The organism is Candidatus Latescibacter sp. IFSED24 (genome assembly GCF_058273205.1).
This window is the reverse complement of the sequence record NZ_CM177850.1, coordinates 3,051,305-3,281,990: the sequence shown is the minus strand read 5'-3', so window position 1 is coordinate 3,281,990 and position 230,686 is coordinate 3,051,305. Positions and strand designations below refer to the sequence as shown.

Here is a 230,686-nt window from a genome sequence, read left to right as displayed (position 1 = left end):
ATAACAGGCAGGTCAGCAGCAGGATCAGCCTGCCGACCCTGCCGGTCAATCCGCGCCCGGCCCCACCGGCACCAGCAGGACGGGGCGCATGTCGCGCAGGTAGCTCTCGTCGGTGGCGGGCAGGTGGTTGACCCGGATCACCGAGAGGATGGTCTCGACGTATTCCTCGCCCTTCTCCGAGTAGGAGGTCAGATGGTGGGCGAGGTCGTGACCCCTGAGGTGCTGGCCCTCCGCGCGCAGCCGGGCGCGTTCGCGCCGGAAATTCTCGTAGCTTTGGTGCGTGTTCAGGTTGTGCATGTAGGCCGCGATGGAGGCCTCGGGAGAGGGGAAGGCCTTGATCTTGTAATCGCCGAGGCCGTCGCGCTGCTCCGCGGGCGTGATGCCGTCACCGCCCCAGGTCCACTGGCCGAAGAGCGCGTTGCCGGTCACGGCGAAGCGCGAGGTGGACCAGCCGCTCTCCACGGCCGCCTGGGCCAGCGCCAGCGAGGGCGGGATGGCGTCGACCCGGTGCAGGAGCTGGTCGAGCAGGTCGGGTACCGTCGGTTCGATCCGGTAGTGGCGCGCGAGCTCCGTCAGCCAGGCCTCGTCCTCGGCCGACAGTGCCGGTCGCGCGGACAGCATCTCCAGATGGGCCCGGTCGGCGAGGATGTCCTCGTTGCTCTCGAGCACCAGCGGGGCATAGGTGAAGAAGAAGTACTCCTTCTTCTGGGCCACCGGCAGGCTCGGGGCCACCTTGTCGCGCCAGCGGGGCGGGACGCGGGCCAGGAAGTAGCGCGGAACCGCCCGTTCGCCGGCTTGCCAGTTCTCGATCGTGTAGTCGGATTCGATGAAGAATGCCTTGAGCTCGTCCACGCCGCGGAAGTGGAACGTGTCGGCCGTGGCGTACTCGGCATGGCAGGCGCAATCGGTGGCCGATGGCGGCTGGGCCGAGGCCGGAGTCGTGACGCTCACCAGGACCATGAGCCAGGCGCCGACAGCGAGGGCGAGCGGCCGGTAGCCGGCCATGGGGAATTGCGAACGGAGCATGGACGATCCCGATCGTCGGAGTGGGCGATTTCCAGGTACACATGCTAGTCGCGTCGGCGCCGATCATCCACCCGCCGGTCAGGATGGCAGGTCCGATCCGCTGTAGAGCGGTCCGATATCGCCACAGATGTCCTGCAGTTCGTGCACGACCCGCTCCAGGTCGGCCGACTCGCGGGGCATGTTGAGCTCCTGGTAGCGCCCGAGGACCTCGGGCGGTGGCTGGAAGGTGGTGTCGAAGACGTCGGCCACGTCGTCGGCGGTGAGCTGGCAGGTCAAGGCCACGTGGTCGTGGATGGCCTGCTCCAGTCCGATCAGTTCGGGCCGCTCGCGGAGCGCCTCGGTCACCACCTTGCGGAACACGTCCAGGAAGACCTGCATCTCGCTCGCCTCGAACCCCTCGTGGCGGCGACGGTAGGCGATGATCTGGGCATGCTGGCGCACGAGCTGGCGGTCGCGCGTGCGGACCGCCGTGGCCAGGATCTGGTAGAAGAGCGTGACGTACCAGGTCAGCACCTCGCGGTCCATGCGCTGGTAGCCGGGCAGGCGGGAGGCGTTGGCCGGGTCGTTGATGGTCTCGACCACCTGCTCGGTCAGCTCCTCGCGCAGGTCGTCGAGCGCGGCCGCGACCATGAGGTTGGGCCGGTCCGAGACGCGGGTCAGGGCGGCCAGGTTGAGCTGATTCCAGACCTCGCGGCGCGACTTCAGGTTCTCGATCATCACCAGCAGGCGGCGGGTCACCTCGAGGCGCGGCGCGGGGGCCCAACCCAGGGTCCGCCGGGTCTGGCTGGCGTCGACCCGGAGCTGGCGGTCGACGTAGTCGAGCATCCAGGGCGACTCGAACGGCGGCGATCCCTGCCACACGCCCAGCTTCCAGCGCAGGTAGACGCCCGGCTTCAGCAGCCAGCGCGGCCAGAGCTGTGGCGGCCGGTCCTCGCCGAAGTAGAAATGGACGGCGGCGTCGTAGAGCTCCCGGTGGGACACCACCTCGTCGGGGCTGGCGTTGAAGACCGCCAGCTCGGGCAGCTCGTCGGTCCGGTCGAGGATGCTGTGGTAGAGGCGGACCAGGTCGTTGACGTGCAGGTAGGGCACGGCCGACCGTCCCTCGCCGGCGAGGATCCGCGCGTTCCAGGCCCGGGACAGCCAGGTCCGCAAGAACACGTAGAGCGGCGGGTACTCGCACCAGTCGCTGAAGATGGCGGCCATGCGCACGATGGCCACGGGAAAGCGTGTCACCCCGATGCGGACCAGCTCCTCGCCCTCGCGCTTGCTCCGGGCGTAGGGGAACTCGGCGCTGCCGACGGCCTCCTCGGTGAGCGTCTGGCCCAGCGGCGGGAACTCGCACACCGTGGTCGAACTGGCGAACAGGAAGCGCTTCACCTCGAGCTGCCGCGCCAGCTCGAGCACGTTGCGTGTGCCCTCGACGTTGGTGCTGTGGTAGGCGGGGTGGTCGCGGTTGGTGAAGTCGTAGTAGCTCGCCAGGTGCAGCACGAAGTCGACCCCGCCGTGATCCTTCACGCAGCCGACCACCGCGCGCAGCCGGTCCCAGTCGCTGATGTCGACCTGGGTCCAGCGCATGTTCTCGAAGTCGGGGACGCCGGCCTCCTGACGCGAGCGTCGCGCCAGGCAGAACAGCCGGTAGCGCCCGGCGGCGCTCTGCACGAAATGCCGGCCCACGAAGCCCGAGGCGCCGGTGATCAGGATGCCGGGCAATCGTTCAGCCATGGGCGGAACCTCCCTCCGGTTCGCGTCGCCACTGGCTGTAGGCCAGGGCGATGACCAGGGCCATGGCGCCGTCGACCAGTCCCGAGACGAGGACCACGGCGATGCGGTCGATCAACAGCCAGTAGCCCAGCAGGAACACCGTGGCGATCAGCTTGACCAGGATGGCGAAGGGGATCAGGGGGCGCTGGGTCTCCGGGCGGCTGGCGCCGAGCGCGTAGCCCGTGGCCATGATCAGGTGGAAGATGCCACCCTGGATGGGGAAGAACGGCTCGGTGATGGGGGCGTAGCCTGTCTTGTGGAAGAGTGCGGGCGGGTGCAGGATCAGGCCCAGGCCAACGATCAGCGAGTGGATGGCCACCAGCCAAAGGAGGAGCTGGAGGCGGGAGCGTGGGGTCCCGGGAACGTTCATCTTCGAACGCTTTCGTTTCGGGGAGCTCTCTACCCTCTTATTGATACCATGTTTCCGCCCGGACGCGAAACCCCCAAGGCTAGGGAAGCACCTTGAATACCGGGGCCGACTCGGCCTCCACCCGTTCCCGATACCCCAGCATCTCCTTCCCCTCCCGCAATCGCCTGCTCACGGGCACGACCATGGACGCCGGCAGGAACACGTACGGCGTGCCCGTGTCGCGTTCCACTAGCCGCCCTTCCGCCACCACCCGGTCCATCTCGCTGAGGCGCAGGCCGGACATGGCGCGGTGCGCCGACTCGTGGCGCGCCATCTGCGCCGGGTCCCAGAACACCGCCACGTAGCGCGAGATCTCGGCCATGTGGAAGTGGGCGGGGCGGAAGGTGAGGCCGTCCAGGTCGAGTCGCTCGCAGAGGACCACCAGCATGGCGGTGATGTCGCGCAACAGGCCGAGGCCGGGGTAGTCCTGGCCCGAGAGCTGGGGCTGGTCCAGGACGAAGCGGCCGCCGGCGTGCTGCAGGAGCAGCCATTCCACCGAGAGCAGGGCGTGGGGCGCGGCGGTGGTGAGGTCGCGGCGCAGCTTCAGCTCGAGGAGCGGCCGCGGTTCGGGGCCGGAGATGTCGAGGACGCGCAGGAGGTGGCCGGCGGGATCGCTCAGGTTGGTTTCCACCGAGAGTTTGCGGAAACCCTTGGCGCGCAGCCGGTCCAGCAGCCCCGACCGTTCCAGCACCAACTCCAGGCCATGGCGGGGGATGGCGTCGAGGAAGAGCAGGCCCGAGGCGCCGCGCAGGCCGAGGATCTCCTCCTCGCTGAGAGCCCAGTCGGCGTCCTCGCCGGTGGGGGCGCTCTCCGGCCGGGCGAACAGGCGCTGCAGGCGGCGGTAATGGTCCAGCGGCAGCTCGAGGTCGAGGGGCGGCTTGATGGTGGGGTCGCCGGTGAGCAGCCAGCGGCAGGTGGCGGCGGGATGGCGCCAGGCGTGGCGACCGTAGCCGCCGGCCAGGAGCATGACCACCGGCGGCGCCGCAACCAGGTCCTCGATCAGCTTGAGGACGATGCGGTCACGGGCCACCAGGCCGTCGTGGCTGAGGCGCCAGTCGCCGAGGCGGTCGTGGCGGTGGGGGTCGCTGCCGGCGAGGTAGAAGACCAGGCCGGGACGGCAGGCGTCGAGGACCGGCGGCAGGTGCGCGCGCACGGCGGCGATGAGCCGGCGGTCGTCGAGGTCGGGACCGAGCTCGATGCAGGTGTCGGCGGTGGCCGGCAGGTCGAGCAGCGTGCGGTTGTGCAGGCTGAAGGTGTGGACGGTCTCGTCGTCGGCGAAGATCTGGCGCGTGCCGTCGCCGTCGTGGAGGTCGAGATCCACGACGAGGATCGGTTCCGCGAAGCCCTGCTGGCGGAACGAGTGGATGGCGATGGCCACGTCGTTGAAGCAGCTGAAGCCGTGGCCGCGGTCGCGGAACGCGTGGTGGAAGCCGCCGCCCAGGTTCACCGTGATGCCGCCGCGGGCCAGGGCCAGCTTGGTGGCCAGGATGGTGCCGCCGACCATGGCGCGCGATCCGGCGAGGAAGGCGTCGTGCAGGTCGCTCGGCATGCGGAAGCCCACGATGGGCTCGAGGGCCTCGGGACGCTCGAGCGCTTCGAGGTAGGGACGGCTGTGGACCAGCCGCAGGCGCCGGAGGCTGGCCGGGCGCGGCTTGTGGAGCTGACCCCGGCAGAGCAGGCCCTCGCGCTGGAGGTAATGGAGGATGCGGTGGGGGCGCATCAGGTCGTAGGGGCCGGTGGCCTGGTCGCCGCAGTAGTCGGGGTGGAAGACGAAGTGAGGGGCGCCGGGAGCGGGCCGGCAGGGCAGCCAGGCGCGGAGGGCGCGGTGCGAGGCGCGCAGCAGGCGGGTGAGCGGGCTGCCGGGACGGGCGCGGTGCGGCATGGACGGCTCCGGGTCGGGGTCCGGCGCGAGCATGGCGGGCGGGGCCCGATCCGTCAACCGGGAGGGCGACGCCGGTGGCGCGGTCGGGCGGCGCCACCGGCTGCGGGGCTCAGATGAACAGGTTCTTGACGGCGGTCCAGGAGTGGTTCTCCACCGCCTTGTTGCCGTCTGTGGCATCCTTGATGCCCAGGATCCGGAAATCCGGGCTACCTTCCTCGTCCGCATCCAGGACGTAGAATAAAACGGCGCCCTGCGTGCGGAAGATGAAGGGATGATTGGCAAACGTGAAACTGATATCGACCACGAACGTGCGGTATAGGCTGTCGGTGAATCCCCCGAAGTCGGGATCGTTTTCCGGGGTATCGGTCCACACACTCTGGGGCTCGAACTGGTCGATGGAGATGTCCGAGATGATCCACCCTTCATAGCCGGGGATCCCGTTGAACATCTTGTCGGCGACGTCGATCTCCTGATCATAGCCCCAGATCACGCCTTCCTGAGGGATCCACTGGAAATCCGCGCTGAGGATTGTGCTGTATGAATCGAGGTCCCGGCCTTCGTAATGGATCGCGAACCGCTGCATCAGCTCATCCGGCGTGGCGGCCGCGACGGCGACATACTCGCCCTGGAACGTGATGGACCCGGGGGTCGTCAGGGTGAGGGTCTCCGCCGGCGGCGCAGTCCAGCCGGCTTCGGGCTGCCAGGTCATGGTGTACGACCCGCCGACCATCTCCTCGAGCACGGTGCCGCCGGACCCCTCGATCAGGAATCCGTTCGGACCCGCCAGTTCCCACGACGGGTCCAGGGACGCCGGGGCGGTCTCGATGAAGATGGTGCCCAGCGGCTCGTAGGCTCCCGTGAGGACCAGGGAGCCGCCCTCGGCGAGCGTGGCCGATTCCGCCGAGGGCGTGCGGTGCCCGTCGACATCGGCCCAGGTGATCAAATAGATACCGGCGACCAGGTTCTCGAGCGTCGCCCCGCCGGTTCCGTGATCGAAGAAGCCGTTCGGCCCTGCGATCTGCCAGGGTGCCGGGAGGCCCTCCGGTTCCACCGCGATGGTGATGGTGCCGGCGACTGCGTAGACGCACTCGAAGAGCAGGATCGTGTCGGCTTCCAGCTGAGCCGAGGTGCCGAGTGGCGTGAGGTGACCCGCCACCGTTCCCCAGACGATGGCATACTCGCCCGGAACGAGGCCGGAGAGCTCGGCCCTGCCGACTCCGGTGGTCTCGTAATCGTCCGGACCGGTCAGGGTCCAGGGCGCGTCCAGACCGTCCGGCGGCGCCACCACGACGGTGCCGGTGGGTGGCGCGGTGGGGTCGTCCTCGGAGCAGCCGGTGATGGCGAGGGTGATGGCGGCGGCGGCCAGGATGGCGGCGGCGAAGGTCTTGTACTTGAACATTGATTTCCCCCTTTTGCGGGAAGATAGGCCATCGCTCTCGAGCGGACAAGTCGGGTGGTCCGCGCCGCCAGGGGGGGATTCGGCGTGGCTGGTCAGCGATCGAGCACGTCCCGGACCCTGGCCACCAGGTCCGGCGCCGAGAAGGGCTTCTGGATGAAGTGGACCGCATCGTCGAGGATGCCGCGGTCGGTGATGATGCTGTCGGTGTAACCGGACATGTAGAGGACCTTGAGCTCCGGGCGATGCTGGACGGCCTGCGCGAAGAGCTCCTTGCCGTTCATGCCGGGCATGATCACGTCGGAGAGCAGCAGGTCGATGGGCCCCTCGTGCGTGGCCAGGCGCGCCAGCGCTGTGGCGCCGTCGGTGGCCAGGAGGACCGCGAACCCGCCGCGCTCGAGGATCGTCCGTGCGAGCTGGCCCACCTGCTCGTCGTCCTCGACGATCAGCACGGTCTCGGTGCCATTCGCTGGTGCCGCGGGTGGCGGGAGCGGCTCCTCGGCCTGGACCGGCTTCTCGGTGGCGGGCAGGTGGATCGCGAAGGTGGTTCCCCGGCCGGGCTCGCTGTCGACATGGATGCCGCCGCCGTGCTGCCGGACGATGCCATAGGCCATGGCCAGGCCGAGTCCCGTGCCCTGCTCGCCCTTGGTCGAGAAGAATGGCTCGAAGATCTTCTCCACCACGTCGGGCGTCATGCCCGCCCCCGTGTCACTGATGGCGAGCCGGACGTATCGTCCTGGCACCAGGTCGGGTCCCGTCGACCCGGATTCCTCGGCGAGTTCGACCACCGAGGTTGCCATGGCCAGCGTGCCGCCGTCGGGCATGGCGTGCGCGGCGTTGACGGCCAGGTTCAGGATCACCTGCTCGAGCTGGCCGGCATCGGCCATCACCGGGCGCGGCCCGTCCGCGGTGGCGATGGCGAGTTTGACGCGCTCGGGCAGGGTCTGGCGCAGCAGATTCTCGAAATCGCCGAGGAGCCGGGCGAGATCCACGGGCTGGAGGTTCAGGATCTGCTTGCGGCTGAAGGCCAGGAGCTGGCGCACGAGATCGCGGGCCCGGTGGCCGGCGCGCACCATCTCGTCCACGGATTGCCGCCGCCCGTCGTCGTCGGTCAGGCCCTGCTGCAGGATCTCGCCGTAGCCGATGATGGGCGTGAGCAGGTTGTTGAGGTCGTGCGCCACGCCGCCCGCCAGGCGACCCACCGACTCCATCTTCTGCGACTGGAGCAGCTGGTCCTGCAGCGCCAGGCTCTCGGCCTCCATCTGCTTGCGCGCCGTGATGTCCAGGTGGGTTCCGCAAGCCCGGCGCGGACGGCCGTCACCGTCGTGTTCGATCACCCGGCCCTTGTCGAGCACCCATACCCAGTGGCCCGACTTGTGGTGGAGCCGGTGCTCGGTCTCGTAGAGGTCGGACTGGCCCGCCAGGTGCTTCTCCAGCGTGCGGATCACCTCGGGCCTGTCATCGGGGTGGAGGAGCCGCTCCCAGGTGTCGACGGTCTGGTCGAGCTCGTCCAGCCGATAGCCCAGCATCGCGGCCCAGCGCTCGTTGAAGGCCACCTTGCCCGTTGCGATCTCCCAGTCCCAGGTGGCCAGGTCGGCGCCGCGGAGCGCCAGCTCCATCCGCTCCTCGCCCTGGCGCAGGTCCCGGGTGCTCTCCTGCTGGACGAAGGCGTAGAAGACGAAGCCCCACCACATGGGGATCAGGGCGCCCACGAAATCCTCGAGCCGATCGAATTGCGATCCCAGGCCCGACCATTCGAGCAGCAGGAAGAACGACTGGAACAGGGTCAGCACGCAGAGACCCATGAGGACGGGTCGGATCGTGGGGGCGGCCAGCCGCCTCCAGCCCCTGGCCAGGGCCGCGATGGCGATGAGGGCCGCGAGGCAGGCGATGGCGTCGAGGGTGGTGATGATCGTCACGGGATGGCCCTCCCGCTCCCACCCTGCGTGGCCCGCCAGCACCAGCAAGCCAGAAGAATCGTGCTGAACGCATAGCATGCATGCTCCAGGACGTTCAGGACGGTCGGCAGGAAGAATCCCTCGAGGATGGTCAGCGCCCAGGCGACCAGGAGGGTCCGGAAGGCGACGGCCAGCAGCGGCCAGCCGCCGATGCGTGCGAGCGAGGACCTGTAGGCGGAGGTGACGAAGAAGACGCCGATGCCCAGGGTGAACATCACGATCTCGTTCTCGAAGATCATCGTGGCGCCTCCTCGCGTTCGTGCTGCCGGCCGGGCACCCGTGATCCAGCAGCGGACGCGAGGTGGGCCCGGCCGAGAACGCTCCCACACCGGGCGAGACTAGACCGGGTTCGGAGCCCTGGCCAGGAGAAAACGGAGCCTAGAGCGAGAACCAGTAGCTCACCTTGGCCAGGAACGTGTTCTCCGGTTCCTGAGCGAAGAGCCGGCCCGGATCCAGGTCCCCCTCGAAGCCGCCGCCGGCGTAGAAACTCCGCTCGTCGTAGGTCACCCGCCCATGGGTCCAGACCAGGTAGACGGTGGACCCCGGCCGGTACTCCCAGCGCCACACCAGGTTCAGGTTCAGCGCGTTGTAGTTGAAGTCGTACTGGCTGGCGTCGAGCGGGTACTGGCGCAGATCGCGGCTGTCGGGGCGCGCCAGGTAGCGCGGGTCGGCGTACTCGCCGGTGGTGAGGTAGGGCTGGAGGTAGAGCTCGAGCGAAGTGTCTCGGTCGAAGAGCCAGCTGGCGCGCAGGGTGGCGTCGAGGATCTGCTGGTCGAGGCGGCCGAAGACGTAGGCCACGCCGTCGAGGCCGTGTTCGGGATCCGCGAAGTTTTCCAGCCACTGGGCGTCCTCCCGGCGATCCTGGTAGGTGGCCGAGAGGCGGGCCACCAGGTGCCGGCCCAGGTTCCAGCGCAGGCCGTACGACAGCTCCCAGCGGTTGCTGCCCACGGCATCCCAGGCGACCTCGCCCTCCAGCTCGTGGACCAGGTCACCGCGCCAGTCGGTCTGGTAGCGGCCTTCGACCCAGGTCGCCGCCGGCGTGGTCATGAGGGGCCCGCGCTGGCCGTCGAAGCCGCGAGTCTCGTACCGGGAGGTGCCGGCGAACGCATGCTCGGCCGCGAGGCCGATCTCCTGGTAGCCGTGGGTCTGGTTGTAGCTGTCGAAGTACAGGCCCGACCCCTGGCGGTGGCCCTTGTCGTGGTCCCAGACCACCGCGCCGGTGGTGTCGGAGACGCGGCGCTGGTCGCCGTAGAGCCAGCTCTTGTAGAACTGCAGATACTGGTACGACGTCTTCAGCAGGCTCCGCTGGCCGTCGGCGTCGTAGCGGTACTGCAGGTAGCCGCGGCCGTAGATCTCGTCGTTGGCGCTGAGGAAGCCCAGGTCGTTGGGGTCGTAGCGGTCGGTCTCCCAGTAGCCGCTCACACCCGCGCGCCAGATGCCGGCCTGCTTGCGCAGCGCCAGGCTGCCGGCCGTGCCGTAGACGTCGCCGGCGGGCAGGGCGGGGTCGGCGATGTCGGCGTGGGGGGCGAGGATGGTGCCCACCGCGCTGCCCTGCACCGCGTAGGCCTTGTCGGCGAACTGGAACAGCCAGTCGACCCCGCCGCTGGTGGCGTCGCGATGATCGCGCGGCGAGGAGACGCCCGGCGTGAACGCGGTCTGCTCGCGCGAGACCACGGTGGCCATGGCGCCCAGACGGTGGTTGCCGCCGTCGAGGTCGCGGGCCAGGCGGGCCACGGCGTAGCCGGTCCGGCGGTCGCCGCCGACGAAGGGGTTGTGGACGCGGCCCTCGGGGGCGATGTCGGTGAGTGCGCCGAGCACCGCCACGGTGGTCTGGCCGTCGATCTTGCCGGTGAGCTTGCCGGCGGCGCGGATGCGGCTGTTCGCGTCGCCGGTGCCGATGCGGCGCGAGTAGAAGAGGGTGAAGTCGGGGTGCTCGAAGAAGCGCGAGCCCTCCACGAAGAACGGGCGCTTCTCGGCGTAGAAGGTCTCGAAGGGCGAGAGGTTCAGGAGCGCCGGGTCGGCCTCCACCTGGCCGAAGTCGGGCTGGAAGGTGGCCTGGGCGGTGAGCGCGGTGGTGAGGTTGTACTTGAGGTCGGCGCCCCAGTTGAAGTAGCGGCCCCATTCCTCGTCGTGGTCGTCGGGATCGGCCGGATCGGTGAGGCCGCCGGCGACGTAGGGCAGGACCTCGAGCGCGCGGGGGTTGGTGACACCCGAGATGCCGGTCAGGGTGCCCCAGCGGCTGACGAAGCCCGATTCGGTGCGGTCCCAGGTGGCCCAGCCGGTGTCCTCGCCGCGGCCGTGGAGCCAGCGGTAGAACTGCAGGCCCCAGGTCATGTCCTCGCCGGGCTTGAAGCGGAGGGCGCCGAAGGGGATGCGGACCTCCAGGTACCAGCCGTGGTCGTCCTCCCAGGTCTCGGCGTCCCAGACCGCTTCCCAGTCGGGATCGCGGTTGCCGTCGCCGTAGATGTAGTGGTCGGCCTTCACGCCGTCGGCGGTGATGCGGAAGTTGTAGCCCGAGAGCTGGTCGTGGTAGGGGTCGATGTAGAAGCTGACGAAATCGCTGCTCTCGATGTTGTCGCGGCGGGAGAGGCGGCGCGCCACCCGATCCATGTCGTCCTCCCAGCAGGCCGCGGCGAAATAGAGCGCCTCGTCGTCGTAGGCCACCTTGAAGACCGTGGGCACCGAGACGGTGGCGCGGCGCTCGGGTTCGTGCTGCAGGAGGCCGAAGCCGGCTTCGGCGCGGGCCCAGACCGGGTCGTCGAGGCGGCCGTCCAGGGTGATGCTCTCGCCGGGGGCGAGACGGCAGGCGGCCAGGCTGGGTCGGTCGTGGCGGCGGCCGTCGGCGTGGTCGGGATAGCGGGGGCCGGTGCCCACGGGGGCGAAATGATCCTCGAAGGCGGCCTGGACGGACAGGCTCGACAGGACCAGCAGGAGCGATAGCAGGTGGCGGAACCGGGGCATGGCGGGGTCGGCCTCTCCGGTTGCAAAGTGGAGCGGGACGCTGGACCATGATGGTCGCGGACCCGGGGCGAGGTCGCGAACCCGCGGATTACGACGCACCGGGCAACCAGTTGCAAGAATTTTGCCGGGAGACCGAACCTGGACGGTTGCGGGTGCGTCTCCTTGGCGAATGGGACGCAGGACGCGCGCACCGGCTCGAGCCCAGAAGAGAGACGATGGACGACCGGATCTTATACGAACGCTGTCGCGAGGGTGACGAACTGGCCTGGGAAGCCCTGGTCACACGGTACCAGGGCCGGGTCTGCAGCGTGGCCTTCCACTACACCGGCAGCGAGGAGGAGGCGCTCGACGTGGCGCAGGAAGTCTTCGTGCGAGTCTGGAAACGACTGGATAGCTGCCGCGAGCCCGACCGCTTCGGCGCCTGGCTGCTGCAGATCGCGCGCAACGCCTGCCTCGACCACTTGCGGCGGCGCAAGGCGCGGCCCCCGGCGCAGGATGTGCCGGCCGAGGAGATGGTCGGACTCGCCGACCACGGCGAACGGCCCGACGCGGCGGTGGTGGAACGCGACCACAAGCGCATGCTGGAGACGGCTCTGCAGGAGCTGAGCCCCATCAACCGCGAGGCGATCCTGCTGAAGGATATCCAGGGCCTGCCCCTGGAGGACATGGCGACCATGCTCGACCTGCCCCTGGGCACGGTCAAATCGCGCTGCAGCCGGGCGCGGGTCGAGCTGGCCAGGGTGGTGGCCGGGATGCTGGATCCCGGTCCGGACGCGGAGGCGGCCCGGTGAGCGGCAAGAACCTCGATCCCCGCGACAGCCGGCGCCGTTTCGACGGCGCGGATCTGACGCGCCGGATCCTCGACCGCACCAGCGGCCGGGCGTGCGAGCGGGCCGAGTTGCTGCTCGGTTCGCGCTGGGACGCCGCTCTCGAGTCGGTCGACGGCGATCTGCTGGCCGGCCATCTCCAGCGCTGCGCCGACTGCCGCGAGCTGGCCACGGTCCTGGACGGCCTGCAGCCGGTCCTGCCGCGGCTGGCGGAGCGCGACCCCGGCCCGGCGTTCACCGCCCGGGTGCTGGCCCGGACGAGCCGGCTGGCCGATCGCCGGCCGCTGGCCCGCCTCGAGCGGCTCGCCGAGCGGCTCCAGGACCTGCCCGGCGTGCTGCGCGCCCGGCTGGCGAGCGCCTGGCGGCGGCCCCGGTTCGCGCTGGAGGCGGCCTGGACCGCGGCCACCCTGGTGGCGCTGCTGGTCTGGAGTCCGCTGCTGCCCGCCGAGACGCCCGAGCAGGCCGCCCGGGCCGGGGTCACCCTGGGGCCGGAACTCGTCCAGCGGGTTGAGACCCTGGCCGAGAACCTCGCGACGGAGATCCGCGACACCGCGGCGCCGCTCGTCGAGCGGGTCGAGCCCTACTGGCGCGCGGTGATGCTCGATCTGGACGCGCGCTACGACGATCTGAAACGCGACGGTCGCGGCCTGCTGGGCCGCCGGACCGGGAACGATACGGAAGATTCGGAAGAGTAGAACCGGCCGTGCGTACGGTCGCTGCAGCGGCGAGCAGACGCCGCCAATGTAAGGAGAAAGTCATGCAGAACGAGAGCTACATCCCCACGGCCCCGCAGGGTTCCCCGGGCCAGGGCTCCGGCGACCAGTCGGAGATGGACTACCGGCAGCGCCGGCGCAACCTGCCCTACAAGGTACCCTTCCTCGCGGGCTTCCTGTCGGGGATCATCCCGGGCCTGGGCCACATCTACGTCGGGTTCTTCCGCGAGGGCCTGACCATCTTCGCGGTGCTGGCCTGCCTGATCACCCTGGTGGCCAGCGACATCCAGGGCCTGATGCCCGTGGCCATCGTGGGCCTGGTGTTCAGCTGGTTCTACGGCATCATCGACGCGGTCCGCCGCGCCCAGGTCTACAACCTGGCGCTGGACAACGACGGCAAGGTGCCCGAGATCCAGAACCTCGCCGTGCCGGGGCGCAACGGCTCCATGGCCGGCGGCGTGGTCCTGGTGGTGCTGGGCACCCTGATCTTCCTGAACCTGAAGTTCGGTTTCGAGATGGAGTGGCTCGAGGACTGGTGGCCTCTGGGTCTGGTGGCCCTCGGCGTCTGGCTGATCGCCAAGGCCCGCCAGGAGAAGGGCGGCTCCAGAGGCCCGGAAACCCCGCCCGGGATCTGATCCGCCGCGATTCGTGCTCAACCGACCACCGGCTCCTGCCGAACATCACGGCAGGAGCCGCCCGTTTCCAGGACCGGTTCCCGCGCCGTGCAACCTCGGAAGGGAAGCCAGTTGGTCGACCGCCCCGGCAGGATCTTCATCGTCGACGACTCGGAGCAGGATCTGCGGATCCACGCCGCCACGCTGCGCGCGCAGGGCTACGAGATCGTCACCGCATGCAACGGCGAAGAGGCGCTCCTGCGCGTGGAGGCCGACGTGCCCGACCTCTTCCTCGTGGCCGCCAAGATGCAGGGCATGGACGGGTTCGACCTCTGCGAGCGGCTCAAGGACGATGCGCGGCTGATCAACGTGCCGGTGATCTTCATCACGGCCGGGGTCACCAGCGATGACATCGATCGCGGCTACGCGGCGGGCGGGGTCGACTACATCAGCAAGCCCTGCCATCTGAGCGAGTTCCTGGCCCGGGTCCGCACCCACGTCAACCTCTACCGGCTGCTGCAGGAGGTGGCGCGGCTCGAGGACATCGCCATCGACGCCAACCCGCTGACCCACCTGCCCGGCAACAACACCATCATGGCCACCATCCAGGAGGCCATCGACCTCAAGCTGGACAAGACCGTGCTCTACGCCGATCTGGACTACTTCAAGGCTTACAACGACTACTACGGCTTCAGCGACGGTGACGACCTGCTCCTGTTCACCGCCGAGACGCTGCAGACCGCGCTGCGCACGGTCTGCCAGGGCGGCGCGTTCCTCGGCCACATCGGCGGCGACGACTTCGTGCTCATGGTCGACCACGCGGAGGTCGAGGCGGTGGCGGCGGAGATCATCCGCCAGTTCGACACGGGCGCGCCGGCGTTCTACCCCGACGAGGACGTGGCACGCGGCTACATCGAGACCACGGACCGTCGGGGCCAGACCGTCCGCTTTCCGCTGATCGCGCTGAGCCTGGCCGGTGTGCAGCTCCGTTCGCGACCGTTCTCCCGCTACCTCGAGGTGGCCAGCGTCTGCGCCGAGGTCAAGCACCTGGCCAAGGCGGTGCCCGGCAGCAACCTCTGCCTGGATCGGCGGGACGTGGGCAGTCCCGCGGAGACCGTGTCCCGCTGAACACCGAGTGTCGTCCAGGCTTTTCTGTCGCAACTTCACCGCGCTACCGCTAAGATCCCGAAAACCACCTGATTTCCGGGGTGGACCCCTCGGCTCGCTCTGCTGAACGGAGGCCATGATGGTGTCCCGCAGTCTTCGCTCCCTGCGCACGGTAACCCTGACGGCTCTCGCCCTGTCCCTGGCGCTGCCCGCCGCCGCCCAGATCGACGTCCAGCGCGAGCAGCCGTGCTGCGAGATCGACAACCCGGCGGTGGTCTGGGCCGGCGAGGATCCGGTGATGACCTTCAGCGAGCTGGCTGCCCACTGCGCGCCCGTGCTCTGGTTCTCGCCCGACGAGCCGCTGCTCGAGGGCCTGGAGCGGCCCGGCGAGATCAACCTCCCCATGCCGTTCCCGTTCGAGGAGGACAACGGAGGCCCCGTGGTCTACTACCGGCTGCGCAACGTCATCTACGGGCGCGACGACGTCTCGGAGATCCCGGCGCTGCCCCGCGCCAACGACACCGAGATCAACTTCGACCAGGTCTCGGCCGTGGACCTCGATTTCTTCTTCTACTACCCCAGCGAGGAAGGCCTGGGCGGCCACATGCACGATGTCGAGGCGGTGGAGATGAAGATCGCCATCTACCGGCAGAAGGAGTGCCAGGAGTGCCGCTACGGGATCGTCGTGGCGCTGGTCAACGCCAAGGCGCACGGGATCCTCTGGTACGACAACACCCTCGAGGTGGATCGATACACGCACTTCCCCATGACCATCCTCGTGGAGGAGGGCAAGCACGCCAGCTGCACCGACAAGAACGGCGACGGCTACTACACTCCGGGCTACGACGTGAACAAGCGGATCAACGACGCCTGGGGCATCCGCGACGTCATGCGCACCGGCGCGCTCTTCACGGGCAACTTCCAGGGCTGGTTCGCCAAGAACCGCAAGCCCGAGGACCGGGTCTTCCCGCCGCTGCCCGAGGACAGCCGCTGCCGCGAGCGCTTCACCGAGAACGGGGTCTACGCCGAGGGCTACCGCCATTACGAGCTGCGGCCCTTCCCCGACATGGCGGCCGCCGAAGCCGCGGGCGACGAGACTATCTACCGGTTCGTGGACAAGGGCTATCCCGACTGGCCCGATGCGCATCCCAGCAAGACCCTGGACGAGCTGTCCCAGTGGGCGGACACCGAGTACTTCGCCAAGTCACTGACCGTGGCCGCGCGCTACGACGGCGACGTGGGCCTGTCCTTCGTGTTCCCGCTCCTGATCCTCAAGAACGTCAACGATCCCATGACCGGCGGGTGGCTGGTCAATCGCATCTACCTCAAGGACAAGAAGTTCCGCGACTTCGGCTGGAACGTGATGTACACCTCCAGCGCCTCGCGCTGGCTCGACGGCTATTTCTCCGCGGGGCTCGAGGTGGACAAGTACGACACGCCGGAGGGGCTTGCCAGGCGTACCGGCTTCGTCTCGGAGACCGGCATCAAGCTGCGCGGCAACATCTCCCACTCGCCCATCAGCTTCCTCTCGGTGTTCAGCGAGTTCATCGGCCTGCGCGTGGGCGTGCGCTACCGCGGCTTCGAACGGTTCGACGAGATCGGCTACGTGGTGGAATTCGGCGCGGGGAGTTTCTGACATGAAGCACTGGCGACGTTTGCTGGCGCTGGCGTGCGGCCTGCTGATCGCGGGGGCCGGCCTGGCCCAGGATTCGCATTACTGGACCAGCCAGTACGGCAACCAGGCGCGGCTGCTGGGCGGCACGGTGGTGGGCACCTCGGCCGACGTGGCGGCCGTCTACTACAACCCCGGTCGCCTGGCCCTGGTGGAGGATCCGCAGCTGCTGCTCGCGGGCACGGCCTACGAATACACCACGATCTCGCTCACCAACGCCGACGGCGAAGGTGTCGACCTGAACAGCTCACGGATGGGCAACGCGCCCTCGCTCTTCGCCGGTGAGGTCCCCTTCGGCGGCTCGCAGGATCACCGCCTGGCCTACTCGTTCCTGACCCGGCACAGCTTCGAACTCCGCTCCGAGGAGTGGTTCCCGGTCACCGGCTACCCGGACGTGGAGCGCTTCGACGCCAACATCGATTTCTCCGAGAAGATGAGCGAGTACTGGGGCGGGATCACCTGGGCGCACCGCTGGACCGACCACATCGGCATCGGCGTGTCGGGTTTCGTGTCGGTACGCGACCAGAGTTCCAAGCTGCAGACCCTGGCCCAGCTCGAGAACCCCGACAACGCCGGCATCGCGGTGCAGCGGTCGCAGTTCGACTACCTGCAGGTCGGGGTGCTGGCCAAGGTCGGCATCGGCGCCGATTGGGGTGCCTGGCAGGCCGGCCTCGCGGTGACCACGCCGGTGCTGGGCATCTACGGCAAGGGCAACATCGGCTACGTGGAGAGCCTGGTCTCCCAGACCGACGGCGAGGGCGGCCCCGGCCTCTCGCGCATCGTCAACGATTACCAGCAGGATCGGTCGGCCGAGTACCGCTCGCCGCTGTCGACCGCGCTGGGCGCGGGCTACACCTGGGGCGACACGAAACTGCACCTGTCGGCCGAGTACTTCGCCGCCGTCTCGGGCTACCTGGTCATGACCGCCGACCCCATCACCGTCCCGGGCACCGGTGAGGTGCGCGATGAGTCCGTGGCCGATCACCGCGAGGCGGTGCTCAACTTCGGGCTCGGGCTCGAGCACGCGTTCGGCCCCCGCGTGCGCGGCTATGCCAGCTTCCGCACCGATGACAGCGCGGCCACGCCCGAGGCGATGCAGAGCCTGTCGCTGTCGCTCTGGGACATCCGCCACTTCGCTGCCGGCGTCACCTTCCCGGTGGCCAAGTCCACCTTCACGGTGGGCGGCATCTACGCCTACGGCAGCGAGACCATGGAGCGCGACGTGACCATCCTGCCGCCGGCGGAGGGCGGCGATGCGGGAGCGAGCACCACCATCGAGGGCAAGTATCGCCGCCTGACGTTCGTGCTCGGCTTCGCCATCGGGCTCTAGCGGCGGAAAGCCCCGTCCACGGCGTGTAGGATCGTCCGTGCCAGCGTCGTGAGCGACGGGTCGCGGGCTCCCATGACCAGCACCAGATCGCCCGGCCGCGCCTCGGCCGCGATCAGCCCGGGCAGTTCCGCCCGGTCGGCGACGAAGCGCGCCTGCCGCCCCCGCCCGGCCACGCCCCGGGCCAGGTCCTCGCTCGAGATGTCCCTGGCCACCGTCCCCCCCGCGTAGAAGATCTCGGGCAGCCAGAGCACGTCGTCGGGCCGCAGCTCGGCCGTGAAGGCGGCCACCAGGTCGTCGCGCAGGAAGCGCGTGGGGCCGAAGCCGTGGGGCTGGAACACGGCGAGGATGCGGCCGCCGGTGCCCGCCAGGCGGTCGCGGCCGGCGGCCAGGGCGGCGGCCAGCTTGTCGGGGTTGTGGGCGAAGTCGTCGATCACCTCGACACCGTGCGCCGTGCCGATGGAGACGAACCGCCGCGCCACGCCGGCGAATCCCGCCAGCGGCGCCACCATCGCCGCCAGCGCCACGCCGGCCTCCTTCGCCGCGGCGATGGCGGCCACGGCGTTGAGGACGGTATACCGGCCGGGCTGGGGCACCGTGAACCGCACGCCGTCCACCGTGAAGGCCACCGACCGCGGTCCCAGCTCCAGGTCCACCGCGCGCACATCGGCACGCTCGCCGAGGCCAAAGGTCAGCGCCCCGGGCCGCAGGAAGTCCAGGTTCGCGTCCTCGCCCACGATCAGGGGGCCGGCGCACTGAAGGCGGAAGGTGGTGAACATGGCCGCGATCTCGGCGGGCTCCTTGTGGTCGCGGCCCAGGTTGAGGACCACGCCGGCCCAGGGGTGGTAGTTCACCAGCGACCCGTCCGACTCGTCGGCCTCGATGACCAGGAAGGCGGGGTCGGGACCGGTGCCGCTCCAGGCGTTGCCGAGCAGACCCTGCTGCTGGAGCGCCGCCACGGGGCCGCCGGTCAACAGGCGGGGGTCGTGGTCGCCGCCGCGCAGGATGGCCCAGATCATGGCCGTGACGGTGGATTTCCCACTGGTGCCGGTGACGGCGACGGTCTGGTGCTGGGCCACGTAGATCGCGAGCAGCTCGGAGCGATGCTTGAGCGGGATGTCCAGCTCGCGGGCGCGGATCACGTCGGGAATGGTGTCCTCGACGGCGGTGCTCAGGACCACGGCGGCGCAGTCGCCGGTGAGCGCCTCGCCGGTCTGGGGCACGATCCCGACGCCCGCCTGCTCGAGCGCCCGGCGGATCTCCTGGCGCTCGCCCTGGTCGAACGCCCGGTCGCTGCCGGTGGCGCGACCGCCGCGGCCGGCGTGGAACTGGGCGAGCGCGGACATGCCGCTGCCGCCGACGCCGACGAAGTGGAGCCAGGGGTTGGGGGTCTTGGCGGACATGAGGACTCCAGGGTTGAAGGACGGGATCCGGGGAGGATAGGGGGTTTTGGGGGCGCCGGCCAGGGGGAATGGGGGCGGGGTGGGATTCCCGGCATTGAACGAAAAGGACGGATCGTCGCCCTGCACACGGTATACCGTATTCTTGACGGCGAGTTGGAACCTGAAATTTTGTAACATATTTTATTTATGTACCTTACATGAATGCCAACCCCCGGGGGTTTTTCTTGATAAAATCTATCATTTTGGGATAGCGCCAAGCGGTGGTCCAATGCGACACAAGAGGCCCCGGCTCCCATCGATTCCCTCGACCATGAACTGAGAAGTACCAAGCCCACAAGGTGGACCGCCCTCGATCGCGGTGCCCAGCCCGCCATGCCATACCGAAAAGAGTTGAAACAGCACATTCGATCATCTAGACTCGGAATCCCCTGGAGGGAGCATCCCGGTGCTCGATATGACCCCTGAATCGAAAAACTAGATTATAGAGAGGTCGATCGATGAAGAACGACACCCGGTCGTATGCCATCCTGTCCACCGTCCTGTGCGTGCTCCTGGCCTGTCTGGCCGGCTGCGACGACGACTGCGACCATCCGCTGTCCCCCGGCTGTCCCGACTGTGAGGGCACCGTGCTCTCCGAATCCGTGGATGTCCGCGACCAGGCGGACCTGGAGGCCCTCGCAGGCGTCACCGAGATCCGCGGAGTATTGAACATCAACGGCCACGCCGACTCGTCGGCGATCCACGATCTGACGCCGCTCGCCGATCTGAAGCGGGTCGAAGAGCTCTACATCAACAAGACCGCGCTCGGCGACCTGCGGGGCCTCGAGAACCTGCGGACGATCCAGTCCATCATGCGACTCTCGGACAACGACAGCCTCCGGACGCTGAACGGGCTCGATTCGCTGCAATACGTCCCATACGTCGAGTTGAGGCGCAATTCGGAACTCACCACCATCGACGCCATGGGCGGAGCCTCCGGGATCCGGAGGATCATGCTCAGCAGCCTGGACAACCTGATCTCCATCGACGTTTTCCAGTCGCTGGCCGACCTCGAGGACCTCACCGTCCAGGCCTGTCTGGCGCTGAAGACCCTGACGGGGTCGGTGGAAATGCCGGCCCTGAGATATGTCACCCTGGCGGATCTCCCGCAGCTCGCGAGCATCGATCTCGTCGCCACCGGGTCCGCGGTTTCCCTGTCCCTGCGACTGCAGAATCTCGCCGCCCTGGAGCACCTGACCGGCCTGGAAGACCTGACCACGCTCTGGTATCTCCAGGTGTCGAACATGCCCAACCTGGCCGACCTCGCGGGCCTGGGGAGTCTGCCGTCGCTGCAGTTCTTCGCCATCTGGGACACGCCCCTCTTGACCGATCTGTCGGGAGCCACGTCCTTGCCGGCCCTGCACAACCTGCAGATCGGTGGCCCCTCCGGTCTGGTCGACCTCGAGGGACTGCCGCCGCTGCCGCTCCTGCGGGGACTCATTCTCGACGACCACCCCGCGCTCGAATCGTTCGCGGGCCTGCCGGACCTGCCCGCCGTCGAGACCGTGCGCATCACCGACTGCGCCGCCGTGACCGACCTGACCGGCTTGCCTGCCATGACCAATGTGGAGTACCTGTCCATCACGCGTTGCGAGAGCCTCGCCAGCCTGGCGGGATCCGCCGGCCTGACCGGCATGCGCACGATCGAGGTCCACGAATCCGGACTCGTCGATCTGACCGGCCTCGACCCCTTGCCGGCCTGCGAGCGGCTGACCATCGTCTCCTGCCCCGATCTGACGTCCCTCGCCGGACTCTCCTCGTTCACCGGCCTGACCCAGCTCGTGCTCCGTGACGATGGAGCGCTGGTGTCCCTGGGCGCAGGCGCCGAACATCCGACCCTGGAGCAGGTCGATATCCGGGACTGCGACGCCCTGACGACCCTCGCCGGGCTGGGCACGCTGCCCGCCTTGACGACCCTCGGGATCACCGATTGCGACAGTCTCCAGCAGCTGACCGGAGCCACGCTGCCCGCGGCGCTGGGCCGGATCCAGATCGTCCGCGGCACGCAGCTCGTCTCGCTGGATGGCCTGCAGGGCGTTGAAACCGTGGCGGAGGAGCTGGCGCTCGTCGGCAACCCGCTGCTGACCAGCCTGGACGGCCTCGACGGGCTGGCGTCGGTGGAGGTGCTGACCGTCACCGACAACACCAGCCTCGGCGACGCCACGGTGTTCGAATTCGTCGCGGGGCTCGAGCACTGGAGTCAGCTGAACGTGGGTGGCAACGGGCCCTGAGGGGATGGGGATTCCGGGGTCGAGGGTCGTGACGGAGAGTCGCGTCAGGATTCCCTGCCCCGGATTGTTGGTAGTATGGCTGGGTCATCCGTCCCCCGGGGGCAGTGTCCGATTTCGTTTGACGGTGACCAACCCGCGGACTTCAGTCCAATCGACCGTCGTGGAAACCGCTTCCCCGCTCAAAATAGGCCCCGAGCAACGCTCGAGGCCGACGGAGAAGATGATCAATGCTTGACTAGCCGTTCCATATCAGCGGACGAGCGTCATCTTGTGCAACGACCCCTGGCCGCCCGACTGCAACCGACAGCAATACACGCCGCTCGGCAGGGGCGCGCCCGTGTCGTCACAGCCGTCCCAGGTCACCTGGTGCCGGCCCGCTGCTTGCGGCCCGTCCGCGAGCCGGCGGACCAGCCGCCCGCGCGTGTCGTAGATCCGTAACGAGAGCGGCGCGTCGACGGCCGTCTCGTAGGTGATGACCGTGCGCGGGTTGCAGGGGTTGGGGGCGATCCGCTCGACCTGGGTGATCAGACGGACGGAGGCCGCCGCACCCGTGGGATCGGGGATCGCCATGCTCCAGGGTCCGCCGTTGCCGTGGACATCCACCGCGAGGAGCTTGTAGACCGAGGTCGGGGTGCCCTGCGGATCGTCGTAGCCGGTGTCCTTCTGCTCGGCGATGAGGTTCTCCGGTCCCGGTTCGAAGTCGGTGGTCGGGCCCCGGTGCAGTCGGTAGCACCAGAAGTCCGGTTCGGGAGCCGGCTGCCACGTGAGCGCGACCGTGTCGTCGGCGAAGTGGGCGGCGAACCCCTGGAGCGCGGCCGGCGGCAGGTTGTCCACCGAGTAGCCGGAGACGATGGCCGAGTGATGGACCTCGGTGCCATCCGACGTCACGGCGCTCACCCGGAAGCTCTGCCAGGGGATATGGTCCGGCAGCGAATCGGCGACGGTGGGCGCGAGCGCGGCGTAGAGATCCTGGCCGGCGGCGGGGATCTCGCTCAGGAGTTCCCAATCCTCGGTTCCGGTCACGAGCCGCCAGATCTCGTAGGTCGCGATGCCGGGCGTCGGCGGTGTGTCGAGGGCGCTACCGTACCAGTCGATCTGTACCCAGCCGCCCTGGTCGGCGGGCACGTCGGCGATGGCCAGGATGGTGGGGGCGAGGACACCGAGGGTGCCGCGGCGATTCAGTCGCTGGCCGAAGACGTCCTGGTCGCCGTTGCGCTGATCGTCCCAGGTGATGATCGCGCCATCGTCGCCATCCGAAAGGACGATGGCGTTCTCCTGGGGCGTGGCGTGGTCGCTGACCGGGATCCCGTCCGCTGGCCACAGCCGCTGGCCCGCCGCGTCCAGGGCCTGCGCGTAGATGTCGATCTGACCATCGCGCTGGTCCTGCCAGACGATGATGGCGCCGCCGGGTCCGTGGGGAACCGGGGTGGGATACGTCTGAGCATTGACGGCGGCGCAGACAGCGACCCCGTCGTCCGGCCAGCTGGCCTGGCCCACAGCGGAGATTCGCTGGGCGAAGATGTCGTCCGAGCCGGTGCGTCCGTCGGACCAGCAGACGATGGCGCCCCCGGCGGTGTCGGCGCAGATGGCTTGCTGCTCCAGGGTTTCCTTGCTGCTGAAGATGGCGACGCCATACCCCCAGACCGGTGCTCCGTCGGCGTCGAGCCGCTGGGCGCGGAGGCTGCGCGTCTCGGAGAAGAGTTGCCGGGTGACGAACGCGACGAGGCATCCACCCTGGTGATCCGGCGCGAGCGCATCCTCGATGGCGTACGCGGAATCGATCCAGACGCTGCCCGATTCCCAGGCGAATGATCCATCGGCCAGCACCCGCTTGATGAAGAGTCCGTAGGAGTCGCCCCCCATCTCCGCGGTGTAGGCCACCATGGCGCCGCCGGCCCCGTCGCTGATGATCTGCCCGGTGTGGCCGTTGCCCCACCCGCACACCAAGATTCCCCCGGGGGTCCAGAGCGGTTCCCCGGTGGCGCCGATGCGCTGTCCGCGTACGATGGTCGTCATGCCGGAGGCGGTTTCACGGTGCTCGTTCCACATCACGATGGCGCCGCCACCGCCATCGCTCACGGCGATCGGATTGATGATCGTGTGGTCGGTCTGGACGGCGATGACGCCGTCGCTCCCCCAGAGGGGCGTGCCGTCCGGTGCCATCCTCTGGGCGTGGATCTCTCGACCGGAGTATATGATCGCCCAGATGACGACGGCGCCACCGGCACCGTCGTCGGTGATCGCGCACATGGTCTGTGCCATCTGGAATGGACTGACCAGGACACCGTCGGCGGCCCACTGTGGAGTTCCGGCTGCCGACACGCGCTGAGCGAAGACTTGCGCTCCGGCCCCCTGGCAATCAATCCAGACCACGATCACCCCGCCCTTGCCGTCGGGGACCGATCGCTTGGAGAATTGGGTTCCCGCAGCGGCGTAGATGGGCAGCGCCTCGCCGGCCGAATGCGGCCACAGGGCCGACACTTCTCCGGCTGCCAGAGCGACCAGAATCAGGGCGAGCATGAACACGGCGTGCGTACGGCTTACCATGGCGGACCACCTCTCGGTCGGACCTCCATGTCGCACCTTGCGGATCAGACTCCCCCTGATCGCCCCGGCCTGCTCCCGCGTGTGGTCGTGATCTTCGAGGTGGTAAGAATGGCGGGATGGAATGCAGCCGATTCTACCACCGCGGGGCGCCGACCGTCAAACCGGCCCCGCCGGCATGGGCCCTCGCGGCGTTTCGGCGTTATCTTGTGAGCACCCCCCGGATCGGCCTTCCCGAAGGGAGCCGGCCATGCATATCCTCCTCGTCGAACCCCGGACCCCCGACACGTTCTGGAGCCTGCGCCACGCCATACGCTTCGTGGGCCGCCGCGCGGTCAACCCGCCGCTCGGCCTGCTGACCGTGGCCGGGCTCTTGCCCGCGGACTGGTCGTGCCGCGTGGTGGACCGGAACACCCACGACCTCAAGGACGGCGACATCCGCTGGGCCGACTACGTCCTGGTCAGCGCCATGGAGCTGCATCGTGAGGAGGTGGTCACGCTCGCGCGGCGTTGCCACGAGCTGGGCAAGCCCCTGATCGGCGGCGGTGCGCTGTTCGTCAACGAGGTCGACCCCTCCCTCGGTGTCGACCACGTGGTGGTGGGCGAGGCCGAGGAACTGGCCGCCGCGCTGGTCGAGGACATGCGGCACGGCCGGGTCCGCCCGCTCTACCAGGCCGAGCGCTTCCCCGACCTCGCGCTGACGCCGCTGCCGAGGTGGGATCTGATCGAGCTGAAGCACTACGCCACCCTGTCGGTCCAGTCGTGCCGTGGCTGCCCCTTCGATTGCGAGTTCTGCGACGTGGTGGCGCTCAACGGACGCAAGCCGCGCTACAAGTCGCCGGCGCAGTTCGTGGCAGAGATCGAGAAGCTGCGCGAGGCGGACTGGCGCGGCCCCGTCTTCGTGGTCGACGACAACTTCGTGGGCAACAAGCGGCGCTGCCGCGAACTGCTCGAGGCGGTCATCGACTGGCGCCGGCGCACCGGCGCCCGCCTGACCTTCATCACCGAGGCCTCGGTGGACCTGGCGCAGGACGCCGAGCTGCTCGAGCTCATGGTCGAGGCCGGCTTCAAGAAGGTCTTCCTCGGACTGGAGACCCCCAGCGCGGCCAGCCTCCGCGAGTGCCGCAAGCTCCAGAACCTGCGCGGCGACCTGGCGGACGCGGTGCAGGCCATCCAGCAGGCCGGCATGGAGGTCATGGGCGGGTTCATCGTGGGCTTCGACAGCGACGAGCAGGACATCTTCCAGCGCCAGTTCGAGTTCATCCAGCAGACCGGCGTGGTCACCGCCATGGTGGGCCTCCTGCAGGCGCTGCCGCGCAGCCGGCTCTACCGGCGCCTGGCCCGGGAGGGGCGCCTCCTGAGCCGCAGCCACGGCGACAATACCAGCGCCGTCTTCAACTTCGAACCGCGGCTGGACCGCGAATGGCTCGAGGAGAACTACCGCCGCCTCATGCGCCAGCTCTACGAGCCCGGGACATACTACGCCCGCATCCGCACCTTCCTCGACGCCCACCGCATGCGCGGCCCCCGCGAGGCGCTGACCTGGCGCGACGTGGGCGCCATCTTCAGCTCTCTCTGGATCCAGGGCATCGTGCACCAGGGACGCCGCGCCTACTGGCGGTTCCTGGCCGGGACGCTCGTGCGCCACCCGCGCCAGATCGGCGTGGCCCTGACCATGGCGATCATGGGCCACCACTACCGGCAGGTGGCGGCGGGGCTCTAGGTCGCGCCCGCCGCCGCCTCAGGGCCGCCGCTACTGGCAGTTCGGCGTCACCTCGAAGACCGCGCCCTCGAACCGGCCCAGGCCCCAGGCCAGCGAATCGTAGGGCGGCCCGTCGCAGTTGCCGCCGCCGCCGGTCAGGAAGACCAGGTACTCGCTGCCCAGGTCCTGCGAATGCGCCGGCCACGGTGGGCCGTTGAACGAGCAGCCGTCGCCGTAGTAGGCGGGGTCGTAGAAGCTGTGGCCGACCACGTGGTATCTGGTGGCGCCGCCCACCTTGGCGAAGCGGATGTACACGCCCCACCCGCCGGTGCCGCTGTCCGGATCGTAATGCGCCTCACCGAACAGCTCGCCGTGGTACATCTCCTGCTCGCCCACGTCGAGGTGCACGGTGGCGGTGTCGATGGGCGAGTAGCCGCCGTCGATCTCCAGGCTGGCGATGCAGAGGATCCGGTCGAGGCCGCCGGTGGGGTCGCCCTCGTACGAGGCGGTGGGCTCGGTGGCGAAGTCCCAGCTGCCGATCTGGCCGTCGGGACCGATGAGGGTGCCGGCGGTGCCATCGGCGCGCCAGCTCCAGACCACCACCTCGTCGCCGGTGTAGGGGCGGTCGAGGCTGGCGGTGAGTTCCTGCACGCCGCCGGGGCAGAAGCTCAGCGAATCGGGCAGCACGATCTCACGCTTGACCACCGTGAGCGGGGCGGTGGTGCGTTGGATGAAGGTGGTGTCGGGGCCGACCTTGACGTAGAGGTCGCACCAGACGTCCTCGGTGCCGCCGACCCCGGCGTTGGCCACGTACTGGACGTAATCGTAGCTGGTGAGGAAGTCGTTGCTGGTGTCGGCCGGGTTGGCGGGGTTGACCAGGGTGCCGGCCAGGCCGGGGCAATGCCAGCGGAACGCGTAGGCCGCACCGGTGGGCGGGCCGCCGGTTTCGTCGTCGAGGACGCAGGTCAAGAGCTGGGTGCGGTACATGTCGAGCTCGGCCTCGCGCGGCTCGAGGTGGATCACCGGCGCGGTGACCGACACGTCCCAGGTGTTGGCGCGCTCGCACTCGCCGAAGTGGTAGCCGGTGATGATGCTGTCGACCAGGCTGCCGATGACGTCGGCCAGTCCCACCGCGTTGAAGAAGCTGTCGACCGCGCCCATGATGTCGTCGATCCGGCCCGCGTTCATGCCCGCCGACATCAAGGCGTCGCCGATGAGGTCGAGGGTGGCCTCCTGGAACTCGTCGCTGTTCCAGACCTCGGTGATCAGGACCAGCACGGCGCCCCACCAGTCGTTGTTGCTGAGGCAGGCGTGGAACTCGGGCAGGCCGGTGGAGATGAAGGTGAGGTAGCCCTGCAGGCTGGCGGCCATGCCCTCGCCGCCGAACGCGTCGTCGAAATGGCCGGCCGCGGTGACCTCGCCGGCCATGGTGGTCAACAGCGGGAAAAAGTAGTCCAGCACGAGGCACTTCAGCGCCATCCAGTCGCCGGCGGCCAGCTCGTCCGAGGTGTACTGCGACGGGTCGGCGGCCGGCTCGAGGCCGAAGCCCAGGACGTCGAAGTCGTAGACCGTCTCCTTGGCCCCGGGATAGGCGGGCAGCGACAGGGGCGCGAGGATCTTGGGCTCGTAGGGCAGGCCGCCCAGGAAGTAGCCCAGGATGGTGTTGATCGAGCCCGCGAAGCCGTCCACCGGTGGGATCTCGAACTGGTGCATGGCCGACGCCGGGTCCAGGTCGTGCACCACGTCGTCCTCGTCGATCCAGGCCTCCTGCCAGACGAAGGCCACGCTGCGCCGCCGATAGCTGTTCTTCACGGTGACCTTGTTGATGCCGCCCTCGTTGAGGATCTCGACGCCGCTCTGCTGGAGCTCGGGCTCGATGAGGATGCCCTTCTCGCCGGCCTCGGGCGTGAGGAGCTGCGCGACCAGTTCGGTGAGCGCCGCCTGCACCGCGGGGTTGGCCGTCGGCAGCCCGCCGGGATTCTCCACGAGGGCCTGGGCGAGCGCGCTCTCGAGCTCCTCAAGCTCGCTGCCCAGCTCGGCGATGAGGTCGCGCACGCCCTGGGCGCCATCGGGCGGGAGCATCCAGGTGCCGAGGCCCAGCCAGAGCAGGACCTCGGCGGTGGTGCGCACGTCCACCGTGGGGCTCGTGCCGCCGAACCAGGACAGCAGCAGCGGCCGGCCGGCGGGGCCGGTGACGGCCAGGAGCTGGCGGCCGTCGGTGAAGCACTCGGCGGTGAAGGCGCCGTCCTGGCCGCAGCTCGCCGCGCCGTGGCTGGTGACGACCTGCAGGGTGGCGGGGTCGCCGGACCAGCCGGCGGGCAGGCCGAGCGTGCTCTGGACCTGCTCGGTGGGCTCGGGGTCCGGCGGCGGACCGGGATCGATGGGGTCGTCGCCGCCGCAGCCGGGGAGCAGCAGGATGGTCGCCAGGATGGCGACGGCCAGTCGCGAGGTGAGCGATGCGGGATTCATGATGGGCCTCCGGGGTCGGCGCTCGTGGACGTACGGGTGGCGATGATCGGGCTGAATGATACCGGGAGGGCGTTACGCGGGCGTTACGGGGAGGCGGAGAGGGACAGGCCGGGTCGGCCATGAAGACCGGCCCGGCACGGGGAGGCTGGATTGCCGCTACTCGAAGAGCCGCTTGACGCCGGACCAGCTCCTGGTCTCGGTGCGCACCACGTCGAGGTCGACGTAGTCGATGCTCATGATGTTGCGGCCGGAGTGGGTGGCGAGCTCCTCCCAGGCTCCGGTGGACTTGTCGATGCGGTAGACGCCGGGGTCGTCGGGATACCAGTAGTTGTTCACGCCGTACAGCGAGCCGTCCTCGTCGAACCCGAGGCCCATCAGGCGGTGGGTGTCGGCCACGAACGTGGGCTCGGCCGTCTCCTTGTCGACCGTGTACAGCGCGCCGGCCGTGTCGAGACCGCCGATGCACACGTAGAGATCGCCGGTGACGGGGTCGAAATCAGCGCCGGTGATCCAGTAGACGCCGATGGGGTCGACGGGCTCCAGCTCGCCGGTCACGGTGTTCACGATGTAGAGCACGGTGTGTTCCTGGTCGATGGCGTACAGGTTGCCGGTGGCGGGGTCCACCGCCAGGCTGTGGATCACGGTCCAGAAGTCCGGGACCTGGCAGACCAGGGTGGTGGCGCCGGTGTCCGGGTCGATCTCGAGGATCTGGTTGACCCCCTCGGACGTGTCCGAGCAGTAGAGGATTCCGGCGGCGGCGTCGTAGGCGAGGGACACGATGTGGGGCGTGCCGACCGGGGCATGTTCGGTCAGCTCGCCGGTGGCGGTGTTCAGGATGCAGAGCTGGTCGTTGGAGGCGTCGCCCACGAGCATCTCGGCGGTGGCCGCGAGCGGCAGGACGAAAGCCAGCACGGTCACCAGAGTCACAATCTTAAATCGCATGTCAGACTCCTCTTTTGCGGTTGACGGATTGCCAGGCGCTGATCGGTCATCGCCAGGCGCGGATTCCCAGTCCGGGATCTTAGCTCGAAATAGCGAGCGGCCACTCGTCTGTGCCGCTCAAAAACGCGCCCGGATCGATCATGTTGTAGAAGCTGGCCGTGAACTCTTGGCGTGAGCGTATGCGGGCAGGGGACTCGCGAGGGGAGAGGGTCGAATATCCGGATGCTGGACTTGGTCCGCGGCCAGGAAGGGATGTCGTTATCAGCGGATCAGAGCCATCGTCCTGGTCTCCACATGCGCGCCCGCTTGGAGACGATAGAAATAGGTTCCGGACGCGACCTCATGGCCCGCATCGTCGACGCCGCGCCAATCGATTTCGTGGCGGCCGGCAGGGCGGACCTCACTGCTCACCAGATCGCGCACCAGACGCCCCCTGACATCGAAGATACGCAGGTTCACCATTTCCTGCCTCGTCAACGTGTAGACGATCGTCGTGGCCGGGTTGAAGGGATTGGGCTGGTTCTGCTCGAGGTAGCGATCGTCCATGGCCACCCCGGGCGCGAGCCCCGTGACCGGCCGATGCTCCAGGATCCACACCCCGTTGGCGTACAGCAGTCCGCCAGTGGCCCACAGCGAGTAGGCGTACCAGCCCGGCCGCTCGAACTCGGCCACCACCGCGGGCGCGGCGGGGTCGGCCACGTCCACGGCGATGAGCTGGTCGCGGAACATGAGATCGAGGTAGACGTGGTCGCTGCCGGCGGCGAGCGCGCGGACGGGGTGGTCGATACGGAGGAAGCCGACCTCTTGAGGCTGCGTGGGATCGCCGATGTCGGCGATGACCAGGCCCAACTGGTTGTCCTGGCTGCGGCCGGCGAAGTAGGCGCGGTCGCCGGCGAGGGCGATGTCGAGCGCCTTCCAGGTCTCGAGGCGGCCCACGATGGCAGGGATGCCGGGGACGGTGTGGTCGAGGACGTAGAGGCCGCCGCGGTCGCCGTCGGTGTCGGTGACCGGGTAGTAGGTGTAGCGGTCGTCCATGGCCAGGTCGGTGGCGTGGATCAGGTCGAGGTGGCCGTACGCGGTGGGGCTCGTGGGGTCGGAGACGTCCAGGACGCGGAGGCCCTTGTCGTAGGTGACGCAGCAGGCCAGGGTGCCGCGGACCGCCACGTTCTCGATGTCGCCGACCGCGGCGTGCAGGGCGATCCGGCGTGGGGCGGTGGGGACGGCGATGTCGAAGATGTGCAGGCCGCTGTCGCCGGCGGCAAAGGCCAGGTTGCCCTCGACGGCGAGGTCGGAGAGGCGGTCGGGGATGCGGACGTAGCCGCGGGTGGTCGGGGCGGTGGGATCGCCCACGTCGAGGATGCGCAGGCCGCCGTTGCTCTCGGCGACGTAGGCGAGGTCGCCGCGGATGGTGAGGCCCAGGGCGAAGCCGCCCACGGGGCAGGCGCCGGCGATGGTGGGCGCGGTGGGATCGGCGAGGTCGACGATCTGGACGCCCTCCAGGTACGCCGCCAGGTGGGCGCGACCGTCGCGGCAGACGACCTCGTAGTCGCGGCCGGGCGGGTCGATGGCGCCGACGAGGGTGAGGTCGTGGGGGTCGGCGATGTCGATGAGGCGCAGGCCCGAGTGCATCATGGAGACCACGGCGAGGTCGCCCCAGAGGTCGACGTCGCGGGTGGAGTCGCCGAGCGGGAGGTCGTCGAGGAGTGCGGGGTGGACGGGGTCGGAGACGTCCCAGGCGCGCAGGCCGTTGTGGTTGGCGGCGGCGAGGAGGAGATCGTCGCGGACCGTGATGCCCTCGTAGCTCCAGTAGGGGCCCTCGGGGATGAACGACCGCTGCACGGGGTCGGCGGGGTCGGTGATGTCGTAGAGGAAGATGCCGTTCCAGGTGGCGAGGTAGGCGATATCGCCCTGGACGACGACGTCCTGGGGGAAGGCGACCGGATCGAGGTGCTGGACGAGTTGCGGCGCGGTGGGGTCGGCGACGTCGACGATGAACAGGCCCTCGTAGGTGTCGACCAGGTAGACGTGGTCCGCGTGCACGGCGAGCGCCGCGGCCCGGGTGCCGGGCTGGAGCGCGGCGAGGAGCCGGGGCTGCGCGGGGTCGGCGACGTCGACGATCTGCAGGCCGAAGTGGCCGTCGGCGACGTAGGCGATCTGGCCCGCCACCAGGATGTCGTCGATGCGCGCGGGGAGCTGCAGGCGGCCCAGGGGCTGGGGATGGGCGGGGTCGGCGATGTCGACGACCGCGAGGGTGGCGCCGTCGGCGTGGAAGAGGCGGGTGCCCTGGACGTCCAGGCCGAGGCAGGGGCCGGTGTCGTGGTAGCCGAGGACGGCGAGCTGGTCGGACTGGGCGGGGGCGGTGGCGGTGGTGAGGCAGAGCAGGGTGACGACGACGACGGCTCGGGCGAGGAGCGTCGAGGGCATGGTGGTCCCTCCCGTGAGTTGGCCGCCACGCCGGCCTGGTGAAGTGAGGGCGGGCGGTGGTCGGGGGTCGGGGGAATTGTAACATGGATCGGGGGGCGGGGACGGTTTATCGTTGACGGGGACAACGTGCTGGCCTTCGAGGGGGATGAGATTTCATGCTGACGACGTCCAGGGCTTCCGTTCTTCGCTGGTTGCTGGTCCTCTCGGTGCTCGCGGGGCTGGTCGGGCTCCTGTCGTGCATGGAGGAGACGCCCGTGGAGGTGGCGCTCTACCAGGTTGGGGCGGTGGAGGGGTATGTGACCGAACTGGGGGTAGGGGTGGTGGCTATGATCTCCGCCAGGTCCTTCAATGGCAATGGCGAGTGGTCCGCCGAGGCATCGACAAGATCGGATTCCTCGGGCTGGTACCAGCTAGAGCTGCCGTCGGGGGACTATCGGTTTACAGTCACTCCTACCGGGTATGATGGATCATTCAACCTTCAGTGCGACACCGTCAGTATCGGGGCACAGACCATTCGCCATGATTATCAGAGGGGACGGGCCAATGTGTCGGTTCGACTACCTGAGATCTTCGAGGGGCAACGCCTTCCTCTGGAACTGATGTCCGGAGGTGCGAACAGAATGAGCCAGAACCAGACGGTAACCGGGGGCCTTTTGCATTACGAGTTCCCCGGTCTACCCGCCGGCACGTATTCCATGCGGTTAACAGTTTGTGGGGAAGATTTCTATCTACCCGGAGTTCGTGACCTGGAAGAGGCAGACCTGTTGGCAGTGGATATGGAACAGGTCACGACCAGCTCGGCCGACTTCTCGGACCAGTACGCGACCATCTCGGGCCAGATCACCGGGGAGTGGCAGGGACGCTCGACTGCCCGATTCACCATCAGCGCCTATGCTGACGGATTGCAGCAACTAGCATATACACAGAGCCAGGACGATGGCTCGTTCCTGCTCGAGATCATGTTTCCCCTCGATGTTCGCATGCAGGTCTACGGCAACCAGGGGCAGCTTTGGATCGGGGGCGATTCGTATGAGACCGCTCAGGTCTTCACGCTGCGCCCCGGAGATCATATTTCCGATCTCACACTGCCCGCCTGCTGCCTCGAGATCTGGCTCGAAGGGCCCGGTTTCATGACCGAGCATCGCGGTACGGTCATCCTCCGGGAAGAGTCCGGATCGGAATATACAGGATCTTTTTACAGCGCGGACCCGATGGTGCGCTGCAGCTTCAAGCCGGGACGCCATTACCTCCAGGTCAATGGTCAGTGCGAGAACCAGGTCTGGGCGCCCCAGTGGTACGAAGGCGCCTCGATGCTGGAGGAGGCGACGCCCATCGACCTGGCCGAGGGTGAATATCGGCGCTTGGATTTCGCGCTGGAGAGAGGCGCGGAGATATCGGGTCAGATCCTGACACATGATGGGCAGAATCCGGGCACCATGCGGTGCGCTCTCTACGTCGACGAGGATTCTGAACTCTGCCGTTATCAATATTACGAGGATGGTATCTTCAGCATGAGGGGGTTGGGGGATGGTGAGTATTATCTCGCATGCCGATACATAAGCTATGCTCCCTTCTGGTATCCGGGCACTTACTACTTCTCCGAGGCCACGCCCATCTTCATCACCGATCTCGAGTCCGTCACCGACCTCGTCTGGAATCTCCCGCCGGTCAGCAAGGCGGTCCAGCCATGATGCCGCGGTTGCGCGCCGGGGTGGCCTCTCTGCTGGCCACCACCTTGCTCCTCATGACCGTTCTGGGTTGCGAGGACATGAAGCACACCCACGATCCGGTGCTGCCGGCCGGCCGCATCGAGGGGCGGGTCCGGACTTTCGGGCTCTCCATGGATGGGGACGTCTTCGCCCGACAATACATCGATGGTTCGTATTCGGGAACTACGGTACGGGCCGTTCTTGATTCTACCGGTCGTTACAGCATGGACGTGCCACAGGGCGACTATCTGGTCACCCTGGATCTCGACGACCCGGATGGACGCTACCTGTATGCCAGCCCGACCCTGAGCTTTGGACAGGTGCCGCCTGAGACGGTCCGGGTGGATGACTACCGATCCACCCTGAGCCTCGACTTCGATCTCGGTGCCATGGTGCTGGACCTAGGGCTCGCGACTGTGTTCGACGGGCATCATCTCGGCGCGATCCTCTACCGTAGCGATGCGGATCCCGGCTCCAACCTCAGCTATGTCAAACTGGCCCAGGTGGAAGTGACGGAAGGCAGGGCCTTTTGTCCGATCCCGGGAGTCATGCCGGGTACGTATCAGGTCGAGCTGGTGATCAGCGAGCAGACCATTTATCACGTCGATCCAATCGACGGCAATACAGAGCGTTTCTGGTGGCCCGGGACGCACGATCGCGCCGAGACACCCTGGATCGACATCGGGACCGATACTCTGGTGGTGCTCGCCGAAGGACTTTCACCGGAGGCCGCCCGCCTCGAGGGTAGAATCTCCGGGGCCTGGCTGGATCTGGGTCTCGGGCGTGAGCCTGAGCTGGACGTTGTTGCTCTAGATTCCACCACCATCCGCAGTTCATCCACCGTTGCGGAAGATGGTCGGTTCGCCATCGATCTGCAGGTGCCGACTCCGGTCAAGCTGCGGGTCGAGCAGAGCGGTGTCGTGCAGTGGATCGGTGGACCGGGTTTCGCAGAGGCGACGGTCTTCTCGGCCCAGTCGGGAGAGACGATCTCCGGCATCGAACTCGTGCAGTGCGGCCTGCAAGTCAGGATCGAGACCGAGGATGCGTCATTCGGAACGCCGTACTTCTACCTCCACGACCCCTTCGATCACACCCTGCTGGCCACGGCCGAGATGATTGACGGTAGCGATCGGAACTTCGGCATTCCCAACCTCTGGCCCGGCGAGTATCTCCTTGAGGTTTCACCCATGCCCTCGATGTTCGGCTGGCAATCCTGGCGCCCCCAGTGGTACGACCGGGCCAGCCGGGTCGAGGATGCGCAGACGATCGTCATCGGCGGCGTCGGCGATATCGTGATGCTCGACCTGGTGCTGGAACGCGGTGGTGTGGTCAGCGGGCGCGTCGGATCGATCTCTGGCGCCATTCCCTTTCACTACGTCCTGATGACTCCGGCCGACGAGAACCTGGCCCTGGTCTACCGCTGGTATTGGAATGACGTTTCCGATTTCAGCTTCAGCGGTCTGCCTGATGGAGAGTTCAAGGTTGGTTTTCTGTCGTTTTCCACTGGCTGGGACCCCTTGCTGCCTCCCCCCGCAGAAACCATCTGGTACCCCGGCACACAGGACTGGGACGAGGCTACAATCCTCACCATCGAGAACGCAAACGAGATCACCGGAATCGATTTCGAGGTGCCTTGATGAAGGGCACGTAACCCTCACGCTTCCGAAGCCGTTTCCAGGGCGGAGCAGTCCATCCCGACCATTTCATCCGATATCCCTGCGGTATAACCCATCGCAATGGAGATAGCCTGCCGAACCAACCCCCGGGGGACGGAATTAGACTGCGAAATCCGTCCCCCGGGGGTTGCGGATAGACTGCAATCGTGACCCGGGAAACCCCCACCCCGGAAGCGCAAGAAGTCCATCGTTATTATCGTTGATCCCTCACCCGTCGCCGCCCCGGCCGCGACCCGACCAGGACCCCGCGGGGAGCCCGCACGCCCCCCTGACCTAATAAAGAGGAAATCCCATGCCCCGGACCTTGCACTTCGCCATATGGACCCTCTTCACCCTGACCCTCCTCGCCACCGCCGCCCTCGCCGACTGGCAAGGCGAGACCGTCACCGTCGACGGCACGACCACCGTCCGCAACCCGGAGACCCCGGCCCAGGGCGAGACCGTGCAGGTCATGCGCGAGCTCTGGCGCCGCGGGGGCGAGGACGACGAGATCCTCTTCGGCACCATCGCCGAGTTCCTCCACGACGACGACGGCAACATCTACCTCCTGGACGGCCAGCTCTCCGAGATCCAGGTCTTCGACCGCAGCGGCGAGTGGCTCCGCACGGTGGGCCGCCAGGGCGAGGGACCGGGTGAGTTCCAGAACGGCGCCGACATGTTCTGGGCGCCGGGAGGGCAGATCGGCGTGGTGCAGGCCTGGCCGGGCAAGATCGTGATGATCACCCCCGACGGCGCGCCGGGCGAGACCTTCGCGCTGCCGTACCGCGACGGCGGCGGCTTCCAGTCGGTCAGCCGCGGGGCCGGCCATGGCGAGACCATGATCCTGGCCGGCACGGCGTGGACGCGCGAGGACGGCAAGCAGCTCCAGTTCACCTACCTGAAGGCCTACGACGCGAGCGGGGCCGAGCTGGCCACCTACCAGGAGACGTCGCGCGAGACCCAGTTCGGCAACTACGAGTTCAGGGAAGAGGAGTTCACCGACTTCCAGCGGCGCTGGGCCGTGGCGCCCGACGGTCGCGTGGCTGCGGCGCTGTCGTTCACCGACTACCGGATCCACGTCTGGAACGCCGACGGCACGGTCGACCGCGTCATCGAGCGGCCCGGCTACCAGGCCGTGGCGCGGACCGCCGCCGAGAAGGCCCGCTTCCAGACCATGTACGACGCCTTCACGCGCTGGAACCGCGGCTCCACCTTCCGGGTGCACGACGACCACCAGACCATCGGCCAGCTGTTCTTCCGCGAGGACGGCACGCTCTGGGTGCAGTGCAGCGCCTACCGCTGGCGCGCGGGCGGGGGGGTCTTCACGAGCTTCGACGTCTACGACGAGGCGGGCCGCTACCAGCAGCGGGTCGACCTGGTCGCGCCCGCCGACGCCGCCGAGGACGGGCTCTACTTCGCCGGCGACCGGGCCTACGTGGTCACCGACCTGTTCAATGCCATCATGACCAGCATCGGCGGCGAAGCCGACGCCGACGCGGACGCCGAGCCGGTGACCGTCATCGCCTTCGAGTTCGAACCGGTGGTGATGGCGTCGCCCTGACGGCGGACCGCGGTCCTCACCGCACGACCACCATCCGCACCGCGTGGTCGGTCCCCTGGTAGGCGACCCGGCCGTGGTACACCCCCGAGGCCACGCGGCGGCCCTGGCCGTCGCGCTGGTCCCAGGGGAAGGTCCCGTCGGGACGGGCGGGCACCACGGCGCAGAGCCGGCCGGCCACGTCGTAGATCCTCAACGTGACGCCATCGTACGAGGCCTTGTCGGTGGCCCCCAGCAGCCGGACCACGGTCTGCGCGCTGGCCGGATTCGGCGCGGCCGAGAGCGACAGCGCCGCCGCGGCGGACGGCGCCGCCGCCGCCGGGCCCCCGATCACGTGATGATCCGCCACCACGCCGTTCTCGCCGTCGCCCGGCAGATAGGCGCGCACGTAATCGATGGCCACCTCGACGGCCGAGACCCGGATCCGCACGTGACCGGAGTTGGGCAGCAGCGTGCCGTGGGTGTACTCGCCGGGCACCATGGCGCCGTAGTCGTAGGTGAAATCGTGCGGCTGGGGTGCGGTCAGGTACACCATGCCGTCGAGCTCCTGGTAGGCGTAGAAGTGGTCGTGGCCCTTGATGACCGCGGTCACGTCGGCCGCCACCAGCAGGTCGTGGATCGGACCGTGCTCCCAGCCGGGCCGCTGGAGCGTGAAGAGGTCGGTGCCGAACTCGTTCTCGCCGCCCCACTCGTAGCTCGCGTTGTGCTCCACGCGCCACTTCACCGCCTCGATCCCGCCGCGTCCGTAGGCCTCGTTGGGACCGCCGACTCCGCCGACCAGCTGGTGCAGGAACACGAACTTCCAGCGGCGTTCGGACTGGTGGAGGACCTCGTAAAGCCAGTCGTACTGCTCGTGCCCCAGCGTCCAGGCCCAGCCGCCGCCCTCTTGCGGCACGTCGTTGTGGAAGGGGCGCTCCTCGGTGTACCAGTAGGGGTCGAGCACCACGAACTGGGCATCGCCCCATTCCCAGGCGAAGTAGCTCTCGCGGAAGCCCTCGCCGATCAGCGGAGGGTCGGGGCAGCCGCTGTAGAAGCCGTCGGGATAGGGGTTGGGGACGAAGGCTCGCCGCGCCGCTTCCGACCAGGCCGACACGCTGTCGCCTGCGGCGATGAAGTAGCCCAGCTCGCCTTCGTGGTTGCCGATGACCAGGTAGCTGGGCACCGAGTGGGTGAACTGGTCCAGGTAGATGCGCTGGATGACGTAGTGGTCCAGGGCGTGCCGCAGCGTCTGGCTGTACTCGGTCATGGCGTAGTCGCCGAGGCAGAAATGGAAATCGGGGACGTCTTCCATGACGTTCAGCAGGGTGCGGTCGTAGAGCTTGAGGGCGTCGCTCTCGGGCGTGGCGGCGGCCCAGGTCTCCCAGAGGTGGGAGTCGGCCTGCACGGTGAAGGTGAAGGGGGAGCCCGCGCGGCGCTGGGTCCAGAAGCTCCGTAGCGGGCCCACCTTGAACTCCTCGTCCGAGCCGGCGCGGCGGTAGCAGAGGCGGTAGACGTGCCGGGTGTGGGGGACCAGCCCGTCGAGCTCGATGTCGCACGGCTGGTCGGCCAGGGCGATGACCGGCGCGGTGAACTGCGATGGGGAATCGACCCCGTACTCCACGTACGCTTCCATGTCGACCAGCGCCGCGAAGTTGACGGTGGCCGAGTGGTCGGTGGGGCGGCCGACGGCCTCGTGCGCGGTCAGGGTCTCGCCGATGGTGCGGCTGACCTGGAGCGTGGCCGGCCAGCGGTTCGGCACCAGGTCCGAGCACAGGACGAAATTGGACGCCGGACCATAGGGGTTCTGATCGTCGAGGCAGAGGATCACGGCGGGCGCCGCCCCGCCCCAGCCGGGCTGCGAGATGATCTCGTTGATGATGGGGCTGATGTCGCCGGAATAGTAGAACAGCTGGTTGGTCTCGCCGGCCTGCCAGGCCGAGCGGAGGGTCACGGTGTGGGATGCCGTGGTGCGTGGCAGTAGCGAGGGCCGCCGCTCATCCGAGAACTCCGACGACTCGGGTTCGAGCACTCCCGTGATGGTGAAGGTCAGGCTGTCGGCGACCTGGCCGCCGCGGGCGGAGAAACGCAACCGGGCGAACAGCACCTTGTCGTGCTGGGCCAGCGCGGCGGCCCGGAAGCGCAGGCCGATGTCGTGGACGGTGCCGTCATCGCTGCGACCGATCCGCAACGGCGACATGTCGGGATTCCAGACGCAGTCCCCCAGCTCGACACCGTCGTCGGCGCCGGTGGCGATGACCAGCTCGAGCGGCCGCGCCTGGATCCGGGCCACGCTGCAGAGCAACACCACTGCCGACAGGAAGGCAAGATACCTGTTCATGGTGCGCGGTCCACGTCTTCGGGCCGTCGTTCTCGCGTCGGGACACGGCGGGAGCGCATGATGTTTTCTCGTAGTCGGGGACGCGAGAACACGGACATCCAAGCTCCCAGCCTCGTCTCGATTGTATCTCGTTTTTGTGATCTAATAAAATGAAATTTGTAGCTCCGGCTCCGCATTCTGATGGTTGGTCACGACGGAGTTCCAGGCCGGGCTCTCGCCGCCGAGAGTGCTTCGGCAGGTAAAATGTTTTCTCACAATATTTTATAAATACTATCGAGATTGCATCTCGTGGACCGAGGCTAGGCGACCCCCATGGGCGGAATCTCCCTAGCTCAACCTGGATATTGTGATGTTTGGGCTCTTGTCGCGAACCCGTAGGTTCCAGGGATGTGGAATTGCCAGCCCCTGGCCATGAGGTTAGGTTTGACCACCACTCGATCCCGTGGCCATGAAAGGATCGCGATGAGTATCCGCCGTCCGACAGCCCTGTTCGCCCCGATCATCCTGATGTCCCTGTTCGGCTGCTCGAACGACCGCATCGCCTCGCTCGGCGAGGCCGTGTCGCCGGGCGCGGGCGCGGGCTTCAACGTGGTGCTCGTCTCCATCGACACCGCCCGGCGCGACCACTTCGGCTGCTATGGCGATCCGGACGCCGCCACGCCCACCGTGGACCGGCTGGCGGCCGAGGGGATCCTGGTCGAGGACGCGGTGACGGCAGTGCCACTCACGCTCCCCTCGCACGCCACCATGCTCACGGGCCTGAACCCGCCGCGCCACGGCGTGCACGACAACGGTGTCGACGCGCTCGGCCCGGAGCCCTCGCTGCTGACCGAATCGTTGCGCGACGCGGGATACGCCACCGCGGCGTTCGTCGGCGCCTTCGTCCTCGACGAGCGCTTCGGGCTGGACCGGGGCTTCGACGTCTACGATTTCGAGGTCCACCGCGACGGCTACCGTCCCCAGATGGCCGACTTCAACGAACGGTCGGCCAGGGACGTGACCGACGCGGCGCTGGCCTGGCTCCGCGACCGGCCCGCGGACCAGCCGTTCTTCGCCTGGCTGCACTACTTCGACCCGCACCTGCCCTACACCTCGCCCCTGCAGCAGCGGCCGGAGTTCCAGAACCGTCCGTACGATGCCGAGATCGCCTATGCCGACCAGCAGCTCGGACGCCTCGTGGCCTGGCTCGAGGCCAGCAATCGAGCCGACCGCACCATCGTGATCGTCGTGTCCGATCACGGCGAGGCGCTGGGCGAGCATCAGGAAGAGACGCACGGCATGTTCATCTACGAGCCGACGATGCGGGTGCCCATGGTCATCTGGTCGCCCGGGTTGCTCCAGGGACCGCTGCGCCTGGCCGATCGCGCCGTGGGCCTGGTGGACCTGCGGGCCACCATCGAGGATCTGGTGGGCATCGACGGCGGCGCCGGCGACGGCGACGGCCTCAGCCTGCTCGGCGAGATCCCGACCGACCGCCAGCTCTATCTCGAGACCGAGGGGCCGCTGCGCATGGCGCACTGCAGCCCGCTGCGCGGCCTGCGCAGCACCGGGGAGAAGTTCATCGAGGCGCCGGACCGGGAGTTCTACGACCTCGTCGCCGATCCGGACGAGTCGAAGAACCTCTATACCGAACGTGGCGCCACGCTGGGGCCGTACGAGGCCGCGCTCGCGGGCTGGACCACGGGCGCGGTCGCGGACGCTGCCGAGCGCCAGCTGTCCGACGACGAGATCACGCGTCTGGAATCGCTGGGCTATACTGTCAACAACCGGACCGGGGATCACGGATCGCTGCCCGACCCCAAGCGCATGATCCAGCAGTTCAACGACGGCATGCGCGCCGAGCAGCTCTACGGCCAGGGCGATTACGAGGGGGCGGCCCGGCTGGCCCGCCGGATCCTCGCCCGCTGCGACGGCTGCCTGAACGCGGTGCGCGTGCTCGCCTTCAGCCAGCTCCGGCTCGGCCATGCCGATTCGGCGGTGGCCCTGCTCGGCGAACGGGCCGCCGCCACCTCCGACACCTACCTCCTGCGCTCGCTGGCCAAGGCCCAGATCATGAGCGACGACGTGCCGGGCGCGTTGCGGACGCTCGAGGCCTACGCGGCGCTGGCTCCCGGGGACGGTCGCGTGGAGGTGCTGCGCGGCGATTGCCAGGCCGCACTCGGCGATCCGGAAGCGGCGCTCCGCCATTACGCGCGGGCCCTGGAGATCGATCCCCACCGGAGCGGGATCCGGGCGCAGGATCGGATGGACCGGACCAGGGAGCAAATCGGGGGGTCGTGATCCTGATCCAGGCAACCGCGTCGGCCGGTGGGGACCCGCAGGCCGGGCGGCTCCAGTCAGGAACGGCTATCGTATGCAGTTGATCGACCGAGATCGCAGCAGCTGCATACGCCGAGGAGCGCCGTGGAAAAGGGCCATTCTCTCAACCACTACGAGATCACCGGGAAGCTCGGCCAGGGCGGCATGGGCGAGGTGTACCGTGCGCGAGATACCAAGCTGGGTCGCGACGTGGCGCTCAAGGTGTTGCCCGAGGCCCTGGTCGCCGATCCCGATCGGCACGCTCGCTTCCACCGCGAGGCCAAGCTCCTGGCCGCCTTCGCCCATCCTCACGTGGCGTCGATCTACAGCCTCGAGGACGATGGCGACCAGCATTTCCTGGTGATGGAACTGGTCGAGGGCGAGGATCTCGCGGTGCGACTCCTGCGCGGTCCCATCCCGCCGGCGGAGGCGCTGGGCATCGCCCGCCAGATCGCCACGGCGCTGGAGGCCGCCCACGAGAAGGGCATCATCCACCGCGACCTGAAGCCAGCCAACGTCAAGCTCGCCCCGGCGGGCGAGGTCAAGGTCCTGGATTTCGGTCTGGCCAAGGTGCGCGAGGACAGCGCCCTCGAGACCGACCCGGCCGATCTCAGCGAATCGCCCACCATCGCTCCGGACATGACCCGCGAGGGCATGATCCTCGGCACGGCGGCCTACATGAGTCCCGAACAGGCCCGCGGTCGGACCGTGGACGAGCGCACGGACATCTGGGCCTTCGGCTGCGTGCTCTACGAGATGCTCACGGGCAAGGCGGCGTTTCGCGGCGATTCGGTGTCGGACACCCTGGCTGCGGTGCTGCGGTCGGAGCCCGATCCCCAGGCGCTACCAGCGGACGTTCCTCCGGCGGTCCTGCGCCTGCTGCGTCGTTGTCTGCGCAAGGACCTGAAGCAGCGCCTGCATCACATCGCCGACGCGCGCATCGTCCTCGAGGACGTGCTTCTGGAGCAGGATCCCTCGGGAATCTCGGATCTGTCGGCCTTCACCAGCTCGGTGTCGAGCCAGGTCACGCCGCCGCCATCGACGCCGGTCGCCGGCCGGGCACGACGGTCCTGGCCGCTGGTGCTCGCCTTGCTGGGTTGGCTCGTGGCCGTGGTCGTGGCGCTGGGAGTCTGGCGCCACGAGCCGGAATACCCGCAACCCACCCGTCTGGACGCCCTGTCCTTTTCCGGACGCGACTGGTCTCCCGACGCTTCCCCCGATGGGGCGGTGATCGCCTTCGTCTCCGATCGCGACGGGTCGGCCATGATCTGGCTCAAGCAGGTGGCCGGCGGCGGCGAGGCGCCCCTCACCACGGGCCCCGACGACCTGCCGAGGTTCTCTCCAGACGGCTCGCAGGTACTCTTCGTCAGGGACGAAGGGGGCATCCGCAACCTCTATCGCCTCGCGGTTCTGGGTGGTCAGCCTCGCCGGCTGCTCGACGACGTCCTGGAGGCGGATTGGTCCCCGGACGGCTCGCAGGTGGCGTTCATCCGCATGGCGTCGGAGGCCAACGACAACGTCTTCTTCGTCGGCGTCGCCGAGGTCCAGTCGGGACGCGAACGGATCCTCAACAAGATCCGCAACCGGACCACCTACGGGATCCGCTGGTCCCCCGATGGAGAATCCATCGCTCTCTGCCTGACCTCGCTGACCGGCAACGTGGCCGAGGCCAGCAACCTGGCGCTGGTGGATGTGCAGAGCGGTGAAATGCGACGGCTGGAGCTCACCGACTGGTGGGGACCCTTCACCGCCGCGGACTGGGCGCCCTCGGGCCGCTCGCTGGTGGTGGGCCAGGCGGCCGATGTCCTCGCCCACGTCGCCAATTCGCCGAGCCAGATCATGGAATACGACCTCGACAGCGGCCGGACGCGACCGCTCTTCTGGCTGCCCGTGCGCCTGCCACGCAGCGGCTGGGGCTACTCGTCCATCGCGGTCCTGGACGCCGATCACCTCGTCATCGACGAGGAGGTCGGCCTGGCCGTGCTCCAGGAATATTCGCTGGCGGGGGAGCCGATGCACACGCAGCCGCGGGACCTCACCAGCAGCCTCGGCCGCGACCGTCAACCGGCCTATGCTCCGGATAGCCGGAGCATCATCTTCTCCTCCAACCGGAGCGGCAACATCGACCTCTGGACCCTGGACCGTGCCTCCGGCGCGATCGTCCAGCTCACCGACGATCCGAGCGACGACTGGGATCCGGCCTTCACTCCCGATGGCGAGCAGATCCTCTGGAGTTCCAACCGCAGCGGAAACCTGGAGATCTGGATCGCCAAGGCCGACGGCAGCCAGGCGCGACAGGTCTCCCGGGACGGGATCGATGCCGAGAATCCCACCATGACCCCCGATGGCCAGTGGATCATCTACTCCAGCAACAACGACGCCCAGCGGGGCATCTGGAAGATCCGCCCCGACGGCAGCGACGCCAGGCGGCTGGTGGAGGTGGCCAGCCTGCTGCCCGAGGTCTCGCCGGACGGCCGCTATGCGCTCTACGTGGTCTTCCACAGCCTCAACTACCAGATCCGGGTGGTCGAGATCGAGACCGGAGCCACCGTGCCCTTCGTCATCGACATCTCCACCATCGAACGGCACCAGACCGTGACCTTCGGTCGGGCGCGCTGGACTGCCGACGGCCGGGGCATCGTGTTCGTGGGCCAGGATGCCAATGGGCACATCGGCCTCCAGGTCCAGGATTTCGTGCCGGGGGAGGATACGACGGCCTCCCGTCGCAAGCTCGTGGGCTTCACCCGGGACCGCGCCATCGAGTCCATGGGGCTGTCGCCGGACGGGCAGAGCCTCACGGTCTCGGCCGCGTTCCAGCGGATGGTGCTGCAGCAGGCGCGGTATGTGGGGTTGGAAGGCTGGGGGGATCGCTGATAGCGGAGGTGGCCAGGGATGACATGATCCCTTCGATCAGCCAGGGTAGAGGCGGCGGGAACATCATTTGCATCCAGGTGTCTGAACTGATCCGTCCTCCCACCGGAGAATGGAGTCCATGACTCTGTCAGGAGGATGAGCCTGTATCCTGTCTGGAGGCCTTCCTAATGGATCTCGCCACCGTTCCCACCAGGACGGACCGCTTCACCATCCGCGTGATCGGCGACAGTACGGTATTCCTCTCCTCCCAGGGCAACGAGCTCCACCAGACCAATGCGCTGGGCACCTTCATCTTCGGCCTGATCGATGGTCGACGCTCGCTGGCAGGAATTCTGGCGGCGATCTGCACCGACTACGCCGTCGAGGAGAGCGTTGCCAGACAGGATTTGCTGACCTTCGTCTCCACCATGGAAGCGAAGGGCCTCCTCGCGATCGGAAAGTGATCCCATGACGAATCTGCGTCAGGAGTTGATGGACCTCTACAGGCAGAACACGGCCATCCATACCTTGACCATCGAGCTGACCCGGCTCTGCACCTGCGATTGCCTCCACTGCTATGTCATCAAGGAGCCTCTCCCGGAGATGACGACCGAGGAGGTGGTCGACCTGATCCACCAGGCCGTGGATCTCGGTGCCTTGCAGCTGAGCCTGACCGGGGGTGAAATCTGCATCCGACCGGACCTGGAGAAGATCCTGTCAACCGCCAGGGACACTGGCCTGGTCGTGAACTGCCTGACCTCCGGCACATTGCTGGATGCCGCCATGGCCGACATGTTTGCGCGTCACAAGGTCCTGATCGTCGACATGTCATTGCTGGGGTCGAACCCGGCCACGCACGATCGGATCACGAGGCGTCCCGGTTCGTTCGCCAAGGTCCTGACCGCCATCGATCTGCTGCAGGAACGCGGGGTCACCGTTCGTCTGAGCACGACCGTGATGAAGGCGAATTTCGAGGAGCTCGAAGAGATTCATGCCATCGCGAGCGCCAGAGGCGTCCACCTGACGGCCTCGCCGCTGGTGGCGCCCAGGATGGATGGCGATCCAGGCCCTCAGGCCCATGCTCTGGATGCTGATGTCCTGGCCTCCCTGGACCCAGCCCTGGTCGTCGGCGGCCTCTTGCCGGATGAGGACCTCAAGGGGGGCGCCGTTCTGGTCTGCGATGCCGGACGCACCTGCATCTCGGTCGGCCCGACCGGAGAGGTCTATCCCTGCCTCATCTTCCCCCGGAGTATCGGCAACATCAGGGAACGAAGCCTGAAGTCCATCTTCCAGGACGATCCGAGCGATTTCTTGCAGGAGTTGCGGAGGATGACGGCCCGGGATGTGGCCGAATGCCATGACTGCCCGAGTCGGGCGTCGTGTCATCGATGTCCTGCCCTGGCTTATCAGGAATCCGGAGACATCCTCGCTCCGGCTCCTTCCTCATGCCGTCAGGCGGGTCGACACTTTCCTCGTCCACAGCGATGAGTCAGCCGGGGCCTTCGTGATCCGGCAAGGGAAAACGAGCGGCTCAGCGCCGCTCGCCTTCGAGAATTTTCCTGATCGTGGTTCAGCGTCTACCACTCGATGGGGCAGCAGCCGATGAAGATGCTAGGGGAATCGCCCCAGACCCGCGTGTCAGTGCCAGAATAATTCCCATAGACACCGATCTCGACCTTCTCGCTGTGAACCTCGGGCGCCTCATAAGCCTTCTGCATCCGATGTACCCCCTTCTGGGTATACAGCTAGGGAATATGCAGTATACTGCCGATCAAGGTGTATAGTACAACTTTAGTGTTTTTAATTCAACAAAAAATATCAAAAAGTTCATTAATTTACTCTTAAGTGTAATTCTATATGTGCAATAAAGATTAATACATCAATCAAAAACCATGGTTGCCCTAGAGTACAACCAGATAATCTCCCCGTTCCACCTTGGCGAACAACTCCACCACATCCTGCCGCCGCAACCGCACGCACCCGTGGCTGCACGGTTCGCCGATCCGGTCCTCGTGATTGGTCCCGTGCAGGTAGATGTAGCGCGCCTGCGAGTCCACGCCGGGGCCGCGGTTGACCCCGTCCTCGCAGCCCTCGAGGGTGAGGATGCGCCCGAGGATGAGGTCGCGGGGGTCGGGCCGGCCGTCCCAGACCTCGCCGGTGGGCTCGCGGCTGACGTAGACCGCGCCGGGATCGCCGCCGTCGCCGATCTTGCGCGCGATGCGGTGCACGCCGGGGGGGGTGCCGCCGCTGCCGTCGCGGGCGTCGACGCCGGCGGCCGCGGTGCTCACCGGCCAGGACGCGGCCGCGTCCCGGCCATGGAGCAGCGTGACCGTCTGGTCCGCCACGTCCACGAGCAACCAGCGTTCGGGGATAAAGCCCAGCTTTTCAATAGACTTTTTGATCAGCGACGGGTTCACGCCGACTCCTTCCGCGCCCCAGGTTAACACCGCCGGCCGAACCCCGGCAACGCCTTGAAATCCCCTCCGCCGGGCACCACCTTGGGGCCGTGCAGCTCCCGCCGGTCATGACCCGCGGGACCGTGAGTCGCCCCTCGCCCCCGTTCCGGAGGACCCCGTTCCATGTTCGACATCGGCGCATCGCTAGACCGCCAGATCGTGGCCCACACCCGGACCCGTCCCGTGGTCCTGTTCATCGAGCCCGAGGATCCCCGCGTGGTGGAGGCGGCCCTGGGGCTGCCCCGCTTCGTCCGTCCTGTTTTCCTGGCCGGTCGTGACGAGGTGCTGGCGGTGATCCGCGAGCACCTGCCGCACGTCGATCCGTCGCGGGTCGAGTTCACCATGAGCGAGGCGGCGTTCTGCAGGCTGGACGAGTGCCGGGATCTACAGGCCGAACTCGCCGCCGCCGTCCTCGAACTGCCCGCCGAGCGTCGGCTCACCGACGACCCCGAGGAGGCCCGTCGCCTCGTGGCCACGCCGGCCGGCTTCGGCATCATGGCCACGCACGAGGGGCACTGCGACATCGTGGTCGGCGGGGCCCGCCACGAACCGCGCGACTTCTTCCGGCCCATGATCAAGGTCATGCAGAAGGAGCCGGTGGTGTGCGAGGCGGGCGTCATCGTCCTGCCCGACGAGCATCCCGAGGGCCTCTACCCGCACAACATCCTGGTCCTCGGCGACGTCGGCGTGAACGCCACCATGACGCCGGAGATCCTGGCGCGCAGCGCCGTCGGCACCTGCGCCGTGGCGCGCGACCTCATTCCCATGGATGAGCTGCCGGGCATCCACGGGATCATCGTCAGCTATTCCAACCGCGGCGGCGACGAGGGGCCGTCCCCCGAACTGGTCCGTCAGGCCACCGACCTGCTGCCCCAGTTCATCGACGAGCGCTGCCAGCGCGGCGCCCGCTACTGCTCGATCAGCATCGAGGGCGAGGTCAAGATCAACGTGGCGCTGAGCCGGCGGTCGGCCCAGCTCTACAAGCGCGGCGGCGTGGACAGCGACAAGTTCCAGGGCACCAACGTGCTGGTGACGCCGAACCTGGACACCGGCAACCTGCTGTTCCATCTCTTCTCCACGCGCTACCCCGAGGCGCGGAAGTTCGGCGCGATCTTCGGCATCCGCTTCCGCGGGGTCGACCTGCCCATGGACGTGGAGCCCGAGGACGCCGCGCTGGCGGTGAAGGCCGCGGTGCTGCGTCTGCAGAAGTTCGGCGAGTGGCAACGCACCCCGCGCGACACCTTCTTCCCGCGCCCGCGGATCCTGGCCATCAACCCGGGATCCACCTCCACCAAGCTCGCGGTCTTCGAGGGCGACGAGGAGGTCTTCGCCGAGGAGCTGAAGCACTCGGAGCAGGAGCTGGAACCGTTCGAGGGCCAGAAGATCGTGGCGCAGTTCGAGTTCCGGAAGCAGGTGATCGAGGCGTTCCTGGCCAAGAACGACATGTCGGTGGACTCGCTCGACGCCATCAGCGCCCGCGGCGGCCTGGTCGAGCCCATCCCGCACGGCACCTACGCGGTGAACGACGCCATGCGCGAGGACCTCCTGTCGGGCGAGCGCGACCACGCCAGCAACCTGGGCGCGCTCATCGCCCACGCGCTGGTGGGAGCGCAGGGGAAGCCGGCCTTCATCGTCGACCCCGTGGTGGTGGACGAGATGGACGAGCGCTGCCGCTTCACCGGATTCAAGGACCTCGTGCGCAAGCCCATCAGCCACGCGCTCAACCAGATCGCCACCGCGCACCGCTACGCCCACGACCACGAGACGTTCTACGAGAAGCTCAACCTCATCGTCTGCCACATGGGCGGCGGCATCTCCATCGGCGCCCACAAGCAGGGCCGTTTCCTCGACGTGAACAACGCGCTCGACGGCGAGGGCCCGTTCACGCCGCAGCGATCGGGCTCGCTGCCGGTGGGCGACCTGATCCGCCTCTGCTTCAGCGGCCGGTACACCGAGGAGGAGCTGCTCAAGAAGAACAAGGGCCGCGGCGGCCTCATCGACCTGCTCGGCACCGCCGACTTCATGCTCGTGGAGAAGAAGTACCTCGAGGGCGATCCGGACTTCGCCCCGGTCTTCGAGGCCATGTGCTACCAGATCGCCAAGTGGATCTGCGCCATGGTGCCCGCGTTCGACGGCGACCCCGTGGACCAGGTGCTGCTGACCGGCGGCCTGGCCCGCGCCAAGCCGCTGGTAAACCTGGTGCGCAAGGCCTGCGAGCCGCTGGGCTGCGGGGTGAGCGTCTACCCGGGCGAGAACGAGATGATGGCCCTGGCCCAGGGCGCGCTGCGCGTGCTCACGGGCCGCGAACCGGTGAAGCAGTACAAGTCCGCGTGAGTTATCATGGACGAGGTCGGCGGTGGCGCCGGCCTCGCCGTCTCAGCTTTCCTGGAGGCCGACCATGACCCCCATCCGCAGTCTCGAACAGCTCGTCGCCGACCTCAAGGACCAGCCCTCACGCCGGCTGGCGGTGGCCGCGGGCCACGATGAGAACACCATCCAGGCCGCGGCCAGGGCCGCGTCCGAGGACATCGCCGACGTCACCCTGGTGGGCGACAAGGGGCGCATCGAGAGTCTCTGCGGCGAGTTCGGTCTGGACGCCGCCGTGTTCACCGTGATCGACGAGCCCGACGAGGCCAGGGCCGGCGCCGAGGCCGTGCGCCTGGTCCGCGCGGGCGAGGCCGACGTCCTGATGAAGGGCCTCATCGGCACCGAGAAGTACATGCGCCTGATCCTGGACAAGGACAAGGGCCTGCTGCCGTACAAGGCGGTGCTCAGCCACATCACGGTGCTCGACATCCCCGGCTACCGCGCCCTGCACGACAAGCTGCTCTTCGTCAGCGACGTGGCCATCATTCCCGACCCCGACCTGCCCACCAAGCTGAAGATCGTCCAGTACGTGGTGGAGGCGGCCCACGCCTTCGGCATCGCCGAGCCCAGGGTGGCGCTGCTGGCGGCAACCGAGAAGGTCAACGCCAAGATGCCCGCCTGCGTCGACGCCGCCATCATCACCCAGATGAACCGGCGCGGCCAGATCAAGGGCGCCGTGATCGACGGCCCGCTGGCGCTGGACGTGGCCTGCAGCCCCGAGGCCTGCGCGATCAAGGGCCTCGTCTCGCCGGTGGAGGGCGCCGCCGACTGCCTCGTGTTCCCCAACATCGAGACCGGCAACGTGTTCTACAAGGGCATGACCGTGCTCGGCGGCAGCAAGCTGGCCGCCGCCGTGGTGGGCACCACGGCGCCGTGTGTGCTGACCTCGCGGGCCGACAGCGAGGAATCGAAGTTCCTGTCGATCGCGCTGGGGTGCCGGCTGGCGAAGTAGCAGGCTCGAGTTGACCTGAGGCCTCTCCGCCCACCTGCCGGGTGCCGGGGAGGCCTTTCCCGTGCTGGATCATTCCGTCGGCAAGACCGCTGCCAGCTCGCCCACCACCATCGCCGGCGTCACCAGCTTCATGCACAGGTTCTCGGGACAGGCCCGCAGCCGGTCGGTGAACACGCAGGGGCTGCACTCCAGCCCCGCTCGCAGCACGCGCACCACGTTGTCCGCCGTGGCGTAGGGCCCGGTCTTGCGGTGGTCGCTGGGGCCGAAGATCGCCAGCACCGGCGTGCCCACCGCGGCGGCGAGATGGGACGGTCCGGTATCCGTGGTGACCACCGCCCGCGCGCCCGCCAGCACGCCCATCAGCTCGGGCAGCGTGGTCCGGCCCACCAGCGAGACCACGTCCGCGGGCAACGGTTCGAGCAGCTTGAAGTACTCCTCCTCGGCCCGCCCACCGATGAGCACGACCTGCTCGTCGCGCTCGGCCACCAGCCGGGCCATCAACGCGCGCCAGTGCTCCACCGGCCAGGCCCGGTAGGTCCGGTAGTCATTCTTGAGGAAGTGGCTGTTGGTGGGGTTGAGCACGAGGTAGCGCTCGGCCAGGCCCAGGCGCTGCCGGGCTGCGCCGAGCGGGGCGACCCGCAGGTCCGGTGCGGTGTCGGCGAGCTCGGCGGGGGCCACGGCCAGCGCGCAGATCCGGCGCATGTGCGCCACGGCGTGCTCGCCGGGGCGGTCGTCGGCCACCAGCTGCGAGGGGCGGCCGAACTTGCGGCGGGCGCGGATCAGCCGCACCAGGGTGAGGAACTGGTCGCCCAGCTCGAGGTTCAGCAGCGCGTCGTAGGGGTCGCGATGCGAGGCGCGCACGATGCGCAGCAGGTCGCGGTTCAGCAGCAGGGGCAGGTTGCGGTGGGCCACGCCGAAAACGCGGCCGATGCGCTCGTCGGCGGCGAACAGGCCTTCCATGCCGCGCTTGGCCACCCAGTCGATCACCGCATCCTCGCCGTACGCCGCGCGCAGGGGCGCGAGGACGCTGGTGGCGAAGATGGTGTCGCCCAGCTGGCCCGCCCGGATCACCAGGATGCGCTTGCCGTTCTGCAACGTCTGCATGCCGCCATTGTGCGCGTGAACCCGCCGGCAATCAAGATGTTGTGCCTGATCGCACTCGTGTTATGGTGCCGGGGTGGGATTAATGACTTCCCAGATCTCGACCATATACGGAGACCGCCCATGAACACCAGGGTCGCCCGAGACCGCAGGTTCACGTCCCGTCTCTGGATTCCAGCCTTGAAGATCGCCCTGATCTACGGTTTGGCCAGCGTGCTCTGGATCCTGCTCAGCGACCGTGTGGCGCTGCTCCTGTCCGCCGGCAACGACGCGGTCCTGGTCTCGCTGCAGAACGCCAAGGGCCTGTTCTTCGTGGTGGCCTCGGCGGCGCTCATCTTCTGGCTCGTCCGGCGCGAGCACTCGCGCAACCTGGCGATCCAGGATCAACTCGTCGAACGCGAGCAGTACTTCCGCTCGCTCTTCCAGGGCGCTCCCACGGCGTACCAGTCGCTCGATGAGGAGGGCCGGCTCCTCGACGTCAACCAGGCCTGGCTCGATCTGCTCGGCTTCGCACGGGACGATGTCGTGGGCCATCACATGGGCGAGTTCCTCGAGGCCTCGCAGCTCGTGCTCATGCAGGAACGCTTCCCCCAGTTCAAGGCGAGCGGCGTGCTGGAGGATGCGGAGTTCGTGCTCACCCGCAAGGACGGCAGCAAGGTCACCGTCACGGTGAACGGACGGATCCAGGCCGACACCGACGGCGTCTTCCAGCGCACCCACTGCATCCTGCACGACATCACGCGTCGCAAGCGCGACGAGCAGGCGCTGCGCGACTCGCGGCAGCAGCTCCAGCTGGCGCTCGACGGGGCGCGTCTGGGCACCTTCGAGCTAGAGCCCGACACCGGGCAAGTGGCCTACAACGAGCGGCAGGCCGAGCTGTTCGGCCTGGCACCGAACAACCTGGTCGAAGATGTCGATACGATCGCCAGCCTGATCCATCCCGACGATGTCGCCGATTTCAGGCTGGCCATCGAGCAGGCGCAGCAGGACGGAACCCAGTTCTCCTGCGAGTATCGGGTGGTGTTCCCCGACGGCTCGTACCGCTGGCTGGCCAGCAGCGGTCGGTTCGTCCAGGCGTACGACGGTAGCCGCCGAGTGCTCAGCGGCGTGACCCGTGACATCGACGCCCGCAAGCGCGCCGAACGCGATCTGGAGCTCCTATTCGAGTACTCCCCCGACCCGCTCTGCGTGGCCGACATGAACACCGGCAGCTTCGTGGCCACCAACCCCGCCTGGACCCGGATCCTCGGCTGGTCGTCCGCCGAGCTGCAGGGCAAGCCCTGGATCGAGTTCGTCCATCCCGATGATCGCGCCGAGACGCTGGCCGCCGGCGAGGAGCTCGATGGTGGCAAACCCCTCCTCGATTTCCGCAACCGCTACCAGCGCCAGGACGGCTCCTACGTCTGGCTGTCGTGGAACTCGTTCCCCGTGCCCGAGGACAATCTCCTCTTCGCCGTGGCCCGCGACATCACCGCCCAGCGCGAGCTCGAGGAGCAGCTGCGCCAGGCGCAGAAGATGGAGGCCGTGGGCCAGCTGGCCGGCGGCGTGGCCCACGATTTCAACAACCTGCTGCAGGTGATCAACGGCCACGCCGAGATGGCGCTGGAGGGGATGCCCGCCGACGATCCGGCGCACGGCAGCATCGCCGAGGTGTCGCGGGCGGGCGGGCGCGCGGCCAAGCTGGTCAGCCAGCTCCTGGCCTTCAGCCGTCGTCAGGTCATCGACCCCGTGGACCTCGACCTCAACCTCGTGGTCACCGACATGCTCGCGCTCATCGAGCGCACGCTGGGCGAGATCATCCGCATCGACTGGCTGCCGGGCCACCGCCTCGGCACCGTCCATGCCGATCGCGGCCAGGTCGAGCAGGTGGTCATGAACCTCTGCATCAACGCCCGCGACGCCATGCCCGACGGCGGCGTGCTGACCGTCGAGACCGAGAACGTGTTCTTCGATGCTGAATATTGCCGCAACGAGGCCTGGGCGCGCCCGGGCCGCTACGTGCTTTTGAGTGTGACCGATTCGGGCGAGGGCATGGACACGCAGACCATGCAACACATCTGGGAGCCGTTCTTCACCACCAAGGAGCCGGGCAAGGGCACGGGCCTCGGCCTGTCCACGGTCTACGGGATCGTCCGCCAGCACGAGGGGCTGGTGCACATCTACAGCGAGCCCGGTCGCGGCACCACTTTCAAGATCTACCTGCCGCTGGTGGAGCGGCCGGCCGCCAGCGTCGGCAGCAAGATGCCCCGGCAAGCCGAGGGCGGCAGCGAGACCGTCCTGGTGGCCGAGGACAACGAGAGCGTGCGCGACCTCATGCGGGTGGTTCTCGAGCGGGCCGGCTACACGGTGCTGACCGCCCCCGACGGTCCCGAGGCGCTGGCGCTGCTCGAGGAACGCGGCCAGGAATGCGACCTGGCCATCCTGGACGTGGTCATGCCCCGGCTGGGCGGCCGCGAGGTCTACGACCAGGTTCGCGAGCGGGTCCCTGGGCTGCGCTTCCTCTTCGCCAGCGGTTACAGCCTCAACGGCGTGCACACCAACTTCGTGCTCGACGAGGGGTTCGAGCTGATCCAGAAGCCCTTCGAAGGGGTCGATCTGCTGGCGCGGGTGCGGGCGATCCTCGACCAGGAGTGAGGGAGGCGGCGCGGCCGGTCACGCGTTATCCTTGGCGCCGTCATGGTCGATACCACCCGAGATCGAGGAGTGAGACATGCCCGACGTCGGCAAGAAAGCCCCCGCCTTCACGTTGCAGAACCAGGACGGCGCCAAGGTCAAGCTGAGCGACTTCCAGGGCCGCAAGGTGGTGCTCTTCGCCTATCCCAAGGCCGCCACCAGCGGCTGCACCACCCAGGCCTGCGGTTTCCGCGACGCCTACGCCGAGGTCGAGGCCGCCGGCGCGGTAGTGCTGGGCCTGAGCCCCGATCCGGTGGCCAGGCTCCAGCGCTGGCGTGAGAAGGAGAACTTCCCCTACGACCTGCTCAGCGACCCCGACCACGCGGTCCTCGCCAGGTACGGCGCCTGGGGCGAGAAGAAGATGTACGGCAAGACCTACGAGGGCGTGATCCGCAGCCACTGGGTCATCGACGAGAACGGCAAGCTGGTCGACCAGCACCTCAAGGTCAGCCCCAAGGATTCGGTGGCGCGCGCCGTGGCGTTCCTCAAGGGCGAGGATTGAGCGCCGGGCCGGCGCGGGTCCGCACGGCCCTGGTCACGGTGCAGTTGCTCTTCGGGGTCAACTACCTGGTGAGCAAGCAGGTGGTGACGGCGCTGGATCCGGCGGCCTGGGCCACGCTGCGCTCGCTCTCGGCGCTGGTGATCCTGGCCGCGCTGGCGGCGGCCATGCGCAGCCGCTTGCCGCGCGGCCGCGACCTCTGGTACCTCGCCGGCTGCGCGCTGCTGGGCGTGACCTTCAACCAGATCCTCTTCCTCGAGGGGCTCAGCCGCACAACGCCGGCCCACTCGGCGCTGATCTGCAGCCAGATCCCGCTGTTCGCGCTGGTGGGCTCGGTGCTGCTGCGTCAGGAGCGGCTCACCCGGCGCAAGGTGCTGGGGCTGGTGGCGGGCATGGTCGGCGTGCTGATCCTGCTCGAGGTCGACCGTTTCCAGCTCGATGCCCGCTACCTCGTGGGCGACCTGCTGACCCTGGCCAACGCGGTGAGCTACGGGCTGTATGTCGCCCTGAGCGGACGGGTGATGGCCCGCCACGATCCGCTGGGCGCCACCATGGTGGTGTTCTGCTTCGGCGCGCTGGGGATCGCGCTCTACGGCGGCGCCGAGCTGCTGCGCGCGCCGCTGGCCGCGCTGCCGGCGATCACCTGGGGGAGCATGGCCTACGTGGTCGTGGGCGCCACGGTGATCACCTACTTCCTCAACCTCTGGGCGCTCAAGCACACCCAGGCCTCGCGGGTGGCGCTCTTCGTGTTCCTGCAGCCGGTGGTGGCCACGGTGCTGTCGGTGGTGCTGCTGGCCGAACCGGTGACCTGGCGGCTCGTGGCGGCCGGACTGCTGGTGCTGGTGAGCCTGCTGCTGCGCGAGGGGAAGCGGCGGCCCATCCCGGCTGGCTAGGCTCCGTCTCTCAACCGGAGCGTGGTGGCGCGGAAACGCAGGCCGGGCCTATCATGTCGAGGGGATGACCAGCGCACACCTTGGCGATTGCTCTCCAGGTCACCCGGCGGGGAGAGCGATGTGATCGGCCAGACAGTCGCCCACTATCGGATCCTGGCGAAGCTCGGCGAAGGGGCCATGGGCGAGGTCTACATGGCGGAGCACGTGCGTCTCCGCCATCCCGTGGCGCTGAAGTTCCTCAAGAACGAGCTCCTGCAGGGCGATCAGGCCCGCCAGCGCTTCCTCCACGAGGCCGCCATCGCCGCCTCGCTCGACAGCCCCAGCATCTGCAACGTCATCGATTTCGGCGAGGAGGACGGTCGCACCTTCCTGGTGATGCGCTTCTGCCAGGGGCAGAGCCTCAAGGAGAGGATCGCGGCGGGACCGCTGCCGCTGGGGCGGGCGCTGCTGCACGCGATCCAGGTGGCCGAGGGTCTGGAGGCGGCGCACCGCCAGGGCATCATTCATCGCGACATCAAGCCCTCCAACGTGATCATCAGCGCGGTGGATTGCCCGACCAGGGCGGCGTCCGCAGGAGACGCCTCCACCATGGAGCTGAAGGCCGCCGCCCGGCTGGCCTCCTCCACGGCGCTGCGCGAGCAGGCGCGGATCATCGACTTCGGCCTGGCGCTCCTGCCCGAGCTGCAGCGGCTGACCACCGAGGGCGCGCTGGTGGGCACGCCGGCCTACATGTCGCCCGAGCAGGTCCGCGGCGCGGCGGTGGATGCGCGGACCGACATCTGGTCGCTGGGCGTGGTGCTCTACGAGATGGTGGCCGGCCGACCGCCGTTCGGCGGCGAGTCCACGGCCACGGTCCTCGACGCCATCGAGCGACGGGAGCCGCCGCCCCTGAACGAGGTGCGGCCCGGGACGCCGGCGCGTCTGGCCTGGATCGTGGCGCGGGCGCTGGCCAAGGATCCCGACGAACGCTACCCCGACGTCAGCCAGATGCTCGGCGACCTGCGCACGCTCTTCGCCGATCTGGACGCCGGGCGCCGGCGCGACCTGCCCACCTGGACGCTGATGATGCGCCGGCGCGCGCGCTGGCTGCTCGTGTCTTGCCTCGCGGCGGCGGCCCTCGGACTGGGTTTCTGGCGTCTCACCGCCCGCGAGGCCAATCCCCCGCTGCCCCAGGGACGTCCGACCCCGGTCACCAGCGGCACCGCCTGGGAAGGCGACCCGGCGCTGTCGCCCGACGGCAGCCGCATCGCCTACAACTCCAACGAGGCGGGCGGTTACGACATCTACGTGGTGGATGCCGACGGCGGTCGCCCGCTGCGCGTGACCGAGGATCCGGCCTGCGACCGCGCCCCGGCCTGGTTCCCCGACGGCGGCAACCTGGCCTTCGTGTCCGACCGGCTCGGCCGCGACGGCATCTGGAAGACCGGCCAGCTCGGCGGCGGCGCCACGCTGCTGCTGGACGATGCCTGGGATCCGGCCATCGACCCCGCCGGCCGACGCCTGGCCTTCGTGCGCAACGACGCCCGTCTCGAGGGGCGCATCGGCGTGGTCGACCTGGACAACCTCGACCAGCCCCACCTGCTCACCGAGGGCCCCGCCGACGGGCTCTGGGACCATCGCGAGCCCGCCTGGTCGCACGACGGCCGGCTGATCTGCTACAGCGCCAAGAACAACCTCTGGCTGCTGGCCCCCGCCGACGGGCAGGTCCGGCCGCTGACCAGCGGCGGCCACGAGGACCGGGCGCCGGTGTGGTCGCCCGACGACCGCTGGGTCTACTTCTCGTCGCTGCGCGACAACGTGCAGGCGCTGTGGCGGGTCCGGCTCGCCGACGGACACACCGAGCGCCTGACCCTGGGCGGCGGCGCCGAGAGCCATCCCAGCGTCTCGGCCGACGGCGCGCGCCTGGCCTATTACACCCATGGCGATCTGCGCAAGGATCTGGTGCTCATCGACCGCGCCACCGGCCGCGAACACCGGCTGTCCGGGCAGCACAACGACAGCCTGCCGTCGCTGGCGCGCGACGGTTCGGCGCTGGCCTTCGTCTCCGACCGCTGGAGCGATCGCCGCGAGGTCTGGTGGCAGGATCTCGCGAACGGGGCTCCCCAGGGCCCGCCGCGGCGCCTCACCGAGCAGGCCGGCCACGCCTCGCACCCGGCCATCTCGCCCGACCGCCGCTGGGTGGCCTACTACCGCTTCCAGGGCGACGAGCGCGACCTCTGGATCGTGCCCGCCGCCGGCGGCCAGCCGCAGCGCATCACCGACCATCCGGCCTCCGACGTCCAGCCGGCCTGGTCGCCGGACGGATCGCGGCTGGCCTTCGCCTCCGACCGCGAGGGCGGCTTCGCCATCTGGATCGTGCCCGTGGCCGCGGGCCGGCGCGCGGGGGAGCCCTGGCGGCTGACCGGGCCCGGGCTGGTGGCCTACCGGCCGGTGTGGTCGCCGGCGGGGGACCGGCTGGCGTTCCAGGCCAACGGCGAGATCTGGCAGGTCGCCGCCGACGGCGACGGCGAGCCCGTGGTCCTGACCAGCGGCGCCCAGGCCGATCGCCTGCGCTGGGCCGAGGGCACCGACACGATCTGGGTCAGCGGCCGCTGGGGAGAGGGTTGCTTCAGCCTGCGCACCCTGCCCGCCGCCGGCGGCCTGCCCGTGGCGGTCGAACCGGCCTACTGCTTCGACCACCTGACCCAGGAACTCTTCTTCGACGTGGATGCCGCCGGCGATCTCCTCGTACTCACCGAGGTCAGGCCGCTGGCGCGGATCTGGATGCTGGAAGCCGAGGGGGGCACGTTCTGAACCCGAGGGAGGTCTCCGATGGTACCGCCGACCACGACCATGAGCATGGCGTTCGTGAAGGACTGCGTCTACGTGCTGGACCAGTATCGCCAGGGCCTGGAAGACATCGTCGACCGGATGAGCCGGATCATCGGCGCGGAGCCGGGCCTGGCCAGCGATCTGATGAAGGGACCCATCATCATCAACCCGCCGAAGCCACCGATCCCGCAACCGTCCGGAGCGGGCTGCCACCGCGAATTCCTGTTGCCGGACGGCCTGGAGGCTCCCGATATCGTCACGGCGCTGCGGACCATGCAGGACATGACGCAGTGCATCTGGCTCGCCCTGGCCGGCATGGCCCCTGATCACCAGTTCGTCGTCCCGGCGGCCGGGGATCCGGCGAGCGTCATCCAGTCCGTGACCGCGGCCGAGGGGACCGCCTGATGGTAGGGTCGCCGCCGCTGAGTCTGCTCACGGTCCGCCTCACCGACCGTTGCAACCTGACGTGCGCCTATTGCCGCCAGCACCGCGCGGTCGGCCGCACCATGCGCCCGTCGGTCCTGCGGCGGTCGCTGACGCGCGCGATGACGCTCGCCGGCGGACGCCTCACGGTGGTGCTCACCGGCGGCGAACCGCTGCTCGCCCCCCGCCTGGTGCGGCTGGCCTTGCGCCTGGCGGCGCGCCACCGCAACGCCGGCCCCAACCTGACCATCCGCCTGCTCACCAACGGCCTGCTCCTGGACACCGCGCTGGTGGGGGAGCTGGCGTCGCGCGGGGCCGAGCTGCAGATCAGCTGCGACGGCCTGGCCGAGGCGCCGCCGGAACTCCGCGCGCTGCTCACGGCGATCCGGCGCTCATACCCCGAGTACTGGTGCCGGCAGGTGTCGATCTCGCTGGTCTTCACGCCGACCACGGTGGCACGCCTGGCGGACGCGGTGGGCGGGCTTCTGGCGGCGGGCGTGGCGTGCCTCCAGGTCAATCCGGCGGACGGATACGGCCACTGGGGCGACACGGCCTGCGCCACCCTGGCCCGCCAGCTGGATCGGATCGCCGAGCTGGCCGCGCCGACCGCCGGCCGACCGTCGCCGGTGACGTTCCTGCGACCGTGGACGCCCCGCGCCTCACCGCCCGACGGTCCGGTCTGCGGGGCCGGTTCGCCGGCGAGCCGCGCCGTGGACGTGGACGGCACCTGGCATGGTTGCGCGGTGCTGCGGGCGGCGGGACGCCCGCAGGCCGTGGCCGGCCTCCGCATCTCCAGGCGCTGGTCGCCAATGGGGCCCTGCGCCGATTGCCCCCTCGTCGGGACCTGCCTGGTCTGTCCCCTCGCCGGGGACGATCCGCGCGAGGTGCCGGACGCCCATTGCCTCTTCCAGCGGCGCACGCACGACCTGCGGCACGCGGTCGACCCGGTGCCGCGACTCCTGCCCGATCTGGACGCGCTGGGCCTGCCTCCGGACCGCCATGCCCACCTGGAAAACCTCTTCGCGGCTCTCGGGCACGGCCGCTCCTCCGGGGCGTGACGAGTTCTTGACCAATTCGGTCATCCAGGAGATACTGCGCCCGGAGCTGTCAGGAAATTAACCGGCTGTCGTGTGCCGACTTCGGCCATCCCGGATGGTGTCCTATGGCCAAGCGCCCACCTTTCTGGCTCGTGCCGCTCGCCCTGATCTGCCTGGCCCTGCTGGCGGCCTGCAGCGGCGGCCCCGAGCCGACAACCTCGCCGTCGTCGTTGGCCGCCGCCCCCGGCTCCGCCGGCCCGATCCAGGTGGCCCCCCAGCAGTCCTGGGACGACGCGGTCCTCTACTTCGTGATCCTCGACCGGTGGGCCGACGGCGATCCCGGCAACAACCAGGACGTCGACCTCGCCGGTCCGGGCAGCTTCCACGGCGGCGATCTCGCCGGGCTCCTCGCCAACCTCGACGAGATCGCCGACCTGGGCTGCACCGCGCTCTGGATCACCCCGGTCCAGCAGCAGATCCCCGGCTACGTCTCCTCGGTGGGCTTCTTCGACTGGGGCTACCACGGCTACTGGGCCGACGACTTCTACGCCGTCGACCCGCGCTTCGGCACCGAGGCCCAGCTAAAGGCGCTGGTCGCGGCCTGCCATCAGCGCGGGATGAAGGTGCTGCTCGACGTGGTCTACAACCACTGCGGCTACGATTCGCACTACGTCATGGAGAAGGGGCGCGACTGGCTGCGCTTCGGCAGCTACTGCGGCGACGACGACCTCACGAGCTGCCTCTCGGGCCTGCCCGACTTCAAGACCGAGAACCCCGAGGTGCGCGAGTACCTGCTGGAGGCGCACCTGGGCCTGGCCGAGCGCACCGGGGTGGACGGCTTCCGGCTCGACACGGTCAAGCACGTCGAGCACGACTTCTGGCGGTTGCACCGGGAGCGTACGCGCCAGCGGCTGGGCGAGGACTTCTTCCTCCTGGGCGAGGTCTGGGGCGGCGACAACCAGGTCATGGAGCCCTGGTTCGAGCCCGACGAGATGGACGCGGGCTTCGACTTCTCGTTCCAGGGCAGCGCCGCCGGCTTCGTCCTGGGCCGCGGCCGCCCGGTGGCGTTCGACCGCTACCTCGACCGGCGCGAACAGGTCCGCGCGGGGCACTTCGTCTCGCACTACCTCTCGAGCCACGACACCGACGGCGCCATCCTCACCCTCGCGGGCGACCAGGAGCTGTTCCGGCTCTGCGTGGCGCTGCAGATGACGGCCCGCGGAATTCCCTGCGTGTTCTACGGCGAGGAGGTGGGCCGCTACATCGGCACCTGGCCCGAGAACCGCACCGACATGCCGTGGGGCGACCGCGGGGTGCTACCCGGCCAGGGCGTGGCGCGCGACGAGGCGCTCCGCGACTACTACCGGCAGCTCATCGCCATCCGGCGCGCGCATCCCAGCCTCTGGCGGGGCGAGCGCGCGGGGCTGGCCTTCGGCAAGGACCATCTGGTCTTCTCGCGTCACGACACCGCGAGCGGCGACATGCTGCTGGTGGCGGTCAACCGGGGCGACGAGGCCAGCGAGACCGTGACGTTGCCCGACCGCTGGCAGGGCGGCGCGGTCGATCTGATCGGCGGGGCGCGGTTCGCCGCCGCGGCGGGTCAGGTCACCATCACCATGCTCCGGCGCTCGGCGCTGATCCTGGCGCCGGATCCGGGTCAATAGGGCGCGGCCCCCGGGGCCGCGAACGGCGAAGGAGAATCCCGTGGCAGGGGTCGTCTTCGACAAGATCAACAAGTGCTATGGCGACGTGGAGGTGATCCGGGAGCTGAGCCTGGAGATCCGCGACCAGGAATTCATGGTCCTCGTCGGCCCGTCGGGCTGCGGCAAATCCACGGCGCTGCGCATGATCGCGGGGCTGGAGGAGATCACCGCGGGCGAGATCCGCATCGGCGACCGGCGGGTGAACGACCTGCCGCCTAAGGACCGCGACATCGCCATGGTCTTCCAGAGTTACGCGCTGTACCCGCACATGTCGGTGCGCGAGAACATGGATTTCGGCCTGCGCATCCAGAAGATGCCGAAGGACGAGATCGACCGGCGCGTGAACGACGCGGCGCGGATCCTGGGCATCGAGTCGTACCTGGACCGTCGGCCGCGCCAGCTCTCGGGCGGCCAGCGCCAGCGCGTGGCGGTGGGCCGCGCCATCGTGCGCCAGCCCTCGGTCTTCCTCTTCGACGAGCCGCTCTCCAACCTCGACGCCAAGCTGCGCGTCCAGATGCGCGCGGAGATCACCGGGCTGCAGCGGCGTCTGAAGACCACCACGGTCTACGTGACCCACGACCAGGTCGAGGCCATGACCATGGGGCACCGCATCGCGCTGCTCGAGAGCGGCGACCTGCAGCAGGTGGGCACGCCGCTCGAGCTGTACGAGACGCCCGCCAACGTGTTCGTGGCCCGCTTCATCGGCACGCCGCCCATGAACTTCTTCCGCGCGCGGATCGAGGCCGAGGGGACCCGGGCCGTCGGCGACGGCATCAGCGTCGAACTCTCGGGGCCCACGCGCGGACTGGTGGCCGGGATGGACGGCCGCGAGGTGATGGTGGGCGTGCGTCCGGAGAACCTCCGCGACACGCCGCGCGAGGGCGGCCAGCCCACGGCCCCGGTCCGGCTCAAGGTGAGCCTGGTGGAGACGCTGGGGCACGAGGTCCTGGTGCACGGCCATCTGGGCGAGAACCTCATGACCGCCAAGGTCGACCCGCGCAACAAGCCCGATATCGACGACGAGGTGGACCTCCTGCTGGAGCTCGATCACCTGCACCTCTTCGACGCCGTCAGCGAGCGGCGCCTGACCCAAGGAGCGTAGATCATGAAGACGCGTACGACCTGTCTGTTCGTCGTGATGGCGGCCACGCTGCTCCTGCCGGTGCTGGCCTCGGCCCAGACCGAGCTGGTGGTCTGGCACGCCTACCGGGGCAAGGAGAAGGCGGCCTTCGAGAAGGTCGTGGACATGTTCAACCAGGAGCGGGTGGACGACGTCCTGGTCAAGACCCTGGCCGTGCCCTACGACGCCTATGCCGACAAGATCACCGCCGCCGTCCCGCGCGGGAAGGGTCCCGACGTGTTCATCTACGCCCAGGACCGCCTCGGCGGCTGGGTGGAGGCGGGCCGGACCATGGAGCCCATCGATTTCTATCTCGACGACGAGACCATCGACAAGTTCATCCCCACCACGATGGCGGCCATGGTCTACCAGGAGAACACGTATGGCCTGCCGGTGAACTTCAAGGTCGTCACCATGATCTACAACAAGGCGCTGGTGAAATCGCCGCCCAGGACCACGGGCGAGCTGGTCTCCATCGCCAAGCCGCTCACCGACCTGAACGCCGGCAAGTTCGGGCTGGCCTACTCGTACAGCGACTTCTACTACCACAGCGCGCTGATGAACGCCTTCGGCGGTGGGGTCTTCAAGGGCGACCGCAACCCGGTCCTGAACCGGCCCGAGAACGTGCAGTCGCTCGAGCTGATGATGAAATGGTTCGACACCGACAAGATCATGCCCGCCGAGCCCAGCAGCAGCCTCATCACCGCGCTCTTCAACCAGGGCGACGCGGCCATCGTGTTCTCCGGGCCCTGGTTCCTGTCCGAGATCAAGGCCGACCTGGACTTCGGGCTGGCGCCGCTGCCCACGGTGGACGAGGCCGGCGGCGCGCCGCTGACGCCGTGGATGACCATCGAGGGCGCCTACATCGCCGCGCCCAGCGAGCACAAGGACCAGGCCTTCGACTTCGTGGTCTTCCTGACCGGCGTCGAGGCGGGCAAGGTCATGGCGCTGGAGGGGCGGCAGACGCCGGCCAACAAGCTGGTCTACGACGACCCCGAAGTGGCCGGCGACGCGGTGCTGAGCGCCTTCCGCACCCAGGTGGAGCACGCGCTGCCCATGCCCAACTATGCGGAGATGACCATGGTCTGGTCCCCGGCGACCACCGCCATGAACAGCATCGTCCGCAAGGCCTCCACGCCGCAGTCGGCCATGGACCAGGCCCAGAAGGAAGTCGAGGATCGGGTCAAGAGCCTGAGGAAGTAGGTCGCCATGCGTGACGCCAGTACGCGCCAGATCCTCGCCGGCCTGCTCACGGCCCTGATCGTGGGCATGGGCCTGGTGTCGCTGGTTCTGAAGGCCGGGCGCGACACCGTGCGCCAGCAGGCCGTCGAGCAGAATGCGGTGGTGACCACGGCGGCGATCTCCGAGGCGGTGGTGCGGGTGCGCGCCGAGGCCGGCGACGTGCAGGCGGTGATCCAGCCGCTGGTGTCCGCGGTGCCGTCGCTGGAGCAGATCCGGGTCATCGACAGCGGCCGGCGCCAGCTGGTGGCGTCGACCAGCGCCGAGGACATGGCGGCGGGCGAGTTCCCGCGGCGGCTGAAGCGCGAGGAGAAGCAGTACTTCGACGAGGCCAAGGAGCTCGAGGCGGCCTACACCACCAACGTGTCCGAGGGCGCCGCCCGCAAGCGAGAGATCCTGGCCTCGGTCGAGGCCGACGATCGCCTCCTGCTGGTGATACCACTGTTCGAGGACGGCCAGGTCAGGGGCTCGGTCCAGGCGCTCAACGCGCCGGTGTTGCCGGCTCGGACCGGAGGGCGCGGCTGGACCGCGCTGATCCTGCTGCTGGGCGCCGCGGTGGCCGTGGTGATCGTCTGCCGGGTCCTGCCCGCGGGCTGGCCGCGGTTCCTGGCCGGCCTGGTGCTGACCGTTGCCGCCCTGGGGCTGCATGCCGGCCTGGGTATCGAAGCGGTGGGCACGGCGCGGCTCGCCGCCGAGCAGAGCGTGGCCGAACGAGCCCTGACGGTCCGCGACGCCCTCATGCGCGAGGCCCGCATCCCGGGCGAGGACCTGACCATCACCCACTGGAACCTCGACCAGTTCCGCCAGCCGCGGGGCACGTACGACGACCAGGGCGTGGTGGCGGTCCGCCTGGTGGAGGACCAGTTCGGCGAGGCGCGCGGCCGCTTCAACCAGGGCGCGCTGCTCTTGGGCCTGCTCGCGCTCGTGCTCTACTACTGGGTCGCCGCCGGCTGGGCCCAGCGCACCGGCTCGGCGCTGGTCAAGCACCGCAGCGCCTACGGCTTCGTGCTGCCGGCCATGATCGGCATGATCCTGCTGGTGTTCTTCCCGTTCCTCTACGGCGTCCTGTTGTCGTTCACCAGCCAGACGCTCTACAACGTCAACCAGCCGCTCTACGACCTCTGGGCCGGGTTCGACAACTACGTCCAGATCCTCACCGATTTCAACGTGAGCCAGACCGGCGACGACGGCTCCACGTTCATCAACTTCCAGAACTTCTACTGGACGCTGGGCTTCACCATTCTCTGGACCATCAGCAATGTGACCATCGGCGTGAGCCTGGGGCTCCTGCTGGCGCTGATCCTGAACATCAAGACCCTGGCCTTCAAACCGTTCTACCGCATCATCCTGATCCTGCCCTGGGCGGTGCCCAACTACATCACCGCGCTGATCTGGAAGGGCATGTTCCACCGCCAGTTCGGGGTGATCAACCAGGTGATCCAGATGTGCGGCGGCGAGCCAGTGTCGTGGTTCGACACCTGGTACACCTCGTTCTTCGCGGTGCTGGCCACCAACGGCTGGCTCAGCTTCCCGTTCATGATGGTGGTGTCGCTGGGTGCGCTGCAGGCCATCTCGGCCGACCTCTACGAGGCGGCGCGCGTCGACGGCGCCACCAAGTGGCAGCAGTTCCGCTTCGTGACGCTGCCCTCGATCAAGCCGGCGCTGGTGCCGGCGGTGATCCTCTCGGTGATCTGGACCTTCAACCAGTTCAACATCATCTACCTGGTGAGCCAGGGCGAGCCCGCGGGCGCCACCGAGATCCTGATCACCGACGCGTACAAGATCGCCTTCGAGCAGTACCGCTACGGCTACGCCGCGGCGTACTCGGTGGTGATCTTCCTGATCCTCATGGTGTACGGCATCTGGCAGAACCGGGTGACCAAGGCGACGGAGGGGATATGAGCGGCCGACGCACAGGATCGGTCAGCCACCTCTGGCTGCATCTCTTCCTGATCTTCATGGTCCTGATCACCGTCTATCCCATCCTGTGGGTGCTGACGGTGGCGTTCAGCGGCCAGCAGAGCCTGATGTTCGTCGACCTGCCCGCCGACCCCTCGCTCTGGGACCGGATCCGCGCCATCGTGCCGTGGCCGGCGGAGGTGTCGGCGCAGAACTTCGTCGACGTGTTCAGCCAGCAGCCGTTCGGCCGCTGGCTGCTGAACAGCGCGGTGGTGGCCGGCGCCACCACCGTCATGGGCGTGTTCCTGGCCTGCACCGCCGGCTACGCGTTCAGCCGCTTCCGCTTCCCGGGCCGCCGCGCCGGCATGATGTCGTTCTTGCTTTCGCAGATGTTCCCTGGCACGCTGACGCTGGTGCCGCTCTACATCATCATCGTCGAGTGGCTGCACCTGGGCAGCAACTACATCGGCCTGGTGCTGCTCTATTCGACCACGGCCATTCCGTTCTGCGTGTGGATGCTGAAGGGCTACTTCGACACCATCCCGCGCGAGCTGGAGGAGTCGGCGCTCATGGACGGGGCCTCGCCGGCGGTGATCTTCTGGAAGATCATCGTGCCGCTGTCGAAGCCCGCCATCGCCGTCACCGCGCTCTTCAGCTTCATGACGGCCTGGAACGAGTTCGTGCTCGCCCTGACCATCATGGACAAGGAGACCATGTACACCGCGCCGGTCGGCCTGCGTTTCTTCGTGGGCGGCTTCGCGGAACAGCAATGGGGATACTTCTCGGCGGGCTCCATCGTGGCCGCCCTGCCCGTGATGATCCTGTTCCTGGCCCTGCAACGTTTCCTGATCGGCGGCCTGACCGCGGGCGCGGTCAAGGGCTGATGGAGGAATCCATGATTCGAGTCCCTGACGACAACCCCAACCCTGGAGGAAATGCCATGCGCAATCTGCGGATTGGTCTGCTGGCGCTCGTGGCCGTGCTGTTGCTGGTCGGCAGCGCGCTTGCGGGCGATGTTAAGTTCAAGGATCCCAAGAACGACGACTACGGCCCGGGCGAGTACGTCTACCCCACCGACGCCGTCTACACTCCCGGATCCTTCGACCTGACCGAGTTCGAACTCAAGGACAAGGGCGACAAGGTCCAGTTCGAGGTCTCGGTCGCGACGAAGCTGGAAGACCCCTGGCGGATGGGCACCGGCTTCTCCGTGCAGATGGTCTTCATCTTCATCGACAACGCTCCGGGCGGCTACACCGCCACACCGCCGGGCCTGAACGTGGAGATCGACGAGAGCACGGCCTGGGACGTGTGCGTGATTCTCTCGCCGCAGCCCATGTCGCGCGTCCAGCAGGAGATCGACGCCAAGGGCGGCGCCATGGCGGCCAGCATCATCGCGCCCACGCGCGTCAAGGGTTCGCGTTCGAGCATCACCGCCACCGTGGACAAGGACAAGCTGGGCAGCGGCGATCCCGCCACCTGGAAGTACCAGGTCTTCATGCAGTCCAACGAGGGCTTCCCCGCCGGCGGCGACCTGCTGACCCGCAAGGTCAACGAGTTCGAGGGCCAGCACCGCTTCGGCGGCGGCACCGATTACGATTGCGATCCGCACGTGATGGACATGCTGGGCGACCACGCTCAGCTCAAGAACTACGCCTGCAACGACGACGGCACCACCGCGAAGCTGGCGGTCGTCAAGCTGGAGAAGCCGTAAGGACACTGCTTCTCCCGATCCAAGGAGGTCCCGGTAATGAAACGGATGATTCTGCTGCTGCTGGCCGGTCTGATGCTCTCGGGCATCTTCATGGGCGTGGCCATCGCTGCCGACAGCCAGAAGCTGTCGTGGACCGGTGTCAACTACACCAAGTTCCTGTGGGGCAACCGGCGCTACGACGGGTCGATGTACAACTTCACCACCATTCCCGGCGAGGGCTTCGGCGACAACGGCCAGGGCACCGAGTTCGAGCTGCTCTTCGCCAGCCGGCCCAGCGACAAGATCGAGGTCAACGGCCGCATCAAGAGCCGCTTCAACCAGAACCAGTGGACGAACTGGGGCGGCTTCGGCGGCAGCCCGAGCGACGCGGGCGGCACCGGCGGCGACGGCGGTGAATTCGACCCGCGCAGCAACGAGTACATCAAGCTGCGCGGCATCACCGTGAACATCACGCCGGGCTATTCGTGGGTCAACCGCGCCACCATCGGCTCGAGCGACTTCGGCATGTTCGACCCCTTCACCATCGGCAAGATCCGCTACATCGACCGTGACAACGGCAAGGGCCTGTTCTTCAACGGCAGCTTCGCCGGCGGCAAGCTGCAGTACGACCTGGCCCGCACCAGCCTGTCGCGGCTGTGGGCCGGCCCGAGCTACAGCACCGGCGACTACACCAGCATGGACGCGGCCTACGGCGTGCAGCTGAAGTGGCGCCCCGTGCGCAACGCGGGCCTGACCGGCATCTTCGACTACGTCAGCGACATCGAGCTCGATCCCTCGGACACCGACATGGACGACGGTCAGGACGTGCGCATGCGCCAGCGCAACCAGGTCTTCGGCCTCAAGGGCGACTATGCGGTGGGCATCCTGAGCCTCGACGCCGCGGCGTACTACGCCAAGTACTACACCCTGAACGACCTGGGCACGGCGGGCTGGAGCAGCTACACCGCCTACAACCTGGGCAACATGGACGACTGGTCGTACTACGTGGACGCCGATCTCGAGGACATCCTCGACACCGGCATCACGCTGAACATGCAGTACTTCAACATCGGCAGCGACTGGGTGTCGGTCATGGCCGCCCGCCGCGAGGCCGACGTGCTGTTGACCGAGGGCAGCGAGGGCGCCTTCTACTATCCCGAGGCCGACAACGCCTCGTGGAAGGGCACCTCGGTGCTCGGCTACGGCGGCTTCCTGGGCAACGCCCAGCAGCTCGCCACCACCAACATCGACAACGAGTTCACCGACTTCAACGAGCCGCTGGCCGAGACCTGCATCGGCTGGAAGGGCTTCACCGTGGTGCCCAGCTGGGGCACGGGCGATCTCGACCTCGCCGGCGAGTACTCCTACATCGACTACAACAACAACTGGCAGATGTGGGGCGACGACGTCAATTACACCTTCGGCTCCTCGCCGTACGTGATGTCCGAGCCCGACGCCGGCTTCGGCAGCTTCCGGAACGCCTACATGCCGTTCCAGGAGAAGACCACCAACATCTACATGCTCAAGGCCAACTACTTCTTCGACGTCGGCAACGGCATCGATTTCCACATCAAGTGGCGCTACATCGATGAAGAGGACCTGCGCCTCAACGACGAGAAGTACCTCACCGATGCCGGCGTCATGGGCCACTACAGCGCGGCCCCGCTCCCCGGTCAGTGGGCCGACTTCGACAGCATCGACGACGACGACAAGAAGATGGAGATGATGGTCTGGAAGGTCGGCGCCGGCTACCAGCTCACCAGCGAGCTGTACTGCGACCTGACCTACGAGTACTACGACGTCGACCTGGTCGACGGCAACACCGGCTTCCAGGGCAACCGCTCGCACCGCATGGCCGGTGGCAAGCACAAGAAGAACAGCGTCATCCTGCACGCCAGCTACCTGGTGGGCGGGGCCGAGTTCGGCATGGACCTGCAGACCGCCTTCGGCGAGTGGGCCCCCAACTTCGGCGACGGCTACAACCCCACGACCCAGGACGGCGAGCTCGGCTTCGTCGACAGCTGGGGCGTGTTCCAGAGCCTGAAGAAGCGCGAGTACACCCACAACCGCATGAAGGCCTACATGAAGCTCCTCTTCTAGAGGGGCGCTCGGAGAGACCAGGAACCCCGGGGCCCCCGTGCCCCGGGGTTCGCGCATGAACCGGAAGGAAAGGGATCGTGATGTCCAAGTCGAGAATCCTGGCCGCCTGCTCGCTGCTGGCCCTGCTGGCCGGCGCAGCCCTGGCCGACCCCATCGTCCAGCTGACCGATCCCGAGGGCGACGACCACGGCGACGGCTACCTCGTCTATCCCGAGAAGGGGTTCAAGCCCGGCGACCTGGACATCACCGGCTTCGAGGTGGAGAACAAGGACGACCGCGCCGTCTTCACCGTGACGTTCGCCAACCGCATCCGCAAGCCGGGCCCCCAGGCCGCCGACGAGCTCGGCACCAGCTTCGACAAGATCGCCCGGCACGGCTTCTACCAGTTCAACCTGGACATCTACATCGACACCGACCGGCGCCCCGGTTCGGGCTTCGTCCGCCTCTTGCCCGGCCGGCTGGCCGAGCTCGCGCCCGACGACGCCTGGGACGTGGCGGTGCTGGCGGTGCCGCGCCCCAACGTGATCAAGGGCGCGCTGCGCGACCTGCTCAACGCCGAGCTGGTCCGCGAGCAGATCGACGGCGGCTCCACCGGCGAGCGCCCCAACCCCTCGGCGGTGCGCCGCCAGGCCGCCGCCACCATCGATCGCCACGTCTATTTCCCGCCGAACTACCGGATCAAGAGCCGGTCGATCAGCTTCGAGGTGCCCCACGCCATCCTCGGCGGCGAGGCCCGCGACACCTGGGGCTACACCGTGCTCGTGACCGGCGCCGACCTCGCCGCCAGCATGGAGGTCATGTCGGCCATCGGCCTGAGCGAGGAGGGCCGCAGCTGGCTCGGCGTGATCCCCATCTCCCCCGGTGACCAGATCAGCAACCGCTTCGCCGGCGGCCGGCCCGGCGAGCCGCTCCAGCCGGCCATCGTCGACCTCATCGTGCCCGAGGGGACGAGCCAGGAGGCCGTCCTCGGCGACTTCTCGAGCCGCGACCAGCGCCCGGCCATCCTGTCCGCCGTGGTCCCCGCCGCCGACCGCGGCGCCCGGCCCGCCGAGTCCGGCGAAGTCCTTCCCTGGGCCCTGCACGACTGGCAGGGCAAGGTCTGCTACGAGATCTTCGTGCGCAGCTTCCAGGACTCCGACGGCGACGGCATCGGCGACCTCGACGGCCTGATCGACCGCCTCGACTACCTCAACGACGGCGATCCCGCCACCGACCGGGATCTGGGCGTGGAGGCGCTCTGGCTCATGCCCGTCTTCGCCTCGCCCAGCTACCACGGCTACGACTGCATCGACTACTACCGCCTCAATCCCGAGTACGGCACCGAGGCCGACTTCGACCGCCTCCTGCAGGAGTGCCACCGCCGCGGCATCGCCGTGGTCCTGGACCTCATGCTCAACCACAGCAGCGTCCAGCACCCCTGGTTCGTCGAGAGCGCCCGCGACCCCGACTCGCCCCGCCGCGACTGGTACGTCTGGCGCGAGGACGATCCCGGCTGGACCCAGCCCTGGGGCGGCACCTACCCGGTGTGGCACGCCCGCGGCGGCATGTACTACTACGGCATCTTCTGGAGCGGCATGCCCGACTTCAACTTCCGCAACCCCGCCGTCATGGCCGAGGCCCAGTCGATCGCCCGCTTCTGGCTCGAGCGCGGCGTGGACGGCTTCCGCCTCGACGCCGCCCGCCACCTCGTGGAGGCGGGCCCCGGCCAGCAGCAGAACGACACCCCCGAGACCCACGCCGCCTGGCGCGAGTTCTCGGCGTTCATGCGCGCCGAGTATCCCGACCGCCTCATGCTCGGCGAGATCTGGTCGGGCAGCGAGGACGTGGCGCCCTACTACGGCGACGCGGTCACCGTCCCCGGCGGCGACGAGTTCGCCATGACCTTCAACTTCGCGCTGTCGGGCGGCATCATCCAGGCGGTGAACCTGGGCGACGCCGGCCCCCTGGCCACCGCGCTGGTCAAGCTGGACGCGCTCTACCCCGACGGCGTCCTCGACGGCACCTTCCTCGCCAACCACGACATGACCCGCCTGGCGACCCAGCTCGGCGGCAACGTGGCCAAGCAGGGCCAGGCCGCCGCGGTCCTGCTCACCCTGCCCGGCTCGCCCTGGCTCTACTACGGCGAGGAGGTGGGCCTGGCGAACGGCCCGGCCGGCGGCGACGAGGAGAAGCGCACGCCCATGCCCTGGTCCGACGAGGACACCGACTTCACCGCCGGCGTGCCCTGGTACCGCTTCGCCCGCGGCCGCGAGACCGCCAACGTGGCCGCCCAGACCGACGACCCCGCGAGCCTGCTTTCGCGCTACCGCCGGTTGATCCGCCTGCGCCAGCAGAGCCCCGCCCTGCGCGGCGGCGATCTGGCGCTGGTCGACCTCGACGGCCAGCCGCGCTCGGCGGTGGCCTACCTGCGCACCGCGGCGGACCAGCGCGTCCTGGTCGTCCACAACCTGGCCGACGCGCCGGCCACGCTCTCCTGGCGGCTCCCGCAGCCGGCCCAGGGCTACGACCTGCTCTTCGGCGACCGCGGCGTGGGCCTGCCCGCCGGCGGTTCGATCACCCTGCCCGCCCGCGCCACGGGAGTCTGGGAGGTCCGCTGATGGGCAAGAAGCTGGTGCCCAAGGTGATCCTCGAGGGCACGCGCCTGACCCACAAGACCGACCTGGCCTTCGCGCTCAACGAGCACCCGCGCTTCGTGGGCCCCCGCCGCTACCGCTACCACTCCCCGCTGGTCTCCGGGGAGTGGTGCGCGTTCACCAACTTCCCGTGGGGCCGCGGGCTGATCAACTTCGACCCCGCCACCGAGGAGCAGCTGGCCCTCGACACCTACCGCACCTGGGCCACCCTCTTCGGCCAGCTCCGCTACTACTCGTGGATCGTCGACCGCTTCCACATCTCCACGCGCTGCTGGCAGCGGCTCCACCACGGCCGCGACTACGACTTCGCCTGGCTCGAGGACCTGCTCGGCCCGCTGGGCTTCCGCCTCGTGCACTGCGTGCGCCGCCCGGAGACCTTCGCCGCGGCCCGCGCCGAGCGCCTGCAGGTCTCGGGCAACCCGTCCCAGTACGACGACCTGCAGATCTTCCTCGACGAGCAGGATCTGCTGCGCGAGCTCATCAACCAGTCCTCGCTCATGTGCCTCGAGCTCGACGTCTCGGACGGCGACCTGGCCGCCGCCGCTGACCGCGTGGTCGACTGGCTCGAGACCACCGGCGGCCTTTACCTCGACGACGAACCGCCGGGAGCGCGCCCGTGAGCCGGCCGCGGCTCGGCCCCGTGGCGCCGGCGGTCACCGAGCTCCTCGGCGCCCTGCGCGGCCGCCCCGACGAGCTCGTCCCGTTCCAGGAGATCCAGCAGCAGCTCAAGCTCTCGCACATGATCGACCGCGGGGTGCAGGAGGTGCCGCTGCACGCCATCGTGGGCTCGCTCAACCGCACCCAGGATTTCGACCGCGCGTTCCTGCCCCGCGACGAGAGCCTGAACCATCGCCTGCGCCGCATGCGCGACCTCGTGGAGTCCGCGGGCTTCCCGCCGGTGGACCTCTACAAGGTGGGCGGCGCCTACTTCGTGGTCGACGGCCACCACCGGATCGCGGTGGCGCGCATGGTGGAAGCCAGCACCATCGAGGCCCAGGTGCGCGAGTTCCCCACCGACGTGGCGGTGGAGCCGGGCGATTCGCTCGAGGGCATCCTGGCCAAGGCCAGCGCCCACAACTTCCGCCAGGTCACCGGCCTGGACCTGCCCGGCGACGACACCATCACGCTCACGTCCCCCGCCGGCTACGACCGCCTGCTCGAGCACATCGCCGTCCACCAGTACTTCCTGGGCACCATGTACGGCCGCGCCTATTCGTGGCACGAGGCGGTCCGCTCGTGGCTGGCCACGGTCTACCGGCCGGTGGTGCAGGTGATCCGCGACCGGGAGCTCCTCGCTGATTTCCCCGACCGCACCGAGGCCGACCTCTATCTCTGGGCCGTGGACCGCCTGCACCGCCTGCGCCGCGAGTACGGCGACGACAGCCTGGGGCCCGAGGAAGCCGTGCCGCCGCCAACCTGGTGGCGGCGCTGGTGGCGGCGCCTGCGCGCCGCGCCGCGCCAGGGGTGACCTGCAGCCTCAATCCCGCGCCTATCCTGCCGATACCCTCCAGGTGACGTTCGTGTGTCAACGAGGACGGGAGCCTTCGTGTCACCTGTAACCGACTGTGCCAGCCAGGACATGCTCCGCTGGAGCCTCGATGCCCTGTCCGCCGTGGTGGACTTCGCGTCGCTGGACTTCGGCGAGGGCGCGCCCGAGGAGATCCTCGAGCCACTGGTCAGGACCCTGGTGACCACGCCGTTCGCGTACACCGGCGCGGCGGTCTACCAGGACGATGCCGAGGGCTGGACCCGGATCGCCGCGGCCGGGAGGATCGCCAAGCCGGCGTTGCCCGCGGGCGAGGCCGAGGCCGACTTCACGCTGGCGGGCCAGGACCTGCGCCTGGAGCTCGATGGCGGCGGCGGCGGCCGCATCCTCGTCCTGCGGCGGCGCGAGCACGACCTGCAGTCGACCGAACGCGAGGTGCTCGAGCGCCTGGTCAAGCTGGTGGACAACCTCCTCGACCAGCACACCTACACCCACCTGCTGACCCTCTCGGAACGCCACTACCGCCACATCTACAGCCACGCCAACCTGGGCATCTTCTTTTCCCGGGTGGGCCAGGGCATGCAGCGCGCCAACCCCGGGCTGCTCGCCATGCTCGGCTACGCCACCGAACGCGAGATGCGCGAGAGCATCGCCAGCCAGTACCACACGCGCTTCTACGACCCGCCCGAGGACCGTCTGCGCCTGCTCCAGCAGGTCACCGCCGAGGGCGCGGTGCGCGACTTCCACACCCGGATCCGTCACGCCGACGGCAGCCTGCTGCCGGTCTCGGTGACCGCGTGTCTGGTGCAGGACCCCGATCGGCAGGGCGAGGACCCCGAGTTCTTCGGCTTCGTCACCGACCTGACGGCGCAGGACGAGACCGAGGAGGCCCGGCGCGGCCAGCAGCGCGCCGAGACCGCCAACCTCAACAAGAACCGCTTCCTCGCCGCCATCAGCCACGAGCTGCGGACCCCGCTGAACGGGGTCCTGGGCATGGTCGACCTGCTGGCCACGGGCATCCTCGACGACGAACAGACCGAGGCGGTGACCGTCATCCAGCACTCCTCGGGTCGCCTGCTCGAACTGCTCGATCGGATCCTCGACTACACCAGCCTGGAGGCGGATGCCCTCAAGCTGAACACCGCGCTGTTCAGGCCCGTGGATCTCGTCACGCAGGCCCGGGCGCGCTGGCGCGAATTGGCGGCGAGTCGCGGCGTCAACCTCGATCTGCGGATCCAGGACGGTCTACCGCCCCGGGTGCTGGGGGATGCCCAGCGCTGCGCCCAGATGCTGGACCTGCTGCTGGACAATGCCCTGAGATACACGGCGACCGGCGGCCATGTGGAGATCCAGATGGCTCCCGAGGGCGAGGCGATCCTCCTGGTCGTGACCGATACCGGTTGCGGCCTGGCCAGTGATCGTCTCGAACAGATCCTGTCCGGCGAGGCGCAGGACACTCATCGCGACGACCTGGCCGGCGCCGGTCTCGGCCTGGCCATGGTCCAGGGCCTGGTCGACCTCATGGACGGCCGGCTGTGGGCGGACAGCGTTCCTGGCCAGGGCAGCCGCTTCGCCATCCTGCTGCCGCTGCCCTGCCCGGACAGCCGGAGCGCGGACCAGGCCGAGGCGACGCACCAGCCAGACGCCCTCCGCGTCCTCGTGGTCGAGGACAACCCGGTCAACCAGCTCGTGGCCCGCAAGCTCCTCGAGAGCCTCGATCTCGACGTGACCGTGGCCCCCGGCGGTCGCGAAGCCCTGGCCGAGGTGCGCCGCACGTCGTTCGATCTGGTGTTCATGGATCTGCAGATGCCCGACCTGGACGGCTTCGAGACCACCCGCGCGCTGCGCTCCGAGGTGAGTTACAGCGGTCCGGTGGTGGCCATGACCGCCCACGCCACCGAGTTCCACCGCGACAAGTGCCGCCGCACCGGCATGAACGGCTTCGTCACCAAGCCGCTCGAACGCAAGCGCCTCGCCGACTTCCTCGAGAGCCTGCCGCCGCGCGAGGCAGAGCCCGGCCACTGGCTATGGCTCGAGCCCGCCGACAACCGCCCACTCGCCGCGGGCGACTGATCCGCTCACTGCCGGTAATAGGGAGAGGGGATGCCGACCTTGCCGGTGAAGAACTCCCCGAAGGCGGCCTGGCCGTCGGGGAAGCAGGTCCGGTCGGCGTAGAGGACCAGGATGTCGGCCAGCAGGTTGCCCCCCGACATGCGCATCGCCACGATGGAGCGGTCGCTCATCCAGCCCAGCTCGTAACGTACCAGACCCAGCCCCAGCGCCTCGCCTTGCATCTGCGGGTCGTCGGCGAACATGGGGTCCTCCCAGTCCCACTTCTCGACCTGGGGCTCGTCCCAGGCCGCGCTGAGCAGGTCGCGCAGGCGTTCGGCCTCGGGGAAGTAGGCGGCCAGGTCGTCGTGGATGTCGGAGAACTGGTAGAAGCCCATGCACAGGCGGTTGTCGCGGAAGAGGTAGATCACCTGGCAGGGGAGCCCGGCCACGGTGGCGGGGAAGCCGAGGAGGGGACCCTCGTCGAGGTGGGGGGCGGCCTGTTCGGTGTTGCGGACCTGCCGGGGGGTCATGCCCCACTTGGCGGCGCGGAAGTCGGCGCTCTCGTCGGGCGTCAGGCCCGTCGACGACGCCAGCGCACTGCCGGCCAGCAGGATGATCAGGACGAAAACCAGCCGCGAGCGGCCAGGAACCGGACGCATACATCACCTCCAGGGGGGTCTGCAGGGGAACGATGCAGGATCCGGACCGGGAGCTACTCGCGGCAGAGGACCAGGGTGGCCACGGGCTGGGCGGCGGCGATGCCGGTCGGTGTGGCGGGGGTGGCCAGGCTCCGGGCGGTGGCGTCCAGGAGGAGGGGGGTGGGCTCGGCGGCGGCGAGGCGGCGGCCGTCGGCGGTGCGCCACTCCAGGGTGACCTGGATCTGCGCGTCGCGTTCGCCGGCGACCGACCAGGTGGCGGCGCCGTCGGGGGCCTGGTCCGTGAGCAGGGCGGTGCTGGCGGGGAGGATGGTGACCTGCGCGCTGGTCTCCAGGGTCGCGGCCAGGGTGGGGGCAGCCAGAAGGAGGGTCAGGGCGGTTGCGGCGGCGAGCTGGCGCATGGTCGACGGGGCTCCCGGCTGGGGTTCGGGATGGCATTATGCACGATTATTTGTTGCAAAATTATACGCCATCTTGCTGGATCGTGCAATATGCATGCCGGAGGGAAAGCCGGGCAGCGAAGCTGGTCGGAGCAGGTGTGGGGGCAGTGCTATTGGATTAGGCTGCGAAGTCCGGTGGCGCCATCTTCACCCGGACGCGATCAATTCCCCAGCAGATACCCGGCAGCCTCGTCCCCCATGTGCACCAGCAGATCCAGCACCGTCACCCCGTGCGCGAACGGCGGATGGAGCTGCGGATACTCGGCATACCCGCCGTAATCCATCCACTCCACCGCGATCCCCGCTGCGGCGAAGCTCTCCACGTCCAGGTAATCCCGCGCCGCCGGTCCCGAGAGGTAACGCGCGGCGCCTGCCTGCCGGCAGATCGCCAGCAGGCGCTCGGTCTTTCCCGGTACCAGCTCGAAGTCCGTCGAGCTCGCCAGCGGGGTCCGGATCCCGAGCCGCGCGCAGATCGCCGCGAGGAACAGCCGGTTCACCTCGCAGAGGAACTCCAGCCGCGGCGCCTCGTCGCGGTACAGCGGCTCGAGCCACGCTCGCTCCTGGTCGAAGCACGGCGCCTTGCCATACGCCTGCACGAGCTGCTGCCAGTGCGCGGCCGCCCAGCCGCGGTCGCTGATGCGGGTGTCGCGGATCGACTGCTCGTAGCGCCCCTTCACCTGGACCGGGATGGTGAGCCAGCGCAGGCCCTGCGGCGTCTTGATCCGGTTGCGGTTGCGCCAGTCGCGGCGCGTGTACTGGACGTCGTCGAGCAGCACGAAGAGGTCGCTGCGGGCGATGAGGTCGCAGTAGCCCTTCCACGGGATGTAGTTCGACTGCACGATGGCCACCGTGCCAGCCGTCACGCCGACTCCTGCCAGTGCGCGGCGGCCGCGGTGACGCGACCGGTGGCCATGAGCACCAGGCCGCGGTCGCTGCCGAAGAACGCGCGCTGGAGCTGGCAGAACGGCCACATCACCGTGCGGTTGAGGACCAACCGGCACCAGGCGGGGAAGCGGTTCTTGTAGGGGACGTCGCGCAGGCCGCTCAGCTCGGTGCGACCGGCCGTGTCCAGGTCCGACCGCTCCGCCAGGCCCTCGCCCACGGCCTGCTCGCTCAGGCGGCGGAGCACGTTGGAGACCGGGACGTTGAGCGACTTGATCTCGATGTCCTTCAGGCCCGCGGCGCGGAAGAGCAGGGTGAGGCTCTCGCGGTCATAGCGGCGCAGGTGGCCGCTGAGATCGTCCTCGGGGCCCCAGCGCTCGGGACGCGCGGGGACCACGGCGATGACCGTGCCGTCGGGGCGCACGCAGCGGATCATGTCGCGGACGAGCGCCAGGTCGTCGGCCACGTGCTCGAGCACCATCTGCGAGTAGACCAGATCCACGGGGTGCTCGGGCTCGAATTCCTGCAGCGTGCCGTGGAAGAGGCGGAAGCGGCGCGAGGCCAGGGGCACCGCCAGCCGCAGCCGGCAGCGGCGCACCGCCTCGGCCGATGGCTCGATGCCGTAGCCCCAGAGTCCCAGGTCCACCAGCTCGCCCGCCACACGACCCTCGCCGCAGCCCACCTCGAGGTAGTTGCGGGCGCCGCTGTCGGTCACCGCGCGCAGGAAGGCCCAGTCGGTGCACCAGGTTCCCGGCGGTTGCATCTCCTGCAGTTCCATCTGCATCGGCATGATCACGACTCCCTGGCGGCGGCGGCCGGCTGGCCGCAGTGGATGGTGCGCGAGAGGCCGGCCGACCAGTCCTGGCAATCGTGGCACGGCACGAACTTGTAGTCACCGCGGAAGTGCTTGGCGCGGACCCGGGCCAGCGGGCCGTTCCAGACCTCGTTGATGCTCTGCCGGTTGAGGTTGCCGTAGCGCGTGCGGCCGTTCCAGTCGCCGTCGCACTGGGGCACCTGGCCGTTCCAGAACACGGTGAGCTGGCGCAGCAGCCACGTGCACGGCAGGCGATCGCGCTGCTTGCCCGGCTGCATGCCGCTCCACACCGGCACCGTGCCGCCCCAGCCGGTGCGCGGCTTGATCTTCAGATCGACCTCGTGGCCGCTGGCTTGCCAGTAGTCGATGAACGCCTGCTCCTCGTGCGCGTTCTCGTCCATGACGATGAACTGCAGCACCAGCTTCGGCGTGCGCGAGGCCAGGCGCTCCTTGGTGTCGGCCAGGTACTCGATGGCGCGGCGCACCCGCTCCAGGTTGCCCTCGACGCGGATCTCGCGGTAGAGATCGCAGCTCGCGGCGTCGAGGCCCACGATCAGCTCGTCGACCCCGCTGGTGACCAGCGACTCGGCGTGGTCGGGACGCAGCAGGTTGAGGTTGCTGTTCAGGGCGATGCGCTCGATGCCCGCGTGCTTGGCGTAGCGCAGCCAGCGGAAGATCTCGGGCGCCATGACCAGCGGCTCGCCCATGAGCGCGGGCCAGATGGTGGTCGACGGGCTGGCCTCGGCCACCTCGTCGACGATCTTCTTCCACAGCTCGTAGGACATGCGGCCGCGGGGACGCGTGAGGTTCTTCTGCGGGCACATGACGCACTTCAGATTGCAGTGCGCGACGGTCTCCACCAGGATGTCGGTGGGGTAGTCGTAGCTCTGCACGAACTGCTCGAGCTGGGTGAGGTCGGGCTGATCCATCAGAGCACCTCGCAGGTGTCGGCCGCCGTGGGCAGGGGCAGTCGGGTTTGTTCGTGGAACTGGACCAGGCGCTGGCGATCACCCAGATCCTTGTAGACCAGTGACTTGGCGTTGACGAAGTTGCCGTCGCCCACGGTCACCTGGTCGGTGACGGTGGTGTCGAGACCGAGGAAGTTGTCGCGGCCCAGGCGCACGCTGCCGCCCAGCGTGGTGCCGGCGGCGAGGTAGTTGTTGGGGCCGAGGACCGTGTCCTCGCCCAGCTTGACGCCCTGGTCGAGGTAGCAGAAGTCGTCCACCTGGACACCCTGGTCCAGGAGCGCCCCGGCGAGCACGATCACGCCGGCGCCGAGCCGGCAGCCGGGCTCGATCAGCGCGCGCGGGTGCACCAGGGTGGGGAAGCCGTAGCCCAGGGCGCGGGCGTGCTGGAGCGCGCGGCCGCGGGCGCAAAGGTCGCCATAGCCGATGGCCGGGATCAGGCCCACGCGGTCGGGTGCGGTGTCGGGCGCGGCGGCCACGGCGTCGAGGCCGCCGAGGGTGAGGTAGCCGTCGCGGACGTCCTCGCCCGCGGGTTTCGTGTCGTCCACGAAGCCGACCACCGTGAGCTGTGCGCCGAAGTGCGTGGTCACCAGGTGCAGGACCTGCCTGCCGAGCCGGCCGGAACCGTAAATCACCGCCCTCATGGCGACACCTCCTGGCGCTGCGCCGCGACGTAGGCGAGCACGGTCTCGAAGTCGGCGTGCAGCGCGGGAATGTCGGCCGGCGCCACCCTGATGCCGAGTGTGGCCTCGAGCTGGAGCACCAGCTTCACGTGGCCCAGCGAATCCCATTCCTCGACCTGGTCGCGCCCGAAGTCGCCTTCGGGCAAGACACCGCCGAGAGCGGCGGCGAACACGTCACGCAGTTCACGTTCCAGCATGGCTGACCTTTCGGACGGGATGGGCGGACGGGGAGAAAGCGATACCGGCGTCGATGAGCTGGTCGGCCACGGCGGGCTCGTAGCGGTCGCGGCAGAGCAGACGCACGTGGACCTTGCCTGCGGCGGCGGCCTCGGCCACCGAGACCACGCGGCGGCCGGCGAAGCGGCGGCCGGCCTTGACGTCGTCGACCACCAGGTCGAAATCCAGGTCCCCGGCCACCTCGTGGTGGAGCACGGCGGAGAAGAGGCCGGCGCCGAAGAGCGCGGCGCGACGGCCGGCCGGCACGGGTTCCTGGCGCAGGTTCTCGACGCGTTCGTCCCACCAGGTGAGGTGCCGCAGCCAGTCGCCGCGGGTGGCGCTGACCATGGCCTCGGGGACGGCGAGCGGCTCGTCCTCGCGAACGGGCAGGCCGGTGCAGCGGGCCAGGCAGTTCCAGGCCGAGACGCAGTCGTGCCAGGCCTCCACCGCGAAGCCGGCCGCGGCCAGGTAGCGGGCGAAGACCTCGCGGCGGAAGTGGAAGGGATGGTCCCAGACGAAGGGGGCGAAGACCGAGTCCTCCAGGGTCAGGACTTCCAGGCTCAGCAGCGTGCCCGGCAGCGACCGCGCGCGGATCTTGCGCAGCTCGGGCAGGGTGGGGGCGCGGTTGAGGAAGCCGTGGGCCACGATGAGGTCGAACGAGCGGCCGGCCAGGGTCTCGCGGCGGAAGCGATCGCGCACGAACACCGCGCCCGGGGGCATGGCGGTGCCGGCGCGGGCGGCGGGATCCACGCCCCAGCAGCGCCATCCGGGACGGCGGCCGTGCAGCCAGGCGAGCCACTCGCCGCTGCCGCAGGCGATCTCCAGGACGTCGCCCCGGTCGGCGAGCCGCCTGACGAGGCCGGCGCCGTGGTGCTTGACCAGGGTGTGCTTGCCCACGGGATGGCCCCGGTCCACCACCAGGTTGTCCTGGACCGCATCGGAGACGTCGTACTGCGCGGCGAAGAAGCGCTGGAGGCGGTCGGGGGGGTCGTAGTGGATCTGGATGCAGGCGCAGGCGGGGCAGAGCGTGCGCACGGCGCGGACCGCGTCGAGGAGCTGGGCGTCCGACGTCACCAGCGGCCGACCGTGGCCGTCGCGCTCGTCGAGGATCTCCAGGCCGTCATGGCCGCAATTGCCACAGGTCATGCCACCGACTCCCTGGTCAGGACACGGGTGATGGCGGCCACGGCCGCGCGGCAGGCGGCGGCTGGGTGGTCGCCGAGACCGGCGAGGTCGATGTTCACGAGCTGGCCGGCGAGGGCGATGGCGCGGGGGTAGTCACGGTCGGGCCGCGCCAGGAGGGGGTGCACCGGGGGGAACAGGCGGCTGGCGCGCAGGCCGGCCGCGAGCAGCGCGCTGATCACCGCGTCGCGACGGCCGCCCACGGCGAAGGTGAAGCGCCAGGGCGCCTCGCCGCGGCGCAGGAACAGGCGCACGCCCGAGAGGTCGGTGAGACCCTCCTCGAGCAGCGCGGCCAGGACCTGTCGGCGGCGCACGATGGCGGCGTGACGGGTCAGGGCCTCGGGCAGTCGGGCCGAGAGATCGGCTGTAGGCGGTGCGAGGTAACCGCGGCCGTGGCGCTGGAGCAGCGCGAGTCGCCGGTGGGCATGGTCGGGGGTGCCGGGCGCGTGATCGCGGCCGAGGGCCACCAGATCCACCATGTACGCGCGGCGGCAGGCCTCGCGCTGGGCGGGAGCGTCGGCGAGGTCGTCCACCAGGCGGCGGCACGTCCGGGCGAGGTCGGGATCGTCGGTGACGATGGCGCCGCCGTGGCCGAGGTCGAGTTGCTTGCCCGCACCGAAGCTGAGCACGGCGGCCACGCCGCCGGTCAGGTCCTCGGGCTCGCCGGCGGTCTGGGCGGCGTCCACCACCGCGGGGCACATGCGCGCGGGCGGGGCCAGGTTGGCGCGGTGGCCGAAGAGGTGGGTGGGCACCATGGCGCGGGCGCCGCTGCGCGCGGCGGTGAGCACCAGGTCGGCGGCGGCGGGATGGGCGGTGGCGCTCTGGACGTCGGCGAACACGGGTCGCAGGCCGGCGAGGATGGCCGCGTTGACCGCGGTCTCGCAGGTCAGGTCGGGATAGAGCACCGCGGCGCCCGCCGACAGCTCGAGCGCCGACAGCGCCGCCCACAGCGCGGTGGTGCCGTTGCCGGTGAGCACGGCGTGGCGGCGGTGCGCGTGCGCGGCCAGGGCCTGCTCGGCCTGCTGCCGGACGTCGCTCATGCCGGCGTCCCTCCCTGGTCGAGGTCGGGCCAGTTCCCGGGGTCGGGACCGTGCTGGCAGCAGATGGCGTAGGCCGCGCGTTCGAAGCCCACGCCCACGCAGGCCGACCATGCCGGCGAGCCGTCGGGCAGACGGATCTGGAGGCTGCGGCCGAAGAAGTCCTGGTGCAGGTTGACCGAGCCGATGGCCAGGTCGCGGCCGTCGTGGGGCAGCGGGACCTTGAGCTCGTACTTGAGCTGGGCGGTGGTCTGGAAGAGGTTCTTGAGCACACTGTCGTTGGCGAAGAAGGGGTCGCCGGCGGTCTCGATGCGGCAGCGCAATCCCAGGCGCTCGAGGAACGTCGCGGCCTCGGCGAGCATGCGCTCCTGCGCCGCGCGCACGAACCGCTCGCTGCCCACGGCCATGATGTCGCGCACCCGGAAACTGAGCAGGCGGTCGAGGCCGCCGTCGGGTGAGATCTCGTTGCGGTAGACGCGGCCGGCGGTGGTGTACCAGCGGTCGGGCTGGTCGGCGGTGTCGCGCCGCAGGTAGTAGCAGCAATCGCAGACCGCGCTCTGCAGGCCGAGGCGGCTGGCGGCGAGGTGGGCGCCGCTGTCGACGGTCTCGTAGTCCTGCGCGCGACCGTGGGCCGCGGCGAACGCCTCGCGCCGCCGGAAGGTCTCGTGGACCGGGGCGGCGAGCAGCACCTGCTGGGGGAACTCGCGGAAGTAGTCGATGCGGCGGTAGAGGTCCACCGGCCAGAGCGTGGGGTACTCCTCCTCGCGGGCCGCGAGCGCGGCGGCCACGCGTCGCCAGTAGCGGTCGACCGCGCCGGTGAGCGCGAGGAACGGCCCGGCCAGCGCCACCATGCCCGGCGCCACGGGGGTGACGTCGCCGCGGGCGCGCAGGCTCGGCTGCGGGTCGGCGGTGTAGGTGCCGGCGCCGATCTGCGTGAACTGGACGTCGGGGACGAGGGTGCGCGCCAGCGAGGCCAGGCGTGCGACCTGCTCGGTCAGCTGCGCGCGGTCGATGGCCTCGGCCGGGGTGACGAGCACCGCCTCGTCGGCGAAGGCGACCTCGGCGAGGTCGTAGCTGCGGGTGAGCGCGGCGGCCAGGTACTCGCGGCCGGCCGGGGGCAACGACACGCCCAGCTCGAGGCGGATCGCGGCTGCGGCCGTCGCCGCGCCGGCGCTCATGCCCCGGCCGGGACCAGTTCCCGGCGCACGCTGGTGGAGACGGCGGCCATGACCGCCGCGATGACGCGGTCTTGCTCCTGCGGGGTCATGCCGTAATAGCACGGCAGGCGCACCAGGCGCGCGGCGAGGTCGTCGGTCACGGGCAGCGGCCCGCCCTGGCAGCCCAGGCGCGCGGCCATGGGCGAGGAGTGCAGCGGCACGAAGTGGAAGACCGCCTGGATGCCGGCCTGGCGCAGCGCGTCGATGAGGTGGTCGCGTGCCTCGCCGGTGGGCAGGATGAGGTAGAACATGTGGGCGTTGTGCTCGCAGCCCGCGGGCACGGTGGGCACGCGCAGCAGCCCGCGCTCGGCGAACGGCGTGAACGCCTGACGGTAGGCCTCCCACACCGCGCGGCGGTCGCGGGTGATCTGGTCGGCGGACTCGAGCTGGGCGTAGAGGAACGCCGCCACCAGCTCGCTGGGCGCGTAGCTCGAGCCCAGGCCCACCCACACGTAGCGGTCGACCTCGCCGCGCAGGAACCGCGTGCGGTTAGTGCCCTTCTCGTAGCAGATCTCGGCGCGTTCCCAGAGGTCGGGGTCGTTCACGAGGAGCGCGCCGCCTTCGCCGCTGATCAGGTTCTTGGTCTCGTGGAAGCTGTAGCAGCCGAAGTGGCCGAGGGTGCCCAGATGTCGGCCGTGGTAGGTGGCGCCCACGGCCTGGGCGGCGTCCTCGATCACCAGCAGGTTGTGCTTGGCGGCGATGGCCTGGATCTCGTCCATGGCGCAGGCCACGCCGGCGTAGTGCACCGGCACGATGGCGCGGGTGCGCTCGTTGATGGCGGCCTCGAGCCGGGTCTCGTCCAGGTTCAGGGTGTCGGGGCGGATGTCCACGAAGCGGAGCGTGGCGCCGCGCAGCGCGAAGGCGTTGGCGGTGGAGACGAAGGTGAACGACGGCAGGATGACCTCGTCGCCCGGACCGAGACCCGCCAGGAGCGCCGCCATCTCCAGCGCGGCGGTGCAGGTGTGGGTCAACAGGGGGTGCCGGGCGGCAAATTTTTCCCGTAGCCAGGCCTCGCAACGGCGCGTGTACGTGCCCCGACCGGCGAGCTGCCCCTCCACGACCGCATTGGCCATGTAGAACAGTTCCTTGCCAGCGATGAAGGGCCGGTTGAACGGGATCTGGTCAATCATGCCACGACTCCAGACTGGACGGACCACGCGGTCCGCTCCTGCCTGGAGCGTTGCAAGCGGGGGGCCAGTGCGCCGCCGGGGGCTGGATCGCTCCTTGCATGGAGATCCGATGGCGGCGTGTGTCCGCCGGGAGGAACCATGCAGCTGTCGGTGGTCACCACGCTCTACCAGTCCGAGGCGTTCGTCGCCCCGTTCCACGCGCGGATCAGCGCCGCGGCCCGGGCGGTGTGCGGCGCCTGGGAAGTGATCTACGTGGTGGACGGCGCCACCGACGGTTCGCTGGCCGAGGCGCGCCGCCTGGCCAGCGCCGACCCCCACGTCACGGTGATCGAGCTCGCGCGCAACTACGGCCACCACCAGGCCATCATGGCGGGGCTGGCCGCGGCCCGCGGCCGGCGCGTCTTCCTCATCGACGTCGACCTCGAGGAACCCCCCGAGCTGCTCGCGGAGTTCTGGCGCGAGCTGGACCACGGCGACGACGTGGTCTTCGGCCAGCAGCAGGCGCGCAAGGGCGGCGTGGTCGAGCGGCTCACCGGCGCCGTGTTCTACAAGCTCTTCAACGCGCTGACCGGCCTCGATCTGCCGCCGAACCTGCTCACGGTGCGGCTGATGACCCGCGCCTACGTCCAGGCGCTCCTGCAGTACGGCGAGCGCGAGTTCGTGCTGGGTCCGGTGGCCCACGACGCGGGCTTCCGCCAGCGCGCGCTGACGGTGCGCAAGGGCTCGCGGCCGGGCAGCACCTACACCCTGGGCCGCAAGCTGGCGCTGACGCTGCGCGCGGTGACCTCGTTCAGCGACCGCCCGCTGACCCTGCTGGCGGGCCTCGGCCTGGCCATCCTGGGCCTGTCGGGCGGCGCGCTCGCCTGGGCGCTCCTGACGCGCCTGGTCCTGGGCAAGCCGGTGCCCGGCTACACCAGCCTGCTCATCTCGATCTGGCTTCTGGGCGGGCTGACCGTGTTCGCCGTGGGCGTCTGCGGCCTCTACGTGGGCCGTGTCTTCCGTGAGGTGAAGGGCCGGCCGCGCACGCTGGTGCGGGCCATCCACCACCAGCGGACGCCGGCGGCCGATCCGGCGACCACCGCGCAGGAGAACGCCGACCCCGCCGAGGTCCTGCCGTGCTGACCCCGGGCTGCGGACCGCACTTCGTGGTGGCCGGCCTGCCCCGCACCGGCACCACCTACCTCTACCACAACCTCCAGCGCCACCCCGGGATCCACCTGCCGTGGCGCAAGGAACTCAACTACCTCAACCTGCACCGCGATCGCGGACCCCGGTGGTACGCCGACCAGCTCGCGGGCGCGCGGCCCGGCCAGCTGATCGGGGATATCGAGCCGGGCTATGCCCTCGACACTGAAATCCCCGCCCGTCTGCAGACGGCCACCCCCGGCGTGAAGGTGGTGCTGGGGGTGCGCGAACCGGTGTCGTGGGTGCGGTCGCTGCACGCGCACTTCACGCGCCTGGGCGACCCGGTGCCGCCGCTCATCGATTTCGCGCGCGGGGGCTGGGATCGCCGCCAGGACGGCGGCTGGTTGCACTACCGCTTCGGCGAGGCGGTCTACACCGACCTGCTGGCCTCCTGGCGCCGAACCTACGGCGCCGACCTCCTGCTCTTCGACTACGCCGCCTTCGCCCGCGACCGCCTCGGCATCCTGCACGCGCTGGAAGCGTTCCTCGGCCTGCCGGCCCACTTCGCCGCCGACAACGTGGTCGACCGCCGGCTCAACGCCTCGCAGGGGCGTCTCCTGCCCGGCCTGGCCTCGCTGTCGCGCCGGAGCACGGGCCTCGTGGAACGTCTCCTGCCACGCGAGGCCGCGCGCCGCCTGCGTCTCGGCCTGGAGGGCTGGGCCGCCGCCTCGGCCACGGTCCCGTCGCCGCCGGCGCCGCCCGCCGCCCTGGTCGAAATGCTGGCGCCGGCCCGCCGCCATCACGATGCTCTCTTCGCCGCCCCGATCATCCTTGGCGACGGCTCGCCGCTGCTGGCGGAGGCCGTGTCATGACCCGCCGTCGCGCCATGACCCTCAACCTCCTGAAGATCGCCTTCACCGCCGTGGTGCTGGCCGTGCTCGCCGTGCGCACCGACATCGGCGAGGTGCGCCATCAGCTCGCCGCCGCGTCGCCGCCGCTGGCCATGGCGGCGTTCGCGCTGCTCATGCTGCGCAACCTGGTCCTGGCCTGGCGCTGGCGTCAGGTGCTGCGGGCCTGGGAACGGCCGCTGCCGGTGGTGACCCTGCTGCGCCTCGTGCTGGTGGGCGCCTTCTTCACCCTGACCATGCCCACGGCGGCCGGCGGCGACGTGGCGCGCTGGGCGCTCATGCCGCGGCACCGGGTGGGCCGACTGATCGCCGCCCAGAGCGTGCTCTGCGACCGCCTGATCGGCCTGGCCGGCCTGGGCCTGCTGGCGAGCCTGGCGCTGCCGCTGGCCTGGGACCTGGTGCCGGGCCCCTGGCTGCGGCTCGTGGTGCTGTCGCTCCTGCCGGGGTCGCTGGCGGCCGCGGCGATCCTGGCACGTCCGGATCGGATCCCCAGGCGCTGGCGCGCGCGGCTGCCCCTGACACGGGCGCCCCGACCCCGGGCGCTGGTGGCGGCGGGGCTGGGCGCGGTACTCACGCACGTGGTGGCCATCTCGGCGCTGGTGGTTCTGGGCCGCGCGCTGGGCGACACCACCCCGCCGGTGGCCTACGCGGCGCTGCTGCCCGTGGTCTGGCTGGCGAGCATGCTGCCGGTGAGCGTGGGCGGTCTGGGGGTGCGCGAGGCCGGCTTCGTGGCGCTGTTCGTGGCCGCGGGCATGCCCGAGGTCATGGCGGTGGCCATCGCCGGGCTCTGGCTGGCCATGACCCTGGCGCAGGCGCTGATCGGCGGGGTGCTCTGGCTCGCGGGCCGGTCAGTCGGCGCGCCGGGCGACGCAGACCAGCGACCCGCCCCAGCGATGGTCCCAGCCGGCGCGGGTGAAGGTCAGCTCGCCCCGGGTCACGATCCGACCGACCGTATCGACGACGCGCGGTAGCCGCGGGGCTCTCGCCTCGGCGGGCCGCCGCCAGCGCGCCGCCTGCATCAGCGGCAGCAACCACACCAGGTACGAGGTCCAGCGCTCCACCGCGAACCCGGCGCGCGCCAGCTTCCCGGCGAGGTCGGCGCGGGAGTAGCGGCGGCGGTGGCACGACGCCTCATCGACCCAAGACCACAGCCAGCGGTGCTGCGGCACGGTCACCAGCAGGAGACCGCCCGGGCGCAGGGCATCGTGCAGGCCGTGCAGGGCAGCGAGGTCGTCGTCCAGGTGCTCGAGCACGTCGAAGCACCCGCTGGCGTCGAAATGGTCTCGATACGGTAGCCGGGTGGCATCGGCCTGGAGGAGCCGCGCTCCGGGCACCCGCCGTCGCGCGTGGCGCAGGCCGGCCAGCGAGGCTTCCACGCCCCAGAGCGAGAGTCCGGGACGGTCGTCCGCCACCGCCGCGAGGACGTGGCCGCCGCCGCAGCCGACCTCGCAGTACGAGCGCGCCTCGGGAGCGTGGGTGCGCAGCAGGTGCACCAGGAGCTCGCGGCGGCAGCGGAACCAGAAGTGCCGGTCCTCCACCGCGGCGAGGTCGTCGTGCGCGTGGTCGCCGAAGCCGTCGTGGCTGTGGGCGAGGCGCGGGGCGAAGACCGCGAAGCCGTCGTGCGATTGGGCCGCGAAGCCGCAGCGGCAGCGGGCCGCCGCAGGGGTGGCGGGGTCCAGGTCGCAGCGGCAGGTGGGGCAGCGCAGCACGGTCGCGAACTCCGTCAGCTGGCGGCGCGGGCGGTGCGGCGGCCCTGCCAGCGGTTGCGGAACGAGTCGTAATTCCGGTCGGCGCGCAGCGCCGCCAGGTCGCCGTCGGTCTCGATGCGGTCGAACTGGTCGTAGCCGCGGTCGAGGGCGGCGGCGAGCGCGGCGTAGGCCGCCCGCAGGTCGCCGGCGCGCGACTCGACGCAGGCCAGGTTGTAGTGCATTGCTGCGTCGTCGGGATGGGCCACGAGGTAGCCGTTGGCGATGAGCCGGGCGAGGTCCACCTCGCCGTTGAGGTAGTAGAGCGCGAATCGCTGCTGGACCTGCGCGGCGGAGAGCCGCGCCCCGCCGGCCTCGCCCGAGGCGAAGGCCCGGGCCTCGCAGTATCGCAGCAGGGTGTCCTCGACCCGCGGCTTCAGCAGCTTCCAGCCGGGGACGTTGCGCTGGAGCGTGCGCAGCAGGCGCAGCGTCTCGCCGGGGGAGACCGCACTGGCCACGTTGGTCAGTCCGATGAGCGTGCTCAGGTTGTCGACGGCGGCGAAGCGATCGGCCACCAGGGCGTTTGTGGCCAGAGCGGACAGGGCGGGGGTGAGGTGGTCGCGGTGGACGAAGACCGAGGCCGCGGGCCCCAGATATAACAGTGTCCACTCGGGGGCGGCCTGGAAGGTCTGGGCCACGCGAAAGGCCTCGACGTTGCTGATCACTGCGGTGGCGAAGCCGTGGCGGGCATGCAGCGCGCGCAGGCCGTCAACCGAGGGGGCGCGCTGGAACGCTACGGCGGCGGCGCGGACGTCGGCGGCGTAGGGCGTGTAGCGCGGGTCGATGTAGACGGGGCGCTCGGGGCCCAGGGCCCAGATCAGGTAGCCGCCACTCTGGTAATCGTTGAACAGCGGGCCGGGCAGGTCGTGGTCGGCGACGAACCTCGCCGCGTCCACCGGGTGCGCCGTGCTGAGGCGCGGGCCGAACCAGTCGTTCTCGTAGGCGATCAGGGTCCGGGCGCCGAGGGCGCCCACGGCGAGCAGCAGGATGCCCGCGGTGGCCAGCCACCGGAGCCGCGGGCGGGCCGCCGGCTCGATCCGGTCCAGGGTCGGGATCAGCGTGAAGAGCCAGACCAGCGGCGCGAGGAGCAGGAGCCGGCCCAGGAACCAGGAGGCGCCCACGAAGACGATGGCGGCCAACGCCAGCGGCAGCTCGTCCCAGCGCCGCCGCCGCGCTCCCGTCCAGACAGCCGCCGCCAGCATCCCGCTCATGGCCAGCCAGAGCCAGGTCGTGCCGGTACGGGGCACCTCCTGCAAGCGCGCGGCGTGCAGGAAACCGTGGGTGGGCGTCACGTCGCGGATCACCGCGCCGCCGGCCACCGCCGCCTCGCCGCCCAGCCGGCCCAGCCAGTACGCCGGCAAGCGCCAGGTCTCCGGGGTCAGGCCCAGCGCCAGCAGGCTCAGGCCCGCCGCCACCAGCAGGTGCCGGTACGAGGTCGCCGGCAGCGCCGACGGTCGCTTCAGCAGATGCAGCAGCACCTCGCCGCCGGTCAATAGCCCGAGCAGGACCACGCCCAGGATCACCTCGCCATGGCTGTTCACCCAGACCAGATAGATTGGCGGCAGGAGCCAGAAGCGATGGCGCGGCGCCTGCCGGGCGTGCAGGTACACCGCCAGCACCGAGGCGGTCAGCGCCGCCGAGAACATGGTGTTCTTCACCTGGACCGCGGCGGGCTTCATCACCAGCAGCACCGCCAGGATCGCCAGTATCGAGAGCAGGTCGTACCGCCGCCGGCTGCGGACCCAGAGCGTCACGATGCCCAGGTAGAGCGCGGCCTGCAGCAGGCGCAGGCCCACCTCGCCGCCCAGCGCGTGGACCGCGTAGAGGACCGTGTCGCCGAGCCAGCTCACGTAGATCCAGGTTTCGGTCAGAGGGGTCCAGGCGTAGGCCGCGTGGTCCACGGTCCAGGTCTGGTGCGCGACGCAGTGTCGTCCGTAGGCCAGGTGCCACCACAGGTCGGCGTCGCCGACGGTGGTGTCGTAGAAGGCCAGGGCCGAGATCAGCGACAGGACGGTCAGCAGCAGCAGGCCCCAGCGGCGGTGGTGGGCCATGGTCGCGAACATGGTGCTCTCCTTCAGGGGCGTGGATCGATCATCCCGGATCGTCTTTGCAAACCGTGCGCCACGCCGGGGCATGCCGTTTGCGCTGGTTCCTGACGGCGATCCCTGTCGATTCCGCGCCCCGCTCGTGGCGCGGTCCGGGCAAGTGATTGCAGGACAGTTGATTGCAATGGCGGCGGCCGTGGCCCGCCACCAGGAAAGACGGAGGCGATGCGGGACAGGCGACCGAAATCAGGGCGTTTGTCGGCAGGTTTCGTGACAGCCGGCGGCATGGTTTGCCTGGTGCTGGCCGTGCTGCTGGCGTCCGCGTCGTCGTCGCTGGCCCTCGATCCGGGCGACGGCACGACCATCTCGGCGCAGCAACTGCGCCGACCGGTGGGCGCCTCCGACAAGATCGTCCCGCTGGACCTCGGCGGACGCGGTCTGTCCGCCGACAAGGCCGAGCTGTCGGTCTATCAGGTCTACGCCATGCACTTCGGCACGCTCTGCGACAACTCGGGCTACGTGGTCCTCGGCACCAACGACGCCATCACCCAGGATCCGGACCACCTGGTCTACGGCGGCACCCCGTTCTCGGCCGAGATCCGGCTCAACGGCGACGCGTTCCGCGCCGTGAGCGTGAGCATCGCCGCCGGCAGCGCCACGGGCTTCGCGCTCAGCGCCTTCGAGACCAGCTACGGCACGCCGCCGCTGTCAGGCCTCACCCTCGACGCCACCGGCTACCTCACCTTCGACCTCGGCGCACGCCTCGACATCTCGGCCGGCGACGTGGACCCCGGCAGCGGCCAGCAGATCGGCTACACGGTCACGGCCGTCTACGAGTAGCCCGTACCCGCCCTGAATCATCCCCGGATCTTTTCCAGGATTTTCTCCTAAAGCGGTCCTCAGGATGTCCGAATCAATGCCTGTGCAAGGGCTGAGAGATGATCGGAGCCAGCCCTGGAGAAACTGGTAAGGAACCAGTAGAAGTTCGTCAGCCATTTCGGCTGGAGACAAAGGAGTGACCGATGAAGAACTTCTCGCGTTTCTCGATTCTGGCCCTGGTGCTCGTGGCTCTTGCTAGCAGCGCCGGTGCCGTGGACCTGGTGACCAACGCCCAGGTCGACATCATCGAGGGTATCACCATCGCCCAGACCCAGGCGCTGAACTTCGGCGTCCTGGTCCTGAACAACGGCTCGGTCGTGGTGGCCGCCGAAGACGGCTCGACCACCGATACCGACAACCTGATCAGCGATGCCACCAACATCGCGCAGGGCGTGTTCGACGTGACGTCGACGGTTGGCGCGGACATCACCGTGACCTGCACCGCCGGCACGCAGCCGTCCGGCATCACCCTGGACACCTTCACCGCCGACTGGGCCGGTGCCGGTGCCGAGGGCGCCGTTCCCCAGACCCGGACCCTGGCCATCGCGACCGAGGAGCTGGAAGTCGGTGCCACGATCACCATCGATCGCACCCAGGCCAGCGCCACTAGCGGGACGCCCGTCAACCTGCCTTACACCGTGAGCGTGACCTTCCAGTAGGCCGCCTCACTGCTCCATAGCAGGCTTTTCCGGGACGAGGACTCAGTTCTCGTCCCGGATTCTTTTGGCGCCAGCCCCCCGGCACGGGGCTTGCGGTTCTTCCGTTGGTACTCCTGTCGAGCAGAGCTAAGTCTCTGCCTTGCAACTAATTGTACTCCAACGGAGGCTCTTCGATGGTCCTCGACTCGGCAAAAATGGGCAAGACTCTGGGAAAACTGTGCTGTCTGGCGATCCTCCTGCTGGCCACCGGCGTCCGGGCTCAGGGCGTCTCGGTGGCGCCCAGCCGGATCCTGCTCGACGGCAACACCCGGGCGGCCACCGTCTTCCTCTCCAACCGCAGCGGCGAGGCGGAGACCTACCGCATCTCGCTGGTCTATTACACCATGGAGGAGGACGGCCGGCTGGTGCGCGCCGATTCGGCGGTTACCGCGAGTGCAAACTTCGCCGGCGAGGTGCTGCGTTACTCCCCCCGGCGGGTGGTGATCCCCGCGGGGAGCTCGCAGACCGTCCGCCTGCTGGTGCGCCGGCCGCGCGACCGCAACGTGGACGACCAGGAGTTCCGCGCCCATCTCTCGGTGTGCTCGGTGCCCACGGTGCCGCGCCTGCGGGAGGTGGAGGAGAAGCTGCCCGATCTGGATGGCCAGGACAAGTTCGTCGCGCGACCGGTGGCGTCGGTGGAGACCCTGGTGCCCATCGTCGTGCGCTTCGGCCACCCCGAGGCCACGCTGGCCATCTCCCAGGTGTCGCTGACAAGCCAGGGCGCCGTCCGCTTCAGCCTGGACCGCACCGGTGGGCGCTCGCTCTACGGCAACCTGACGGTGACCCACATCGACCCCATGGGTAACGAGAGCCAGATCTACTTCGGCCGCGGGATCGCGGTCTACACACCCAACCCGCAGCGCGTCTTCACCCTGGTGTCGCCCCACGAATCGGTCGACCTCGCCAGCGGCCGCATCATCGTCGATTACCAGGAGACGCCCGACGGCGGCGGCGACCTGAGCTCCCGCGTCGAGATCGTGCCCGGCCAACTGAGCCGGCGGTGAAGTGAAGATCCCTGGCGGCATGATGGCGCTCCTGGCGCTGCTAATGCTCCTGACGGCGACCGTGCCCGCGTTCGCCCAGGACGACGGCATCCTGCTGCCCGTGAACGAGGCCGACGTGCTGATCCTCGAGGTGCGTGCCGAGCGTTACCTCGCCAGCCGCGGACTCATCGGATACCTGCACGGCGACCAGGTGCTGCTGCCGCTGGGCGAACTCGCCTATGTCCTGGAGTACGCCATCGTCTCGGATCCCGGCCGGGGTGTGGTGGAGGGCTGGCTGGTCGACGAGGACCGGACCTTCCACCTGGACGTGGCCAACCGCAGCGTCACCGTCGGGGACCGCCAGAGCGGGATCTCCGAACCGTGCCTCTACGTCAACCAGGACGACATCTACGTCTCCAGCGAGGTGCTCTCCAGGTGGTGGCCCCTGGACCTGGAGATCGATCTGCGCGGCCTGCGCGTGGCGATCATTCCACGCGAGACCGTGCCCCTGATCAGCCGTCTGAACCGTGAGGCCAAGTGGGCGCGGCTGGGCAACGGCGAGCAGGCCAGGATCGAATATCCCCGCCGCGAGGCCGGCTACCGGCTTGCGGCGTGGCCGTTCGTGGATGCGGCGGTGACCTGGGATACCGCCGAACGCAGTCGCTCGAACTGGACGGGATCGTTGCTCAGCCGCGGCGACCTGGCCAAGCTCAGCATCACCGGCTTCCTGGGCTACGACCGGCACGCGGTGAACGACTGGACCGCCTGGCTACGCGCCGGCCGCACCGACCGCGATGCCGAGCTGCTCGGGCCGCTATCCGCAACCAGCTTCACCTTCGGTGACGTCGCGAGCACTGCGCTGCCGCTGATCGGCGGCAGCGAGCGCGGGCGCGGCGTGGCGGTGACCAACCGTCCGCTGGGCAGCGTCTCCCAGTTCGACGCCATCGACATCCGCGGCGACGCGCCGCCGGGCTGGGAGGTGGAGCTGTACCTCGATGGCTCGCTCCACGACATCCAGACCGCCAGCACCGGCGGCGAGTACCTCTTCACCGCGGTGCCGCTGCACCTCGGCCTGAACACCATCCGCGCCATCCTCTACGGCCCCAACGGCCAGAAGCGCGAGGACGTGCGCACCTACAACATCCGTTCGGGCATGTGGAAGCGCGGGCACTTCAACTACAACTACGCCGGCCTGCAGCGCGGCGAGTCCATCGTGGGGTCACCCACCTCGGGGTCGAACGTGATGGGCCAGGGCGAATGGCATCACCAGCTCGAGCTGGGCTACGGACTCACCTCGACCACCACGCTGGGCGCCACCGTGGCGCAGGTCTACGTCGAGGACCGCAACCACGACTACGCGCAGGGCACCCTGCTCCAGTCGCTGGGCCCGATCTTCCTGCAGGCCGTGGGCGTGAAGGACCTCGACGCCGGCTTCGCCGCCTCGCTCGCGGGCCAGACGCGCCTGGGCCGGCAGTCGCTCTACCTGAGCCACGCCGAGTACTCGGACTTCGTCAGCAACACCAACGAGGGGTCGGGCGAGCTGTCGCGCAAGAGCGAGGCCCGGCTCACTGGCGCGTTCTACAAGAAGGCGCGGCCCTTCCTCAACTATCGGCTCAAGTGGCTCGGCGAGGGTTACGACGTCAACTACGACGTGCGGCGCGACTACCTGGACACCTACCTGGGCACCAGCCTGGGCCGGGTGAGCGTGGGCCACGATCTGCGCTACCTCCAGGAGTCGGGTGACCTCGAGCGCGACGACCTGCTCGGCAAGCTCATGCTCGCCGGCTATCTCGCGGGCATCCGCCTGCGCGGCGAGATGGAGTACGACCTCGACGACGGCGAGGGCGTCCGTCAGGTGGGCGCCACGGCGAGCCACAGCTTCCGCCCCAACCTCACCGGCCAGCTCACCGGCCGCCGCAGCTTCCTGGGCGAGGGCGCCACCTACGTCCAGGGCAACCTCGACTGGCATTTGCGCCCGGTGCGCCTGGGCCTGCGCGCGGGCTACGACACGTCCTACGGCGCCAGTGTCGGCGTGTCGGCCTCCACCTCGCTGGTCAAGACGCCCGACAGCGGCGGCTGGATGATGTCGGGCAAGCCGCTCACCAACCAGGGCGCGGCGCTGGTCAGGGCGTTCATCGACCAGAACAACGACGGCGCCTACGGGCACGGCGACGCCCCGCTGCCCGCGGTGGGCTTCGGCCGCAACCCGCTGTGGCAGGACATCCGCACCGCCGACGACGGCCAGGCCTTCCTGCCCGGCATCCCGGCCAACCAGTTCGTCAACGTCATGGTGGACATGGCCACCGTGGAGGACCCGTACCTGGTGCCAGCCTTCGAGGGCATGACCACGGTGGTCCACCCCGGCGGCGTCTCCGACCTCGCCTTCCCCTTCCGCTACGTGGGCGAGATCGAGGGCGTGGTCACCCGCGACGAGGCGCTCACCCGCCCGATCCGCAACATCGGCCTCGAGCTGACCGACCTCGCGGGCAACCGCATCGCAACCGCGGTCAGCGAGTTCGACGGCTTCTACCTCTTCCAGGGCGTCCTGCCCGGCGACTACCTCATCGGCGTGGTGGAGAGCACGCTGCGCGGCCAGCCGTACCTGGTGCCCGAACCGCAGCCGGTGACCGTGCCGCCCGGCGGCGATTACGTGCAGGGGCCGGCCATCGTGCTGCGGCGTCTCGACGACGAGCCCGAGCTGATGATCGCCGAGGTCGAGCCCGAGCCGGAACCCGAGCCCGAGCCGGTGGTGGCGATGGGCGGGGGTGGAGACGGTATGGGTGGTGCCGGTGGGTCCAGCGGCTCCGGTGGCGGCGCGGGTGTCGGCGGGAGTGGTGCGGTCGGTGGTGGCGGAGGCTCCGATGGCGGCAGCGGAACCGGTACCGGGGATCGGGCCACATCAGGTGGCTCCACTGGACAGGCCGGCGCTTCCACGCGCGACGTGACGCCGCCGACCCGGCCGGCCACCGAGCAGCCGCCGGTGGTGGCCGAGACGCGGCCGCGGGCCGACGAGGCCGAGGCCGCAGCACCGACAGGAGAGCCGACGATGGCCGCGGGCGAGACCCGTTCCGCGCTGTCCAGGAGCGCCACACCGCCGGGGCCGGCCCCGGCCGCCGATCCCGAGAGCCTGGATCCGGCGACGGTAAGGACACTGCACCTGATCTACGAGCTCTTCTACGAGAGCACCCTCTTCGCGGGCAACTGATCGGCTGCGCCTGGCGGGGTGGTGCCTGGGTGGCGTGTGCCGGCACACAGCAATAAGTAGCTATGAAATAGTCACTTAACTGCTAAGATAATGATTCCTGGAAGACCTTGAACCCTGGCCGGGATCGCCAGCACCGCCGTCACCCCGCCACGATCGGACTAGGGACCGGCGAGGATGCGGGCGGCCCAGACCGGCGGCCCGTCGCCGTCGGCGGGCCGTTCGGCGCGCTCGACCTGCAATCCGCTTGCCGTCAGTGCCTCGGCGAGGGCCAGGGTCCGCGGGCCGGCCGCCGTGGGCAGGTCGAGGACCAGGAGATGGTCGGCCAGGGACATGGCGAGCAGGCGCGCCATGGCGTCGGGCTGGCTCAGGGGCCAGGGATCGAAGTCGGCGGCGGCCAGCAGGTGGGCGCGCGGGGCGAGGGTGGGGTCGGCCTGCAGCGCGTGCAGGACCACCTCGGCGGCCACGCCGGCGCCGACCACACGCACGGACGCGGGCTGGAGGAGGGCGCGGGCCCAGACGAGGGCGTCGCCCACTAGCGAGGCGGCGGCCGCGGCCTGGCCGGGGATGGCGGGGGCGGTGGCCACCAGGAAGAGGCGTCCGTCGTCGGCGGGACGGGCGCCGGCTAGGGCGTCGGCCAGCGTGCGGGTGAGGTCGCGGTCGGCGGTGAAGACGGCCACCAGCTCGGCGCCCTGGCGCCGCGAGGCGGGCGGCAGCACGAGCTGGCACGACTGCAGCGCGTCGCTGCCGGTGGGGAAGGCGGCGGCCACGAGACCGGCCTGGTCGGGCATGACCGAGCCGTCGTCCTGCGCCTCGGCGAGCAGGCTCTCGGCCGCGAGCACGGCCACCGCCACCGCGGTCGGGTCGTCGTGGGGCTGGAACGACTGCTGTCCGCGCAGGACCCGGAAGAGCTGGTACTGCACCAGCGGCTGCTCGGCCTCGGGCAACGATGCCAGCCTGGCTTGCTGGGTGAGGAACCAGTCGGGAGGCAGGCGGAAGCCGCGGTCGCGCCAGGCGAGGCGGCGGCCGTCGGCCAGGGCGAGGTCGGCGCCCACGTCGAACCAGCCCACGGCGGGCAGGTCGCCCAGGCCGTGGTCGACCGTGAGGTAGGCCAGGTCGGCCTCGAGGTCGATCTTGAGGGTGGTATCGGCGGCGGCACCTCCGGCGGTGGCGTGCAGCGCGAGGTGGGCGGGGCCGGCGGGGCAGCCCTGGATGCCGAACTCCACGCTCAGCGTGTCGCCGACCACCAGGTAGGTGGCCAGGCGGCCGACCAGGGCCGCGGCGGCGTCGAGGCCGGGGTCGAGGTCGAGCGGGACGAAACGGCGCCAGGGTGTGAGGCCGCTGGCGAGGTAGGGATCGCGGATCAGCGCCCAGCGCGCGGCCGGGGCCTCCGGCTGGCGCTCGCGCACCACCGTGTTGAGTCCGAGCAGCAGCTCGACGGGTGGGCGGTAGGGGTGCAGGCTCGACCAGGGGATCCGCACCTGCCAGGCGTTGCCTTGCCGGGCCAGGGTGCCGGCTCGGGCGGCGGGGTCGCGGCGGCCGTGGCGGCCCAGGCGCGCGACGGTGTCGCCGGTGCGGGCGAGGTCGGCGCGGAACTCGAACCAGCGCGTGGTCTCGAACTCCTCGAGGTTCCGGGGCAGGGCGACGCAGAGGAGGATCTCGTGGGCGTCGGGGACGGGGGTGGTGACCTCGGCGGTCAGGCCGGATTGGTCGTAGCGGAAGCGGACCGAGCCCGGAGGAGCCGCAGGGCCGGGGACGAAGCGGTCGGGCCGCAGCGGCATGGGATCGCTCCAGGCGCCCTCCTCCAGGAAGAACGCGCCGACGTTCATGCGGTCGACCAGCGCGGCCTTGTGCGCCTCGAGGGTGGTCTGCAGCTCCGGATCGTCGGCCAGGAGGTACAGGTCGGGGTCGTTGAGGATGCGTTCGAGGTCGCGGTAGCCGGCCGCCAGCGTGGTGTCGAGCATGGCGCGGGCGGTCCGCGCGTCGCCGGCGAGGGCGGTGAGGCAGGCCAGGTTGTAGCGCATGATCGCGTCGCCTGGATATCTGGCCACGTATTGGGATAGCTCGCGGCGGGCCGTGGCCTCCTGACCGGCCTGCAGCCGGGCGCCGAGGCGGCGCATGGCGGGCTGGCGCAGGGTCTCGTATTCGGTCTGGGCGAGGGCGGTGGCGGCGAGGAGGGCGCCCAGCCAGACGGCCAGTCTTGCACAGCGTCGCATCATCTCTTGTCCTGGATGGCGAGGGTGGCCGTTGTGTGATCTTGCCAGGAAGACCTTAGCATCAAAGGTGGTGGAGGCCAATGGCGAGCCAGCGGCCGTGCGGGGTGGATCATCGTAGGTGAACCTGTCGGACTTAGAACTTGAACACCAGTTCGATCGTCAGCAGCGTGACCAAGAGGATGACGACGGTGACGTGATAGGCGAAACGTCGAACCCAGGCCAGAGACAGAGCGACGGCCCCCATGACGAGGTTCGACAAGACCGCCATCCAGTTGGTCGGGAGATCCATGAACGCAGGCCGGAGCAGCGAAAAGACCAGCAACACCAGATTCACGCCTGCCAGCAATCCCCACAGCTGGCGGCGATTCTCGAAGTAGAAGTCCCGCAGATCCAGTCCGGCGTCCGGGATCTCGTCGGGGAGCACCGCCGAGGCGACCAGATAGAGCAACAGGAGGATGTGCCCGTAGTAGAAGAAGATCCAGCCGTTTCCCCAGACCCCGTCGGCTTCGTTGAAGACCAGCCCCCACCAGTTCCGCAGGACCATGGCGAGCACGTACCACGTGACCAGGAGCGGCAGCCAGTGCCAGCGGACGCGCCGGCGGTGACGGATCAGGCGGTGGACGCTGGCGAACAGGTCGGTGAGCATGAGGCCGAAGATGATGGTGATCAACGTGGAGATGTTGGTGGAGCCTGCCATTCGCGATCGGTCTCCCTGTCCAGAGTGGAGAGTCTGCGTTCCTCGCCGCGCGCCTATGGTCGGGGCGCCAGCTCCAGTCGATGGACGGCGGGCCCGGGCAACAACCCCGTCCCCTTCCCCGTTACCCAGTTCTCGTGCCCCGCCCGGAAGAACGGCGACCACGGGTGCCCCGACTGCCCGCCCGGCATGTGCAGGATCCCGTCCTGCTCGCGTCCGGGCGAGACGACCAGCCGCTCGCTGGCCCCACTGCGCGGGTGCTGGACCCGCGGCATGAACGAGTCGCCGGGCATGGCCCGGGGCGGCACCGCGAGCCAGCGTGCAAGCCAGGGCGCCACCCGGACGTAGGGATGGGCCACCGCCACCTGGTTGCGGGCGCCCCAGGTGAAGTCGGCGAGCCGGCGCTCGCCGCCCACGGCGTAGTCCATGATCCGGTCCACGGCCTGCAGGACGAAATCGTCCCAGTCGGTACTCCACGGCGGGAGCAGGTGCGCGGGACGGGCCTGCAGGATCTCCCAGGTCACCGCGTGGCGGAACGGCAGCCAGGACGCGCGGAAGTCCGGGTCGGCGGCCGTGCAGCCGGCGGTGAGCAGGTCGTAGACGTCGTCGATGCACTGGAAGACGCAGCCGCGCACCAGCCGGTAGGCCACCGACGCCACGTCGGCGCGTCCCGACCAGTCCTCGCGCACGCAGCGCGCGAATTCGGCGCGGGGCGAACCCGCGGCGGGTCGTGCCCGCTCGAGGACCGCCAGGATCAGGTCGCGCCACTCGGCGAGCATGAGCGCGCGGTCGTCGAGCTGGACCCGGAGGAGGTCGGGCTCCAGCGGGCGTTCCAGCGCGCGCAGGTCGTCGCGGATCTGGCGCGCGCGGGCGCCCAGCGCGTAGCCGCCGTCGCCGATGGTCTGCAGGTCCGCGCCGGCGTTCACCCGGTTGTTGGCAGTCCACAGCCGGCCCTCCTGGGGGTCGACGATCCGCGGCTGGTCGGCCGGGTCACCGTAGCCGTCCCAGCGGCAGGTGCCGTCGGCCCAGGACGCGGGCAAGCGGCCATCCCAGCCCACGCGGCGGGGGATGGGGCCGGCGATGGTCCAGGCGATGCGCCCCTGGCGGTCGGCGCAGACCAGGTTCTGCTGCGGGATGCCGATGGTGCCGGCCGCCGCCAGCACGGCGTCCACGTCGGGCGCGGTCTCCAGGCGGCGGAGGTTCAGGTTCACGGCCGCGGTGTCGTGGGCGGTCCAGCGCAGCACGAGGCGGCGGCCCCGGGTGTCGGTGGTCCAGACCGGGCCCCACACGGTCTCCTCGACCCACAACGTGTCCGGCTCCGCGCCGGCCACGGCAATGATCTCGGGGATGCGCTCCATCTCCCGCCAGCCGTCGGGGGTGCGGTAGCGCGCGGGATCTGCCGGGTCGGTCTCCAGGATCACCAGGTCGGCCCAGTCGCCGAAGCTGTTGGTGAAGCCCCAGGCCACCTGGCCGTTGCTGCCGGCCACCAGCACCGGGGCGCCGGGCAGGGTGACGCCCACCACGGCGCGGCGGCCGTCGCCCTCGGGCCAGCTCAGGCGGGCGCGGTACCAGATGTTGGGCAGGTTGTGGGCCAGATGCATGTCGTTGGCCAGGATGGCGCCGCCGTGGCCGGTGAGCGCGCCGGCGATCGCCCAGTTGTTGCTGCCAGCGGTGTCGTGGCGGGTGGGGCCGGCCTCCTCGCGGCGGACCTCCTCGTAGCTGCGGTCGCCGAAGGTCCAAAGGCGGACATCGCAGTCGGCCGGGTCGGGGAGGACCACGCCGGGCACGGGCGCGGCCTGCAGCGGCGCGTCCCAGCGGTTGCTGCGGGGCAGCAGGAAGGTGGCGAGCGCCGGCGGCAGGTTGTCGCGGACGGTGGCCCAGGCGGCCTCGGTGTGCGCCACCGAGAGGCTCAGGTCGAGGAACATGACGTGCAGCGTGAGGATGGTGTCGGCGGGGCGCCAGGGCTGGGGCCGTTGCCGCAGGAGCAGGTACTCGAAGGGGCGGACCGCGACGTCGTCCAGGCCGGCGTTCACCCCGTCGGCATAGGCGAGGAGGATCTCCCGGTCCTGGCCGCGGGTGGCGGCGACCACCTGCTCGGCGCGGGTCCGGAAGCGGTGGCGACGGGTGTCGCGATCGATGTCGAGGAGCGCGGGGCCCAGCAGGGCGGCCAGTTCGCCGGCGGCGCCGCGGCGCTGCAAGTCCATCTGGAAGAAGCGGTCCTGGGCGTGGAGGAAGCCCAGGGCGAAGGCGGCGTCGCGACGGTCCTGGGCCTGGAGGTCGGGGACGCCGAGGCTGTCGCGGCTGACGGTCACCGGATTGGCGAGGCCGGACAGGGCGACCTCGCCGTCGAGCCGGGGCAGGCTGCCGCGCAGGGCGAGGACGCCGGTCAGGGCGGCGGCCAGACAGAGCGCGCCCAACGCGGCGAGAACGATCAAAAGGATGCGGCCGAGTCGGTGGAGCCAGGCGCGGCGAGAACGGTGCATCAGGAAGATTCCTCCGGTCGCGATCTTGTCGGCTCAGACCAGCACGTCCCGCCGCTGCATCGCCCGCGCATAGAGCCACAGGCCGAGCGCCACCAGGAAGATGACCACCGAGAAGAGCAATCCCGAGGTGCCCATCACCTCCAGGCCGCTGGAGAGCCCGAAGTTGTAGACCGCCGTGATCACCATGGAGATGAACGACACCAGGAACACGGGGACGGCCAGGCGCTTGCGCATCAAGAGCAGGATGCTGCCGAGGACGCTGCCCCACACGGCGAGGGCCCAGAAGACCTCGACCCAGAAGGGGAAGCCGTAGAAGTAGTCGAGCTGCGCCTGGTCGAACTTGGCCATGTAGGCCTCGTTCTCGGTCTGGGTCATGAGGTAATCGTAGGCGCCCATCAGGTTCCAGAGCAACGTGATGGCGCCGATGATCCAGAGATGCTTGGGGGTGGGCATGGCTCTCGTCATGGACTCCTCCGTTCGCCGGCTTACGGGTGTGATCTTGACCGGTATGGAGGATAGCAGAAAGGCGTGGGAAGCCAAGGTCAAGACTGGGGGCGTGCCGGGGGATCACGCTTCAGATCCGCCGCACCTTCTCCATCAAGGCGTTGGCCCCGTCCCGCGACGCCACCGCCTCGTCCACCCGCACCCGCCCTTCCTGCAGCAGCACCACCCGGTCGGCGATCCGCGCGGTCTGGGCCAGGCTGTGCGAGACCACCACCAGGATGTACCGGGTCTTCAGCTCGGCGATCAGGTTCTCGATGTGCGTAGTGGCGCGGAAGTCGAGGTTGGCGGTGGGCTCGTCCAGGAGCAGCGCCGTGGGCCGCAGCGCCAGCGCCCGCGCCAGGCAGAGCCGTTGCTGCTGGCCGCCCGAGAGCCGGGTGGCGGGCTCGTCGAGCCGGTCGTGGACCTCGGCCAGGAGCTGCACCTCGCCGAGCGCCTCCAGCATGCGGGCGTCCATGGCCGGCCGATCCAGGCCGTGGGTGGCGCGCAGGGGGACGAGGAAGTTCTCGCGGATCGTCACCGGCAGCACGTTGGGATTCTGGAACACCATGCCGACCCGGCGGCGCAGTTCCTCCACGGGGTAGGCGTCGTGGTAGACCGACCGCGTGGGCGCGCCCTCGCCGCGCCAGGGCACGACCACCTCGCCCCGGATCCGGTACCCCGGATACAGCTCGTTCAGCCGGTTGATGGCGCGCAGCAGCGTGGTCTTGCCCGACCCCGAGGGCCCCACCACCACGTGCGTGCGTCCCGCCGCGAAGTCCAGCGAGACGTCCTGCAGCACCGGACGGCCCTGGGCGTGGATGGTGAGTCCACGGATCGTGATGGACGGCGTGGTCGAGTCCGGTCCGGTCATGTCTCGCGGCCTTCCTGCAGGTCGAGCTTGCGGCGGACGAGGTGGGCCAGGATCAGCAGCGACCCGGTCAACAGGAGCAGGACCAGCGCGGTGCCGAACGCGCGCTCCAGGTCGGCGGGGCCCTGGTACTCGGCCGCCAGGTAGTAGATGTCGAAGGGGAGCGCCTGGAACTTGCCGGTGAGCGAGCCGGCCAGCCCGGTATTGGCCACCACGCCGGTCATGAGGATGACCGCGGTGTCCTCGGCGATGCGGCCGATGGCCAGGATCACGCCGCCCAGGATCCCGCCACGGGCGGCGGGCAGCTTGATGCGCCGCAGCGCTTGCCAGCGGGTCAGGCCCAGCGCGGGACCCGTGAGCCGGAGTGAGGCGGGCAGGCCGGCCAGCGCGGCCTCGGTGGTCTTGACCAGGTACGGCAGCACCAGCAGGGCCAGGCAGACCATGGCCAGCAGGAGCGAGGTGTTGGCCCCGGGCAGCAGCGTGCGGCGCAGGATCAGGATCAGGCCGAAGCCGAAGAGGCCCATGATGATGGAGGGCACGCCGGCGAGGAGGTCGACCCCGAGGCGGATCAGATCGCCGGCCCGACCGCGGCCGGCCTCGGCGAGGTGGATCCCGGCGAGGATGCCCACCGGGATGGCCAGGGCGGCGGCGCCGACGACCAGCCAGAGCGTGCCGGCCAGCGCCGGCCAGATCCCGTCGAACACGGGATGGCCGCGGAACACGGCGTCGTACCAGGATACATCGCCGAATAGCAGAGCCGGGCGCAGCAGATGGCCGCCCCGGAACAACAGGAATCCCAGCAGGAGCAGCACGCTGGCCACCGTCAGCCCGCCGGCGGTGCAGGCGAAGACGGTGAACAGGTGGGGGGCGCGCGGTCGGCTCATGACGGGGTCCTGCTCTCGAGTCGGCGCACCACCACGCTGAGCAGCGCGGTGAGCAGGAACAGGAGCAGCGCGGCGGCGCTGATCGAGCGGTACTCGGGGCTGAAGCTGTCGGTGGCCAGGACCAGGGCGATGTGCGCGGTGAGCGTGCGCACCGAGTCGAGTAGCGAGTCCGGGAGCTGGGGCGCGTTGCCCGCCACCATCAAGGCCACCAGCGTGTCGCCGATGGCGCGGCAGAAGCCCAGCACCAGCGCGGTGGTCAGGCTGCGCCGGGCCGCGGGGAAGACCACGCCCAGCAGCGCCTGCACCGGGGTCATGCCCAGCGCCTGGCCCGTGCGCAGGAGCGGCGGGGCGAGCTGACCCAGGCGCGCGTGGATCACCAGCACGATGGTCGGCAGGATGAGCAGGGCGAGGGTCAGGATCGCCGCCAGCAGGCAGTAGCCCGAGCCGACCGCGCCCAACTGCCGGATCCGGGGCACCAGCAGCATCACCGCCACGAAGCCGTAGACCACGGTGGGGATGCTCGTCATGAACTGCACCACGCCGAGCACGCCGCGGCCGAGACGGCGCGGACCGACGGCGTGGATGCAGCCCACGAGGCCCAGGGCGGCGGGGAAGGCCAGCGCCACGGCGAGCGCCGAGAGCAGCGCCGACGCCGCGATCATGGCGCCGATGCCGTAGGACGGGGACGCGGCGAAGGGTCGCCACGTCCCCGTCAGGATGGAGCCCAGCGCGCCGCTCGTGAGCAGCGGCCAGGCCGAGGCCAGGATGAAGCCCACGATGGCCAGCGCCGAGGCGCCCGCCAGCGCGGCGGCGGCGCTAGCGAGCCGGTCCAGCCAGCGATCGAGACGGCGACCCGGCCCGGCCACGTCGCGCTACTCCGGCAGCGGCAGGTAGCCGCTCTGGCGGACGATCTCGCGACCGGCGGGACCGGTGACGTAGGCGATGAACGCGCGGCAGAGCGGGGTCGGCTCGCCCTTGGTGTTCATGTACAGCCTGCGCACCACGGGGTAGACGCCGCCGGCGGCGTTGTCCTGGGTGACGGCCACGCCGTCGAGGTCGGGCGCCTTGAGCTGGTCGTCCAGGTGCCCGATGCTCACGTAGCCGAGCGCCGCCGGGTCGCCGGCCACCGCGGTCTTCATGGCGCCGTTGCTCGCCACCACGTTGGCGCTGGCGGCGATCTCGCCCTTCTGCAGCGCGATCTTCCAGAACACCTTGCGCGTGCCGCTGGCCTCGTCGCGGGTGAACAGATGGACCGGGGTGTCGGGGCCGCCGACGTCGCGCCAGCTCGTGATCTTGCCGGCGAAGAGGTCGCGCAGCTGGTCGCCGGAGAGCGCCGCGACCGGGTTGTCGGGATGCACCACGGCGCAGACCCCGTCGATGGCGAAGGGCCACGACTGGAGGCCGTACTGCGCCTTCTCCTCGTCCGAAAGCGGCCGGCCCGTGTTGCCGATCTGGACCAGGCCCTCGCCCACCTTCTGCACGCCGACCCCGCTGCCGCCGCCGGCCACGGTGATCCGGATCTGCGGGTTGTGGGCCATGATGGCCTGGGCGGCCGCGTTCATCACCGGGATGTGGGCCGTGCCGCCGGCGATGTCGAGCGTGCCGGAGAGGCCGTCGAAGGCGGCGAGGGGGCCGCTCGCAGCGCCTTGTTCGGTGGTGGTCTCGGTCTTCTCGCCGCCGCAGCCGGCGAGCAGGGTGAAGGCGACGAGGGCGAGCAGACAGGGCAGGAGCGTGCGGAGTGGACGCATGGAGAGGTTCCTTTCAGGGCAGGCGGAGTGGAGCGCCGGGCGCAGGGCGCGGCGCGGGTCAGGATCGCTGGAGGTGTGGAGAAAAAAGAGGCTGGGCAGGGCAAGGACCGGGGTCAGGCAGTGAAGCCCCCGGGATGGGTTCGTGGTGACCGGGCTCGACGGACCGCCAAGCATGGAGCGGGCCCTCATTGCCGGTGAAGCCAGAGGAACATGGTTCACCCTTCGCTGTGTAGAACGGCAATGATAACCGAATGCCGCGGCGCGATCCAGGATATCCTGCCATCCGGCGCGCGATCAGGCCGGCTTCCACCGCCGGTGCACCCACGTCCACTGCTCGGGATGCGCGCGCACGAAGTCCTCGAGCAGCTCGTTGTAACGGCGCGTGGTCCGATCCACCGTCTCGGCCAGGTCGCCACCGGTGCACGGCGCGATCTCCTCGCTGAACGCGGCGTGATGCCGGCCGTCCGCGCTGCGCCACGAGAGCGCCATGATCACTGGACACCCCGTCCGCGCTGAGAGCAGCGCGGGCGCCTTCACCGTGCCGGCCTCGCGGCCGAAGAAGTCGACCCGCGCGCCGGTGGTGCCGCCCTCGTTCTGGTCGATGGACATGCCCACGGCGCCGCCCTGGCGCAGGCGGCGCAGGACGTCGCGCAGGCTGCGGTAGTTCTCGAGGAAGCGCACGCCGCGGGCGCGGCGCAGGTCCTGCCAGAAGCGGTCGACCCCGGGCTGGTGGGCGTGGCGGGTGATCACCGCGATGCCCAGGCCCCAGGCGGCCTGGGCGGCGGCCAGGTATTCCCAGTTGCCCACGTGGGCGGTGAGCACGATGAGGCCCCGGCCGCGGGCCAGGGCGCGGTGGACGTTCTCCAGGCCGGCGACCTCGAAGCGGGCGAGCAGGGCGGTGTCCGAGAGGAGCGGCAGGCGGAGGAACTCGGCGAGGATGGTGCCGTAGTGCGCGAAGTTGGCGCGGCGGAGGCGGCCGCGCTGGCGCGCGTCGAGTTCATCGCCGAAGGCCTGCGCGAGGCCGCTATCCACCTGGCGGCGGCGCAGGCGCAGCACGTCGTGCCAAACCAGGCCAAGGCGCCGGCCCAGGCGCAGGGCGGCGGGCTCGGGGAGCGCCTGGAAGAGGCGGGCGGCGGCGCGCAAGGCGGCGTGGGTCACGGGGTCGGGCTCCGGTCGGGGGTCGTGTCTGACCTCAAGGTCCGGTCTGGCAGGCGACCTGGCAAGAGGTGGCTGCCGGAGTGTCCGGCGGGGGCCGGCGGGGGCCAGGTCGACGAGACCTGGTCCCCGCCCCATCGCGTTCCGCCGCGGCAGGCCTGCGGATCTATAGCGCGACCTCGGTCCCCACGCCCCGGGCCCGCGCCGCGGAGACCACCGCCAGCGCCGTGCTCACGTCCTGGATCGCCAGGCCGCAGCTCTTGAACACGGTGATCTGCCCGGCGTCGGTGCGGCCGGGCTTCTCGCCGATGACGACCTCGCCCAGGCTCGCCTTGATGTGATCCTCGCCAACGGCGCCTTCCGAGATGGGGATGAGGATGTCGCCGGCCTCGGCCAGGTTGGCGGCCTTGAGGTCGGCCACGAAGTAGCTGCGCGCCACGGTGGCGGTGTCCAGCTCGCGGGTGGTCGGGGCGTGCGAGCCGATGTTGTTGATGTGGGTGCCGGGCTCGAGCCAGTCGCCGTCGAGGATGGGGGTGGGGCTGCTGGTGGCGGTGACGATGATGTCGGCGCCGCGGACGGCGGCTTCGGCGTCCGCGGTGGCCTCGACCGCGATGCCCAGCTCGGCGGACAGGTCGCGGGCGAAGGCCTCGCGGGCGTCCGCCGCCACGTCGAGCACGTACGCCCTGGTGAGCGGCCGCACGTGGTGCACCGCCTCGAGCTGCTTGCGCGCCTGCACGCCCGCGCCGAACACGGTGCAGACGGTGGCGTCCTCGCGGGCCAGGTACCGGGTGGCCACGCCGCTGGCCGCGCCGGTGCGCACGGCGGTGAGGTAGCCGGCGTCCATGATGGCGGTCACCGCGCCGGTCCGGGGATCGCAGAGCATGAGCGTGCCCAGGGTGGTGGCCAGGCCGTGCTTGGCCGGGTTGTCGGGATAGACCGTGACCAGCTTCAGGCCCAGGCATTCCTGCGCGCCACCCAGGTAGGCGGGCATGCCCAGGAACAGGCCGTGGTGGTCGGGGACCTTGATCACCGCACGCTGGGGCATGTCGGCCTCGCCGCGGGCCAGGGCGGCGAAGGCGGCCTCCACGGCATCGATGCAGGCGGGCATGGTCAGGACGCTGGCGACATCGTCGCGCGATAGCAGCAGGGGCATGGCTCGTTCCTCTCGTGGAAGGCTTCAGGACTGGATGCCGACCGCCTCGATGGCCACCAGGGCGCCCTTGGGCAGCGCCGCGACCTCGACCACGGCGCGCGCCGGCGGCTCGTCGCCCACGAAGCCGGCGTACACCTCGTTCACCGCGCCGAACGCGGCCAGGTCGGTGAGGTAGACGGTGACCTTCAGGGCGGTGGGCAGGCTGCCGCCGCCGGCCGCGAGGATAGCCGCCACGTTCTCGAGGCAGCGGCGCGCCTGTTCGGCGTGATCGCGGCCGACGAGCTCGCCGGTCTCCGGGTCGAGAGCGATCTGCATGGCGGTGAAGACGATCTTGCACACGCCGACGCCCTGGCTATAGGGGCCGATGGCGGCGGGCGCCTGGTCGGTGTGGACGATCTCGCGCATGGGGGCCTCCGGGGCTGGGGGTTCGGCGGCAGTCTACTGGGAGCGCGTTCTCAGGTCAAAGGTCACCTGATTGCAGACTGGCTATGGCCAGGATGTGTCTCGATTCCGTAACTTGTCGGTAGGGGATTGCGAAACAGAACAGGGTGACCCAGGATCCTCAGGTCTTGTCGGGAGGCCTTTGATGAACATATCCATTCGCATTCTCCGTGCCGCGGCCTTCGCGCTGATGATGGTGCTGCCGCTCGTGCTGGCCTGCAGCTCCAGCGATTCCACCGATCCAGATACGCCTTCCACCGCTCTCACCCCCGAGCACGCCGTCCGGCAGTCCGGGCCCTTCGACGTGGTGGTGGCCGATTCCTCGGTGTTCGCCCAGATGCGCTTCGACTCCACCGGCACCGACTTGCGCTGCACCGAGTACGAGGTCATGCAGACCATGGTCGTCGACAGCCTGACGATGCTGGCCCCGGATCCCGACCGTCACCATGCCGGCGCGGTGCTCCAGGGTGCGCACCGGACGCTGCTCGTGCCGCCCATCGTGGACGCTGCGCGCAGCGGCGGAGTGCTCACCCTGACGCTGGCCGACGGCAGCGAGCACTCCGGTGCGGTGGCCGCCATGGCGGCCGATTCGGTGGCGGCCTGGCGCGCGCGCACCCTGGCGGACCTGGGCGCAGCCGCTCCCGGCGACTGGGTGGTCGCCGTGCGCGCGGTTCACGGCACGCAGGAGATCGCCCTGGGCGCCGGGGTCGACGCCGGCGCCGTGCCCAGCGAGGCGAGCCAGCGCCTGGCCCTCGGCACGGACAACCTGGGGCGCGCCCTGGTGCGCCTGAAGCGGGCGCATCACACGATCACCGCGCCAAGGCCGCCCGGCACCGGCGGCACGGCGTTCGCCCCGGGCGTGACCTACGAGGAGACCTTCGCCCAGATGGGCTACGGTAACCCGCCGGCCTGGGTGGCGGGCGTCGAGCACGGCCAGCTCCTGCTGGTGCTGGTGGAGGCAGAGGCCCCGGAGGATCAGGTGATCGCCGCCGCGGCCAACAGCTTCACCGCCGCCGCCGCCAACACCGCGCCCGAAGCTGGCCAGCCGCTGGTCCATGACCTGCCCGGCGTGGTGTTCAAGGCGTTCAGTCTGGGCGCCGACGCCGACGCCACCGAGTCCGCCGCTGCCGGTGGCCAGGCCGCGCTCACCGCGTTCCTGCAGACCGCACCGGCGGACCCGGCCGCGCTGCCCGCGGTCACCGCCGACCTCGTCGCGCTCCTCGATGGCGCGCCGGTGCAGATGGCCAACCACGGCGAGTTCATGGCCATCGCCTGCGAGGTCTACACGCCGGTATTCGACGAGGTCTTCTGGAGCTTCGAGGCCGCCGATGCCCACACCGAGCGCCTGCCCGGAGATCTGCAGACCAACAGTGAAGGCCTGTTCTATTACGTGGGCGGCAGCACGCAGTTCGTCTACGACCACGTGGTCCGCATCCCCGATCTGGTGGGCGAGGGCGGCTTCGCCCTCCCGCACGGTCGTCAGGCCGTGCTGCTGCCCGACATGGCCGGCGGCCGGCCCGCGCTCGAACTCTTCGAGCTGACCCTGCCCGATGGAGTGATCCACAGCGAGCTGACCTTCGACGGTTCGCAGATCGTTGGTGAGGACTACACCATCTTCCTGGTGGTCGGTCTGCCGCGCAAGATCCGGCTGACCTACGCCACCGCCAGCGGCGACCGCGATATCAGCGGGCTGAACATGACCAACTACATCCTGCACGGGACCGGTGACGGCGTCCGCCACAACATGCTGTTCGGCTGGCCCAACCGGGAGGAGACCGTGTTCAGCCACGTCCCCTACCTGATCCAGACCGTTCACCACCCGGTGCAGGGCTGGCACGTCTACGCGTTGCGATTCGGTATCAACGAGGGACTGGCCGTGTTCCACAACGGCGACCTGCTCGACATGGACCCCACCGACAACTACCCGCTCTTCGAGTTCAGCGGCGCCTCGCTCTGCGCTCGCTGGTTCGGCCATGACGGGTATGCCCTGGCCGTGCTTTGGCTCGGAGAGGCCACGGCCTATGCGGGAGCCGGGAGCGATCAACAGATCGCCGACGAGACCGCGCGATTGCGCGAGAAATACGGGTTCTGAATCCGCTCAGGCGTGGATTTGCCGACCGTCTACCGCCAGCGCCGCTTCCTTCACCGTCTCCGACAGCGTCGGGTGCGCGTGGCAGACGCGCGCGATGTCCTCGCTGCTCGCGCCGAAGGCCATGGCCGCCACCGCCTCGGCGATGAGGTGGCCGGCGTCGGGGCCGATGATGTGCACGCCGAGGATGCGGTCGGTCTGTTCGTGGGCGAGGATCTTCACGCGGCCGTCGATGCGGTCGATGGCCCGGGCGCGGCTGTTGGCCCGGAAGAAGAACACGCCCTTGCGGTACGGCGTGCCGCTCTCCATGAGCTGCTCCTCGGTCTGGCCCACGGTGGCGATCTCGGGTTCGGTGTAGCAGACGCCCGGGATGATGGCGTGGTCGACGTGGCCCCAGCCGGTGGCGAGGTGCTCGACGCAGGCCACGCCCTCCTCCTCGGCCTTGTGCGCGAGCATGGGTCCGGCGATGACGTCGCCGATGGCGTAGACGCCGGCGGCGCTGGTGGCGAAACGCTCGTCCACGGGGATCTGGCCGCGCTCGTTCACGGCGACGCCCACGGTGTCCAGGCCCAGGCCGTCGGTGTACGGCTTGCGGCCCACGGCCACCAGGACCCGGTCGGCGGCGATGGGCTCCTTGCCCTCGATCTCCACCACGGCGCCGTTCTTCTCGCGCGTCACCCCGGTGACCCGCGCCTTCAGCACGAACTTCATACCCTGACGCTTGAACAGCTTCTGCGCCTCGCGGGCGATCTCGCTGTCGGTGCCGGGCAGGATGCGGTCGAGATACTCGACCACGGTGACCTCGCTGCCCAGACGCCGCCAGACGCTGCCCAGCTCGAGGCCGATGTAGCCGGCGCCGATCACCACCAGGTGACCGGGCACCTCGGGATACGACAGCGCGGTGGTGGAATCGCCGACCACGTCGCCGTCCAGCTCCACGCCGGGCAGCGAGGTGGGCACGCTGCCGGTGGCGATGATCACGTGCTTGGCGCTGATGGTGACCGTATCGGTGCCCTCGACCACGACCTTGCCGGGGCCGTCGAGGCGGGCGGTGCCCTCGTAGCGCGTCACCTTGTTCTTCTTGAAGAGTCCGGCGATCCCGTCGGTGAGGTCGACCACGATCTTGTCCTTGCGCGCGAGCATGGCGCCCAGGTCCAGGCCGACCTCGCCGGTGGCGATGCCGTGGCCCTCGAGACCGGCCTTGACCTCGTGGTACTTCTCGCTGCTCTCGAGCAACGCCTTGCTGGGGATGCAGCCCACGCGCAGGCAGGTGCCGCCGAGGCGCGGCTCGCGGTCGATGCAGGCGGTGTCCAGGCCGAGCTGGGCGGCGCGGATGGCGGCGACGTAGCCGCCGGGGCCGGCGCCGATGACGACGAGATCGTGCTGCTTCTGCTCCATGGCTCTCTCTCGGGGCTGGGGGACCGGTGCTCGTTCAGCCGACAAGGTTATGCCATCGCGATTGTGTTCGCTACCGCCGAGTCCATCGCCATGCCGGGCGAACGCACGATTCATCATGCGGAGATGCAGGATAGTTACCGAATGGAGGGGTGATCGGGGTCCGGCATGGTATCCTGGGGGGCGGGCACACTCTCCCTGGGACAAGAGGGGGATCGGAATTGGGATTTTTCAGGCCCGGTCTTGACGTGGGCCGTCGGGTGGTTTTTAGATTGACTGGACATTCAATCACGAGGGGATGGCCATGGGACGCAACCCCGAGCAGAACCAGCTTGCCAGGGACCGGCAACACGAAGCGATCATGAGCGCCGCTCTCGGGCTCTTCGCCGCCCGCGGCCCGGCCGCGACCAAGATCGCGGATATCGCCGCCGCCGTGGGGATCTCCCAGGGGCTGGTCTACCATTACTTCCCGTCGAAGGACGACATCTTCGTCCAGCTCGTCGACCGCGCCCTCACCCGGCTCAACACCGCCTCGGCTCGACTCGAGACACTGGTCATCTCGCCCGCGGACAAGCTGAAGCTGGCCATGGGGGGGTTGCTGAAGGGGCTGGAGGAGGACGAGGATGCAGCCCGGACCCATCTGCTGATTGCCCTGGCATCAACCTCGGCGGCCACGCCGCCTGCGGTCCGGGCCGTGCTCGAGCGCGAGCGCCGGACGCTCTACGAGACCATCGCCAGGATCATCCGAGCCGGCCAGGCCGCCGGCACCGTGCGCGCCGGCGACGCGGAAAGCATGGCGGTCCTGTTCTGGTCGGTCATCAAGGGGCTGGCGATCCATCGTGCGATCCAAGGCTCCGGCTTCCGGTCGCCGAAGGCACGCGATCTCCTGCGGTTGTTCCTGGAGGAGGAACCGTCGCGGTCCCGTCCCTGATGGACGGGGTCCCGGTCAGATCTCCAGCAACAGCCTCTCCGGCGCCTCGATGCATTCCTTGACGTGCTTGAGGAAGGTCACGCCCTCGCGGCCGTCGACCAGGCGGTGGTCGTAGGTCAGGGCCACGTACATCATGGGCCGGATGGTGATCTCGCCGTCCACCACCACGGCGCGGTCCTGGATGGCGTGCAGGCCCAGGACGCCGCTCTGGGGCGGGTTGACGATGGGGGTCGACAGCAGCGAGCCGTAGACGCCGCCGTTGCTGATGGTGAAGGTGCCGCCCTCGAGCTCGCTCAGGTCGAGCTTCTTGTTCTGGGCGCGGTGGGCGAGGTCGGCGATGCGCTGCTCGATCTCGCCGAAGCCCATGAGCTCGGCGTTGCGCAGCACGGGCACCACCAGACCCTTGCCGCTGCCGATGGCGATGCCGATGTCGTGGTAGTCGCGCTCGATGATGTTCTGGTCGCGGATCTCGCTGTTTAGCTGGGGGACCAGGCGGAGCGCCTCGATGGTGGCGCGGGCGAAGAAGCTCATGAAGCCCAGCTTGACCCCGTACTTCGCCACGAAGGCGTCCTGATGCTGGGAGCGCATCCGCTTGACCGCGCTCATGTCGATCTCGTTGAACGTGGTCAGGAGCGCCGCGTTGTGCTGTGCCGCGACCAGCCGCTCGGCGATGCGGCGGCGGATGGGGCTCATGGGCCGCGCGCTCTCTTCGCGCGAGCCGGTGGGGCGGGCGGGCGGCGTGGGGACGGGCGGCGGCGGCGCGGGGGCGGCAGCCGGCGCCGCCGGCTTCTCGGTCGTGGCGCGCTGGGCGTCCTCCTTGAGGACGCGGCCGCCGGGGCCGGTGCCCGTGACGCTGGCGGCGGGCACGCCCTTCTGGTCGAGGACGCGCTGGGCGGCGGGCATGACGGGGGCGTCGGCCGGGGCGGGGGCGGTGGATTCCGCGGGGGTGCTGCCGGCGGCCGGCTGTTCGCCAGCCGCGCTCTCGTCGATCACTACCACCACGTCGCCAACCTGGCAAAACTCGCCGGCCGCCACCTTGATCTCGATGATCTTCCCCGCCACCGGGGCGGGCAGCTCGACGGTGGCCTTGTCCGAGTCGATCTCGGCGATGGGCTCGTCCACCGCCACCACGTCACCCACGCCCTTCAGCCAGTCGGCCACCTGCACCTCGGTGATGGATTCGCCCAGCTCGGGAACTTTGACCTCGGTCGCCATGTTGTTCGTCCTAACCGCGTTGGCGCGTTAGCCACGCAAGACAAAGCCGGGGTTCGATCAGTGCTGACCGAACCCCGGCGCCCCGGAATGAAGGAGGCACACCAGGCACGCGACCTCCCTCGCCGCATAATTAAGATTAAAAAGACCCTCGTCGCCTGTCATTTTCTCACATCCGGTCCGAAGACCCGCGCGAGCAGCAACTCCTGCTCGAGCTTGTGGCTGGCCGGCGATCCCGTGGCCGGCGAGGCGGACACCGGTCGGCACACCGACTGGAACGCCCAGCGGCCTAGCAGGCGGTCGCCGAAGCGGAAGCGGAGGTACGGCCAGGCGCCCATGTTCTCGGGCTCCTCCTGGACCCAGCGCACGACGGCCTGCTCGGGGTAGCCATCGAGATGCCGTTCGATCAGCGCGGCCGGCAGCGGATAGAGCTGCTCGAACCGCAGGATGTGCATGTCCTCTCGGCCGAGGCGCTGCCGGTGGCCCTCCAGCTCGTAAAACACCTTGCCGCTGCAGATCAGGATCTCGCGGACCTCGCCGTCGTTCTGGCCCTTGCGGGGGTCGGCGATGATGCGCTCGAAGCCGCCCACCGTGAGGTCGTCCAGGGGCGAGACCACGTCGGGGGCCCGTAGCATGCTCTTGGGCGTGAACACCACCAGCGGCTTGCGCCACTTGCGCTCGACCTGGCGGCGCAGCAGGTGGTACATCTGCGCCGGCGTCGTGGGCTGGGCCAGCTGCAGGTTGTCCTCGGCGGCCAGGGTCAGGAACCGCTCGAGCCGGGCGCTGCTGTGCTCGGGACCCATGCCCTCGAAGCCGTGGGGCAGGAGCATGACCAGGCCCGACAGGAACCGCCACTTGCTCTCGGCGCTGGCGATGAACTGGTCGATGATCACCTGCGCGGCGTTGTTGAAATCGCCGAACTGGGCCTCCCAGATCACCAGCGCGTCGGGAGCGCTGAGGCTGTAGCCGTAGTCGAAGCCCAGGACGCCCGCCTCTGAGAGCGGGCTGTTGAAGATCTCCACGGGCGCCTGGTCGGCGGTCAGGTGGGCGAGCGAGAGGTGGCGCGCGCCGTTCTGGCTGTCGTGCAGCACGGCGTGGCGGTGGCTGAAGGTGCCCCGCTCGGCGTCCTGGCCGCTGAGCCGGACGCGGTGGCCGCCGACGGCGAGGGTGCCCATGGCCAGGGCCTCGGCGGCGGCCCAGTCGAGGGGCAGCTCGCCGGCGGCCATCTGGCGGCGCTGGTCCAGCAGGCGCTGGATCTTGCGGTGCGGGGTGAAGCCCTCGGGCACCGCGGCGAGCTGCTCCAGGATCGCGGTCAGCTCCGCGCGCGGCACGCCGGTGGGCACGTCGGGGACCACGCTCTCGGGGCCGCCGGTGTACTGCTTCCAGGCCACGCTGGTGATGCGCCGCGCGTCGGGGCCGCGGCCGTGGTTCTGCTCGTTATGGGCCTCGGCGAAGTGGTCCTCGAGGACGCGCCGCCGCTCGGTGGCGATCTGGTCGGCCTGCTCGCGGGTGATCTCGCCGAGCTTGACGAGGTGCTGGAGGTACCCCTCGCGCACGTTCTGCCGCTTGCGGATCTGCTCGTAGAGCAGCGGCTGCGTGAACGCGGGCTCGTCGCTCTCGTTGTGGCCGCGCCGGCGGTAGCAGAGCATGTCGATGACCACGTCGCGCTGGAACTCGCGCCGGTAGTCCAGCGCCAGGGTCACCACCTGGGTCACCGCCTCGGGATCCTCGCCGTTGACGTGGAAGATGGGGATCTGGAGCATCTTCGCCACGTCGGTGCAGTAGCGGCTGGAGCGGCTGTCGTGGGGGTCGGTGGTGAAGCCGATCTGGTTGTTGACGATGACGTGCAGCGAACCGCCGGTGCGGTAGCCGCGCAGCTCGGAGAGGTTGAGCGTCTCCTGGACGATGCCCTCGCCGATGAACGCCGCGTCGCCGTGGATCAGGATGGCCATGCCGCGCTCGTGGTCCGTGTCGCCGAGCCGGTCCATCTTGGCGCGCAGCCGGCCCAGCGCCACCGGGTTGACGAACTCGAGGTGGCTGGGATTGAAGCAGAGCGCCAGGTGGACCTGGTGGCCGTTGCTGCAGGTCCAGTCGTGATGGTGCCCCTGGTGGTACTTGACGTCGCCGTGGCCGAGGTAGAGGTCGGGCTCCTTGTCCTCGAACTCGGCGAAGATGCGGCCGGGGCTCTTGCCCAGGATGTTGGCCAGCACGTTCAGCCGACCGCGGTGCGCCATGCCCAGGACGATGTCCTCGAGGCCCTGGCGGCCGGCCAGCTCGATGGTCTGGGCGAGGAGCGGGATCAGCGACTCGGCGCCCTCGAGCGAGAAGCTCTTGGCGCCGATGTACTTCTTCTGGATGAATTCCTCGAGCAGCACCGCGTCGGTCAGGTGCGTGAGGATCTCCACCTGATCCTCGCCGGGCACGGTGATGCGGTTCTCGCAGCTCTCCATGCGGCGGAACAGCCAGCGGCGGCAGTCGATGTCGTCGATGTGCATGAACTGGGCGCCGATGGACCGGGTGTAGGTGGTCTGCAGGCGCCGCAGGATCTCGCGCAGCGGCAGGTACTCGCCCGGGGCGAGGCTGCCGGCGGAGAAGGGCAGGTCGAGGTCCTGGTCGGTGAAGCCGTAGTAGTCGAGGGTCAGTTCCTCGGGCGGCGGCGGCGGCGGCCCCAGCGGGTTGACCCGGGCGATGTTGTGGGCGCGGACGCGGTAGTTGCGGATCAGGCGGTCGACCCGGTTCTGGCGCTCCACCAGATCGGCGTGGCTGCGCCCCACGCTGGCGGCGTCGGCGGGCGAGATGCTCTCGCCGAGGCTGAGCGAGGCGAAGTACCGGCGCCAGTTCTCGGGGACCGACTGCGCATCGTCGCGCCAGGCGGCGTACAGCTCCTCGCTGAAGGCCAGCGAGAGCGTGTTGGGAGCTTGCTGTTCTTGGTCCATCGTCCAGCCTGTTCGCGGGGCGGGCCCGGAGTCATGGCGCCGAAACGATCGGCGGCCGAACAGCCGCCGATCAACCTCGTTCGAGGCATATGCTTAACATGAAAATGGAATTCCGCACACCTCGTAAGGGCTATTTGTCCCGGTAGCGCAGCACCCGCGCGGGGACCCCGGCCACCACCGCGCCCGGCGGCACGTCCTTGGTCACCACGGCGCCCGCGCCGATCATGGCGCCCTTGCCGATGCGCACCGGCAGGATGGTGGCGTTCGAGCCGATGGAGACGCCGTCCTCGATGACGGTCTCCTTCCACTTCTCGCGCTCGACCTGCGGCGGCTCGGTGTCGTTGATGAACATGACCCCGTGGGCGATGAAGCAGTCGCTGCCGATGGAGACCATCTCGCAGACGAAGGTGTGGCTCTGGATCCGCGTGCGGTCGCCGACCTTCACGCCGGCCTGGATCTCCACGAAGGTGCCGACCATGCAGTCGCGGCCGATCTCGCACTCGTACAGGTTCACGAAATTCCAGACCTTGGTGCCCTCGCCGATCTTGCAATCGCGGATCACCTGCTTCTCGTTGACGGGGTAGTCCATGGGGGCTCCTCGGGGGTGGGGTCATGCCGGTTTCTTGGCGGAGGTATTGTTGGGGATCCGGATCGGGGAGTCAAGCGCGGGGGACGCGCCTCAGCGCCGGGAGAGGTACAGCTCCTCCACCTTCTGCCTCGCCCAGGGCGTCCGGCGCAGGAACTTCAGGCTCGACGCCACCGACGGGTCGCTGTTGAAGCAGCGGATCCTGATCCGCCGTCCCAGCTCGTCCCAGCCATATTCCTCGACCAGCTCGCGGAGGATGTGCTCCAGGGTCTTGCCGTGCAGCGGGTTGTTGGCCTGATGCTCGCTCATGAGCGAAACCGCGTCCTTGCGCCGGAGTCCTGGTCCCGGGGGCTCACTCTGCCACGGCGATTCCCGCCAGATACCCGGTGGAGAAGGCGGCCTGCAGGTTGTAGCCGCCGGTGTCGCCGGCGAGGTCGAGGACCTCGCCCGCGAAGTATAGCCCCGGCACCAGCCGCGAGGCCATGGTCTTCGGCTCGACCTCCTTCAGAGCCACGCCGCCCGCGGTGACGATGGCCTCGTCCATGGGGCGGCTGCCGCTGATCCGGAACGCGCAGCCCTTGAGCCAGGCGCGCAGAGCCTTGCGCTCGGTGGCGGTGACCTGGTGCAGCGGCTTGTCGGCCGCGAGGTCGAGGCTCGCCAGGCAGAACGGGATGATCTGCCGGGGCAGCAGGCCCTCGAGGAGCGCGCGGACGGTGGCGTGGCCGTCGCGGTCGATGTCGCGCAGCAGGCGTGCGTCGAGCTTGCGCTCGTCGAGGGCGGGCTTGAAGTCCACCAACACACTCACCTCGCCGCCGGCCGCCAGGGCGTCCACCGCGAGCCCGCTCACGGTCAGGATGATGGGACCGCCCAGGCCGGTCGCCGTGAAGACCAGCTCCCCGAACTTGCTGGCCCTGGTCTTGCCGTCGACCGTGACCCGCACGCTGATGTTGCGCAGGTTCAGGTCGGCGAGCTGGTCACGGGGCACGTCGGGGCTCTCCAGCGGGACCAGCGCCGGGCGCGTGGGCACGATGGTGTGCCCCACCGCGCGCGCCAGCGCGTAGCCGTCGCCGGTGGAGCCGGTGAGCGGATAGCTGCGGCCGCCGGTGGCCACGATCACGGCCCGGGCGCGGTGCGCGGCGCCGCCCGTGGTGCGGACCCCGACCACGCGGCCATCCGCCACGATCAGACTCGCCACGGGATCGCCGGTCGTGATGACGACCCCGGCGCGGCGCGCCCAGTCCAGCAGCGCGGCCGCCACCTCGGGGGCGCGGCCACTCGCCGGGAACACCCGGCCGCCGCGTTCCTCCACCACCCGGACCCCGAGGCCCTCGAAGAACGCCACCAGGTCGCTGCTGAAGAACCGCGCGAAGGCCTGGCGCAGGAAGCGGCCGTCGCGGCCGAAGCGGTCGATGAACGCGGGCACGGCCTCGGTGTTTGTGAGGTTGCAGCGGCCCTTCCCGGTGATGCGCAGCTTGCGGGCGGGCTGGCCCATCTTCTCGAGCACCTGGACGCGGCAGCCCCGCTCGGCGGCCACCCCGGCGGCCATGAGCCCGGCCGCGCCCCCGCCGACCACGATGACGTCGGGCGCCGTCACGATCGCCTCCAGCGCGCGAAGATCCCGGCGGGCACGTGGGCGCCGCTGGCGGCCGTGAGGCGGAGCGGACCGGTCTCGACGCGGGTGTCGGGAGCGGTCCGGCGCAGGAGGTCGGCGAGCAGGGGTTCGTCGATGGTGGGGGCGTGGCAGGTGAGCAGGCAGAAGAGCGGCCGGTCGCCGAGGAGGTCGGTGGCCAGATCCAGCAGCGCCGGCAACTGCTTCGCCAGCGACCAGGTGCGGCCGCCGCGGCCGCGGCCGAAGGCGGGCGGGTCGAGGATCAGGCCGTCGTAGCGGCGCCGGCGCCGGACCTCCTTCTGCATGAAGGTGAGCATGTCGTCCACGATCCAGCGCACGGGCCGGTCGGCGAGGCCCGAGGCGGCGGCGTTCTCGCGGGCGCGGCCCACGGCGCTGCGCGCGGCGTCCACGTGGCAGACGTGGGCTCCGGCCGCGGCGGCGAAGAGCGTGGCGGCGCCGGTGTAGGCGAAGCCGTTGAGCACCGAGATTGGCCGGTCGGCCGCGGCGATGGTGTCGCGCAGCCAGCGCCAGCTGGCGAGCTGCTCGGGGAAGACGCCGACCTGGCCCTGGGTGGCGGGATTCAACAGGAGCGTGGCGTCGTCGAACGCGACGCGCCAGTCGGCCGGGGGCTCGTCGTGGCGGAAGGTCCAGCGCGGCTCGCCCGTGCGAGGGCGCTCGAACACCGCGTCGGCGGCTTGCCAGGCGGCGGCCGGTGCGCGCGGCGCCCAGATCGCCTGCGGGCACGGGCGGTCCACCACCAGCGCGCCGAAGCGTTCGAGCTTGCGCCCGCGCCCGCTGTCCAGGCATTCGTAGGTGGTGGCGGTCATGAGGGCCTCGCGCTTCGCTGCCGGGTCGCCGTGGTCGGACTCGTCGCTCACGGTCGCATGGTCACGCACGGCGGCCGCGAGAGCAAGGCCCCAGCTACCTGGTCGTCGGCAGACCCGCCCGCTCCCATTCCACGATCCCGCGCCGCATGTTGATCACCTGTTCGAAGCCCGCGTCCACCAGCAGCTTGGCCGCCACGGTGCTACGGTTGCCGGTGCGGCAGTAGACGAGCACGGGCCGCTGCTTGTGATCGGCCAGCTCGCCGAGGCGCCGCTGGAACACCTGGACCGGGATCAGGACCGCGTTCTCGAGGTGGCCGCCGGCGAATTCCCGCTCGGTGCGCACGTCGAGGATCAGGGGGTCGAGGTTGGGGATCAGGCCGGCCGCCTCCTGCGCCGTGACCTCGCGATAGCCCGCCGACCGGTACTCGACGGCCTCGATGGTGCCACCGGCCTCGCCCGCGGTGAAGGGGAACGAGCCGGCCTCGGGCACCTTGAAGTACGGCCGCTCGCCCTCGGCCACGGGGAAGCGCATCGCCACCTCGAGGGCGGGGATCTCCAGGGTGAACGGCTCGCCGTTGCTCAGCTCGGCGCGGACGTAGTCGCCGCGGTAGATGGTGAGGTGCTGGTCCCTGGCGCCGGCGTCGAAGGTCAAAACGCGCAGGCCGGCCTCGAGGCGGCCGGAGATCTCGGGGGCGGTGTCGGTGGTGCCGGCCTGTTCGGACGAGCCGGAGCAGGCGGCGAGGGTGGCCAAAAGGACGAGGGTAGCCAGGGGGCGCCAGGAATTCGTGGTCATGGGGGCGTCTCCGGTCCGGGGTTCGTGATGTGGAATCGGGAAGATAAGCATGGGCCGTGGGACCGGCGAGTGGGTTGCGATCTCGGCAATCCCAGGAGTCCCTGCTGTGCTAGAATCAACCAGTCGCGGTCATCGCAGGCCGACGACGGCCCTCGCCGCCGGCGCTGCGTCACCGCATCCCCGGGGGAATCGCCATGCGTACCGGTCTGCTGATCCTGGCCGCCACCCTCGTCGCCCTGCCCGCCGTCGCGTTCGATCTCGGCTCTCGCCGGCCCGCCAAGCCAGCCACCGCCGTCGTGCCTCCGCCCCCCGATCCGGCCGTCCTGCGCCAGGGCGGCGACACGATCCTCGATGCGGTGATGATCGACTGGCACAACTACCAGGGCACGGGAACAACCGCCGGCTATACCAACGATTACGACGAGGTCTGCCCCTACTCGGGCTCGACCTCGCCCGACGTGGTCTACACCTTCATCGCCGACAGTGACTGGGCCGTGACGGTCGATCTCTTCGGCTCCTCGTACGACACCAAGATCTACCTCTACGACGAGAATCTGGCGCTGGTGGCCTGTAACGACGACTACTACTCCGATTACACCTCGAAGCTGGAATACGCCACGGTGCTGGCCGGCGTCCAGTATTTCCTGGTCATCGACGGCTATGGCGGTCATTTCGGGGCCTACCAGCTGGACGTCCACGAGTACTGGCACGGTTGCCTCATCGACTGTGCATGGACCGGCGTGCTCGAGGGCGAGCCGCCGCTGGCCAACGGGTACGTGGACGACTGGAACGGCGGCTGCGACACCGACGCCGTGGCCGGCCCCTTCCAGCCCGTCACCGATCCGTGGTTCTGCGGCAAGAGCGGCTGGTACATCTCGGCCGATGGTGGCGATAGCCGTGACACCGACTGGCTCACCTTCCAGATCCCCGCCGGCGGCGAGCTGGAGATCACCGGCGACGCCGAGTGGCCCAGCGACATGTACGAGCTCGGGCCGCAGGACTGCGGCACGGTCGGCGTGCTCCAGGCCGTGTCCATCGGCCCCTGCTACCAGGGCGACATGATCATCGCCGGCGATCCGGGCGCCACGGTGTGGTTCTGGGTCGGTCCGCAGGCCTTCTCGTCGCCCCTGGGATTAGACGTCCAGGAATTCAGCTACTTGCTGGTCAGCAATATCGAGCCCGTGGCCGCGGAGGTCCGGAGCTGGACGGAGGTCAAGGGGCTGTTTCGTTGATGGCTGGCAGGCCAGGAGAGCGAGGGGTCACCGCCCGCCGGCTCGTCGCACGTAGAACACCTCCCCCGCATGCGCCACCTCCACCAGCCCCCCGCCGTCGAGCAACGCCTCGACCACGCCCCAGTCCGCGCCCGTGCGCGCGAGCAGCGCCGCCACCGCCTCCTTCTTCATGGGATGGACCGCGGTGATGGCCAGCAGGTCGGCGGCCGCGTTGCCGGTGGACGCGAACTCGTTGCCCTCGTAGCCCAGGAGCAGCTCCGTGGCGGGTACCTGCTCCCGCACGAGGTGATAGGCCCGGGTCAGCGCTGCCGGGGTGGGCGGGCGCACGGTGGTCTGCACGGGCGGACGGGTCGGCACCGAGAGGTAGGCCGTGCGCGGCTGCAGCTCGCCCAGGAAGGCCGCGACCTCCCGCACGTGGGCCTCGCCGTCGTTGAGGTCGTGGACCAGCATCGTCTCGGTGACCAGTTCGCCCCGGAATTCCCGCGCGAACGCGCGCATTCCCTGCCGGATCGCGGCCAGGTCGAGCGAGCGGTGGGGGCGGTTGATCCGGCGCCAGATGTCCTCGCGGACGGCATCCACCTTGAGCGACACCCAGTCGGCCAGCGCCAGGTCGGCGCGCACGTCGGGCCGGGTGATCAGCGAGGCGTTGGTGATGACGGCGGTGCGGATCCCCGTGGCCGCGAGGGCGCGGAGTTCCTGGCCCAGGTGGCGGTCCAGCGTCGGCTCGCCCGTGGCCACGAAGGTGAGGTAATCCACGCGCTCGCGCCGTCGGCGCAGGTCGCGGACCCGGGCGGTGACCCGGGCGACGAGGTCTTCGGGGGGATGCTGTTCGCCGCGCCGGACCCGTTGCCGTCGCGTCGGGCCCACCTGGCAGTACACGCACGCGTAACTGCAGGCCTTGGGCGGGATGTTGTTCACGCCCAGGCTCCGGCCGAGACGGCGGGACGGGACGGGTCCGAAGACGGTGGGCGGGCCCTGCGTGCTGGTGGGCTCCATGCCGGTTCCTTCCTCGTGACAGGCTGTTCTCAAAATATGCGCAAGACACGGCCGTCCGGCCAGCGCCCGCCCCGAACCACATTGGCGCTCCCCGCCCCGGATGCTACGTTCTTTCCGACATCGCCCCGCCCCCCGAAGGAGCCGCTGCGTGACCACCCCCGTCCCCACCCTCGCCTGGAGCGACTTCGCCCGCGACCGCCACACGCCCGGCGGCCGGCACACCTGGTTCGATGGCACCGAGGACGAGCTCCTCGACCTCGTCCGTGCCGCCTGGCCCGAGCGCCGCCCCGGCGCCGGCCGCGACGACCTCACCCAGGTGGTGGTGGTCCCCGTCCCGGCGAAGGGCTTCCACGCCACCACCGTCACGGTCGACGAGCACACGCCGCTCCACGCGATCCTCGACCGCCGCCGGCCCCACGAGGAGCCCTTCATCCGCGTCACCGCCGACGCCGAGCCCGCGCCGCCCCGCCACGCCGCGGTGGTCCTCTACAGCGCCGACACCCTCGCCGAGAACGACGGCGCCCGCAGCAGCGACGCCGCCTGGGAGGTGGTCTGCCTGCTGGCCGGCCCCGAGCCCGAGGAGCCCATGGACCCCGTGACCATGGCCCGCAACTTTCTCGAAAAGCCCGGGGGCACCTTCGCCCCCTACACCGCCCGGCAGTTCGCCGAGGCCATCTGGTACTGGAGCCGTCGCGCCAGCCGCCACGTCCCCGAGGAGCAGGCATGAAGTACGAGCGCATCCGCGTCACCCGCGAGAAGGAATTCAGCGAGGAGCTGCGCCAGCTCTTCAACGCCGACATCATCGAGGGGATCATCCGCGAGGGGAAGGTGGAGAGCGGCGAGAACTGGCTGCTGGCGGCCATGCACGGCCACGGCCTGAAGATCACCGCCGCGCTGGCGCCCCGGGTGCACACCATCTGTGAGGAGGTCAAGGCGGCGCTGCAGTTCGTCGAGCCGGTGCAGTTCTTCGTGCACGGCGACTCGAGCCTCAACTGCGCCGCGGTGCCGAGCAGCGAGGAGGACCAGCCGCACCTGGTGATCATCAACAGCGGCCTGCTCGAGCGCTTCACCGACCCCGAGCTGCGCTTCGTCCTCGGCCACGAGCTGGGCCACCTCATCAGCCGCAACAGTGAGCTTCAGCGCGTGATCCGCTTCGTGTTCCCCGACGACGAGACCATCCCGATGACGATCCGCGACAAGATCGAGATCTGGGACAAGCTCTCCGAGATGTCGGCCGACCGCTTCGGCTACATCGCCGAGCCCGACATCAACGTCTGCCTGGCGGTGTTCTTCAAGCTCTCCAGCGGCCTCGACACCGCGTCCATCCGCTTCGACCCCACCGCCTACCAGCGCGAGATGGAGCGGGTCCTCGAGGCGTTCCGCACCGAGATGTCCGACAGCGGCATGAGCCACCCCATCAACCCGATCCGCCTGAAGGCGCTCCAGCTCTTCGCCGCCAGCGAGCTCTACCGCGACCTGCACAGCGAGGGCGAGATCCTCGACGCCAAGCTCGCCACGAGCATGGAGGAGACCATCCAGATCCTGCTGACCAAGGGGCACTCGCCGCTGTCGGCGGCGCGGCGGCGGTTCATCGCGGCGGCTGGCCTGCTGGTGGCGGGCGTCGACCAGGCCATCGGTCCCGACGAGATGGACGCGATCCTCGAGCCGCTGGCCAACTTCACGCACTACCCGGCGCGTTACTTCAAGCACGTGCTGGAGAGCCGCGACGTCCTGCGCGTGTTCCACGAATCGGCCAGCGTCATCCTCGAGGCCAACCCCGGCGAGCGCTTCCCCATGTTCGACTACATGGTGAGCGTGGCGCTGGCCGACCGGCACATCGACAAGCGCGAGGTCGAGCTGCTCTTCGAGGTGGGCGAGGGGCTCTTCGGCTTCCAGCGCAAGGAGATCGCGCAGATCCTGGCCGAGTCGCTGCAGAGCGAGTTCGTGCCGCGGCTGGCGGTGTCGGAGAAGTGAGCGGTTCGCTCGCACCGTACCGAGCAAATTTCGTTACCTTCAACAGGTGGACAGTGGGAACAAGGTCCTCAGCCAGAAGATGGTGTTGATGAAGTAGATTCGTTCCGCTGGTTGACAGACCAATGGGTTCGAGAACGAGGGGCGCGGGATGGACCGCGCCCCTCGTTGTTGGTTCAATGGAGTTCCAACTACCGAGTTATTCCGCTAAGAATGTTGCCGGCCCCCATCTTGCAGTTTCCTCTGCATGGAAAATCACGATCTGCATAATCCCGCGTGGGTCCCACCCCACTGCCCCTCGCGCAAATGCCGCTTCCACAACCCCTTGAACGAAGGCTGGCGCTGGAAACGATCCGGCTACTTCCGACGCAAGGTCCCCCCAAACCGTATCCGCAGGTTCCGCTGCAAGGCCTGCGGCGTCACCTTCAGTTCACAGACCTTCAGCACCACCTACTGGCTCAAGCGGCCCGACATCCTCGAGCAGTTGCCCACCAAGGTCACCGGCGGCGCCTGAAACAGCCAGATCGCCCTCGACCTCGGCGTCGCTCCCTCGACCATCGACCGCCAGATCTACCGCCTCGGTCGCCATGCCCTGCTCTTCCACACCAGGATGATGCAGAACAGGCCGCCGTTCCACGATCTGGCCATCGACGGCTTCGTCTCCTTTGAGCACAGCCAGTTCCACCCGTTCCACTTCCATGTCGCGGTGGATAGACAGACCGCCTTCTTTCCCTACTTCACCGACAGCGAGGTGCGCCGCTCGGGCACCATGACCCCCAAGCAGAAGGAGCGGCGCGCCGTCTACGAGCAGATCCGAGGCAAGCCCGACCCGCAGGCCGTGCGCAAGGACATGCAGGAGCTGCTGGAGTACCTGACCGACGGAGCGACCGAGATGATCATCCACAGCGACGAGCACAAAGCATATCCCAGGGCGTTGCGGGCTCTTAGCTGCCGGATCCGTCATATCGTGACCAGCTCGAAGGAGGTCCGCAACCGGATCAACAAGTTGTTCGAGATCAACCTGCTGGATCTGTTGATCCGTCACGGGGAGGCGGAGCACAAGCGGGAGACGATCGCTTACACGAAGCGTCGGAACTGTGCGGCTTACAAGCTGGCGATCTTCCTGGTGGTGAAGAACTACGTGAAGACGAAGCGGGTGCGGGGTTGTGGGCAGACGCCGGCGCAGTTGCTGGGTGTGTGTCATCGTCGGTTGACGGTGGGGGAGGTGCTGGGCAGGCGATTATTCGTGGATCAGGTGGGGTTGCCGGAGCGGTGGCGGCAGTACTACTGGCAGGAGGTGGTGACGCGGGCGCTGAAGATCAACAGGCGGCATGACTTGACGTACGCGGTGTGACGTGGCTGGTGCGTATGCACTATGGGGGGTGGAAACATTCTTCGCGGAATAACACAACTACCGAGACAGAGGTGAGCCTGGTCGGCTAGAGCCCGTTCGCCTTGAACAACTCGGCATACTTCGGGTCCTCGTGGCGAATATGCGCCGTGAACCAGTTGCAAAGGTAGGTGAGGAGCGCATCGTCAAGGTTCTCGACCCCGCGACGTGCCTCGCGAGACACCTCCATGACCTTGCGGACGAACCCGGCATGGAGAGCGCGGTGGGCCTCGACGCCGTCGTACCCGAACTCGCGCATGTAGCGTTCTTCGGTGGAGAAGTGCTCGTCGATGTAGGTCACCATGTCGTCGAGAACCTCCAGCACGGCCTGCTCACCATGGCCTGCCGAGCGCGCCGCCACGACCTTGCCCAGCAGCTCGTAGAACCGCCGGTGCTGAGCATCGATGACCTCGATCCCCAGTTCGTCGATTTCATTGAATAAGGCCGTGCTCATGCTAGTCCTCCTGCCGCGCCATGCTGAGCGCTCATCCGGGTCTGGGGATTCTATTGTTCTCTCGATATCGACAGGAGTCGGTCTGGCTTGAGTGCTGCGTGGGTTTGGCAAAGCCCCTGTGCCTGCGGAATATCCCCTCCGGGCTGCATCCTCGGTACGATCGCGACGCTGCGTGACGGCTATCTGACCTTCGGGTCGGGGAACCTTCGGGCGGTGAGGTCTGTCCGGAAGTGGCACCAGATAGGAACGAAGTCGGTTTCGACAGCCCAACCCTCTGGATCGGGCTGATGTCGGCCCTCCCCGCTACCGGATTGCCGGCACCATATCCTCAGAAATCCCGGCGGATGGAATGTTTCGAAGGGACAAAGGACTGCGCACTGGACGACCTCAGCTCGACGGCGACGTCAGCAGCGCGGTGGTGATGAGCACCGTGCCCGCTGTGGGCGCGGCGCTCGCCTCGCCGACGAAGAGGTCGACGGTGCGGTCGGTGGCGAGCAGGTTCAGCAACGTCGAGCGGACCGACTCTCCCAGCGTCAAGGCCGCGTCTCGCGACTCCGCGAGCACCTCGACGCGCACGGGCGTGGGCCGCGTGTCCCGGTCGAGTCGATCGGCCACCGATCGCAGCGTCGCGGTCGTCGCGGTGTCGGTGGCGAGGCGGTCGCCCGGCAGCAGGAACGAGATCCCGCCGCGATCCTCGTGGGTGTAGGCGGGCAGCGTGAACGGCCCACCGGCCGTCTCGCCGACCTCGCCCGTGGAGTCCGCGAACGCCACGTAGTAGGTGTAATCCATGCCGCTCCAGGCGAGGCCGCCGTCGAGGAGCCTGCCGTCCCAGGGAATCCGCGCGGGCGGTTCCCCCTGACCCTCGAAGATCTGCGCCACCGGCCCATCGATCTCCTGGACCACCAGTTGCCAGAACACCCCCGGCGGGGTGCGAACCTCGAACGCGATGACCATGCCGCGACCGCCGTCCGCCGGCGTCGACGGCTCGAGCAGTGTCCGCTTCACGGCCGCGGAACCGGGCAAGGAGGGCTTCGGGGCCAGCGGCGCCCGCTGCGGTGCGCTGGCTCGCGGCGTCGGCCGGGAGGTCCGGACGGGCTGCGCCTCGACACGCGTGGTGCGTCGCGGCGCGTCCTGAGCGGCCGCCGTACCGGTCCACGCCAGCACCAGCAGGATGGTCAGCCAGCGATGATGGCGCATGGGATCACCTCGCTTTCGGAGCCGGCCTCGTCGCCGGCGCTGGTCAACAGGTCCAATATCCGTGCCGCTGGCGGATCGGGGCACGGTGTCGACCGTTGGGGCGTGAAGGGGCGGGTGATGGCGAGGCGATGATCGCGATGCTGCGGATCGCCATGGCCTCACGGGGCAGGATCACGCAGATCGCACGCCAACGTGTGGAAGTGATCCAGTCCACGGTTGACCACGGCCGACGGCGGCCTGGGCAAGGATGATCCAGGTACGGTGAATGATGGGATCTCTGGGGTGACGCGCCATGGCGGCAGGCGCGACCAAGGATAAAAAATCCGGACATCGGCACAGATTGCCAGACAGATCGACTCCATCGACGATCGATTCTAACCATACATCATCACCGTCCATGGTAAGATCGGTTGACCGATCCCTCTCGCCCGCGCCTCCTCGGTCGCACCCTACCCGCGGATCGGTTTTCGACATCTCAAGGCTCATAGACGAAGGAGAATCATCATGCTCAGAATCCTATGCATTCTCAGTTTGTCCGTGCTGGTCATCGCCTTCGCCGGATGCTCGAACGACGAGTCCATGGCGCCGACGTCGCCCGACTTGACGCTCGATAAAGCACGAGGAGGCAATCCGAATCCCGGGATCATCCCCCCCAATGCGCAGCCGCATGGCAAGAGCTACGAGGAATGGGCCGCGGCGTGGTGGCAATGGCTGTGGTCGGCTCCGGAAGATGTCAATCCTGGGCTCGACACGACCGGCGAGTTCGTGGACTGGGATCAGTCCGGCAAGGTCTGGTTCCTCGCGCCGAACTACGGTGGAGGACAGTCCGATGTGCGAGTCGCGAGCATTCCGAAGGGCACCATGCTATTCATCGACGTGGCCGGGTTCTTCGACTCGCCGTTCTTCGAGGGAGACGACTCACTCACCATTGAAGAGCTCTTCGAGATCCTCGAACCATTCACCGACGGGATCTCGAACATCGAGTTCGAGGTGGACGGCGTCGCGTTCGATATCAACTCCGACTACAGGATCCAATCGGGTCCGTTCGACTACACGTTCCCTGAAGGCGGCATGTACGGCGTTCCGGCAGGCGACTACGAGATGGGCGCGGTGGATGCCTACCACGTCATGCTCGCGCCGCTGTCGCGCGGCGAGCACGTGATCCGCATCTTCGCGGATCTGGGTGAGGGTTACGGCACGAGCGAGGTCGTGTTCTACCTGACGGTGGAATGACCAGACCGTGGATCGAAACCGCCCCGCGCCCCCTCGGGTGCGGGGCGGCGCCCATCGGTCCTTTTCCAGCCCGAGCACCCGCTCAACATACGGATTCTGCCACGCCGACCTCGGCGATTCGGTCACGTTGAAGTGGACGCTCCACCGCCTGGCCTTGTCTAGTACGAGGACGACGAGACGCCAGCCCAGCCTCGCTTCGGATACGGCTCAATCCCCGTCCAGCAGCCGACCCAGCCCGCCGAGCACCGAGCCCTCGCCCTTGGCCCGGCCGCCGTGGCTGGGCGCGTGGGCGAGGATGCGGTCGGCCATGCGCGAGAACGGCAGGCTCTGCAGGTAGACCGTGCCGTGGCCGCGCAGGGTGGCCAGGAACACGCCCTCGCCGCCGAAGATCATGCTCTTGAGGTTGCCCGCGGCCTGGATGTCGTACTGGATGCCGTCGGTGAAGCCCACCAGGCAGCCGGTGTCCACGCGCAGCGTCTCGCCCGCCAGGTCCTTGCGGATCACGGTGCCGCCGGCGTGGACGAACGCCAGGCCGTCGCCCTCGAGCTTCTGCAGGATGAAACCCTCGCCGCCGAAGAAGCCCGCGCCGAGCCGCCGCTGCAGGGCGATGGTCACGCGCGTGCCCAGCGCCGCGGCCAGGAACGCGTCCTTCTGGCAGTAGAAGTTGCCGCCGTGCTCCTGCAAGTCGAGGGGGATGATCTTGCCGGGGTAGGGGGCGGCGAAGGCCGCATGCTGCTTCCCCTGGCCGTTGTTGGTGAAGTGGGTCATGAAGATGGACTCGCCGGTGAGGACGCGCTTGCCCACCTGCAGGAGCTTGCCCATGAGGCCCTCGTCGGCGCGCGAGCCGTCGCCCATGTGGGCCTCGAAGGCGATGCCCTCGGTCATGTAGTTCATGGCGCCGGCCTCGGCGATCACGGTCTCGCCGGGGTCCAGCTCGATCTCGACGATCTGCATGTCGTCGCCGAGGATCTGGTAGTCGACTTCGTGGCAGCGCATGATGAACTCCTCGTAAATATTCCGTCTCTGTGACATAATGACCCCCGAGGGATCGATCCGCGGAGGTACGATGCCGCTGCGGCACGGGTTGCAGGAGCCGGACCCGATCGCCGGATCATCCTAGGGGGATGGCCATGGAACGCAAGGTTCACTGTCCGGTCTGCCAGGCCGCGATGCTCGTGGACGACGTGGATACCCAGCGGGAACAGGTTTGTTCGGTGTGCGGCACGCGGTTCACGCTGCCGCTGCGGCGGCGCCAGGCCGCCGAGGGCTCCCCTGTCGAGGACGAAAGCTAGGTCCGCCGGTACCGGTCCAGGATCTCGCCATCCAGGGTCCGGTAGCTGGCGAACTGCTCGCACGTCAGGCAGGAATGGACCGGGGCCACGAGGACGAGGTCGCCGGGCCGCAGGTCCGCCAGGTCCCGCCGCGCCTGGTCGCCGGTCGCCGCGAGGATCCCGTGCTCCTGCGACAGGTTTCGCAGCTCCCAGCCCGCCACGAGCCCCCCGAAGCCACCCTCGCCCAGCTCCATGAGCCGACCGTAGCCGCCGCTCTGGCCGAGCCGTTCGCGCGAGAGGTGGACCGCGCCCGCGTGGATCACCGCCTCGCCGCGTTCGGGGTGGACGCCGATCACCGGGCAGGCCACGGCGCAGGCGAGGTCGTCCTCGCGACAGGCGCCGATGGCGAGCTGCATGAGGTCGCAGAACACGAAGTTGCCGGGGCGGGCCTCGTCGAGTCCCGACCAGTCGGTGCTGGTGGCGAAGCCGGGGGTGTCGCCGGCCGACAGCGCGCCGCCCTTGAAGCCAGCGGAGGCCAGCGCGGCGCCGGCGGCTTGCAGCCGGCCGCGGGTCTCGGCGAAGACCGCGGCGGCCGCTGCGGCGTCGTCGGCGGCGTAGCTCTGGCCCGCGTGGGTGAGCAGGCCGGCGTACTCGAGCCAGGTGGCGCTGTGGATCCGCCCCGCCAGGTCGGCCAGCCGCCCGGCGTCGTCCCAGGGCACGCCGGCGCGGCCGTACCCCGTGTCCACCTCCACCCAGACCCGCACCGGGCGGCCCAGGCCCGCGGCCAGGTCGTCCACGACGCGCGCGTCGTCCACCGCGAGGCCGAGGCGGACGTGGGCGGCGAGGGCGTCGTAATCGGGGATCTCGCGGGGGTTGGCGCCGATGGCCAGGGTGAGGTCGTGCCAGCCGTGGTCGGCGAAGTAGCGCGCCTGGCCCACGCTACTGACGGTGGCCTTCGTGACGCCGGCGGCGCGGAACCACTCGGCCACCGCCGCCGACTGGTGGGTCTTGAAGTGGGGGCGCAGCGCGACCCCGGCGCGCCGGGCGTGGTCGACGAAGCGCGCGATGTTGTCCTCGCTGCGGCGGCGGTCCACGAGGAGGGTGGCGCGGCGCAGGCCCAGGAGCTGCAGGCGCTGGCTGGTGGCGGCGAGTCGGCTCACGTCAGGACTCCTGCTTGCGGACGCAGTCGAGGCAGAGCTGGTGGCGCGCGGTGAACAGGCGACGCTTGGCCAGCACCACCACCCCGATGGTGCCCAGGCTGGTGGCGCCGGCGATCATGAACATGACCATGATCTGGTACTTCACGGCCTCGATAGGATCGGCGCCGGCGAGGATCTGGCCGGTCATCATGCCGGGCAGCGAGACCAGACCCACCACCATCATGCTGTTGATGATGGGGATCAGGCCGCGGCGCACCGCCTCCTGGACCCAGGGCCGCGCGGCCTCCCACGAGGTGGCGCCCATGGCCAGCTCGGCCTCCACCAGCCGGCGCTGCTCCACCAGGCCGGCGAGCAGCGTGTCCAGGCCGAGCGAGATGCCGGTGAGCCCGTTGCCCAGGATCATGCCCAGCAGCGGGATGAAGTAGCGCGCGTTGTACCAGGGGTCGGTGCCGATGATCAGGCCGGTGACGGTGACCGTGACCGCGAGGCCCGTGACCAGCAGCGTCACGAACGCCTGGCCGAAGGCGCCGCGGAACGTGCGCGACGGCCGGCGCACCGCGGCGCGCGCGGCGGCCACCATCATCACCGCGCCCATGCCCAGCACCGCCGGCAGGCTGCCCAGGCCGAAGACGAACTGCAGCACGTAGCCCACCAGGAAGAGCTGCACCACCGTGCGCACCGACGCCAGCAGCAGGCGCCGGCCCAGGCCCAGCCGCAGGCCCAGGCTCACCAGGCCGGCGATCAGCACCAGGAGCGAGGCCACAGCGAGGTCGAGGTAGCCGATGTCGGCGGCGCCGGTCATGGCCGGTACTCCGCGAGGTCGAGGGTGCGGTCGCACCAGCGCGCGGCGGCCGCGGGGTCGTGGGTGACCACCAGGGCGGCGGCCCGGCGCCCGGCGACGTCGGCGTGGATCAGCGCTTCGAGCGCCTGGCCCGCCTCGGGATCCAGCGCGCTGGTGGGCTCGTCGAGCAGGTGGATCGTGGGCGCGATCAGGAGCGCGCGCACCGCGGCCACGCGTTGCTGCTGTCCCACCGAGAGCGTATCGGCGTCGTGGTCGAGAGCGACCTCGGCGAGCTGCAGCCGGTCCAGGAGCGTCCGGGCGCGGTCGGCGGGCAGCGGTCCCTGGCCTTGCCCGTAGGCGAAGGGCCGGGCGAGGTTGTCGCGCACCGTGCCGGGGAAGATGGCGGGCAGCTGGGGCGTGTAGCAGACGCGCCGCCGCCAGGCGGGGAAGCCCAGCCCGGCGGGTTGCTCACCGTCCAGCTCGACCGTGCCCGCGGCCGCGTCCTGGAGCTGGGCCAACGTCCGCAGCAGCGTGGTCTTGCCGCTGCCGCTGGGGCCGCGCAGCGCCACCACCTCGCCGGCGGCGAGGTCGAGCGTGAAGCCGGACAGGAGTAGGCGAGCGCCGGCCTGGACGGTGAGGTCGCGGACCGTGAACAGAGCGGGCATGGGCCTCCGGGGACGCCGCCCCGGCGGCGTCTAGAAGCGGGCGTTGATCAGGGGCAGCCAGCGCGCGGCCGTCGGACCGCTGTCCACGCGGTTGAGCAGGCCGATCTGGACGCCGTGCAGCGACCGGGCGTGGTTGTAGACGCCGATCATCAGGCCACGGGCCTCGTCGGCGCGATTGTAGACCCCGGTGGCCACGCCGGCAAGCGACGCCGTGCGCTGGTAGCCGATGCCCAGCGCCGCGCCGCGCACCAGGTGCTCGCTGTGGACGGCGCCGCCGATGCCGACCCCACGCAGGCTCTCGGCGCCCATGCCGAGGCCGCCCACGAAGACGCCGCGCAGATCCTCGGCGCCCAGGCCGAGGCCGCCCACGGCCAGGCCGGTGATGTTCTCGGCGCCGGCCCCGAGGCCGGCCACCATGACGCCCTGCACGTTCTCGGCGCCGAAGCCGAGGATCGCCCCCGCCACACCCTGCAGGTCATTCACGCCGCCGCCGAGGCCCGCGAGCAGGACCCCGCGCACGTCCTCGGCGCCCACGCCCAGGCCCGCCACGGTGACGCCGGTGAGGTCCTGGACGCCCGCGCCCAGGCCGGCCACGGTGATGCCCGTCACGTTCCGGGCGCCGAAGCCGATCCCCGCCAGGCTGATGCCGGTAAGGTCGCCCATCCCGGCGCCGATGCCGCTGAACGAGAAGCCGGTGACGTCGCCGCCGGCCATGCCGATCCCGTTGATCACGATGCCGCTGGCCGATTCCTCGGCCTCCAGGCCGATGAGGCTGACGTGCACCCCGTCGAAGCGCTGGCCGCGGTTGCCCACCAGGTTGACGCCGATGCCGGTGAAACGGTCGTTGGCGTGCTCGTCGCCCCGGGGCCAGACGTTGACGTTGAGCCCGCGGACGTGGTCCACGTCGCGGTCGCTCCAGTTCAGGCGCACGCCGGTGAACGTGGGGAGGTTGCCGATGCCGAGACCGGCCCGGCTGGTGGGGATGCCGAGGCCGCCGGCGTGGGCGGTGGCGGCGAGGGCGGCGACGGTCAGCAGGGTGGCGAGCAGGCAGCGGCAGCGCATGGGGGCCTCCGGGGTTGAGGGGTGCGGCTTTATGACGTTCGAGGCGCGAAGTGGTTTCAGATCGCCTGATCTTGAAAAAGGACTTTACAACCGGTGGTCGATAGTGTTTGAATTGTTTCAAACGTTTCAAACGTAAAAAAACCAGAGGTCGCGCATGGACCTGGATCGGCTCAAGCAGGACTTCATCAGGGATTTCGGCGAGGGCTACCAGGTCTTCGGCCTCTCGCGGCTCATGGGGCACATCGTGGGCCTGATGCTCTGCGAGGACGAGCCCCAGAGCCTCGACGCGATCACCGAGCGGCTGTCGGTGAGCAAGGGCCCCGTGAGCCAGATCACGCGCCGCCTCAGCGAGAAGAACCTCCTGCACAAGGCCTGGGTGCCGGGCAGCCGGCGCGACCATTACCAGGCCGAGGACGACATCTTCGGCCAGGCCTTCGCCAACCACGCCGGCAAGCAGAATCAGAATCTCGAACTCGCCCGCCGGTACCGGGAACTCGTCGAGGCGAATCCCGACGAGGTGCCGGCCTACTTCCGACACCGGGTCGCGGAGATGACCCGCTTCTACGAGCTGATGCTCGAGTACCAGGACGCCTTCATGGCCGAGTGGCAGCGAATGCGCCAGGAGCTGGATGTCAGCGCGCCCGCGGCCGGAACCGAGGAGTGATCATGAGCAGCATGCAGGACAGGGTGGTGGTGATCACCGGGGGCGCGGCCGGACTGGGGGCGGCGGCGGTACGCCGCTTCGCCGAGGCCGGCGCGGTGGTCGAATGCTGGGATCTGCAGGACGCGGCGGGCGAGGCCCTGGCGGCCGAGCTGACCGGCGCCGGCGCACGGGTCGCCTACCGCCGGGTCGACGTGGCCGACAGCGCCGCCGTGGAGGCCGCCATGGCGGCGGTGAACGCGGCCCACGGCAAGGTCGACGTGCTGATCAACAACGCCGGCATCACCCGCGACAGCACCCTGCTCAAGATGGAGGACGCGCAGTTCGACCAGGTGGTCGACGTGAACCTCAAGGGCGTCTTCCACTGCGGCCGCGCGGCGGCCCGGCTCATGGTGGCGCAGGGTTCGGGGGTCATCGTCAACACCAGCAGCGTGGTGGCGCTCTACGGAAACTTCGGCCAGACCAACTACGTGGCTACCAAGAGCGGGGTCATCGGCATGACGAAGGTCTGGGCGCGCGAACTGGGGCGCAAGGGTGTGCGCGTCAACGCGGTGGCGCCGGGCTTCATCGCCACCGAGATGGTGCAGGCCATGCCCGAGAAGGTGCGCACCATGATGGCCGAGAAGGCGCCCATGCAGCGGCTGGGCCGGCCCGAGGAGATCGCCGACGCCTACCTGTTCCTGGCCTCGGACCAGGCGTCGTTCGTCAACGGCACGGTGCTCAGCGTCGACGGCGGCCTGACGCTCTAGGAGGATCGCATGGCGCGCAACGCACGCATCGCGGCCACGGGCATGGACGTTCCCGAGCGGGTCGTGCCCAACGCCTTCTTCAACGAGCTGCTGGGCGAGGACGTGGATACCTGGCTGCGCGAGAACCTCACGATCCGCGAACGGCGCTGGTGCGCGGACGACGAGAGCACCGCCGACCTGGTGGAGCGGGCCGCGCGCCGGATCCTGGACAACGCGGGCGTGGCCGCCGACGCGGTCGACCTGCTGGTGGTGGCCACCGACACGCCCGAGTACGTCTCGCCGTCGACGGCGTCGGTGGTCCAGCACCGTCTGGGTGCCACCGGGGCGGGGACCTTCGACCTGAACACCGCCTGCGCGGGCTTCGTCACCGCGCTCGACCTGGGCGCCAAGTACATCCAGGCCGACCCGCGCTACCGCCACGTGCTGGTGATCGGCGCCTACGCCATGAGCAAGCACCTCGAGGTGACCGACAAGAAGACCGCCAATCTCTTCGCCGACGGCGCGGCCGGCGTTCTTTTGACCGCCACCGACGAGGATCGCGGCTGGCTCGCCTCCCGGCTGCACACCGAGGGGCAGTACGCGGGCTGGATGGGCATCTACGCCGGCGGGACAGCGCACCCGGTGACCGCCGAGGTGCTGGCCGCGGGGGACCACAAGCTGCGCTTCGTGCGCAAGTTCCCCGCCGAGATCAATCCCGAGACCTGGACGCGCATGGTGCGCGAGGTGGTGGCCGACGCGGGCTGCGCGGTGGCCGACATCGACCAGGTCCTCTTTACCCAGATCAACATCAACTCGATTCGTGCGACCATGGCGAACCTGGAGCTGCCCATGGATCGCACCCACTGCGTCATGGACCGCTACGGCTACACCGGGTCGGCGTGCATTCCCATGGCGCTGGCCGAGGCCGACGCGCAGGGCAAGCTGAAGCCCGGGGATCTGGTGGTGTTCATGGGCTCGGGCGGCGGCCTGGCCTTCGCGTGCTGCGCGTTCCGCTGGTAGGAGCTGGAGAGCATGAACGATCTGGCCACGAACGAGATGGTGACCGCGGGCTGGGCGCTGGTCGGCGTGCTGATGACGGTGATCCTGATCATCGTCGTGCGCGGCGCGCGGCGGACCCGGTCGGTGGACGACTACGCCCTCGGCACGGTGGCCTTCTCGCCCGTGGCGGTGGGCCTCGCCCTGGCGGCGTCCATGACCAGCGCGGCCACCTTCATCATCAATCCCGGGTTCATCGCGCTCTACGGCCTGGCCGGGGTGGTCTCCTATGCGGTGATCATGCCGCTGGCGGCCATGGCCTCGCTGATCGTGCTGACCAAGGGGTTCCGGCGCCACGGCGAGTCGGTCAAGGCGCTGAGCCTGGCGCAGTGGATGGGCAGCCGCTGGCGCAGCCCCGGCTACGGGCTGTTCTTCGCGGTGCTCTCGCTGCTGCTGGTCACGTTCGTGGTGCTCATCGTGGTGGGCCTGACCAAGGTGCTGAGCAAGACGCTGGCCGTGGGCGAGCTGCCGGTGCTCTGGGGCCTGGTGATCTTCGTCTTCGGCTACATGATGTTCGGCGGCGCCAACAGCATGGTCTACACCAACACCGTGCAGGCGTGCCTGATGATCATCGTGGCGGTGGTGCTGCTCGGCTCGGGCCACGACCGCTTCGCCGCCGGCATCGCCGGCTTCCTCGACCAGCTCCGCGCCGTGGACCCCGCGCTGGTGCAGGTGCCCAATCCCGGCAGCTTCCTCTTCCGGGACTGGTTCGAGATCGGCGTGGCGCAGGTCATCGTCGGGGTGGCCATCGTCTGCCAGCCGCACATCATCACCAAGAGCCTGCTCTTGAAGAGCGAGCGCGACGTGAACCGCTACCTCGCCGTGGGCGTGGTGGTGGAGCTGCTCTTCTTCAGCGTGGTCGTCGCCGGGCTCTTCGCGCGCCTCGCGTTTCCCGACCTCACCGCGGGCGGCCAGGCCCTCAAGATGGACGACATCATCCCGGCCTACGTGGTGGCCGAGTTCCCGGTGTGGGTGGGGCTGCTGGTGGTGCTGGGCCTGATCTCGGCGGGACTGTCGACCCTGGAGGGCCTGATCCAGTCGCTGGGCACCACCCTGACCAGCGACCTGATCCGGCCGCTGGCCACCCGCTGGCTGCCGCCGGTGGGCGAATCCCGCGAGCGCGTGCTCCTGGGGATCAACCGCGGGGTCATCGCCGTGCTCGCCGTGGCGGCGGGCCTGTTGTCCTGGCAGCAGCTCCTGCACCCGAAACTGAGCGTGGCGATCTTCGCCCAGAACGGCGTCTACGCCTACTTCGCGGCGGCGTTCGTGCCCATCCTCTTCGGCATGTTCTGGCCCACCGCGCCGCGCGCGGCGGCCATCACCGCCTCGCTGGTCGCGATCGCCGTCCACTTCCCCCTGCACTACCTGAACCTGCCGGTGCCGGGCACCGCCGCGACGGGCCAGAATCCCGGGGTGGCCGCGGCCGTGGCCATCTTGGCCTCGGTGATCGCCGGCTCCGCGGTGGCCCTGGCGCGCAGAAGGAGCGTGGCATGATCGTTCCCCAGGTCGACTGGCTGCACAGGTGGGCCGGCTACCAGCCGGGCAAGCTGGCGCTCCGCGATCACGCGCGGCAGCTCGACTGGACCTACGCCCAGGCCGACGCCCGCGCCCAGGCGCTGGCGGCCCATCTGCGCGACGGGCTGGGCGTCACCCGCGGCGACCGGGTCGCCGTCCTGGCCCAGAACGCCGCCGAGACCGTGTTCCTCTTCTTCGCCTGCGTCAAGCTGGGGGCGGTGCTGGTGCCGCTCAACTTCCGCCTGACCCCGCGCGAGCTCGAGACGCTGCTCGCCGATTGCGAGCCCCGCGTCCTCTTCCACGGCAACGACCTCGTCGAGACCGCGGCGGGCCTGTCGGCCGGCGATCCCGCGGCGGCGCTGCTGCCGCTGTCCGAGGTGAGCGGCTTCCTCACCGGCGAACTCCATCTGGACGATTTCCGGTCCGACCGTCCGGGCGAGCTCGACGATCCGGTGATGATCCTCTACACCGCCGGCACCACCGGCCTGCCCAAGGGCGCGGTCGTGACCCACCGCATGATCCTCTGGAACGCCGTCAACACCAGCTTGCGCCTCGACCTCACCGGCCGCGACCACACCCAGGGCTACGCCCCCTTCTTCCACACCGGCGGCTGGCACGTCCTCTTGACCCCGTTCCTGCACAACGGCGCCAGCACCACGCTGCTGCCCCGCTTCGACGCGCCTTTGATCCTCGACCTCATGGAGCAGGAGCGCACGACCCTGCTCTTCGGCGTGCCCACCATGATGCGCATGCTCAGCGAGACACCGCGCTTCGCCCACGCCGACCTCACGGCGTGCCGCTACGCCATCGTCGGCGGCGCGCCCATGCCCATCCCGCTCATCAACACCTGGCACGACAAGGGCATCCCCATCCGCCAGGGCTACGGCATGACCGAGGTCGGGCCGAACTGCTTCTCGCTCCACCAGGACCACGCCATCCGCAAGCGCGGCAGCATCGGTCAGCCGAACTTCTACATCGAGGCGCGCATCGTGGATCCGGAGGGACGCGAATGCGGCCCCGACGAGGCCGGCGAGCTCTGGCTCCGTAGCGAGGTGGTCACCCCGGGTTACTGGCGCAAACCCGAGGAGACCGCCGCGGCCATCACCGACGGCTGGTTCCACACCGGCGACGTGGTGCAGCGCGACCGCGAGGGATTCTACTTCGTGGTCGACCGCAAGAAGAACATGTTCATCTCGGGCGGCGAGAACGTCTATCCCGCCGAGGTCGAGGCCGTGCTGGTGCGCGACGAGCGCATCAAGGACGCGGCGGTGATCGGCGTGGCCGACGCGCAGTGGGGCGAGGTCGGCAAGGCCTTCGTGGTGCTGGCCCCGGGCGCCCGGCTCGACCTCGAGGAGCTGCAGACGTTCTGCCGCGACAAGCTCGCCCGGTACAAGATTCCCAAGCATGTCCAGATCTTGCCCGAACTGCCTCTCAACCAGGCGGGCAAGGTCGACCGTATCCAGCTCAAGGAGCTGGGCTAACCCAACGACTGGAGGAAAGTCATGCGCACGACGATCAAGATGCTTCTGGTGCTGATGCTGGCCATGGCCATGCTCAGCTTCGTGGCCTGTAGCGACGACGATGACGACGACAACGGTGGCACCACGACGCCGCCGCCGGCCGCCGATCCCTGGGTGGGGCAGTGGCTGAGCGCCGGCGACGATGTGGCCCCCATCCTGGTGGCGGTCTTCAACTACGACAGCGTGCGCGTCTATCTGAACGAGGATCAGACCGTGCAGCTGGACACTCACATCGATGGTGGCGCCTGGGCCACCATCAACGGCACCTACGCCGTGACCGAGAGCGCCACCGGCAACGTCCATTCCATCGAGCTCATCTACCCCGCCTTCTCGCAGGAGGGCATCATCGAGGTGACCGAAGGTACTCCTGACGTGTTCCGTCTGGAGGCCGTGCAGACCGTGCCCGACATCGGCGCCGTCCCCCGCACCCCCGAGACCGGTTTCGGCTCCGACCCCACTCTCGGCGACAACAACATCCAGACCTACGTCCGCGAGCAGTAGACCCCACCGTGAAGGGGCGGCGGCTCGTGGCGGCCGCCCCTTCCCAGCCTTCCGAGGTTCGCCATGAAGAGATGCGCCTTCGTCGTCGTCCTCATGCTGCTGGCCGCCACGGCACTGGCCCAGACCGCGGCCGACCAGGCGCCGCGTAAGCTGCGTCCCGAGCCAAGCGAGTTCGACTTCATCGGATACTTCCTCACGCGGAGCGAAGTGTCCAACGTCTATGCCACCAACGAGTTCCTGAAGGGGCAGGTGGTCGGGCGCCTCTTCGGCGGCAACACGACCCAGACCACTTCGGGCAAGAGCCGCTTCACTGAGCAGCGCTTCCTGCCCATGATCACCTACACGCCGCGCCTGTTCGATGGCTGGGCCAAGATGCGCATGAGCTTCGAGTTCGACTGGACCTGGGGCGATGCCAACTACGGAGCCGGTGGCAACTTCGGCGGCGCCTTCGGGGCCGATTTCGTGAACATGCAGACCCAGAACCTGTTCATGGAGTTCAACCCCAACAAGCAGTGGTACATCAACGTCGGCCTGCAGCGGATCTACGATAACATTCGCGTGCCCTGGTACACGTTCACCGATGTTCTGCTGCAGCAGGGATTCCGGCTGGCGTTCTGGGGGTCGGATGGCACCGGTGTCGGCGCTCACTGGTTCTTCGACGCCGACAAGCGCCTGAAGGCCGGCGCCTGGCAGCTCTACGAGAACAACGTGGAGCAGGACGACGACGTCCAGCTCTACGAGCTCCAGTTCGAGAAGGATCTGGGCATCCGTACCACCGCGGGCCTGGCGTTCTACTACTGCCGCGACCGCGGCAACGGCGAGGGCGGCGTCTCGATCCTGGGTCAGGGCCTCAACTCGGGTCTCAGCAACTACAACGGGGTCTTCAACTTCGACTTCGGGAACGAGGACTACACCGCCGACATCTTCTGGACCGGCCTGCAGTTCCACACCGACCCGCTCCTGCAGCAGGGCGCCATGGGCTACAGCGGCTTCGCCATGTACAACTACGGCCAGGCCAAGACCGACCAGCGGACCATCGACATCGGGGGCCTGGCGGCCAACCTGCGCCTCGCCTACCGCTACGGCCGCGCCAAGCGCGATCAGCTCACCCTCGAGGGCGTCTTCACCACCGGTGACAGCGACAACATCTCCGACGGCAAGTACAGCGGCGTCCTCACCGGCAACAACTGGACCTCGCCCGGCTCGGTCTTCATCGGCCACGGGCTCTACATGCTGCTGCCCCACGGCACGGTGGTGAACCGCTGGAACGCCGCGGTGGTGGACATCCAGAACATCGGCTACGGCCTGACGGCCGGGGTCTTCACGGCCAAGCGCGAACTGATCCCCAACAAGCTACGTGTCGAGGCGGCTGGCGGCATGGGTTGGGCCTCCTCGGTGCCGAGCGGGGTCGGCAACTTCATCGGCTGGGAGGCCAATGCCGGCGTCATCTGGACGCCCAAGGTCTTCCTCGATCTCGAGCTGCGCCTCGCCCACCTCTCGCTGGGCGACTTCTACGACTGGGACGAGGTCAACGGCGGCCTGGACGAGCGTCCGCTCGACCCCTGGACCGTGTTCGCCAACGTGAAATGGATCATGTTCTAGGAGGCTGCCATGCGGAGATTCATCACCATTCTTCTGGGAGCCGTGCTGATCATGACCCTCCACGGCTGCGCATCGACCAGCGGCTGGTACCACCTGCCCCCGCTGGAGTTCGACCAGATCGACTACGGATTCACGGTGCACACGGCCCGGGTCGACGGCATGGACATCGCCTACCTCGACGAGGGCGACGGCGACCAGGTCCTGCTGTTGATCCACGGCCTCGGCACCAACGCCAAGGGCTGGCAGCGCAACATCCCCGCGCTCAGCCGGCACTACCGGGTCATCGCGCTGGACCTGCCGGGCTACGGCCGGTCGAGCAAGGGCCACTTCCCCTATTCCATGGCCTTCCACGCCAACACGGCCGCCGGGCTGCTCGCGGCGCTGGAGATCGACCAGGCGGTGTGGGTGGGCCACTCCATGGGCGGACAGATCGCGCTGACCGCCGCGCTGAACCAGCCCGAGACGGTGGCCGGCCTGGTGCTGTTGAGCACCGCGGGCTTCGAGTCGTTCACCGATGGCGAGGGTGACTGGATGAAGGGCGCCGTGACGCCCAAGTTCGTGGCCGAATCATCGACCCGACAGATCGCGGCCAACCTGCACTCGAACTTCTACGAGTATCCCCAGGAAGCAGACTTCTTCATCACCGACCGCATCCAGATGCGCGGCGCCAGCGACTTCGACCAGTACTGCTACGCGGTCTGGCGCAACGTGGCCGGTATGCTCGAAGGACCGGTGCGCGACCGGCTGGGCGAGGTCGCCCGGCCCACGCTCATCGTCTTCGGCGAGAACGACGGCCTGATCCCCAACCCGTACCTGCACGGCGGCTGGACCCGCGACATCGCTGACTACGGGCACCAGGCCATCCCCGGCAGCGAGTTGCTCATGCTGCCCCGGTGCGGCCACATGACCATGTTCGAGAAGCCCGACGAGGTGAACGCCGCGATCGAGGCCTTCGTCGACAAGCTGTAAGGAGCGAATCATGCGCGACATCGTCATCGCGGCCGCCCGGCGCACCGCGGTCGGCACCTTCGGCGGCGGTCTGGCCGACGTGCCCGCCCACCAGCTCGGCGCCGTGGTCATCGCCCAGGTCCTGGCCGATGCCGGCCTGGAGCCCGGTTCGGTGGACGAGGTGATCATGGGACAGATCCTGACCGCGGGCTGCGGCCAGGGCCCCGCCCGCCAGGCCGCCATGGCGGCCGGTCTGCCCGATTCGGTGCCCGCCCTGGGCCTGAACCGTCTCTGCGGCAGCGGGCTGCAGGCGGTCATCGACGCCGCCCGCATGGTGGCGCTGGGCGAGGCCGAGGTGGTGGTGGCCGGCGGCCAGGAGAGCATGTCCCGGTCGCCGCACCTGCTGCCCGGGTCCCGCCAGGGCCAGAAGATGGGCGGCTGGGAGCTGGAGGACAGCATGATCCGCGACGGTCTCTGGGACGTCTTCAACGACTACCACATGGGCATCACCGCGGAGAACCTGGCCGAGAAGTACACCATCTCCCGCGAGGAGCAGGACGCGTTCGCGGCGGCGAGCCAGCAGAAGGCCGAGCAAGCCCTCGCGGACGGTGTCTTCGCCACCGAGATCGTGCCGGTGCCCGTGCCGCAGCGCAAGGGCGACCCGGTCCTGGTGGCCGTGGACGAGAACCCGCGGCCCGGCGTCACCGCTGAGGGTCTGGCCCGGCTGCGCCCGGCGTTCAAGAAGGACGGCACCGTGACAGCGGGCAACGCCTCGTCGATCAACGACGGCGCGGCGGCCGTGGTGGTGACCAGCGCCGAGTACGCCGCCGCCCACGGGCTGCCGGTGCTCGCGGTCCTGCGCGGCTGGGGCATCGCGGGGGTGGATCCGGCGATCATGGGCATCGGCCCGGTGCCGGCCACGCGCAAGGCGTTGCAGATGGCGGGCTGGGAGCTGGCGCAGGTCGACCTCGTCGAGGCCAACGAGGCGTTCGCCGCCCAGTCGCTGGCGGTGACCCGGGAACTGGCGTGGGACCTCGAGCGGGTCAACATCCACGGCGGCGCCATCGCGCTGGGCCATCCCATCGGCGCCAGCGGCGCGCGCATCCTGGTCACCCTGCTGCACGCCATGCGGCGCCGCGGCGATCGGCGCGGGCTGGCCACGCTGTGCGTCGGCGGCGGCATGGGCGTATCGCTGCTGGTGGAACGCGGCTAGGGCGCGACGGACGTCCAGGCAGCGGGGCCTCGTCCTCCGGGACGGGGCCCCGCCCTGCTGGAAACGGATAGTCGGAATGTGCTAGAATGCCGTCGATTCCAAACCATACCCTAACGGGAGGTTCGATCGATGCTGCAACGATTCGCCCTGGTTGTCGCGATCCTGATCCTCATTTCCTCCGCTCATGCCCAGCTCCCCTCTTCTTTCGATCTCCGTGATGTCGACGGCGTGAACTACGTGACCGCGGTCAAGAGCCAGGACGGTGGGACCTGCTGGACCCACGGGACCATGGCGGCCATGGAGGGCAACCTCCTGATGACCGGCAACTGGTTCGACGCCGGCGAGGTCGGCGAGCCGAACCTGGCCGAGTACCATCTCGACTGGTGGAACGGCTTCAACGAGCACTTCAACCAGGATCTGGAGCCGCCCGACGGCTACGGGCTCATCGTCCACCAGGGCGGCGATTACCGGGTCTCCACCGCCTACCTCTCCCGCGGCGAGGGCGCCGTGCGCGACGTCGACGGCCAGAGCTACTACGACCCGCCGCTCCGCAGCGATCCCTCCTACCATTACTACTATCCCCACGATGTGGAATGGTTCACCGCCGGTCCCGACCTCGAGCGGCTGGACCTGATCAAGCAGAAGATCATGGACGAGGGCGTCCTGGGCACCTGCCTGGCCTACGACGGCTCCTTCATGAACAACCTGAATCACTATCAGCCGCCCAGCAGTTCCATGCTGCCCAACCACGCCGTAGCCATCATCGGCTGGGACGACGACCACGTCACCCAGGCTCCCGAGGGCCCGGGCGCCTGGCTGGTCAAGAACAGCTGGGGCACGGGCTGGGGCTACGACGGCTACTTCTGGATCTCCTATTACGACCGGTGGTGCTGCCAGGAACCCGAGATGGGCGCCGTGTCGTTCCAGGACGTGATCCCCATGCCCTTCGACCGCATCTACAGCCACGACTACCACGGCTGGCGCGATACCATGGAGGACGTCCGGCGCGGCTTCAATGCCTTCACCGCCGCCGGCGACGAGCGCCTGTCGGCGGTCAGCTTCTTCACCGCCGTGGACGCCGTGGCCTATACCGTCCGGGTCTGGGGCGCGTTCACCGATGGCGAACTCCAGGACCTGCTGACCACCGCCAGCGGCATCTGCGAGTACTCGGGCTTCCACACCATCGACCTCTCCGAACCCGCGTTCTTCGAGGAGGGCGACGACTTCTACCTCGAGGTGGAACTCTCCGACGGCGGCCATCCCTACGACCGCACCAGCGACGTGCCCGTCCTCCTGGGGGCCAGCTACCGGACCATCGTCACCTCCAGCGCGTCGGCGGGCGAGAGCTACTGGTGGGACGAGACCGGCTGGCGCGACCTCCAGGAATTCGAGGACGAGGGCTGGACCGGAACCGCCAACCTCTGCCTCAAGGCCTGCACCCAGACCGTGGGCCTGCAGGTGACGCCCGGGCAGAGCCTGCGGTTCGAGGGACCGGAGGGCGGCCCGTTCACGCCGTCGTCGGCCAGCTTCGAGGTGCTCTACCGCGGGGCCGAATCCGCGCAGTACGAGGTCACCCTCGAGGGGGCCGCCTGGGCCGACCTGACCGGGCCCGTCACCGGCACCATCAGCGATGGCGAGACCGTCACGGTGACGGTCGTCCTGAACGAGGACGCCGCCCAGAGGCCCGCGGGCGCTCACGCGGGCGAGGTCGTGTTCACCAACCTGGCCACCGGCCAGGGCGACACCTCGCGGGAGATGGTGCTCCTGGTGGGCGAGGTGGTGCCCCAGTACGCCTGGGACCTGGCCACCGATCCCGGCTGGGCGCGCGAGGGCGACTGGGAGTACGGCGTCCCGATGGGGCGCGGCGGCGCCTGGGGCGAGCCCGATCCCACCGCGGGCTACACCGGCGAGAACGTGTTCGGCTACAACCTGAACGGCGATTACCCCTCGGACATGGATCCCGAGCCGCTCACCACCGCGGCCATCGATTGCAGCAACCTCTTCGGCGTCACCCTGCGCTTCTGGCGCTGGCTGGGCGTGGAGGAGCACATCTACGACCAGGCCTCCATCGAGGTGAATGGCGGCGGCGACTGGGTCACGATCTGGGAGAACGCCGACAACATGGACGGCGGCGAGTGGGTCCAGGTGACCTACGACATCTCCGCCGTGGCCGATGGCCAGGAGACGGTCCAGATCCGCTGGATCATGGGCGCCTCCGATTCCTACGTGGAATACTGCGGCTGGAACATCGACGACATCGAGATCCTCGGCATCGCCGGCGTGACCACCGCGGTGTCGGAAGGCGAGTTGCCTGCAGCCACCGCGCTCACCGGCGCCTACCCCAATCCCTTCAACCCCACCGTGACCCTGAAGTACGCCGTGCCGCGCGACGGGCAGGCCCGCCTGGCTGTCTACGACGTGGCCGGCCGTCACGTGCGGACGCTGGTGGACGCGCCGCGTCCCGCCGGCACGCACACGGTGATCTGGGACGGCCGCGACGAGGCCGGTCGCCGGGTGACCAGCGGGGTCTACTTCGTGCGGCTCCGCGCCGACGGGGAGACCGCGGTGCGGAAGGTGATGATGGTCAAATAATGGTCCTTCGCGCGGCGAGCCCCGACCCCTCGCGGTCGGGGCTCGCTCTTTTCAGGTGGCCGTCCGTCACCCGACCAGCTACCATCCCGCCATGAACTGCCCCGCCTGCAAATCACTCATGTTCGTGGTGGAGTACGACGGCCTCGAGCTCGACCACTGCCCCGCCTGCGCCGGCACCTGGTTCGACGCCGACGAGCTGGGACTGCTCTTCGCCGACGGCGAGGACAGCCCGCACCCCGAACTGGTGGGGGAGGTGGTGGCCGGCCGGCCCGAGGCCGAGACCCGAGAGAAGCGCCGCCGCTGCCCCGCTTGCCGGCAGCACATGCGCAAGGTGAACATCGGCCCCAGCGGTCGGGTACTCGTGGATGCCTGCCCGTCGGGCCACGGCCTCTACTTCGACCACGGCGAGGTGGCCGACCTGACGAGCGACCTGTACGCAGACAGCACCAACCCGCCCGGCCGCGTCCTCGCGTTCCTGGGCGGCTTGCTCGGTCGCGCGCCCGCGGCCGGAGACACGGAGGAATCCTGATGACCCTGATCATCATCGTCCTGGGACTCTTGGTCCTCATCGTCGGCGGCTTCATCACGCTCTACAACTCGCTGGTCCGCCTGCGCAACCAGATGCAGGAGGCCTGGGCCCAGGTCGACGTGCAGCTCAAGCGCCGCTTCGATCTGATCCCCAACCTCATGGAGACGGTGAAGGGCTACATGAGCCACGAGCGCGAGACGCTCGAGGCGGTGACCCAGGCCCGCGCCGCGGTGCAGGGCGCCGGATCGCTGGGCGACCGCGCCGAGGCCGAGGGCATGCTGGGCATGGCGCTGGGCCGGCTCTTCGCGGTCTCGGAGGCCTATCCCGACCTGAAGGCGAGCCAGAACTTCCTCGCGTTGCAGGAGGAGCTCACCAGCACCGAGAACAAGATCGGCTTCGCCCGCCAGTACTACAACCAGGCGGTCATGACGCTGAACAACAAGATCCAGATGTTCCCCAGCAACATCGTGGCGGGCATGTTCAGCTTCAAGGCCGGCGAGTTCTTCGAGCTCAAGGAACCCGAGCAGCGCGAGGCCCCCAAGGTCTCGTTCGACTAGCCATGTTCGAGGCCATCGCCGCCAACAAGCGCAAGAGCGCCTTCCTCGTGTTCTTCATGGCCCTGCTCCTGGCCGTCCTCGGCTATGCGCTGGGCGAGTACTTCATGCAGGACGGCGGGCTCGTGGGCCTGGGCGGCGCCATGGTGCTCTGGGTGATCCTCACGCTGGTGGCGTGGGGCCAGGGCGACCAGATCTTCCTGTCCATGTCGGGCGCGCGCAAGATCGGCCCCGAGGACCTGCCGGTGCTCTGGAACGTGGTGGAGGAGATGTCGCTGGCCGCGGGGCTGAGCAAGATGCCCGCGGTCTACGTCATCGACGACCCCACGCCCAACGCCTTCGCCACCGGCCGCAAGCCCGAGACCGCGGCCGTGGCGGTGACCAGCGGCCTGTTGAAGATCCTCGACCGCGACGAGCTGCAGGGCGTCGTCGCCCACGAGCTCGGCCACGTCAAGAACCGCGACATCCTGCTCATGCTCTTCGCCGGCGTGCTCATGGGCGCCATCGTCCTGCTGGCCGACGTGGGGCTGCGTTCGGCGTTCTTCGGCGGCGGCCGATCGCGGCGTTCGTCGAGCAGCGAGGGCGGCGGCGGCCAGGCCATCGTCATGGTGGTGGCGCTGGTGCTGATGATCCTGGCGCCGCTGATGGCCCAGCTCATCTACTTCGCGGTCTCGCGCCGCCGCGAGTACCTGGCCGACGCCTCGGCGGCGGCGTTCACCCGCTATCCCGACGGCCTGGCCCGGGCGCTGGAGAAGATCTCGAGCGCGCCGCCGAGCAAGCTGCGCGGGGTGAGTCGGGCCACGGCGCCCATGTACATCGTCAATCCCCTGGCCGCGGCGGCCAAGAAGCGCGACGCGGCCTCGCTCACGGCGACCCACCCGCCCATCGCCGAGCGGGTGAAGATCCTGCGCGCCATGAGCGGCGCCTCGTTCCAGGATTACGACCGCACCTACGCCGAGGTCACCGGCAAGAAGGGCGTGGTGCCGCGATCGGCGCTGGACGATCCCCACGCCGGCGCCGGGCTGCGCGTGCAGGGGGCGAAGTGGCGGCGGGAATCGGCGGCGGCCGCACCGGCAGCCGGAGCCATGCCGGCCGGCACCGCGGCGGCGGTGAGCGAGCCGCGCCGCCGCGCCCGCGAGGTCGACGACTTCTTCTACGACCAGGATGGCTGGCGGCGTGTCGCCTGTCCGTGCGGGGCCACGCTCAAGATCCCACCGGGCCTGGTCGCCTCGCGCATCAAGTGCCCACGATGTGGCGCCGCACACGCCGTCTAGCCTGGCGATCACCGCATTCTGGACTACCTTGGTCAACGATGAGCCGGAGGTCGACGTGACACCTCGCCCTCGATCCACCTGTCGTCGATCCCCTTAGATCCCTGACGAAATTCGAACGAGAGGGAGAATCATGTCTCGTTTCTTTTTGCGTGCCGGGACCATGTCGGTCCTGGCCGGATGCTTCCTGCTGGCAGGCCTGGCCGGCGCCGCCGACAAGCCCAACATCCTCGTGGTCTGGGGCGACGATATCGGCCAGTCCAACATCAGCGCCTACACCCACGGCATGATGGGCTATGAGACACCCAACATCGACCGCATCTCCGACGAAGGCCTGACTTTCACCGATTACTACGGCGAGCAGTCCTGCACCGCCGGCCGCTCGTCCTTCATCATGGGCCAGAGCGTGTTCCGCACCGGCCTTTCCAAGGTCGGCCTGCCCGGCGCCAAGGAAGGCATGCAGCCCGAGGACCCCACCATCGCCACGGTGCTCAAGAACCAGGGCTACGCCACCGGCCAGTTCGGCAAGAACCACCTCGGCGACCGCGACGAGCACCTGCCCACCATGCACGGCTTCGACGAATTCCTCGGCAACCTCTACCACCTCAACGCCGAGGAAGAGCCCGAGAACTATGACTATCCCGGCGACATGGTCCTGGCCGACGGCCAGACCTTCCGCGAGAAGTTCGGCCCCCGCGGCGTGATCCACTCCTGGGCCGAGCCCGGCGGTAAGCAGCGCATCGAGGACACCGGCCCCTTGACGAAGAAGCGCATGGAGACCATCGACGACGAGACCTCGCAGCGCGCCATGGAGTTCATCCGCGAGCAGCACGCCGCCGGCAATCCCTGGTTCGTGTGGTGGAACGGCACCCGCATGCATTTCCGCACGCACGTGAAGGAGGAGCACCGCGGCATCTCCGGCCAGGACGAGTACTCCGACGGCATGGTCGAGCACGATATGCACATCGGCCAGTTCCTCGACCTGCTCGACGAGCTGGGGATCGCCGACAACACCGTCGTCTTCTACAGCACCGACAACGGCCCCCACTACAACACCTGGCCCGACGCGGCGGCCACGCCGTATCGCGGCGAGAAGAACAGCAACTGGGAAGGCGGCTGGCGCGTGCCGGCCATGGTCCGCTGGCCCGGCAAGATCGCACCCGGCACCTGGACCAACGAGATCGTCCACCACATGGACTGGCTGCCGACATTCGCCGCCATGGCCGGTGACGAGGACGTCAAGGAACGGTTGCTCGAGGGCGACAAGCTGAACGGCCGCAAGTACAAGGTCCACCTGGACGGCTACGACATCGGGCCGCTCCTGACCGGCGAGGTCGACGCGAGCCCCCGCCACGAGATCTTCTACTTCTCCGACGACGGCGACCTCACCGCCCTGCGCTACGACGACTGGAAGCTGATCTTCATGGAGCAGAAGACCGCGGGCACGCTTCGCGTGTGGATGGAACCCTTCGTGCCGCTGCGCGTGCCGCTGATCTTCAACCTGCGCCGCGATCCCTACGAGCGCGCCGAGATCACCTCGAACACCTATTACGACTGGCTGCTCGACCGCGCCTACCTGCTGGTGCCGGCGCAGACCTACGTGGGCGGATTCCTGTCGACGTTCCAGGAGTATCCGCCGCGCCAGAAGGCGGCGAGCTTCAGCCTCGACGACGTCATGGAAAAGCTCTCGCCGCCGACCCAGTGATCGTCTCGTGGTGGATGAGGCATGATTCCCAGACGGCTGCCGCGATCGACGTGATCGCGGCAGCCGCTTCCCTGTTGCCGAGGAGGGCTCCCCGATGATCCAGAGATTCCTGATTCCGTTGCTGCTCGGCCTGGTGCTCCTGGCCGGCTGTGCCGACACCGGCGATGTGGCCGACACCGGCGATCCGCTGCCCTCGTGGCGCGAGGGCGCTGCCCGGACCAGCATCCTCGACTTCGTCGCCCGCGTCACCACCCCCGGTTCCGCCGAGTTCGTGCCCGTCGCCGAACGCATCGCGGTCTTCGACAACGACGGCACGCTCTGGTGCGAACAGCCCTATTACGTCCAGCTGTTCTTCGCCATGGACCGGGTGCGCGCGCTCGCCCCCGAGCATCCCGAATGGACGGGTCAGCAGCCGTTCCAGGCGGTCCTCGAGGGCGATCTCGAGGCGCTGCACGCCACCGGCGAGCACGGCCTCCTCGAGCTGATCATGGCCACCCACGCCGGCCAGACCACCGAGGAGTTCGCCGCCACGGCGGAGTCCTGGCTGGCCGCAACCGGCCATCCGCGCTTCGAGCGTCCGTTCACCGAGCTGGTCTACCAGCCCATGCTCGAGGTGCTGGCCTACCTGCGTGCCAGCGGCTTCAAGACCTACATCGTCTCCGGCGGCGGGATCGAGTTCATGCGACCGTGGACCGAGCGCGTCTACGGCATCCCGCCCGAGCAGGTGATCGGCAGCAGCATCAAGACCGTCTTCGAGATGCGCGACACCGGGCCGGTGATCGTGAGGCTGCCCGAGATCGACTTCATCGACGACAAGGCCGACAAGCCCGTGGGCATCCAGAAGTTCATCGGCCGCCGTCCCCTCGCCGCGTTCGGCAACTCCGACGGCGACCTGCAGATGCTGCAGTGGACCACCGCCGGCGCTGGCGCCCGCCTCGGGGTGATCGTGCGCCACACCGACGCGGAGCGCGAGTACGCCTACGACCGCGAGTCGAGCGTGGGCCGGCTGGACAGGGCGCTGGACGAGGCTCCGGCCCGGGGCTGGACCGTGGTCGACATGCAGCGGGACTGGGCGACGGTGTTCCCGGACTAGGGCGGCGGGATCACTTCACCAGGGTGACGGGTCGCAGGTCCTGGCGGCCGTCCACGGCGAGCCGGCACCAGTAAACGCCGCTGGCCACGGGGCGGCCCCGGTCGTCCCGGCCCCGCCAGGTGGCCGTGTGCGGTCCGGCGTCGAGGACGGTCGCGGTCAGCAGCGACCGCACCAGCCGACCGCGCGCGTCGTACACCGCTAGGCTCGCCGTTCCACTCGCCGCCAGCTCGAAGGCCAGCGTGACCTGCGGGTTGAACGGATTAGGGTAGGGCGTCTGCAGGCGCGTTGCGGAGGGAACGGTGGCCGGCACCGGGGTGGTCTGATCCCGATCAACGACCAGGCGCTGGTCGGCGAGGATGTCGTGGAGCGTGGTGGTCTCGCCGTCGGGCCAGCGGATCGCGAGCGTGTCCACCGTGGCGGCCGCGCCCAGGCCGAATTCCGCCGTCAGCGTCCCCTGTCCCATGTACGTCTCGTCACCGCCCACTTCACGGAGCTGCTCGACCCCGCCGGCCGTGCAGCGGATCCGGGCGCCTACGGCGTACGGATTGCCGCCCGGCTGGGCCAGGTCCACCTGTAACCAGTGGTTCTCCGCGGCGGCCTTGTTCTCGTAGAGGTAGTTGGTGCCATTCTTGACCGCGACGTAGAGGTCGAGGTCGCCGTCCCCGTCGTGGTCGCCCCAGGCCGCGGCGTAGCTCTGGCCCGTCAGGCCCATGGGGTCGTGGGTCTCGTTGCTGAAGTGGGTGCCGTCGACGCCGTGGAGCAGGCGGTCGCTGCCGTTGATGTTGGCGACGTAGAGGTCGAGCCAGCCGTCGTTGTCGTAGTCGGCGAGGCTGGCCGAGCGCGAATCGCCCTGATCGGCGGCGGCGCCGGTGCTCACGTCGACGAAGGCGAAATCTCCCGCGTTGTGGAGCAGGCGGTTGGCGCCCAGACGCACGGCGAGATAGAGGTCGAGGTCGCCGTCGCGGTCCACGTCGCCGAGGGCGACGCCCGAGTAGGAGGCGGTCTGCTGGAGCGCGGCGCAGGTGGCGTCGGCGAAGCCGGTGCGGTCGTTGCGCAGGACGCGCACCCGGCCGGCCTCGGCCAGGACCAGGTCCGGGTCGCCGTCGCCATCGAGGTCGCCCCAGGCGCAGCCGCGGGTGCTGATGGGCGCGTCGTCGAGCAGGCTGGAGCGGTCGACCAGCGTGCCGTCCTGGTTCTCGAGCAGCAGGTTGGTCTGGTCGTCGGAGCGCGCGACGAAGAGGTCCAGATCGCCGTCCAGGTCGAAGTCGGCCCAGTCGGCGGCGGTGTGGGGGCCGGCGGCCTGGAGGACGGGCGGGGTGACGTCGGTGAAGGTACCGTCGGGTTCGTGGCAGGCGATCAGGCCGGGGCCTTGCCAGTTCAGGAGCGCCAGGTCGCGCCGGCCGTCGCCGTCGAGGTCGCCCCAGACCGTGGCCAGGGCGTAGCCGGTGTCGCGGAGCAGCGGCGGGGTGATGTCGGCGAAGTCGGCGTTCGCGGCGTCGTTGCGCAGCAGGCGGTTGGCGTCGTCCAGGCCGGCGATGTAGAGGTCCGGGCTGCCGTCGCGGTCGTGGTCGACCCAGCTCACCGCCACGCTGCCCGGGGTCGAGAGCTGCGGATCGTCCACCGGAGTGAACAGCGGCTCGGGCGGGGTGTCGCTGCATTCGCCCACGTCGAAGAGATGGTACAGGCCGCAGGCGCTGTGGAACATCAGCTCGTGGTCGTGGTCGACGCCGGGGACCACGGCCATGGCCTGCCGGGGGCCGAGCTGGTCGCCGAAGTACCAGGTTAGGTAGCGCCAGTAGATCTGTCCGCGGTCGACCCGGTACGTGCCCTGATAGTTGGCCATGCACGAGTCGTCGAGGTACCAGTCCACCGGGGCGCAGTCCAGCTCGCCCACCAGGTGGGCCACGTGGCGGCGCGCGTAGCGGGCGCGCAGCGTGTCGGGATCCTGGGTGAACCAGGGATTGGGGTTCTGCAGGCCGTACTTGTAGTCGTCGTAGCCGGGGCAGGCGGCGGCGTCCTCGGGGACCGCGAAGGTGTCGTAGGTTCCCTCGCGTAGCCGTTCGGGGGAGAAATAGACGTAGGTGGACGGGTTCATGACCACGCCGCGGAAGCGGGCGCCGAACTCGTCACGCAGGTGGTCGGGCACCGTGCTCGAGGCCGCGTAGCGGTTGGCGACCTGGCCGCCGGCCGAGTGCCCGGTGAGCACGGCGTCGCGCAGGTTGGGACAGACCGCGGCGGCGCGCAGGAAGAGGCTGTCGACCACGGCGAAGCTGCTGAGGTCCCAGGGGCGCGGCCTCTGGTAGCCGCCCACCGACTGATCGCCCTGGCGCCAGCCGTAGTATTCCCAGCAGAGAACGTCGGCGAGCTGGTGGTAGCCCGTGTCCTCGTCGGTCAGGAACTGGGGCGAGATCACCAGGGTGGAATCGGCGGCGGGGCCGGCCAGGGCCGCGGCGTCGAGCATGCTCTGGTGGTAGTCCATGGCGTTGCGGAGGGTGCCGTGGACGCAGATCACCACGCGGGTGATGGCGGGCTGCTCCAGATCGAGGCGGTGGCTGACCAGGCAGGGCAGGCGCAGCGCCTCGCCGTCGCGCTCGAACCACTGCCAGGTGTCGGCGATCTCGTACTGGATGTCCTGGGCCAGGCCGGGAGCGGTGCAGAGCAAGGCGAGGAGCAGGACCGGCAGGCGCGTGCGCATGGGCGTGGGGTCTCCCGGGGCCGGGTTCTCGAGCAGGGCGGTGGGGGCCGCCGCACGGATCACCCTGGATGATATCACGATATTGATCACGAAATCATCGCGACGCTTCGGTTCGCGCCCGGGCCACGCGCTCGCGGAGGCGCTCGGCGTGGGTGCCGTCCCAGAACAGCTGGCCGCAGCCGGCGCAGATCCAGTATTCCTCGCGCCAGGCGGCGGTCCGCGGCGGGATGGGCACCGGGACCCGGTCGCGTTCGGTGGCGACGAGGAGGCCGTTGCAGCGGGTGCACCGCCCGGGACCGGTCAGCCGATCGGCCAGACGGTAGCGGCGCAGCACCTCCGCGAGCTGCCGGTCGGCGTGGTCGGACCGCACGAGCAGAGCCCCGATGACCGCCGACCGCTTCAGCAGCGCCCGGTGCCGGCTGAGGATGGTGCGGTGTTCCTGCGCGCCGACGCGCGCCAGCGAGGCTTCGCGCCAGGTCGGCTCCCAGCGCGTGTCCAGGCCGCAGAACCGCAGCAGGCGCGCCAGTTTGCCCAGGTGATGGTCGCAGAGGAAACGAGGGTCGGCGAGGTCGAACGGCTCGGTGGGGTAGGCCTTGATCACGACGCCGTCGGTGACCGGATCGGCGAGTCCGGCGGGCCGGCCGTCGCAGGTCACGCGGCCGACCTCGCCGTGGGGGATCCCCAGCGCCTCGAGGGCGTCCTTGAGCGAGGTGGGGGCAGGCAGCCGCCGCCGGATCTCGCGCCGGCCGGCGGCGAGTTCGGGCAGATCGCCGGCGAGGACGATATGGCAGGTGACCATGGCGCCTCCTGTCGTTACCATAGGATCACCACGGGAGTCGTCAAGCGCCGGGGGAGGCCAATCTTGACCAACACCGCGTTCTGCCGCGTGCTGGAGCACGGGGTCCGCCACGTGGTCTACGACGTGCACACCAACCGCCTGCTCGCCGTGGACCCGGTGCTGGCGGCGGTGCTGCCGCTGTACGGGCCGCGGGACCGGGCACAGGTGGCCGCCGAGCTCGCGGAACGATTCGCCCCGGCCAGCGTCGCCGCCGCCATCGACGAGATCGAGACGGCCCGCCGCGAGGAAGGCCTCTTCCTCCCAGGGCGGCCGCGCTGCACGGCTCCCGCCTGGTCCGCCGCCGACCAGCGCGCCCTCGACCACGGCCAGCAGCAGCTCACGCTCACCGTGAGCGAGGACTGCGATCTCCGGTGCCGCTACTGCCTCCACGGATCGGGGCGGCCGCACATCCGACCGCACCGGAGGCGGCACATGGCGCTCCCGGTGGCTCTGGCCGCGGTGGAGCGCTTCCTCGAGGCCAGCGGCGACATCCCCGAGCCGGCCATCTCGTTCTACGGCGGCGAGCCCTTGCTGGCGGTGCCGGTGATCGCCGGCGTGGTGGCGCACGTGCGACGCCGCTATCCCGGTCGCCCCGTCCGCTTCTGCCTCGACACCAACGGCCTGCGCCTGGATGACCCCGGCGTGGCCGATCTGATCCGCCGCGAGCGCCTGTTCCTGCAGGTCAGCCTGGACGGTCCGGCCCTAATCCACGACCGCCACCGGCGCACCCTGAGTGGCGACCCGACCCATGCCCGGGTCGAGGCCAACCTCACCGCGCTGCTGCGCGCCGATCCGTCGCTGGCCGGGCGCCTGCTCCTGATCGCCACGCTGGCGCCGCCCTACGACCTGCCAGCGGTGCGCGACTACTTCGCGGCGTTCCCGCCGTTCCGCCGCACGGGCCTCGACCGCGCTCCCATGCTGCGGGTCAACCAGGCCGAACTCGACGGTCTCGACCTGGGCCGGGATGCCCTGGGCTCGTCCACGGCCGCGGACTGGGACCGGCAGATCGCGCGGTTGCGCGACGATTACCTCGATCACCGTGGTGCCGGCCGCGCGGTGGATCCGTTCCTGGCCGCGCTCTTCGACGAACCGCTGGTGCGCTGGCACCACCGTTCGGGCCGCCCGCTGGAGCCGACCGTGGGCCGCGGCGGCTGCTGCCTGCCCGGCGTACGGCGCCAGCACGTTCAGACCGACGGCACGCTCCAGCCCTGCGAACGTGTGGGGTCGGGCCTGCCGCTGGGCGAGGCGGGGGCGGGGCCGCGATTGGAACGGATCCAGGAGCTGCGCTCGGCGTTCACGGAATATTGTGATGGTGCGTGTTCATCTTGCTGGGCGGTAAGGTTGTGCCCTATATGTTACCAGGCTCTGCTGCCAGGGGAGCGGGAGCGCCTGCCCGATCGTTGCCGTGCCGTCCGGGCGGGCTCCGAGGCGGTGATCCGGCTCTTCCTGGATCTCCATGCCAGGGGGCCGCAGGCCTTGCAATGGCTTGTCAATACATCCGTTAAATAACCGCTCAACCTGATGGCCGGGGTCGATGTCGAGATTCTGGAAAAAGTCGCGTCACCTCCTGGACCCTCGCGGGCATGTCCTCCTTGGCGGGGGCGCCGTCGGGGGATTGCGGCGCCGGAGGGAGAACGATCCCGACCCCGCTGCGGGCCACCGGCCCGCGGCGGGCGGGGCCTCCGGACCGGGGATTCCCGACGCTGACGTTCCCTTGACCGAAGAACTCGAGATCGAACGGCGATGGTGCCTGCTGGCGCGCCTCGACCACGAGCATCTGGGCAAATTATACGAGAAGTACCACCGGCCGATCCTGAGCTATCTCCAGCATCGCGTCGGTGATCGCGATATCGCCGAAGACCTGACTTCCGAGACCTTCCTGGCCGCCGTCGACGGCTTCTGGCGCTTCCGCTTCATGGGGGTCTCGTTCGGAGCCTGGCTGTTCCAGCTGGCGCGGGGTCGGCTCGGCCGGTACTACCGGCAGCGGAAGAACCGGCAGGACGTGTCTTTCATCGAGGGATTGCACGATCCGGTCGCCGGCGACGACGTGCAGGAGAGGCTGGAGGGCGAGCAGGATCGACAGCTCCTGGCGCTCTGCCTCCGGGAGCTTGATCCCGAGAACCAGGATCTGCTGGCGCTGCACTACTGGGGCGGCTTGACCCTGGCCCAGACGGCCACGGTGATGAAGATGAAGGCGGACGTGGTGAAGGCCCGCCACCACCGGGCCCGGCGGCGGCTGGCCAAGCTCCTGAGCAGGCCCGAGATCCGGGATCGCCTGTCTCGGGAGGGCCGCCGGGCCCTGGACGAGCTGAGGCTGGAGCTCCTCGATCTGGAGCTCGTGGAACCTGGAGAGGAGGCAGACGCATGAGCCGGTCGTTCGACACGTGGCTGCGTCGGAACGCCCCCCCGGTGGAGGAGAACCGGGAAGCGCGGCGCCTGCTCTATTCGCGGCTCGAGGATCGTCTGCACCAGCGCCGGCGGGCCCGCCGGCGCAATCTGACCGGGCTGTCGGTGGTCCTGGTCGTGCTGCTCGGCACGACGGTCTTCGACGTGAATCCCCTGGGCTCGGGAAACCGCGATCTGGTGCGCCGGGCGGACCGGCCCGAGGTGATGTTCGACCCGCTCCATCCCGAGCAGGGATTCGTCGATGAGCCTGGTTTCGACAAGGACTGGTGGGAAACCGTGCGTGACCAGCGCGCGGCCGGGTTGCGGGAACTCGACAGCGTCACCTTCCGCTCCATCGACGGACGCTGGGACTGGCTCGTCTTCTATCGACACGTGGTGGATGGACAGGAATCAACCGTCAACGGCGACCCTCCTCCGGAGCAGGTCTCGAACATGACCCTGGAGGACCACCGCTGGTGGTTCGCCAACTACGAGCGTCTCGATGCCCTGATCGCCTCCGGGGAGGCTCGGGAACTGCCGGCCAGGCAGTTCCGGGTCCACGGCTCCCTGCTCTGGTTCAGGATCTGGCAGGTCGACACGGAGCGCGGGCCCTACCTCGAGGGGCACGCCGTCATTCCCGATTAGTCTGTGGGATCATGACCGCCGCCGCTGATTCAACCCTGGATGTTCAGCATGTTGGCGGTGTACGTGACGATCTGCTTGACCTTCTGCGGTTCGGTCTCGCCGGCCAGCTGGGCACTCGAGCATCCGCAATTGCACTGATCGTCGTCGTCCTGTTCGGATCGAGGGCGGTCGAGGTCTTCATGCATATACTTCACTTCTCCTGCCAAGAGATCCGGATCCGCTCTCATCCTAGGCCATCGACAGCCACAATGCACGATCTGATCCCCGACCAGCGCAGTTGACACCGACCCGCCGCGGGGGCTATGGTTCCGCTCCGGTCTCGCCCAGGCCACGCCCCGGAGGTCCACCCCTTGCCTGCGCCCGGCGCTCACCGCGCGTCGCATCGCTGTCGCCGCCGCCACCTCGCCAGGATCGCCCTCGTGCTGGTGTTGCTGGCGATGGCCGGCAGTCTGGTGGCCAGCCCGCGTAAAGACATGTACACGAACATCGGCATCGTGGGCCTGACCATCACCAACCTCGGCTATGTGGGCAACGGGTTCGAGAATCCCAACCAGCCCAGCTGCGAGTACCCGCTCAACAGCAACGTCGAGCACCTGTTCCTGGGCGGACTCTGGGTCGGGGCCATCGCTCCCGACGGTGCGATCCGGGTCTCCACCGGCGCCCAGGACGCGGCGAACCTGGCCGACGGCGACGACGTGCGCGAGTTCCAGGACGCCCCCGGCGAGCCGGTCCATATCTGGTCGAACAGCCAGAACAGCGACGCCTACGACCCGCGCGCGGTGGCCACCCAGCACATCCAGGTGGTCATGGACGACTACGCCATCAGCGAGACCGGCAACCACGTGCCGCTGGGGCTGAAGGTGGTGCTGCGGGCCCTGGCCTGGAGCAACCCCTACGCCGATGACTTCGTGATCCTCGACTACGCCATCATCAACATCTCGGGCGGCGAGCTGCGCGACGTCTACGTCGGCTTCTGGAACGACTGCACCGTGGGCAACACCGACAACACCAATCCCTACGATCCCAACGCGCCGGTGGGCTGGAACTTCTACGACGACATGAACGGCGGCTGGGGACCCGTGGGCTGGGCTCCCGAGGAGTTCACGGTGGTCGACGATCCCGAGATCGCCATGATGTACGAGCGCGACGACGACGGCGACGAAGGCCTGGCCACCAGCTGGGTCGGCTGCCGTCTGCTGGGCACCGTGCCCGCGGTGGAGCCGGCGCTGGACCAGCCGCCGGTCTCTTACAATGCCTGGGGATTCCGCGACGTACCCGCCGAGGACGACGTCTACCTCGACGATCAGGACGTGGAGCAGCCGGGCAAGTACCAGCTCATGAGCAACGGCGCGTTCACCGCGGGCGTGACCGAGGACGAGGACTACACCATCCCCAGCGACTGGGTCGGGATGCTGTCCACGGGCCCGTGGCCGAGCCTCGCGCCCGACGACACGATCCACGTCACCTACGCCATCGCCTGCGGCGCCGACTCGCTCAACCTGCTGGCCAACAGCAAGGTGGCCCAGGTGGCCTACAACGACGGCTTCTCCATCCCCACCGGTCCGCCCTCGCCCAACCTCCAGACCGCCTACGAGTGGAACACCATCAAGCTGCAGTGGGCGCCTGGCGACAGCCTCGACGCCGACGGCGAGGAACTGGCCAGCGACGACCCGCGGCGCTCTCCCGAGCAGCACATCTCCACCATCACCGGCAAGCCCGACTTCCAGGGCTACCGCATCTACCGCTTCCAGGGCCTCGAGTTCGACCGTGATCCCTACGAGCTGTCCACCCTGGTGGCGCAGTTCGACAAGATCGACGGGGTCGGTTTCGACACCGGTCTGCCGCCGCTGAACGACGAGGGCCTGCGCGAGTTCACCGACAGCGATCTGCTCGACGGCTTCCCCTACTGGTACTCGGTGATCTCGTTCTCGGCGCCCGATCTGGAGGAAGGACTGCCCGAGTTCCCCAGCGGCTATTTCGAGAACGCCATGCGGGTCTATCCCGGGCCAGCCGCCACCCCGCGCAGCAGCGACGGCCGGGTCTCGGTGGCGCCCAACCCCTACCGGGCCGGCAGCAACTTCGACCTTCCCCGCGGCGATGTCGAGCTGAGCCGCCGGATCTGGTTCCTGAACCTGCCGTCGCGCTGCACCATCAAGATCTTCACCCTGGCCGGCGACCTGGTGCGCACGCTCCAGCACGACGACCCCGTCGACGGCAAGCAAGAGTGGGACGTGCTCTCCGAGCATGGCCGCGCCATCGCCACCGGTCTCTACATCTACGTGGTCGAGAACCTGGACTCGGGCGAGATCCAGCGCGGGAAGCTGGTGATCATCAAATGAGGCGCGCGGCGGGCATGGCGATCGTGCTGTTGACGGTGGGGTTCCTGGCCTGCACCAACGACCCCTTCGATCCCGCCAGCGTGGAGAACGCGCGCCCGGTGATGAGCTTCTTCGTCGAGCCGGTGGACCCGGACGACGCGCTGAATCCCACCAGCTATTTCGAACGCACGTTCCACTGGAGCGGCACCGATCGGGACGGCCAGGTCATGGTGTACTACGTGTCGGTCCGTCCCGACAGCGCCATCCCGGCGCCCTGGGACACCACCACGCGCACCGACACCACCATGACCTTCACCACCGACGACCTGGGCCAGGCCGAGGCCACCTTCTTGCTCGCCTGCCGCGACGACCAGGGCGCGGTGAGCGACACGCTGGTCCGCTACCTGCCCCTGCGCAACTTCCCGCCGGCCGTGAACTTCCAGAGCGACTTCGACCCGCGCCCCAACCTGCAGCGCGAGATCACCGCCGCGAACGACACCATCTTCTGGAACTACGGCGCCATGAGCCTGCGCCTGTTCGCCTTCGACCTCGACGGCAACACCACCATGGACGCCTTCTATCGCTACACCTGCGCCGACGAGGATCCCGACACCGTGCTGGCCTGGGACGACCCGGCGGCCGATCCCATGCGCCACTGGCTCGAGGCGCCCTTCCCCGAACCGGACGCCGACATCCTCGATTTCGAGGTCCAGGTCAGCGGCCTCGAGGCCGGCCAGCGGACGTTGACGGTGGCCGTGGCCGACGAGGCGGCGGCCGTCACCCGCTTCACCTTCTCCTGGGAGGTGCGCGAGCCGCAGGGGTCGGTGCTGGTGATCCCCGACAATTCGCTCGACCCCACCCGGGAATTCTACCGCGAGTTCCTGGCCGAGTATCTCGGTCCCGACGGTTGGAGCGAGTACGAATTCAAGTTCGGCTACCCGGACAACGATTTCGTCCTGCTCGAGACCATGCGTCTCTTCGACCTCGTGTTCTGGTTCGACGGCAGCGGCACCAGCACCGTGCTCGAGAATGCGGCCGCGCGCGACGGCGTGCTCGAGACGTTCCTGACCGCCGATGGTGTCCACGATCCGGGACAGCTGCTCATGATCAGCCGCAACTTGACGGGTGCCAATTCGGGCCTGCCCTACTACTTCCGGCAGACGATCATCGGCGTCAACCCCACGGGAGCGCCGCAGAGCACGCTCGAACCCGCCAACGCCGCGCTGGGGGTCCAGGCGCTTGGCACCCAGGAATGGCTGCCGCCCATGACTCTCGAGACCCGTCAGGGTCGCGGCATCGGCCTGATCCTGCTCGAGGGCAGCGAGGAGCTCTACCGCTTCGAGTCCTGCACCCAGTGCTTCGGCCGCCGGCCGCCCTGGGACCCGATCATCGGCGTGCGCCGGCCCGACCGCACCATCAGCGAGTTCGCCCGCACGGTGGGCATCTCGTATCAGCTCGAGACCATGGTCCACGACGAGGCCAAGGCCGCCCTGGCCGCTCTCTTCACCCACGAGCTGGGGGTGACCGCGCCGTGAGACGCCAGCTCGTCTGCCTGGTCCTGTTGCTGGCCGCGCTGACCACCGTCGCCGCGGCCCAGGTCACCAGCACCGGCATCATCAAGGGACGGGTGATCGACGGCGAGTCGGGCGAATCCATGCCCTACACCAACGTCTACATCGCCGGCACCAACATCGGCACCATGGCGCTCAACGACGGATACTTCTTCATCCGCGGCCTGCGCCCCGGCACCTACACCGTCAAGGCCAGCTACATCGGCTATGGCGTGGGCTCGCAGACCGTGCGCCTCGAGCCCGGCGGCGTCGTCGACCTGGTCTTCACCCTCGAGGTGCAGGCGATCTACATGGAGCCCATGCGCGTGGAGGCCGAGCGCAAGCTCATCGAGGTGGAGCGCACCGGCACCAGCCACTACCTGTCGAGCAAGCAGCTCGAGGCCATGCCGCTGGACCAGGTGGTCGACATGATCGCGCTGCAGCCCGGCGTCACGCTGCAGGACAACGAGATCCACATCCGCGGTGGCCGCGCCGACGACACGCGCTTCGTCATCGACGGCATGTCGGTTAACGATCCGCTCGCCGGCGGCGGCTACGGCTACCAGATCGATCCCTCGATTATCAACGAGATCGAGGTGCTCACCGGCGGCTTCAACGCCGAGTACGGCCAGGCGGTCTCGGGCGTGGTCAACGTCTCGACCAAGGAGGGCGGCAACCGCCTGGAGGGGAAGGTCTCGCTGAAGCGGGACTACCTCGTCAACACGGTGGACAAGCAGGAGACCGTCCCCTGGAACCAGCTGGACAAGTACGACGAGCCCCACAACATCGACATCGTCAAGGCTTCGGTGAGCGGGCCCGACCCGCTCTCGGCCGGCCTCAAGGCGCTGGGCGTGCCCATGGCCGGCCAGCAGTACCTGCTCCTGTCGGGCAGCATGGACATCCGCGACGGTTACCTGCCCATCTACTCGCGCAAGAGACGACTCGAGTCGCCGCTCTATCCGGGCAGCTTCTGGTCGCCGCGCCAGCAGAACGACTGGAACGGCTTGGCCAAGTGGACCTGGAACATGTCGCCGGTGCACAAGCTGTCGATCTCGGCCAGCCGCCAGTTCGCCGTCAGCCAGGGCTTCAAGCTGCCCGGCGAGGGCTACCCGCGCCCGTTCATCGACAACATGGAGAACTTCCTGGTCTTCACCAACGAGTCGATCCTGACCAACGTATTCTGGCGCCACGTGCTCTCGGACACCGACTGGTACGAGATCACCCTCGGCCGCAACTTCTCGCGCATGCACAACAACCTCAACGGCAACGACGACTTCCGCAGCTACGAGAAGATCGAGGAGAACCCCTACTACAACGATCCTTCGGGGCAGAACGAGTACCACGCCGACCGCTGGCACGACCACTACAGCGAGGCCTACACCGCCAAGGCGAGCTATTCGTTCTACGGCGGCGCCGGCAACCAATTCAAGGCGGGCATGGACCTCAGCTTCACCGAGATGCAGCTCATCGACCTGCAGTCGAATCTCGGCGACCCGCCGGCGGGCAAGTTGGCCATCGGCGAGGACATCTTCCGGGCGCATCCCATCGTCGGCGCGGGCTTCTTCCAGGACACCATCGAGTACCACGGCCTGATCCTCAACGCCGGGATCCGCGCCGACCTCTGGGCGCCGGGCAGCGAGGTCGAAGAGGTGATGCAGAACCCCGACGACTATCTCTTCATCACTCACGAGATGGTCGACGAGTTCAACGACAAGACCTTCCGGGCCATGGGCCGCAACTGGAAGGCGCGCCTCTCGCCGCGTCTGGGCATCAGCTTCCCGGTCACGCACAGCGACAAGTTCTTCTTCAACTACGGCCACTTCAGCCAGTGGCCGCGGTTCACCTACGTCTACCCGCAGCTGCAGACCCAGCGCGCCACCAAGGTGCAGCTCCTGGGCAACCCCAACCTCGACCCCAAGGTCACCGTGGAGTACGAGGTGGGCTGGCAGCACGAGTTCGAGAACCTCTGGTCGCTGGGCGTGACCTGCTACAACCGCGACATCTACGGCTACGCCAAGAGCGTGGCCCTGAACCCGGTGCAGATCGGCGCCGACGAGACGCCCGACCCCGACGACGTCGGCACCGTCGACATCGAGCCGGTGCGCTACTTCAACGGCGATTCGGCGCGCAGCCTGGGCGTGGAGCTCTCGGTGATCAAGCGCACCACGCGCTGGCTGAGCGGGTCGGCCAACATCGAGCTGTCGCGCTCCACGGGCACCAACAGCAACGCCGACGAGGCCTACCTGCAGGCGATCTACGACGAAGCCTACGAGCCCACGTCGAGCATCGGCGGCCTCGCGCGGTCGCCGCTGCTCTGGGACAAGCCCTGGTCGTTCAGCGTGAACCTGGACTTCTCGGTCTTCGAGCGCGAGCGTCCGACCCTGCTGGGCTGGGAGATGCCGGCCAACTGGAGCGTGAACCTGCTGCTGCGCGCCGAGGCTGGCCAGCGCTACACGCCCAGCACCTACCTCGGCAACGGCGCCTCGATCCGCGGCGACTACTACAGCGCCATCGGCCCCGCCAAGAGCTCGGTGAACGTGCGCTTCAACAAGTTCTGGCGGATCGGCAAGAACCAGAAGCTGACCATCTTCTTCGAGGGCCGCAACATCCTGAACTCCACCGATTACCGCCGCGTCAATCCCTACACCGGCGACGGCTACAAGGTGGGCGACTACAACCCCGCGTGGGTCCATACGTGGTCCGACCGGCTCGAGGAACTGGGCTACTCGCCCGACACCAACAACGAGGCCTACGCCAAGGGCGTGGTCAACCCCAGCTACATCGAGAACCCCCGGGTTCTGCTCTGGGGGGTGAGCTACCAGTGGTGAGGCGACCGCACACGACGCTCCTCCTGCTGGCGCTGCTGGCGCTGCTGGCTGCGGCCTGGCCCGCGGCCGCCGGCGACGCGCTGCGCCTCTACGGCGAGGAGAACGTCGGCACCTCGGGCGGTCAGTTCCTCAAGATCCCCGTGGGCGCGCGGCCGGTGGGGCTGGGCCGCGCTTACGTGGCCTGCGCCATCGACGGGCCGGTGGCGTTCTGGAACCCCGCCGGCCTCATGCGCACGCCGGGCCTGAAGAACGTGTTCTTCAACCACACCGAGTGGGCCGCGGACATCGACATCGACCATCTCGCCTACCAGTGGCGCCGCCAGAACTTCGGCTTCGCCATCACCGCCGGCATGCTGCGCAGCGGCGACATCCCGCGCACCACCGAGTACAACGTCGAGGGCACCGGCACCACCTTCAACGCCGACCAGTACGTCCTGGGCTTCAGTCTGGCGCGGTCGATGACCGACCGCTTCTCGGTGGGCGGCACCGTGAAGTACTACCAGGAGAACCTGGACGAGTGGGAGATGCGTTCGCTGCTCTTCGATCTGGGCATCCTCTACCTGGTCGGGGTCGGCGACATGCGCGTGGGCTTCTCGGTGCGCAATTTCGGCGGCGAGATGCGCCCCGGCGGCGATCCGCCCACCCGCGAGGGCTACGTGCCCCAGACCGAGTTCCAGAGCAGCGCCCCGCCCACCGAGGGCAGCTTCGGCATCGCCTACACGTGGGGCCTCTCGCGGCGCCTGGGCCTCTTGACCACCGCGGACTTCAACCATCCCAGCGACGCCAAGGAGAGCTTCCGCCTCGGCGGTGAACTGGCGGTCAGCGACCTGCTCTACCTGCGCAGCGGCTGGGAGACCGGCCGCGACGAGGGCGGCCTCGGCGCCGGCTTCGGCCTGCAGATCAAGCGCAAGCAGTTTCTCTGGCGCATCGATTACGGCTACAGCGACATGGGCGCCTTCGGCTCCATGCACTTCATCTCGCTGGAGATGTCGCCGCTCTGGGCCAAGGAACGCACCCGGCACGGGAGGGCGCAGCGATGAGCGGCCGACGCCTGACAACCCTCTGCCTGCTGCTGGTCCTCGTCCTGGCCGTGGTGACCGGTTGCGGCGAGAAGATCGCCATCCCCGAGCCCACCGGACTCTTCTCGGTGGCGCCCTATCTCCTGGACGCCACCTATCCCGAGCCCGACGTGATGCAGGTGCTCACGCTCCAGAGCAACCTCTTCGTGCTCACGGGCGACAGCCTGACCAAGCGCAACCAGAAGTACGAACTCATCGCCGGGGTGGGCGGCTTCGGCTCGCCCACGGCGCTCTGCGCCGACGACGCCGATTCGCTGGTCTTCGTCTGGGACCAGGACCTGGCGCGGGTCACCTGGTATCGCGCCACCGACCTCGCCACTCCCGACGGCGGGCCCACCTACTCCGTCCTGCCGGCGGTCCGGCGCTGCGTCGCCATGGCCGCCTGCGCCGCGGGCGTCGAGCAGGTCCCCGGGGCGGCCACCTTCCTCTACCTGGCCGACCCCGACAGCGGCGTGGTCCACCGCTACGCCTACGAGCCCTTCACCGGATTGATCCCCTACGGCATCCTCTGCAACGATGCGGGCGTGGGTGCCCGGTTCGTGCTGGATGCGGCGGGCCTCGCCCGCGACGCCGAGGACAGCCTGCTCGTCTGCGACCGCGACACGCTGCGCAACTGGGTCATCCGCTTCGACAGCGTGCCCGACCTCACCGACATCGACCCCGACGGCGAGGACCCCCTGCGCGGCCACGCCGCGCTCTTCGACCTCGCCACCTGCGTGCCGCCGGCCGCGGCCGACTACGTGCTGGGCAACGCGGCGGAATGCGAGGAGAACGACTGGGTCGGCGGGGTGAGCGACGCCGAGGGCGAGTTCGCGCGTCCGGTGGCCCTGACCCTCGATGGCAGCGGCCGCATCTTCGTCAGCGACCAGGACAACGACCGCATCCAGATCTTCAGCGGCGACGGCTACTTCGAGGTCTTCTTCGGCAACAGCGAGCAATCGCCCGCGCCCGGCAGCCTGGGCACGGTGGACGTGCGTGTGGGCAGCGGGTTCGATGCGGTCTACTACGGGGCCTATGTCTTCGTGGTCACCTCGGGTGAGGTGCGCAAGTTCATCTCGGGCGAGTACTATCGCGAGTTGAACACCAACCTGCCGCCGCCCGAGCAATAGCCGCCCGCCGCCTGCCGATGCACAAGGGCCGGGGAGCGTTCCCCGGCCCTTGTCGTCTTCATCGCTGTCGGTCCGTTCAGTCCGCTGGCGGGGGCGGTGTGCTCGGCGCCGCCTCGGCTTTCCGGCCGCCCAGCCTCTCGGCCGTCTCCTGCACGATCCGGTACATGAACGGGATCACGAACACGCCCGCGCCCGTGGCCATGAGCATGCCGCCGAACACGGCGGTGCCCAGCGCGATGCGGCTGGCCGCGCCGGCGCCCGACGCGACCACCAGCGGGATCACGCCCAGGATGAACGAGAACGCGGTCATCAGGATCGCCCGGAAGCGCAGGCGCGCCGCCTTGAGCGCCGCGTCGATCACCGAGAGTCCGTTCTCGTGCTCCTGCTTGGCGAACTCCACGATGAGGATGGCGTTCTTGGCCGACATGCCGATCAGCAGCACCAGCCCCACCTGGGTGTAGATGTTGTTGTCGAGGCCGCGCAGGCCGGTGGCCAGGGCGGCGCCCAGGATCGCCAGCGGCACCGAGAGCATCACCGCCAGCGGGATGTGCCAGCTCTCGTACTGCGCCGCCAGGAAGAGGAACACGAAGATGATGGCCAGGCCGAAGATGATGGGCGCGGCGTTGCCCGCCTGCTTCTCCTGGTAGGTGGTGCCCGACCAGGCCACGCCCAGACCGGGGGCCACCTCGCCCGCCAGGCGCTCGAGCTCGTTGGTGGCCTGTCCGGAACTGACGCCGGGCGCGCCGCTGCCCGTGATGGTGGCCGAGGGGAACATGTTGAAGCGCGAGATGCTGCTGGGGCCCACGGTGTCGCGCACCGCGACGAAGGTCCCCAGCGGGATCATGCTGCCGAGGTCGCTGCGCACCTCGAGCGCGAGGATGTCCTCGGGGCGGGAGCGGTACTGCTCGTCGGCCTGGACCATGAGCCGCCAGGTACGGCCGAAGAGGTTGAAGTCGTTGACGTAGGACGAGCCCAGGTTGGCGCCCAGCGTGTTGAAGATCCGGCTCAGGGGGACCTGGTAGGCCTTGGCGCGCTCGCGGTCGATGTCGAGGAAGAGCTGGGGGACCTGGGCGCGGAGGTTCTGGTTCATGCGGGTGAGTTGCGGGCTCTGGTTGCCGGCGTCGACCAGCGAGTTGGCCATCTGCTCGAGCTGGAGAACGCCCAGGCCGCCGCGGTCCTGCAGCTGCATCTCGAAACCGCCGGCGGTGCCCAGGCCCATGATGGGCGGGGGCAGGAAGGCGAAGGCGATGGCCTGGGGCAGCATGTAGAGCCTGGGCTGGATCGAGGCGATGATGTTCTGGATCTTCAGCTCCTTGCTCTTGCGGTCCTCCCAGGGCTCGAGGGTGACGATGGCCATGGCGGTGTTGGAGGAGGCCACGCCGTCGAGCAGCGAATAGCCGCCCACCGAGACCACGCCGGCCACGCCGGGCGTGTCGACCAGCATGGCGTTGACGCCGTCGAGGACCTGCTCGGTCCGCTGCAGCGAGGCGCCGTTGGGCAGCTGCATGTTGACGAAGAAGTAGCCCTGGTCCTCGTCGGGCAGGAAGCCGGTGGGCAGGCTGTTCAGGCCGAGGCCGGCGGCGGCCAGCAGCACCACGAAGGCGAGCAGCATGATCACGGTCTTGCGGGTCAGGGCGCCGGTGAGGCCCATGTACTTCTCGGTGCTGATCTCGAAGTAATGGTTGAACTTGGTGAAGAACCAGCCGCGCTTCTCGGGCGATTTGCGCAGCAGCAGGCCGCAGAGCGCCGGGCTCAGGGTCAGCGCGTTGATCGACGAGAAGACCGTGGCCACCGAGATGGTGATGGCGAACTGCTTGTACAGGCGTCCCACCAGGCCGGGCATCAGGGTGGTGGGCACGAACACCGCCAGCAGCACCAGGGTGGTGGCGATGATGGGGCCGCCCACCTCGATCATGGCCTTGCTCACGGCCTCCTTGGCCTTGAGGCCCTCCTCGTCGATGAGGCGCATGGTGTTCTCCACCACCACGATGGCGTCGTCGACCACGATGCCGATGGCCAGCACCAGCCCGAACAAGGTGAGGTTGTTGATCGACATGCCCAGCGCCTGCATGGCGGCGAAGGTGCCGATGAGCGAGACCGGGATGGTGACCGCCGGCACCAGCGTGGTGCGGAAGTCTTGCAGGAAGATGTAGACTGTGAAGATCACCAGGATGATGGCGATGATCAGGCTGGAGATCACCTCCTGGATCGAGGCGTCGATGTAACGCGTGGAGTCGTAGACGATGGCGTGCTCGAGTCCCTCGGGGAACTCGACGGCCAGGTCGTCCATGGTCGCCGCCACGTTCTGTGCCACCTCGAGGGCGTTGGAGCCGGGCAGCTGGTAGATGCCGCAGGCGATGCTGGTCTGGCCGTCGAGCTGGGCGTACCAGTTGTAGGCCTGGGCGCCCAGTTCCACCCGCGCCACGTCGCGCACGTAGACCAGTTCGCCGCGCTGTCCGGTCTTGACCACGATCTCCTCGAACTGCTCCACGCTGGTCAGGCGGCCCTTGGTCAGGAGCGACAGCTCGAAGGGCAGGTTCGCCGAGTTGGGCTCGGCGCCGATCTTGCCGGCGGCCACCTGCACGTTCTGCTCGCGGAGCGCGTTGATCAACTCGTCGATGGTCAGGCCGCGGGCTTTCATGCGGGCGGGGTCGACCCACACGCGCATGCCGAAGTCCTTGGCGCCGAACACCTGGACCTCGCCCACGCCTTTGACGCGGGCCAGCACGTCCTTGATGCGGGTGGTGACGTAGTTGCTGATGTAGAGGTCGTCGAAGCGGCCGTCGGGCGAGAAGAGGTTCACCATCAGGACCAGCATGGTGGACTGCTTCTTGGTGGTGATGCCCTGGCGCTTGACCTCCTCGGGCAGCAGCGGCTCGGCGATGGACACGCGGTTCTGGGTGAGCACGGTGGCCATGTCCGGATCGGTGCCGATGTCGAAGGTCACCGTCAGGTCCAGCTTGCCGTCGGCCGTGCTCTTGGACTGCATGTAGAGCATGTTCTCGACGCCGTTGACCTGCTGCTCGATGGGCGAGGTCACGGCCTCCTCCACCACCTTGGCGTCGGCGCCGGGATAGCTGGTGGAGACCTTCACCGTGGGCGGCGTGATGTCGGGCATGCTCTCCACGGGCAGGATCGGGATGGACAGAAGTCCCAGGATGATGATCACGATGGCGATCACCATGGCGAAGATGGGCCGGCTGATGAAGAACTGGCTGAACATGCCGGCTACCCCCCCTGGCCTGGGCTCTGGGCCATCCGGGCTGCGGCTTCCTCGCGGGTCAGCGGGGTCACCGGCCGCCCCGGCCGGGCCTTGAGCAGCCCCTCGACCACGTAGGTCTCGCTGCCGTCCAGACCCTCCTCGATCCGGATCATCCCGTCCTCGGCGATGGAGCTCAGCGTCACGTAGCGCTGCTCGACGATCCCGTCCTCGCCCACCAGCAGGACGTACTTCCCGCCCAGGTCGGTGCCGATGGCGGCCTCCTCCACCATCACGCTGCCGGGCAGCTCCCTGCCCAGGACCTTGACCCGCACGAAGAGGCCGGGGAAGAGCTGGAAGTTGTCGTTGGGCAGCAACGCCCGCACCTGGATGGTGCCGGTCTGCGGGTTGACGGTGTTGTCGATGTAGTCGATGTGGCCCTCGTGGGGGAAGCCGGTGTCGGCGCTCGTGGCCACCAGGGCGACGATCATATTCTCAGCCTCGTTCTCCTCCTTGACCACCGTCCGATCCTCGTCCGACAGCATCCGCAACACCAGCGGCTCGGGCGCCTCGAAGTAGACGTACAGCGGCTTCATCTGGTTGACCGTGGTCAGCAAGGTCGACTCGCCCTGTCCCACGAGGTTGCCCACGTCCACCAGGTTGCGGCTCACCTGACCGGCGAAGGGCGCGCGGACTTCGGTGTAGCTGTAGTCGAGTGCGGCCTTGTCGAGCATGGCCTGGGCGCTGAGCACCGAGGCGGCGGCGCGGTCGCGCTGCGCCTTGGCTCGATCGAGGTCGAGTTCGCTGACCGCCTTGGTCTTGATGGCGGCCTCGATCCGGGCGAGTTCAGACTCGGCCAGCGCCAGGTCGGCGCGCGCCGCGGCTAGCGACGCGCTGGCCTCATCGCGCATGGCGCGGTAGTAGTCCTGCTCGATGACGAAGAGCAGAGCACCTTCCTCGACCAGGCTGGCGGGCTCGAAGGCCACCTGTTCGAGAGTACCGGCCACGCGGGTCCGCACCTCGGCCTGGGCCACGCCGCGAGTCACACCGGTGAAGACCTGGTAGCCCTTCACGCTGCGGACCACGGGCTGGGCCACGAGCACCGGGGGCGGCGGTGGGGTGGCGGTCTCCTGTTGGCCGCAGCCGACCGCCATGGTCAGCAGGATCACGATGATGGGCAGACGGAACGATTTCATTCGGCATCCTCCTCGGCGACGACCAGGTCAGCGGGCAGGCGATCCGGAGACCAGCCCCCGCCGAGTGCCTTGTTCAGGGCGATGAGATTCTGGATGACGCGACCCCGGCTGAGGGCCAGCTCGTCCTGCTGGTTGATGAGGGACCGCTGGGCGTCCAGGTATTCCTGGAATCCGGTCAGCCCCGAGACGTACTGGGTGTGGACCAGGCTCACCGAGCGCTGGCTGGCCTCCACGGCGGCCTCCAGGTGTTGGCGGCGCTGCTGCTCGCGGTTCAGGCCGACCATGGCGTTCTCCACGTCCTCCAGCGCCACGAGCACGGCCTTCTCGTAGGCCGCCAGGAGCTGCTCGGTGCGCGCCTCCTCGATCTGGATGCGCCCGCGGGTGGCGCCGCCGTTGAAGAGGTTCCAGCGGAAGCCCGGGATCAGGCTCCAGCTGCCGCTGCGGCCGGTGTCGCCCAGGTCGCCCCACTCTGTGCTCTCGAGGCCGAGCAGGCCGGAGATGGAAAAGCTGGGGTAGAGGTCGGCGGTGGCCACGCCGACGCGGGCGGTCTGGGCGGCGAGCTGACGTTCGGCGCGGCGCACGTCGGGGCGGCGGCGCAACAGCTCGGCGGGCACGCCCACCAGCAGGTCGGTGGGCTCGGTGGGGATGGAGCGGAATTCGCCCAGACGCGCGTGGAGCGAACCCGGCGTGCGGCCCAGGAGGACCGCGAGGCGGTTGAGGGCCGCGTTGAGCTGGTCCTCCAGGGAGGGGATGGCGGCCTCGGTGCTGGCGAGGTTCGACTGGGCGCGGGTCACGTCGAGCAGCGAGGTCAGTCCCGCCTCGTAGCGGTCCTGGGTGAGCTGGGCTGTCTCGCGCAGCGCCGCGGCGCTGGTGTTGGCGAAATCGAGCCGGGACTGCAGGGTGCGGACCAGGATGTAGTTGGCGGCCACCTCGGCGTACATGGTCACCAGCACGTCGCGATAGTCCTCCACCGAGGCCTGCCAGGTGGCGGTGGCGGCCTCGACGCTGCGGCGGGTGCGGCCGAAGACGTCGATCTCCCAGCTCGCGTCGAAGCCGGCCTGCCAGAGGTCGTTGGGGCCGGCGCCGGTGCTGTTGCCCGGCGGCGAGGTCTCACTGAGCTGGGTACGCGCGTAGTTGCCGTAGGCGTTGAGGCTGGGCCAGTAGGCGCCCTTGGCGACGCCGGTGCCGGCGCGGGCCTCCTTGAGCCGGCCCAGGGCGGCGGCCAGGTCGAGGCTGGCCGTGTCGGCCTCGGCGATCAGCGCGGTCAAGGTGGTGTCACCGAGCACGGTCCACCAGGACTCGAGGTCGGGTACGTTGGCCGAGAGTTCTTCCTCCACGGCGCCGGTCCAGGCATCCGGGACCGTGGGGTCGGGATGCTCGTAGTCGGGACCGACCGCGCATCCCGTCACCAAGACGAGGGCCAGAGCTAGCGACCCGGCCAGCATGATATGTCGCATGGATCCTCCTCGAACCGCGAGATGGATGACAACGGAACAACTTATAACTGATCTTCGAAATCCTGCCCACCATTCAACCGCACGCGAAATAAAATCTCGTAATGCGTTGTTTTAACAAAACATACATATTTGACTTTTTCTTGATTCTTGGTTACACTCGTTGTATCTCGTGCGTCGGGAAATCCCCCGACCCTGCCCGGGTCCACCACCCGGGCGCCTGGAATCGTGTTTTTTGGAAGGAATGGAACCATGAAGAAATTGCTCACGATCGTGGCCCTGCTCGTGGTGGCTGTGCCCGTGTTCGCCCAGCAGACCCGCACGTTCGGCTGGGACGGCGTCGATGAACTGGCTCTCTCCTATTATGGCACCCCCGTCAACGAGGGTGAGATGCCCATCCTGGCCAGCCTGGACGCCGACATGGCCTACGCCGGCAGCCACGGCCTGATGCTCGTGGACAACGCCGCCAGCGGCACCCCGCAGCTGTACGCCGCCGCCATTTACGGCCTGCAGGCCGGCGACATGGTCGACGTCAGCCTCATGGTCTTCACGCCCGTCGCGGGCCAGTCCCCCCGCTGCCGCCTCTGGGGCCACTGGAACAACTCGCTGGGCACCCCCGAAGAGGACATCAACGGTTACGACGGTTCCGCCAGCGGCCCGGACTACGCCGAGGGCGAGGGCTGGGACGTGAACAGCTACACCTATGAGGTTCCCGAAGGCAACACGGGTCTGGTCATCGAGATTCGCACCTACAGCGTGGCCGGCGACACCAGCTGGGCCGACGAACTGACGATCACCGCCCCCGAGGGCGCCACCATCCGTTTCCCGGGTGAGGGCCCCGTGGCCGTGGAGAGCCACACCTGGACCGGCGTCAAGAACCTGTTCAACTAGGTTCGACCCGGAACCCGACGAGGCGGCGGCCGTCCTGGCCGCCGCCTTTCTTTGTATGCCAGGCATGGGCACTCTATTGGAGAGTTGAGAAGCTATCCCCGAGCAGGCTAATTTTGTACGCACGGAGCAAATCACTTGGAGCGATCTAAAGTCCATTTATAGATGATCCACGCTGCTAGTGCTGCCGGATGAAACCCAGCAACCGCGAGAGGATCCCTGCGCGCTCGGACGCCTGGGCGCTGCCGGCCGCGCGCCGCTCGCGCGCGGCGTCGGCCGCGGCGCGGTTGGCGGCGGCGCGCTCGGCGGCGAGGTCGGCCAGGCGCTCGGGGATCTCGTCGCGCAGCTCGAGCAGGGCGACGAACGCGGCGTGGTCGAGGGTGAGCAGCTCGCTGCTGGTGGCCACCGTGAGGGTGGCCGACCGCGGTTCGCCGGTCAGCAGGCTCATCTCGCCGACCACGGCGCCGGCCTCGACCGCGAAGGTGACCGGCGGGTCGCCCGCGATCTGGCCGTCCAGCCGGCCGGACAGCAGGATGTGGAAGGTCTCGCCCTCCTCGCCCTCCTGCATGAGCACCTCGCCGCGGGTCCACTTCTCGCGGCGGACCAGCGGCGCCAGGCGGGCGCAGTCCTCGGCGGTGAGCAGGCCGTCGAAGAGGCGGCTGGCCTGCAGGTCGCGGGCCACGGCGGCGAGGTCGCGTTCCTCGGGCTCGAGCTTGCGCTGGTCGTAGACCACGGTCATGAAGTCGTTCAGCAGCTTGTCGCTCATGGGGAACGGGATCTCGATGCCGGCGCGCTTGAACTTGTACCAGATGTGGCGGCAGACCTGGCCGTCGACCCAGCGGCGGCGGTGGTACAGGCGCGTCCAGTAGCGGAGCTGGTAGTTGATGCCGTAGTCCTCGAAGGCGGTGACGATGGCCTCGGGGGCCGGCTTCTCCATGACCTCGGGCACCTGGCGCGCGGCGGCCTCGAGCGCGGCGATCACCTGGTCGGGTTCGTCGCTGTAGCTGGCGCCCACGTCCACCGCGTGGCGGCGCACGGGGTTGGGGTGATTCAGGTTGTGGATCACCGCGTCGGAGACCTTGCTGTTGGGCAGGATCAGTTCGTGGCCGTTGATGGTGATCAGCCGCGTCTCGCGCCAGTTGGTGCGCTTGACCCGGCCCTCGGTGCCGTCGACGTTGACCCAGTCGCCCTGCTTCACGGTGCGCGTCAGGTGCATGGACATGCCGGCCAGGAGGTTGCCCAGCACCCCCTGCAGCGCGAAGCCGAGCACCGCGGTGATCAGCGCCGTGGAGGCGAGCAGCGGCCCGATGTCCCAGCCCAGCTCGATCTTCAGGACCAGGAACGCCAGCAGCAGGATCAGGAGCGCGCGCAGGATGTCCTCGAGCAGATCGGGCACCGGCCAGTCGCGACCGCGCGCCGCGATGATCTGGCGCGCCAGGGCCTCGATCAAGCATAGGGCGAACACGCCGAGCCAGAACACTACCCAGGCCGAGAAGTGCTGCGGGTTGGCGGCGAGATAGGCATTGGCCGTGGGCCAGAGGTCGGCAGCCCAGACCACCGGCCAGGTCAGGGCCAGCACCAGGATCGGCCGCAGGAGGATATGGGCCAGGGCTCCGAGGCCGGGCTTGTCGGGGTCGGTGCGGCGGCGGACCGGGGCCGCCAGGCCCGAGGCCACGGCGAAGATCAGCAGCAGCGCCAGGACCTCGCAGAGCACGGGCACGTAGCTGTTCACGGGGCTTCCTTCCGGCTGAGGTCGAGGAGCTGTCCCTGGCGCGCCAGGGCGGCGCCGGGCATGACGGCCTGCAGGGCCTGCTCGCGCGCTGCCAGGACCGTGTCGTCCGCCTCGGGGTCGTGATGGGTCAGGAGCAGACGCTCGACCCCGGCCGCCCGGGCCAGATCCACGGCCTGGGGCCAGGCGGTGTGGCCCCAGCCACGGCGGGACGGGGCCACGTCGTCGTCGTACTGGCCGTCGCAGATCAGCAGCTGGCAGCCCTGGCAGAACGCGAGGAACGCCGGATCGGTCTCCTCGGCGGTCCATTCGGCGTCGGTGGCCAGGACGAGGCTCGTGCCGGTGGCCGGTTCATCGAGGCGGTAGGCGGTGCAGCCGCCGGGGTGCGGCACGGGCATCCAGCGCACCTCCAGGCCGCCGAGGCGCATGGGCTCGGTGCTGGCAGAGGGCAGGTCGGCGAAGCTCAGTTCGGAGCCGACCTGGTCCAGGGTCACCGGCCAGAACGGGGCGCGGAAGAGGTCGTGCAGCGCGTCGGACACCGAGACGCCGTCGGTGTGCGGCGCGGCGATCAAGAGCCGGGTGCCCCGGGTATAGAGCGGCGGGAAGGTGGCCAGGCCCACGAGATGGTCGAGGTGGAAGTGGGTCAGCAGGATCATGATGTCGGCCTGGTTGGCGAGCTGGCCGGTGAGCGCCGGCAAGCCCGTGCCGCAGTCCAGGACCACCTGCTCGCCGCCGGCGCCGGTGACCAGCAGACAGGTGGTGTCGCCGCCGAAGGTGGCGTACCGCGGATCAGTGACGGGAGCCGAACCCCGGGTACCGGCGAAATGGATGCGCAAAGGTCCCTCCTCTGATAGCTGTATGGGACCATTGTGCCCTCCAGGTGTTAGACTGGCCACAGGAATTCACGACCCCGATCGAGGAGATCACCATGAGCGAACTGGTCTTCATCCGCGCCTACGGCAACCGCTTCGAGGCCGAGCAGGCCCAGCAGTACCTCGAGACCCTGGGCATCGACGCCATGGTGCAGGCCGACGACGTGGGCGGCATGTACGCGGGGTTGAGCCTGGGCAAGAAGGGCGTGCGCCTGCTCGTCCGTGACGAGGATGCGCTGCGGGCCAGGGAGGCGCTCGAGCCCGGCGAGGTGCTCGACGCGGTGGCGGCCGACGCCCTGGGCGGCGGCCCCGAGTCCACGCCGGCGCCGCTGGTGGCCGCCGAGCGCGCCGCCGCCTTCTTCGACGCCGACAACAACTGCGCCGAGGCGGTGCTGCGCACCTTCGCCGAGGACCTGGAGATCGAGGCCACGGTGGTGCCCCTGGCCACGGGGTTCGGCGGCGGCATGGGCCGCGACGGCGACGTCTGCGGCGCCCTGAGCGGCGCGATCATGGTGCTCGGGCTGCGGTTCGGCCGCCTCGACGGCGACGACCGCGAGGCCAAGGAGCTCTGCTACGAGAAGGTGCGCCTGCTGCGCGCGCGGTACCGCGAGGCCTGCGGCGCGCTGAACTGCCGCGACCTCGTCGGGGTCGACCTGCGCACCGACGAGGGCCGGCAGAAGATGCAGGACGAGGGACTCGACATCTCGGTCTGCCGGCGGTGCGTGCGCGAGGCGGCGCAGATCGCGGCCGAGTTGCTGGCGGAATAGGCGTTCCCGGGACTCTACTTCTGGCTCAGCACCCAGAGTCCCCGGAACTCCGGATCCTGCTCGAGCTGGCCGGCCAGCGCCCGGGCCGCGGGGTCGTCGGCGAGCGTGAGTGCCAGGCTGTGCGCCGCCACGCCCTGGCCCGAGCGGCAGAGCTCGAGCGCCTCGCGATAGGTCGCCCAGTCGGCCGGCTCGACCTCGCCGGCCAGCCCGCCCAGCTCGAACACGGTCACCGGCTCCTGCCGGCCAACCACCTGCACCCGGCCCAGCTCGCGGGCGAGCACGGTCTCGGCGGCGGCGCGCACCGTGGCCGCGGAGACGAGGCAGCCGGTGCCGAAGACCTTGTTCACACCCTCCAGGCGCGAGGCCAGGTTGGCGGCGTCGCCGAGGATGGTGTAGTCGAAACGCTGGCGGCTGCCCAGGTTGCCCACCACCACGTCGCCGGTGTGCAGGCCCACGCGCATGTGGAGGTCCCGGCCGCAGCGCTGGTGGAACCACGGGCGCAGGCGGTCCAGCTCGCGCTGGCAGAGCACCGCGGCGCGGCACGCGCGGGCGGCGTGGTCGGGCACGTCCAGCGGTGCGTTCCAGAACGCGATGATGGCGTCGCCCTCGTACTTGTCGAGGGTGCCGCCCTCGGCCAGGACGATGTCGGTCATGGCGGTGAGGTAGTCGTTCAGCAGCGAGGTGAGCTGCTCGGGGTCGAGGCTCTCGCCCAGCATGGTGAAGCCGGCGAGGTCGCTGAAGAGGATGGTCAGTTCGCGCCGCTCGCCGCCGAGCTGCAGCCGCCCGGGATCCTGCACCAGCCGGTCGACCACGTGGGGACTGAGGTAATGGCGGAACGCCTGCTTCAGGAACCGCCGCTGGCGTCCCTCGGTGGCCCAGTTCACCACCACGCCGCCGATCAGGCCGCCGAGCACCGCCACCGACGGCGGCAGCACGGGCCACCAGATGCTGGTCCGGTAGAGCGCGAGCCCCAGCAGCAGCGGCAGGGGCAGGCCCACCAAGAAGAGCAGCGCGGTCTGCCAGGCGCGGGCGATGCGCACCGCCAGCAGCGCGGCGGCGAGGCCGGCGGCCAGGGTCAACGCCAGGGTGATCCAGCCGGGCACGGTCCGCACGCGCCGGCCGCTCAGCAGGTTGTCGAGCTGCGTGGCGTGCACCACCACGCCGGGGCTGACGCGGCTCAGCGGCGTGGGCCGCTGGTCCAGGAGGCCGGTGGCGGAGAAGCCCACCAGGACGTGGCTGTCGCGCAACTCGGCGGGGTCGACCACCGGCTCGCCGTCCTCGAGCAGGCGCAGCTCCGACTGGATGATCGCGGCGGCGCTGTAGCTGGCGTAGGTGCCGGCGGGAGCGAACGAGAGGATGGCCGGTCGCGTGTCGGTCATGGGCACCGGCCGCGTCGGACCGGCGACCAGGTAGGTGGCGATACCCAGGCTGTTGATGAAGGTGTCGGCGGCGGCCGCGTTGGGGGCGAGGCGGCGGAAGATGCCGTCGTCGTCGGGCTGGCCGTGGACGTTGCCCAGCGCCGCGGCGCCGTCGCGGATCTCGGGGACGGGCCAGGTCACCGTGCCGTCTCGCGCCACGGTGCAGGCGGCGGTCACGTTGTCCATGGCGGCCATGGTCATGCCCAGCGCCTCGTCGTCGTAGACGCCGTAAACCGACGGTTCGCTGAACACCACGTCCAGGGTCACGGTGCGCGCGCCGGCCCGCTGGCAGAAGCCGAGGAGCGCGGTGTAGACCTCGCGCGGCCAGGGCCACGACCAGCCGTTGACCTCGCGGCCCCAGTCCAGACTGGCCTGGTCCACCAGCACGAGCTTGATGTGCTCGCTCGCGTCCGAGGCCGCGGCGGCGCGCCGGACGCGCCAGTCCCAGGTCCAGCCCTCGGCGCGCTCCAGGCCGCCGCCGAACCAGAGGACCGTGGCCAGGACCCCGGCCAGCAGACCGACCAGCAGGCTCAGCCGCGCCGCGCGCACGCCTAGACCCCGCCCAGCGCGGCGGTGAACCGCTCCTGGCGCGGCGGCACGATCACCAGCGGCGCCAGCGGTGTGAGGAACGGCCGGACCTCGGCGAGACGGTCCGCGGGCGAGGGGTGCGTGCGCATGAAGCCGGGGCCGGCGGGCCGCCAGCGGCGCTGCATCTCCTCGAGCATGGCCTCGAGGCCGCGGGCGCTGTAGCCGATGCGGGCCAGGATGGTGACGGCGGCCTCGTCGGCCTCGCGCTCCAGGTCCTTGCTGTAGCCGTTGTTCACCAGCGTCTGGGTGATGTCGTCGATGCTGCCCTCGAGCTCGTCGGTGAGCTCGGCCAGCTCGGCGCTGCCGAAGTTGCGCGCGCTCTCGCTGGCGAGGATGGTCAGGGCGCCGGTGATGCGGCTGCGCTTGATGGCGCGCAGCCCGTGCTTGCCCGCCACGTGCCCGATCTCGTGGGCGAGCACCGCGGCCAGGGCGTCCTCGCTGGCGCAGCAGTCCACCAGGCCGCGGGTCACCAGGACCAGGCCGCCCGGGCAGGCGAAGGCGTTGATCTCGTCGCTGTCGAGCAGCAGGAAGTGGTAGCCGCCGAAGGTCTCGGGGCGGTCGCTGGCCAGAGCCAGGCTCTGGCCCAGCCGGTTGAGGTAGCGGTTGGCGGCGGGGTCGTCCAGCGGCCGGTAGGTGGCCAGGAGGGTGGCGGCCACGGCGCGGCCGATGTAGTGCTCCTGCTCGGGCGTCAGGTCGGTGTAAGCCTTCTCCACCGCCTCGACGCTGCGGTTGATGGAGTCGGCCTCCTGCTGGGAGATGGCGCCCTGGTCCACGGCCACCTGGGTGGCGACCTGCGAGATCTGCGAGCAGCCCACCACGAGCGCGAGGGCGGCGAGGGTCAGGATCAGGTGGCGGCGGTTCATGGCGTGCCTCCCGTCGGTGGCGTGACCTCGCCGGCGGCCAGGAAGGCGGCGGCCTGCTCGGGGGTCACCGTCCAGGTCGCCATGCGGTCGACCCAGGTGTAGTCCACGGCGCGGTTCTCGAGCTGGAAGGCCTCCTCGACCTCCTCGCTGAACCCCTTGCCCGCCAGCGCGATCTCGTCGCCGTCCGCACCGGCCGCGACGTCGCTTTCGCCGGCGGCCAGGCGCAGCTTCTTGTCGGTGAGCGCCGACGAGTGGAGCCAGCCGCTCTGGCCGTCCGGCGTGCGGACGCGGCACCAGGGGCCTTGTTCTTCGAGCACGGTGAGCCTTGCGCCGTAGGTCACGGTCACGGTGGCGGGGCCGAGGTAGCTGGGGCGCGCGCGCAGCTTGGTCTCGCGGACCTGGACGCTGAGCTGCTGGGCGGCGAGAGCCGCCGCCACCAGCAGGAGCAGCAGGACGAGGGCGCCGTGGAGCCGACGGATCATGATGATGCCTCCGGGTGAGGGTGCGCGGAGATTCTAGTCGCAGGGTGCGGTGGATTGCAAAGGGAGACCGCGGTCGGGTAGGATGAAGGGCGAGAGGAAGGTCTATTCCATGCGCCCGCGCTGCCTGGTCCTGCTCGTATTGCCCGCCTTGGTATGGCTCGTCTGTTGCGGCGAGGAGGCCTCGGTCTCCGCGCCGGCGCCGGAATCGCCGGACCCGCCGGCGCCGCCGCCGCCGTCTGCCGCCGTTCCTGCCGATCTGCACGTGGTGGACGTGGGCGATTATTACGTCCGGTTGGCCTGGGCCGACACCGCCGGTCAGGAGCCGGCCGTCTTGGTGGAGGGCCGGCTGGACGGGGCGACGGACTTCACGCTGCTGGCGTTGCTCGAGCCGGCAGCCTGGACTGGGAAGGCGCGGTCCAGCCCGAGAGCACCCACGTCTTCCGGGTGGCCGCCCGGGTGGACACGAGCAGATCGGCCTGGTCGGCGCCCGTGACCGTGACCGCCCTGCGGCTGGGCTACTGGGAGGTCGTGGGAGGGATCAAGAACGACGCCTGCCAAGGCCTCGACGTGTCCTTCCGCTTCGGCCGGGCCAACCGGTTCTACAGCGGCGGCGGTCTCTTGACCGTGGCGGGACCGCCGGGCTGGAACGACGATCAGGTCTACCAGAGCGCCTGGAACACCTACTACATCGGCTTCAACGGCCGGGGCGCCGTCTCGGGCGATTACCACCTGACCCTCGCGCGCGACGACCGCACCTTCACGGCCAGCGTGACCGTCGACGCCTCGCTCGTGCTCCCCCTGCCCGAGGTCGAACTGGAAACCCTGCCCGACCGCCGGCTCCGGGCCAGCTGGTCGTGCGCGGGGGCCGACCGCTATGGTATCTGCTGGGGACCGGTGGGCCAGGCGGGCTGCCAGGCGGTCGGCGCCTGCACCGATACCGTGCTGGTCGCCCTGGAGGACGACCCGGTTTACTGGTTCGACCTCATGGCCTACCGCGACCCGGTCCAGGGTCAGGAGGCCAGTTCCAGCCGACTGCTCTCGGTGTCGTGGGAAAAGGGGCTGACGGCGGAGTCGAAACGACGCGCTCCGGGCGGGACGATCGTGGATTCGGAGTGATCCAGCATATCCGGAACCATTCTCCCAATGGGCAAACACAACAGAGACAAGAAGTTGCGACCGTGTGCCGGCACACACCGACCGATCCACCGGACTGGTGTTGGCAGATTCTCCGCTCCAGGCCTTAAATAGGTCGACCTTATCCGCCTCGCCCCAGGCCCGCACCCAGGAGCCCCGACCACCGTGGACTGCTGCTCGCCGACCCTGATCCCCGACCTGCAGACCCTCGACGCCATGGTCTACTTCACCACCGGCCTGCTCATGAGCCTGGGCCATTGCACCGGCATGTGCGGCCCGCTGGTGTCGGCCTACGCCGTGGCCCAGTGCCGCGCCTGCGCCCCGGGCCAGAAGCCCGGCCTCGGCAACGCGCTCACCTACCACGCCGGCCGCATCACCGCCTACGCCGGCATCGGTCTCGTGCTGGGCCTGCTCGGCGGCCTCATCTCCCCAGACGAGAGCCGCCAGCTCCAGGCCTGGCTGGCGCTGGTCGTGGGTGCGGCCATGCTGCTGCTGGCGCTGGGGCTCGCGGGCTGGCTGCCCACCCAGCGCTGGGTCGAGAGCGACCGCCTCGCCGCCGCCGTGGTCGGTCGCATGCGGGGCCTGCTCGTGGCGCCGGATCCCGGCCGCCGTTATCTGCTGGGTTTCGGCAACGGCCTGCTGCCGTGCGGGCCGGTCTATGCCATGGCCCTGGGCACGCTGGCGGTGGCGTCGCCCTGGCTGGGCGCCGGCGCCATGGCGCTCTACGGCCTGGGCACCCTGCCGGTGCTCGTTCTGCTGACCCTGGGCGCGGGCCGCGTCGGGCCCGCCCTGCAGCGCAGGCTCGCGGGCGTGGGGGCGCTGCTGGTGCTCCTGATCGCACTCCAGCTCGGCCTGCGGGGCGCGGCTACCCTGGGCTGGATCGGGCACTGGAGCCTGGGCGAGTTCGTCATCTTTTGAGTTCCTGATTATCAAGTGATCCGATATACTTTTTGACAACAAGAGAGAAAATGTCTACTTTCTCGCTTGTTTGCAGCGACTTACGCCCGCCGCCGGCATGTGAAAGGCCCCCATGTCCGCGTCCACGGCCGACTGGTCCCAGCCCCACGACTCCGCTTCCGGTTCGGCAGCCGCCCGGGCAGCCGCCCCGACGGTCTGCGTGCACTGCGGCGGGGATCTCGGCTCGTTCCACGACCCCGCCGACGGCCCCTTCTGCTGCCGCGGCTGCAAGGCGGTGTACGAGCTGCTCCAGGCCGAGGACCTCGGGCGCTACTACGACCTCCGGCAGGGCGCGCAACCGCCCGCTCCGGTCCTGCGCCCCGACAGCTTCGGCTGGTTCGACCGCCTCGTCGAGGAGCTCCCGGCCCCCGTGTGCGAGGATGGCCCCTGGCGCCTGAGCATGGACCTGCAGGGCGTGCATTGCGCCGCCTGCGTCTGGCTCCTGGAGGAGCTGTTCCAGCGCGAGGCGGGCGGGGTCAGCCTGCGGATCAATCCGACCCTGGGCACGGTGGACGTGGTCTGGGATCCCAAGCGTGGCGACCTGCGCGCCTACCTGGCCACCGTGGAGCGGTTCGGCTACCGGTTGGGACCGCCGAGCAAGATGGGCGACCGCCGCTCGCGCGCGCTGCTGGTGCGCATGGCCGCCACCATCGCCCTGGCCCTCAACGCGATGATGCTCAGCCTGAGCTACTACTTCGGGCTCTCGCCCGCGGACGGTCTGCTCTACACGGTCTTCGGCTGGCTCGGCTTCGCGCTGGCCTCGGTGGCGGTGGCCCTCGGCGGGGGCGTGTTCTTCCGACCGGCCTGGGCGGGCCTGCGCCGGCGGGTGGCGCACCTCGACCTGCCCATCTCGCTGGGCATGCTGCTGGCCTACGCCGGCTCCACCGTGGCCTTCCTGCGCCACGGCCCCGAGGCGGCCTACTTCGATACGCTCACCATCTTCGTGGCGCTCATGCTGGTCGGGCGCTGGGCGCGCGAGCACATCCTCGAACGCAACCGCAACGCGCTGCTCGACGCCTCGGGCGCCGAGCACCTCACCGCCAAGCGGCGCACCGCGGCGGGCCTGGCCGCGGTGCCGGCGGTGGCCCTGGAGCGCGGCGACGAGCTGTGGATCGCCCCGGGCGACCTGGTCCCCGTGGACGGCGTGCTGCTGCGCCGCGACGCCGAGGTGGCGCTGGACTGGATCACGGGCGAGTCCGACCGCGTGTCCTACGAGCCCGGCCAGGTGGTGCCGGCGGGCGCGTTCAACACCGCCGACCACGGGTTCGGGTTGACCGCCACCGAGGGTTTCGCCACCAGCCGGCTGCAGCAGCTCCTGCGCGCGCCCGGCGGCGACTCCGCCGAGTTCCGGCCGCTCTGGTGGCACCGGGTCGCCACGGTCTACGTGGTCGCGGTGCTGGCCGCGGCGGCGCTGGGCCTGGCGCTCTGGCTGCCCAGCGACGCGGACACCGCGCTGCGGGTGGCGGTGGCGGTGCTGGTGATCACCTGCCCCTGCGCCCTGGGCCTGGCCACGCCGCTGGCCGAGGAACTGGTGCACCACGGCCTCAGGCGCCGCGGCGTGCTCCTGCGCACCACCGACTTCCTCGAGAAGGCGCTGCAGGTGCGCACGCTGCTGCTCGACAAGACCGGCACCCTGACCCTCGACGAGCTGTCGTTGACCGACAAGAGCAGCGAGGCCCTGGCCGTCCTGCCGCCGCGTGCGCGCGCTGTCCTGCGCGAGATGGCCACGCGCAGCAACCACCCGGTGAGCCGGGCGGTGGCGCGGGCGCTGCCGGCCGAACCTGGCGAGGCGGGCCCGGCGCCGGCCGCGGTCGACCGGCTGGTGGAGACGCCTGGCCGGGGCCTGACGCTCGACCTGGACGGCGTCCGCTGGTCCCTGGGCCGCGACGACCGCATGCCCGGACGCACCATCTTCGCCCGCGACGGCGAGCTCCTGGCCAGCCTCGACACCGAGGAGCGCCTCAAGCCTGGCGTGGCCGACGAGCTCGACCGCCTGCGCACCGCCGGCTACGACGTCCACCTGCTCAGCGGCGATGCCCCGGCCAAGGTGGCGGCCATGGCCCTGCGCCTCGGCCTACCCGCCGACCATGCCCGCGGCGGCCTCGATCCCGAGGCCAAGGCGGTCTGCGTGCGCGCGCTGGATCGGCGCGACACCATGATGGTGGGCGACGGCCTCAACGACGCGCCCAGCTTCGCCGCCGCGCTCTGCGCCGCCACCCCGGCGGTGGACCGCCCGGTGCTGCCCGGCAAGGCCGACTTCTACTTCTTCGGCGACGGCCTGGCCGCGCTGCGCTGGTCGCTCCAGGCCGCACGCCGCCTGCGCCAGGTGGTGCGCACCAACCTGGTGCTGGCCGTGGCCTACAACCTGGTCGCCCTGGTGCTGGCGCTGGCCGGCCTGGTCACGCCGGTGATCGCGGCGATCCTGATGCCGCTGAGCTCCATCGGCGTGGTGGGCCTGACCGCCTGGCGGCTGGCAGAAAGGCGGCAGACGTGGATGTCGTCGTGATCCTGATCTTCATCAGCCTGGTCCTGGTCGGCGCCGCCGTGGCGTTCTTCGTGTCGCGCCTGCGCGGCGGCGATTTCGACCACGGGGCCCGGCTCTCGCTTCTTCCCCTGCAGGACGACACGGGCCCGACGCCCGCGCCGTCACCCTCAACCCAGGAAGGTTCCAAGGATGGCAGCAGCTGAGTCCCGCCTGCGCACGGTCGTCTACGACGACGACGTCTGCCGCGCCTTCTCCCTGGCCACGGTGGTCTGGGGAGCGGTCGCCCTGCTGCTGGGGGTGATCGTCGCCACCCAGCTCTCGCACTGGCAGGCCAACCTGAACACCTCGTGGCTGAGCTTCGGCCGCCTGCGTCCGCTGCACACAAACGCCGCGATCTTCGCCTTCGTGGGCAACATGATGTTCGCGGGCATCTACTACTCGACGCAGCGGCTCCTGAAGACGCGCATGGCGTCCGACGCGCTGAGCTGGTTCAACTTCTGGGGCTGGCAGGCGATCATCGTCGCGGCGGCGATCACGCTGCCGCTTGGGCTGACCCAGGGCAAGGAGTACGCCGAGCTGATCTGGCCCATCGACATCGCCATCGCGGTGGTCTGGGTGGCGTTCGCGGTCAACTTCTTCTGGACCATCGCGCGGCGCAACGAGCCCAACCTCTACGTGGCGATCTGGTTCTACATCGCCACCGTGGTCACCATCGCGGTGCTGCACATCGTCAACAGCCTGGCGCTGCCCACGTCGCTGACCCACAGCTATCCCATCTGGGCCGGCGTGCAGGACGCGCTGGTCCAGTGGTGGTACGGGCACAACGCGGTGGCCTTCTTCCTGACCACGCCGATCCTGGGCATCATGTACTACTTCCTGCCCAAGGCGGCCGAGCGTCCGGTCTACAGCTACCGGCTGTCGGTGGTGCACTTCTGGTCGCTGGTCTTCATCTACATCTGGGCCGGCCCGCACCACCTGCTCTACACCGCGCTGCCCGACTGGGCCCAGACCCTGGGCATGATCTTCAGCCTCATGCTCTGGGCTCCGAGCTGGGGCGGCATGCTCAACGGCCTGCTCACCCTGCGTGGCGCCTGGGACAAGCTGCGCACCGACCCGGTGATCAAGTTCTTCATCGTGGCGGTGACGTTCTACGGCATGAGCACCTTCGAGGGGCCGCTGCTGTCGATCAAGTCGGTGAGCGCGCTGGGGCACTACACCGACTGGATCATCGGCCACGTCCACGGCGGCGCGCTGGGCTGGAACGGCTTCATGGCCATCGGCATGCTCTACTGGCTGGTGCCGCGGCTGTGGTCGACCCGGCTGTGGTCGGTGCGCCTGGCCGAGGTCCACTTCTGGATCGCCACCGTGGGCATCCTCATGTACATCGTCTCCATGTGGGTGAGCGGCGTGTCGCAGGGCCTGTTCTGGCGCGCGCTCGACGCCGACGGCTTCCTCAAGTACCCCGACTTCATCCAGGGCCTGGTGGCCTCGCGGGCCATGTACCAGATGCGCCTGATCGGCGGCCTGCTCTACCTCGTCAGCTACGTTCTCGGGGTGATCAACCTCACGGCCACCATCCGCCAGGGCGCGCGCAGCGTGGTCGAGGTGCAGGTGCCGGCGCTGGTGAAGGAGTCGGCGGCGGGCGCCCGCTCGCTGTTGACCAGCCCGCCGGTGCTCTTCTCGATCCTGGTCATCGTCCTGGCGGTCTGGCTGGGCATGGCGAACCTGCTGGCGAGCCCGCTGGTGCTCGGCCTGCTCTGCGTGGCGGTGGCCGCGGCGGGCCTGTCGTTCGCCCTGAACCGCGACCGCTGGGCGCGCTGGCACGACCTCATCGAGCAGAACGGCTTCGTGTTCACGGTGCTGGTGCTGCTGGCCATCCTGGTGGGCGGCGTGGTGCAGATCGTGCCCACGGTGATCATCTCGGGCAAGGTGCCGGCCCAGGTGGCGGCCTACCAGGAGGAGCTGCGCGCCGCCGACGGCGTGGAGACGGACCCGGCGCTGGCCGAGCAGGCCAAGTGGCTCCAGCAGCCCTACAGCCCGCTCGAACTCGCCGGCCGCGACCTCTACATCCGCGAGGGCTGCTACACCTGCCACAGCCAGATGATCCGACCCCTCCGCCACGAGGTCCTGCGCTACGGCGAGTACTCGCGCCTCGAGGAGTCGCTGCTCGACCATCCGTTCCAGTGGGGCAGCAAGCGCACCGGCCCCGACCTCGCCCGCGTGGGTGGCAAGTACGCCAACCTCTGGCACTACCTGCACATGATGGATCCGCGCTCGACCTCGCCCGAGTCGAACATGCCGTCGTACCACTGGCTCAAGGACGGCCGCATCGATCCCGACGAGGTGGTCGGCAAGATGCGGACCATGGTGGCGCTGGGGGTGCCCTATCGCGACCAGGACATCCTGGACGCCGCACGGACCATGCAGAGCCAGGGCGCGCTGATCACGGCCGACCTGGCCACCGAGTCGGTGGCGATCGCCCCGGACAGCGAGCTGGTGGCGCTCATCGCCTACCTGCAGCGTCTGGGCCGGGGGCCGCAGCCGCTGCAGGCCGACCCTGTGGCCGCGGGAGGTCGCTAGATGTTCCAGGAGTATTTCGCCGGCAGCAACCTGCTGGTCTGGCCGCTGATCGGCCTGACGGTCTTCGTGCTGAGCTTCGTGGCCGTGATCTTGTACGTGGTCTTCGGGCTGCGGGATCCGCGCAAACGTGACCACATCGCCGCCCTGCCCCTGGATGACGGTCCGGGCGCCCGGGAAGGAGGGTCCGCCGAATGAGCAACGAACAGGACAAGGTGCGCGAGCACACCTTCGACGGGATCCAGGAGTACGACAACAAGCTGCCCAACTGGTGGCTGTGGACCCTCTACGGCTCCATCGTCTTCGCGCTGGCCTACTGGCTGGTGGTGCACACAATCGCGGTGTCGGACACGCCGCACGAGGCGCTGCAGAAGGAGATGGTCGCCGCGGCCGAGGCCCAGCTCGCCCGCGCCGCCGAGGGCGGGCTGACCGACGAGTCGCTCGAACTGATGGCCACGATCCCCGACCGCGTCGCCGAGGGTCGCGCGCTCTTCGAGCAGTACTGCGTGGTCTGCCACGGCAGCCAGGGCGAGGGCGGGGTCGGCCCCAACCTCACCGACAATTACTGGCTCCACGGTTCTCGCCCGCTGGACCAGCACGCCGTGGTCACCAACGGCGTCCCCGCCAAGGGCATGGCCGCCTGGGGCAACCAGCTCGGCCCGCGCCGCGTGGAGACCGTGGTGGCCTACGTGCTCACCCTGCGTGGCAAGGGCGTGCCGGGCAAGGCCCCCGAGGGCGAACTGGTCGAACCGTCGGAGGGCGGCGAGTGAGCGAAGCCCGCCGCCCCGATCTCGACACGGTCTACACCATCAACGCCGACGGCTCGCGCAACTTCCTCCACCCGGCCGACGTGCGCGGCCGCTGGCAGGTCCGCAAGAACGTGGTCTGGCTGATCCTGCTCGTGGTCTACCTGGGCCTGCCGTTCGTGCGCATCGGCGGCCACCCCGCGGTGCAGTTCGACATCGCCCGGCGCACCGCCCACCTCTTCGGCGGCACCTTCACCAACCAGGACTTCCATCTGTTCTTCTTCCTCCTGCTGGGCTTCGGCCTGACGCTCTTCGTGGTGACCAGCCTCTGGGGCCGCGTCTGGTGCGGCTTCGCCTGCCCGCAGACCGTGTTCATGGAGGGCGTGTTCCGCCGCATCGAGCGCTGGCTCGAGGGCCCGCGCGGCGAACGCATCCGTCGCAACCTGGGCCCGACCACATTCGACAAGATCTGGCGCAAGGGCCTCAAGCACCTGGTCTACGTGGCGCTCTGCTGGCTCTTCGCCCACGTGTTCATCGCCTACTTCATGCCGGTGGAGAATCTGCTCGAGGCCATCGGTCGCCCGCCGTCCCAGCACATGGCCGCGTTCGTCTGGGGTCTGGCCTGGACCGTGGTCCTCTACTTCGACTACGCCTGGTTCCGCGAGCAGACCTGCCTGATCATCTGCCCCTACGGCCGGCTCCAGTCCACGCTCATCGACCCCGACACCATCATTATCGGCTACGACGAACAGCGCGGCGAACCCCGCAGCCCCGCCACCCGCGAGGGCGGCGACTGCATCGACTGCCTGCGCTGCATCCAGGTCTGCCCCACGGGCATCGACATCCGCAACGGCCTGCAGATGGAATGCGTCGGCTGCTCCAACTGCATCGACGCCTGCGACGCGGTCATGGACAAGATCGGCAAACCCCACGGGCTCGTCCGCTACGACAGCCAGCGCGGCTTCGAGGGCGGCCGCCGCGTCCTCTTCCGCGCCCGCTTCCTCATCTACCTGGCAGCCTTCGTGCTGGGCGTGGGCTTCTTCGCCTGGCGCGCCGGCCAGCGCACGTTCTTCGAGGTGAGCGCCCTGCGCCCCCAGGGCCTGCCCTACACCCTGGTCGACGGCGGGGTGCGCAACCTCTACACGCTGTACGTGACCAACAAGAGCGAGTCGTCGCGGACGTTCCTGCTGGCACCGGCCGACGACGCCGTGGTGCTGGGCGAGGCGGCCACGTTCATCATCCCGCAGGAGTCGGTGCGGCTGGCGCCCCTGGCGGATCGGCAGCTCCCGGTCTTCGTTGTCGTTCCCCGCACGGAGTACACCGTGCCGGTGGATTTCCACTTCACGGTCACCGACTCGGCCTCGGGCGAGGCGCGGTCGGTGGGCGTGCGCTTCCGGGGGCCGTGATGCGTCGGTGGCTGCACGACAATCCCTGGGTCTGGATCGTGGTGTTCTTCGCCGTGATGGTGGCGGGGAGCCTGGTCACGGTGGTGATCGCGGAACTGAACAAGCCGGTGGTGGTGCGGGAGGGGTAGGGGGAGCGTGCTCCGTGCCTTGCGCCCTGTGCCTCCCGCCCTGTGCCTCCCGCCTCCCGCCTCCCGCCTCCCGCCTCCCGCCTCCCGCCTCCCGCCTCCCGCCTCCCGCAATAACGATTCCGAATTTATTCCTCGCTAAAATCCAAGCCAATTTCCTGTCAATCAACATTTCAACCTTGCGTATTCGCCATATGTTCGCTATATTGATGCCAATCACCTCCCGGAAAAGACCACCCCTCAAGACCCACCAAACCTTGCCCGCCGCCCAGGTGCACCAGCGCCTGCGGACCGCCATCCGGCACGCCGACAATGCCCAGGGCGAGGCCGCGATCTGGTTCACCGAAGTGGCCAATCGCCGCCTCTATCGGGACCTCGGCCACGCCGGACTCGAGCAGTACGCTAACGAGGAGCTCGATTTCTCCCCCAACCGATTCGCCCAGTTCCGCCGTCTCGCCGACGATCTGGTGAGACTGCCGGCCCTCCGCGAGGCCATGGAGTCCGGTCGCCTGGGCTGGACCAAGGCGCAGCTCGTGGCCCGGGCAGCCACGCCGAGCACGGTCGACCGATGGCTGGCGCGCGCCTGCCGGCTGGGTCGGCGCGAGCTGGCTCGTCAGGTGCGTCACGAACTGGAGCTGGCGCGTCAGCGGCGGGCCCGGGCGCGGTCGGGGCAGCTGATGCTGGCTGCGGAGACGGCGAAGGTCCAGGGTGACGCCGGAGCGGTCGCGCCGCCGCCGGCGAGGTCGACCATGGCTGGCGCGGTGGTTGCACCTCAGGCGCCGAGCGAGCCGTCGCCGGAGTCCCGACTCACCGCCGCCGATCCTCCGACCACCCTGAGCTTTCGCCTCGATGGCCTCCAGCGCGCACGCTACGAGGCGCTGGTCGAGCGCCTGCGCAAGCAGGGCCATGGCGGCTCGCGAGAGGAGCTCTTGCTCGCGGCGCTCTCGGCGCTGGTCGAGGCCGAACACGGAGCGGTTGTCGCCAGCAAGGGCCCGGCGGTCCAGATCGTCCTGCAGCGCTGTCCCGATTGCGAGCGTACCGTCGCCGTGACCGGGGCCGGGCCGCGGGTCCTGGGCCGCGCGCAGGCCGAGGCGGCGGTCTGCGATGCGGTGGAGACCGATCCGGTGACGGGCCACAACCGGCAGACCGTCCCGCCGGCGGTGCGGCGTCGGGTGCTGGTGCGCGATGGGTTCCGGTGCCGGGCGCCGGGGTGCCGGGCGGTCTCGTTCCTCGAGGTGCATCACGTGGTGCCGCGGCATCGAGGCGGATCGAACCGGCCGGAGAACCTGCTCACACTCTGCGCGCGCTGCCATGCCTTCGTGCACGAGCGCGGAGTGGCGTGTGCCGGCGCAACGGCGCAAGGTGCTGTAATGAATAAACTTGAGACTGGCGAGAATGGAACTCGACAGGTGGCGCGGGAGGCGGAGTCGTGATCCCGATCGCGGGCTTCGCCTCTGATTGACCCGTCGGCCCGGCGAACCAGCTCGGCGAGAACATATCCATGACCAGGCTCCGCCACTCCCCATGGCGTGGCCCGTCGCCCCGTGCCTGGAAACGCCCACCATTCCCGCTTGCCCCGCCCAGGCTGCGCAACCACCCTTGGGCCGAATCGTCATCCGGAGGTGTTCCCGTGTCCCAGTTCCGTCGCACCCTCTTCGCCAGCGCGCGGCCGTTCTCGCGCGAGTGGCTGGCCAACAACGCCTGGGTGATCGCGGGGTCGGTCGTCATGGCGGCCGGCTACAACCTGTTCATCATCCCGCACGATGTGGTGCCGGGCGGTATCATCGGCCTGGCCCAGCTGATCAACCACCTCACCGGGCTGCCGGTGGGCATGACCGCGCTGGTGATCAACGCGCCGATTCTGGCGGCGGCGTCGCGGGTCATGGGGCCGGGGTACGGGGCGAAGACGGTGCTGTCGATGGTCGTGGGTAGCGCGGTCATCGATCTCCTGGCGGCCTGGCGAGGGGTGGAGCCCATCGTACCCGACATCCTGATCTCCACGGTCTTCGGCGGGGTCGTGATCGGGGTGGCCGTGGCCATGATCATGCGGGGCAAGGCCAATGCCGGCGGCACCTCGCTGGTGGGGCAGCTCCTGTCGCGCATGACGCGGGTGCCCACGGGGCGGTGCATGCTCTATGTCGATGCGGTGATCGTGCTGGCCAGCGTGGTGGTGTTCCGCAACCTGGAGGCGGCGCCCTACGCCATCGTCGGCATCTTCGCCATCTCGCGGTCGGTGGATGCGGTGCTCAACGGTCTGGAGGCGAGCAAGGCGCTCATGATCATCAGCCGGCGTCATCAGGAGATCAGCGAGGTGATCCTCGGCGGCCTCGACCGCGGTGGGACCGTGCTGGCGGGGCACGGGCTTTTCCGGCCCGAGGAGGAGCGGCGGGTGATCTTCACCGCGCTGAGCCGGCGCGAGACGGTGGCGCTGCAGAAGCGGATCCGGGACATCGACCCCGACGCCTTCTGCATGGTCTTCGACACGGCCGAGGTGCTGGGGTCGGGCTTCAAGCCCTGGCGGTGAGCTGGCCCGCGCCGCACTCCGGCCGCGGACGAGGCGGTCGGAGTGCGGGGGGCAGAGGAGTGGGGTCAGACGCGCTTCTGCTCGAAGAGCCGGAACAGGAGCACGATGCCCACGATCATCACCGGGATGACCAGCCAGGGCGTCACGCCCAGGACCGACGGCAGGGTGATCTTGCCCAGGTCGCCCCAGGTCAGGACGCTGGTCTTCAGGGCGGGGTAGGCCTCGGCGTAGATCGCCGCGCCCACCAGCATGCCGAGCACCGCGAAGACGGCGTGCCAGCGGCCCTCGCCGATGGCGCCCACCGAGGTGCCCGGGCAGTAGCCCATGACCGCCCAGCCGGCGCCGAAGAGCAGCCCGCCGATGAGGTTGGCGCCCACCAGGGTGCCCTTGATCCCGAACGACACCACGCCCAGGCTCACCAGCAGGTTGATGCCGATCATGCCGACCACGATGGCCGAGAGCATGAACTTCAGGATGGTCATGTCGCGCAGGAGCATGGCGCCCACCTGCTTCTCGTAGCGCAGGACGCGGCCCTGCTGCAGCAGCGCTCCGAACAGGGCGCCGGTGATGAGGCCCAGGATCTGCTCATTCATGGTCGACCTCCGGGAGGCTGGTGTTGCGGTAGAGGAGGCGGGCCACCAGGACGCCCGCGGCGAAGAAGCCGATCATGGCGAGGAAGCCGCTGATCGAGAGCTGCATCAGGCCGCTGAGGCCGTGGCCGCTGGGGCAGCCGCCGGCCAGGCGCGCCCCGAACATGGCCACGATGCCGCCGAGGAAGGCGCCCACGGCGCGGATGCCGACACTGCCGCCGAAGCGTTCGAGCCAGTACGGGGGCACGGCTTCCAGCTTGAAGCTGCCGTCGAAGCGCGAGGCGACGAAGGCGCCGAGCAGGATGCCCACCAGGAGCATGAACTGCCAGTCGATCTTGACCTTCTTGGACTGGAAATAGGCGTTTTCAGCGACGTGATCGGGGGCCACGGTCTGCTCGACCAGGCCGGCCGAGCGGACGAACGTGGTGGAGGCACCGAGGTACTTGGCCTTGCCCAGGGTCTGGGTCGAGACCAGGACCGAGGCCGTGGCGAGCAAGCCCACCAGCGCGCCGGCGATGTAGGGTCTCCAGGATCTTGGCATCGGGGTTCTCCTTGACTCGGTCGTTGGTGAAACAGAATCAAATGCTGTCGGCAAGATATATTAGATTTCTAAACAATGCAACAAGTGAATATGAGGGGAGCCTCCGTGCCGGGCAGTGGTGCCACGGCCGGGCCCGAAAGGGCGACCACGGATTTTTCTGGATCCCCGCCGTGCATGACCACCAACATTGGGGCTCGCGCGCGTTCACGACCTCGCCCAGGAGAGCACCCATGAAGAAGATCCTCGCGCCTTCCCGCCCCTTCTCCCGCACCTGGTGCTTCAACCACCTGCGGGTCCTGGTCGGCGCCGTGATGGTGGCCGGAGGCTTCAACCTCTTCGTCATCCCCCACGACGTGGTGCCCGGCGGAGTGATCGGCATCGCCCAGATCCTCAACCAGCTCACCGGCTGGCCCGTGGGGCTGATCACCCTGGCCATCAACCTGCCGCTGCTCGTGCTGGCGTCGCGGTTGCTGGGGCCGCAGTACGGGGTGAAGACCTTCTTCGCCATGCTGATCATCGGCGTGGGCGTGGACGCCTTCGCGCACTGGCGGGGCACCGAGCCCGTGCTGGCCGACGTCCTGGTGTCGGTGATGTTCGGCGGGCTGAGCATCGGCGGCGGGATCGCGCTCATCCTGCGGGGCAAGGGGACGCCGGGCGGCACCCCGCTGGTGGGGCAGCTGGTGGCGCGGATGCTGCGCATGCCCGTGGGGCGCGCCATGTTCTACACCGACACCGTGGTCATCGGCAGCGCGCTGCTGGTCTACCGCAATCCCGACCTGGTGGCCTACGCGCTGATCTGCCTGTTCGCCATCAGCCGCACCGTGGACCTGGCGCTCAACGGCCTGGAGGCGAGCAAGGCCATGCTGGTGATCTCGGAGAAGCACGCCGAGATCCGCGACACCGTGCTGCACGGGCTCGAGCGCGGGGGCACGTACCTGTGCGGCCAGGGCCTCTTCCACCCCGACGAGGAGCGCCGCATCATCCTCACCGCGCTGCAGGTGCGCGAGGCGGTGGCGTTGCAGCGGCAGATCAAGGACATCGACCCGGCGGCGTTCTGCATGGTGTTCGACACGAGCCAGGTGATCGGAGAAGGCTTCCGGCCGTGGCGTTGAGGTCGCCCCGGGATCGAGGGCGTTCGTCTCGGGGGAGGTCGGAAGGCAGAAGGGCCGTGACGAGGTGCGACGCGATGGCGTAGATATGGTAGGATCTTCGGGATACGTGCCTCCAACCCTCCGGAGCTCCGGGAGATCCAGATGACCGCCGACGCCACACGCCCGCCGATCCTGCTCATCCGCACCGAGGGGACCCTCGGCAGAAACGTCGAACTGCACCTGCTCGACCCCGACAGCGACACGCGCCTCATCGCCTGCCGGGACGGTCTCGACTCAGGCGAGGACCTCGAGACCCTCGTGCGGGTGGCCGCCATGGCCCAGACCCACTTCCAGGACGTCATCGTCGATCTGAAACGGGTGAAGTGGCTGGACTCCACGGGACTCGGCTGGCTCGTCGGGCTGGCCAGACAGCGCAAGCAGCAGGGCGACGCGGTGGCCCTCGCCGGCGTCAACGAACGCATCATGAAGCTCCTGGAGGTGACCTCGCTCAACCTGGCCCTGCCGAGCCACCCGACGGTCGCTGCGGCCGCGGCGTCGCTGCGGGCGCCTAACAGCGGCAGCTAGTCTTTGGGCTTACCCTGCGCTATCATGCCCGCCACGACATCCACCCGGGAGGACCCATGGCCCGCAGCTTCCGCCAGCAGTTCGGCCTGCGCCAGCAGCCCAAGACCCCGTTCTACGTCTCGGTGGCCGGCAACATCGGCGTGGGCAAGAGCATGCTCACGCGGCTCCTGGGCCAGAGCTTCGGCTGGCCCATGTACTTCGAGCCGGTGATCAACAACCCCTACCTCGACGACTACTACCAGGACATGGCCCGCTGGAGCTTCCACCTGCAGGTCTATTTCCTGAGCCAGCGCTTCGAGGTGCAGAAAAAGATCCAGGACCACGGCGGCTCGGCGGTGCAGGATCGCACCATCTACGAGGACGTGGAGATCTTCGCGCCCACGCTGCACCGGCGCGGCGCCATGGACCGGCGCGACTACGACAACTACCGCGAGATCTTCCGCAACATGACCGCGTTCCTGCAGGCCCCCGACCTCATCGTCTATCTCTGGAGCCGGCCCGAGGTCACGCTGGAGCGGATCCAGCAGCGTGGTCGCAAGTGCGAGAACAACATCCCGCTGGACTTCCTGCAGGATCTGCACGCGGCTTACGAGGACTGGATCGAACGCGCGCCGGCGCTGTGTCCGGTGGAGGTCATCGACACCGAGCAGGTCAACCTGCGCGACGACACCAAGGCGCAGTCCGACCTGCTGCAGCTCATCGCCGACTACCACCACGACAAACACGCCCGCCAGAGCGGGGAGGAGCCCGCGTGAACTATCGACCCAGCGACCTGTTGCGCGGTGCGGCCATCCCCGACGCCGTCCTGCGCGCGCTGCCCAAGACCGACCTGCACTGCCACCTCGACGGTTCGCTGCGGCCGGGGACCTTCCACGAGCTGGGCCGCCACTGCGGCCTCGACGTGCCCGACGATCCCGACGAACAGCGCCGCCTCTTCTACCCCGACGACCCCGCCACCAGCCAGCAGGAGTTCCTCGAGTACTTCGAGCACACCTTGCGCTGCCTGCAGTCGGCCGCGCACCTGGAGCGGGTGGCGCGCGAGGTGGCCGAGGACGCGGCGGCGCTGGGCGTGCGCGTGCTGGAGGTGCGCTTCTGCCCGCTCCTGCACCGGCGCGAGGGGCTCACGGCCGACGGCGCCACCGATGCGGTGCAGCGCGGGCTGGCCGCCGCCGCCGCGGCCACCGGCATCAAGGCGGGCATGGTGATCACCGGGATCCGCACCATCGATCCCGACCAGAGCCTGGAGCTGGCGCGGCTCGCCGTGGCCTGGAAGGGCCGCGGCGTGGTGGCCTTCGACCTCGCCGGCGCCGAGGCCGGCCAGCCGGCGGCGCGCCACCGCGAGGCGTTCTACCACGTCATGAACAACAACCTGCCGGCCACCGTCCACGCCGGCGAGACCTTCGGTCCCGAGTCCATCCACATGGCGATCCACCGCTGCGGCGCCAAGCGCATCGGCCACGGCACGCGGCTCGAGGAGGATCCCGACCTCATGGACTTCGTCACCGACCACCGCATCCCGCTGGAGATCTGCCTGACCAGCAACGTGCGCTCGGGCGTGGTCGCGGAGGTGGGACGCCACCCGCTGCGCCGCTACCACGAGGCCGGCCTGCGCGTGTGCCTGAACACCGACAACACGCTCTTCGCCGACACCGACATGGTGCGCGAGCTGCGCCTCGCCGTGGACACCTTCGACCTGACGCTCCTGCAGCTCGAGGACATCCTGCTCGCCGGCTTCAAGAGCGCGTTCCTGCCCGAGGCCGAGGCGCGCGTGCTGGTGGAGTCGGCGCTCCGCGACTTCGCGCGCATCCGCGACGAACACCAGCTCGACGACCTGGTGGGCGGAGGAGGTTTGTCATGAACCAGCGCCTCGGGCTCCTGTCCGACCGCTGGCGCCCACGCGTGGCCGAGGCCGTGGCCTTCCTCTCCGGGCACGGCTTTCAGGGCGAGGTGGGTCTGGTGCTGGGCAGCGGGCTGGGTAATTTCGTCGACCGCATCGAGGGCGCGGTCGCCGTGCCCTACGGCGAGATCCCCGGCTACCATTCCACCAGCGTGGCCGAGCACGTGGGCCAGCTCGTCCGCGGTACCGCGGCGGGCGTCCCGGTGATCGTGATGCAGGGCCGCCTGCACCCCTACGAGGGCCTCGACCCCGCCGAGACGCTGCTCCCCACGGCGGTGCTCGCCGCGCTGGGCGTGGGCACCGTGGTGGTCACCAACGCCGCCGGCGGCCTGAACCGGCTCTACAAGCCCGGCGACCTCATGATCATCCGCGACCAGATCGACCTGCACTGGCACGATCCCTTGCGCGGCCTGCTCACCGATCCTCTCGGCGCGGCCGGTCGCCAGGTGGGGCGCCTGCCGGGTCCCCTGCATTTATACGACCACCGCCTGTGCCGCGCCCTCGCCGAGGCCGCCGCCGCCGCGGGCGTCGCCGTGCACCAGGGCGTCTACGCCAGCATGTGGGGTCCCACCTACGAGGCCAAGGCCGAGATCGGTCTGTTGCGGCGCGCCCACTGCGACGCGGTCGGCATGTCGACCGCGCCCGAGGTGGCGCTGCTGCACGCGCTGGGCGTGAAGGTGGTGGGACTGAGCTGCATCACCAATCCGGCGCGCGAGACCGGCCAGCCCGAGCTGTCGCACCAGGACGTGGTGGAGGTGGGCGCCATGGTGCGCGAGCGCGTGGCCGAGGTCCTGCTGGCGGGATTGCCGCGGCTCACTTCCGCTTCGTGATCTTCAGCGCGTCGGGGAGCGCCGGGAAGGCACGGCGCGGCCGCGAAGTCGCCGCGCGACCGGCCTGCCTGATGTCGTTGACCGTGCAGACCGCCTCGGGATCGATGCTGGCCACGATCCGCAGCAGCGACGGCACCTTGCGGCGGCGCTCGGTGATCAGGAGGATCTCCACCGGCTCGGTCACGTTGGCGATGCCCGCGATGCAGGTGACGTCGTAGCCCAGCTTGCGCAGCTGGCGAGGCAGGTCGAGCGAGGCGTCGTGGTGGAGGATCCGCACCAGCTCCAGGCCCATGGCGAGCTTGGCCTCGAGCCAGCTGCCCACGATGTTGCCGGTGGCGAAACCGCCGGCGTAGGCCACGGTCAGGTACCAGGTGTCGAGGTTGCGGATCACCTGGCCGGCGGCGAGCAGCCAGATCAGGATCTCGAAGAAGCCCAGCAGCGCGCCCAGGTAGCGGTGCCCCTTGAAGACCAGGATGGTGCGCAGCGTGCCCAGCGAGACGTCGGCCACGCGTGCCAGGAAGATCACCGGGACCAGGAGCATCGGGTGCATCTGCAGGAATTCGATCAAGAGCGGTGCCTCCGGGCCGTGACGCTGGACGACCATCGCCAGTCAGGCGCAAATATCCACTCTCGCGGGCCGGCCGCCAGGGAAATCGACACCTCTGGCGGGCCTCAGACGTGCTTCCCGCGCTCCCAGCCGTCGGCCACCAGCCACTGCCGGCCCGATTCCTCGGCGCCGTCCTCGAGCGTGGTGGCCATGCTGTCGTTCCAGCGGTTGAGGTAGCCGAAGAGCGCGATCACGCCCAGCAACTCCACCACCTCGCCCTCGTCCCAGTGCGCGCGGACCTTCTGCTGGAGCGCGGCATCCACGCCGTTGGGCACGGTGGAGGCCGCCAGGGCCAGGTCCAGGGCGGCGCGTTCGGCCTCGCTGAACGCCGGGTGGGTGCGGTAATCCCAGATGTTGGCGAGTTGCTCGGCCTCGGCCTCGTACCGCTCGGCGGCGCGGATGGTGTGGGCCTGGCAGTAGCGGCAGCCGGCGGCGTGGCTCGCGACGTAGCCCACCAGGCGCTTGAGCGCGCTGGTGACGCGCCCCTCGTTGGCCATGACCGCCTTGTTGAGCGCGATGAACGCGCGGGCGATGGCCGGTCGGCGCTGCATGGTGAGCACGCTGTTGGGGCAGAAGCCCAGGGTCTCGTCGAAGAACGCGGCGAGGCGCCGGGTCTCGGGATCGTGGTCGGGGGGCAAAGGGGGGACGAAGGGCATGGCTGGACGCTCCCGGTTCGAGTGTGTGCCGGCACACAGGGTAGGGATGGTCCGCGGGTACGGCATCCGGGCCGGGACGGCCCGCAGCGAGGCGCTCAGTCTTCTTGCGACGAGCGGTAGATCAGGACGTCAACCTCCTCCACCGTCACCAGGCCCTCCCGGATCTCGGTGTCCAGCCACGGCAGCAGGTCTTCGATCTTCCCGGCTTCGTCCACGATGTCGATCACCAGCGGCAGGTCCTCGCTCAGCCGGAGGATCTTCGCCGTGTGCAGCAGGCTGTTGGCGCCGAACCCGGCCACGCCCTTGAACACCGAGGCTCCGGCCAGCCCGCGCCGGCGCGCCTCGTGCAGGATGGCCTCGTAGAGCGGTCGACCGTGGGGGTCCTTGTCCCGTTCGCCGATGTAGATCCTCACCCGACGTGCCTTCATGGCCTTGCCTCCAGGTCTACAGCGATTGCGCCATGGCCAGTCCCGCGAATACCAGGGCGATCCCCAGCACCGTCTGGACGGCGACATTGAGCAGCGCGGCGGCGATCTGGCCGCCCTGCAGCAGGGTCACGGTCTCGAACGCGTAGGTGCTGAAGGTGGTGAAGGCGCCCATGAAGCCCGTGAGCACCACGATGCGGGTCTGCGGCGAGAACCCCACCCGGCCCTCGAGCCAACCCCAGACCAGTCCGAACAGCAGGCAGCCCACCAGGTTCACCACCAGGGTGCCCAGGGGGAAGCGCTCGCCCGCCAGGCGCTGGGCGACGCCCGCGAGCCCGTAGCGGCAGAGCGCGCCCGCGCCGCCGGCGCAGGCCAGGAGCAGGAGATTCAGGCGTGTCATGCCGCCATCATGGACCCGACCGCCGGCGTAGGCAAGGGCGGGGTCGGTGGGCTATACTCGCGGCGGTCTGCAACCGAGGGAGAGCCGCTTGCCCAGATCCAAGCCCCTGACGCGCACCGAGGTCCTGGTCGTGGTGGCCGTGGCGATGCTGGCGCGGCTCGCCGCCGCGGTGGTCTTCGACCTGCGCGGGCTGGCCCAGCCGTACGGCGAGCCGTGGCTGATCGCGCGCAACCTCCACGCGGGCCACGGGTTCGCCTTCGACTGGTACGGGCTGGTGCCCGGCGGCGAGGTCGGCTCGTTCCTGCCGCCGCTCTATCCCTGGCTCCTGAGCCTGGCGCTGGACGTGACGGGCGGGCGCGGCCTGCCGGCGCTCTACCTGGCGCAGGGCCTGAACATCTTCGTGGGCGCCGCCACCTGTCTGCTGGTGGCGCAGCTCACCGCGCGGGCTTCCCGACCCGTGCCGGCGGTGCCCGCGGCCAGCGTCTGGCGCCGGCTCCTGGACCGCCGACCGCTGCTGGCGGGCCTCGTCTGGGCGCTCTATCCCCCCGCCCTGGGACACGCCGCCGCCGCGCACACGCCGGTGCTCGAGGGGTTCCTGCTCATCCTGCTGGCCTGGCTCATGCTGCGCGGCCTCGACACCAGCCGCTGGACCTGGCCCGTGGCCGCCGGCGTGGCGCTGGGGCTGCTCGTGCTGGTGCGGCCGTCGCACGGGCTGGTCTGGCTGGCGTGGAGCGGGCTCGTGCTGTGGCGCGGCCGGTTGCGGCCGGCGGCGTTGCGGCCGGTGGTGGTGACGGCGCTGGTGGCGGCCGCGGTGGTGGCGCCCTGGACCGTGCGCAACGCGCGGGTCCATGGCGCGCTGATCCCAGTGGCCACCAACGGCGGCTTCAACTTCTACCTCGGCAACAATGCGCAGATGTCCGGCGACATCCCGCCCCTCGACCACTTCTTCCGCGACTTCGCCCCGGGCGAGCCGGCCACCTGGCGCGCGCGCAGCGAGGTCGAGCGCGACCGGGCGTTCTATGCGCTGGGCCGTGAGCACTGGCACAAGCGGACCGGACAGGCGTTGCGGGGCGCGGGCAACCGGCTCCTCTCGTACGCGTTCTTCCGGCCGTACCTCCTGGTGGCGTATCCGCGCTGGCTGGCGGTGATCTTCATCGGCTCGTATCTGGTGGTGCTGCTGCCGTTCCTGTGGGCGTTGCCGCGGGCGCGGGGGACGGTGGCGGGCTTCTCGCTGGCGGCGCTGGCGGTGACCGGGCTGGTGGGCATGGCCTACGTGGTGAGCATGCGGTTCCGGGCTTCGGTGGAGCCCTTCCTGGTCGTGGTGGCCGCCGCACGTCCGGACGCGTAGCCCGGGGCAGGATTCACCCAATTGTCGGGTCGGACGCCGGGCGGTATGCTCGCGCGTGGCTGCGCCACGGACGAGAGGGGATGCCATGCCTGCCGGCAAGCCTTACTGGTGCCTGCTGCTGATCCTGGTGCTGCTGCCGGCCTGCGGCGGCGACGAAGACGACGCCACGGGCGGCGGCACGCCCACCGCCGTGATCCCCGACGCGCTCTCGGCGCTCTACGGCGAGTACGATCTCACGGTCCAGGTCGAGTACACCTGGCTCGCCAAGGGCGCGACCGAGACCTTCACCCGCCCCGGCTACGTGGCCATCCGCGCCAGCGAGCCGGGGGTGGTCAACGTGCCGCCAGGGACCAATCTGCCGGGGATCCCGCCCGAGGAGGTGATGTTCGGGGCGGCGTATGTCCAGAATCCGGTGTCGATATCGATCGGCACCACCGATTTCTCCCAGCACGGCGACTGCGGGCTGAGCACCATGGTGCGCATCGGACTGCCCATCGGCGATCCGTACCTCTACCGCTACGACGGGTGCGATGCCACGGCCGACACCAAGAGCGCCAGCGACGCCTTCAACTGCGTGCCGCACTTCTACGGGTCGGCCGAGAGCTACGACTCGGTCAACCTGGTCTACTTCATGAACACGGCCGGTTTCGATGGCCAGGGTCTCACCACCTTCGCCGGCTACCTCGCCGACGACCACACCGAGGAGGCCGCCGCCGCGAACCAGGCGTTCGTGCACTTCGTCCACGAGTGGTTCGGGGAGATGGACGACATCTTCATCTTCCGCGAGGGCATGACCTTCAGCCTGACCGTGAGCGGCACCCAGATCAGCGGCAGCTTCCAGGGGATCGCGCGGTCGGCCACCGCCATGATCATGGAGGATCTGTCGGTCTTCGCCCAGTTCGCCGGGACGCGGAGCCCCTGAGTCCGGGCTGAATGTGGACAAGGACGGCCCTGGGTGGCATATTCTCGCGGGTTCGAGCCGTTGCTCAGGAGATCCGACGAGAGGATGTGCCGTCATGCGTCGCTACATGGTCGCGGGAAACTGGAAGTTGAACCTCGGACCGGCCGCGGGGGCCGCCCTGGCCGCCGCCGTGCAGGAGCGGCTGGCCGGCCGCACGCTCGCCGGCGAGGTGCTGGTCTGTCCGCCCTACGTCACCATCCCCGCCGTGGCCGCCATCGCCCAGGGCCGACCGCTGCTGCTGGGCGCGCAGGACTGTTCCGACCAGGACCAGGGCGCGTACACCGGCCAGGTGTCGGCGGGGCTACTGGCCGAGGCCGGCTGCAGCCACGTGATCGTGGCGCACAGCGAACGCCGCCAGTACCAGAAGGAGACCGACGCGCTCTTCGTGGCCAAGATCGACCGCGTCCAGGCTGCGGGCCTGACCGCCATCTTCTGCTTCGGCGAGTTGCTCGCCGAGCGGCAGGCCGGGCAGGCGACCGACGTGGTCAAGGCGCAGCTCGAGGGCGTGCTGCCGCATCTGGCCAACGCCAATCCCGCCAACCTGATCCTGGCCTACGAGCCGGTCTGGGCCATCGGCACCGGCGAGACCGCCACGCCCGAGATCGCCCAGGAGATGCATGCTGTGAGCCGCGAGATCACCAGCAACATCATGGGCATCGACGTGGCCGGCGAGATCCGCATCCTCTACGGCGGCAGCTGCAAGCCGAGCAACGCCGACGAACTGTTCGCGCTGCCCGACGTCGACGGCGGGTTGATCGGGGGCGCGAGCCTCAAGGCCGACGACTTCGTGGGCATCGTCGAGGCGGCCGAACGCACTCACTGACGTGCACGGGGGAGGCCGGTGGTGATGAGACCGGCCTTCCCGTACTGACCAAGATCGCCACACGGGCGTCATCATCGCCCGGTGCGCCTGGAGTCATTCATGTTGCGCTTCTCGACGCTGATCGTTGTCGTGATCGCCGGTCTGGCCGGTCTGGCCGGCGTGGCCGCGGGACAGGGGGAGACCTGGCTGTCCCAGCAGCTCGAGCCGGTCTACTACGAGCCGCCGCAGGGCGTGGAGACCCTGGAACTGGACAACGGGCTCACCGTGGTGCTGCTGCCCAATCCGGCGCAGCCCATGGTGGGGATCTACTGCCAGGTGAAGGTGGGGTCGGCCCGCGAGGATTTCGCCACCAGCGGCATGAGCCACATGCTCGAGCACCTGCTGTTCAACGGCACCGAGAAGTACACCCAGGACGAACTGTACGCCGCCGCCGACCTGGCGGGCGCCTACAACAACGCCCACACCACCGACTTCTACACCGACTTCATGATGGTCCTGCCCTCCGGGAAGATCGAGACGGGTCTCGACCTGCAGTCGCAGATGCTCTTCCACTCGCTGATCCCCGCCGAGAAGTTCGCCAAGGAGCAGGGGATCGTGCTGGGCGAGCTGGCGCAGAGCCGTGACCGCGGCGACCGCTTCGCCGAGACCACCCTGCGCCAGGCGCTGTACGGCGGCACCAGCCTCGAACTGCCCACTCTCGGCACCACGGCCACCATCGCCGCCATGCAGCGCGACGACGTCCACGCGTTCTACCGGCGCTGGTACGCCCCCAACAACATGATCCTGACGTTGGCCGGCGGCTTCGACCGCGACCAGGCGCTGGACCTGATCCGCCAGTACTACGGGAGCGTGCCCCCGCGGTCGTTGCCCGCGGTCGAGCTGGTGCCCGCGCCCCACCTGGAGAGCACGGTCACCCTGGTGCGACGCGGCGGCGGCCAGCGCAAGTTGACGCTGGCCTTCGAGGCGCCCGATTACGGCTCGCCCGACTACTTCGCGTTCCTGGTGGCCAGCGAGCTGCTGACTGCCCCGGGGTCGGGCATCCTGAGCCGTGCCCTGGAGGACCTGCCTGCCGAGGAGCGGCCCGACCTGGACCTCTGGTGGCAGGCCGCACCGGGCTTTGCGCACCTGATCCTGGACTTCGGCCTGCCCGCGGAGTTCGATCCCGCGCCGCTGTACCGCCTGGCCCAGGACGCGGTGACGGCCACCCTGGAGCTGGGGTTGCAGGACGACGACCTGGCCGAGGTCATGGCCATGCAGCGCACGCGCACGCTGAAGGAGCGCGAGCAACTGCGCATGACCGGGATCTACATCGCCGAGCCCCTGGTTCTCGGCGGCCCCGATTTCCTGGTCTCCAGCCTGGCCCGGCTGTCGGCCGTGACCACCGACGACGTCGAACGCATGCTGCGGACCTGGCTGGTGGATCGGCCGTGCCTGGCGCTGCTGGTCGAGCCGGCGGCGGCGGACGAGGCCGCCGTGGACGCACCGACCGCGGCAGCCTCGGTGCAGCGTTCAGAACTGCCCAGCGGCGCGGTCCTGGTGAGCCAGACGAGCCCGGGCAGCGAGCTGATGGCGATCCACGTCACGGTGCGCGACCGCGCGCTGCTGGACCGTCGCTACAGCCAGCCCGGGGCGCTGAACCTGGTGCACCACCTGCTGGCCTACGGGGTCAGCGGCTGCGACGAGGCGTGCGTGGCCATGCGGCTGCGGCGCCTGGGCGCCGAGGTCAAGGCCTTCGACGACCCTCGCTTCCCCATGGACGACTACTACACCAACGGCCGGTTCAGCTTCATCCGCATCGAGTGTCCCGCCGAGAACGGGGCGGCGGTGCTGGCTCTCCTTTCCGAGCTGGTCCAGCACAGCTCGTTCACCGGCGAGGATCTGGACAAGGAGCGGTCGGACCAGCTCGGCCTGCTCCGCCGTCGCGAGCAGAGCGCCGGCTGGCAGGCTCGCCGGCTCCTGGCCGAAGGCCTCTACGGCGACCACCCCCTGGCCCAGCCCGCCGAGGGCACCGTGGCCTCGGTGCAGGCCGTGAAGTACGACGAGCTACGCAGCCTCTATCGCCACGCCTTCGCGCCGTCCAACCTGATCCTGGCGGTGGTCTCGCCTCACGATCACGAGGCGCTCAAGGACATGCTGCCGAATCTGTCGGCGAGCGGCGGCAACGGCGCGCCGACGCTGCCTCCCCTGACGGCGACCGCGGCTCCGGCCCGCCTGACCTACACCCTGGACGGACCCATGGCCGCCGTGCGCCTGGGCGCGATCCGCCAGGTGGATCCGGCCGACAGCGCCGCGCTCGAGCTCCTGATGGCGGTCCTCTCCGAACGCCTGGTCATGGACCTGCGCGAGGGCCGCGGGCTCAGCTACAGCGTGGGTGCGGCCCTCGATCTGTTCGGCGACATGGCGGTGTTCTCGGCCTGGCTCAACCCGCCCACGGCGCGCCTGGCCGAGGGCGAGCAGGCGCTGGCGGCCGCGCTGCGCGATTTCGACGTGGCCTCCATCACCCAGGAGGAGCTGGACAAGGTTCGCGCCGCGCGCCAGGGCCGGCTGCTCATGCGCCGGCTCGACTCCATCAGCCGCGCCTACTACCTGGCCATGGCCGAGCTGGACGGTGACGTGTCGACCTACCTCGGCGAGATCGCGAGCTACGACCAGGTGACGCTCGCCGACCTGCAGCGCCAGGGAGAGTTCTTCAGCGAGTTGCCGCTGGTGACGGTGGTGGTGGACTAGTTCTCGGGCGCCGGCAGGACCCCGCCGTCGGCCATCATGGAGAGCTTCATGCGCTCCATGCCGTCCAGGGGCAGCGCGCCCGAGACGGTGCCGTCGGGGTAGACGTAGAACTTGGTCTCCGGCTGCATGGCGGTGGTGCTGCCGTCGTGACGGTTGGTCACCGTGGCCGACCCCTCCCACAGGCAGACGCAGGTCCGGTCCTCCTCCTGGAACACCGCGAAGGTGGTGCCCAGGATGCGCGCCTCGGCCTCGGCGGCGACGACCCGCAGCGGGACCAGGAGGCCCTCGCCGCCGGTGGTGCCGTAGATCTCGCCGCTCAGCACGGTGATCACCACCTCGTCGGGATTCCAGCGGCGCGGGCCGCGCGGCAGCTCGATGGTGGTGGCGGGCAACATGCGGAACCGGAACTGCTGGCCGAGCTGCAGCTCGAGTTCGCTCTCGGGGCCGGTGGTGACGGTGGCGCCGGTGGTGATCAGGCCGCTGGTGGGCGCGCCGTGGACGCCCTCGGCCACCACCACGTCGGTGACCCGGAAGAGCGCGCTGGGACCGCTGCCGTACTGCCAGATCCCCAGGACCGCGAGCAGGATGACCGCCGCGGCGGCCAGGGGCACCCAGAAGCGCGACCGCGGGCTCACCGTGGTCCGGGGCTCCGGCGCTGCGGCGGGCGCCTCGGCAAGGAACGCGGCCCGGGCCCGCTGGCGGGCGGACGCCGACGCACGCACGGGCGGCAGCGTGTTCAGCGCCGCGAGGGCCCGCTGCTCGTCCGGGGTACGGTTCATGTCGTCCTGACGACTCATGACTCGGCCTGCTCCTGATCAAGGTGCCGCCGGAACGCCTTGCCCAGGCGCGCCACGGCACGGCTGTGACGCTGGCGGACGGCGTCGGGCTTGGCGCCCAGCACCTCGGCCACCGTCGCGGTGTCCATGTTCTCGTAATCGCGCAGCAGGATGATCTCGCGGTCGGCGTCGGCCAGTTCGGCCAGCGCCTCGCGGACGGCTTGATGCTCCTGCTGCCTGACGAGCAATTGCTCGGCGTCCTCCTTCTCGTCGGCGATCACCGCGAGGTGGTCGCCGGCCAGGGCCACGTTGCGGGCGGCATCCTTGTGCTTGCGGCTGCGCCAGTGATCGCGCACGCAGTTGGTGGCGATGGTGAAGACCCAGCCGGTGGGATCCCGGTCGGGGTCGAGCCGGTCCAGGGCGCGGTTGAGCCGCAGGAAGACCTCGTGGGTGAGGTCCTCGGCCAGATGCGCGTCCTGGAGCAGTCGGGCCACGTGGCCGTGGATCCGGTCGTAATAGAGGTCGAAGAAGCGCTCCAGGGCCGCGGCCTCGCGGCGGCGTACGCGCTGCAGAAGCTCCCGCGGGACGGCGGCTTCGGCGGCGTGTTTCCTGGGCTCCTGGGGCGACATGCTGGGCGATGACCTCTTGCTGCTTACTACGGATTCCGCGTTGCGGACGTGACAGGTCGAAAAAATCCGACCAAAGCTGTCACGGTTCTGGTGGCCTCTTCGTACTAGGGGGTGAACGGGGCGCCGAGCCCATGATCGAGGTCGAACCGGCGGCAACCGGACGACCAGGACATCACCCCCCAGTCGATCGGAGATGAACAATGACGCATAGAATCAGGAAAACCGCACGTGCGCTGACCGGACTCGCCCTGGTCGCCATGTTCTGCCTCGCCCCGGCGGCCTTCGCCCAGGACGGCCCCACCCTCACCCTCAGCTTCACCAACCTCATGCCGCTCGACGAAGCGGTCGACGGCCTCTACGAGGGCTGGGCCATCGTGGACGGCGCGCCCGTCTCCACCGGCGTCTTCAACGTGAACGGGGCCGGAGAGCCCGTGGCACCGGGCGGCGGCGGCGTGATCGAGGAATTCACGCCCGCCGGCGACATCACCGGCGCCACCGACATCAAGATCTCGCTCGAGCCCGTGGGCGACAGCGATCCCGGCCCGTCGGGCCTCATCGTCCTCGGGGGCATGGTGAGCGACGACATGGCCGAGCTGGCCACCGGCCTGGAGGCCGTGTCCGCCACGGCGGCCTGCTACATCCTGGCCACTCCCAGCGACAACGAGATGGACGACATGAACGACAACGAGGGCATCTGGTACCTGACCATGCCCGGTCCCGAGCCCGGCATCACGGATTTGCCCGAGCTCGGCGCGGGCTGGGTCTACGAGGGCTGGGTCGTGGACGTGTCCGGGGATATGCCCGTGCCGTACTCCACCGGCACCTTCTCCGTGGCCGACGACTTCGATAGCGACATGGCCGGCCCCATGGGCGGCGGCCCGCCGTTCCCCGGCCAGGACTTCGTGGCCTACCAGGGCGGTCCGGTGCTGGACCTGGCCTCGGGCGACTTCGCCGCGGTCATCTCCATCGAGCCGGTACCCGACAACAGCCCCGCGCCGTTCATGTTCAAGCCGCTGGCGGGCATGATTCCCGCGGGTTGCGCGGACGGCTGCCTGACCAACCAGACCGACGCCACCTTCCCCACCGGCCAGGCCATGATCCGCGGCTCGGTGGCCACCGAGGCGGTCAGTTGGTCCAACGTCAAGGCGCTGTTCGAATAGACGGGAGCAACCGAGGATCCGCAGCTTGGTTCCCGGGGGCGCATCTGGTCGATGGACCGGATGCGCCCTTTCTGTCAAGGCGATGACGTCCTCCCGCATCACTGGACCCCGGAAGACAGAGAATCCCGAGTCGATCCGTTACCCTGAGAGCGGGGGGATCGGCCATGATGAGGTCCAAGTCCACTGAGGAGCAGATCTTCTTCGCCTCGAGGCAGGAGAAAACAGACACCAAGGTGACGGAGATCCAAGGACGGGCCCGGTCACGACGCTGGCATACACCACCACACCGCTATCGGTAACCTGATTGCCGATGCGGGGTCACCACGCCGCGATCAACCGCAGGCCCACCTGATACCCGAAATCCGTATTGAAGTAGCCGAATCCGGATTCCCAGCTGTTGATGTTCCACCAGAGCCCATCGAAATATGGTTCCAGAACGAAATGGTCGCCGAGATACGCGTAACCGCCGGCACCGTAACCGCACTTGATCATCCCCGCGTCCCCTGCGGCAGCGCCGTCGGCGGTCAGGGTCAGATAGGCGACTGGTCGGCGACCACGACGGTCTAGCAGTCGCGCCTTGCCTCGGAAGGCGGAGACAATGCCCCCGGTCTTCAGTGTCTGCTCGACCTCTCCGGACTGAGGCGAACCCCATTGCCAATCTTCCTTCACCCCGAGGAGATCGAAGTGAGCGTAGCCTATACACCATTCGAATTCGCTCCACAGCTTCTTGCCATCGTCCAGACGACTCTCCTTCACCGCGCCCAGACTGAGCATGGCGAAGTCGTAACGAGCAGCGACGGGAAACTCCGCACCGGGAGGTAGTTGCTGCCCTCCGGAGTACAGCGGGATTCCGGATTCCCTCACAACGCCGATGCCGTTCAACTCGACTCGTTCGAAACGGATCAGATACCGACCTTTAGGGTTGATTCCCACGAAGGACAGGAACTGTGCGAAGTCGAGGTTTCGGTTGGGACCTGAGCCGAGGTTCGATGGCAGGAAACTGCTGGTTGAGTAGAAATCGACACCGGCTTGGAGGTTTCCTAATAGCAAGTCGAGTCCTGCATTGGAGGCCTGACCGGTCACCTTGTCATCTTTCAGGTCCCAACCCCAGGCGCCGAGGGTGTTGCCGCGAATGCTCGCGTACGAACCGGCGTAGTACGCCCGGCCATGAAACTCCTTGCGATAAGTGCGCCGGCGATCGGGAGGCGTCATGGCCGTCCGCTTGCTCGCAAACCAGATGTCGTTAGCCATCTCTCCGGGGCGAAGAAATGGGGAGCCGGATTGGACCGGGGGCAACGTCTGACCACTCGCGCAGCGCGGACCGGAGCACGTGAGCACGACGACCAAAGTGACGGCCATGAGCCGCACGGAACGGTGAAGAGCGATAGCGTGCAGACATTGGAACTGCATCGATCCGCCTCCAAGGTTGTCGCAATTTATTACTTCAAATTTGATCCGCACGCATCATCCATGAGCTGCTATCCGGAACGGCCGCAGTCAGTTTGCGATCACGGCGGATAGTTCCCAAGACGAACTTACGACGTCGTTTCTTATCCTCTCTGTCTTGATATAGCCAACTCCAGGGCAAAGGTATGTATGGTAGTACCAATCACCATCTGTGCGGTGACTGAGGTAGTGCACGCAGTTGAATGTCCCCGCCGGAACGATGACTGCCTCATCAACGCCGATGACCGTTATAAGGTCGTCTCCGGTTCGTCCGTTGTTGTCTCCTACTTCACATGGATAGACGTACACTTGGTACTCGAGGTAGCTATAGGAATCGATCGCCCAGTAGCCATCAGCACGGTTCTGCCGATATGACGCAGGTGGGGTGCCTGCCGTTGTGAACCAACTCGTTCCTCTGAACATGACTTCATCAATGACTTCGAAGCGTATCTGATCTTCGTATAGATCATACCCGCCTTCCGCATTTATGTAGGCGCCGACACCTGTCCATCGATTTCCAACTGCCAGAGGAATGATCTCCAGTCTTCTCTCGTATGTAGCTCCAAAGACCAGCTTATCGCCGCTGTTCAGCGCTGCTGTCTCGATGGCTGGGGTCTCGTAGCCCGCTTCGTCTAGCCAGGTAATTCCGTACTGTCCAGCCGGGAGTGCCCATAGGGTTCGGCGGCCTTCCCCATGTTCCGACAATCCGTCGGGTCCATCGAGCCTCCAGCTAGCTTGAATTGTATCGGGAAGCGGTTGCACTTCTATTGTTCCCAAGTTCAGTGCCGGAGAGACAGGGTCATCTTCATCGCTACACCCGGTGACTGCGGTCAGTGACAATGCACTTATCATGAATAGGATCGTGACGTTGCCTATACGCATTAGTGCTCTCCTTTCTTAAAGCTCTTTGGTTGTTCGGATTATCGGTGGAAATAAAATCCAATCGCATAGTTTGACTCCCGACGCACTCGATCTCGCCCGACACGAACTGATTCAATCTCAATGATCAGCCATCGATAAGCCGGAGCGCGCGAAGGACCCGGCTGTGATCCATCTCTTCGCTACGACCGAGGATTGTTCATTCCCCAGATAAAATCATCGACTGATTCGAACAAGAACTGTGCATCGTTGTAAGCCTTCTCAAGCGTAGTTGGCCCCTTCTTCATGTAGAAGACGATTTCGTTCGTACTCCGATCGATAAGCCGGAAAAATAGGAATCCGTTTTCTGGCTGGGTTAGGACGAGATAATCTGCGGAATTGACGGTGTCTAGCGTGGCTGATGCGAAGAATCCCGATTGGGGCAACTTCTTACACATGTATTCTCGGTACTTGGTCATGTCTTCCTTTGAGAATGTGAATACGCGCTTTTCGTCCCACTCGATCTCTGCGACCGCACACGTTGAACCGGGTCGTATCGCTTCCGAGAATTGGCGTTCTCCTTCTTCGTAGATCCAGTTATTGATGGATGCGCAACCGGTGAACACTGCGCAGGTAGCTACGGCTAATAAAAGTGATCGCGGTGAACTCATGTGAAACCTCATTCATTTCATCCCCCCTCCCCATTTTGCTTCGATCGGGTTCCTTCTAGCCCGGCTAGTACCCGCAGAGGTCACGCTCGATGGTTACTGATAACCGGGTGTCCTGGTATCCAAGCGAATGGCGCGTGACGGGCCGACAATCGTGCGTGGACGATCAAGCTAGGCAAGGCAAGACACGCGCCAAATCGTCCAAGGAGCGGTGCTCGTTAGTAGTTTAGCGACAGTGCCTTGCGGGTTTCATAGGGCGCCCAGTTGAAATACACCGGGTGGGATAAACCATCGTGTTTCGCGACCGCGCCACGGAAGTTAAGTGTTTCGCTGGAAGCAGTTCCGGGCTAGCAAGCATCTCCAAGTAACATCGATGTTCAATCTTTCGGGTCTTTGTTTAGAGAACGACTGCCCCTTGCTTCCCACATTCTCGCGAGGACTCCTGCGGCGAGATCGTAGCGTGTTGTTGCCAAGCATTATGACGATCGATCCACCCCGATCAGTACCATGGATATGTCCAACAACGACTGGGGGACCGATGTCGACACGGAGTTGACCTGGGTTTCCGGGTTCAATGCTACATTCGTTGCGGGAGGAGTCCGAGATGCCGAGCAAGCGCCCAGTTTATTCGCCTGAGTAACGCAAGCAGCACGTCGACCTGCCCCAATCCCAGCTTCCTCCGAGGCGGCAGCCGCGCCCGTAGCGGTGACCGGCAATTGGCGGCGGTCCGATTGGCTGCACAACATGGTTCGTCGTCGTTGGCTGGCCATATGTGCACTATCTGTCAAAGCGACATGTCGCGACAGGACAGTGATGACAGGGCTAGCGTGTCATGGCCGGAGAGGCCGGCAAGGGATTAGCTTTAAGATCGTAACTGAATGACAATAAAGAACATGAAGATCTTTCACGGCCGGCCTCACAGCCTCCCGACAGGCACGGATCTTTCTATGTTCCCCAGCGCGAAGCGGGTCTGCCACCAGCGAGCCCGTGGCGACCCCACCGGTGCCAATCGTTGGAAAGGAGGGCTGAACATGAATTCCTTCTGGAATCAATTCCACGAGCTGGAAGCGCTCCGGCGTGATCTCGACGAGATGTTCGGGGGCGCCTGGCCGAGCGCGCGTGGCCGGCACTCGGCGTTCCTGCCCGGACACTCGGCACGCAACTACCCCTTGCTCAATGTCCAGGCCGAGGAGGACCGCTACGTGGTCGAGGCCTTCGCGCCCGGCCTGGAGCTGGAATCGCTCGAAGTGACCGTGGACCGCAACGTGCTGACCATCGCCGGCGAGAAGCGCGACATCGCCCAGGTGGCGTCCGAGAAGTTCCACCGCCGCGAACGGGCGGCCGGCAGGTTCGTCCGCACGCTGCAGCTGGAACGCGAGATCGACGAGGACAGGGTGGAGGCACACTACAGCGACGGTATCCTCATCATCGCCCTGCCCATGGCCGAGGCGGCGCTCCCGCGCAAGGTGAGCGTCGCGGTGAAGTGACCGGCGAGACCGGGAAAGGAGGCTGGAATCATGGCCGAGAACACCGTTAACAGGAACAAGATGCCGGCCCGCGCCGAGCGTGACCGGATGCCGGCGACCCGTGAGACGTCGCGGTACCTCTCTCCGGCCGTCGACATCTACGAGGACAAGGAAGGGCTGGTGGTGGTCGCCGACGTGCCCGGGCTCGAGCGCGGCGACCTGGACATCAGCGTCGAGGACAACGTGCTGACCATCCACGGGCGGCTCGAGCGTCGTCAGCCCGAGCACCTGCTCCTGCAGGAGTTCGTGCTGTCCGACTACTTCCGCCAGTTCACCCTGGGCGACAAGGTCGACCGTGAGCACATCACGGCCACCCTCGAGCAGGGCGTGCTAACGCTGAAGCTGCCCCACGCCGAGCACGCCAAGCCGCGCCGGATCGCGGTGAAGTGACGTGACCGGGGCCGCGGCGCCGCGCGACGGCGGCGCCGCGGCCGGACCCGCTCCGGGCAGGCTGGCCCGGCCGCTCGGTGGCCGCGCAGACGGTCTCCGACCACGATGCGCCGCGCCGGTTTGACGCGCCGGACTTTTGTTCTGATCGTAGCGGAACGTGGGCACGCACATCGCGCGCCCCGAGTCCCCCGGGGGCACCATGGCCGACCAAGACCACGAACATGTCGAGGGCACCATCCGGATCTGGTCCGAGGAATACCCGGGAGAGGATCCGGCGATCCTGCTGATCAGCGGCGCCGGCGCCATCAGCGCGTTCTGGCCCGACTCCTTCTGCCTCGGCCTGGCCAGCCAGGGCTACCGCGTGATCCGCTTCGACCAGCGCGACACCGGTCACTCCACCCATCTCGATTTCGCCCGGCATCCGTACCGGTTCGAGGATCTGGTGCAGGACGCGCTCTCGGTCCTCGACGCCCACGACGTCAAGCAGGCCCACGTGGTGGGCCACTCCATGGGCGGTTTCGTGGCCCAGCTCCTCGCCGTGGACCACGCCGACCGGGTGCGCTCGCTGACCAGCATCTCGTCGCATCCCGGCAGCCCGGACGTGCCCCCGGCGTCGGCGGAGACGTGGGAGATCCTGCGCGCGAACCAGCCCACGGGCGAGTTCCAGCGCGATCTACCCGGGTTCCTCAAGGTCTGGCGCTACCTCAACGGCGAGCTGCCCCTGGACGAGGCCATGGCCGTGGCCTACACCCGCGAACTCTACGCGCGCAACCCCGCCACGCTGCCCGCCCGCAATCACCTCGCCTGCCAGAAGGATCTGCGCGACCGCACCACCATCCTCGGCTCGGTACGCCGTCCCGCCCTGGTGATCCACGGCGAGGAGGACCCGCTGGTGCCCCAGGTCGGTGGCCGGCTCACGGCCGAGGCCATTCCCGGGTCCACCTACCTCACCCTGCCCGGTGTGGGCCACATGTTCTTCAACCGCGAGACCTGGCGGACCCTGGAGGCGGCGCTGGCGCCGCACTTCGCCGCGGCCGGCTAGGCGTTGCCAGCAGCCCGCAGTGCAGTATCCTGGGGGGCGTCAAACCCCAGCCCGGAGTGCGCCGCATGACCCGCTCGATCTGTCTCCTGTTCCTGCTCGCCGCGACCTTGCCGACCCTGGCCGCCGAGGCGCCGCCCGTCATCCGGCACGAGGCGGTCGTCACCCTCGACCCCACGGCCCACACGGTCCTCGTCACCGACCGCCTCGAGCGGCCGGCCGGCCTGGACAGCCTGGACGTGGACAGCGGCCTGACCCTGGTGCTGGAACCCGGTGCGGCGCCCGCCCCCGACGGCACCTTCAGCGGCGAGACCACCACACTGGTCGCCGCTGGCGAAGGTCCGTTCTTCCTCGCCTACGCCGCCACGGCCCATCAGCCCACCGACCAGGTCCGTTTCTCGCGCGAGAACGTGGGCGGCGAGATCACCGCCACCGTTGGCGACGAGGGCATCTGGCTCTCGGGCGACACCGCTTGGCTGCCCCGGGCCGCCGACGCGCTGGTGGCCGGCCGGTTCGAGGTGATCACGCCGGCGGGGTGGTATCCGGTGATGAGCGGCGAGGTCACCGCCCAGGACACGGTCGACGGTCTCCTGCACACGGTGTACGAGATCACCGAGCCGGTGGACGGCCTCTCGCTGGTGGCCAACCGCTTCACGGTCACCGAGCGCGACCACGCCGGCGTGACCATGCGCACCTGCCTGCTCGAGGACGACCCGAAGCTCACCGAGCTCTACCTCGAGCGCACCGCCCACTACCTCGACCTCTACAGCGAGCTCATCGGCCCTTACCCCTACCGTTCGTTCACCACGGTGGAGAACTGGTTCCCCACGGGCTACGGCATGCCGGGCTGGACGCTGCTGGGCTCGCAGGTGCTGCGCCTGCCGTTCATCCCCTACACCAGCTTCGGCCACGAGATCGCGCACAACTGGTGGGGCAACTCGGTGTTCGTCGACCCCGCCGAGGGGAACTGGTGCGAGGGCCTGACCGTCTGGTGCGCCGACTACCTCTACAAGCGCGAGGAATCGGCCGCCGCGGCACACCAGTACCGGCGCAACCAGCTCAAGGACTACGCGGCCTACGTGGGCGGCCATCCCGAGCGCGACTTCCCGCTGAGCACGTTCCTGGCGCGCCACTCGGGAGCGTCGCGCGCCGTGGGCTACGGCAAGAGCATGGCGATCTGGCACATGCTCGAGCAGGAGCTCGGCCGGCCGGCGGTGATTGAGGCCCTGCGCGCGGTGTATCACGAATTCCGCGGCCGCCCCGCCGCCTGGAGCGACTTCTTCGCCGCGCTGGAAGCGGCCTCGGGTCGCGACCTGCAGACCTTCGCCGCGCAGTGGCTCGAACGCACGGGGGCGCCGGTGCTCACGATCAGCGACATCGCCCTGGACGGCGACACGGTCCGCTTCACCCTGCACCAGACCGAGCCCACGTACGAACTACGCGTGCCGGTGGTGGTGGTCGCGCGCGGCGATACGGTGCGCACGGTGGTCGCGCTGCGCGACCGCGAGCAGGCCGTCACGGTGACGGCTCCCGGCGCCCGGAGCCTGACCATCGATCCGGACAACGACCTCTTCCGCCTCCTCGACCCCGCCGAGATCGAACCCACCCTGAGCCAGGTGCTGGCCGCCGAGACCCACGTCTTCGTGCCGCCGGCCGAGGGCGCGTTCGTGCGCGCGGCCACCGAGGCGTTCGCCCGCGCTTTCTGCGAGTGCGACCAGCCCGACCTGCGCGACGACGGACTGCCGGCCTACGGCGCGGTCAACGTGCTGGTCAACCCCGACCCCGGGGTGCTGGCCGAGCGGCAGCCAGACGAGCTGCGGGTCCACGGCGACCTGGTCTTCCTGGCGGGCAAGCGCCACAGCCTGAAGGAGAACGACCTGGTCTTCGCGGCCCCGGCCCCCGGCGGCGGCACCGACCTGGTCATCCTCACCCGGAGCGCGCCGCGGCTCGAGGGCCTGGGCTCGCGGCTGGGGCATTACGGCAAGTACAGCTGGCTGCTCTTCGCGGGCAGCGGGCGCCAGGTGGTCAAGGGGAACTGGACACCCCAGGGCAGCCCGCTGGTGGCGGACCTCGCGCCCTAGGCCAGGCGTTCGGTGCCGGGCGCACCGCCGGTGGCGGCCACCATCGTTCCCACCGCGAGAGTTTCACATGGCATGTCTGCTGCTTTATGTCGTCTAAACTGACGATAAAAAGATATAATTCTGTTTATGTCGCCATAAAAGATGAATAATCAAGAATTAACAAGTCGCCATATTTGACGAAATAGTGTATATTGTTGGTTCAAGTCGTCAAGGGAGGCGAGATGGTGGATCTCAATCTGAGCGACGAGGCCATCCTCGAGGAATTCGGCCAGCGCCTGGCGCGCCATCGTCTGGAGCAGGGCCTGACCCAGGCCGACCTGGCCGAGCAGGCCGGCGTCGCCAAGCGGACGGTGGAGCGGCTCGAGGCCGGCGGATCCACCCAGCTGACCATCCTGATCCGGATCCTGCGGGCGCTCGATCTGCTGGAGGCTCTGGACCAGGCCGTTCCCGAGATCGTGCCTGGTCCGCTGGACCTCCTGAAGATGAAGGGCAAGCAGCGGCAGCGGGCATCGTCCAAGCGCCGGCGCCAGCAGACCGACGGGACCTGGTCCTGGGGGGATGACGAATGAGCACGGTGGCCGAGGTCAAGCTCTGGGGGCGCACCATCGGCGCGGTCGCTCTCGAGGATGGCGCCAGGGTGGCGGCCTTCGAGTACGACCCCGCCTTCGCCGCCAGCGGCATCGAGGTCGCGCCGCTGGTCATGCCGCTCGCGACAGGTGTCTACCGGTTTCCGGCGCTGTCGGGGGAGACGTTCCACGGGTTGCCCGGCCTCCTGGCCGACTCGCTGCCCGACCGTTTTGGCAACGCGCTCATCGACGCCTGGTTGGCCACCCAGGGGCGGACGCCCGACTCGTTCGATCCCGTCGAACGCCTGTGCTACACCGGGTCGCGCGGCATGGGCGCGCTCGAGTACGTGCCGGCCGTCGGCCCGCGGGCCCGCAAGCCGGCCAGGGTCCGCATCGACGAGCTGGTCGCCCTGGCCTCGGCGGTCCTCAGCGAGCGCAACGAAATGCGAACGTCGTTCGGCGACGCGGAGCGGGGCGAGGCGCTGAAGGACATCCTGCGCGTCGGCACCTCGGCCGGCGGGGCGCGCGCCAAGGCGGTGATCGCCTGGAACCCAACGACGAACGATGTGCGCAGCGGCCAGGTCCCGGCCGATCCGGGCTACGAGCACTGGCTGATCAAGTTCGACGGCGTGGCCGGCAACCGCGACCGGGAACTGCTCGACCCCGACGGTTACGGCGCCATCGAGTTCGCCTACGCGAAGATGGCCGCCGACGCCGGTATCAACATGAATCGCTGTCGACTCCTCGAGGAGAACGGTCGCCGCCACTTCATGACCCGCCGCTTCGACCGCGTGGGCGAGACCGGCAAGCTGCACATGCAATCGCTCGGCGCCCTCGCCCACTACGACTACAACCTGGCCGGCGCCCACAGCTACGAACAGGCGCTGCTGGTGATCCGCCGGCTGGGCCTGCCCATGAGCGCCCTCGAGGAACAGTTCCGGCGCCTCGTGTTCAACCTCGTGGCGCGCAACCAGGACGACCACGTGAAGAACATCGCGTTCCTCATGGACAAGGCGGGGCGGTGGTCGCTGTCGCCGGCCTTCGACCTCACCTACAGCTACCAGCCCACGGGGCGGTGGACCTCGGTGCACCAGATGTCGCTCAACGGCAAGCGCGACAGGTTCGTGCTCGACGATTTCAAGGCCTGCGCGAAGGGGGCGGCCATGAAGCGGGGGCGGGCGGAGACCATCGTCGGCGAGGTGGTGGCGGTGGTGTCGCGTTGGCGGGACTATGCCGACGAGGCGCGGGTGGCGCCGGCGCAGCGCGACGCGATCCAGCGGACGTTGCGGCTGGATGGCTGGGGCTGACGGGAGCATGTCGGCCATTCCGCATGGCCACGGCGCTTGTTCGCGGCTCGCGGGCGGGGTATCCTTGAGGGGCCCATCGCCCCGGAACCCGTGAGGGAGAGTCCTGCATCGTGAACCAGCGCCATCGTCTCAGCGCGGCCGCGCTCGCGGTCCTCTGCGCCCTGCTGCTCACCGCCTGCGATTTCGACAAGTACGAGCCCGAGCTGGCGCGGGGTGAACGCTGGATCACCGGCGAGCCGCTCCGGATCCCCATCATCGGCATCGACGGCGATCGGGCCGACCACCTGGTGGCGGCCTGCGGCGAGACCAGCGTCATGACCTTCGACGGCCAGGGCTGGAGCAGCGACGCCAAGAGCTACTGGGCGCTCCTGTGGCTGTACATGGAGAGGATCCGCCTGGTCCACTACGATGCAGGCCGGACGGTCGTCAGCGGTTACCACGGCGAGATCGCGATCCATGACGGCGAGGGCTGGGAGGAGCTGTCGCCGCTGCCCTGTTTTCTGGAGTCGGTCCGCTTCGATGACGAGGATCGACTCTGGGTCTGCGGCTACGACGAGAACATGGATGGGGTGGTCGCCTGCTGGGATGGCGCGTCCTGGCGCTTCCTGCCGCGTCTGCCCATGTCCAGTCGCCTTTTCGACCTCGAGGTGCTGGGCCCCGACCATGTCATCGCCGATGGTCGCAACGGCAACGTCTTCCGGTATCGGGACGGATCCTGGAGCTGGATCTCGCGCACCCACGAGGTGACCCAGCTCTGGACCGACGAACAGGGCGGCCTGCTGGCCGTGGAGTACGAGGGGCTGCTGGAACTGGTCGGGGACGAGCTGGTGCCCCTGGAGACCCCTGCTTTCCCCTATGGGCTCGCCTGCCTGGATGGAACCGAAGACGGGACGCTGGTCGTCGGCGGGATCGACGGCTTCGTCGCGGTCCGTGAAGCCGACGTCTGGCGTTATATGCCGGTGCCCATGGAGGATCTCGGCGGCGATCTCCAGGCGATCGTCCAGGTGCGGTTGCTGGACGACGGCCAGATCCTGGCCTATTCCGGGGGATTCAACTACACCAGTGTCTTCCTCTGGGATGGCCAGCAATGGCGCACCGTGGCGGCGCCGACTCCGCATGTCAACGGGTTCACCAGCCCCGTCGACGGCGATGTGCTGGCCTGTGGCGAGGAAGGGGTGATCGCCAGCGTCGGCACCTCTCCGCTCAAGCTGGCCATCGGGGACTACCTCGAGAACCGCTATCGCATCGTGGACGGCTGCGACATCGGTTCGCGCCGGCTCTTCGTGACCGCCGGCGGCCACGCCATCGCGGTCAACGGCAGCCAGCATATCGTCACGCCCAACCTCCCGGGCCGTGGCTTCCGGGCGGTGGCCTCCCACCCGGCCAGCACCGAACCCGAGGCCGTGGCCGTGGGCGAGGAGGGTCTGGTGGCCTGGGGAATCAACGGCCTGCAGTACGTCGACGAGCTGGCCGTGACGGCGGATCTGCAGGACGTCTGGACCCCCGACGGCGCGGTCTGGTGGGCCGTCGGCGACGAGGGTACGGTGTTGCGCCGCGAGGACCGGACCTGGACGGCGGTCGCAGGCGTGGCCGAGGTCGACCTGCTGGGGATCTGGGGGCGTTCGCCCCGGGAATTCTTCGTGGTGGGCGCCGGCGGCACGGTCCTCGCCTGCGATGGCGAGGAATGGACCGATCTGGCCTGTCCGCTGGAACAGGATCTGCTGGCGGTCGAGGGCACCAGCGGGCGGTACCTCTGGGTCTGTGGCCGGGGCGGCGCGCTGGCCTACCACGACGGGAGCGCCTGGACCGTGGTCGACACGCCCGACGGCGAGGATCTCGTCGACCTGATCGTGGACAGCTACCGGCAGGTGCAGCTGCTCACCGCCGAAAGCCGCCTCCTCGAGTACACGATCATCAACCCCTGAGCCGCCGCCGAGCCCCCGCAACGTTGACTCGCCGCCGTACGGGCACTATACCTGTACGGCGCGTGATGTTTCAGCCCACCCCACAGCGAGGAGCCGCCCATGAGCAAGTACGACGCCCTGGAACCCAAGGCCGTCTGGCAGATCTTCGGCAAGATGGCCGCCATCCCCCACGGCAGCGGCGACGAGGCCGCCATCCAGGCCATGTTCAAGCAGTGGGCCGCCGACCGTGGTCTGGATTGCAAGGAGGACGAGGTCGGCAACCTGCTGATCACGATCCCGGCGACGCCCGGACTGGAGAAGGCCGCCCCGGTGCTGGTCCAGGGCCATGTCGACATGGTCTGCGAGAAGAACGCGGCCACCAAGCACGACTTCGCCAAGGACCCCATCAAGCTCATCGTCGACGGCGACTGGGTCCATGCCGACGGCACCACCCTGGGCGCCGACAACGGCATCGGCGTGGCCATGGGGCTGGCGCTGGCCGATGACAGGAGCGTCAAGCACGGTCCCATCGAGGTGCTCCTGACCGTGGACGAGGAGCGCGGCCTCACCGGCGCCGCGGGCGTGCAGGCCGGGTACTTCAAGAGCAAGCGCATGATCAACCTGGACAGCGAGGAGGATGCCGCGCTGTTCATGGGCTGCGCCGGCGGCCGCGACAGCGTGTTCACCCTGAAGCTGCGCGGCGGCAAGGCGCCCAAGGGCATGGTCGGCCGCAAGGTCGTGCTCAAGGGCTTGACGGGCGGCCACAGCGGCCTCGACATCCACCTCGGTCGCGGCAACGCCAACAAGCTCCTGGCGCGGGCGCTGCACTACGCCGCGCGGGTGATGCCCCTGCGGGTCGCGCAGTTCGACGGCGGCATGCTGCGCAACGCCATCCCGCGCGAGGCCGAGGCGCGGGTGCTGGTGCCCGAGGTCCAGGCGCGCGAGTTCAAGCAGCTGGTCGACCGCTTCCTCAAACGTGCGCTCGCCGAGGAGCTGGTGGGCGCCGACGAGGGGCTGGAGTGGCGCGTGGGCGCGTGCAAGGTGGAGAAGGCGTGGTCGGTGGGCGAGACGCACCGGCTGCTCTGCCTGCTCGTCGCCATCCCGCACGGGGTGCTGGGCATGAGCCGCGACATCGAGGGCCTGGTGGAGACGAGCAGCAACCTGGGCGTGGTCAAGACCAACGGCAACCGGGTGGACATCACCTGCTGCAGCCGCAGCTCGGTCATGAGCTGGCTCGACTACGTGGTCGGCCAGCACAAGGCGCTGGCGGGCATGGCCGGGGCGGAGATCGACCAGCCCGAGGGCTATCCCGCGTGGCAGCCCAACCCGCGGTCGGCGCTCCTGAAGACCACCATCGGACAGTACGAGAAGCTGTTCAAGCAGACGCCCGAGTTGAAGGCGATCCACGCCGGCCTCGAATGCGGGTTGCTGCTGGAGAATTACCCCGAGCTGGACATCGTCAGTTTCGGCCCTGACATCGAGGGTGCGCATTCTCCTGATGAACGGGTGAGGATCAGCTCGGTCCAGAAGATCTGGAAGCTGTTCGGTTCGGTGGTCGAAGAGCTGGCGAAATAGGGCCTTTTCGGCGGGGGAGGTCGGCTTCGGGGACTGCCGATCTCCCCTTTTCCTGGGCCCTAGATTACTGGCCGTTTAGCGTTTGGTCACAAGTTGTCCCACGATCGCACCAACCTTACCCCCAAGTTATCAACATCTTTCCTTGGTTTTCCCCGAGCGCTTCCTTGACTCGCGACGCCTTTGCAACGTGCTGCAAATATGAGGCTTGTGAACGGCCTTACGAAATCTTAAAAAACCAAACGCCCCCTGGACTACAGGCTTTTCCTCATAACTCCACCAGGGCTGTGGATAAGGTCGGGTGCTTGGTGCGACGCGCGGGGTTGTTTTCTGGACAACCTATCGCACAGGTAGGGATTGCTGCGAGTCAGCGTTCAGGCCGATGTCCGACAGCGGCTTGCCTGGCACCCCATCGCAAACCACATTTCAGTCCCAGATGACATCGCCGGGCGACGACCGTTGCGCCGCCCGGCCTGGTCCTACCATCCCAGAGGTGAAGCCATGGCGGCGAGAGGCGAAGCGGGCGACCGCGGGCCGCAGGTACGCAGTGACTGCTGGATCGCGGTGGAGACGCGCGACCAGGGTGGGCTGGAGATCGAGCTGCGGAGCAAGGTCGCCGGCATGTACGGCGACAGCATCCGCGCGCTGATCGACGAGGGCTGCCAGGCGCTGGGCCTCGCCCACGCGCGGGTGGAGGTGGAGGATCAGGGTGCGTTGCCCTTCGCGCTGGCGGCCCGGCTGGAGACCGCCGCCCGGCGGGCCGACCCCTCCCTCGCCGCCGAGTTCCTGCTGCCCATCTCGCCGCGGTGCGCATACCCGGGCGCGCGCGAGCGCCTCCGCCGCACACGGCTGTACCTGCCGGGCAGCCAGCCCAAGCTGTTCATCAACGCCGGCCTGCATCAGCCCGACGGCATCATCCTCGACCTCGAGGATGCCGTGGCGCCCGCCGAGAAGGACGCCGCCCGCTGCCTGGTCCGCAACGCGCTGCGCGCGGTGGACTTCTACGGCGCCGAGCGCATGGTGCGGATCAACCAGGGCGACCTGGGCCTGGCCGACCTCGACTGGGTGGTGCCCCACAACGTGCACCTGATCCTGATCCCCAAGGTGGAGGATCCGCAGCAGGTGGTGGCGGTGGCCGAGCGTGTCGCCGCGCTGCAACCGCCCCACGAGGTGTTCCTGATGCCCATCATCGAGTCGGCGCTGGGCGCGTGGAAGGCGTACGAGATCGCCGCGGCGCATCCCTCGGTGGTGGCGCTGGCCATCGGCCTGGAGGACTACACCGCCGACATCGGCACCCAGCGCACGCTCGAAGGGACCGAGTCGTTCTGGGCGCGGTCGCAGGTGCTCAACGGCGCGCGCGCGGCGGGCGTCCAGCCCATCGACACCGTGTTCAGCGACGTCACCGACATGGACGGCCTGCGCGCGTCGGTGGTGGAGGCCAAGGGCCTGGGCTTCGTGGGCAAGGGCTGCATCCACCCGCGGCAGATCCCGGTGGTGCACGAGGCCCTGGCGCCCACCGACGCGGAAATCGAGAAGGCCTGCAAGATCGTGCTGGCCTTCGACGACGCCCAGGCCAGGGGGCTCGGCGTGGTCTCGCTGGGCAGCAAGATGATCGACGCGCCGGTGGTCAAGCGGGCGCTGACGACGGTGGATACGGCGGTGCTGGTGGGCAAGCTGGCGGCCGACTGGCGCGAAGCGGATGACGCGTAGCATGGCCCGCGACCACCAGACGGTCTGGTCCAGCGACGGCGGGCGTGCCTGTCCGGAGTGCGGCCGTCCCCAGGACCGTTGCACGTGCCGGTCGCAAGCGACGACCGCCGCACCGGCCGGTGACGGCACCGTCCGCGTCGGCCGCGAGGTGAAGGGTCGGCGCGGCAAGTGCGTCACCGTGGTGCGCGGCCTGCCGCTCGCCACCGCCGCCATGGACGACCTCGCCCGCGACCTGAAGAAGGCGTGCGGCACGGGTGGCAGCGTCAAGGACGGCGCGGTGGAGATCCAGGGCGAGAAGCGCGAGCAGGTGGCGCAGTGGCTGCGCGACCGCGGCTTCTCGGTGAAGCTCGTCGGGGGCTGACGGCTCCCGCAACTCAGCGGTCCGTGGCGGACACGGGCCGAACCAAGAGGTGAGTCGATGACGCGAATGGTCGAGAACGCCGTGGGCCGCCTGGTCCCCACCGAGATCAACGGCGAGAAGGCGATTCCCTTCCAGGGCGTGGGCAAGTACCGCCCCGAGGGCCGCAAGGCCGCCCCGCCGATCCGTTCGTGCGCGGACTACCCCGCCGACGGTAACAAGGTCACCGCCGACATCAAGACGGCCCTGCAGAACGCCGGCCTGCGCGACGGCATGACCATCTCCACGCACCACCACCTGCGCAACGGCGACTACGTGGCCAACGCCGTGTTCCAGGCCGCCGCCGAGCTGGGCGTCAAGGACCTGCGCTGGTTCCCCTCGGCGAGCTTCCCCGTGCACGAACCCCAGATCGCGCTCCTGGAGCAGGGCGTCATCCACCACATCGAGGGCTCGATGAACGGCCCGCTGGGCAACTACTGCTCCACCGGCAAGATGCGCGGCATGGCCGTGCTGCGCTCGCACGGTGGCCGGTATCAGGCGATCCAGGACGGCGAGGTCCACATCGACATCGCCGTGATCGCCGCGCCCACCGCCGACCCCTTCGGCAACGCCACCGGCGACCGCGGCCCCACCGCCTGCGGCCTGCTGGGCTTCGCGCTGGCCGACTCCATGTACGCCGACCACGTGATCGCGGTCACCGACAACCTGGTGCCGTTCCCGTGCATCCCCTGGCAGATCCAGGGCAACAACGTGGACCAGGTGGTGGTCATGGATTGCATCGGCGACGCGTCCAAGATCGTCTCGGGCACCACCCAGATCACCAAGTCGCCCGACCGCCTGCTCATCGCCGAGCTCACCGCGCGCTTCTGCGACGAGGTGGGCATCGTGCGCGACGGGTTCTCGTTCCAGGCCGGCGCCGGCGGCACCGCGCTCTCGTTCGCCATCTTCCTGCGCGACATGATGCGCGAGCGCAAGATCAAGGCGCGCTTCGTGCGCGGCGGCTCGAACCAGTACCTCACCGACATGCTCGAGGAGGGCCTGACCGACTACATCCTCGACGGCCAGACCTTCGACCTCGAGGGCGTGCGCTCCATGCGCGAGAACCCCGGCCACGTCAACACCTCGCCGTTCACCAGCTACAACTGGCACGGCAAGGGCAACTTCGCGTCCATGATCGACGCGGTGGTGCTCGGCGCCACCGAGGTGGACGTGGACTTCAACGCCAACGTGGTCACCCACTCGGACGGCAAGCTGCTGCACGGCATCGGCGGCTGGCAGAATTGCCTGTTCTCCCGGTGCACCATCCTGCCCATCCCCAGCTTCCGCGACCGCATCCCGGTGATCGTGGACGAGGTGACCACGCTGTGCGGGCCGGGCGAGCTGGTCGACGTGATCGTGACCGAGCGCGGCATCGCCATCAACCCGCTGCGGACCGACCTGCTGGAGAAGGTGCGCGGCTCCTCGCTGCCCATCGTGGACATCCGCGAGCTGAAGGAAGAGGTGGAGGGGTTCTGCGGCGGCGCGCCGCAGAAGCCAGAGCTGGGGGAGAAGGTCGTGGCCGCGATCAAGTGGGTCGACGGCACGGTGATCGATTGCGTGCGGGAGGTCCGGGAGTAGGCTCTCCCGGGGATTCTTCGCGACCTGACCCGAAAGGGAGAGCTCCATGCCCGATCGCGACCGGTTCCTGCGCTTCGCCATGATGGTCGTCCTGTGCCTGGTCGCCGCCGGCGCCCTCGCCCAGAGCGACACCGACCGCACCCAGACCCGGCCGGCCCTGGTGCGCGTCCCGGTCCCGCTCGAACTCATCGACGTCGGCGACGGCGACACCGTGACCATCGCGTGGGCCGACGGCGACCGCGAGCGGGTCCGCATCCTGGGCATCGACACGCCCGAGGTCGCCCATCCGCGGTACGGCCAGTTCCTGGACCAGCCCTTCGGTCCCGAGGCCGCGGCGTTCGCCGCCGGGGTGTTCGCGGCGGCGGTGGAGGTCGAGCTGCTGCGCGCGGCCGAGACCGACGGGTACGGCCGCACCCTCGGCTACCTCTTCGTCAACGGGCGCAACTACTCGGTACTGGTGATCGCGGCCGGGCTGGCGGTCGAGACGGTGACCCACTACGGGGACAACGGGCTGCCGGCCGAGGCCGCGGCGGTGCTGGCGGCGGCGGCGGCGGCCGGACCGGTGCCCTTCGAGGAGCCATACCGGTTCCGGCGGCGCCTGCGCGCGCTCGAGGAGCACGCAGGGGAGTCGGCCGCGGAGTAGCGCCGGCGGCAGGTCCCCGGCGACGCTGGCGCGGCGCCGCGGCGCCCCTATGCTGTCCTCGTCCGCCGGCTCTCCACGCTTTAACCCCGGGAACCATCATGTCCGACAAGGTCCTCGTGATCATCGCCACCGCCGACCGGGCCAAGGCCCACGCCGGCGCCATGTACGCGGTCAACGCCCGCAAGTACGAGTGGCTCGCCGACGTGAAGCTCTACTTCTTCGGCCCCGCGGAGGGTCTGCTCCTCGACGACGAGGATCTGCAGGTGCTCGTGCACGACTTCCGGCAGCTCGCGGGTGAGCCGGTGGCCTGCCGCTTCCTCGCCGACCGCGACGGTCAGAGCGACGAGCTGCGCGAGCTGGGGGTCCAGGTCGAGTATGTCGGCGCCCTGATTTCCGGCCTGATCAAGGACGGTTACGTGCCGATGGTGTGGTGACCCACCGTCCCATATCCGGATTGGTCACCTGACCAGCATCACCTTCTGCGTCTCCACTCGCTCATCCGTCTCGAGGCGAACGAGATAGGTTCCTGACGGCAGCGAGCGACCTTGCGAATCTCGCCCGTCCCATGCGAGTGCGTGCGTGCCCGGGGGATAGGTGCCGACGGCCAGCACCTGAACACGCCGGCCCCGCATATCGTGGATGCGGACGGCGACGTGCTGGCTGCGCTGGAGGGTGAAGGTGATGTTCGCCAGCGGGTTGAATGGATTCGGGTGGACCGCCAGTTGCCGGCCGCTGGCGGGCACTTCGTGGCCCGGACCGCTGTCATCGTCTGAATCCTGCAGGGATACGACATCTTCGCACTGCAAGGGCAGGATGTGCAGGTTGTACATTGCGGCAACCAGGACATAGTCAGCCGAGATCGCCACGTCCTGGGCATCGTCGGGCAAGGTCACATTCCCTGTGAGTCGGGGACTTTCCGGGTCGGTGATGTCGAACACCTTCATCCCGGCGTACTCAGCCGCCACAAAGGCTGCGGTGCCCGAGACCGCCACGCCTTTGGCGTAGCCCCCGCCAATCGCGCTGCCAATGAGCTGCGGATTCATAGGATCGGTGATGTCGATCACCTGGAGACCAGCGCCTGCGAGGCAGGCCAGGGTGCCCTGGATCGCCACGTCCCGGGCCTGGCCCGGCGTGTCCAAGCTGCCCACGATCTGAGGACTCTCGGGATTCGAGATATCGATCACTTGCAGGTCACCGTCCACGACGTAGGCGTGGCTGCCCGAGATCGTGACATTCTCGGCCAATCCCGGCGTGTCCACGCTCCCCACGATCCTGGGATTCTCCGGGTCCGAGATGTCGATCACCTGCAAACCGGCCTCATTGTCTGCGACGTATGCATAAGAGCCCGAGACCGCGACGCCCATGGCGCTGCCTGGGGTGTCGGCACAGCCCACGATATCGGGATTCTCCGGGTCCGAGATGTCGATCACCTGCAGGCCGGCCTCACCGTCTGCGACGTAGGCATGATTGCCCGAGACCGTAACACCATTGGCGTGGCCTGGAGTGTCGACACTCCCTACGATTTGGGGGGGATGGGGCCCCTCGGGGCCCGTGACCTCGATCACCTGGAGGCCGTGCCAGGTGTAATGAGTGTCTGTTACGTAGGCAAAGCGGCCGGAAATCGCCACACCCGTTCCGAACATCGGCGTACTCACGCTCCCCACGGTCTGGGGGCTCTCCGGATTGGCGATGTCGATCACGTGCAGGCCCGATTCACTGGCTGCGAGGCAGGCGCGGTCGCTAGAAACCGCTACGCTCGTGCCGGCGTGTGGGGGGGTGCTCACGCTACCCACGATCTGGGGACTCTCCGGAACCGAGATATCGATCACCTTGAGGCCGCCACTGTCCGCGACGTAGGCGTGGGTGTCCGCGATCGTCACTTTATTGGCCCAGGCTGCGTCGACGCTTCCGATAATCTGCGGACTGGTCGGATCGGTGATGTCGACAACCTGGAGACCCGCTCCCTGGTCGGCCACAAAGGCATGGGCACCCAGGATCGCCACATCCTTAGCCCAGCCCGGCGTGTCGACATTGCCCACGATCTTGGGAACCGTGGGATCCGTGATGTCGATCACTTGCAGACCGAACAATCCGTCCGCGAGGTAGGCATGGGTACCGGTAACCGTCACGCCCACGGGATAGCCCGGCGAGTCCACGTTGCCGATGAGTTGCGGGCTTGCTGGATCGGTGATGTCGATCACGTGCAGGCCATGGAATCCATCTGCGACGTAGGCGTGATTGCCCAGCACAGCCACGGCATACGCCGGACCCGGCGTGTCCACGCTGCCCACGACTTGGGGATTTTCCGGATCGGAGATGTCGACCACCCCCAGACCGTAGTTCATGTTCGCGACATAGGCGTAGGAGCCCGCGACCGCCACACCCTCGGTGGCAGTTTGGAATCCCGGCATGTCAACACATCCCACGATCACGAGGTTCTCTGGGTCGGAGATATCGACCACTTGCAGGCCGGAGACACCGTCGGCGACGAAGGCATGAACGCCAGAAGTCGCCACGTCCCGGGCGCTGCCCGGCGTGTCCACACTCCCCAGCCAGTGGAGATAGTCCTCGTAATCGATGCATTCCTGAGCCCCAACCGTCGCGGGCAGACACAAGGTGAGCATCACGACCATCAATCGATATCTCATCATGCAACCTCCTGGCCTCGTGCGGAATATCCTGCGTATCGAGCCGGACGTGCGTAACGATGGGCAGGGGCCCCGCACCACGTCGTTTGGATCCCTGACCAAGCGCGTACAGGTCGTCATGGAAACAGCCGCGAGGTTGTCAGGCTGGGGGTGGCCCACGGAGAAGAGCAAGTTGTGGGCTGTGACGGAAAGAGTAGCAGGGGTTGAAATACAGATGTCATCAAATAGGATGGATGGTGGCTGGTATGCTGATCTTGTTGTCGCTGGATCAGGATGCGCCATCTCGGTCGGGAGTATTGCGACACGACATCCCGTCGTGTCCTTCATCGCGCCTTAAGGAATCATGAAGACCGGGCGTGCTTGGGAGGGTAACGAGGAGACGATGGCGAGGCCAGCGACCGTGCTCTGGTTGCGGGTCCAGTTCAATTTCTGATTCCGCCCTGGTCGGCCGGCCCCGGCGCCCGGCACCCAGGCTTGCCCTCGCCGACATTGTCGTAGAAACGCGTCGTGGGGTAGGCGAAGTCGATGCCCGGCTCGGCCGCGAAGGCCTGCAGCACGTCCTCCCAGATGGCCATGGTGGTGCCGCGCCGCCGCCGCGGCCGGCAGATGTACCGCACCGTGAGCATGACGCCGCTGTCGGCCACCGAGGTGTAGACGATGGGCGTCAGGTGCCGGAAGAAGATCATGTAGCGCTTGGCCGCCCGCTGGAGCTGCTGCGAGGCCTCAGCGTCGGGCACGTCGGTGTGGCGGCCGGCGATCTCCAGCAGGATCGCCTTGGCCTTCTGCCAGTCGCTCTCGAAGGTCACCAGCACCGGCAGTTCGTTCCATATGAACTCGAAGCCCGACGTGAAGTTGGCCGTGGTGTGCTTGAAGACCCAGCCGTTGGGGATGTGGATGATCCGGCCCGTACTCTGATCGGCGTCCACCCAGTTGCCGATCTCGATGAGCGTGAACTGGAACGGCCGCAGGTCGATGACGTCCCCGGCGTGGCCGCCGATCTCGATGCGGTCGCCCACCACGAAGGGCTTGCGGATGGACACGAAGAGCCAGCCGGCCAGGTTGGTCAGGGGGTCCTGCAGGGCGATGGCCAGGCCCGCTGACACGATGCCCAGGTAGGCCGACCAGCCGGTGAAGCCGCCGAACCAGATGATCAGCGTCGCCACGAAGAACAGCGCTCCCAGCACGTAGTTGACCGTCTTGTTGGCGATGTAGCGGCGGGCGACCTCGCCGACGCGTCGCTCGATCACCCCGAGAACCACGAGCCGCAGCACCAGGTAGACGATCCACACCAGCAGCGTGCGGACGACGTTGTGCTGGATCCCCGGGGAGATCCCGAGCTCTTGCTCGAACCAGGTGGAGATGGTCTGCAACAGATCGGCCATCGGGAGCATCCTCCTGTCGCGGGGACCGGTGGGAACGGAGCCGATTCTGCGGACTGGCGGAAACCGCGACAAGGATTATTCGTCGGCCGGCGCCGCTGGCCTCACCGCTGCAGGAACCTCCTCCGTCGGTTCGACGACCATGACGCTGGAGGCCAGATCGTCCACCACGCGCTGCTCGAGGCCGTCTTCCTCCTCGCGCCGTCGTTGCAGATCGGCTGGTCTACGTCCGGCCGGCAGGCGTCCCAGGTTGAAGACAGGTTCGCCGGGGCTGATGGCGGGCAGGCTGATCATGCCGATCACCACGGCGTCGAAGGGCGCCCGCAGCGTGCTGCGTTCCTGGCCGAGGAGCGTCGTGTTGGTGGCGAGCAACTGGCCCTCCTCCACGAGGTCGCCGGGCCTGACGTGGAACTGCATGAAGCCGCCCTTCTCGGCCCTGATCCACTTCGCCTTGTCGACGACGATCTGCCACTCCGGCCGCTCCGGCTCTCCCGTCAGCATCTCCAGATCGCGCAGGACGTTCTTGATGCCCCGGATCGCCGAGGCGACGATCCCCGGTTCCACCTTCCAGACCTCGCCGCCCTCCATGATGATGGTCGGACAGCCGGCCAGACAGGATTCGCGGCGGAACGCGCCCGCCGGTCCCTTGCCGTTGATGACGATCTCCGCCCCGAACGACTCGGCCAGCCGCCGCACCGCCGGATCGCTCAGGTCGCCCCGCACGTTGGGGTAGTTCGTGCGCCGGATGGCCGCCGTGTGCAGGTCGATGCCGTAATCGCAACGGGAGACGATCTCCTCGAAGATGATCGCTGCCATGCGGCTGGCCAGGCTGCCACCCGCCGATCCGGGAAACGACCGGTTCAGGTCGCGACGGTCGGGCAGGTAGCGGGAGTGCCGGTCGAAGGCCAGGATGTTGAGCACCGGTATGAG

General features: G+C 69.0%; 189 protein-coding genes and 2 pseudogenes (1 of these 191 only partly in view). 110 read left to right on the top strand and 81 right to left on the bottom strand.

The window, feature by feature from the left end:
* Positions 1-45: 45 nt before the first annotated feature.
* The 8 genes from IFSED24_RS13285 to IFSED24_RS13250 all read right to left on the bottom strand — a co-directional run bounded on the left by IFSED24_RS13285 (position 46) and on the right by IFSED24_RS13250 (position 11,393).
* A complete protein-coding gene (locus tag IFSED24_RS13285; RefSeq protein WP_491331952.1) occupies positions 46-1,026 on the bottom strand; it encodes a glucosaminidase domain-containing protein in 981 nt (326 codons plus the stop codon).
* Between the two features lie 78 nt (positions 1,027-1,104).
* Entirely contained in the window at positions 1,105-2,748 is a 1,644-nt protein-coding gene (locus IFSED24_RS13280) for an NAD-dependent epimerase/dehydratase family protein (RefSeq protein WP_491331951.1), read from the bottom strand.
* A complete protein-coding gene (locus IFSED24_RS13275; protein WP_491331950.1) occupies positions 2,741-3,157 on the bottom strand; it encodes a hypothetical protein in 417 nt (138 codons plus the stop codon). The genes IFSED24_RS13280 and IFSED24_RS13275 overlap by 8 nt, the downstream gene beginning before the upstream one ends.
* A gap of 79 nt (positions 3,158-3,236) precedes the next feature.
* Positions 3,237-5,078, bottom strand: coding sequence for a histone deacetylase family protein (locus IFSED24_RS13270; protein ID WP_491331949.1), 1,842 nt, complete (start codon positions 5,076-5,078; stop codon positions 3,237-3,239).
* A gap of 109 nt (positions 5,079-5,187) precedes the next feature.
* A complete protein-coding gene (locus IFSED24_RS13265; RefSeq protein WP_491331948.1) occupies positions 5,188-6,477 on the bottom strand; it encodes a hypothetical protein in 1,290 nt (429 codons plus the stop codon).
* A gap of 92 nt (positions 6,478-6,569) precedes the next feature.
* Entirely contained in the window at positions 6,570-8,393 is a 1,824-nt protein-coding gene (locus tag IFSED24_RS13260; protein ID WP_491331947.1) for a PAS domain-containing hybrid sensor histidine kinase/response regulator, read from the bottom strand.
* On the bottom strand, positions 8,390-8,671 hold the full coding sequence (locus IFSED24_RS13255; RefSeq protein ID WP_491331946.1) for a hypothetical protein: 282 nt from the start codon (positions 8,669-8,671) through the stop codon (positions 8,390-8,392). The genes IFSED24_RS13260 and IFSED24_RS13255 overlap by 4 nt, the downstream gene beginning before the upstream one ends.
* A gap of 139 nt (positions 8,672-8,810) precedes the next feature.
* Positions 8,811-11,393, bottom strand: a complete 2,583-nt coding sequence (locus IFSED24_RS13250) for a DUF5916 domain-containing protein (protein WP_491331945.1) — start codon at positions 11,391-11,393, stop codon at positions 8,811-8,813.
* A gap of 215 nt (positions 11,394-11,608) precedes the next feature.
* On the opposite strand from IFSED24_RS13250, the gene IFSED24_RS13245 reads away from it, so the two are divergent.
* From IFSED24_RS13245 to IFSED24_RS13220, 6 genes are all read left to right on the top strand, one after another.
* Positions 11,609-12,184, top strand: a complete 576-nt coding sequence (locus IFSED24_RS13245; protein ID WP_491331944.1) for an RNA polymerase sigma factor — start codon at positions 11,609-11,611, stop codon at positions 12,182-12,184.
* Complete coding sequence (locus IFSED24_RS13240; protein ID WP_491331943.1) at positions 12,181-12,915, top strand: hypothetical protein; 735 nt, start codon at positions 12,181-12,183, stop codon at positions 12,913-12,915. The genes IFSED24_RS13245 and IFSED24_RS13240 overlap by 4 nt, the downstream gene beginning before the upstream one ends.
* Before the next feature lie 62 nt (positions 12,916-12,977).
* Positions 12,978-13,568: a hypothetical protein gene (locus IFSED24_RS13235; RefSeq protein ID WP_491331942.1), complete on the top strand. Its 591-nt coding sequence runs from the start codon at positions 12,978-12,980 to the stop codon at positions 13,566-13,568.
* 111 nt (positions 13,569-13,679) lie between these two features.
* Positions 13,680-14,675 carry a response regulator gene (locus tag IFSED24_RS13230; protein WP_491331941.1) on the top strand — a complete coding sequence of 332 codons (996 nt, stop codon included), beginning with the start codon at positions 13,680-13,682 and terminating at the stop codon, positions 14,673-14,675.
* A 121-nt stretch (positions 14,676-14,796) separates the two neighbouring features.
* A complete protein-coding gene (locus IFSED24_RS13225; RefSeq protein WP_491331940.1) occupies positions 14,797-16,290 on the top strand; it encodes a hypothetical protein in 1,494 nt (497 codons plus the stop codon).
* A gap of 1 nt (position 16,291) precedes the next feature.
* Positions 16,292-17,656 (top strand): hypothetical protein, encoded by a 1,365-nt coding sequence (locus IFSED24_RS13220; protein ID WP_491331939.1) that lies wholly within the window; start codon positions 16,292-16,294, stop codon positions 17,654-17,656.
* Here IFSED24_RS13220 and IFSED24_RS13215 read toward each other — a convergent pair.
* Entirely contained in the window at positions 17,653-19,056 is a 1,404-nt protein-coding gene (locus tag IFSED24_RS13215) for a glutamate ligase domain-containing protein (RefSeq protein WP_491331938.1), read from the bottom strand. The genes IFSED24_RS13220 and IFSED24_RS13215 overlap by 4 nt on opposite strands.
* 497 nt (positions 19,057-19,553) lie before the next feature.
* Between IFSED24_RS13215 and IFSED24_RS13210 the strand changes: the two genes are divergently transcribed.
* On the top strand, positions 19,554-21,326 hold the full coding sequence (locus tag IFSED24_RS13210; RefSeq protein ID WP_491331937.1) for a hypothetical protein: 1,773 nt from the start codon (positions 19,554-19,556) through the stop codon (positions 21,324-21,326).
* A gap of 249 nt (positions 21,327-21,575) precedes the next feature.
* On the opposite strand, the gene IFSED24_RS13205 is transcribed toward IFSED24_RS13210, so the two are convergent.
* On the bottom strand, positions 21,576-23,873 hold the full coding sequence (locus IFSED24_RS13205) for a FlgD immunoglobulin-like domain containing protein (protein WP_491331936.1): 2,298 nt from the start codon (positions 23,871-23,873) through the stop codon (positions 21,576-21,578).
* Between the two features lie 247 nt (positions 23,874-24,120).
* On the opposite strand from IFSED24_RS13205, the gene IFSED24_RS13200 reads away from it, so the two are divergent.
* A complete protein-coding gene (locus IFSED24_RS13200; protein ID WP_491331935.1) occupies positions 24,121-25,593 on the top strand; it encodes a B12-binding domain-containing radical SAM protein in 1,473 nt (490 codons plus the stop codon).
* 30 nt (positions 25,594-25,623) lie between these two features.
* On the opposite strand, the gene IFSED24_RS13195 is transcribed toward IFSED24_RS13200, so the two are convergent.
* From IFSED24_RS13195 to IFSED24_RS13185, 3 genes are all read right to left on the bottom strand, one after another.
* Complete coding sequence (locus IFSED24_RS13195) at positions 25,624-28,041, bottom strand: hypothetical protein (RefSeq protein ID WP_491331934.1); 2,418 nt, start codon at positions 28,039-28,041, stop codon at positions 25,624-25,626.
* A 156-nt stretch (positions 28,042-28,197) separates the two neighbouring features.
* Positions 28,198-28,983, bottom strand: coding sequence for an NHL repeat-containing protein (locus IFSED24_RS13190; RefSeq protein WP_491331933.1), 786 nt, complete (start codon positions 28,981-28,983; stop codon positions 28,198-28,200).
* Positions 28,984-29,244: 261 nt separating this feature from the next.
* Positions 29,245-31,407, bottom strand: coding sequence for an LVIVD repeat-containing protein (locus IFSED24_RS13185; RefSeq protein ID WP_491331932.1), 2,163 nt, complete (start codon positions 31,405-31,407; stop codon positions 29,245-29,247).
* A gap of 155 nt (positions 31,408-31,562) precedes the next feature.
* Between IFSED24_RS13185 and IFSED24_RS13180 the strand changes: the two genes are divergently transcribed.
* The 3 genes from IFSED24_RS13180 to IFSED24_RS13170 all read left to right on the top strand — a co-directional run bounded on the left by IFSED24_RS13180 (position 31,563) and on the right by IFSED24_RS13170 (position 36,332).
* Positions 31,563-33,098, top strand: coding sequence for a hypothetical protein (locus IFSED24_RS13180; protein WP_491331931.1), 1,536 nt, complete (start codon positions 31,563-31,565; stop codon positions 33,096-33,098).
* On the top strand, positions 33,095-34,753 hold the full coding sequence (locus IFSED24_RS13175) for a hypothetical protein (protein WP_491331930.1): 1,659 nt from the start codon (positions 33,095-33,097) through the stop codon (positions 34,751-34,753). Before IFSED24_RS13180 ends, IFSED24_RS13175 begins: the two co-directional genes overlap by 4 nt.
* Before the next feature lie 331 nt (positions 34,754-35,084).
* Positions 35,085-36,332: a 6-bladed beta-propeller gene (locus tag IFSED24_RS13170; RefSeq protein WP_491331929.1), complete on the top strand. Its 1,248-nt coding sequence runs from the start codon at positions 35,085-35,087 to the stop codon at positions 36,330-36,332.
* Positions 36,333-36,348: 16 nt separating this feature from the next.
* On the opposite strand, the gene IFSED24_RS13165 is transcribed toward IFSED24_RS13170, so the two are convergent.
* The gene (locus IFSED24_RS13165) at positions 36,349-38,646 is read right to left on the bottom strand and encodes a hypothetical protein (RefSeq protein WP_491331928.1); all 2,298 of its coding nucleotides are present in this window, start codon (positions 38,644-38,646) and stop codon (positions 36,349-36,351) included.
* Positions 38,647-39,108: 462 nt separating this feature from the next.
* Here IFSED24_RS13165 and IFSED24_RS13160 point away from each other — a divergent pair, with 462 nt between their 5' ends.
* From IFSED24_RS13160 to IFSED24_RS13145, 4 genes are all read left to right on the top strand, one after another.
* Complete coding sequence (locus IFSED24_RS13160) at positions 39,109-40,926, top strand: sulfatase-like hydrolase/transferase (protein WP_491331927.1); 1,818 nt, start codon at positions 39,109-39,111, stop codon at positions 40,924-40,926.
* Positions 40,927-41,049: 123 nt separating this feature from the next.
* Entirely contained in the window at positions 41,050-43,818 is a 2,769-nt protein-coding gene (locus IFSED24_RS13155) for a protein kinase domain-containing protein (protein ID WP_491331926.1), read from the top strand.
* Between the two features lie 167 nt (positions 43,819-43,985).
* Entirely contained in the window at positions 43,986-44,261 is a 276-nt protein-coding gene (locus IFSED24_RS13150; protein WP_491331925.1) for a PqqD family protein, read from the top strand.
* A 28-nt stretch (positions 44,262-44,289) separates the two neighbouring features.
* Positions 44,290-45,285, top strand: a complete 996-nt coding sequence (locus IFSED24_RS13145) for a radical SAM protein (RefSeq protein WP_491335059.1) — start codon at positions 44,290-44,292, stop codon at positions 45,283-45,285.
* 413 nt (positions 45,286-45,698) lie between these two features.
* Here the strand turns inward: IFSED24_RS13145 and IFSED24_RS13140 are convergent, their stop codons facing one another.
* Entirely contained in the window at positions 45,699-46,214 is a 516-nt protein-coding gene (locus IFSED24_RS13140; RefSeq protein WP_491331924.1) for a L,D-transpeptidase, read from the bottom strand.
* A 162-nt stretch (positions 46,215-46,376) separates the two neighbouring features.
* Here IFSED24_RS13140 and IFSED24_RS13135 point away from each other — a divergent pair.
* The 3 genes and pseudogenes from IFSED24_RS13135 to IFSED24_RS13125 all read left to right on the top strand — a co-directional run.
* Positions 46,377-47,351, top strand: a pseudogene (locus IFSED24_RS13135) (phosphate acyltransferase); the annotation flags it as partial.
* Between the two features lie 102 nt (positions 47,352-47,453).
* Positions 47,454-48,587: a butyrate kinase gene (buk, locus tag IFSED24_RS13130; protein WP_491335058.1), complete on the top strand. Its 1,134-nt coding sequence runs from the start codon at positions 47,454-47,456 to the stop codon at positions 48,585-48,587.
* Between the two features lie 64 nt (positions 48,588-48,651).
* Complete coding sequence (locus IFSED24_RS13125) at positions 48,652-49,572, top strand: phosphate acyltransferase (protein ID WP_491331923.1); 921 nt, start codon at positions 48,652-48,654, stop codon at positions 49,570-49,572.
* A 69-nt stretch (positions 49,573-49,641) separates the two neighbouring features.
* On the opposite strand, the gene IFSED24_RS13120 is transcribed toward IFSED24_RS13125, so the two are convergent.
* Complete coding sequence (locus tag IFSED24_RS13120) at positions 49,642-50,676, bottom strand: glycosyltransferase family 9 protein (protein WP_491331922.1); 1,035 nt, start codon at positions 50,674-50,676, stop codon at positions 49,642-49,644.
* Positions 50,677-50,853: 177 nt separating this feature from the next.
* Between IFSED24_RS13120 and IFSED24_RS13115 the strand changes: the two genes are divergently transcribed.
* The 17 genes from IFSED24_RS13115 (at position 50,854) to IFSED24_RS13035 (ending at position 74,952) form a co-directional block, all read left to right on the top strand.
* Positions 50,854-53,307 carry a PAS domain S-box protein gene (locus IFSED24_RS13115; RefSeq protein WP_491331921.1) on the top strand — a complete coding sequence of 818 codons (2,454 nt, stop codon included), beginning with the start codon at positions 50,854-50,856 and terminating at the stop codon, positions 53,305-53,307.
* 76 nt (positions 53,308-53,383) lie between these two features.
* Positions 53,384-53,848: a thioredoxin-dependent thiol peroxidase gene (gene bcp / locus IFSED24_RS13110; protein WP_491331920.1), complete on the top strand. Its 465-nt coding sequence runs from the start codon at positions 53,384-53,386 to the stop codon at positions 53,846-53,848.
* On the top strand, positions 53,845-54,738 hold the full coding sequence (locus tag IFSED24_RS13105) for a DMT family transporter (protein WP_491331919.1): 894 nt from the start codon (positions 53,845-53,847) through the stop codon (positions 54,736-54,738). The genes bcp and IFSED24_RS13105 overlap by 4 nt, the downstream gene beginning before the upstream one ends.
* Before the next feature lie 120 nt (positions 54,739-54,858).
* Positions 54,859-57,531 carry a protein kinase domain-containing protein gene (locus IFSED24_RS13100; RefSeq protein ID WP_491331918.1) on the top strand — a complete coding sequence of 891 codons (2,673 nt, stop codon included), beginning with the start codon at positions 54,859-54,861 and terminating at the stop codon, positions 57,529-57,531.
* An 18-nt stretch (positions 57,532-57,549) separates the two neighbouring features.
* Positions 57,550-57,954: a hypothetical protein gene (locus tag IFSED24_RS13095; RefSeq protein WP_491331917.1), complete on the top strand. Its 405-nt coding sequence runs from the start codon at positions 57,550-57,552 to the stop codon at positions 57,952-57,954.
* Positions 57,954-59,030: a radical SAM protein gene (locus tag IFSED24_RS13090; protein WP_491331916.1), complete on the top strand. Its 1,077-nt coding sequence runs from the start codon at positions 57,954-57,956 to the stop codon at positions 59,028-59,030. The genes IFSED24_RS13095 and IFSED24_RS13090 overlap by 1 nt, the downstream gene beginning before the upstream one ends.
* A 104-nt stretch (positions 59,031-59,134) precedes the next feature.
* Entirely contained in the window at positions 59,135-60,673 is a 1,539-nt protein-coding gene (locus IFSED24_RS13085; RefSeq protein ID WP_491331915.1) for an alpha-amylase family glycosyl hydrolase, read from the top strand.
* A gap of 40 nt (positions 60,674-60,713) precedes the next feature.
* Entirely contained in the window at positions 60,714-61,814 is a 1,101-nt protein-coding gene (locus tag IFSED24_RS13080; protein WP_491331914.1) for an ABC transporter ATP-binding protein, read from the top strand.
* A 3-nt stretch (positions 61,815-61,817) separates the two neighbouring features.
* Positions 61,818-63,035 (top strand): extracellular solute-binding protein, encoded by a 1,218-nt coding sequence (locus IFSED24_RS13075; protein WP_491331913.1) that lies wholly within the window; start codon positions 61,818-61,820, stop codon positions 63,033-63,035.
* A 6-nt stretch (positions 63,036-63,041) separates the two neighbouring features.
* On the top strand, positions 63,042-64,973 hold the full coding sequence (locus tag IFSED24_RS13070; protein WP_491331912.1) for a carbohydrate ABC transporter permease: 1,932 nt from the start codon (positions 63,042-63,044) through the stop codon (positions 64,971-64,973).
* Complete coding sequence (locus IFSED24_RS13065; protein WP_491331911.1) at positions 64,970-65,854, top strand: sugar ABC transporter permease; 885 nt, start codon at positions 64,970-64,972, stop codon at positions 65,852-65,854. Before IFSED24_RS13070 ends, IFSED24_RS13065 begins: the two co-directional genes overlap by 4 nt.
* Positions 65,855-65,910: 56 nt before the next feature.
* Complete coding sequence (locus IFSED24_RS13060) at positions 65,911-66,681, top strand: glucodextranase DOMON-like domain-containing protein (protein WP_491331910.1); 771 nt, start codon at positions 65,911-65,913, stop codon at positions 66,679-66,681.
* Between the two features lie 36 nt (positions 66,682-66,717).
* Positions 66,718-68,760 (top strand): hypothetical protein, encoded by a 2,043-nt coding sequence (locus tag IFSED24_RS13055; protein ID WP_491331909.1) that lies wholly within the window; start codon positions 66,718-66,720, stop codon positions 68,758-68,760.
* Positions 68,761-68,840: 80 nt separating this feature from the next.
* Positions 68,841-71,357 (top strand): alpha-amylase family glycosyl hydrolase, encoded by a 2,517-nt coding sequence (locus IFSED24_RS13050; RefSeq protein WP_491331908.1) that lies wholly within the window; start codon positions 68,841-68,843, stop codon positions 71,355-71,357.
* Entirely contained in the window at positions 71,357-72,013 is a 657-nt protein-coding gene (locus IFSED24_RS13045) for a hypothetical protein (RefSeq protein ID WP_491331907.1), read from the top strand. The genes IFSED24_RS13050 and IFSED24_RS13045 overlap by 1 nt, the downstream gene beginning before the upstream one ends.
* Positions 72,010-72,861 carry a transcriptional regulator gene (locus IFSED24_RS13040; RefSeq protein ID WP_491331906.1) on the top strand — a complete coding sequence of 284 codons (852 nt, stop codon included), beginning with the start codon at positions 72,010-72,012 and terminating at the stop codon, positions 72,859-72,861. The genes IFSED24_RS13045 and IFSED24_RS13040 overlap by 4 nt, the downstream gene beginning before the upstream one ends.
* Positions 72,862-72,939: 78 nt before the next feature.
* Complete coding sequence (locus IFSED24_RS13035) at positions 72,940-74,952, top strand: hybrid sensor histidine kinase/response regulator (RefSeq protein ID WP_491331905.1); 2,013 nt, start codon at positions 72,940-72,942, stop codon at positions 74,950-74,952.
* A gap of 5 nt (positions 74,953-74,957) precedes the next feature.
* Here the strand turns inward: IFSED24_RS13035 and IFSED24_RS13030 are convergent, their stop codons facing one another.
* From IFSED24_RS13030 to rffA, 11 genes are all read right to left on the bottom strand, one after another.
* Complete coding sequence (locus IFSED24_RS13030) at positions 74,958-75,590, bottom strand: hypothetical protein (RefSeq protein WP_491331904.1); 633 nt, start codon at positions 75,588-75,590, stop codon at positions 74,958-74,960.
* 53 nt (positions 75,591-75,643) lie between these two features.
* Positions 75,644-75,988: a hypothetical protein gene (locus IFSED24_RS13025; RefSeq protein ID WP_491331903.1), complete on the bottom strand. Its 345-nt coding sequence runs from the start codon at positions 75,986-75,988 to the stop codon at positions 75,644-75,646.
* Between the two features lie 200 nt (positions 75,989-76,188).
* Complete coding sequence (locus IFSED24_RS13020) at positions 76,189-76,890, bottom strand: WbqC family protein (protein ID WP_491331902.1); 702 nt, start codon at positions 76,888-76,890, stop codon at positions 76,189-76,191.
* Positions 76,887-77,699, bottom strand: a complete 813-nt coding sequence (locus IFSED24_RS13015; RefSeq protein WP_491331901.1) for a class I SAM-dependent methyltransferase — start codon at positions 77,697-77,699, stop codon at positions 76,887-76,889. The genes IFSED24_RS13020 and IFSED24_RS13015 overlap by 4 nt, the downstream gene beginning before the upstream one ends.
* A 2-nt stretch (positions 77,700-77,701) precedes the next feature.
* Positions 77,702-78,652 carry a radical SAM/SPASM domain-containing protein gene (locus IFSED24_RS13010; protein ID WP_491331900.1) on the bottom strand — a complete coding sequence of 317 codons (951 nt, stop codon included), beginning with the start codon at positions 78,650-78,652 and terminating at the stop codon, positions 77,702-77,704.
* Complete coding sequence (locus tag IFSED24_RS13005) at positions 78,652-79,332, bottom strand: LbetaH domain-containing protein (RefSeq protein ID WP_491331899.1); 681 nt, start codon at positions 79,330-79,332, stop codon at positions 78,652-78,654. The genes IFSED24_RS13010 and IFSED24_RS13005 overlap by 1 nt, the downstream gene beginning before the upstream one ends.
* Positions 79,329-79,568, bottom strand: a complete 240-nt coding sequence (locus tag IFSED24_RS13000; protein WP_491331898.1) for an acyl carrier protein — start codon at positions 79,566-79,568, stop codon at positions 79,329-79,331. The genes IFSED24_RS13005 and IFSED24_RS13000 overlap by 4 nt, the downstream gene beginning before the upstream one ends.
* Complete coding sequence (locus tag IFSED24_RS12995) at positions 79,555-80,733, bottom strand: class I SAM-dependent methyltransferase (RefSeq protein ID WP_491331897.1); 1,179 nt, start codon at positions 80,731-80,733, stop codon at positions 79,555-79,557. Before IFSED24_RS12995 ends, IFSED24_RS13000 begins: the two co-directional genes overlap by 14 nt.
* On the bottom strand, positions 80,730-81,809 hold the full coding sequence (locus IFSED24_RS12990) for a DegT/DnrJ/EryC1/StrS family aminotransferase (RefSeq protein ID WP_491331896.1): 1,080 nt from the start codon (positions 81,807-81,809) through the stop codon (positions 80,730-80,732). Before IFSED24_RS12990 ends, IFSED24_RS12995 begins: the two co-directional genes overlap by 4 nt.
* Entirely contained in the window at positions 81,806-82,984 is a 1,179-nt protein-coding gene (locus tag IFSED24_RS12985; protein WP_491331895.1) for a class-II aminoacyl-tRNA synthetase family protein, read from the bottom strand. Before IFSED24_RS12985 ends, IFSED24_RS12990 begins: the two co-directional genes overlap by 4 nt.
* Complete coding sequence (gene rffA, locus IFSED24_RS12980) at positions 82,981-84,153, bottom strand: dTDP-4-amino-4,6-dideoxygalactose transaminase (RefSeq protein WP_491331894.1); 1,173 nt, start codon at positions 84,151-84,153, stop codon at positions 82,981-82,983. Before rffA ends, IFSED24_RS12985 begins: the two co-directional genes overlap by 4 nt.
* 138 nt (positions 84,154-84,291) lie before the next feature.
* Between rffA and IFSED24_RS12975 the strand changes: the two genes are divergently transcribed.
* From IFSED24_RS12975 to IFSED24_RS12965, 3 genes and pseudogenes are all read left to right on the top strand, one after another.
* Positions 84,292-85,275 (top strand): glycosyltransferase family 2 protein, encoded by a 984-nt coding sequence (locus IFSED24_RS12975; protein ID WP_491331893.1) that lies wholly within the window; start codon positions 84,292-84,294, stop codon positions 85,273-85,275.
* Positions 85,269-86,150 (top strand): hypothetical protein, encoded by an 882-nt coding sequence (locus IFSED24_RS12970; RefSeq protein ID WP_491331892.1) that lies wholly within the window; start codon positions 85,269-85,271, stop codon positions 86,148-86,150. The genes IFSED24_RS12975 and IFSED24_RS12970 overlap by 7 nt, the downstream gene beginning before the upstream one ends.
* Positions 86,147-86,998 (top strand): annotated as a pseudogene (locus tag IFSED24_RS12965) (lysylphosphatidylglycerol synthase transmembrane domain-containing protein); the annotation flags it as partial. The gene IFSED24_RS12970 and the pseudogene IFSED24_RS12965, both read left to right, overlap by 4 nt.
* Positions 86,999-87,034: 36 nt before the next feature.
* Here the strand turns inward: IFSED24_RS12965 and IFSED24_RS12960 are convergent.
* Positions 87,035-87,895, bottom strand: coding sequence for a class I SAM-dependent methyltransferase (locus IFSED24_RS12960; RefSeq protein ID WP_491331891.1), 861 nt, complete (start codon positions 87,893-87,895; stop codon positions 87,035-87,037).
* 14 nt (positions 87,896-87,909) lie between these two features.
* On the bottom strand, positions 87,910-89,994 hold the full coding sequence (locus IFSED24_RS12955) for a TPR end-of-group domain-containing protein (RefSeq protein ID WP_491331890.1): 2,085 nt from the start codon (positions 89,992-89,994) through the stop codon (positions 87,910-87,912).
* A gap of 252 nt (positions 89,995-90,246) precedes the next feature.
* Between IFSED24_RS12955 and IFSED24_RS12950 the strand changes: the two genes are divergently transcribed.
* The 4 genes from IFSED24_RS12950 (at position 90,247) to IFSED24_RS12935 (ending at position 95,741) form a co-directional block, all read left to right on the top strand.
* Entirely contained in the window at positions 90,247-90,816 is a 570-nt protein-coding gene (locus IFSED24_RS12950) for a hypothetical protein (RefSeq protein WP_491331889.1), read from the top strand.
* Between the two features lie 182 nt (positions 90,817-90,998).
* Positions 90,999-91,514 carry a DUF4402 domain-containing protein gene (locus tag IFSED24_RS12945; protein ID WP_491331888.1) on the top strand — a complete coding sequence of 172 codons (516 nt, stop codon included), beginning with the start codon at positions 90,999-91,001 and terminating at the stop codon, positions 91,512-91,514.
* A 173-nt stretch (positions 91,515-91,687) separates the two neighbouring features.
* The gene (locus IFSED24_RS12940) at positions 91,688-92,557 is read left to right on the top strand and encodes a fimbrial biogenesis chaperone (RefSeq protein ID WP_491331887.1); all 870 of its coding nucleotides are present in this window, start codon (positions 91,688-91,690) and stop codon (positions 92,555-92,557) included.
* A gap of 1 nt (position 92,558) precedes the next feature.
* Entirely contained in the window at positions 92,559-95,741 is a 3,183-nt protein-coding gene (locus IFSED24_RS12935; RefSeq protein WP_491331886.1) for a hypothetical protein, read from the top strand.
* A 158-nt stretch (positions 95,742-95,899) separates the two neighbouring features.
* Here IFSED24_RS12935 and IFSED24_RS12930 read toward each other — a convergent pair whose 3' ends face one another.
* The 11 genes from IFSED24_RS12930 to IFSED24_RS12880 all read right to left on the bottom strand — a co-directional run bounded on the left by IFSED24_RS12930 (position 95,900) and on the right by IFSED24_RS12880 (position 107,827).
* Positions 95,900-97,957 carry a hypothetical protein gene (locus IFSED24_RS12930; protein WP_491331885.1) on the bottom strand — a complete coding sequence of 686 codons (2,058 nt, stop codon included), beginning with the start codon at positions 97,955-97,957 and terminating at the stop codon, positions 95,900-95,902.
* Positions 97,958-98,087: 130 nt separating this feature from the next.
* Entirely contained in the window at positions 98,088-98,651 is a 564-nt protein-coding gene (locus IFSED24_RS12925; protein WP_491331884.1) for a hypothetical protein, read from the bottom strand.
* Positions 98,652-98,704: 53 nt separating this feature from the next.
* Positions 98,705-101,131 carry a penicillin acylase family protein gene (locus IFSED24_RS12920; protein WP_491331883.1) on the bottom strand — a complete coding sequence of 809 codons (2,427 nt, stop codon included), beginning with the start codon at positions 101,129-101,131 and terminating at the stop codon, positions 98,705-98,707.
* Between the two features lie 33 nt (positions 101,132-101,164).
* A complete protein-coding gene (locus IFSED24_RS12915) occupies positions 101,165-101,596 on the bottom strand; it encodes a hypothetical protein (protein WP_491331882.1) in 432 nt (143 codons plus the stop codon).
* A 109-nt stretch (positions 101,597-101,705) separates the two neighbouring features.
* Positions 101,706-102,485, bottom strand: a complete 780-nt coding sequence (locus IFSED24_RS12910; RefSeq protein ID WP_491331881.1) for a phosphate ABC transporter ATP-binding protein — start codon at positions 102,483-102,485, stop codon at positions 101,706-101,708.
* Entirely contained in the window at positions 102,482-103,366 is an 885-nt protein-coding gene (locus IFSED24_RS12905; protein WP_491331880.1) for a PstA family ABC transporter permease, read from the bottom strand. The genes IFSED24_RS12910 and IFSED24_RS12905 overlap by 4 nt, the downstream gene beginning before the upstream one ends.
* Entirely contained in the window at positions 103,363-104,232 is an 870-nt protein-coding gene (locus tag IFSED24_RS12900; protein WP_491331879.1) for a PstC family ABC transporter permease, read from the bottom strand. Before IFSED24_RS12900 ends, IFSED24_RS12905 begins: the two co-directional genes overlap by 4 nt.
* Before the next feature lie 6 nt (positions 104,233-104,238).
* A complete protein-coding gene (locus tag IFSED24_RS12895; RefSeq protein WP_491331878.1) occupies positions 104,239-105,114 on the bottom strand; it encodes a phosphate ABC transporter substrate-binding protein in 876 nt (291 codons plus the stop codon).
* A 294-nt stretch (positions 105,115-105,408) separates the two neighbouring features.
* Positions 105,409-106,272, bottom strand: coding sequence for a lysophospholipid acyltransferase family protein (locus tag IFSED24_RS12890; protein WP_491331877.1), 864 nt, complete (start codon positions 106,270-106,272; stop codon positions 105,409-105,411).
* A 163-nt stretch (positions 106,273-106,435) separates the two neighbouring features.
* Positions 106,436-107,422, bottom strand: a complete 987-nt coding sequence (locus IFSED24_RS12885; protein WP_491331876.1) for an ornithine cyclodeaminase family protein — start codon at positions 107,420-107,422, stop codon at positions 106,436-106,438.
* Between the two features lie 24 nt (positions 107,423-107,446).
* Entirely contained in the window at positions 107,447-107,827 is a 381-nt protein-coding gene (locus IFSED24_RS12880) for a Rid family detoxifying hydrolase (protein WP_491331875.1), read from the bottom strand.
* A gap of 181 nt (positions 107,828-108,008) precedes the next feature.
* Here IFSED24_RS12880 and IFSED24_RS12875 point away from each other — a divergent pair, with 181 nt between their 5' ends.
* Positions 108,009-109,955 carry a hypothetical protein gene (locus IFSED24_RS12875; protein ID WP_491331874.1) on the top strand — a complete coding sequence of 649 codons (1,947 nt, stop codon included), beginning with the start codon at positions 108,009-108,011 and terminating at the stop codon, positions 109,953-109,955.
* Between the two features lie 6 nt (positions 109,956-109,961).
* Here IFSED24_RS12875 and lpdA read toward each other — a convergent pair whose 3' ends face one another.
* Positions 109,962-111,350 carry a dihydrolipoyl dehydrogenase gene (lpdA, locus tag IFSED24_RS12870; protein ID WP_491331873.1) on the bottom strand — a complete coding sequence of 463 codons (1,389 nt, stop codon included), beginning with the start codon at positions 111,348-111,350 and terminating at the stop codon, positions 109,962-109,964.
* Positions 111,351-111,651: 301 nt separating this feature from the next.
* On the opposite strand from lpdA, the gene IFSED24_RS12865 reads away from it, so the two are divergent.
* Entirely contained in the window at positions 111,652-112,278 is a 627-nt protein-coding gene (locus IFSED24_RS12865; protein WP_491331872.1) for a TetR/AcrR family transcriptional regulator, read from the top strand.
* Between the two features lie 15 nt (positions 112,279-112,293).
* Here the strand turns inward: IFSED24_RS12865 and odhB are convergent, their stop codons facing one another.
* The 7 genes from odhB to IFSED24_RS12830 all read right to left on the bottom strand — a co-directional run bounded on the left by odhB (position 112,294) and on the right by IFSED24_RS12830 (position 120,241).
* The gene (gene odhB / locus IFSED24_RS12860) at positions 112,294-113,493 is read right to left on the bottom strand and encodes a 2-oxoglutarate dehydrogenase complex dihydrolipoyllysine-residue succinyltransferase (RefSeq protein WP_491331871.1); all 1,200 of its coding nucleotides are present in this window, start codon (positions 113,491-113,493) and stop codon (positions 112,294-112,296) included.
* Positions 113,494-113,651: 158 nt separating this feature from the next.
* Positions 113,652-116,426, bottom strand: coding sequence for a 2-oxoglutarate dehydrogenase E1 component (locus tag IFSED24_RS12855; protein WP_491331870.1), 2,775 nt, complete (start codon positions 116,424-116,426; stop codon positions 113,652-113,654).
* A 130-nt stretch (positions 116,427-116,556) separates the two neighbouring features.
* Positions 116,557-117,015, bottom strand: coding sequence for an acyltransferase (locus IFSED24_RS12850; protein ID WP_491331869.1), 459 nt, complete (start codon positions 117,013-117,015; stop codon positions 116,557-116,559).
* Between the two features lie 90 nt (positions 117,016-117,105).
* The gene (locus IFSED24_RS12845) at positions 117,106-117,321 is read right to left on the bottom strand and encodes a VF530 family protein (protein ID WP_491331868.1); all 216 of its coding nucleotides are present in this window, start codon (positions 117,319-117,321) and stop codon (positions 117,106-117,108) included.
* A gap of 43 nt (positions 117,322-117,364) precedes the next feature.
* Positions 117,365-118,606 (bottom strand): BaiN/RdsA family NAD(P)/FAD-dependent oxidoreductase, encoded by a 1,242-nt coding sequence (locus IFSED24_RS12840; RefSeq protein WP_491331867.1) that lies wholly within the window; start codon positions 118,604-118,606, stop codon positions 117,365-117,367.
* Positions 118,603-119,517 (bottom strand): class I SAM-dependent methyltransferase, encoded by a 915-nt coding sequence (locus tag IFSED24_RS12835; RefSeq protein ID WP_491331866.1) that lies wholly within the window; start codon positions 119,515-119,517, stop codon positions 118,603-118,605. The genes IFSED24_RS12840 and IFSED24_RS12835 overlap by 4 nt, the downstream gene beginning before the upstream one ends.
* 25 nt (positions 119,518-119,542) lie before the next feature.
* Positions 119,543-120,241: a rhodanese-like domain-containing protein gene (locus IFSED24_RS12830; RefSeq protein WP_491331865.1), complete on the bottom strand. Its 699-nt coding sequence runs from the start codon at positions 120,239-120,241 to the stop codon at positions 119,543-119,545.
* A 194-nt stretch (positions 120,242-120,435) separates the two neighbouring features.
* On the opposite strand from IFSED24_RS12830, the gene IFSED24_RS12825 reads away from it, so the two are divergent.
* A complete protein-coding gene (locus IFSED24_RS12825; RefSeq protein ID WP_491331864.1) occupies positions 120,436-121,473 on the top strand; it encodes a hypothetical protein in 1,038 nt (345 codons plus the stop codon).
* Positions 121,474-121,500: 27 nt separating this feature from the next.
* Here the strand turns inward: IFSED24_RS12825 and IFSED24_RS12820 are convergent, their stop codons facing one another.
* Positions 121,501-122,469 carry a radical SAM protein gene (locus IFSED24_RS12820; protein WP_491331863.1) on the bottom strand — a complete coding sequence of 323 codons (969 nt, stop codon included), beginning with the start codon at positions 122,467-122,469 and terminating at the stop codon, positions 121,501-121,503.
* Positions 122,470-122,617: 148 nt separating this feature from the next.
* On the opposite strand from IFSED24_RS12820, the gene IFSED24_RS12815 reads away from it, so the two are divergent.
* The 4 genes from IFSED24_RS12815 to IFSED24_RS12800 all read left to right on the top strand — a co-directional run bounded on the left by IFSED24_RS12815 (position 122,618) and on the right by IFSED24_RS12800 (position 125,794).
* On the top strand, positions 122,618-123,196 hold the full coding sequence (locus IFSED24_RS12815; protein WP_491331862.1) for a DUF3228 family protein: 579 nt from the start codon (positions 122,618-122,620) through the stop codon (positions 123,194-123,196).
* Positions 123,193-124,443 (top strand): M48 family metallopeptidase, encoded by a 1,251-nt coding sequence (locus IFSED24_RS12810; protein WP_491331861.1) that lies wholly within the window; start codon positions 123,193-123,195, stop codon positions 124,441-124,443. Before IFSED24_RS12815 ends, IFSED24_RS12810 begins: the two co-directional genes overlap by 4 nt.
* A gap of 244 nt (positions 124,444-124,687) precedes the next feature.
* Complete coding sequence (locus IFSED24_RS12805) at positions 124,688-124,954, top strand: hypothetical protein (RefSeq protein WP_491331860.1); 267 nt, start codon at positions 124,688-124,690, stop codon at positions 124,952-124,954.
* A gap of 99 nt (positions 124,955-125,053) precedes the next feature.
* Positions 125,054-125,794 (top strand): hypothetical protein, encoded by a 741-nt coding sequence (locus tag IFSED24_RS12800; RefSeq protein WP_491331859.1) that lies wholly within the window; start codon positions 125,054-125,056, stop codon positions 125,792-125,794.
* Between the two features lie 85 nt (positions 125,795-125,879).
* Here IFSED24_RS12800 and IFSED24_RS12795 read toward each other — a convergent pair whose 3' ends face one another.
* Together IFSED24_RS12795 and IFSED24_RS12790 are read right to left on the bottom strand one after the other, a co-directional pair.
* Positions 125,880-126,284 (bottom strand): bacteriohemerythrin, encoded by a 405-nt coding sequence (locus tag IFSED24_RS12795; protein ID WP_491331858.1) that lies wholly within the window; start codon positions 126,282-126,284, stop codon positions 125,880-125,882.
* A gap of 387 nt (positions 126,285-126,671) precedes the next feature.
* The gene (locus IFSED24_RS12790) at positions 126,672-127,481 is read right to left on the bottom strand and encodes a hypothetical protein (RefSeq protein ID WP_491331857.1); all 810 of its coding nucleotides are present in this window, start codon (positions 127,479-127,481) and stop codon (positions 126,672-126,674) included.
* Between the two features lie 504 nt (positions 127,482-127,985).
* Here IFSED24_RS12790 and IFSED24_RS12785 point away from each other — a divergent pair.
* Positions 127,986-128,714 (top strand): hypothetical protein, encoded by a 729-nt coding sequence (locus tag IFSED24_RS12785; RefSeq protein ID WP_491331856.1) that lies wholly within the window; start codon positions 127,986-127,988, stop codon positions 128,712-128,714.
* Between the two features lie 207 nt (positions 128,715-128,921).
* Here IFSED24_RS12785 and IFSED24_RS12780 read toward each other — a convergent pair whose 3' ends face one another.
* On the bottom strand, positions 128,922-129,710 hold the full coding sequence (locus IFSED24_RS12780) for a TIGR00266 family protein (protein ID WP_491331855.1): 789 nt from the start codon (positions 129,708-129,710) through the stop codon (positions 128,922-128,924).
* Positions 129,711-129,844: 134 nt separating this feature from the next.
* Here IFSED24_RS12780 and IFSED24_RS12775 point away from each other — a divergent pair, with 134 nt between their 5' ends.
* A complete protein-coding gene (locus tag IFSED24_RS12775) occupies positions 129,845-130,006 on the top strand; it encodes a hypothetical protein (RefSeq protein WP_491331854.1) in 162 nt (53 codons plus the stop codon).
* Here the strand turns inward: IFSED24_RS12775 and IFSED24_RS12770 are convergent.
* The 4 genes from IFSED24_RS12770 to IFSED24_RS12755 are packed head-to-tail and all read right to left on the bottom strand — an operon-like array spanning position 130,003 to position 133,653.
* On the bottom strand, positions 130,003-131,145 hold the full coding sequence (locus IFSED24_RS12770; RefSeq protein ID WP_491331853.1) for an alanine racemase: 1,143 nt from the start codon (positions 131,143-131,145) through the stop codon (positions 130,003-130,005). The genes IFSED24_RS12775 and IFSED24_RS12770 overlap by 4 nt on opposite strands.
* Before the next feature lies 1 nt (position 131,146).
* On the bottom strand, positions 131,147-131,947 hold the full coding sequence (locus tag IFSED24_RS12765) for an ABC transporter permease (RefSeq protein ID WP_491331852.1): 801 nt from the start codon (positions 131,945-131,947) through the stop codon (positions 131,147-131,149).
* Positions 131,944-132,591: an ABC transporter ATP-binding protein gene (locus IFSED24_RS12760; protein ID WP_491331851.1), complete on the bottom strand. Its 648-nt coding sequence runs from the start codon at positions 132,589-132,591 to the stop codon at positions 131,944-131,946. Before IFSED24_RS12760 ends, IFSED24_RS12765 begins: the two co-directional genes overlap by 4 nt.
* Positions 132,592-132,621: 30 nt before the next feature.
* Positions 132,622-133,653, bottom strand: coding sequence for a hypothetical protein (locus IFSED24_RS12755; RefSeq protein ID WP_491331850.1), 1,032 nt, complete (start codon positions 133,651-133,653; stop codon positions 132,622-132,624).
* A gap of 154 nt (positions 133,654-133,807) precedes the next feature.
* On the opposite strand from IFSED24_RS12755, the gene IFSED24_RS12750 reads away from it, so the two are divergent.
* From IFSED24_RS12750 to IFSED24_RS12680, 15 genes are all read left to right on the top strand, one after another.
* Complete coding sequence (locus tag IFSED24_RS12750; protein WP_491331849.1) at positions 133,808-134,317, top strand: GbsR/MarR family transcriptional regulator; 510 nt, start codon at positions 133,808-133,810, stop codon at positions 134,315-134,317.
* 2 nt (positions 134,318-134,319) lie between these two features.
* On the top strand, positions 134,320-135,063 hold the full coding sequence (gene fabG / locus IFSED24_RS12745) for a 3-oxoacyl-ACP reductase FabG (RefSeq protein ID WP_491331848.1): 744 nt from the start codon (positions 134,320-134,322) through the stop codon (positions 135,061-135,063).
* 9 nt (positions 135,064-135,072) lie between these two features.
* On the top strand, positions 135,073-136,062 hold the full coding sequence (locus IFSED24_RS12740; RefSeq protein WP_491331847.1) for a 3-oxoacyl-ACP synthase III family protein: 990 nt from the start codon (positions 135,073-135,075) through the stop codon (positions 136,060-136,062).
* A gap of 12 nt (positions 136,063-136,074) precedes the next feature.
* The gene (locus IFSED24_RS12735; RefSeq protein WP_491331846.1) at positions 136,075-137,592 is read left to right on the top strand and encodes a sodium/pantothenate symporter; all 1,518 of its coding nucleotides are present in this window, start codon (positions 136,075-136,077) and stop codon (positions 137,590-137,592) included.
* Complete coding sequence (locus IFSED24_RS12730; RefSeq protein ID WP_491331845.1) at positions 137,589-139,094, top strand: acyl-CoA synthetase; 1,506 nt, start codon at positions 137,589-137,591, stop codon at positions 139,092-139,094. The genes IFSED24_RS12735 and IFSED24_RS12730 overlap by 4 nt, the downstream gene beginning before the upstream one ends.
* A 21-nt stretch (positions 139,095-139,115) precedes the next feature.
* Positions 139,116-139,634, top strand: a complete 519-nt coding sequence (locus IFSED24_RS12725) for a hypothetical protein (RefSeq protein WP_491331844.1) — start codon at positions 139,116-139,118, stop codon at positions 139,632-139,634.
* A gap of 63 nt (positions 139,635-139,697) precedes the next feature.
* Complete coding sequence (locus IFSED24_RS12720; RefSeq protein ID WP_491331843.1) at positions 139,698-141,236, top strand: hypothetical protein; 1,539 nt, start codon at positions 139,698-139,700, stop codon at positions 141,234-141,236.
* 9 nt (positions 141,237-141,245) lie between these two features.
* The gene (locus IFSED24_RS12715; RefSeq protein ID WP_491331842.1) at positions 141,246-142,205 is read left to right on the top strand and encodes an alpha/beta fold hydrolase; all 960 of its coding nucleotides are present in this window, start codon (positions 141,246-141,248) and stop codon (positions 142,203-142,205) included.
* A gap of 10 nt (positions 142,206-142,215) precedes the next feature.
* Positions 142,216-143,397 carry an acetyl-CoA C-acetyltransferase gene (locus IFSED24_RS12710; protein ID WP_491331841.1) on the top strand — a complete coding sequence of 394 codons (1,182 nt, stop codon included), beginning with the start codon at positions 142,216-142,218 and terminating at the stop codon, positions 143,395-143,397.
* 129 nt (positions 143,398-143,526) lie between these two features.
* The gene (locus tag IFSED24_RS12705) at positions 143,527-145,989 is read left to right on the top strand and encodes a lectin like domain-containing protein (protein WP_491331840.1); all 2,463 of its coding nucleotides are present in this window, start codon (positions 143,527-143,529) and stop codon (positions 145,987-145,989) included.
* A 55-nt stretch (positions 145,990-146,044) separates the two neighbouring features.
* The gene (locus tag IFSED24_RS12700) at positions 146,045-146,518 is read left to right on the top strand and encodes a zf-TFIIB domain-containing protein (RefSeq protein WP_491331839.1); all 474 of its coding nucleotides are present in this window, start codon (positions 146,045-146,047) and stop codon (positions 146,516-146,518) included.
* Positions 146,515-147,075 (top strand): LemA family protein, encoded by a 561-nt coding sequence (locus tag IFSED24_RS12695; protein WP_491335057.1) that lies wholly within the window; start codon positions 146,515-146,517, stop codon positions 147,073-147,075. The genes IFSED24_RS12700 and IFSED24_RS12695 overlap by 4 nt, the downstream gene beginning before the upstream one ends.
* A gap of 2 nt (positions 147,076-147,077) precedes the next feature.
* Positions 147,078-148,346 (top strand): M48 family metalloprotease, encoded by a 1,269-nt coding sequence (locus IFSED24_RS12690; protein ID WP_491331838.1) that lies wholly within the window; start codon positions 147,078-147,080, stop codon positions 148,344-148,346.
* 160 nt (positions 148,347-148,506) lie between these two features.
* Entirely contained in the window at positions 148,507-150,048 is a 1,542-nt protein-coding gene (locus IFSED24_RS12685) for an arylsulfatase (protein WP_491335056.1), read from the top strand.
* A 94-nt stretch (positions 150,049-150,142) separates the two neighbouring features.
* Entirely contained in the window at positions 150,143-151,141 is a 999-nt protein-coding gene (locus IFSED24_RS12680) for an HAD family hydrolase (protein WP_491331837.1), read from the top strand.
* A 10-nt stretch (positions 151,142-151,151) separates the two neighbouring features.
* Here the strand turns inward: IFSED24_RS12680 and IFSED24_RS12675 are convergent, their stop codons facing one another.
* Positions 151,152-153,836, bottom strand: coding sequence for a CRTAC1 family protein (locus IFSED24_RS12675; RefSeq protein WP_491331836.1), 2,685 nt, complete (start codon positions 153,834-153,836; stop codon positions 151,152-151,154).
* Between the two features lie 94 nt (positions 153,837-153,930).
* Positions 153,931-154,635 carry a Mut7-C RNAse domain-containing protein gene (locus IFSED24_RS12670; protein ID WP_491331835.1) on the bottom strand — a complete coding sequence of 235 codons (705 nt, stop codon included), beginning with the start codon at positions 154,633-154,635 and terminating at the stop codon, positions 153,931-153,933.
* 63 nt (positions 154,636-154,698) lie between these two features.
* Here IFSED24_RS12670 and IFSED24_RS12665 point away from each other — a divergent pair, with 63 nt between their 5' ends.
* The 3 genes from IFSED24_RS12665 to IFSED24_RS12655 all read left to right on the top strand — a co-directional run bounded on the left by IFSED24_RS12665 (position 154,699) and on the right by IFSED24_RS12655 (position 157,704).
* Positions 154,699-156,183 carry a radical SAM protein gene (locus IFSED24_RS12665; RefSeq protein WP_491331834.1) on the top strand — a complete coding sequence of 495 codons (1,485 nt, stop codon included), beginning with the start codon at positions 154,699-154,701 and terminating at the stop codon, positions 156,181-156,183.
* Positions 156,184-156,388: 205 nt separating this feature from the next.
* Positions 156,389-157,042 (top strand): RNA polymerase sigma factor, encoded by a 654-nt coding sequence (locus IFSED24_RS12660; RefSeq protein WP_491331833.1) that lies wholly within the window; start codon positions 156,389-156,391, stop codon positions 157,040-157,042.
* Positions 157,039-157,704 (top strand): hypothetical protein, encoded by a 666-nt coding sequence (locus IFSED24_RS12655; RefSeq protein ID WP_491331832.1) that lies wholly within the window; start codon positions 157,039-157,041, stop codon positions 157,702-157,704. The genes IFSED24_RS12660 and IFSED24_RS12655 overlap by 4 nt, the downstream gene beginning before the upstream one ends.
* A gap of 29 nt (positions 157,705-157,733) precedes the next feature.
* On the opposite strand, the gene IFSED24_RS12650 is transcribed toward IFSED24_RS12655, so the two are convergent.
* Positions 157,734-157,889 carry a hypothetical protein gene (locus tag IFSED24_RS12650; RefSeq protein WP_491331831.1) on the bottom strand — a complete coding sequence of 52 codons (156 nt, stop codon included), beginning with the start codon at positions 157,887-157,889 and terminating at the stop codon, positions 157,734-157,736.
* A 165-nt stretch (positions 157,890-158,054) separates the two neighbouring features.
* Between IFSED24_RS12650 and IFSED24_RS12645 the strand changes: the two genes are divergently transcribed.
* From IFSED24_RS12645 to IFSED24_RS12625, 5 genes are read left to right on the top strand one after another with little or no spacing between them, the layout of a single operon-like run.
* Positions 158,055-160,043: a hypothetical protein gene (locus IFSED24_RS12645; protein WP_491331830.1), complete on the top strand. Its 1,989-nt coding sequence runs from the start codon at positions 158,055-158,057 to the stop codon at positions 160,041-160,043.
* 14 nt (positions 160,044-160,057) lie between these two features.
* Entirely contained in the window at positions 160,058-161,557 is a 1,500-nt protein-coding gene (locus IFSED24_RS12640; RefSeq protein ID WP_491331829.1) for a hypothetical protein, read from the top strand.
* Positions 161,554-164,400, top strand: coding sequence for a TonB-dependent receptor (locus IFSED24_RS12635; RefSeq protein WP_491331828.1), 2,847 nt, complete (start codon positions 161,554-161,556; stop codon positions 164,398-164,400). Before IFSED24_RS12640 ends, IFSED24_RS12635 begins: the two co-directional genes overlap by 4 nt.
* Positions 164,397-165,440: a PorV/PorQ family protein gene (locus IFSED24_RS12630; RefSeq protein ID WP_491331827.1), complete on the top strand. Its 1,044-nt coding sequence runs from the start codon at positions 164,397-164,399 to the stop codon at positions 165,438-165,440. The genes IFSED24_RS12635 and IFSED24_RS12630 overlap by 4 nt, the downstream gene beginning before the upstream one ends.
* The gene (locus IFSED24_RS12625) at positions 165,437-166,588 is read left to right on the top strand and encodes a hypothetical protein (RefSeq protein WP_491331826.1); all 1,152 of its coding nucleotides are present in this window, start codon (positions 165,437-165,439) and stop codon (positions 166,586-166,588) included. Before IFSED24_RS12630 ends, IFSED24_RS12625 begins: the two co-directional genes overlap by 4 nt.
* Before the next feature lie 76 nt (positions 166,589-166,664).
* Here IFSED24_RS12625 and IFSED24_RS12620 read toward each other — a convergent pair whose 3' ends face one another.
* Genes IFSED24_RS12620 through IFSED24_RS12610 form a run of 3 tightly spaced genes read right to left on the bottom strand, consistent with a single transcriptional unit; the run spans position 166,665 to position 172,440 of the window.
* Complete coding sequence (locus IFSED24_RS12620; RefSeq protein ID WP_491331825.1) at positions 166,665-169,811, bottom strand: efflux RND transporter permease subunit; 3,147 nt, start codon at positions 169,809-169,811, stop codon at positions 166,665-166,667.
* A gap of 5 nt (positions 169,812-169,816) precedes the next feature.
* Positions 169,817-170,983 (bottom strand): efflux RND transporter periplasmic adaptor subunit, encoded by a 1,167-nt coding sequence (locus tag IFSED24_RS12615; protein WP_491331824.1) that lies wholly within the window; start codon positions 170,981-170,983, stop codon positions 169,817-169,819.
* The gene (locus tag IFSED24_RS12610) at positions 170,980-172,440 is read right to left on the bottom strand and encodes an efflux transporter outer membrane subunit (protein WP_491331823.1); all 1,461 of its coding nucleotides are present in this window, start codon (positions 172,438-172,440) and stop codon (positions 170,980-170,982) included. The genes IFSED24_RS12615 and IFSED24_RS12610 overlap by 4 nt, the downstream gene beginning before the upstream one ends.
* Positions 172,441-172,689: 249 nt before the next feature.
* On the opposite strand from IFSED24_RS12610, the gene IFSED24_RS12605 reads away from it, so the two are divergent.
* Entirely contained in the window at positions 172,690-173,328 is a 639-nt protein-coding gene (locus IFSED24_RS12605) for a hypothetical protein (protein ID WP_491331822.1), read from the top strand.
* Positions 173,329-173,503: 175 nt separating this feature from the next.
* Here IFSED24_RS12605 and IFSED24_RS12600 read toward each other — a convergent pair whose 3' ends face one another.
* Positions 173,504-175,057 (bottom strand): mechanosensitive ion channel domain-containing protein, encoded by a 1,554-nt coding sequence (locus IFSED24_RS12600; RefSeq protein WP_491331821.1) that lies wholly within the window; start codon positions 175,055-175,057, stop codon positions 173,504-173,506.
* Entirely contained in the window at positions 175,054-175,890 is an 837-nt protein-coding gene (locus IFSED24_RS12595) for an MBL fold metallo-hydrolase (protein WP_491331820.1), read from the bottom strand. The genes IFSED24_RS12600 and IFSED24_RS12595 overlap by 4 nt, the downstream gene beginning before the upstream one ends.
* A 92-nt stretch (positions 175,891-175,982) precedes the next feature.
* Here IFSED24_RS12595 and IFSED24_RS12590 point away from each other — a divergent pair, with 92 nt between their 5' ends.
* Complete coding sequence (locus tag IFSED24_RS12590) at positions 175,983-176,693, top strand: C-GCAxxG-C-C family (seleno)protein (RefSeq protein WP_491331819.1); 711 nt, start codon at positions 175,983-175,985, stop codon at positions 176,691-176,693.
* A gap of 14 nt (positions 176,694-176,707) precedes the next feature.
* On the opposite strand, the gene IFSED24_RS12585 is transcribed toward IFSED24_RS12590, so the two are convergent.
* From IFSED24_RS12585 to IFSED24_RS12575, 3 genes are read right to left on the bottom strand one after another with little or no spacing between them, the layout of a single operon-like run.
* Positions 176,708-178,660 carry a CHASE2 domain-containing protein gene (locus IFSED24_RS12585; RefSeq protein ID WP_491331818.1) on the bottom strand — a complete coding sequence of 651 codons (1,953 nt, stop codon included), beginning with the start codon at positions 178,658-178,660 and terminating at the stop codon, positions 176,708-176,710.
* Positions 178,661-178,662: 2 nt separating this feature from the next.
* Positions 178,663-179,562, bottom strand: a complete 900-nt coding sequence (locus IFSED24_RS12580; RefSeq protein ID WP_491331817.1) for a M48 family metalloprotease — start codon at positions 179,560-179,562, stop codon at positions 178,663-178,665.
* A complete protein-coding gene (locus IFSED24_RS12575; RefSeq protein ID WP_491331816.1) occupies positions 179,559-180,044 on the bottom strand; it encodes an SH3 domain-containing protein in 486 nt (161 codons plus the stop codon). Before IFSED24_RS12575 ends, IFSED24_RS12580 begins: the two co-directional genes overlap by 4 nt.
* Positions 180,045-180,500: 456 nt before the next feature.
* On the opposite strand from IFSED24_RS12575, the gene IFSED24_RS12570 reads away from it, so the two are divergent.
* The 11 genes from IFSED24_RS12570 (at position 180,501) to IFSED24_RS12520 (ending at position 191,998) form a co-directional block, all read left to right on the top strand.
* On the top strand, positions 180,501-181,160 hold the full coding sequence (locus IFSED24_RS12570; protein WP_491331815.1) for a hypothetical protein: 660 nt from the start codon (positions 180,501-180,503) through the stop codon (positions 181,158-181,160).
* Positions 181,161-181,343: 183 nt separating this feature from the next.
* A complete protein-coding gene (locus IFSED24_RS12565; RefSeq protein WP_491331814.1) occupies positions 181,344-182,096 on the top strand; it encodes a sulfite exporter TauE/SafE family protein in 753 nt (250 codons plus the stop codon).
* 112 nt (positions 182,097-182,208) lie between these two features.
* Positions 182,209-184,641 carry a heavy metal translocating P-type ATPase gene (locus IFSED24_RS12560; RefSeq protein ID WP_491331813.1) on the top strand — a complete coding sequence of 811 codons (2,433 nt, stop codon included), beginning with the start codon at positions 182,209-182,211 and terminating at the stop codon, positions 184,639-184,641.
* On the top strand, positions 184,638-184,823 hold the full coding sequence (locus IFSED24_RS12555; protein ID WP_491331812.1) for a cytochrome oxidase: 186 nt from the start codon (positions 184,638-184,640) through the stop codon (positions 184,821-184,823). The genes IFSED24_RS12560 and IFSED24_RS12555 overlap by 4 nt, the downstream gene beginning before the upstream one ends.
* Positions 184,810-187,200: a cytochrome-c oxidase, cbb3-type subunit I gene (ccoN, locus tag IFSED24_RS12550; RefSeq protein WP_491331811.1), complete on the top strand. Its 2,391-nt coding sequence runs from the start codon at positions 184,810-184,812 to the stop codon at positions 187,198-187,200. Before IFSED24_RS12555 ends, ccoN begins: the two co-directional genes overlap by 14 nt.
* On the top strand, positions 187,201-187,395 hold the full coding sequence (locus IFSED24_RS12545) for a hypothetical protein (RefSeq protein ID WP_491331810.1): 195 nt from the start codon (positions 187,201-187,203) through the stop codon (positions 187,393-187,395). It abuts the gene before it with no gap.
* Positions 187,392-187,967: a cbb3-type cytochrome c oxidase N-terminal domain-containing protein gene (locus tag IFSED24_RS12540; RefSeq protein ID WP_491331809.1), complete on the top strand. Its 576-nt coding sequence runs from the start codon at positions 187,392-187,394 to the stop codon at positions 187,965-187,967. Before IFSED24_RS12545 ends, IFSED24_RS12540 begins: the two co-directional genes overlap by 4 nt.
* Positions 187,964-189,349, top strand: coding sequence for a cytochrome c oxidase accessory protein CcoG (gene ccoG, locus IFSED24_RS12535; RefSeq protein WP_491331808.1), 1,386 nt, complete (start codon positions 187,964-187,966; stop codon positions 189,347-189,349). Before IFSED24_RS12540 ends, ccoG begins: the two co-directional genes overlap by 4 nt.
* Positions 189,349-189,477 carry a hypothetical protein gene (locus IFSED24_RS12530; RefSeq protein ID WP_491331807.1) on the top strand — a complete coding sequence of 43 codons (129 nt, stop codon included), beginning with the start codon at positions 189,349-189,351 and terminating at the stop codon, positions 189,475-189,477. Before ccoG ends, IFSED24_RS12530 begins: the two co-directional genes overlap by 1 nt.
* 254 nt (positions 189,478-189,731) lie before the next feature.
* A complete protein-coding gene (locus IFSED24_RS12525) occupies positions 189,732-190,907 on the top strand; it encodes an HNH endonuclease (RefSeq protein WP_491331806.1) in 1,176 nt (391 codons plus the stop codon).
* Between the two features lie 197 nt (positions 190,908-191,104).
* On the top strand, positions 191,105-191,998 hold the full coding sequence (locus IFSED24_RS12520; protein WP_491331805.1) for a YitT family protein: 894 nt from the start codon (positions 191,105-191,107) through the stop codon (positions 191,996-191,998).
* Between the two features lie 65 nt (positions 191,999-192,063).
* Here the strand turns inward: IFSED24_RS12520 and IFSED24_RS12515 are convergent, their stop codons facing one another.
* Positions 192,064-192,591 carry a YeeE/YedE thiosulfate transporter family protein gene (locus tag IFSED24_RS12515; protein ID WP_491331804.1) on the bottom strand — a complete coding sequence of 176 codons (528 nt, stop codon included), beginning with the start codon at positions 192,589-192,591 and terminating at the stop codon, positions 192,064-192,066.
* Positions 192,584-193,183, bottom strand: coding sequence for a YeeE/YedE thiosulfate transporter family protein (locus tag IFSED24_RS12510; protein WP_491331803.1), 600 nt, complete (start codon positions 193,181-193,183; stop codon positions 192,584-192,586). The genes IFSED24_RS12515 and IFSED24_RS12510 overlap by 8 nt, the downstream gene beginning before the upstream one ends.
* 176 nt (positions 193,184-193,359) lie before the next feature.
* Between IFSED24_RS12510 and IFSED24_RS12505 the strand changes: the two genes are divergently transcribed.
* The 5 genes from IFSED24_RS12505 to IFSED24_RS12485 all read left to right on the top strand — a co-directional run bounded on the left by IFSED24_RS12505 (position 193,360) and on the right by IFSED24_RS12485 (position 197,532).
* The gene (locus tag IFSED24_RS12505) at positions 193,360-194,241 is read left to right on the top strand and encodes a YitT family protein (RefSeq protein WP_491331802.1); all 882 of its coding nucleotides are present in this window, start codon (positions 193,360-193,362) and stop codon (positions 194,239-194,241) included.
* A gap of 141 nt (positions 194,242-194,382) precedes the next feature.
* Positions 194,383-194,805, top strand: a complete 423-nt coding sequence (locus tag IFSED24_RS12500; RefSeq protein WP_491331801.1) for an STAS domain-containing protein — start codon at positions 194,383-194,385, stop codon at positions 194,803-194,805.
* Between the two features lie 56 nt (positions 194,806-194,861).
* Positions 194,862-195,560, top strand: a complete 699-nt coding sequence (locus tag IFSED24_RS12495) for a deoxynucleoside kinase (RefSeq protein WP_491331800.1) — start codon at positions 194,862-194,864, stop codon at positions 195,558-195,560.
* Positions 195,557-196,663 carry an adenosine deaminase gene (gene add / locus IFSED24_RS12490; protein ID WP_491331799.1) on the top strand — a complete coding sequence of 369 codons (1,107 nt, stop codon included), beginning with the start codon at positions 195,557-195,559 and terminating at the stop codon, positions 196,661-196,663. Before IFSED24_RS12495 ends, add begins: the two co-directional genes overlap by 4 nt.
* The gene (locus tag IFSED24_RS12485) at positions 196,660-197,532 is read left to right on the top strand and encodes a purine-nucleoside phosphorylase (protein WP_491331798.1); all 873 of its coding nucleotides are present in this window, start codon (positions 196,660-196,662) and stop codon (positions 197,530-197,532) included. Before add ends, IFSED24_RS12485 begins: the two co-directional genes overlap by 4 nt.
* On the opposite strand, the gene IFSED24_RS12480 is transcribed toward IFSED24_RS12485, so the two are convergent.
* From IFSED24_RS12480 to crcB, 4 genes are all read right to left on the bottom strand, one after another.
* A complete protein-coding gene (locus IFSED24_RS12480; RefSeq protein ID WP_491331797.1) occupies positions 197,516-198,100 on the bottom strand; it encodes a DUF2179 domain-containing protein in 585 nt (194 codons plus the stop codon). The genes IFSED24_RS12485 and IFSED24_RS12480 overlap by 17 nt on opposite strands.
* 104 nt (positions 198,101-198,204) lie before the next feature.
* Positions 198,205-198,795: a carboxymuconolactone decarboxylase family protein gene (locus IFSED24_RS12475; RefSeq protein ID WP_491331796.1), complete on the bottom strand. Its 591-nt coding sequence runs from the start codon at positions 198,793-198,795 to the stop codon at positions 198,205-198,207.
* A 95-nt stretch (positions 198,796-198,890) separates the two neighbouring features.
* Positions 198,891-199,223, bottom strand: coding sequence for a DUF190 domain-containing protein (locus tag IFSED24_RS12470; protein ID WP_491331795.1), 333 nt, complete (start codon positions 199,221-199,223; stop codon positions 198,891-198,893).
* Between the two features lie 16 nt (positions 199,224-199,239).
* Positions 199,240-199,620 (bottom strand): fluoride efflux transporter CrcB, encoded by a 381-nt coding sequence (gene crcB, locus IFSED24_RS12465; RefSeq protein WP_491331794.1) that lies wholly within the window; start codon positions 199,618-199,620, stop codon positions 199,240-199,242.
* An 88-nt stretch (positions 199,621-199,708) separates the two neighbouring features.
* Between crcB and IFSED24_RS12460 the strand changes: the two genes are divergently transcribed.
* From IFSED24_RS12460 to IFSED24_RS12445, 4 genes are all read left to right on the top strand, one after another.
* Positions 199,709-200,968, top strand: coding sequence for a hypothetical protein (locus IFSED24_RS12460; RefSeq protein ID WP_491331793.1), 1,260 nt, complete (start codon positions 199,709-199,711; stop codon positions 200,966-200,968).
* A gap of 85 nt (positions 200,969-201,053) precedes the next feature.
* On the top strand, positions 201,054-201,890 hold the full coding sequence (locus IFSED24_RS12455; protein ID WP_491331792.1) for a hypothetical protein: 837 nt from the start codon (positions 201,054-201,056) through the stop codon (positions 201,888-201,890).
* A 94-nt stretch (positions 201,891-201,984) separates the two neighbouring features.
* Positions 201,985-202,752: a triose-phosphate isomerase gene (gene tpiA / locus IFSED24_RS12450; protein WP_491331791.1), complete on the top strand. Its 768-nt coding sequence runs from the start codon at positions 201,985-201,987 to the stop codon at positions 202,750-202,752.
* A gap of 99 nt (positions 202,753-202,851) precedes the next feature.
* Positions 202,852-205,479 carry a M16 family metallopeptidase gene (locus IFSED24_RS12445; protein ID WP_491331790.1) on the top strand — a complete coding sequence of 876 codons (2,628 nt, stop codon included), beginning with the start codon at positions 202,852-202,854 and terminating at the stop codon, positions 205,477-205,479.
* Here IFSED24_RS12445 and IFSED24_RS12440 read toward each other — a convergent pair.
* Together IFSED24_RS12440 and IFSED24_RS12435 are read right to left on the bottom strand one after the other, a co-directional pair.
* Positions 205,476-206,276: a FecR domain-containing protein gene (locus tag IFSED24_RS12440; RefSeq protein ID WP_491331789.1), complete on the bottom strand. Its 801-nt coding sequence runs from the start codon at positions 206,274-206,276 to the stop codon at positions 205,476-205,478. The two genes, IFSED24_RS12445 and IFSED24_RS12440, sit on opposite strands and share 4 nt — an antisense overlap.
* Positions 206,273-206,884, bottom strand: a complete 612-nt coding sequence (locus IFSED24_RS12435) for an RNA polymerase sigma factor (protein ID WP_491331788.1) — start codon at positions 206,882-206,884, stop codon at positions 206,273-206,275. Before IFSED24_RS12435 ends, IFSED24_RS12440 begins: the two co-directional genes overlap by 4 nt.
* A gap of 200 nt (positions 206,885-207,084) precedes the next feature.
* On the opposite strand from IFSED24_RS12435, the gene IFSED24_RS12430 reads away from it, so the two are divergent.
* The gene (locus IFSED24_RS12430) at positions 207,085-208,044 is read left to right on the top strand and encodes an anti-sigma factor (protein ID WP_491331787.1); all 960 of its coding nucleotides are present in this window, start codon (positions 207,085-207,087) and stop codon (positions 208,042-208,044) included.
* Positions 208,045-208,362: 318 nt separating this feature from the next.
* Here IFSED24_RS12430 and IFSED24_RS12425 read toward each other — a convergent pair whose 3' ends face one another.
* From IFSED24_RS12425 to IFSED24_RS12415, 3 genes are all read right to left on the bottom strand, one after another.
* Positions 208,363-209,295: a hypothetical protein gene (locus IFSED24_RS12425; protein ID WP_491331786.1), complete on the bottom strand. Its 933-nt coding sequence runs from the start codon at positions 209,293-209,295 to the stop codon at positions 208,363-208,365.
* Positions 209,296-209,541: 246 nt separating this feature from the next.
* The gene (locus IFSED24_RS12420) at positions 209,542-210,372 is read right to left on the bottom strand and encodes a hypothetical protein (RefSeq protein ID WP_491331785.1); all 831 of its coding nucleotides are present in this window, start codon (positions 210,370-210,372) and stop codon (positions 209,542-209,544) included.
* Positions 210,373-210,551: 179 nt separating this feature from the next.
* Positions 210,552-211,019, bottom strand: coding sequence for a hypothetical protein (locus IFSED24_RS12415; protein ID WP_491331784.1), 468 nt, complete (start codon positions 211,017-211,019; stop codon positions 210,552-210,554).
* A 1,028-nt stretch (positions 211,020-212,047) separates the two neighbouring features.
* On the opposite strand from IFSED24_RS12415, the gene IFSED24_RS12410 reads away from it, so the two are divergent.
* The 13 genes from IFSED24_RS12410 (at position 212,048) to IFSED24_RS12350 (ending at position 226,163) form a co-directional block, all read left to right on the top strand.
* Positions 212,048-212,503 carry an Hsp20/alpha crystallin family protein gene (locus IFSED24_RS12410; protein ID WP_491331783.1) on the top strand — a complete coding sequence of 152 codons (456 nt, stop codon included), beginning with the start codon at positions 212,048-212,050 and terminating at the stop codon, positions 212,501-212,503.
* Between the two features lie 30 nt (positions 212,504-212,533).
* The gene (locus IFSED24_RS12405; RefSeq protein ID WP_491331782.1) at positions 212,534-212,932 is read left to right on the top strand and encodes an Hsp20/alpha crystallin family protein; all 399 of its coding nucleotides are present in this window, start codon (positions 212,534-212,536) and stop codon (positions 212,930-212,932) included.
* 199 nt (positions 212,933-213,131) lie between these two features.
* Positions 213,132-213,974 (top strand): alpha/beta fold hydrolase, encoded by an 843-nt coding sequence (locus IFSED24_RS12400; RefSeq protein ID WP_491331781.1) that lies wholly within the window; start codon positions 213,132-213,134, stop codon positions 213,972-213,974.
* 65 nt (positions 213,975-214,039) lie between these two features.
* Positions 214,040-216,052 (top strand): M1 family metallopeptidase, encoded by a 2,013-nt coding sequence (locus tag IFSED24_RS12395; RefSeq protein WP_491331780.1) that lies wholly within the window; start codon positions 214,040-214,042, stop codon positions 216,050-216,052.
* A 221-nt stretch (positions 216,053-216,273) separates the two neighbouring features.
* The gene (locus IFSED24_RS12390) at positions 216,274-216,621 is read left to right on the top strand and encodes a helix-turn-helix domain-containing protein (RefSeq protein ID WP_491331779.1); all 348 of its coding nucleotides are present in this window, start codon (positions 216,274-216,276) and stop codon (positions 216,619-216,621) included.
* Positions 216,618-217,925: a type II toxin-antitoxin system HipA family toxin gene (locus IFSED24_RS12385; RefSeq protein WP_491331778.1), complete on the top strand. Its 1,308-nt coding sequence runs from the start codon at positions 216,618-216,620 to the stop codon at positions 217,923-217,925. Before IFSED24_RS12390 ends, IFSED24_RS12385 begins: the two co-directional genes overlap by 4 nt.
* A gap of 110 nt (positions 217,926-218,035) precedes the next feature.
* The gene (locus IFSED24_RS12380; RefSeq protein ID WP_491331777.1) at positions 218,036-219,850 is read left to right on the top strand and encodes a sialidase family protein; all 1,815 of its coding nucleotides are present in this window, start codon (positions 218,036-218,038) and stop codon (positions 219,848-219,850) included.
* A 99-nt stretch (positions 219,851-219,949) separates the two neighbouring features.
* Positions 219,950-221,404, top strand: coding sequence for an aminoacyl-histidine dipeptidase (locus tag IFSED24_RS12375; RefSeq protein ID WP_491331776.1), 1,455 nt, complete (start codon positions 219,950-219,952; stop codon positions 221,402-221,404).
* Between the two features lie 498 nt (positions 221,405-221,902).
* The gene (locus IFSED24_RS12370) at positions 221,903-223,111 is read left to right on the top strand and encodes an aldolase/citrate lyase family protein (protein ID WP_491331775.1); all 1,209 of its coding nucleotides are present in this window, start codon (positions 221,903-221,905) and stop codon (positions 223,109-223,111) included.
* A 1-nt stretch (position 223,112) separates the two neighbouring features.
* Positions 223,113-223,472 (top strand): SUI1 family translation initiation factor, encoded by a 360-nt coding sequence (locus tag IFSED24_RS12365; RefSeq protein ID WP_491331774.1) that lies wholly within the window; start codon positions 223,113-223,115, stop codon positions 223,470-223,472.
* A gap of 66 nt (positions 223,473-223,538) precedes the next feature.
* A complete protein-coding gene (locus tag IFSED24_RS12360) occupies positions 223,539-225,086 on the top strand; it encodes a citrate lyase subunit alpha (protein WP_491335055.1) in 1,548 nt (515 codons plus the stop codon).
* A 46-nt stretch (positions 225,087-225,132) separates the two neighbouring features.
* A complete protein-coding gene (locus IFSED24_RS12355; RefSeq protein ID WP_491331773.1) occupies positions 225,133-225,729 on the top strand; it encodes a thermonuclease family protein in 597 nt (198 codons plus the stop codon).
* Positions 225,730-225,827: 98 nt separating this feature from the next.
* The gene (locus IFSED24_RS12350; RefSeq protein ID WP_491331772.1) at positions 225,828-226,163 is read left to right on the top strand and encodes a hypothetical protein; all 336 of its coding nucleotides are present in this window, start codon (positions 225,828-225,830) and stop codon (positions 226,161-226,163) included.
* 24 nt (positions 226,164-226,187) lie between these two features.
* Here the strand turns inward: IFSED24_RS12350 and IFSED24_RS12345 are convergent, their stop codons facing one another.
* From IFSED24_RS12345 to IFSED24_RS12335, 3 genes are all read right to left on the bottom strand, one after another.
* On the bottom strand, positions 226,188-228,380 hold the full coding sequence (locus tag IFSED24_RS12345) for a FlgD immunoglobulin-like domain containing protein (protein WP_491331771.1): 2,193 nt from the start codon (positions 228,378-228,380) through the stop codon (positions 226,188-226,190).
* A 419-nt stretch (positions 228,381-228,799) separates the two neighbouring features.
* On the bottom strand, positions 228,800-229,759 hold the full coding sequence (locus IFSED24_RS12340) for a mechanosensitive ion channel family protein (RefSeq protein ID WP_491331770.1): 960 nt from the start codon (positions 229,757-229,759) through the stop codon (positions 228,800-228,802).
* 75 nt (positions 229,760-229,834) lie between these two features.
* Positions 229,835-230,686: the 3' portion of a succinylglutamate desuccinylase/aspartoacylase family protein gene (locus IFSED24_RS12335; protein WP_491331769.1), read on the bottom strand. The gene runs 267 nt beyond the window's last position; only the last 852 of its 1,119 coding nucleotides appear in the window; the start codon falls outside the window, past its right edge; it ends in the stop codon at positions 229,835-229,837.

Coding starts and splice junctions, on each gene's coding strand:
- IFSED24_RS12790 (WP_491331857.1), bottom strand. CDS start 127,481: ATGCGCCATCATCGCTGGCTGACCATCCTGCTGGTGCTGGCGTGGACC.
- IFSED24_RS12640 (WP_491331829.1), top strand. CDS start 160,058: ATGGCGATCGTGCTGTTGACGGTGGGGTTCCTGGCCTGCACCAACGAC.
- IFSED24_RS13145 (WP_491335059.1), top strand. CDS start 44,290: ATGGACCTCTACAGGCAGAACACGGCCATCCATACCTTGACCATCGAG.
- IFSED24_RS12410 (WP_491331783.1), top strand. CDS start 212,048: ATGAATTCCTTCTGGAATCAATTCCACGAGCTGGAAGCGCTCCGGCGT.
- IFSED24_RS12780 (WP_491331855.1), bottom strand. CDS start 129,710: ATGCGCTGCCACGAAGTCGACTACCAGATCCTCGGCGACGACATGCAG.
- IFSED24_RS12370 (WP_491331775.1), top strand. CDS start 221,903: ATGGCGGCGAGAGGCGAAGCGGGCGACCGCGGGCCGCAGGTACGCAGT.
- IFSED24_RS12405 (WP_491331782.1), top strand. CDS start 212,534: ATGGCCGAGAACACCGTTAACAGGAACAAGATGCCGGCCCGCGCCGAG.
- IFSED24_RS12850 (WP_491331869.1), bottom strand. CDS start 117,015: ATGGACTACCCCGTCAACGAGAAGCAGGTGATCCGCGATTGCAAGATC.
- IFSED24_RS12540 (WP_491331809.1), top strand. CDS start 187,392: ATGAGCAACGAACAGGACAAGGTGCGCGAGCACACCTTCGACGGGATC.
- ccoN (WP_491331811.1), top strand. CDS start 184,810: ATGGCAGCAGCTGAGTCCCGCCTGCGCACGGTCGTCTACGACGACGAC.
- IFSED24_RS12925 (WP_491331884.1), bottom strand. CDS start 98,651: ATGGCAGGCTCCACCAACATCTCCACGTTGATCACCATCATCTTCGGC.
- IFSED24_RS13185 (WP_491331932.1), bottom strand. CDS start 31,407: ATGCCCTCGACGCTCCTCGCCCGAGCCGTCGTCGTCGTCACCCTGCTC.
- lpdA (WP_491331873.1), bottom strand. CDS start 111,350: ATGGAGCAGAAGCAGCACGATCTCGTCGTCATCGGCGCCGGCCCCGGC.
- IFSED24_RS13210 (WP_491331937.1), top strand. CDS start 19,554: ATGAAGAACGACACCCGGTCGTATGCCATCCTGTCCACCGTCCTGTGC.
- IFSED24_RS12910 (WP_491331881.1), bottom strand. CDS start 102,485: ATGACCGGACCGGACTCGACCACGCCGTCCATCACGATCCGTGGACTC.
- IFSED24_RS12395 (WP_491331780.1), top strand. CDS start 214,040: ATGACCCGCTCGATCTGTCTCCTGTTCCTGCTCGCCGCGACCTTGCCG.
- IFSED24_RS12825 (WP_491331864.1), top strand. CDS start 120,436: ATGCGTACCGGTCTGCTGATCCTGGCCGCCACCCTCGTCGCCCTGCCC.
- IFSED24_RS12865 (WP_491331872.1), top strand. CDS start 111,652: ATGGGACGCAACCCCGAGCAGAACCAGCTTGCCAGGGACCGGCAACAC.
- IFSED24_RS13015 (WP_491331901.1), bottom strand. CDS start 77,699: ATGCCGATGCAGATGGAACTGCAGGAGATGCAACCGCCGGGAACCTGG.
- IFSED24_RS12845 (WP_491331868.1), bottom strand. CDS start 117,321: ATGAGCGAGCATCAGGCCAACAACCCGCTGCACGGCAAGACCCTGGAG.
- IFSED24_RS12425 (WP_491331786.1), bottom strand. CDS start 209,295: ATGGCTAACGACATCTGGTTTGCGAGCAAGCGGACGGCCATGACGCCT.
- IFSED24_RS12350 (WP_491331772.1), top strand. CDS start 225,828: ATGTCCGACAAGGTCCTCGTGATCATCGCCACCGCCGACCGGGCCAAG.
- IFSED24_RS13220 (WP_491331939.1), top strand. CDS start 16,292: ATGAAGCACTGGCGACGTTTGCTGGCGCTGGCGTGCGGCCTGCTGATC.
- IFSED24_RS12590 (WP_491331819.1), top strand. CDS start 175,983: ATGAGCGAACTGGTCTTCATCCGCGCCTACGGCAACCGCTTCGAGGCC.
- IFSED24_RS12365 (WP_491331774.1), top strand. CDS start 223,113: ATGGCCCGCGACCACCAGACGGTCTGGTCCAGCGACGGCGGGCGTGCC.
- IFSED24_RS12340 (WP_491331770.1), bottom strand. CDS start 229,759: ATGGCCGATCTGTTGCAGACCATCTCCACCTGGTTCGAGCAAGAGCTC.
- IFSED24_RS12445 (WP_491331790.1), top strand. CDS start 202,852: ATGTTGCGCTTCTCGACGCTGATCGTTGTCGTGATCGCCGGTCTGGCC.
- IFSED24_RS13000 (WP_491331898.1), bottom strand. CDS start 79,568: ATGCTGGAACGTGAACTGCGTGACGTGTTCGCCGCCGCTCTCGGCGGT.
- IFSED24_RS12880 (WP_491331875.1), bottom strand. CDS start 107,827: ATGCGCGAGATCGTCCACACCGACCAGGCGCCCGCCGCCATCGGCCCC.
- IFSED24_RS13150 (WP_491331925.1), top strand. CDS start 43,986: ATGGATCTCGCCACCGTTCCCACCAGGACGGACCGCTTCACCATCCGC.
- IFSED24_RS12765 (WP_491331852.1), bottom strand. CDS start 131,947: ATGACCGGCGCCGCCGACATCGGCTACCTCGACCTCGCTGTGGCCTCG.
- IFSED24_RS12905 (WP_491331880.1), bottom strand. CDS start 103,366: ATGAGCCGACCGCGCGCCCCCCACCTGTTCACCGTCTTCGCCTGCACC.
- IFSED24_RS13245 (WP_491331944.1), top strand. CDS start 11,609: ATGGACGACCGGATCTTATACGAACGCTGTCGCGAGGGTGACGAACTG.
- IFSED24_RS12995 (WP_491331897.1), bottom strand. CDS start 80,733: ATGACCTGTGGCAATTGCGGCCATGACGGCCTGGAGATCCTCGACGAG.
- rffA (WP_491331894.1), bottom strand. CDS start 84,153: ATGATTGACCAGATCCCGTTCAACCGGCCCTTCATCGCTGGCAAGGAA.
- IFSED24_RS13250 (WP_491331945.1), bottom strand. CDS start 11,393: ATGCCCCGGTTCCGCCACCTGCTATCGCTCCTGCTGGTCCTGTCGAGC.
- IFSED24_RS13045 (WP_491331907.1), top strand. CDS start 71,357: ATGGGCAAGAAGCTGGTGCCCAAGGTGATCCTCGAGGGCACGCGCCTG.
- IFSED24_RS12990 (WP_491331896.1), bottom strand. CDS start 81,809: ATGAGCGACGTCCGGCAGCAGGCCGAGCAGGCCCTGGCCGCGCACGCG.
- IFSED24_RS13170 (WP_491331929.1), top strand. CDS start 35,085: ATGCCCCGGACCTTGCACTTCGCCATATGGACCCTCTTCACCCTGACC.
- IFSED24_RS13180 (WP_491331931.1), top strand. CDS start 31,563: ATGCTGACGACGTCCAGGGCTTCCGTTCTTCGCTGGTTGCTGGTCCTC.
- IFSED24_RS12655 (WP_491331832.1), top strand. CDS start 157,039: ATGAGCCGGTCGTTCGACACGTGGCTGCGTCGGAACGCCCCCCCGGTG.
- IFSED24_RS12495 (WP_491331800.1), top strand. CDS start 194,862: ATGGCCCGCAGCTTCCGCCAGCAGTTCGGCCTGCGCCAGCAGCCCAAG.
- IFSED24_RS12485 (WP_491331798.1), top strand. CDS start 196,660: ATGAACCAGCGCCTCGGGCTCCTGTCCGACCGCTGGCGCCCACGCGTG.
- IFSED24_RS12820 (WP_491331863.1), bottom strand. CDS start 122,469: ATGGAGCCCACCAGCACGCAGGGCCCGCCCACCGTCTTCGGACCCGTC.
- IFSED24_RS12895 (WP_491331878.1), bottom strand. CDS start 105,114: ATGCGTCCACTCCGCACGCTCCTGCCCTGTCTGCTCGCCCTCGTCGCC.
- IFSED24_RS12810 (WP_491331861.1), top strand. CDS start 123,193: ATGAAGTACGAGCGCATCCGCGTCACCCGCGAGAAGGAATTCAGCGAG.
- IFSED24_RS12360 (WP_491335055.1), top strand. CDS start 223,539: ATGGTCGAGAACGCCGTGGGCCGCCTGGTCCCCACCGAGATCAACGGC.
- IFSED24_RS12355 (WP_491331773.1), top strand. CDS start 225,133: ATGCCCGATCGCGACCGGTTCCTGCGCTTCGCCATGATGGTCGTCCTG.
- IFSED24_RS12875 (WP_491331874.1), top strand. CDS start 108,009: ATGAACATATCCATTCGCATTCTCCGTGCCGCGGCCTTCGCGCTGATG.
- IFSED24_RS12385 (WP_491331778.1), top strand. CDS start 216,618: ATGAGCACGGTGGCCGAGGTCAAGCTCTGGGGGCGCACCATCGGCGCG.
- IFSED24_RS12440 (WP_491331789.1), bottom strand. CDS start 206,276: ATGAGTCGTCAGGACGACATGAACCGTACCCCGGACGAGCAGCGGGCC.
- IFSED24_RS12855 (WP_491331870.1), bottom strand. CDS start 116,426: ATGGACCAAGAACAGCAAGCTCCCAACACGCTCTCGCTGGCCTTCAGC.
- IFSED24_RS13205 (WP_491331936.1), bottom strand. CDS start 23,873: ATGGTAAGCCGTACGCACGCCGTGTTCATGCTCGCCCTGATTCTGGTC.
- IFSED24_RS13165 (WP_491331928.1), bottom strand. CDS start 38,646: ATGAACAGGTATCTTGCCTTCCTGTCGGCAGTGGTGTTGCTCTGCAGC.
- IFSED24_RS12560 (WP_491331813.1), top strand. CDS start 182,209: ATGTCCGCGTCCACGGCCGACTGGTCCCAGCCCCACGACTCCGCTTCC.
- IFSED24_RS12710 (WP_491331841.1), top strand. CDS start 142,216: ATGCGCGACATCGTCATCGCGGCCGCCCGGCGCACCGCGGTCGGCACC.
- IFSED24_RS13160 (WP_491331927.1), top strand. CDS start 39,109: ATGAGTATCCGCCGTCCGACAGCCCTGTTCGCCCCGATCATCCTGATG.
- IFSED24_RS12375 (WP_491331776.1), top strand. CDS start 219,950: ATGAGCAAGTACGACGCCCTGGAACCCAAGGCCGTCTGGCAGATCTTC.
- IFSED24_RS13075 (WP_491331913.1), top strand. CDS start 61,818: ATGAAGACGCGTACGACCTGTCTGTTCGTCGTGATGGCGGCCACGCTG.
- IFSED24_RS12915 (WP_491331882.1), bottom strand. CDS start 101,596: ATGACGAGAGCCATGCCCACCCCCAAGCATCTCTGGATCATCGGCGCC.
- IFSED24_RS13255 (WP_491331946.1), bottom strand. CDS start 8,671: ATGATCTTCGAGAACGAGATCGTGATGTTCACCCTGGGCATCGGCGTC.
- IFSED24_RS12545 (WP_491331810.1), top strand. CDS start 187,201: ATGTTCCAGGAGTATTTCGCCGGCAGCAACCTGCTGGTCTGGCCGCTG.
- IFSED24_RS12805 (WP_491331860.1), top strand. CDS start 124,688: ATGGAAAATCACGATCTGCATAATCCCGCGTGGGTCCCACCCCACTGC.
- IFSED24_RS13285 (WP_491331952.1), bottom strand. CDS start 1,026: ATGCTCCGTTCGCAATTCCCCATGGCCGGCTACCGGCCGCTCGCCCTC.
- IFSED24_RS12740 (WP_491331847.1), top strand. CDS start 135,073: ATGGCGCGCAACGCACGCATCGCGGCCACGGGCATGGACGTTCCCGAG.
- IFSED24_RS12975 (WP_491331893.1), top strand. CDS start 84,292: ATGCAGCTGTCGGTGGTCACCACGCTCTACCAGTCCGAGGCGTTCGTC.
- IFSED24_RS13265 (WP_491331948.1), bottom strand. CDS start 6,477: ATGTTCAAGTACAAGACCTTCGCCGCCGCCATCCTGGCCGCCGCCGCC.
- IFSED24_RS12605 (WP_491331822.1), top strand. CDS start 172,690: ATGAAGAAATTGCTCACGATCGTGGCCCTGCTCGTGGTGGCTGTGCCC.
- IFSED24_RS13095 (WP_491331917.1), top strand. CDS start 57,550: ATGGTACCGCCGACCACGACCATGAGCATGGCGTTCGTGAAGGACTGC.
- odhB (WP_491331871.1), bottom strand. CDS start 113,493: ATGGCGACCGAGGTCAAAGTTCCCGAGCTGGGCGAATCCATCACCGAG.
- IFSED24_RS12620 (WP_491331825.1), bottom strand. CDS start 169,811: ATGTTCAGCCAGTTCTTCATCAGCCGGCCCATCTTCGCCATGGTGATC.
- IFSED24_RS12675 (WP_491331836.1), bottom strand. CDS start 153,836: ATGCGCACGCGCCTGCCGGTCCTGCTCCTCGCCTTGCTCTGCACCGCT.
- IFSED24_RS12400 (WP_491331781.1), top strand. CDS start 213,132: ATGGCCGACCAAGACCACGAACATGTCGAGGGCACCATCCGGATCTGG.
- IFSED24_RS12650 (WP_491331831.1), bottom strand. CDS start 157,889: ATGCATGAAGACCTCGACCGCCCTCGATCCGAACAGGACGACGACGAT.
- IFSED24_RS13055 (WP_491331909.1), top strand. CDS start 66,718: ATGAAACGGATGATTCTGCTGCTGCTGGCCGGTCTGATGCTCTCGGGC.
- IFSED24_RS12430 (WP_491331787.1), top strand. CDS start 207,085: ATGACGCATAGAATCAGGAAAACCGCACGTGCGCTGACCGGACTCGCC.
- IFSED24_RS12420 (WP_491331785.1), bottom strand. CDS start 210,372: ATGCGTATAGGCAACGTCACGATCCTATTCATGATAAGTGCATTGTCA.
- IFSED24_RS13175 (WP_491331930.1), top strand. CDS start 33,095: ATGATGCCGCGGTTGCGCGCCGGGGTGGCCTCTCTGCTGGCCACCACC.
- IFSED24_RS12735 (WP_491331846.1), top strand. CDS start 136,075: ATGAACGATCTGGCCACGAACGAGATGGTGACCGCGGGCTGGGCGCTG.
- IFSED24_RS13190 (WP_491331933.1), bottom strand. CDS start 28,983: ATGCGATTTAAGATTGTGACTCTGGTGACCGTGCTGGCTTTCGTCCTG.
- IFSED24_RS13195 (WP_491331934.1), bottom strand. CDS start 28,041: ATGAATCCCGCATCGCTCACCTCGCGACTGGCCGTCGCCATCCTGGCG.
- IFSED24_RS12725 (WP_491331844.1), top strand. CDS start 139,116: ATGCGCACGACGATCAAGATGCTTCTGGTGCTGATGCTGGCCATGGCC.
- IFSED24_RS12670 (WP_491331835.1), bottom strand. CDS start 154,635: ATGGTCACCTGCCATATCGTCCTCGCCGGCGATCTGCCCGAACTCGCC.
- IFSED24_RS13050 (WP_491331908.1), top strand. CDS start 68,841: ATGTCCAAGTCGAGAATCCTGGCCGCCTGCTCGCTGCTGGCCCTGCTG.
- IFSED24_RS12750 (WP_491331849.1), top strand. CDS start 133,808: ATGGACCTGGATCGGCTCAAGCAGGACTTCATCAGGGATTTCGGCGAG.
- IFSED24_RS12435 (WP_491331788.1), bottom strand. CDS start 206,884: ATGTCGCCCCAGGAGCCCAGGAAACACGCCGCCGAAGCCGCCGTCCCG.
- fabG (WP_491331848.1), top strand. CDS start 134,320: ATGAGCAGCATGCAGGACAGGGTGGTGGTGATCACCGGGGGCGCGGCC.
- IFSED24_RS13030 (WP_491331904.1), bottom strand. CDS start 75,590: ATGCGTCCGGTTCCTGGCCGCTCGCGGCTGGTTTTCGTCCTGATCATC.
- IFSED24_RS12830 (WP_491331865.1), bottom strand. CDS start 120,241: ATGACCACGAATTCCTGGCGCCCCCTGGCTACCCTCGTCCTTTTGGCC.
- IFSED24_RS12755 (WP_491331850.1), bottom strand. CDS start 133,653: ATGCGCTGCCGCTGCCTGCTCGCCACCCTGCTGACCGTCGCCGCCCTC.
- IFSED24_RS12930 (WP_491331885.1), bottom strand. CDS start 97,957: ATGATGCGACGCTGTGCAAGACTGGCCGTCTGGCTGGGCGCCCTCCTC.
- IFSED24_RS12705 (WP_491331840.1), top strand. CDS start 143,527: ATGCTGCAACGATTCGCCCTGGTTGTCGCGATCCTGATCCTCATTTCC.
- IFSED24_RS12505 (WP_491331802.1), top strand. CDS start 193,360: ATGAAGAAGATCCTCGCGCCTTCCCGCCCCTTCTCCCGCACCTGGTGC.
- IFSED24_RS12515 (WP_491331804.1), bottom strand. CDS start 192,591: ATGAATGAGCAGATCCTGGGCCTCATCACCGGCGCCCTGTTCGGAGCG.
- IFSED24_RS13070 (WP_491331912.1), top strand. CDS start 63,042: ATGCGTGACGCCAGTACGCGCCAGATCCTCGCCGGCCTGCTCACGGCC.
- IFSED24_RS12610 (WP_491331823.1), bottom strand. CDS start 172,440: ATGCGACATATCATGCTGGCCGGGTCGCTAGCTCTGGCCCTCGTCTTG.
- IFSED24_RS12615 (WP_491331824.1), bottom strand. CDS start 170,983: ATGAAATCGTTCCGTCTGCCCATCATCGTGATCCTGCTGACCATGGCG.
- IFSED24_RS12415 (WP_491331784.1), bottom strand. CDS start 211,019: ATGAGTTCACCGCGATCACTTTTATTAGCCGTAGCTACCTGCGCAGTG.
- bcp (WP_491331920.1), top strand. CDS start 53,384: ATGCCCGACGTCGGCAAGAAAGCCCCCGCCTTCACGTTGCAGAACCAG.
- IFSED24_RS12985 (WP_491331895.1), bottom strand. CDS start 82,984: ATGAGCGCCGGCGCGGCGACGGCCGCAGCCGCGATCCGCCTCGAGCTG.
- IFSED24_RS12800 (WP_491331859.1), top strand. CDS start 125,054: ATGCAGAACAGGCCGCCGTTCCACGATCTGGCCATCGACGGCTTCGTC.
- IFSED24_RS13270 (WP_491331949.1), bottom strand. CDS start 5,078: ATGCCGCACCGCGCCCGTCCCGGCAGCCCGCTCACCCGCCTGCTGCGC.
- IFSED24_RS12785 (WP_491331856.1), top strand. CDS start 127,986: ATGCTCAGAATCCTATGCATTCTCAGTTTGTCCGTGCTGGTCATCGCC.
- IFSED24_RS12530 (WP_491331807.1), top strand. CDS start 189,349: ATGCGTCGGTGGCTGCACGACAATCCCTGGGTCTGGATCGTGGTGTTC.
- IFSED24_RS12580 (WP_491331817.1), bottom strand. CDS start 179,562: ATGAACCGCCGCCACCTGATCCTGACCCTCGCCGCCCTCGCGCTCGTG.
- IFSED24_RS12760 (WP_491331851.1), bottom strand. CDS start 132,591: ATGCCCGCTCTGTTCACGGTCCGCGACCTCACCGTCCAGGCCGGCGCT.
- IFSED24_RS12685 (WP_491335056.1), top strand. CDS start 148,507: ATGTCGGTCCTGGCCGGATGCTTCCTGCTGGCAGGCCTGGCCGGCGCC.
- IFSED24_RS13215 (WP_491331938.1), bottom strand. CDS start 19,056: ATGTCCGCCAAGACCCCCAACCCCTGGCTCCACTTCGTCGGCGTCGGC.
- IFSED24_RS13090 (WP_491331916.1), top strand. CDS start 57,954: ATGGTAGGGTCGCCGCCGCTGAGTCTGCTCACGGTCCGCCTCACCGAC.
- IFSED24_RS12720 (WP_491331843.1), top strand. CDS start 139,698: ATGAAGAGATGCGCCTTCGTCGTCGTCCTCATGCTGCTGGCCGCCACG.
- IFSED24_RS12945 (WP_491331888.1), top strand. CDS start 90,999: ATGAAGAACTTCTCGCGTTTCTCGATTCTGGCCCTGGTGCTCGTGGCT.
- IFSED24_RS13005 (WP_491331899.1), bottom strand. CDS start 79,332: ATGAGGGCGGTGATTTACGGTTCCGGCCGGCTCGGCAGGCAGGTCCTG.
- IFSED24_RS12940 (WP_491331887.1), top strand. CDS start 91,688: ATGGTCCTCGACTCGGCAAAAATGGGCAAGACTCTGGGAAAACTGTGC.
- IFSED24_RS12575 (WP_491331816.1), bottom strand. CDS start 180,044: ATGATCCGTCGGCTCCACGGCGCCCTCGTCCTGCTGCTCCTGCTGGTG.
- IFSED24_RS12775 (WP_491331854.1), top strand. CDS start 129,845: ATGGAACGCAAGGTTCACTGTCCGGTCTGCCAGGCCGCGATGCTCGTG.
- IFSED24_RS12690 (WP_491331838.1), top strand. CDS start 147,078: ATGTTCGAGGCCATCGCCGCCAACAAGCGCAAGAGCGCCTTCCTCGTG.
- IFSED24_RS13065 (WP_491331911.1), top strand. CDS start 64,970: ATGAGCGGCCGACGCACAGGATCGGTCAGCCACCTCTGGCTGCATCTC.
- IFSED24_RS13280 (WP_491331951.1), bottom strand. CDS start 2,748: ATGGCTGAACGATTGCCCGGCATCCTGATCACCGGCGCCTCGGGCTTC.
- IFSED24_RS13060 (WP_491331910.1), top strand. CDS start 65,911: ATGCGCAATCTGCGGATTGGTCTGCTGGCGCTCGTGGCCGTGCTGTTG.
- IFSED24_RS12470 (WP_491331795.1), bottom strand. CDS start 199,223: ATGAAGGCACGTCGGGTGAGGATCTACATCGGCGAACGGGACAAGGAC.
- IFSED24_RS12885 (WP_491331876.1), bottom strand. CDS start 107,422: ATGCCCCTGCTGCTATCGCGCGACGATGTCGCCAGCGTCCTGACCATG.
- IFSED24_RS13125 (WP_491331923.1), top strand. CDS start 48,652: ATGACCCCCATCCGCAGTCTCGAACAGCTCGTCGCCGACCTCAAGGAC.
- IFSED24_RS12955 (WP_491331890.1), bottom strand. CDS start 89,994: ATGTTCGCGACCATGGCCCACCACCGCCGCTGGGGCCTGCTGCTGCTG.
- IFSED24_RS12680 (WP_491331837.1), top strand. CDS start 150,143: ATGATCCAGAGATTCCTGATTCCGTTGCTGCTCGGCCTGGTGCTCCTG.
- IFSED24_RS13275 (WP_491331950.1), bottom strand. CDS start 3,157: ATGAACGTTCCCGGGACCCCACGCTCCCGCCTCCAGCTCCTCCTTTGG.
- IFSED24_RS12715 (WP_491331842.1), top strand. CDS start 141,246: ATGCGGAGATTCATCACCATTCTTCTGGGAGCCGTGCTGATCATGACC.
- IFSED24_RS12795 (WP_491331858.1), bottom strand. CDS start 126,284: ATGAGCACGGCCTTATTCAATGAAATCGACGAACTGGGGATCGAGGTC.
- crcB (WP_491331794.1), bottom strand. CDS start 199,620: ATGACACGCCTGAATCTCCTGCTCCTGGCCTGCGCCGGCGGCGCGGGC.
- tpiA (WP_491331791.1), top strand. CDS start 201,985: ATGCGTCGCTACATGGTCGCGGGAAACTGGAAGTTGAACCTCGGACCG.
- IFSED24_RS12345 (WP_491331771.1), bottom strand. CDS start 228,380: ATGATGAGATATCGATTGATGGTCGTGATGCTCACCTTGTGTCTGCCC.
- IFSED24_RS13010 (WP_491331900.1), bottom strand. CDS start 78,652: ATGGATCAGCCCGACCTCACCCAGCTCGAGCAGTTCGTGCAGAGCTAC.
- IFSED24_RS12500 (WP_491331801.1), top strand. CDS start 194,383: ATGACCGCCGACGCCACACGCCCGCCGATCCTGCTCATCCGCACCGAG.
- IFSED24_RS13120 (WP_491331922.1), bottom strand. CDS start 50,676: ATGCAGACGTTGCAGAACGGCAAGCGCATCCTGGTGATCCGGGCGGGC.
- IFSED24_RS13235 (WP_491331942.1), top strand. CDS start 12,978: ATGCAGAACGAGAGCTACATCCCCACGGCCCCGCAGGGTTCCCCGGGC.
- IFSED24_RS12390 (WP_491331779.1), top strand. CDS start 216,274: ATGGTGGATCTCAATCTGAGCGACGAGGCCATCCTCGAGGAATTCGGC.
- IFSED24_RS13085 (WP_491331915.1), top strand. CDS start 59,135: ATGGCCAAGCGCCCACCTTTCTGGCTCGTGCCGCTCGCCCTGATCTGC.
- IFSED24_RS12455 (WP_491331792.1), top strand. CDS start 201,054: ATGCCTGCCGGCAAGCCTTACTGGTGCCTGCTGCTGATCCTGGTGCTG.
- IFSED24_RS12625 (WP_491331826.1), top strand. CDS start 165,437: ATGAGCGGCCGACGCCTGACAACCCTCTGCCTGCTGCTGGTCCTCGTC.
- IFSED24_RS13200 (WP_491331935.1), top strand. CDS start 24,121: ATGCATATCCTCCTCGTCGAACCCCGGACCCCCGACACGTTCTGGAGC.
- IFSED24_RS12475 (WP_491331796.1), bottom strand. CDS start 198,795: ATGCCCTTCGTCCCCCCTTTGCCCCCCGACCACGATCCCGAGACCCGG.
- IFSED24_RS13025 (WP_491331903.1), bottom strand. CDS start 75,988: ATGCGCCAGCTCGCCGCCGCAACCGCCCTGACCCTCCTTCTGGCTGCC.
- IFSED24_RS12920 (WP_491331883.1), bottom strand. CDS start 101,131: ATGCACCGTTCTCGCCGCGCCTGGCTCCACCGACTCGGCCGCATCCTT.
- IFSED24_RS12730 (WP_491331845.1), top strand. CDS start 137,589: ATGATCGTTCCCCAGGTCGACTGGCTGCACAGGTGGGCCGGCTACCAG.